The sequence below is a fragment of the Lentilactobacillus laojiaonis genome (assembly GCF_020616595.1).
In the GTDB taxonomy this organism is placed as follows: Bacteria; Bacillota; Bacilli; order Lactobacillales; family Lactobacillaceae; genus Lentilactobacillus; species Lentilactobacillus laojiaonis.
In genome coordinates this window covers 749,728-980,413 of record NZ_CP085278.1, presented here as the reverse complement: position 1 = coordinate 980,413, position 230,686 = coordinate 749,728, and the positions used below count along the sequence as shown (strand labels likewise).

At 33.0% G+C, this 230,686-nt stretch carries 221 protein-coding genes, 11 tRNA genes, 3 rRNA genes, 2 other RNA genes, 3 pseudogenes and 3 other annotated features (2 of these 243 running past the window's edge); of the genes and pseudogenes, 202 read left to right on the top strand and 38 right to left on the bottom strand.

From position 1 onward, the window contains the following. The 28 genes from mfd to LHL71_RS04990 all read left to right on the top strand — a co-directional run. On the top strand, positions 1-2,874 hold the 3' portion of the coding sequence (mfd, locus tag LHL71_RS05125) for a transcription-repair coupling factor (RefSeq protein WP_430689981.1). Its footprint begins 651 nt before the window's first position; the window shows 2,874 of its 3,525 coding nt (coding positions 652-3,525); the start codon falls outside the window, past its left edge; the stop codon is at positions 2,872-2,874. Beyond that, entirely contained in the window at positions 2,867-4,423 is a 1,557-nt protein-coding gene (locus LHL71_RS05120) for a putative polysaccharide biosynthesis protein (protein WP_227360736.1), read from the top strand. The genes mfd and LHL71_RS05120 overlap by 8 nt, the downstream gene beginning before the upstream one ends. 11 nt (positions 4,424-4,434) lie before the next feature. Next, positions 4,435-4,704: an RNA-binding S4 domain-containing protein gene (locus LHL71_RS05115; protein ID WP_227360735.1), complete on the top strand. Its 270-nt coding sequence runs from the start codon at positions 4,435-4,437 to the stop codon at positions 4,702-4,704. Positions 4,705-4,799: 95 nt separating this feature from the next. Continuing rightward, positions 4,800-5,204, top strand: coding sequence for an FtsB family cell division protein (locus tag LHL71_RS05110; protein WP_227360734.1), 405 nt, complete (start codon positions 4,800-4,802; stop codon positions 5,202-5,204). A gap of 126 nt (positions 5,205-5,330) precedes the next feature. After that, positions 5,331-5,795: a S1 domain-containing RNA-binding protein gene (locus LHL71_RS05105; RefSeq protein WP_227360733.1), complete on the top strand. Its 465-nt coding sequence runs from the start codon at positions 5,331-5,333 to the stop codon at positions 5,793-5,795. 68 nt (positions 5,796-5,863) lie between these two features. Continuing rightward, positions 5,864-7,204, top strand: coding sequence for a tRNA lysidine(34) synthetase TilS (gene tilS / locus LHL71_RS05100; RefSeq protein ID WP_227360732.1), 1,341 nt, complete (start codon positions 5,864-5,866; stop codon positions 7,202-7,204). A 19-nt stretch (positions 7,205-7,223) separates the two neighbouring features. Continuing rightward, entirely contained in the window at positions 7,224-7,766 is a 543-nt protein-coding gene (gene hpt / locus LHL71_RS05095) for a hypoxanthine phosphoribosyltransferase (protein ID WP_227360731.1), read from the top strand. Positions 7,767-7,837: 71 nt separating this feature from the next. Beyond that, complete coding sequence (gene ftsH / locus LHL71_RS05090) at positions 7,838-9,979, top strand: ATP-dependent zinc metalloprotease FtsH (RefSeq protein ID WP_227360730.1); 2,142 nt, start codon at positions 7,838-7,840, stop codon at positions 9,977-9,979. Positions 9,980-10,046: 67 nt separating this feature from the next. Next, entirely contained in the window at positions 10,047-10,943 is an 897-nt protein-coding gene (gene hslO / locus LHL71_RS05085; RefSeq protein WP_227360729.1) for an Hsp33 family molecular chaperone HslO, read from the top strand. Positions 10,944-11,025: 82 nt separating this feature from the next. Beyond that, entirely contained in the window at positions 11,026-12,033 is a 1,008-nt protein-coding gene (dusB, locus tag LHL71_RS05080) for a tRNA dihydrouridine synthase DusB (protein ID WP_227360728.1), read from the top strand. 76 nt (positions 12,034-12,109) lie between these two features. Further along, positions 12,110-13,594: a lysine--tRNA ligase gene (gene lysS, locus LHL71_RS05075; RefSeq protein ID WP_227361615.1), complete on the top strand. Its 1,485-nt coding sequence runs from the start codon at positions 12,110-12,112 to the stop codon at positions 13,592-13,594. Positions 13,595-13,923: 329 nt separating this feature from the next. Further along, positions 13,924-15,496 (top strand): 16S ribosomal RNA (locus tag LHL71_RS05070). An 89-nt stretch (positions 15,497-15,585) separates the two neighbouring features. Further along, positions 15,586-15,659, top strand: a tRNA-Ile gene (locus tag LHL71_RS05065). 27 nt (positions 15,660-15,686) lie between these two features. After that, positions 15,687-15,759: transfer RNA gene (locus tag LHL71_RS05060), tRNA-Ala, on the top strand. A gap of 162 nt (positions 15,760-15,921) precedes the next feature. Beyond that, positions 15,922-18,842: ribosomal RNA gene (locus LHL71_RS05055) — 23S ribosomal RNA — on the top strand. 81 nt (positions 18,843-18,923) lie between these two features. Further along, positions 18,924-19,040, top strand: a 5S ribosomal RNA gene (gene rrf, locus LHL71_RS05050). The 16S, 23S and 5S rRNA genes sit together here with 4 tRNA genes alongside, the layout of an rRNA operon. A gap of 6 nt (positions 19,041-19,046) precedes the next feature. Further along, positions 19,047-19,119, top strand: a tRNA-Asn gene (locus LHL71_RS05045). Between the two features lie 53 nt (positions 19,120-19,172). Further along, positions 19,173-19,245 (top strand) — tRNA-Thr (locus tag LHL71_RS05040). Positions 19,246-19,371: 126 nt separating this feature from the next. Beyond that, positions 19,372-20,046: a class A sortase gene (locus LHL71_RS06460; RefSeq protein ID WP_347339031.1), complete on the top strand. Its 675-nt coding sequence runs from the start codon at positions 19,372-19,374 to the stop codon at positions 20,044-20,046. A gap of 65 nt (positions 20,047-20,111) precedes the next feature. Further along, the gene (locus LHL71_RS05030) at positions 20,112-20,435 is read left to right on the top strand and encodes a PTS sugar transporter subunit IIB (RefSeq protein WP_227360727.1); all 324 of its coding nucleotides are present in this window, start codon (positions 20,112-20,114) and stop codon (positions 20,433-20,435) included. Further along, the gene (locus tag LHL71_RS05025; protein WP_227360726.1) at positions 20,422-20,745 is read left to right on the top strand and encodes a PTS lactose/cellobiose transporter subunit IIA; all 324 of its coding nucleotides are present in this window, start codon (positions 20,422-20,424) and stop codon (positions 20,743-20,745) included. The genes LHL71_RS05030 and LHL71_RS05025 overlap by 14 nt, the downstream gene beginning before the upstream one ends. A gap of 108 nt (positions 20,746-20,853) precedes the next feature. Next, the gene (locus LHL71_RS05020; protein ID WP_227360725.1) at positions 20,854-22,344 is read left to right on the top strand and encodes a peptide MFS transporter; all 1,491 of its coding nucleotides are present in this window, start codon (positions 20,854-20,856) and stop codon (positions 22,342-22,344) included. Between the two features lie 130 nt (positions 22,345-22,474). Then, positions 22,475-22,557, top strand: a tRNA-Tyr gene (locus tag LHL71_RS05015). Between the two features lie 5 nt (positions 22,558-22,562). Then, positions 22,563-22,634, top strand: a tRNA-Gln gene (locus tag LHL71_RS05010). A 125-nt stretch (positions 22,635-22,759) separates the two neighbouring features. Continuing rightward, positions 22,760-22,831: transfer RNA gene (locus LHL71_RS05005), tRNA-Gln, on the top strand. 173 nt (positions 22,832-23,004) lie between these two features. Then, positions 23,005-23,808 (top strand): pyrroline-5-carboxylate reductase, encoded by an 804-nt coding sequence (gene proC / locus LHL71_RS05000; protein ID WP_227360724.1) that lies wholly within the window; start codon positions 23,005-23,007, stop codon positions 23,806-23,808. A 60-nt stretch (positions 23,809-23,868) separates the two neighbouring features. Beyond that, positions 23,869-25,005 carry an N-acetylglucosamine-6-phosphate deacetylase gene (gene nagA / locus LHL71_RS04995; RefSeq protein ID WP_227360723.1) on the top strand — a complete coding sequence of 379 codons (1,137 nt, stop codon included), beginning with the start codon at positions 23,869-23,871 and terminating at the stop codon, positions 25,003-25,005. Between the two features lie 13 nt (positions 25,006-25,018). Then, a complete protein-coding gene (locus LHL71_RS04990; protein WP_227360722.1) occupies positions 25,019-25,723 on the top strand; it encodes a GntR family transcriptional regulator in 705 nt (234 codons plus the stop codon). Between the two features lie 21 nt (positions 25,724-25,744). Here the strand turns inward: LHL71_RS04990 and LHL71_RS04985 are convergent, their stop codons facing one another. Beyond that, positions 25,745-26,464 (bottom strand): WecB/TagA/CpsF family glycosyltransferase, encoded by a 720-nt coding sequence (locus LHL71_RS04985; RefSeq protein WP_227360721.1) that lies wholly within the window; start codon positions 26,462-26,464, stop codon positions 25,745-25,747. An 85-nt stretch (positions 26,465-26,549) separates the two neighbouring features. On the opposite strand from LHL71_RS04985, the gene LHL71_RS04980 reads away from it, so the two are divergent. The 7 genes from LHL71_RS04980 to LHL71_RS04950 all read left to right on the top strand — a co-directional run bounded on the left by LHL71_RS04980 (position 26,550) and on the right by LHL71_RS04950 (position 33,212). Then, positions 26,550-28,013, top strand: coding sequence for a nicotinate phosphoribosyltransferase (locus LHL71_RS04980; RefSeq protein ID WP_430689980.1), 1,464 nt, complete (start codon positions 26,550-26,552; stop codon positions 28,011-28,013). A 15-nt stretch (positions 28,014-28,028) separates the two neighbouring features. After that, a complete protein-coding gene (gene nadE, locus LHL71_RS04975) occupies positions 28,029-28,856 on the top strand; it encodes an NAD(+) synthase (protein WP_227360719.1) in 828 nt (275 codons plus the stop codon). 130 nt (positions 28,857-28,986) lie between these two features. Further along, a complete protein-coding gene (locus LHL71_RS04970; RefSeq protein ID WP_227360718.1) occupies positions 28,987-29,418 on the top strand; it encodes a hypothetical protein in 432 nt (143 codons plus the stop codon). A gap of 95 nt (positions 29,419-29,513) precedes the next feature. Continuing rightward, positions 29,514-31,685, top strand: coding sequence for a Tex family protein (locus LHL71_RS04965; RefSeq protein ID WP_227360717.1), 2,172 nt, complete (start codon positions 29,514-29,516; stop codon positions 31,683-31,685). A 10-nt stretch (positions 31,686-31,695) separates the two neighbouring features. Then, positions 31,696-32,136: a SprT family protein gene (locus LHL71_RS04960; RefSeq protein ID WP_227360716.1), complete on the top strand. Its 441-nt coding sequence runs from the start codon at positions 31,696-31,698 to the stop codon at positions 32,134-32,136. A 50-nt stretch (positions 32,137-32,186) separates the two neighbouring features. After that, positions 32,187-33,068, top strand: coding sequence for a homoserine kinase (thrB, locus tag LHL71_RS04955; RefSeq protein WP_227360715.1), 882 nt, complete (start codon positions 32,187-32,189; stop codon positions 33,066-33,068). Between the two features lie 59 nt (positions 33,069-33,127). Further along, positions 33,128-33,212: transfer RNA gene (locus tag LHL71_RS04950), tRNA-Leu, on the top strand. 125 nt (positions 33,213-33,337) lie between these two features. On the opposite strand, the gene LHL71_RS04945 is transcribed toward LHL71_RS04950, so the two are convergent. The 3 genes from LHL71_RS04945 to LHL71_RS04935 form a co-directional block, all read right to left on the bottom strand. Continuing rightward, the gene (locus LHL71_RS04945) at positions 33,338-33,826 is read right to left on the bottom strand and encodes a DUF1541 domain-containing protein (protein ID WP_227360714.1); all 489 of its coding nucleotides are present in this window, start codon (positions 33,824-33,826) and stop codon (positions 33,338-33,340) included. Between the two features lie 100 nt (positions 33,827-33,926). Continuing rightward, positions 33,927-34,118, bottom strand: a complete 192-nt coding sequence (locus LHL71_RS04940; protein ID WP_227360713.1) for a DUF378 domain-containing protein — start codon at positions 34,116-34,118, stop codon at positions 33,927-33,929. 79 nt (positions 34,119-34,197) lie between these two features. After that, positions 34,198-35,676, bottom strand: a complete 1,479-nt coding sequence (locus tag LHL71_RS04935) for a peptide MFS transporter (protein ID WP_227360712.1) — start codon at positions 35,674-35,676, stop codon at positions 34,198-34,200. 404 nt (positions 35,677-36,080) lie between these two features. On the opposite strand from LHL71_RS04935, the gene LHL71_RS04930 reads away from it, so the two are divergent. The 8 genes from LHL71_RS04930 (at position 36,081) to LHL71_RS04895 (ending at position 43,258) form a co-directional block, all read left to right on the top strand. Beyond that, on the top strand, positions 36,081-37,271 hold the full coding sequence (locus LHL71_RS04930; RefSeq protein ID WP_227360711.1) for an iron-containing alcohol dehydrogenase: 1,191 nt from the start codon (positions 36,081-36,083) through the stop codon (positions 37,269-37,271). 81 nt (positions 37,272-37,352) lie between these two features. Further along, positions 37,353-39,152, top strand: coding sequence for an ABC transporter ATP-binding protein (locus LHL71_RS04925; RefSeq protein WP_227360710.1), 1,800 nt, complete (start codon positions 37,353-37,355; stop codon positions 39,150-39,152). Between the two features lie 145 nt (positions 39,153-39,297). Beyond that, complete coding sequence (locus tag LHL71_RS04920; protein ID WP_227360709.1) at positions 39,298-39,912, top strand: HAD family hydrolase; 615 nt, start codon at positions 39,298-39,300, stop codon at positions 39,910-39,912. Between the two features lie 202 nt (positions 39,913-40,114). After that, complete coding sequence (locus LHL71_RS04915; protein WP_227360708.1) at positions 40,115-40,534, top strand: PTS sugar transporter subunit IIA; 420 nt, start codon at positions 40,115-40,117, stop codon at positions 40,532-40,534. Then, positions 40,531-41,034 (top strand): PTS sugar transporter subunit IIB, encoded by a 504-nt coding sequence (locus LHL71_RS04910; protein WP_227360707.1) that lies wholly within the window; start codon positions 40,531-40,533, stop codon positions 41,032-41,034. The genes LHL71_RS04915 and LHL71_RS04910 overlap by 4 nt, the downstream gene beginning before the upstream one ends. An 89-nt stretch (positions 41,035-41,123) precedes the next feature. Further along, complete coding sequence (locus LHL71_RS04905) at positions 41,124-41,945, top strand: PTS mannose/fructose/sorbose transporter subunit IIC (RefSeq protein ID WP_227360706.1); 822 nt, start codon at positions 41,124-41,126, stop codon at positions 41,943-41,945. A gap of 15 nt (positions 41,946-41,960) precedes the next feature. Further along, a complete protein-coding gene (locus tag LHL71_RS04900) occupies positions 41,961-42,824 on the top strand; it encodes a PTS system mannose/fructose/sorbose family transporter subunit IID (RefSeq protein ID WP_227360705.1) in 864 nt (287 codons plus the stop codon). A 65-nt stretch (positions 42,825-42,889) separates the two neighbouring features. Continuing rightward, positions 42,890-43,258 carry a DUF956 family protein gene (locus LHL71_RS04895; protein WP_227360704.1) on the top strand — a complete coding sequence of 123 codons (369 nt, stop codon included), beginning with the start codon at positions 42,890-42,892 and terminating at the stop codon, positions 43,256-43,258. Between the two features lie 14 nt (positions 43,259-43,272). Here LHL71_RS04895 and LHL71_RS04890 read toward each other — a convergent pair whose 3' ends face one another. After that, positions 43,273-44,412 (bottom strand): LCP family glycopolymer transferase, encoded by a 1,140-nt coding sequence (locus LHL71_RS04890; RefSeq protein WP_227360703.1) that lies wholly within the window; start codon positions 44,410-44,412, stop codon positions 43,273-43,275. Between the two features lie 184 nt (positions 44,413-44,596). Between LHL71_RS04890 and LHL71_RS04885 the strand changes: the two genes are divergently transcribed. Next, positions 44,597-45,574, top strand: a complete 978-nt coding sequence (locus LHL71_RS04885) for a DMT family transporter (protein ID WP_227360702.1) — start codon at positions 44,597-44,599, stop codon at positions 45,572-45,574. On the opposite strand, the gene LHL71_RS04880 is transcribed toward LHL71_RS04885, so the two are convergent. The 3 genes from LHL71_RS04880 to LHL71_RS04870 form a co-directional block, all read right to left on the bottom strand. Next, the gene (locus tag LHL71_RS04880) at positions 45,561-46,460 is read right to left on the bottom strand and encodes a LysR family transcriptional regulator (protein ID WP_227360701.1); all 900 of its coding nucleotides are present in this window, start codon (positions 46,458-46,460) and stop codon (positions 45,561-45,563) included. The genes LHL71_RS04885 and LHL71_RS04880 overlap by 14 nt on opposite strands. An 87-nt stretch (positions 46,461-46,547) precedes the next feature. Next, positions 46,548-47,942 (bottom strand): flavocytochrome c, encoded by a 1,395-nt coding sequence (locus LHL71_RS04875; RefSeq protein WP_227361613.1) that lies wholly within the window; start codon positions 47,940-47,942, stop codon positions 46,548-46,550. Positions 47,943-47,963: 21 nt separating this feature from the next. Then, positions 47,964-49,352: a class II fumarate hydratase gene (locus LHL71_RS04870; protein WP_227360700.1), complete on the bottom strand. Its 1,389-nt coding sequence runs from the start codon at positions 49,350-49,352 to the stop codon at positions 47,964-47,966. A gap of 200 nt (positions 49,353-49,552) precedes the next feature. On the opposite strand from LHL71_RS04870, the gene LHL71_RS04865 reads away from it, so the two are divergent. Next, positions 49,553-50,224 (top strand): 2,3-bisphosphoglycerate-dependent phosphoglycerate mutase, encoded by a 672-nt coding sequence (locus tag LHL71_RS04865; RefSeq protein WP_227360699.1) that lies wholly within the window; start codon positions 49,553-49,555, stop codon positions 50,222-50,224. 34 nt (positions 50,225-50,258) lie between these two features. On the opposite strand, the gene LHL71_RS04860 is transcribed toward LHL71_RS04865, so the two are convergent. Together LHL71_RS04860 and rpiA are read right to left on the bottom strand one after the other, a co-directional pair. Further along, positions 50,259-51,593, bottom strand: a complete 1,335-nt coding sequence (locus tag LHL71_RS04860; protein ID WP_227360698.1) for a C1 family peptidase — start codon at positions 51,591-51,593, stop codon at positions 50,259-50,261. Between the two features lie 86 nt (positions 51,594-51,679). Further along, complete coding sequence (gene rpiA / locus LHL71_RS04855; protein ID WP_227360697.1) at positions 51,680-52,363, bottom strand: ribose-5-phosphate isomerase RpiA; 684 nt, start codon at positions 52,361-52,363, stop codon at positions 51,680-51,682. A gap of 134 nt (positions 52,364-52,497) precedes the next feature. On the opposite strand from rpiA, the gene LHL71_RS04850 reads away from it, so the two are divergent. The 35 genes from LHL71_RS04850 (at position 52,498) to tsaD (ending at position 80,093) form a co-directional block, all read left to right on the top strand. Then, a complete protein-coding gene (locus LHL71_RS04850) occupies positions 52,498-53,037 on the top strand; it encodes a dCTP deaminase/dUTPase family protein (RefSeq protein WP_227360696.1) in 540 nt (179 codons plus the stop codon). A 64-nt stretch (positions 53,038-53,101) separates the two neighbouring features. Next, a complete protein-coding gene (radA, locus tag LHL71_RS04845; RefSeq protein WP_227360695.1) occupies positions 53,102-54,475 on the top strand; it encodes a DNA repair protein RadA in 1,374 nt (457 codons plus the stop codon). A 17-nt stretch (positions 54,476-54,492) separates the two neighbouring features. Continuing rightward, on the top strand, positions 54,493-55,635 hold the full coding sequence (locus tag LHL71_RS04840) for a PIN/TRAM domain-containing protein (RefSeq protein ID WP_227360694.1): 1,143 nt from the start codon (positions 54,493-54,495) through the stop codon (positions 55,633-55,635). A gap of 113 nt (positions 55,636-55,748) precedes the next feature. Next, complete coding sequence (gltX, locus tag LHL71_RS04835) at positions 55,749-57,242, top strand: glutamate--tRNA ligase (protein WP_227360693.1); 1,494 nt, start codon at positions 55,749-55,751, stop codon at positions 57,240-57,242. A gap of 124 nt (positions 57,243-57,366) precedes the next feature. Beyond that, positions 57,367-58,779: a cysteine--tRNA ligase gene (cysS, locus tag LHL71_RS04830; RefSeq protein WP_227360692.1), complete on the top strand. Its 1,413-nt coding sequence runs from the start codon at positions 57,367-57,369 to the stop codon at positions 58,777-58,779. Between the two features lie 2 nt (positions 58,780-58,781). Next, positions 58,782-59,192 carry a Mini-ribonuclease 3 gene (locus LHL71_RS04825; protein WP_227360691.1) on the top strand — a complete coding sequence of 137 codons (411 nt, stop codon included), beginning with the start codon at positions 58,782-58,784 and terminating at the stop codon, positions 59,190-59,192. Continuing rightward, a complete protein-coding gene (gene rlmB / locus LHL71_RS04820) occupies positions 59,182-59,940 on the top strand; it encodes a 23S rRNA (guanosine(2251)-2'-O)-methyltransferase RlmB (protein ID WP_227360690.1) in 759 nt (252 codons plus the stop codon). Before LHL71_RS04825 ends, rlmB begins: the two co-directional genes overlap by 11 nt. An 18-nt stretch (positions 59,941-59,958) precedes the next feature. Continuing rightward, positions 59,959-60,483 (top strand): NYN domain-containing protein, encoded by a 525-nt coding sequence (locus LHL71_RS04815; protein ID WP_227360689.1) that lies wholly within the window; start codon positions 59,959-59,961, stop codon positions 60,481-60,483. Positions 60,484-60,605: 122 nt separating this feature from the next. Continuing rightward, a complete protein-coding gene (locus LHL71_RS04810) occupies positions 60,606-60,899 on the top strand; it encodes a sigma factor (RefSeq protein ID WP_227360688.1) in 294 nt (97 codons plus the stop codon). 300 nt (positions 60,900-61,199) lie between these two features. After that, complete coding sequence (rpmG, locus tag LHL71_RS04805) at positions 61,200-61,349, top strand: 50S ribosomal protein L33 (protein WP_227360687.1); 150 nt, start codon at positions 61,200-61,202, stop codon at positions 61,347-61,349. 68 nt (positions 61,350-61,417) lie between these two features. Continuing rightward, positions 61,418-61,555 (top strand): preprotein translocase subunit SecE, encoded by a 138-nt coding sequence (secE, locus tag LHL71_RS04800; protein ID WP_430689987.1) that lies wholly within the window; start codon positions 61,418-61,420, stop codon positions 61,553-61,555. An 87-nt stretch (positions 61,556-61,642) separates the two neighbouring features. Continuing rightward, positions 61,643-62,191 carry a transcription termination/antitermination protein NusG gene (gene nusG / locus LHL71_RS04795; protein WP_227360685.1) on the top strand — a complete coding sequence of 183 codons (549 nt, stop codon included), beginning with the start codon at positions 61,643-61,645 and terminating at the stop codon, positions 62,189-62,191. A gap of 17 nt (positions 62,192-62,208) precedes the next feature. After that, positions 62,209-63,042, top strand: a complete 834-nt coding sequence (locus tag LHL71_RS04790) for an alpha/beta hydrolase (RefSeq protein WP_227360684.1) — start codon at positions 62,209-62,211, stop codon at positions 63,040-63,042. 128 nt (positions 63,043-63,170) lie between these two features. After that, entirely contained in the window at positions 63,171-63,596 is a 426-nt protein-coding gene (gene rplK, locus LHL71_RS04785) for a 50S ribosomal protein L11 (protein ID WP_227360683.1), read from the top strand. A 90-nt stretch (positions 63,597-63,686) separates the two neighbouring features. Continuing rightward, positions 63,687-64,379 (top strand): 50S ribosomal protein L1, encoded by a 693-nt coding sequence (rplA, locus tag LHL71_RS04780; RefSeq protein ID WP_227360682.1) that lies wholly within the window; start codon positions 63,687-63,689, stop codon positions 64,377-64,379. A 74-nt stretch (positions 64,380-64,453) separates the two neighbouring features. Beyond that, positions 64,454-64,561 (top strand) — a sequence feature (ribosomal protein L10 leader region). A gap of 27 nt (positions 64,562-64,588) precedes the next feature. Continuing rightward, the gene (rplJ, locus tag LHL71_RS04775) at positions 64,589-65,101 is read left to right on the top strand and encodes a 50S ribosomal protein L10 (protein ID WP_227360681.1); all 513 of its coding nucleotides are present in this window, start codon (positions 64,589-64,591) and stop codon (positions 65,099-65,101) included. 50 nt (positions 65,102-65,151) lie between these two features. After that, the gene (gene rplL / locus LHL71_RS04770) at positions 65,152-65,517 is read left to right on the top strand and encodes a 50S ribosomal protein L7/L12 (protein WP_227360680.1); all 366 of its coding nucleotides are present in this window, start codon (positions 65,152-65,154) and stop codon (positions 65,515-65,517) included. A gap of 126 nt (positions 65,518-65,643) precedes the next feature. Next, positions 65,644-68,247, top strand: coding sequence for a bifunctional lysylphosphatidylglycerol flippase/synthetase MprF (mprF, locus tag LHL71_RS04765; protein ID WP_227361612.1), 2,604 nt, complete (start codon positions 65,644-65,646; stop codon positions 68,245-68,247). A gap of 16 nt (positions 68,248-68,263) precedes the next feature. Next, positions 68,264-69,259 (top strand): NAD(P)-dependent oxidoreductase, encoded by a 996-nt coding sequence (locus LHL71_RS04760; protein ID WP_227360679.1) that lies wholly within the window; start codon positions 68,264-68,266, stop codon positions 69,257-69,259. Positions 69,260-69,342: 83 nt separating this feature from the next. Continuing rightward, a complete protein-coding gene (locus LHL71_RS04755) occupies positions 69,343-69,951 on the top strand; it encodes a class I SAM-dependent methyltransferase (RefSeq protein WP_227360678.1) in 609 nt (202 codons plus the stop codon). A gap of 10 nt (positions 69,952-69,961) precedes the next feature. After that, the gene (tadA, locus tag LHL71_RS04750; RefSeq protein ID WP_227360677.1) at positions 69,962-70,435 is read left to right on the top strand and encodes a tRNA adenosine(34) deaminase TadA; all 474 of its coding nucleotides are present in this window, start codon (positions 69,962-69,964) and stop codon (positions 70,433-70,435) included. A 29-nt stretch (positions 70,436-70,464) separates the two neighbouring features. Next, positions 70,465-70,560: signal recognition particle sRNA small type (gene ffs / locus LHL71_RS04745), an RNA gene on the top strand. Between the two features lie 132 nt (positions 70,561-70,692). Then, the gene (gene dnaX / locus LHL71_RS04740) at positions 70,693-72,387 is read left to right on the top strand and encodes a DNA polymerase III subunit gamma/tau (protein WP_227360676.1); all 1,695 of its coding nucleotides are present in this window, start codon (positions 70,693-70,695) and stop codon (positions 72,385-72,387) included. 16 nt (positions 72,388-72,403) lie between these two features. Beyond that, positions 72,404-72,712, top strand: coding sequence for a YbaB/EbfC family nucleoid-associated protein (locus LHL71_RS04735; protein ID WP_227360675.1), 309 nt, complete (start codon positions 72,404-72,406; stop codon positions 72,710-72,712). A gap of 21 nt (positions 72,713-72,733) precedes the next feature. Then, a complete protein-coding gene (gene recR, locus LHL71_RS04730) occupies positions 72,734-73,333 on the top strand; it encodes a recombination mediator RecR (RefSeq protein ID WP_227360674.1) in 600 nt (199 codons plus the stop codon). 22 nt (positions 73,334-73,355) lie between these two features. Then, complete coding sequence (locus LHL71_RS04725; protein WP_227360673.1) at positions 73,356-73,613, top strand: YaaL family protein; 258 nt, start codon at positions 73,356-73,358, stop codon at positions 73,611-73,613. A gap of 115 nt (positions 73,614-73,728) precedes the next feature. Next, complete coding sequence (gene tmk, locus LHL71_RS04720) at positions 73,729-74,358, top strand: dTMP kinase (protein WP_227360672.1); 630 nt, start codon at positions 73,729-73,731, stop codon at positions 74,356-74,358. Between the two features lie 14 nt (positions 74,359-74,372). Further along, entirely contained in the window at positions 74,373-74,699 is a 327-nt protein-coding gene (locus LHL71_RS04715) for a cyclic-di-AMP receptor (RefSeq protein WP_227360671.1), read from the top strand. A gap of 10 nt (positions 74,700-74,709) precedes the next feature. Then, entirely contained in the window at positions 74,710-75,723 is a 1,014-nt protein-coding gene (holB, locus tag LHL71_RS04710) for a DNA polymerase III subunit delta' (protein WP_227360670.1), read from the top strand. A gap of 15 nt (positions 75,724-75,738) precedes the next feature. After that, positions 75,739-76,071 (top strand): DNA replication initiation control protein YabA, encoded by a 333-nt coding sequence (locus tag LHL71_RS04705; RefSeq protein WP_227360669.1) that lies wholly within the window; start codon positions 75,739-75,741, stop codon positions 76,069-76,071. A gap of 22 nt (positions 76,072-76,093) precedes the next feature. Next, the gene (gene rsmI / locus LHL71_RS04700; RefSeq protein WP_227360668.1) at positions 76,094-76,981 is read left to right on the top strand and encodes a 16S rRNA (cytidine(1402)-2'-O)-methyltransferase; all 888 of its coding nucleotides are present in this window, start codon (positions 76,094-76,096) and stop codon (positions 76,979-76,981) included. Between the two features lie 27 nt (positions 76,982-77,008). Beyond that, on the top strand, positions 77,009-77,740 hold the full coding sequence (locus tag LHL71_RS04695) for an acyl-[acyl-carrier-protein] thioesterase (protein WP_227360667.1): 732 nt from the start codon (positions 77,009-77,011) through the stop codon (positions 77,738-77,740). A 17-nt stretch (positions 77,741-77,757) separates the two neighbouring features. Continuing rightward, positions 77,758-78,480 (top strand): tRNA (adenosine(37)-N6)-threonylcarbamoyltransferase complex dimerization subunit type 1 TsaB, encoded by a 723-nt coding sequence (gene tsaB, locus LHL71_RS04690; protein WP_227360666.1) that lies wholly within the window; start codon positions 77,758-77,760, stop codon positions 78,478-78,480. Further along, entirely contained in the window at positions 78,464-79,054 is a 591-nt protein-coding gene (gene rimI, locus LHL71_RS04685) for a ribosomal protein S18-alanine N-acetyltransferase (RefSeq protein WP_227360665.1), read from the top strand. Before tsaB ends, rimI begins: the two co-directional genes overlap by 17 nt. Positions 79,055-79,070: 16 nt before the next feature. After that, the gene (gene tsaD / locus LHL71_RS04680) at positions 79,071-80,093 is read left to right on the top strand and encodes a tRNA (adenosine(37)-N6)-threonylcarbamoyltransferase complex transferase subunit TsaD (RefSeq protein WP_227360664.1); all 1,023 of its coding nucleotides are present in this window, start codon (positions 79,071-79,073) and stop codon (positions 80,091-80,093) included. A 19-nt stretch (positions 80,094-80,112) separates the two neighbouring features. Here the strand turns inward: tsaD and LHL71_RS04675 are convergent, their stop codons facing one another. Next, the gene (locus tag LHL71_RS04675) at positions 80,113-82,065 is read right to left on the bottom strand and encodes an ABC-F family ATP-binding cassette domain-containing protein (RefSeq protein ID WP_227360663.1); all 1,953 of its coding nucleotides are present in this window, start codon (positions 82,063-82,065) and stop codon (positions 80,113-80,115) included. A gap of 173 nt (positions 82,066-82,238) precedes the next feature. On the opposite strand from LHL71_RS04675, the gene LHL71_RS04670 reads away from it, so the two are divergent. The 4 genes from LHL71_RS04670 (at position 82,239) to LHL71_RS04655 (ending at position 86,987) form a co-directional block, all read left to right on the top strand. Further along, positions 82,239-82,880, top strand: a complete 642-nt coding sequence (locus tag LHL71_RS04670; RefSeq protein WP_227360662.1) for a redox-sensing transcriptional repressor Rex — start codon at positions 82,239-82,241, stop codon at positions 82,878-82,880. Positions 82,881-83,030: 150 nt separating this feature from the next. Beyond that, complete coding sequence (gene groES / locus LHL71_RS04665; RefSeq protein ID WP_227360661.1) at positions 83,031-83,315, top strand: co-chaperone GroES; 285 nt, start codon at positions 83,031-83,033, stop codon at positions 83,313-83,315. A gap of 30 nt (positions 83,316-83,345) precedes the next feature. Further along, complete coding sequence (gene groL, locus LHL71_RS04660) at positions 83,346-84,962, top strand: chaperonin GroEL (RefSeq protein WP_227360660.1); 1,617 nt, start codon at positions 83,346-83,348, stop codon at positions 84,960-84,962. 186 nt (positions 84,963-85,148) lie between these two features. Then, a complete protein-coding gene (locus tag LHL71_RS04655) occupies positions 85,149-86,987 on the top strand; it encodes an APC family permease (RefSeq protein WP_227360659.1) in 1,839 nt (612 codons plus the stop codon). 48 nt (positions 86,988-87,035) lie between these two features. Here LHL71_RS04655 and lrgB read toward each other — a convergent pair whose 3' ends face one another. Both lrgB and LHL71_RS04645 read right to left on the bottom strand, forming a co-directional pair. Next, positions 87,036-87,788, bottom strand: coding sequence for an antiholin-like protein LrgB (lrgB, locus tag LHL71_RS04650; protein WP_227360658.1), 753 nt, complete (start codon positions 87,786-87,788; stop codon positions 87,036-87,038). A gap of 15 nt (positions 87,789-87,803) precedes the next feature. Then, on the bottom strand, positions 87,804-88,235 hold the full coding sequence (locus LHL71_RS04645) for a CidA/LrgA family protein (protein WP_227360657.1): 432 nt from the start codon (positions 88,233-88,235) through the stop codon (positions 87,804-87,806). A gap of 196 nt (positions 88,236-88,431) precedes the next feature. On the opposite strand from LHL71_RS04645, the gene LHL71_RS04640 reads away from it, so the two are divergent. Then, on the top strand, positions 88,432-89,523 hold the full coding sequence (locus LHL71_RS04640; RefSeq protein ID WP_227360656.1) for a glycosyltransferase family 4 protein: 1,092 nt from the start codon (positions 88,432-88,434) through the stop codon (positions 89,521-89,523). A 31-nt stretch (positions 89,524-89,554) separates the two neighbouring features. On the opposite strand, the gene LHL71_RS04635 is transcribed toward LHL71_RS04640, so the two are convergent. Beyond that, on the bottom strand, positions 89,555-90,193 hold the full coding sequence (locus LHL71_RS04635; RefSeq protein WP_227360655.1) for a YigZ family protein: 639 nt from the start codon (positions 90,191-90,193) through the stop codon (positions 89,555-89,557). A gap of 47 nt (positions 90,194-90,240) precedes the next feature. Here LHL71_RS04635 and LHL71_RS04630 point away from each other — a divergent pair, with 47 nt between their 5' ends. The 20 genes and pseudogenes from LHL71_RS04630 (at position 90,241) to whiA (ending at position 111,403) form a co-directional block, all read left to right on the top strand. Continuing rightward, positions 90,241-91,299 carry a DEAD/DEAH box helicase family protein gene (locus tag LHL71_RS04630; protein WP_227360654.1) on the top strand — a complete coding sequence of 353 codons (1,059 nt, stop codon included), beginning with the start codon at positions 90,241-90,243 and terminating at the stop codon, positions 91,297-91,299. 3 nt (positions 91,300-91,302) lie between these two features. Continuing rightward, a complete protein-coding gene (locus LHL71_RS04625) occupies positions 91,303-91,566 on the top strand; it encodes a helicase-related protein (RefSeq protein WP_227360653.1) in 264 nt (87 codons plus the stop codon). A 260-nt stretch (positions 91,567-91,826) separates the two neighbouring features. Continuing rightward, positions 91,827-92,243, top strand: a complete 417-nt coding sequence (locus tag LHL71_RS04620) for a ComF family protein (RefSeq protein WP_227360652.1) — start codon at positions 91,827-91,829, stop codon at positions 92,241-92,243. A gap of 113 nt (positions 92,244-92,356) precedes the next feature. Further along, positions 92,357-92,678 (top strand): annotated as a pseudogene (gene hpf, locus LHL71_RS06490) (ribosome hibernation-promoting factor, HPF/YfiA family); the annotation flags it as partial. Between the two features lie 104 nt (positions 92,679-92,782). Next, positions 92,783-92,959: pseudogene (locus tag LHL71_RS06485) on the top strand (sigma 54 modulation/S30EA ribosomal C-terminal domain-containing protein); the annotation flags it as partial. A gap of 166 nt (positions 92,960-93,125) precedes the next feature. Next, a complete protein-coding gene (secA, locus tag LHL71_RS04610) occupies positions 93,126-95,489 on the top strand; it encodes a preprotein translocase subunit SecA (protein WP_227360650.1) in 2,364 nt (787 codons plus the stop codon). A gap of 51 nt (positions 95,490-95,540) precedes the next feature. Continuing rightward, positions 95,541-96,657 (top strand): peptide chain release factor 2 gene (gene prfB, locus LHL71_RS04605; RefSeq protein WP_227360649.1). Its coding sequence is split into 2 segments (ribosomal slippage): positions 95,541-95,612 and positions 95,614-96,657, totalling 1,116 coding nucleotides; the frame shifts between segments, so codons are not numbered across the junction. 89 nt (positions 96,658-96,746) lie between these two features. Further along, positions 96,747-97,907 (top strand): PDZ domain-containing protein, encoded by a 1,161-nt coding sequence (locus tag LHL71_RS04600; protein WP_227360648.1) that lies wholly within the window; start codon positions 96,747-96,749, stop codon positions 97,905-97,907. Between the two features lie 85 nt (positions 97,908-97,992). Beyond that, positions 97,993-98,298, top strand: coding sequence for a PspC domain-containing protein (locus LHL71_RS04595; protein ID WP_227360647.1), 306 nt, complete (start codon positions 97,993-97,995; stop codon positions 98,296-98,298). Between the two features lie 24 nt (positions 98,299-98,322). After that, on the top strand, positions 98,323-98,670 hold the full coding sequence (locus tag LHL71_RS04590) for a phage holin family protein (RefSeq protein ID WP_227360646.1): 348 nt from the start codon (positions 98,323-98,325) through the stop codon (positions 98,668-98,670). Between the two features lie 19 nt (positions 98,671-98,689). Continuing rightward, a complete protein-coding gene (hprK, locus tag LHL71_RS04585) occupies positions 98,690-99,715 on the top strand; it encodes an HPr(Ser) kinase/phosphatase (protein WP_227360645.1) in 1,026 nt (341 codons plus the stop codon). Beyond that, a complete protein-coding gene (gene lgt, locus LHL71_RS04580; protein WP_227360644.1) occupies positions 99,712-100,515 on the top strand; it encodes a prolipoprotein diacylglyceryl transferase in 804 nt (267 codons plus the stop codon). The genes hprK and lgt overlap by 4 nt, the downstream gene beginning before the upstream one ends. Before the next feature lie 30 nt (positions 100,516-100,545). Further along, positions 100,546-101,562, top strand: a complete 1,017-nt coding sequence (locus LHL71_RS04575; protein WP_227360643.1) for an NAD(P)H-dependent glycerol-3-phosphate dehydrogenase — start codon at positions 100,546-100,548, stop codon at positions 101,560-101,562. A gap of 16 nt (positions 101,563-101,578) precedes the next feature. After that, positions 101,579-102,481 carry a UTP--glucose-1-phosphate uridylyltransferase GalU gene (galU, locus tag LHL71_RS04570; protein ID WP_227360642.1) on the top strand — a complete coding sequence of 301 codons (903 nt, stop codon included), beginning with the start codon at positions 101,579-101,581 and terminating at the stop codon, positions 102,479-102,481. Positions 102,482-102,544: 63 nt separating this feature from the next. Next, positions 102,545-103,471: a thioredoxin-disulfide reductase gene (gene trxB, locus LHL71_RS04565; RefSeq protein ID WP_227360641.1), complete on the top strand. Its 927-nt coding sequence runs from the start codon at positions 102,545-102,547 to the stop codon at positions 103,469-103,471. A 133-nt stretch (positions 103,472-103,604) separates the two neighbouring features. Continuing rightward, the gene (gene uvrB / locus LHL71_RS04560; RefSeq protein ID WP_283812364.1) at positions 103,605-105,611 is read left to right on the top strand and encodes an excinuclease ABC subunit UvrB; all 2,007 of its coding nucleotides are present in this window, start codon (positions 103,605-103,607) and stop codon (positions 105,609-105,611) included. 12 nt (positions 105,612-105,623) lie between these two features. After that, positions 105,624-108,476, top strand: a complete 2,853-nt coding sequence (gene uvrA, locus LHL71_RS04555) for an excinuclease ABC subunit UvrA (RefSeq protein ID WP_227360640.1) — start codon at positions 105,624-105,626, stop codon at positions 108,474-108,476. 103 nt (positions 108,477-108,579) lie between these two features. Further along, on the top strand, positions 108,580-109,464 hold the full coding sequence (gene rapZ / locus LHL71_RS04550) for an RNase adapter RapZ (protein ID WP_227360639.1): 885 nt from the start codon (positions 108,580-108,582) through the stop codon (positions 109,462-109,464). Further along, on the top strand, positions 109,461-110,462 hold the full coding sequence (locus LHL71_RS04545) for a gluconeogenesis factor YvcK family protein (RefSeq protein ID WP_227360638.1): 1,002 nt from the start codon (positions 109,461-109,463) through the stop codon (positions 110,460-110,462). The genes rapZ and LHL71_RS04545 overlap by 4 nt, the downstream gene beginning before the upstream one ends. Positions 110,463-110,479: 17 nt before the next feature. Beyond that, a complete protein-coding gene (whiA, locus tag LHL71_RS04540) occupies positions 110,480-111,403 on the top strand; it encodes a DNA-binding protein WhiA (protein ID WP_227360637.1) in 924 nt (307 codons plus the stop codon). A gap of 37 nt (positions 111,404-111,440) precedes the next feature. On the opposite strand, the gene clpP is transcribed toward whiA, so the two are convergent. Continuing rightward, entirely contained in the window at positions 111,441-112,034 is a 594-nt protein-coding gene (gene clpP, locus LHL71_RS04535) for an ATP-dependent Clp endopeptidase proteolytic subunit ClpP (protein WP_227360636.1), read from the bottom strand. A 192-nt stretch (positions 112,035-112,226) separates the two neighbouring features. On the opposite strand from clpP, the gene LHL71_RS04530 reads away from it, so the two are divergent. Then, positions 112,227-112,769 (top strand): hypothetical protein, encoded by a 543-nt coding sequence (locus tag LHL71_RS04530; protein ID WP_227360635.1) that lies wholly within the window; start codon positions 112,227-112,229, stop codon positions 112,767-112,769. A 118-nt stretch (positions 112,770-112,887) separates the two neighbouring features. Here the strand turns inward: LHL71_RS04530 and LHL71_RS04525 are convergent. Then, positions 112,888-112,959: transfer RNA gene (locus LHL71_RS04525), tRNA-Arg, on the bottom strand. Positions 112,960-113,215: 256 nt separating this feature from the next. Here LHL71_RS04525 and gap point away from each other — a divergent pair. From gap to smpB, 8 genes are all read left to right on the top strand, one after another. Next, complete coding sequence (gene gap, locus LHL71_RS04520) at positions 113,216-114,226, top strand: type I glyceraldehyde-3-phosphate dehydrogenase (protein WP_227360634.1); 1,011 nt, start codon at positions 113,216-113,218, stop codon at positions 114,224-114,226. 100 nt (positions 114,227-114,326) lie between these two features. Next, on the top strand, positions 114,327-115,541 hold the full coding sequence (locus tag LHL71_RS04515; protein ID WP_227360633.1) for a phosphoglycerate kinase: 1,215 nt from the start codon (positions 114,327-114,329) through the stop codon (positions 115,539-115,541). Between the two features lie 101 nt (positions 115,542-115,642). Continuing rightward, entirely contained in the window at positions 115,643-116,401 is a 759-nt protein-coding gene (gene tpiA, locus LHL71_RS04510; protein ID WP_227360632.1) for a triose-phosphate isomerase, read from the top strand. Between the two features lie 103 nt (positions 116,402-116,504). Further along, entirely contained in the window at positions 116,505-117,824 is a 1,320-nt protein-coding gene (gene eno / locus LHL71_RS04505) for a phosphopyruvate hydratase (RefSeq protein ID WP_227360631.1), read from the top strand. A gap of 95 nt (positions 117,825-117,919) precedes the next feature. Beyond that, positions 117,920-118,930 (top strand): hypothetical protein, encoded by a 1,011-nt coding sequence (locus LHL71_RS04500; RefSeq protein ID WP_227360630.1) that lies wholly within the window; start codon positions 117,920-117,922, stop codon positions 118,928-118,930. 71 nt (positions 118,931-119,001) lie between these two features. Continuing rightward, positions 119,002-119,238, top strand: coding sequence for a preprotein translocase subunit SecG (secG, locus tag LHL71_RS04495; protein ID WP_227360629.1), 237 nt, complete (start codon positions 119,002-119,004; stop codon positions 119,236-119,238). An 82-nt stretch (positions 119,239-119,320) separates the two neighbouring features. After that, positions 119,321-121,666: a ribonuclease R gene (rnr, locus tag LHL71_RS04490; RefSeq protein WP_227360628.1), complete on the top strand. Its 2,346-nt coding sequence runs from the start codon at positions 119,321-119,323 to the stop codon at positions 121,664-121,666. 26 nt (positions 121,667-121,692) lie between these two features. Continuing rightward, the gene (smpB, locus tag LHL71_RS04485; RefSeq protein WP_227360627.1) at positions 121,693-122,166 is read left to right on the top strand and encodes an SsrA-binding protein SmpB; all 474 of its coding nucleotides are present in this window, start codon (positions 121,693-121,695) and stop codon (positions 122,164-122,166) included. 33 nt (positions 122,167-122,199) lie between these two features. Here the strand turns inward: smpB and LHL71_RS04480 are convergent, their stop codons facing one another. Then, a complete protein-coding gene (locus tag LHL71_RS04480; RefSeq protein ID WP_227360626.1) occupies positions 122,200-122,688 on the bottom strand; it encodes an LURP-one-related/scramblase family protein in 489 nt (162 codons plus the stop codon). Positions 122,689-122,787: 99 nt separating this feature from the next. Here LHL71_RS04480 and LHL71_RS04475 point away from each other — a divergent pair, with 99 nt between their 5' ends. The 4 genes from LHL71_RS04475 to LHL71_RS04460 are packed head-to-tail and all read left to right on the top strand — an operon-like array spanning position 122,788 to position 125,469. Then, complete coding sequence (locus LHL71_RS04475; RefSeq protein ID WP_227360625.1) at positions 122,788-123,474, top strand: uracil-DNA glycosylase; 687 nt, start codon at positions 122,788-122,790, stop codon at positions 123,472-123,474. A 17-nt stretch (positions 123,475-123,491) separates the two neighbouring features. Beyond that, complete coding sequence (pta, locus tag LHL71_RS04470; RefSeq protein WP_227360624.1) at positions 123,492-124,469, top strand: phosphate acetyltransferase; 978 nt, start codon at positions 123,492-123,494, stop codon at positions 124,467-124,469. A 57-nt stretch (positions 124,470-124,526) separates the two neighbouring features. Next, positions 124,527-124,994, top strand: coding sequence for a tRNA (adenosine(37)-N6)-threonylcarbamoyltransferase complex ATPase subunit type 1 TsaE (gene tsaE, locus LHL71_RS04465; RefSeq protein WP_227360623.1), 468 nt, complete (start codon positions 124,527-124,529; stop codon positions 124,992-124,994). Between the two features lies 1 nt (position 124,995). After that, positions 124,996-125,469 carry a GNAT family N-acetyltransferase gene (locus tag LHL71_RS04460; protein WP_227360622.1) on the top strand — a complete coding sequence of 158 codons (474 nt, stop codon included), beginning with the start codon at positions 124,996-124,998 and terminating at the stop codon, positions 125,467-125,469. A 29-nt stretch (positions 125,470-125,498) separates the two neighbouring features. Here the strand turns inward: LHL71_RS04460 and LHL71_RS04455 are convergent, their stop codons facing one another. Both LHL71_RS04455 and LHL71_RS04450 read right to left on the bottom strand, forming a co-directional pair. Further along, positions 125,499-126,032, bottom strand: a complete 534-nt coding sequence (locus LHL71_RS04455; protein ID WP_249778699.1) for a 3'-5' exonuclease — start codon at positions 126,030-126,032, stop codon at positions 125,499-125,501. A 64-nt stretch (positions 126,033-126,096) separates the two neighbouring features. Next, entirely contained in the window at positions 126,097-126,852 is a 756-nt protein-coding gene (locus LHL71_RS04450) for an exodeoxyribonuclease III (protein ID WP_227360620.1), read from the bottom strand. A gap of 130 nt (positions 126,853-126,982) precedes the next feature. Here LHL71_RS04450 and murB point away from each other — a divergent pair, with 130 nt between their 5' ends. Further along, entirely contained in the window at positions 126,983-127,891 is a 909-nt protein-coding gene (murB, locus tag LHL71_RS04445; RefSeq protein WP_227360619.1) for a UDP-N-acetylmuramate dehydrogenase, read from the top strand. A gap of 20 nt (positions 127,892-127,911) precedes the next feature. Further along, entirely contained in the window at positions 127,912-130,008 is a 2,097-nt protein-coding gene (locus LHL71_RS04440; RefSeq protein ID WP_227360618.1) for a cation:proton antiporter, read from the top strand. Positions 130,009-130,022: 14 nt separating this feature from the next. Here the strand turns inward: LHL71_RS04440 and LHL71_RS04435 are convergent, their stop codons facing one another. Beyond that, positions 130,023-130,685: a DUF1361 domain-containing protein gene (locus tag LHL71_RS04435; protein WP_227360617.1), complete on the bottom strand. Its 663-nt coding sequence runs from the start codon at positions 130,683-130,685 to the stop codon at positions 130,023-130,025. Positions 130,686-130,868: 183 nt separating this feature from the next. On the opposite strand from LHL71_RS04435, the gene cdaA reads away from it, so the two are divergent. The 9 genes from cdaA (at position 130,869) to LHL71_RS04390 (ending at position 140,793) form a co-directional block, all read left to right on the top strand. Continuing rightward, positions 130,869-131,714, top strand: coding sequence for a diadenylate cyclase CdaA (gene cdaA / locus LHL71_RS04430; protein ID WP_227360616.1), 846 nt, complete (start codon positions 130,869-130,871; stop codon positions 131,712-131,714). Continuing rightward, a complete protein-coding gene (locus LHL71_RS04425; RefSeq protein WP_227360615.1) occupies positions 131,711-132,679 on the top strand; it encodes a CdaR family protein in 969 nt (322 codons plus the stop codon). The genes cdaA and LHL71_RS04425 overlap by 4 nt, the downstream gene beginning before the upstream one ends. Positions 132,680-132,708: 29 nt before the next feature. Further along, complete coding sequence (glmM, locus tag LHL71_RS04420; RefSeq protein WP_227360614.1) at positions 132,709-134,064, top strand: phosphoglucosamine mutase; 1,356 nt, start codon at positions 132,709-132,711, stop codon at positions 134,062-134,064. A gap of 171 nt (positions 134,065-134,235) precedes the next feature. Further along, positions 134,236-136,050 (top strand): glutamine--fructose-6-phosphate transaminase (isomerizing), encoded by a 1,815-nt coding sequence (gene glmS / locus LHL71_RS04415; RefSeq protein WP_227360613.1) that lies wholly within the window; start codon positions 134,236-134,238, stop codon positions 136,048-136,050. A gap of 106 nt (positions 136,051-136,156) precedes the next feature. After that, a complete protein-coding gene (locus LHL71_RS04410; protein WP_227360612.1) occupies positions 136,157-136,867 on the top strand; it encodes a glucosamine-6-phosphate deaminase in 711 nt (236 codons plus the stop codon). Positions 136,868-137,005: 138 nt separating this feature from the next. After that, positions 137,006-138,385, top strand: coding sequence for a glycoside hydrolase family 73 protein (locus LHL71_RS04405; protein WP_227360611.1), 1,380 nt, complete (start codon positions 137,006-137,008; stop codon positions 138,383-138,385). Between the two features lie 85 nt (positions 138,386-138,470). Continuing rightward, complete coding sequence (locus tag LHL71_RS04400; RefSeq protein ID WP_227360610.1) at positions 138,471-139,265, top strand: glycoside hydrolase family 73 protein; 795 nt, start codon at positions 138,471-138,473, stop codon at positions 139,263-139,265. Between the two features lie 93 nt (positions 139,266-139,358). Then, on the top strand, positions 139,359-140,423 hold the full coding sequence (locus LHL71_RS04395) for an ABC transporter ATP-binding protein (protein ID WP_227360609.1): 1,065 nt from the start codon (positions 139,359-139,361) through the stop codon (positions 140,421-140,423). Positions 140,424-140,484: 61 nt separating this feature from the next. Then, positions 140,485-140,793, top strand: a complete 309-nt coding sequence (locus LHL71_RS04390; RefSeq protein ID WP_227360608.1) for a hypothetical protein — start codon at positions 140,485-140,487, stop codon at positions 140,791-140,793. Between the two features lie 29 nt (positions 140,794-140,822). On the opposite strand, the gene LHL71_RS04385 is transcribed toward LHL71_RS04390, so the two are convergent. Continuing rightward, a complete protein-coding gene (locus tag LHL71_RS04385; protein ID WP_227360607.1) occupies positions 140,823-141,134 on the bottom strand; it encodes a DUF960 family protein in 312 nt (103 codons plus the stop codon). Positions 141,135-141,258: 124 nt separating this feature from the next. On the opposite strand from LHL71_RS04385, the gene LHL71_RS04380 reads away from it, so the two are divergent. The 3 genes from LHL71_RS04380 to LHL71_RS04370 all read left to right on the top strand — a co-directional run bounded on the left by LHL71_RS04380 (position 141,259) and on the right by LHL71_RS04370 (position 143,017). After that, positions 141,259-141,699 carry a MarR family winged helix-turn-helix transcriptional regulator gene (locus LHL71_RS04380; protein ID WP_227360606.1) on the top strand — a complete coding sequence of 147 codons (441 nt, stop codon included), beginning with the start codon at positions 141,259-141,261 and terminating at the stop codon, positions 141,697-141,699. 91 nt (positions 141,700-141,790) lie between these two features. Continuing rightward, the gene (locus LHL71_RS04375) at positions 141,791-142,498 is read left to right on the top strand and encodes an MIP/aquaporin family protein (protein WP_227360605.1); all 708 of its coding nucleotides are present in this window, start codon (positions 141,791-141,793) and stop codon (positions 142,496-142,498) included. A 66-nt stretch (positions 142,499-142,564) separates the two neighbouring features. Next, positions 142,565-143,017, top strand: a complete 453-nt coding sequence (locus LHL71_RS04370; protein WP_227360604.1) for a DUF4231 domain-containing protein — start codon at positions 142,565-142,567, stop codon at positions 143,015-143,017. 26 nt (positions 143,018-143,043) lie between these two features. Here LHL71_RS04370 and LHL71_RS04365 read toward each other — a convergent pair whose 3' ends face one another. Continuing rightward, positions 143,044-143,229, bottom strand: coding sequence for a hypothetical protein (locus LHL71_RS04365; protein WP_227360603.1), 186 nt, complete (start codon positions 143,227-143,229; stop codon positions 143,044-143,046). Positions 143,230-143,519: 290 nt separating this feature from the next. Between LHL71_RS04365 and LHL71_RS04360 the strand changes: the two are divergent. Both LHL71_RS04360 and LHL71_RS04355 read left to right on the top strand, forming a co-directional pair. Continuing rightward, positions 143,520-143,927 (top strand): annotated as a pseudogene (locus tag LHL71_RS04360) (C40 family peptidase); the annotation flags it as partial. An 18-nt stretch (positions 143,928-143,945) separates the two neighbouring features. Then, positions 143,946-144,467, top strand: a complete 522-nt coding sequence (locus LHL71_RS04355) for a GW dipeptide domain-containing protein (RefSeq protein WP_227361610.1) — start codon at positions 143,946-143,948, stop codon at positions 144,465-144,467. Between the two features lie 63 nt (positions 144,468-144,530). On the opposite strand, the gene LHL71_RS04350 is transcribed toward LHL71_RS04355, so the two are convergent. Then, a complete protein-coding gene (locus LHL71_RS04350) occupies positions 144,531-145,964 on the bottom strand; it encodes an MDR family MFS transporter (RefSeq protein ID WP_227360602.1) in 1,434 nt (477 codons plus the stop codon). A gap of 156 nt (positions 145,965-146,120) precedes the next feature. On the opposite strand from LHL71_RS04350, the gene LHL71_RS04345 reads away from it, so the two are divergent. Next, a complete protein-coding gene (locus LHL71_RS04345; protein ID WP_227360601.1) occupies positions 146,121-146,546 on the top strand; it encodes a MarR family winged helix-turn-helix transcriptional regulator in 426 nt (141 codons plus the stop codon). Positions 146,547-146,886: 340 nt separating this feature from the next. Here the strand turns inward: LHL71_RS04345 and LHL71_RS04340 are convergent, their stop codons facing one another. The 3 genes from LHL71_RS04340 to LHL71_RS04330 form a co-directional block, all read right to left on the bottom strand. Beyond that, entirely contained in the window at positions 146,887-147,429 is a 543-nt protein-coding gene (locus tag LHL71_RS04340) for a hypothetical protein (RefSeq protein WP_227360600.1), read from the bottom strand. A 130-nt stretch (positions 147,430-147,559) separates the two neighbouring features. Then, positions 147,560-147,930: a transfer-messenger RNA gene (gene ssrA / locus LHL71_RS04335) on the bottom strand. A gap of 49 nt (positions 147,931-147,979) precedes the next feature. Then, positions 147,980-148,753 (bottom strand): Cof-type HAD-IIB family hydrolase, encoded by a 774-nt coding sequence (locus LHL71_RS04330; RefSeq protein WP_227360599.1) that lies wholly within the window; start codon positions 148,751-148,753, stop codon positions 147,980-147,982. Positions 148,754-148,871: 118 nt separating this feature from the next. Between LHL71_RS04330 and LHL71_RS04325 the strand changes: the two genes are divergently transcribed. From LHL71_RS04325 to LHL71_RS04305, 5 genes are all read left to right on the top strand, one after another. Beyond that, on the top strand, positions 148,872-149,570 hold the full coding sequence (locus tag LHL71_RS04325; RefSeq protein WP_227360598.1) for a C39 family peptidase: 699 nt from the start codon (positions 148,872-148,874) through the stop codon (positions 149,568-149,570). 19 nt (positions 149,571-149,589) lie between these two features. Further along, the gene (locus LHL71_RS04320) at positions 149,590-150,306 is read left to right on the top strand and encodes a response regulator transcription factor (protein ID WP_227360597.1); all 717 of its coding nucleotides are present in this window, start codon (positions 149,590-149,592) and stop codon (positions 150,304-150,306) included. After that, entirely contained in the window at positions 150,306-151,733 is a 1,428-nt protein-coding gene (locus LHL71_RS04315; protein WP_227360596.1) for a sensor histidine kinase, read from the top strand. The genes LHL71_RS04320 and LHL71_RS04315 overlap by 1 nt, the downstream gene beginning before the upstream one ends. 36 nt (positions 151,734-151,769) lie before the next feature. Further along, the gene (locus LHL71_RS04310) at positions 151,770-153,107 is read left to right on the top strand and encodes a glucose-6-phosphate isomerase (protein ID WP_227360595.1); all 1,338 of its coding nucleotides are present in this window, start codon (positions 151,770-151,772) and stop codon (positions 153,105-153,107) included. A 105-nt stretch (positions 153,108-153,212) separates the two neighbouring features. Beyond that, complete coding sequence (locus LHL71_RS04305; protein WP_227360594.1) at positions 153,213-154,406, top strand: metallophosphoesterase family protein; 1,194 nt, start codon at positions 153,213-153,215, stop codon at positions 154,404-154,406. A 54-nt stretch (positions 154,407-154,460) separates the two neighbouring features. Here the strand turns inward: LHL71_RS04305 and LHL71_RS04300 are convergent. Beyond that, positions 154,461-154,534, bottom strand: a tRNA-Glu gene (locus LHL71_RS04300). Between the two features lie 103 nt (positions 154,535-154,637). Here LHL71_RS04300 and LHL71_RS04295 point away from each other — a divergent pair. Further along, positions 154,638-154,710, top strand: a tRNA-Gln gene (locus LHL71_RS04295). A 611-nt stretch (positions 154,711-155,321) separates the two neighbouring features. Here LHL71_RS04295 and LHL71_RS04290 read toward each other — a convergent pair. The 3 genes from LHL71_RS04290 to LHL71_RS04280 form a co-directional block, all read right to left on the bottom strand. Further along, positions 155,322-157,310, bottom strand: coding sequence for a cation:proton antiporter (locus LHL71_RS04290; protein ID WP_249778704.1), 1,989 nt, complete (start codon positions 157,308-157,310; stop codon positions 155,322-155,324). A gap of 240 nt (positions 157,311-157,550) precedes the next feature. Continuing rightward, entirely contained in the window at positions 157,551-158,210 is a 660-nt protein-coding gene (locus LHL71_RS04285) for a hypothetical protein (protein ID WP_227360592.1), read from the bottom strand. A 315-nt stretch (positions 158,211-158,525) separates the two neighbouring features. Beyond that, positions 158,526-158,855: a hypothetical protein gene (locus LHL71_RS04280; protein WP_227360591.1), complete on the bottom strand. Its 330-nt coding sequence runs from the start codon at positions 158,853-158,855 to the stop codon at positions 158,526-158,528. A 156-nt stretch (positions 158,856-159,011) separates the two neighbouring features. On the opposite strand from LHL71_RS04280, the gene LHL71_RS04275 reads away from it, so the two are divergent. From LHL71_RS04275 to LHL71_RS04265, 3 genes are all read left to right on the top strand, one after another. Then, positions 159,012-160,766, top strand: a complete 1,755-nt coding sequence (locus LHL71_RS04275; protein ID WP_227360590.1) for an ABC transporter ATP-binding protein — start codon at positions 159,012-159,014, stop codon at positions 160,764-160,766. Beyond that, positions 160,756-162,570: an ABC transporter ATP-binding protein gene (locus LHL71_RS04270; protein ID WP_227360589.1), complete on the top strand. Its 1,815-nt coding sequence runs from the start codon at positions 160,756-160,758 to the stop codon at positions 162,568-162,570. The genes LHL71_RS04275 and LHL71_RS04270 overlap by 11 nt, the downstream gene beginning before the upstream one ends. A gap of 61 nt (positions 162,571-162,631) precedes the next feature. Next, positions 162,632-163,630 carry a serine hydrolase domain-containing protein gene (locus LHL71_RS04265; protein ID WP_227360588.1) on the top strand — a complete coding sequence of 333 codons (999 nt, stop codon included), beginning with the start codon at positions 162,632-162,634 and terminating at the stop codon, positions 163,628-163,630. 31 nt (positions 163,631-163,661) lie between these two features. On the opposite strand, the gene LHL71_RS04260 is transcribed toward LHL71_RS04265, so the two are convergent. Together LHL71_RS04260 and LHL71_RS04255 are read right to left on the bottom strand one after the other, a co-directional pair. Beyond that, a complete protein-coding gene (locus LHL71_RS04260; protein WP_227360587.1) occupies positions 163,662-164,366 on the bottom strand; it encodes a type 1 glutamine amidotransferase in 705 nt (234 codons plus the stop codon). Continuing rightward, positions 164,366-165,712, bottom strand: coding sequence for a Mur ligase family protein (locus LHL71_RS04255; protein ID WP_227360586.1), 1,347 nt, complete (start codon positions 165,710-165,712; stop codon positions 164,366-164,368). The genes LHL71_RS04260 and LHL71_RS04255 overlap by 1 nt, the downstream gene beginning before the upstream one ends. A gap of 196 nt (positions 165,713-165,908) precedes the next feature. On the opposite strand from LHL71_RS04255, the gene LHL71_RS04250 reads away from it, so the two are divergent. The 24 genes from LHL71_RS04250 to LHL71_RS04135 all read left to right on the top strand — a co-directional run bounded on the left by LHL71_RS04250 (position 165,909) and on the right by LHL71_RS04135 (position 186,090). Beyond that, positions 165,909-166,481: a thymidine kinase gene (locus LHL71_RS04250; protein WP_227360585.1), complete on the top strand. Its 573-nt coding sequence runs from the start codon at positions 165,909-165,911 to the stop codon at positions 166,479-166,481. A gap of 21 nt (positions 166,482-166,502) precedes the next feature. Then, positions 166,503-167,594: a peptide chain release factor 1 gene (prfA, locus tag LHL71_RS04245; RefSeq protein WP_227360584.1), complete on the top strand. Its 1,092-nt coding sequence runs from the start codon at positions 166,503-166,505 to the stop codon at positions 167,592-167,594. Further along, on the top strand, positions 167,584-168,441 hold the full coding sequence (gene prmC / locus LHL71_RS04240) for a peptide chain release factor N(5)-glutamine methyltransferase (RefSeq protein WP_227360583.1): 858 nt from the start codon (positions 167,584-167,586) through the stop codon (positions 168,439-168,441). The genes prfA and prmC overlap by 11 nt, the downstream gene beginning before the upstream one ends. Positions 168,442-168,446: 5 nt before the next feature. Further along, a complete protein-coding gene (locus LHL71_RS04235) occupies positions 168,447-169,472 on the top strand; it encodes an L-threonylcarbamoyladenylate synthase (RefSeq protein WP_227360582.1) in 1,026 nt (341 codons plus the stop codon). A gap of 28 nt (positions 169,473-169,500) precedes the next feature. After that, positions 169,501-170,739: a serine hydroxymethyltransferase gene (glyA, locus tag LHL71_RS04230; protein ID WP_227360581.1), complete on the top strand. Its 1,239-nt coding sequence runs from the start codon at positions 169,501-169,503 to the stop codon at positions 170,737-170,739. Between the two features lie 104 nt (positions 170,740-170,843). Beyond that, on the top strand, positions 170,844-171,473 hold the full coding sequence (upp, locus tag LHL71_RS04225) for a uracil phosphoribosyltransferase (protein ID WP_227360580.1): 630 nt from the start codon (positions 170,844-170,846) through the stop codon (positions 171,471-171,473). Positions 171,474-171,778: 305 nt separating this feature from the next. Further along, entirely contained in the window at positions 171,779-172,492 is a 714-nt protein-coding gene (atpB, locus tag LHL71_RS04220; protein ID WP_227360579.1) for a F0F1 ATP synthase subunit A, read from the top strand. 24 nt (positions 172,493-172,516) lie between these two features. After that, positions 172,517-172,729, top strand: a complete 213-nt coding sequence (gene atpE, locus LHL71_RS04215; RefSeq protein ID WP_227360578.1) for a F0F1 ATP synthase subunit C — start codon at positions 172,517-172,519, stop codon at positions 172,727-172,729. Between the two features lie 54 nt (positions 172,730-172,783). After that, positions 172,784-173,302, top strand: a complete 519-nt coding sequence (gene atpF, locus LHL71_RS04210) for a F0F1 ATP synthase subunit B (protein ID WP_227360577.1) — start codon at positions 172,784-172,786, stop codon at positions 173,300-173,302. After that, positions 173,289-173,831 (top strand): ATP synthase F1 subunit delta, encoded by a 543-nt coding sequence (gene atpH, locus LHL71_RS04205; protein WP_227360576.1) that lies wholly within the window; start codon positions 173,289-173,291, stop codon positions 173,829-173,831. The genes atpF and atpH overlap by 14 nt, the downstream gene beginning before the upstream one ends. 27 nt (positions 173,832-173,858) lie before the next feature. After that, on the top strand, positions 173,859-175,403 hold the full coding sequence (gene atpA / locus LHL71_RS04200) for a F0F1 ATP synthase subunit alpha (RefSeq protein WP_227360575.1): 1,545 nt from the start codon (positions 173,859-173,861) through the stop codon (positions 175,401-175,403). Positions 175,404-175,424: 21 nt separating this feature from the next. Next, positions 175,425-176,330, top strand: a complete 906-nt coding sequence (locus tag LHL71_RS04195; protein WP_227360574.1) for a F0F1 ATP synthase subunit gamma — start codon at positions 175,425-175,427, stop codon at positions 176,328-176,330. A 33-nt stretch (positions 176,331-176,363) separates the two neighbouring features. Then, positions 176,364-177,776: a F0F1 ATP synthase subunit beta gene (atpD, locus tag LHL71_RS04190; RefSeq protein ID WP_227360573.1), complete on the top strand. Its 1,413-nt coding sequence runs from the start codon at positions 176,364-176,366 to the stop codon at positions 177,774-177,776. A gap of 13 nt (positions 177,777-177,789) precedes the next feature. Then, a complete protein-coding gene (locus LHL71_RS04185) occupies positions 177,790-178,206 on the top strand; it encodes a F0F1 ATP synthase subunit epsilon (RefSeq protein WP_227360572.1) in 417 nt (138 codons plus the stop codon). 57 nt (positions 178,207-178,263) lie between these two features. Continuing rightward, entirely contained in the window at positions 178,264-178,500 is a 237-nt protein-coding gene (locus LHL71_RS04180) for a DUF1146 family protein (protein WP_347339030.1), read from the top strand. Between the two features lie 119 nt (positions 178,501-178,619). Continuing rightward, positions 178,620-179,630, top strand: coding sequence for a rod shape-determining protein (gene mreB / locus LHL71_RS04175; RefSeq protein ID WP_227360570.1), 1,011 nt, complete (start codon positions 178,620-178,622; stop codon positions 179,628-179,630). A 3-nt stretch (positions 179,631-179,633) separates the two neighbouring features. Next, positions 179,634-179,909 (top strand): membrane protein insertion efficiency factor YidD, encoded by a 276-nt coding sequence (gene yidD, locus LHL71_RS04170; RefSeq protein ID WP_227360569.1) that lies wholly within the window; start codon positions 179,634-179,636, stop codon positions 179,907-179,909. Between the two features lie 20 nt (positions 179,910-179,929). After that, positions 179,930-180,151 (top strand): DUF2969 domain-containing protein, encoded by a 222-nt coding sequence (locus tag LHL71_RS04165; protein ID WP_227360568.1) that lies wholly within the window; start codon positions 179,930-179,932, stop codon positions 180,149-180,151. A 92-nt stretch (positions 180,152-180,243) separates the two neighbouring features. Then, positions 180,244-181,371, top strand: coding sequence for an FtsW/RodA/SpoVE family cell cycle protein (locus tag LHL71_RS04160; RefSeq protein WP_227361609.1), 1,128 nt, complete (start codon positions 180,244-180,246; stop codon positions 181,369-181,371). Positions 181,372-181,485: 114 nt separating this feature from the next. After that, positions 181,486-182,238: an ABC transporter ATP-binding protein gene (locus LHL71_RS04155; RefSeq protein ID WP_227360567.1), complete on the top strand. Its 753-nt coding sequence runs from the start codon at positions 181,486-181,488 to the stop codon at positions 182,236-182,238. Between the two features lie 12 nt (positions 182,239-182,250). Then, entirely contained in the window at positions 182,251-184,059 is a 1,809-nt protein-coding gene (locus LHL71_RS04150; RefSeq protein WP_227360566.1) for an FtsX-like permease family protein, read from the top strand. Positions 184,060-184,073: 14 nt separating this feature from the next. Further along, the gene (locus LHL71_RS04145; protein ID WP_227360565.1) at positions 184,074-184,442 is read left to right on the top strand and encodes a GntR family transcriptional regulator; all 369 of its coding nucleotides are present in this window, start codon (positions 184,074-184,076) and stop codon (positions 184,440-184,442) included. Next, positions 184,439-185,305 (top strand): ATP-binding cassette domain-containing protein, encoded by an 867-nt coding sequence (locus LHL71_RS04140; RefSeq protein WP_227360564.1) that lies wholly within the window; start codon positions 184,439-184,441, stop codon positions 185,303-185,305. Before LHL71_RS04145 ends, LHL71_RS04140 begins: the two co-directional genes overlap by 4 nt. Before the next feature lie 2 nt (positions 185,306-185,307). Further along, a complete protein-coding gene (locus tag LHL71_RS04135; protein WP_227360563.1) occupies positions 185,308-186,090 on the top strand; it encodes an ABC transporter permease in 783 nt (260 codons plus the stop codon). A 27-nt stretch (positions 186,091-186,117) separates the two neighbouring features. On the opposite strand, the gene LHL71_RS04130 is transcribed toward LHL71_RS04135, so the two are convergent. Beyond that, complete coding sequence (locus tag LHL71_RS04130) at positions 186,118-186,807, bottom strand: DUF975 family protein (RefSeq protein ID WP_227360562.1); 690 nt, start codon at positions 186,805-186,807, stop codon at positions 186,118-186,120. A 162-nt stretch (positions 186,808-186,969) separates the two neighbouring features. On the opposite strand from LHL71_RS04130, the gene LHL71_RS04125 reads away from it, so the two are divergent. Further along, the gene (locus tag LHL71_RS04125; RefSeq protein ID WP_227360561.1) at positions 186,970-188,097 is read left to right on the top strand and encodes a D-alanine--D-alanine ligase family protein; all 1,128 of its coding nucleotides are present in this window, start codon (positions 186,970-186,972) and stop codon (positions 188,095-188,097) included. A 116-nt stretch (positions 188,098-188,213) separates the two neighbouring features. Beyond that, complete coding sequence (locus LHL71_RS04120) at positions 188,214-189,089, top strand: helix-turn-helix transcriptional regulator (RefSeq protein WP_227360560.1); 876 nt, start codon at positions 188,214-188,216, stop codon at positions 189,087-189,089. Positions 189,090-189,119: 30 nt separating this feature from the next. On the opposite strand, the gene LHL71_RS04115 is transcribed toward LHL71_RS04120, so the two are convergent. From LHL71_RS04115 to rpsD, 5 genes are all read right to left on the bottom strand, one after another. Further along, positions 189,120-189,602 carry a universal stress protein gene (locus LHL71_RS04115; protein WP_227360559.1) on the bottom strand — a complete coding sequence of 161 codons (483 nt, stop codon included), beginning with the start codon at positions 189,600-189,602 and terminating at the stop codon, positions 189,120-189,122. Positions 189,603-189,666: 64 nt separating this feature from the next. After that, complete coding sequence (locus LHL71_RS04110; RefSeq protein WP_227360558.1) at positions 189,667-189,951, bottom strand: hypothetical protein; 285 nt, start codon at positions 189,949-189,951, stop codon at positions 189,667-189,669. 11 nt (positions 189,952-189,962) lie between these two features. Then, entirely contained in the window at positions 189,963-191,243 is a 1,281-nt protein-coding gene (locus tag LHL71_RS04105; RefSeq protein WP_227360557.1) for a replication-associated recombination protein A, read from the bottom strand. A gap of 11 nt (positions 191,244-191,254) precedes the next feature. Beyond that, complete coding sequence (locus tag LHL71_RS04100) at positions 191,255-191,638, bottom strand: YueI family protein (protein ID WP_227360556.1); 384 nt, start codon at positions 191,636-191,638, stop codon at positions 191,255-191,257. A gap of 103 nt (positions 191,639-191,741) precedes the next feature. Further along, positions 191,742-192,350, bottom strand: a complete 609-nt coding sequence (rpsD, locus tag LHL71_RS04095) for a 30S ribosomal protein S4 (protein WP_227360555.1) — start codon at positions 192,348-192,350, stop codon at positions 191,742-191,744. A 362-nt stretch (positions 192,351-192,712) separates the two neighbouring features. On the opposite strand from rpsD, the gene LHL71_RS04090 reads away from it, so the two are divergent. The 32 genes from LHL71_RS04090 to alaS all read left to right on the top strand — a co-directional run. Further along, positions 192,713-194,452, top strand: coding sequence for a septation ring formation regulator EzrA (locus LHL71_RS04090; protein WP_227360554.1), 1,740 nt, complete (start codon positions 192,713-192,715; stop codon positions 194,450-194,452). 97 nt (positions 194,453-194,549) lie between these two features. Beyond that, on the top strand, positions 194,550-195,695 hold the full coding sequence (locus tag LHL71_RS04085) for a cysteine desulfurase family protein (protein WP_227360553.1): 1,146 nt from the start codon (positions 194,550-194,552) through the stop codon (positions 195,693-195,695). A gap of 9 nt (positions 195,696-195,704) precedes the next feature. Then, positions 195,705-196,925 carry a tRNA uracil 4-sulfurtransferase ThiI gene (gene thiI / locus LHL71_RS04080; RefSeq protein WP_227360552.1) on the top strand — a complete coding sequence of 407 codons (1,221 nt, stop codon included), beginning with the start codon at positions 195,705-195,707 and terminating at the stop codon, positions 196,923-196,925. Between the two features lie 54 nt (positions 196,926-196,979). Then, positions 196,980-197,191, top strand: a binding site (T-box leader). A 50-nt stretch (positions 197,192-197,241) separates the two neighbouring features. Then, entirely contained in the window at positions 197,242-199,908 is a 2,667-nt protein-coding gene (locus tag LHL71_RS04075) for a valine--tRNA ligase (protein WP_227360551.1), read from the top strand. Between the two features lie 53 nt (positions 199,909-199,961). Further along, positions 199,962-201,278 carry a bifunctional folylpolyglutamate synthase/dihydrofolate synthase gene (locus tag LHL71_RS04070; protein ID WP_227360550.1) on the top strand — a complete coding sequence of 439 codons (1,317 nt, stop codon included), beginning with the start codon at positions 199,962-199,964 and terminating at the stop codon, positions 201,276-201,278. A 98-nt stretch (positions 201,279-201,376) separates the two neighbouring features. Continuing rightward, complete coding sequence (locus LHL71_RS04065; protein WP_227360549.1) at positions 201,377-202,393, top strand: rod shape-determining protein; 1,017 nt, start codon at positions 201,377-201,379, stop codon at positions 202,391-202,393. Between the two features lie 60 nt (positions 202,394-202,453). Next, a complete protein-coding gene (gene mreC, locus LHL71_RS04060) occupies positions 202,454-203,317 on the top strand; it encodes a rod shape-determining protein MreC (protein WP_227360548.1) in 864 nt (287 codons plus the stop codon). Beyond that, positions 203,318-203,836, top strand: coding sequence for a rod shape-determining protein MreD (gene mreD, locus LHL71_RS04055; RefSeq protein WP_227360547.1), 519 nt, complete (start codon positions 203,318-203,320; stop codon positions 203,834-203,836). It abuts the gene before it with no gap. 23 nt (positions 203,837-203,859) lie between these two features. Continuing rightward, complete coding sequence (locus tag LHL71_RS04050; RefSeq protein ID WP_227360546.1) at positions 203,860-204,546, top strand: septum site-determining protein MinC; 687 nt, start codon at positions 203,860-203,862, stop codon at positions 204,544-204,546. Then, positions 204,539-205,345, top strand: coding sequence for a septum site-determining protein MinD (minD, locus tag LHL71_RS04045; protein WP_227360545.1), 807 nt, complete (start codon positions 204,539-204,541; stop codon positions 205,343-205,345). The genes LHL71_RS04050 and minD overlap by 8 nt, the downstream gene beginning before the upstream one ends. Positions 205,346-205,396: 51 nt before the next feature. Further along, positions 205,397-205,621, top strand: a binding site (T-box leader). 147 nt (positions 205,622-205,768) lie between these two features. Further along, the gene (locus LHL71_RS04040) at positions 205,769-206,413 is read left to right on the top strand and encodes an amino acid ABC transporter permease (RefSeq protein ID WP_227360544.1); all 645 of its coding nucleotides are present in this window, start codon (positions 205,769-205,771) and stop codon (positions 206,411-206,413) included. An 18-nt stretch (positions 206,414-206,431) separates the two neighbouring features. Beyond that, complete coding sequence (locus tag LHL71_RS04035) at positions 206,432-207,067, top strand: amino acid ABC transporter ATP-binding protein (RefSeq protein WP_227360543.1); 636 nt, start codon at positions 206,432-206,434, stop codon at positions 207,065-207,067. 12 nt (positions 207,068-207,079) lie between these two features. Then, positions 207,080-207,910 carry an amino acid ABC transporter substrate-binding protein gene (locus tag LHL71_RS04030; protein ID WP_227360542.1) on the top strand — a complete coding sequence of 277 codons (831 nt, stop codon included), beginning with the start codon at positions 207,080-207,082 and terminating at the stop codon, positions 207,908-207,910. Between the two features lie 80 nt (positions 207,911-207,990). Next, a complete protein-coding gene (yfmF, locus tag LHL71_RS04025; protein WP_227360541.1) occupies positions 207,991-209,250 on the top strand; it encodes an EF-P 5-aminopentanol modification-associated protein YfmF in 1,260 nt (419 codons plus the stop codon). 10 nt (positions 209,251-209,260) lie between these two features. Beyond that, entirely contained in the window at positions 209,261-210,535 is a 1,275-nt protein-coding gene (yfmH, locus tag LHL71_RS04020) for an EF-P 5-aminopentanol modification-associated protein YfmH (protein WP_227360540.1), read from the top strand. Positions 210,536-210,623: 88 nt separating this feature from the next. Beyond that, the gene (locus tag LHL71_RS04015) at positions 210,624-211,538 is read left to right on the top strand and encodes a helix-turn-helix domain-containing protein (RefSeq protein ID WP_227360539.1); all 915 of its coding nucleotides are present in this window, start codon (positions 210,624-210,626) and stop codon (positions 211,536-211,538) included. Positions 211,539-211,555: 17 nt separating this feature from the next. Next, complete coding sequence (gene pgsA, locus LHL71_RS04010; RefSeq protein ID WP_227360538.1) at positions 211,556-212,137, top strand: CDP-diacylglycerol--glycerol-3-phosphate 3-phosphatidyltransferase; 582 nt, start codon at positions 211,556-211,558, stop codon at positions 212,135-212,137. 70 nt (positions 212,138-212,207) lie between these two features. Beyond that, positions 212,208-212,678: a CinA family protein gene (locus tag LHL71_RS04005; RefSeq protein ID WP_227360537.1), complete on the top strand. Its 471-nt coding sequence runs from the start codon at positions 212,208-212,210 to the stop codon at positions 212,676-212,678. Positions 212,679-212,769: 91 nt separating this feature from the next. Next, on the top strand, positions 212,770-213,810 hold the full coding sequence (gene recA, locus LHL71_RS04000) for a recombinase RecA (RefSeq protein WP_227360536.1): 1,041 nt from the start codon (positions 212,770-212,772) through the stop codon (positions 213,808-213,810). A 188-nt stretch (positions 213,811-213,998) separates the two neighbouring features. After that, a complete protein-coding gene (gene rny / locus LHL71_RS03995; protein ID WP_430689986.1) occupies positions 213,999-215,552 on the top strand; it encodes a ribonuclease Y in 1,554 nt (517 codons plus the stop codon). Positions 215,553-215,634: 82 nt separating this feature from the next. Next, entirely contained in the window at positions 215,635-216,432 is a 798-nt protein-coding gene (locus tag LHL71_RS03990) for a TIGR00282 family metallophosphoesterase (protein ID WP_227360534.1), read from the top strand. 14 nt (positions 216,433-216,446) lie between these two features. Next, the gene (gene mutS / locus LHL71_RS03985; RefSeq protein ID WP_227360533.1) at positions 216,447-219,002 is read left to right on the top strand and encodes a DNA mismatch repair protein MutS; all 2,556 of its coding nucleotides are present in this window, start codon (positions 216,447-216,449) and stop codon (positions 219,000-219,002) included. Between the two features lie 9 nt (positions 219,003-219,011). Further along, positions 219,012-220,910: a DNA mismatch repair endonuclease MutL gene (gene mutL / locus LHL71_RS03980; protein WP_227360532.1), complete on the top strand. Its 1,899-nt coding sequence runs from the start codon at positions 219,012-219,014 to the stop codon at positions 220,908-220,910. Positions 220,911-220,965: 55 nt separating this feature from the next. Continuing rightward, on the top strand, positions 220,966-221,565 hold the full coding sequence (ruvA, locus tag LHL71_RS03975; RefSeq protein ID WP_227360531.1) for a Holliday junction branch migration protein RuvA: 600 nt from the start codon (positions 220,966-220,968) through the stop codon (positions 221,563-221,565). Between the two features lie 13 nt (positions 221,566-221,578). Next, complete coding sequence (gene ruvB, locus LHL71_RS03970; RefSeq protein ID WP_227360530.1) at positions 221,579-222,592, top strand: Holliday junction branch migration DNA helicase RuvB; 1,014 nt, start codon at positions 221,579-221,581, stop codon at positions 222,590-222,592. Positions 222,593-222,610: 18 nt separating this feature from the next. Then, complete coding sequence (gene queA, locus LHL71_RS03965) at positions 222,611-223,651, top strand: tRNA preQ1(34) S-adenosylmethionine ribosyltransferase-isomerase QueA (protein ID WP_227360529.1); 1,041 nt, start codon at positions 222,611-222,613, stop codon at positions 223,649-223,651. 10 nt (positions 223,652-223,661) lie between these two features. Further along, positions 223,662-224,804 (top strand): tRNA guanosine(34) transglycosylase Tgt, encoded by a 1,143-nt coding sequence (gene tgt, locus LHL71_RS03960; RefSeq protein WP_227360528.1) that lies wholly within the window; start codon positions 223,662-223,664, stop codon positions 224,802-224,804. 97 nt (positions 224,805-224,901) lie between these two features. Then, on the top strand, positions 224,902-225,210 hold the full coding sequence (yajC, locus tag LHL71_RS03955) for a preprotein translocase subunit YajC (RefSeq protein WP_249778703.1): 309 nt from the start codon (positions 224,902-224,904) through the stop codon (positions 225,208-225,210). A gap of 102 nt (positions 225,211-225,312) precedes the next feature. Then, positions 225,313-226,401 carry a DNA polymerase IV gene (dinB, locus tag LHL71_RS03950; RefSeq protein WP_227360526.1) on the top strand — a complete coding sequence of 363 codons (1,089 nt, stop codon included), beginning with the start codon at positions 225,313-225,315 and terminating at the stop codon, positions 226,399-226,401. A 67-nt stretch (positions 226,402-226,468) separates the two neighbouring features. Continuing rightward, positions 226,469-227,419: a DHH family phosphoesterase gene (locus LHL71_RS03945; protein WP_227360525.1), complete on the top strand. Its 951-nt coding sequence runs from the start codon at positions 226,469-226,471 to the stop codon at positions 227,417-227,419. 8 nt (positions 227,420-227,427) lie between these two features. After that, entirely contained in the window at positions 227,428-228,786 is a 1,359-nt protein-coding gene (locus tag LHL71_RS03940; RefSeq protein ID WP_227360524.1) for a DEAD/DEAH box helicase, read from the top strand. A 266-nt stretch (positions 228,787-229,052) separates the two neighbouring features. Beyond that, a protein-coding gene (gene alaS / locus LHL71_RS03935; RefSeq protein ID WP_227360523.1) for an alanine--tRNA ligase crosses the window boundary here: on the top strand, positions 229,053-230,686 show its 5' portion. The gene runs 1,012 nt beyond the window's last position; the window shows 1,634 of its 2,646 coding nt (coding positions 1-1,634); the start codon lies at positions 229,053-229,055; its stop codon lies off the right edge, out of view.

The following is a 230,686-nucleotide window of genomic DNA, read 5'->3' as shown; positions in this document are numbered from 1 at the left end:
GAAATTACTGTTTTACCGGCTAATGATTTATTGGTTACTGATGAACAACGCTTACAAGCGGTAGATAAGTTGCAAAAGGATATGAAAAAATATGCGGATAGCTTGTCTCAATCCGATCAAGAACAGTTTATGTCCAATTTAGAAATGCGTTTAAGTGATCTTAAGAAGGGACTCTATGATCCACGCTGGCTATTATTTACTGAATATTTTTATGATAAAAAAACTTCAATTTTAGACTATTTAGGTAGTGACGGCATCGTAGTCTTAAATGACTATTCTAGAATATTAGATACTGAAAAACAGTTGGCCACGGATGAAGCTAATTGGTTAACTAGTAAAATTGAAAATTTAGAAGTTCTGCCTAAACTTTCATATACTAATACTTTTTCTAAAATAATTAGCCATGATCAGCATGCTCAATTATTATTTTCACTATTTAAAAAAGGTCTCGGCCGATTAAAGTTAGCCCAAATTATTGAGATAACCACCCGACCAATGCAACAATTTTATTCACAAATGCCGATGCTTAAATCAGAAATCGATCGTTTCCAACAAGAAAAACAAACTGTAGTTATTATGGTTGAAAATGAAAATCGATTAGATAAAGTTAAAAGCACCTTAAGTGATTTTAAGATCCAAGTTAAATCGACAGACTTAGAACACTTAGACTTGCATGAGGTGCAACTAGTAACAGGAAATCTATCAGCGGGATTTGAAATTCCAATTGGTGCGATTGCCTTTATTACGGAAAAAGAAATGTTTGGCCAAGTAGCTAAAAAAACTCGACGAGTTCAGACATTTAACAATGCTCAACGAATTAAAAATTATACTGATTTAAAACCTGGTGATTATGTGGTACACGTTAATCACGGGATTGGTAAATTCGAAGGAATGCAAACCTTAGAGGTAGATGGCTTACATCAAGACTATTTAACCATTGCTTATCAAAAAAACGATAAGTTATTTATTCCAGTTACTCAGTTAAATTTAATCCAAAAATATGTATCATCAGAAGATAAGACACCTAAAGTAAGCAAATTAGGGGGCAGTGAATGGGCTAAGACCAAACGTAAGGTAGCTGCTAAAATTGAGGATATAGCTGATGATTTAATTGAGTTATATGCCCAACGAAACAAAGAAGTTGGTTTTGCCTTTCCTAAGGATGATGCCATGCAACATGATTTTGAAAATGATTTTCCATATAATGAGACTCCTGATCAAATTAGAAGTACCCAAGAGATTAAAGATGATATGGAAAAACGTCATCCCATGGATCGTTTGCTAGTGGGGGATGTAGGTTTCGGTAAAACGGAAGTAGCCTTAAGGGCTGCATTTAAAGCCATTGATGGTGGCAAGCAGGTAGCAATGCTAGTTCCTACTACTATATTGGCTCAGCAACATTACGAAACTATGTTGAACCGGTTTAAAAACTATGCCATTGAGGTTCGAGTTTTATCCCGTTTCCAAACTAAGGCCCAAGTTAAAGAAACCTTGGCTGGTTTAAAAGATGGTAGTGTTGATATGGTAGTTGGTACTCATAGACTATTGTCTAAAGACGTTGAATTTAAAGACCTAGGTCTATTAATTATTGACGAAGAGCAACGGTTTGGAGTAAAGCATAAAGAGAAAATTAAACAATTAAGTACTAATATTGATGTTTTGACTTTAACGGCCACTCCAATTCCTCGCACCTTAAATATGTCTATGATGGGAGTTAGAGACCTATCTGTCATTGAAACTCCTCCATCTAATCGATATCCAATTCAAACATATGTCATGGAACAAAATGCCGGTGCTATTCGGGATGGAATCGAACGAGAACTAGCTAGAAATGGTCAAGTCTTTTACTTGCATAATCGCGTTGAAGACATTGAAAAAGTCGTAGCTAATTTACAAGAATTAGTTCCCGATGCCCGAATCACTTATATTCATGGCCAAATGACTGAGAAACAATTAGAAGATGTTTTAGTTGAATTTATCGGTGGCAAGTATGATGTGTTAGTTACAACCACCATTATTGAGACCGGGGTTGATATTTCTAACGTTAATACGTTATTTGTTGAGAACGCTGATCATATGGGATTATCGCAGCTTTATCAATTGCGTGGTCGAATTGGCCGGAGTAGTCGCATTGCCTATGCTTATTTTATGTACCAACCTAATAAAGTATTAACAGAAATTGGTGAAAAACGATTAGAAGCTATTCGAGATTTCACAGAATTGGGTTCTGGATTTAAGATTGCTATGCGCGACTTATCAATTCGAGGAGCAGGAAACATTTTAGGTCAGCAACAGCATGGATTTATTGATTCAGTAGGCTATGATTTATACACGCAGATGCTAGAAGACGCAGTATCTCAAAAACAAGGCAAAACGAAAACTTATCAAACTGATGCTACCATTGAAATTGATGTTGAAGCCTATTTACCTAGTGAATATATTGAAGATGGTCGCCAAAAGATTGAGCTATATAAACGTATTCGCCAAATTAGCAATATTGATCAGTTAAATGAGGTTACAGATGACTTAATGGATCGTTTTGGTGATTATCCTCAGCCAGTGGCTAATTTATTAAAAGTATCAGAAATTAAGGCGAACGCAGACTATGCAATGATTGAAAAGATTCAACAAGATAGTCCAAAATTAAATTTAACTTTTGCTAAATTAGCTTCTGATGAATATAGTAGTAAAGATCTATTAGAAGCCATTGCAACAACTGATTTTCGAGCAACTATCAATACCCTAGATGATAAATATCAAATCAAGTTAGTCATTCAACCCAACCTTACTGATTGGTTAGAACAGCTAGCTACTTTAGTGAATAAATTAGCTGAAATTAGACATCGACATGTAGAGGAAGCAGCTGATGCATGAGGTAAATCAAAAAGCCCTTAAGGGAACATATTTATTAACATTAGCAGCATTAATTGCCAAAGTACTAAGTGCTTTTTATCGCATTCCTTTTCAAAATTTAGTTGGTAATCGTGGCTTTTACGTTTATCAACAAATTTATCCGATTTATGGAATTGGGATGACTTTAGCTTTAAATGGGTTACCAACTTTTATTTCTAAACTGGTCGCAGAAAATGAAGATGCTAATCAGCGTGAATTGGTAATTCGAGATACTTCTAGAATATTAATTATGACTTCAATGAGTATTTTTATGTTGCTATACTTTGGTTCATTTATGCTAGCCGATTTGATGGGAGATATATTGTTAGCGCCCGTCATTAAATCAGTTAGCTGGATGTTTTTATTGATGCCGTATTTATCAATGAGCCGCGGATACTATCAAGGAATATTAGATATGCGACCAACGGCTTATTCTCAGGTTATTGAGCAATTTATCCGAGTCAGTATTATTATATTGGTTGCTTATTTATCTTCTAAAATGAACTATGATCCTTATAAAACTGGCACGCTAGCCATGTTATCATCACCGATTGCGGGGTTAGTAGCGTTGATCGTGATTCTGCCGAAAAGTTTCTTCTTATTTAATCGCGATCAATTTCAATTTAAAATTAACAAGCGATTAGCTAAAAAGCTGCTAATAGAAGGTGGGACTATCTGCCTGATTACAGCAATTATGGTGATTTTACAATTGGTAGATTCTTTTTCGGTGGTGAATGGATTAAAGCAAATGGGTAAAGGAATCTATTGGTCGCAAAATGTTAAGGGAATTTATGATCGTGCTCAAACCTTGGTCCAGTTGGGATTGGTTTTGGGGGTATCGGCCTCTTCGGCGATGCTACCAACATTAACCTTATTGTTTAAAAAGCAGCGTGAAGATCAATTTTGGCAGTTAACGAAAAATATTTTCCATGTTAATTTGGCAATTGCGATGGCTATCTGGGTAGGTTTAACCGCTTTAATGCCTGAAATAAATCGACTTTTATTCAAGACAGCTAGTTTAGATCTTACTATTAGTATTTATTGTTTTAGTATTATTTTAGTGACGATTTTGTTGATCTATAACAGCATCTTATTGAGTCGCAATATCTATTTACCATTAATCAAAGCGGTTCTTTTAGGAATTATAGTTAAAGTATTAATTACTAAATTGATGGTTATTAAATTAGGAATCATAGGTGCTAGTTTATCAACTGTTTTAAGTTTAGCTAGTATGCTACTATTGTTAAAATTCCATTCAGGTGTTAAAGTTCCTAAAATAGTTAAATCAATTCAGGTTACTAAATTAATATTTTTATTATTGTTTATGGGAATTGGTGTTAGACTAGTGGCTAACGGACTTAATTTAATGTTATTTAATAACTTACGAATCAACAGTTTTATAATATTGTTAATTAACATTCCACTAGGAGTGATAATTTTTATTTTAGGAAGTTTGAAACTAAAATTATTTACACTTGAAGAATGGAATCAAGTACCGTTGCTCAAAAAGTTTATACGAATACGAAAGTAATAGGAGAAGTTATGAGACTAGATAAATTTTTAAAAGTATCCAGAATTATTAAGCGCCGTTCAGTAGCTAAGGAAATTGCAGATAAAGGCAGAATCTCAATTAATGGTAAAGTAGCCAAATCTTCAAGCGATGTTCGTTCTGGGGATGAAATTGAAATTCATTTTGGAAATAAGACTTTAACAGTTAAAGTTAAAGAATTATTAGATACTACTAAAAAAGATGATGCCATTCGTATGTATGAAATTGTTAGTGAAGATTACGCTCAAAATTTTAAAGACTAAAAGTTTAACATAAGGTAAAGTTGTAAAAAGTTGCATAGACAACCTAATTTCGAATTGCTATACTCAAATTATTAACAAATAGGGAGAGTTTAGTTATGGAAATGTATGGTGGGAATGTTAGAAAGTTAGATAATGAATTTACTAGACAACACGAACAAAAAATTCGTGAACATCACAAAATTCAAGCTGCTAAGAAAATTAGCAGTCGTCAAAATATCATTCGACTTTCACTATCATGTGTTTTTGTAATTTTTGCATTATTATTTACCTTCCAAATCATCAGTGCACATGCTAGTTTAAATAGCTTAAATTCTCGAATCCAAGCTAAATCAGTTAGCATTGGTATGCAAAAAGCGGAAACAGTTAAACTCAATCAAGAAGTAAAACAATTAAACGATAAAGACTATGTAGAAAAAATTATCCGTGACAAATACTACTATACTAAACCCGGCGAAACTGTTTATAGTTTCCCAAATGAAGTAGCAAATGATGTTAAATAAGGAACTATCAATTCTTACTGATAGTTCCTTATTTTTTTGAAACAATTTAGTGACAAACCTAATTTAAAGTATGCTATACTAATAGCATTATTTATACAATTTTGTATAGGAGGAAATATAATTTAGATGGCAATTGAAGTTGGGCAGAAAGTAAATGGTAAGGTATCTGGAATTACCAATTTTGGGGCTTTCGTTGATTTAGGAAATGATAAAACAGGATTAGTGCATATTAGTGAAGTATCTGACGGATTTGTTAAAGATATTCATGATGTACTTAAAGTTGGAGACGATGTAGTAGTTAAGGTACTAAAAGTTGACGATAAAAAAATTAGTTTGTCAATTCGTAAAGCATCGGATCGTCCAAAACCTAAAGACCAGGATTCTAACCATCATGGGGGACATGCAACACGTAACCATGACAGCAACCGTCACTACCAAGGAAATGCAAATAGTAACCGTAGAAGCGTTAAGAAAACTGCTAGTTTTGATGACTTAATGTCAGGTTTTCTTAAAGACAGTGAAGATCGTTTATCTACCTTACGTAAAAACACCGAAGGTAAACGTGGTGGCCGCGGTGGAAGACGCAGTTAGTGTTAATGAAATCTAGGGATCGAATACGAATAGCCGTATCGATCTTTTTTGCTATTTGGAGGTAAAAATTGAATCTTCAGCAAAAGTTTAATTTCTTAGTTCGCGATAAAAAATGGTGGAAAGCTGATCAAAAGGTAGTAGTAGCAGTTTCTACTGGGGTTGACTCCATGGTACTGGTAAATTTATTAGAAAATTTACCACATACTTTACGACCACAGATTATAGTGGCTTACGTAGATCATGATTTACGTAAGCAGAGTAAGCAAGAAACTCAGTTTATAAAAGACTATTGTAAGAAACATCATCTAAGCTTAGAAACTACTTTTTGGCCGAAAATGGATCATCCCAAGCATGGAATTGAAGAAGCGGCTAGGAACTTTCGATATACGTTTTTTAACCAAGTGATGCTTCAATACAATGCTTCAATTCTATTAACCGCACATCATGGTGATGATTTAGCTGAAACTATTTTAATGAAATTAGTGCGAGGCGGTAAATTGGCCCAATTAATTGGTATTAAGGAAGTTCGTTCATTTTATAGTGGAAAATTAATTCGGCCCCTTTTGAGTTTTAGTAAGTCTAGTATTCGGCAATATGCTACAAAGTATAAATTACAGTGGTATGAAGATGTAACTAATCAGCAGTTAGAAGTTTTTAGAAACCGTGTTCGCAATCTGTATCTTCCCAAACTAAAAACGGAAAATTCTCGTTTGTTAGATCATTTACTAGCTTACTCGCGTCAAATTGACGATAATGAATCGGTTTTAAATGAACTACTCCAACCGGTGGTGCAGCAAGTCATGTCTGGTCAAGATGAGATTGATTTAGTTAGTTTAAAAAAGTATTCGCAAAAAACTCAAATGGTAATTTTAGAACAAATTTTAGGCCAAAATCTACTCGTTAAAAAATTTAAACAAGATCAAATTATTCAATTGGTTAAATTAATTAATAATCTACAAAAACCACAGGGTTATGTATGGATTGATCAATTTAAATTTGAAAAAAAATATGATCGAATTAAAATTCAAAAAAATGTGTTAGAAACGCAAAATAACGATAAAATACCAAGCGAGTTTGTGTTAGTATTAAACAAATGGTTTTTGACACTTAATCGTTTGAAAATTCAGATAAGCCCAGTAAAGGATCTTAAATTAGCGAATTTATGGTTATTGGATTCGGACTTTCCTTTGACAATCAGGAAAGCTCACCAAGATGATAAACTTGCATTAAAAAATGGCCATCAATCAATTGAACGAGCTCTAATTAATGCAAAAATTCCTAGTGATCAACGGTCTAATACTCAGCTATTAATTAATAGTAAGAAAGAAGTGCTTGCTATTATTGGTGTAAAAAACGCTTATCGACCCATTAATGTTAATGCCAAACCATATATATTAAAAATTAATTGATAAATGAAAGGGAATTTTAATGAACAACGATATTTTAAAAACCTTATATAGTAAAGAAGATATTCAAACAGCATGTAAACGTTTAGGAAAAGAAATCTCTACCTTTTATAAAGGAAAAACTCCAATCGTAATCGGGGTTTTAAAGGGATCAATGTTCTTTATGGCTGACCTAGTTAGATATGCCGATATTTACATGGAATTAGATTTTATGGATGTTTCGAGTTATCATGGTGGTCTTTCTTCATCAGGAGAAGTAAAATTAGTAACAGATATAACTAAGGATGTTTCAGGAAGAGACATTTTGATTGTGGAAGACATTGTCGACACAGGTAGAACTTTGAAATTTCTTATGGATACTTTAAAAGATCGTGGTGCCAAATCAATTGAAGTTTGTTCATTATTAGATAAACCAAGTGGACGAGTGGTAGAAGCTAGTTCTAAATTTGTTGGTTTTGAAGTTCCTAATGAATTTGTAGTTGGTTATGGATTAGACTATGATGAAAAATATCGTAATCTTCCATATATCGGTGTTTTAAAACCAGAAATTTATTCTACTAAGTAATGGTCAAAAATGGTCAAATATGTTAATATCAGGACATCAACATAAAAAATATTTTTATGAGGAGGATATTGATGAACTCAAATAAAAATGGGAATGGACTTTTTAAAAATAGTCTGTTCTACATTGTAGTATTTTTGTTGATCATGGGAGTTATTTACTTCTTTAACGGAAGTAATAATGGTACTCAATCACAAGAAATTCAATCCAGTCAATTTGTCCAAAATTTAAAAGATAATCAGGTTAAGAGTTTTTCAGTTCAACCTTCTGGTGGAGTTTATAAAATTTCTGGTAGCTATCGTAAACCACAAAAAGCCAATGATTCCGCATCTAACAGCTTTTTAGTTAAAAACAATCGTCAAAGTAATAATGTCGAACGATTTACTACTACAGTTTTAGAAAACAATTCATCGATTGCTGAAATTACTAAGGCTTCTCAAAGTAATAATGTAAAAATGAATGTTAAACCGGAAGAATCTAGTGGATTTTGGGTAAACTTATTGGTTACTATTGTTCCATTAATTATTTTAGTCTGGATCTTTTATTCAATGATGGGTCGTGCTGGCGGCCAAGGCGGCGGAAATGGTCGAGTTATGAACTTCGGTAAATCTCGTGCCAAACCAGCCGACAGTAAAAAGAATACGGTTAGATTTTCAGATGTTGCCGGTGAAGAAGAAGAAAAACAAGAACTTGTTGAAGTTGTTGAATTTCTTAAAGACCCTAGAAAATTTACCTCGCTTGGGGCTATTATTCCCCATGGGGTACTTTTAGAGGGACCTCCCGGAACTGGTAAGACTTTATTAGCTAAGGCTGTAGCTGGTGAAGCTGGCGTTCCTTTCTTCTCAATTTCTGGTTCTGATTTCGTTGAAATGTTTGTCGGGGTAGGTGCTAGTCGTGTGCGTGACTTATTTGAACAGGCTAAAAAAGCTGCTCCTGCAATCATATTTATTGATGAAATTGATGCCGTTGGTAGAAAACGTGGTAATGGTATGGGAGGCGGACACGATGAACGTGAACAAACCCTTAACCAATTATTAGTTGAAATGGACGGATTTAGTGGTAATGAAGGAGTAATCGTTATTGCTGCTACTAACCGTGCAGATGTTTTAGACCCTGCGTTAACTCGTCCAGGACGTTTTGATCGTAAGATCTTAGTAGGACGCCCTGATATTAATGGACGTGAAGCTATCTTAAAAGTTCATGCTAAAAATAAACCATTAACAAATGATGTTGATTTACATGAAGTTGCCCAACAAACACCTGGTTTTGTAGGGGCTGATCTTGCTAACTTGCTTAATGAAGCTGCTTTATTAGCTGCTCGCCGCAATAAAAAGCAAATTGATGCTAGTGACTTAGACGAAGCTGAAGACCGAGTAATTGCGGGACCGGCTAAACGTAATCGAGTAATTTCACAAAAAGAACGACAAACGGTTGCATACCATGAAGCTGGTCATACAATTGTTGGTTTAGTATTAAATGATGCTCGAGTAGTTCACAAGGTTACCATTGTTCCTCGTGGACGCGCTGGAGGTTATGCAATTATGCTTCCTAAAGAAGATCAACAGTTATTGTCTAAGAAAGATGCTATGGAACAAATTGCTGGTTTGATGGGTGGACGCGCCGCTGAAGAGATTATCTTTGATTCACAATCTTCAGGAGCTTCAAACGATTTCGAACAAGCTACTAATATGGCACGTGCCATGGTTACCCAATATGGTATGAGTGAAAAATTAGGAACTGTTCAATTAGAAAATCCTAGTCAAGAAACTTATGGACCAAGATATTCACAACAAACTGCAGCAGAAATTGATGAAGAAGTTCGTCGATTTACTGATGAAGGTCATCAACAAGCAATTAAAATTATTCAAGAACATCGTGAACAACATAAGGTTATTGCTGAAGCATTACTTAAATATGAAACTTTGGATGAAAAACAAATTATTTCATTATTTAAGACTGGTCATATGCCAGAAGATGATAACAGTAATGAATTTCCAAGTGAACATGCAGCAACTTTTGAAGAATCTAAACGTGAACTTGAACGTCGTGAAGCAGAACGACAAAAACATATGGAAAATAATTCCGACACCTCTAAAAAGGACAATCAAGATAATGTACCACATGATTATCCAGATGAAGATGTTGAAAAACCAGATGAAATTGTTAATCCGCCAAAAGATCGCCATGATCATGATGATGATTCAAATAATTTCTAATACATTTGCGAGTTTAGGATTTTCCTAAGCTCGTTTTTGTTATTTCAATACAAATACGGAGAAAATTATGAAAGATTATTTAGTTAAAACTATTACCAAAGACAATCAATTTAGAGCTTATGCCATTACTGCTAAAGAAACGGTTAACACTGCTCAAAAGGATCATAATACTTTAAGTGCTTCTTCGGCCGCTTTAGGACGTTCGATTGTTGCTTCTACATTATTGGCATCCTCATTGGATAAGAGTGGGGCAATTATTTCTACTAAGATTAATGGTGGTGGTCCAGTCGGTAGCATTATTGTTGATAGTGATTCTAAAGGACATGTTAAAGGGTATATTCAAAATCCCCAAGTCCATTTACCATTAAACGATCATCATAAGATTGATGTTGGTAAAGCGGTGGGAATTAACGGATTTTTACAAGTAACTAAGATGTTAAAAGGAATGGAACCTACAAATAGTAGTGTGCCTTTAACATCTGGTGAGATTGGTGACGACTTTACTTTTTATTTAGCACAATCGGAACAAATTCCTTCAGCAGTTGGTGTATCTGTTTTTGTAAATGATGATAATACCATTGGTGCTGCTGGTGGTTACTTTATTCAAGTTTTACCGGGGGCCAGTGATGAATCGATTACCAAATTAGAAGAACGCCTTCGATCATTACCAATGCTGTCTGAATTATTATTAGCAGATCAAACTCCCGAAGCAATTTTAGAATTAATTTTTGGTAGTGACAATCTAAAAGTGTTGGAACAAATCCCAGTTGAATTTTATTGTGATTGTTCTAAAAAACAATTTGGTGATGATTTAACGGGATTACCAATTGATCAACTAGAAACCATGCTAAATGAAGATCACGGAGTCAGCGTTACTTGCAATTTCTGTGAATCACACTATGAATATTCAGAAGATGAATTAAAGGAAATTATTGAGATTGCTAAAAGCAAAGCAAATGATTAACAATCTATTTTTTTGATAATTTTTGTGATACGATAAAAAACGCATATTTTATATTGAGTTAAATGTTTAATGAGGTGAAAAAATGGAGTGGAAAATTGGTGACGTTACTATTCCGAATCAGGTAGTTGTAGCGCCAATGGCTGGTGTAACTAATTCAGCCTTTCGTGTAATTTGTAAAAAATTTGGTGCCGGTTTAGTAGTTTGCGAAATGATTTCGGATCGCGGAATCATGTATAAGAACCAAAAAACTCTTGATATGATGTTTGTTGATCCAGTTGAACATCCAATGAGTATTCAAATTTTTGGTGGCACTAAGGAAACTTTAGTGGAAGCTGCTAAATTTGTTGATCAAAATACTAATGCGGATATTATTGATATCAATATGGGATGTCCGGTTAATAAAGTAGTTAAGACGGATGCAGGTGCTCGTTGGTTATTAGACCCTAACAAAGTTTATGAAATGGTTTCATATGTTACTGATGCAGTTAAAAAACCAGTAACTGTAAAAATGAGAACTGGTTGGGATGAAAATCATATATTAGCAGTTGAAAATGCCCTTGCTGCTGAACGCGCCGGAGCTAGTGCTTTAGCAATGCATGGTCGAACTAGAAAACAAATGTATACTGGTCATGCAGATTGGGATATTTTAAAAGAAGTAGCCAGTCAAATTAAGATTCCATTTATGGGTAATGGTGATATTAAAACCCCTCAAGATGCTAAACGCATGTTGGAAGAAATTGGTGCCGATGCAGTAATGATGGGTCGTGCTGTAGAAGGTAACCCTTGGGTACTAAAACAAACTGAACATTATTTAGCTACTGGTGAATTAATTGATGAACCCTCAGCTACTGAAAAAATTGAAACAGCTAAAGAACATTTGCATCGCTTAGTTGAATTAAAAGGTGACTATGCAGGTTCACATGAATTTAGAGGCCAAGCTGCTTATTACTTAAAGGGCATCTCTCATTCAGCTAGAACTAAAGCAGCTTTAAATAATGCTGATGGTGAAAAGGCAATGGATGAAATTTTTGATGAATTCCTTGATAAAACCTTAGAACGTGAAGCAAAACGTTCAGAAATTATCGAATAAAATTTCGTTAATTATGGTATGATTATTTACAACAATGACGTGACTAGGAGGTTTAACTTTGGCAAAAGACAAAGAAATGAATGATCAGTTGATCGTTCGTAGACAAAAACTTGATGAATTAAGAGAAGAAGGAATTGATCCATTTGGTCATCGATTTGAAAGAACTCATTTAATGAGTCAACTTCATGATGAATACGGTGATATGGATAAAGATGAACTTGCGGATAAAAATGTACAGGTGACCGTCGCCGGAAGAATGGTTTCTAAACGTGGTAAGGGTAAAGTTGGATTTGCTGATTTGAAGGATCGAAGTGGCAAAATTCAAATTTATGTTCGTAAAGATGTTGTTGGCGAAGACGTTTACCATATTTTTAAACGTTCTGATTTAGGAGATCACCTTGGATTTGGTGGTCAACTTATTAAAACTGATACTGGTGAGCTAACTATTCGAGCAGAATCAATTACTTTCTTATCTAAAGCTCTTCGTCCTTTACCAGATAAATATCATGGTTTACAAAACCAAGAACAAATTTATCGTCAAAGATATCTAGATTTAATTGCCAACCAAGATAGCTTTGATCGTTTCCAAAAACGTAGCAAGATTATTTCTACAGTTAGAAGTTACCTTGATGGTAATGGATTTACTGAAGTTGAGACTCCTGTTCTTCACAACCAAGCAGGTGGTGCTAGTGCTAGACCATTTATTACACACCACAACGCTTTGAATATTGATCTATACTTACGAATTGCGCTTGAACTCCATTTGAAACGATTAATTGTTGGTGGAATGGAACGAGTTTATGAAATTGGCCGAGTATTTAGAAATGAAGGAATGGATACTAGACATAATCCTGAATTTACTATGCTAGAGTCTTATGCAGCTTACTGGGATTTCCACGATGTTATGGACGAAACTGAGGGGATTTTTAAAGCAGCTTCTAAAGTTGTAAGTGATAATGGAATTATTCAATATCATGAACAAGAAGTTAATTTGAATAAAGAATTTGATCGAATCCACATGGTTGATGCGATTAAAAAATACACAGGAATTGATTTTTGGCAACCAATGAGTGATGAAGATGCTAAAAAACTAGCTGATGAAAATCATATTCACTATGAAAGTTTCTGGAAAACAGGCCACATTATTAATGCCTTCTTCGAGGAATTTGTGCAACCTAAGTTAATTAATCCTACTTTTATTTATGGACATCCAATTGAAATTTCTCCATTAGCTAAGAAAAATGCTGATGATCCTAGATTTACTGATCGTTTTGAACTTTATATCGTTGGTGATGAATTTGCTAATGCATTTACTGAACTTAATGATCCAATTGATCAAAAAGAACGTTTTGAAGCACAGGCACAAGAACGTCAAGAAGGTAATGATGAAGCTGAGTCAATTGATGAAGACTACATCGAAGCCTTAGAATACGGTATGCCACCAACTGGAGGTTTAGGTATTGGTATTGATCGCTTAGTTATGTTATTAACTGATGCACCATCAATTCGCGATGTTTTACTATTCCCTACTATGCGTCCAGAAGATAATACTGAAAAATAAAAAAAGATGACTATTTAGTCATCTTTTTTTATTGACAAAACTTATTAATTATAATATTATTATTTATGCTGTTTGATACCGATAACTTATTAAATTTAATTTTAAAAAAGTTGTTGACGCAAGCAATTGAATCTGTTATTATTAAATAGTTGTCAAAACGGTAATAAATAAGTTATGACAACGAAGTAGATCTTTGAAAACTGAACAAAGTTTCGATTAAACAAATGTGCAGGGCGTCATAAATCATTTCGGTTTATGACCAAAACATTTGCGAAGTCAATTCGCTAGTAAATAGAACAACAAAATGAGCTTACAAGCTTAATCATTTTTAAAATGAGAGTTTGATCCTGGCTCAGGACGAACGCTGGCGGCGTGCCTAATACATGCAAGTCGAACGCGTCCTCGTTTAAAACAATTGGTGCTTGCACCGAGCGTTTTAAACATTGGGACGAGTGGCGAACTGGTGAGTAACACGTGGGTAACCTGCCCTAAAGCAGGGGATAACACTTGGAAACAGGTGCTAATACCGTATAACAACTGAAACCGCATGGTTTCGGTTTAAAAGGTGGTTTTGCTACCACTTTAGGATGGACCCGCGGCGCATTAGCTAGTTGGTGAGATAATAGCCCACCAAGGCAATGATGCGTAGCCGACCTGAGAGGGTAATCGGCCACATTGGGACTGAGACACGGCCCAAACTCCTACGGGAGGCAGCAGTAGGGAATCTTCCACAATGGACGAAAGTCTGATGGAGCAACGCCGCGTGAGTGAAGAAGGGTTTCGGCTCGTAAAACTCTGTTGTTGGAGAAGAACAGGTGTGATAGTAACTGATCATGCTTTGACGGTATCCAACCAGAAAGCCACGGCTAACTACGTGCCAGCAGCCGCGGTAATACGTAGGTGGCAAGCGTTGTCCGGATTTATTGGGCGTAAAGCGAGCGCAGGCGGTTTTTTAAGTCTGATGTGAAAGCCTTCGGCTTAACCGAAGAAGTGCATCGGAAACTGGGAGACTTGAGTGCAGAAGAGGACAGTGGAACTCCATGTGTAGCGGTGAAATGCGTAGATATATGGAAGAACACCAGTGGCGAAGGCGGCTGTCTGGTCTGTAACTGACGCTGAGGCTCGAAAGCATGGGTAGCGAACAGGATTAGATACCCTGGTAGTCCATGCCGTAAACGATGAGTGCTAAGTGTTGGAGGGTTTCCGCCCTTCAGTGCTGCAGCTAACGCATTAAGCACTCCGCCTGGGGAGTACGACCGCAAGGTTGAAACTCAAAGGAATTGACGGGGGCCCGCACAAGCGGTGGAGCATGTGGTTTAATTCGATGCAACGCGAAGAACCTTACCAGGTCTTGACATCTTCTGCCAACCTCAGAGATGAGGCGTTCCCTTCGGGGACAGAATGACAGGTGGTGCATGGCTGTCGTCAGCTCGTGTCGTGAGATGTTGGGTTAAGTCCCGCAACGAGCGCAACCCTTATTGTTAGTTGCCAGCATTTAGTTGGGCACTCTAGCAAGACTGCCGGTGACAAACCGGAGGAAGGTGGGGATGACGTCAAGTCATCATGCCCCTTATGACCTGGGCTACACACGTGCTACAATGGACGGTACAACGAGTCGCGAAGTCGCGAGGCTAAGCTAATCTCTTAAAGCCGTTCTCAGTTCGGATTGCAGGCTGCAACTCGCCTGCATGAAGTCGGAATCGCTAGTAATCGTGGATCAGCATGCCACGGTGAATACGTTCCCGGGCCTTGTACACACCGCCCGTCACACCATGAGAGTTTGTAACACCCAAAGTCGGTGAGGTAACCTTTTGGGGCCAGCCGCCTAAGGTGGGACAGATGATTAGGGTGAAGTCGTAACAAGGTAGCCGTAGGAGAACCTGCGGCTGGATCACCTCCTTTCTAAGGAATAAAGGAAGCCTGCACATTAATCGAAACTTTGTTTAGTTTTGAGAGGTCTACTCTCATACAAATAAGTGAGTTACACTTATGGGCCTATAGCTCAGCTGGTTAGAGCGCACGCCTGATAAGCGTGAGGTCGATGGTTCGAGTCCATTTAGGCCCATCACCGACCATAGGCCGGCAGTAACTTGGGGAATTAGCTCAGCTGGGAGAGCACCTGCTTTGCAAGCAGGGGGTCAGCGGTTCGATCCCGCTATTCTCCATTGGCGTAAAGTCAAACTTGGTTCTTTGAAAACTAGATAATATTAATTTTTCTGTAGTAATTATAATAAATATAATTAAACCGAGAACACCGCGTAATTTTGAGTTTTTAACAAGAAAAAATCGCAAATACTCAATAACTAATGCACAACCGTAGGTTGTGAGGTTAAGTTATAAAGGGCGCATGGTGGATGCCTTGGCACTAGGAGCCGATGAAGGACGGAACTAACACCGATATGCTTCGGGGAGCTGTACGTAAGCTTTGATCCGGAGATTTCCGAATGGGGAAACCCAGCAATCTTAGTCGATTGTTACTACTTAATGAATACATAGTTAAGTAGAGGTAGACGTGGGGAACTGAAACATCTAAGTACCCACAGGAAGAGAAAGAAAATTCGATTCCCTAAGTAGCGGCGAGCGAACGGGGAACAGCCCAAACCAATGAGCTTGCTCATTGGGGTTGTAGGACTGAACATTTGAGTTACCAAAGTTATTGATAGCTGAACAACCTGGGAAGGTTGGCCAAAGAAAGTGATAGCCTTGTAGGCGAAATCGATAACTCTCAGTTCAGGATCCTGAGTACGGCGGAACACGTGAAACTCCGTCGGAATCCGGGAGGACCATCTCCCAAGGCTAAATACTCCCTAGTGACCGATAGTGAACCAGTACCGTGAGGGAAAGGTGAAAAGCACCCCGGAAGGGGAGTGAAATAGTTCCTGAAACCATGTGCCTACAAGCAGTTAGAGCCCGTTAATGGGTGATAGCGTGCCTTTTGTAGAATGAACCGGCGAGTTACGGTAACATGCAAGGTTAAGGTGAAAAGCCGGAGCCGCAGCGAAAGCGAGTCTTAATAGGGCGAATAAGTATGTTGCTGTAGACCCGAAACCAGGTGATCTACCCATGTCCAGGCTGAAGGTGCGGTAAAACGCACTGGAGGGCCGAACCCGTGTACGTTGAAAAGTGCTGGGATGAGGTGTGGGTAGCGGTGAAATTCCAAACGAACTTGGAGATAGCTGGTTCTCTCCGAAATAGCTTTAGGGCTAGCCTCGGAATTAGAATCATGGAGGTAGAGCCACTGTTTGGGTAAGGGGTCCGTCATGGATTACTGAGCTCAGATAAACTCCGAATACCATTGATTTATGTCCGGGAGTCAGACGGTGAGTGATAAGATCCATCGTCGAAAGGGGAACAGCCCAGACCACCAGTTAAGGTCCCTAAATATATGCTAAGTGGAAAAGGATGTGGAGTTGCTTAGACAACTAGGATGTTGGCTCAGAAGCAGCCACCATTTAAAGAGTGCGTAATAGCTCACTAGTCGAGTGATTCCGCGCCGAAAATTTACCGGGGCTAAGCATATTACCGAGACTGTGGACATGAACTTTGTTCATGTGATAGGAGAGCGTTCTAAGGGCAATGAAGCTAGACCGTAAGGACTAGTGGAGCGCTTAGAAGTGAGAATGCCGGTATGAGTAGCGAAAGATCAGTGAGAATCTGATCCACCGAACGACTAAGGTTTCCTGGGGAAGGCTCGTCCTCCCAGGGTAAGTCGGGACCTAAGCCGAGGCCAAGAGGCGTAGGCGATGGACAACAGGTTGAGATTCCTGTACTAGTTAATCATGTTTGAGCGATGGAGGGACGCAGGAGGCTAAATTGTGCACACGGCTGGAAATGTGTGTTCAAGCAATAAGTCAGGTTAAGAGTCAAATGCTTTTAACCGGGTTGACAAGTTGTGATGAGGACCGAAATAAAGTAGGGAAGCAATTGACGTCACACTGCCGAGAAAAGCTTCTAGTTAGTGATTAACTACCCGTACCGCAAACCGACACAGGTAGTCGAGGAGAGTATCCTAAGGTGAGCGAGTGAACTCTCGTTAAGGAACTCGGCAAAATGACCCCGTAACTTCGGAAGAAGGGGTGCTGTCCGCAAGGACAGCCGCAGTGAAGAGGCCCAGGCGACTGTTTATCAAAAACACAGGTTTCTGCAAAATCGTAAGATGACGTATAGGGGCTGACGCCTGCCCGGTGCTGGAAGGTTAAGTGGATGAGTTAGCATTTAATGCGAAGCCCAGAAATGAAGCCCCAGTAAACGGCGGCCGTAACTATAACGGTCCTAAGGTAGCGAAATTCCTTGTCGGGTAAGTTCCGACCCGCACGAAAGGCGTAACGATCTGGGCACTGTCTCAACGAGAGACTCGGTGAAATTAAGATACCTGTGAAGAAGCAGGTTACCCGCGACAGGACGGAAAGACCCCATGGAGCTTTACTGTAGCTTGATATTGGGTGTTGATACAGCTTGTACAGGATAGGTAGGAGCCATTGAAGCCGGGACGCTAGTCTCGGTGGAGGCGTTGGTGGGATACTACCCTAGCTGTGTGAACACTCTAACCCGCACCACTTAGCGTGGTGGGAGACAGTGTCAGGTGGGCAGTTTGACTGGGGCGGTCGCCTCCCAAATAGTAACGGAGGCGCCCAAAGGTTCCCTCAGAATGGTTGGAAATCATTCGCAGAGTGTAAAGGCAGAAGGGAGCTTGACTGCGAGACAGACAGGTCGAGCAGGGACGAAAGTCGGGCTTAGTGATCCGGTGGTACCGTATGGAAGGGCCATCGCTCAACGGATAAAAGCTACCCTGGGGATAACAGGCTTATCTCCCCCAAGAGTCCACATCGACGGGGAGGTTTGGCACCTCGATGTCGGCTCATCGCATCCTGGGGCTGTAGTCGGTCCCAAGGGTTGGGCTGTTCGCCCATTAAAGCGGTACGCGAGCTGGGTTCAGAACGTCGTGAGACAGTTCGGTCCCTATCCGTCGCGGGCGCAGGAAATTTGAGAGGAGCTGTTCCTAGTACGAGAGGACCGGAATGGACATACCGCTGGTGTACCAGTTGTTCCGCCAGGAGCATCGCTGGGTAGCTATGTATGGATGAGATAAACGCTGAAAGCATCTAAGTGTGAAACTCGCCTCAAGATGAGATTTCCCATTCCTTTATGGAAGTAAGACCCCTGAGAGATGATCAGGTAGATAGGTTGGAAGTGGAAGCGTAGTGATACGTGGAGCGGACCAATACTAATCGGTCGAGGACTTAACCAATAGAGTTGATTTGGTGTTCTCAATGCGGAAAAATTAATATTAGCTAGTTTTGAGAGAACGAAGTTCTTTCTAGATATATAGTGTGGTGGCGATAGCCAGAAGGATACACCTGTTCCCATGCCGAACACAGTAGTTAAGCTTCTGAACGCCGATAGTAGTTGGGGGATCGCCCCCTGCGAGGGTAGGAAGTTGCCATGCTTTTATTCCGGCATAGCTCAGTTGGTAGAGCACCTGACTGTTAATCAGGTTGTCGACGGTTCGAGCCCGCCTGCCGGAGTTTTGTTGAAATGCTAACTGATTGGTTAGCATTTTTGTTTATATTATAATTTTGCCGACTTAGCTCAGTTGGTAGAGCATCGGTATCGTAAACCGAGGGTCACAGGTTCAAGTCCTGCAGTCGGCATTTATAATTATCGTAAAAAATAAAAAGCAACAGTCAAATTAATTGACTGTTGCTTTTTATTTTTATAATTTTAATTATATTTTTTTCGTACTTAATAATGAAAATAAATTATAAAGGATAAGAAAAATGAAAATAAAAAATATAATTAAAGTATTAATACTATTTGCATTATTTATTATTTATATCAATCGATCTAATTATCTTCATCATTTTATCGTTAATAATAATACTATCTCAGTTACTAAGAAGATGAATCGTAGAATTATAAGGAAAAATCAGACAAAAAATGGAAATTTTAGTAGTTCTAATATTACCGATCTATCAACCTTTAATTTAATGCGACAAAATAAATATAAACAAAATGTAGTCGGTATAATGAGCATACCAAAATTAGAAATGAAAAACTTAATATACAATGGATACGGTGAGAATGGCTATAATATGCTAAATGGAGTATCTACAATGAAACCAAACCAAAGTATGGGAGAACGAAATTATGCCTTAGCCGGACATTATATGCGTTTAAATAGTATTTTTCATAATTTACATTTAGCAAAATATGGTTATAAAGTATATCTAACCGATTTAAAAAATGTCTATGTATATAAAATTATACATAATGGCCAAATTATGGCGAATAATGTAGAAGTTATTGATGATAAAAAGGATCTTAAGGTATTAACAATGATTACTTGTGTAAGTAGCTATCAATCAAATCAACGGACGTTTGTTCAAGCGAAATACCTATATAAAATTTCAGCTAGTCAGCATAATTTAAAAAAGTTTCTTTTGAAAGACTAAATTATTGTGTTTAATTAATTAGTTTTGCTATTATAAATATATATTGAGTAAAGGGGAATAACATTATGAATAATGTATTATTGATTTGTAAAGATGGAATTTCTAGTAAATCTTTATCTGATTCTGCCCGTATATTTATTGAACATTACAATTTACCAATTAATCTAATAACTTCAGATATAGATACTTATGGGGAAGTATCAGATGATTTAGATCTTATATTGGTGGCACCACAAGCTGAATTTAAGAAGCAACAAATTAAAACTAAGCATGTTCCGGTTAAATTAATTCCTGATGATGTTTATGGATGGACCAATGGTGAAAGATTAGTTAAATTCATTAAAAATGAGCTTAATTTAACTAGTGAGGATAATGATGCAACCGTCTAGTGAATCCTTAGCCATGCAGATGCTAATTCAAAGCGGGCATGCCAAAAATATACTTAATAATATTTGGGACGATTTATCGCAACATGAACTTAGTTTGGATTATATTGATAACCAATTAGATAATTCTCATAATTTTCTAATAAATGCTCATAAAGCGCAAAATAAATTATTAGCTGATATTGAAAATATTGAATATTCGGTACTGGTTTGTCATGCTCAGGATACGTTATCTAATACCGAAACTATTCAATTTATAACTGAAAAATTTGTTAATTTATACTTTAAAAAACTAGTAACCAAAAATAAATAGGTTACTAGTTTTTTATTTTAAAATTAGAATTTTTCTCATAAATGTCTTGTTTTATGATATTTTTAGTTATATACTCTTAACATTAATTAAATTTTTGGAGGGTTCTTTATGCAAGAACAGCAAAAGTTAGATCTCGAGAAGATGCAGGATGCATCGTTCTTCGGACAACCGAAGGGGTTGTCAACGTTATTCTTTACTGAGATGTGGGAACGATTTAGTTATTATGGTATGCGTGCTATTTTACTTTACTATATGTATTTTAAAGTATCACAAGGCGGTTTAGGATTTTCACAAACAACCGCTGCTTCGATAATGGCAATTTATGGATCATTAGTTTACTTATCATCAGTTATTGGTGGATATGTAAGTGATCGATTATGGGGTAGTCGTAAGACAGTATTTAATGGTGGTATCTTAATTATGGTCGGACATATCGTCTTAGCCTTACCACTTGGTGCTTACGCTTTATTTGGTTCAATTGCTTTAATTATTTTAGGAACCGGATTTTTAAAACCCAATGTTTCTGAAATGGTAGGTAGTTTATATACTGAATCTGATGGACGAAGAGATTCTGGATTTACTATCTTTGTTTTCGGAATTAACTTAGGATCATTTATTGCTCCACTATTAGTCGGATACTTAGGAATGCACGTTAACTTCCATCTCGGATTTTCTTTAGCTGCTATTGGAATGTTCTTTGGACTTTTGCAATATTACTTAGGTGGTAAGAAGAGTTTACCAAGTCCAAGTTTATATCCCAATGATCCATTAGAACCAGAAGATGCCAAAAAATTATCAATTCGTGTTATTTTAGGAATTGTAGTATTTGCATTAATTGTTTTACTATTTAAATTCATGGGTATTCTTACTATTGATAGTTTTATTACCTTATTAAGTATTTTAGCTATTTTGACACCAATTGTTTACTTCATTATTATTATTACAAGTAAAAAGATTACAGACAAAGAACGTTCAAGAGTTATGGCTTATATTCCACTATTCATTGCTGCAGCAATCTTTTGGGCAATTGAAGAACAAGGATCTGTGGTTTTAGCATTATTTGCTGAAAATCAAGTTAATAACCATTTCTTAGGCTTTACTATTCCAGCTGCTTGGTATCAATCACTAAACCCATTATTCATTATGGCATACACACCATTATTTGCATTATTATGGGTTAAATTAGGTAAAAAACAACCTAGTTCACCAGCTAAATTCGCAACTGGAATGTTAGTAGCCGGATTATCATACTTGTTTATGGTTATTCCAGTTACTATGTTTGGAACTCATTCAAAAATTAGTCCATTATGGTTGGTAGGTAGTTGGGCAATTGTAGAAATTGCTGAATTATTAATCTCTCCAATTGGATTATCAGTTACAACTAAACTAGCTCCAAAGGCTTTTGAATCACAAATGATGAGTATGTGGTTCTTAGCTGATGCAGCTGGTCAAGCAGTTAACTCACAAATCGTTAAATTCTATACACCAGCCAATGAAATTAAATACTTTTCAATAGTTGGTATAGTAGCCATTATTGCCGGAATTATTCTATTTTTCTTAGTAAAACCGGTTAAAAAGTTAATGGAAGGTGTAAATTAAAAAGGTGCCGATTTATCGGCGCTTTTTTTTATACAAAAAAACAACTTTTTTGCTAAAAAGGGTTGACGGTTGCGAGTATTTTTTGTATTATAATATATGTTGATTCGGTGGTAACACCGAGTAGTCATACGGAGGGGTAGCGAAGTCTGGCTAAACGCGGTGGACTGTAAATCCACTCCTTCGGGTTCGGTGGTTCGAATCCACTCCCCTCCATTTATTGGGCTATAGCCAAGCGGTAAGGCAATGGGTTTTGATCCCATCATGCGCTGGTTCGATCCCAGCTAGCCCAATACATAAAGTAGTTTAAACATCATAACCTGGTTATGGTGTTTTTTTATTACTAATTATTAATAAAACCCTTGACTTAGTATATTAATTCTAGTAATATACTATATGTTAATTTGATACATATTATTGGGCTATAGCCAAGCGGTAAGGCAATGGGTTTTGATCCCATCATGCGCTGGTTCGATCCCAGCTAGCCCAACTACGTTTAGTCGTAATTACAATTTAGTAATTACGACTTTTTTTATAACTATTTATATAATATTAAAATAATTTCTAGTTTAAATTATTTTAATAATCAAAAATTATAACTGTTAGTGATATTCCAAGAAAGTTATAATAATACTTAATAACTTAGCAAAGAGGGAATTACTAATGAAAATTGGATTTATCGGATTAGGTTCAATGGCCAAGGCAATTATTCAAGGAATATTAATCTCTAAAGCCAAAATAAATTCTAAAGATATTTTGGTTCACAGCCAACACGCTGATAATTACAAAAACTATGCTCAAGCTTATCAATTAACGCCGATAAGTAGTAATCAAGAATTAATTGATCAAAGTGATTTAATTGTTTTAGCTTTATTACCAAAAGTAGCTGATAAAGTAATTAGCCAACTTACTTTTCCCACTAATCGACCAGTCATTTCAGTAATTTCGGGATTTGATTTACAACATTTAAGTGAATTAACGAATCCTGATCAACCGATTCTACGGACATTACCAAATGTAAATTCAGAATATGGATTAGGAATGACAGCTTATTGTGCTAATCCAACTTTAAAAAATCTTTCAGAACAATTCCAAAAGGCTCTTCAGGTGTTTAGTTTAGGTGGCGAAGTAATTGAATTAAGTGAAGCACAATTTCCAAGTTTTAGTGCAATTTCAGGAAGTGGAGTAGCTTATATTGATTACTTTATTGAGTGCTTGAGTAAAGCTGGGGTTAAGTATGGTTTATCTAAACAACAAGCAATTGAAATTGTTTCTCAAACTATGCTTGGATCAGCTAAAGTAGTTATTGAATCTAAACAATCACCTACTGATATTATCGACAAAGTTAGTTCTCCAGGTGGAGATACCATCAAAGGCTTGCTTAAAATGGAGCAAAAAGGATTCTTAAATGCAGTTATCAAAGGAATCGATGCCACTGTTGAAAGTGCAAATAAAATATCAAAATAATTTGTAAGTTTGGTATATACCGATTATAATTAAGATAATAAGTTAAGGAGGCTATTTATTATGAGTACAGTTTTAAAACATGCAACAATTTATACTGGAGATCGAGTGATTAAGGATGGTTATATTCGATTTGGTGAAAAGATTGAAGCGGTTGGTCCAATGAAAGACTATGTCGCATTACCAGATGATGAAATTGAATATTTACGTGATCGCGTAATTGTACCAGGATTTATTGATGTCCACACTCATGGTGGTTACAGTTATGACACCATGGATGGAAATGCAGAAGAATTAAACAAAATGCTTAATTTAATGGCATTAGAAGGAATTACTAGTATTTTCCCAACTACTATGACTCAATCTAATGACAATATTGATAATTCAATGGCTGCGATTAACGAAGTTGCTAAAACTAACCGTTTAATCCAAGGTGTACATTTGGAAGGTCCTTTTATTGCTTCGATCTTTAAAGGCGCCCAACCTGAAAAATACATTAAAGATCCCGATGTTGCTTTGTTAGATCACTGGAATAAGCTTTCGGGTAATCGAGTAAGATTAATTACATATGCTCCTGAAGATCCTGGATCAAAGGAATTTGAAAGTTATTGTCTATCACATAATATCGTTCCGTCAGTCGGACATAGTAATGCTACTCGTGAGCAACTTTTAGAAAGTAAAGCTTCGCATGTTACTCATTTATATAATGCCCAACGAGAATTTAAACATCGCCAACCAGGGGTAACTGGTCATGCTATGTTAGAAGATAACATTTATGTCGAACTAATTTGCGATGGTTTCCACGTAGTTCCAGACATGATTAAATTAGCATTTGATCAAAAAGGTCCACATAAAATTGAATTAGTTTCTGATTCTATGCGAGCTAAAGGAATTGGTGAAGGTGTCAGTGAATTAGGTGGCCAAAAAGTAATCGTTAAAGATAAACAAGCTCGCCTAGAAAGTGGTAATTTAGCTGGTTCAGTGCTTAGATTTGATGATGCTTTTAAAAATGTTATTCAATTTACCGACTGTTCCATTGAAATGGCTGTGTGGATGAGTTCAACTAATCAAGCTACTGAATTTGGACTATCATCAAAAGGTCATCTTGAAGTGGGCTATGATGCAGATTTAAATGTATTTAGTAAGGAATTGGATTTATTAAATACTTATAGTTATGGAAATAAGCTAAATAAGAATTAGGGGTTGATAAAAGATGGGCTTACCAATTTATATTCAAATTCATAATGAAATTAAAACTAATATTGAAGATGGTAAATGGAAGATTGGAGACCGTATTCCTTCTGAGCGTGAACTATCGATTGATTTTGGGGTAAGTCGAATGACTTTAAGACAGGCAATTCAAACTTTAGTGGATGAAGGAATTTTAGAACGACGGGTTGGATCTGGTACTTATGTAGCCAATCAAAAAGTTCAAGAAAAAATGAGTACCGTTACTAGTTTTACTGATTTGATGTTAGCTCAAAATAAAGTTCCTTCAAGTAAAACAATTTCTTATCATATTATGGAACCTTCTTTAAGTGAAGTGGAGATTTTAGGAATTAAAGAAAATGAACCAGTTTTGAGAATGGAGCGAATTCGTTATGGGGATAATGTGCCAATTTGTTTTGAAGTTGCTACGATTCCCGAAAAATTTATTGATGGTTTAGATAAATCCGAAGTAACTAGCTCTTTATATCAATCACTAGAACAAAAAAATAATATGATAATTGGCAAAGCTCAACAAACGATTTCATCTACTTTAGCTGCCGAAAAAATTGCTGAATATTTGGATATTAAACGAAGTGATCCCATCTTAATGTTACGACAGACCACTTATCTCAAAAATGGAAAGCCATTTGAATACGTAAGAACACAATATGTGGCAGATCGTTTTGAATTTTATTTAGAAAAAGGATAATAAAAAAGGTAATCATTATGATTACCTTTTTTGTTTGATTACTAATTTTAAATATTTAGGTAGTACTGACAATCTAGTAATTCGACTAGGCTCTTTAATTACTCGATATAACCATTCTAAATGCATCTTTTGCCAAATTTGAGGAGCTCGTTTAACATTTCCAGCTAATACGTCAAATGAACCGCCAATTCCCATCCATAGGCCGTTAGCTAAATGTTGGTTATGATAAATAAATTCTTCTTGCTTAGGAAAACCAGTGGCTACAAAAACCATATCGGGTTGGCCGGCTTTAATTTTTTCAATAATAGGGGTATCATCTTTAAAATAACCATCATTAAAACCAATTATTTTAAGATTAGGATAGTTTTGTTGCACCTTTTGAACCACTTTTTTAATAACTTCAGGTTTACTACCCAATAAATAAACGGATTTGTGGTGTTGGTTACCCCAAGTTAGTAAGTTAATAAACAAGTCAAAACCAGTAATTCTTTCTGGAAGTGGGTCCTTAATGATTTTGGATCCCATTACAATTCCAGTGCCATCAGCAGTAATAAAATCAGCAGTTTGAATAATTTTTTTATAACTAGGATGTTGCTTAGCGTACATAACAATCTCTGGATTAGCAGTAACTACAAAAGTTTTTTGATGTTGATCAATTCTTTTATGTAACTGATTGGTAAATTGGTTAAAGGTGGTATTGATGAAATTAATATCTAATATCTTAACTGAGTTAGTTGTCATTAGGGAGAACCTTTCATAATAAATAATTGTTGAAATGATTATAAGTTTGCAAGTTTGTGATAAAATAATTTGTAACTACAGGAGGATGTCCATGTTAGATCAAAATAAATTAACCCTACATACCGATGCATATGAATTAAATATGATGGATACTTATTTTGAAAAAGGGATGCATAATCGACATGCCGTTTTTGAAGTGTATTTTAGAAATTTACCATTTGGAAATGGATATGCAGTCTTTGCAGGATTACAACACATTATTGAATATATCAAAAACATTAAGTTTACAGATGATGATATCAAATATTTAAACGAAGTATATGATTTTTCAGAATCTTTTTTAAATTACTTAAGAAATTTCAAATTTACAGGAACAATTCGTTCAGCTCTAGAAGGTGATTTAGTTTTTAATAACGAACCGATCCTTCAAGTAGAAGGTGGTTTAGCGGAATGCCAATTAATCGAAACCGCAATTTTAAATATCGTTAATTATCAAACCTTAATTGCTACTAAAGCTTCTAGAATTAGAACTGCGGCCGGTAAAGATCCATTACTGGAATTTGGTAGCCGTAGAGCCCAAGAGACGTCAGCGGCCATTTGGGGCACCCGAGCTGCCTTAATTGGTGGATTTGATGCGACTTCTAATGTATTAGCTGGTAAAGAATTTGGAATTCCGATTAGTGGAACCCACGCTCATTCTATGGTGGAAGCCTTTGGTAATGATTATGATGCTTTTAAGGCTTACGCCGAAACGCATTATGATTGCTGCTTTTTAGTAGATACTTTTGATACCTTAAAAAGTGGTATTCCTAACGCAATTAAAGTTGCTGATGAAATGGGCAATAAAATTAACTTTTTAGGTATTCGCATTGATTCTGGAGATATGGCTTACCTTTCTAAAAAAGTTCGAGAAATGTTAGATAATGCTGGCTATCCTAATGCCAAAATTTATGCATCAAATGATTTAGATGAAGATACAATTAATAGTTTGAAAATGCAACACGCTAAAATTGATGTTTGGGGAGTGGGAACTAAAGTAATCACTTCCTTTGATCAACCTGCTTTAGGAGCAGTATATAAATTAGTTTCAATGGAAAATGATCAAGGTGAAATGGAAGATCGCATCAAGATTTCTGGAAATGCCGAAAAAATTTCTACTCCCGGTAAAAAGCAAGTTTGGAGAATTACCGATAAAGCAGATGGTAAATCTGAAGGAGACTATATTACTCTAGCGGATGAAAATCCTAATGATGAAGCATCATTATATATGTTCCATCCTCAATATACTTATATTAATAAGGAAGTTCAGAATTTTGATGCTCGTCCAGTATTACAAGATATCGTTAAAGACGGTAAATTAATTTATGAATTACCTAATATTCAACAAATTAAGAAATTTGCAGATAAATCATTATCAGCTCTTTGGCCCGAATACAAACGTGAGTTAAATCCTGAAGATTATCCAGTTGATTTATCCAAAAAATGTTGGGACAATAAAAATATGATTATTAATCGAGTGCATTCATATATTAATAAGATAAAATACTAAGTGAGGCACTGTAAGATGAGACCACAACAAGCAAAAATTATTCAAGATTTAAGAGTACAACCAACGATTGATCCTAAAATTGAAATTCGTAAAAGTATTGATTTTATGAAAGATTATTTAAAAAAATATCCTTTTTTGAAAACCTTAGTTTTAGGAATTTCTGGAGGACAAGATTCAACGTTAGCAGGTAAACTAGCTCAAATGGCCATTCAAGAACTTCGTGATGAAACTGGTAAGTATTCTTACCAATTTATTGCGGTTCGATTACCTTATGGAGTTCAAGCAGATGAATCCGATGCTTTGGATGCTATTAAATTTATGCAAGCCGATCAGACTATGGTAGTGGACATTAAACCAGCTACTGACCAGATGTTAGTCCAATTGGAAAATAATCATTTGGAAGTGTCTGATTTTAATAAGGGAAACATTAAAGCTAGACAGCGTATGATTGCTCAATTTGGAATTGCTGGAACTACCAGTGGAGCAGTCTTGGGAACCGATCATGCCGCTGAAGCAGTGACTGGTTTTTATACCAAGTTTGGAGATGGAGCAGCCGATATTACTCCTTTATGGCGTTTGGATAAACGTCAGGGTCGCCAAATGCTTGAGTATTTAAATGCTCCTAAACATCTCTACGAAAAAGTTCCTACAGCTGATTTAGAGGAAGATCGTCCGGCATTACCGGATGAAATTGCTTTAGGGGTTACCTATAATGAAATTGATGATTATTTAGAAGGTAAGGCCGTTGAGGAACTAGTAGCCCAACGAATTGAAAATTGGTATCACAAAACCATGCACAAACGTCATTTACCAATTAATATCTATGATGACTTTTGGAAGTAAGTTTTAAATACTTTATTAATAATTAGAAATTTCAGATTCAAACTCCATATAAATATTTAACTATTGAATATAATTAGTAAAGAAATATTTTTATTTGGTGAATGAATATTGGAATGAAAGGAAGATTTAAATGAAAAGAAATGACTATGCAACTTATACAAAGGTTCTAACTGATGTAATTGATAGTACTACCAAAAATGGTGAGGATTTAAATGACGATTATGAATTAATAAAAAAATCTATGGATAGTGATTCTGTTGCTCAATTAGATACCGATGAATTATCTCGCATCAAAAAACATTTTCAAGATGGTACGGATCGTTATCAAGAAAATGTTAATAAACTACAAAATTTAAAAGTTCCCGTCAAATTAATGGGTAAAAATACTCAATTAATTAATGCATATAAAGAATATGCTCAAGCTTGTCAAGATATGACAGATAGTATTGATGCTTCAAACCAAAAGGTTGATGTAGCCAAATTCCAACAATCTGAAAAAGATCAAGAAGCCGCAATTGGAAAGGTTTCTAATACTACCGGAAGAATTATGAATTCCTTATAAAATAAAAAGGAGATGCTTAGGTATCTCTTTTTTGTTTGGGTAAATTTTATGATGCTATAATTAATAATAACTAAAGCGAATGGTGGAGGAATCAAATGACTTTTAATTTAATCGAGGAAGTTCATCAGTCATTATCGGGGATTAATACCCAACAAATTAAAGCAACCTTAGAAATGCTAAACGATGGGGATACGGTACCATTTATTGCTAGATATCGTAAAGAACGGACGCATAATTTAGATGAGGTTCAAATTCGTGATATTCAAGAAATCGCGCATAAGGTAACCACGCTAAATAACCGTAAGGATGAGGTTACTAAAAAAATTTCTGAACAGGGAATGTTAACTAAGCAACTGCAAACCGAAATTAATCAAGCAACCAATTTACAACAGGTTGAGGACTTATATTTGCCCTATAAACAAAAACGTCGAACTAAGGCAGCTATTGCTAAGGAACAAGGCCTAGAGCCACTAGCTCAAGCTGTATTAAAATTTAATAATCATTTATCTGAAAAAATTAATCAAGCGATTGATCCTAACCAGGATTTAGCTGATCGGGATAGTGTGATTACTGGAATTCACGAAATTTTATCAGAATATATCAGTGAACAAGCTAGTTTTAGAAAATGGATTCGTGGATATACTAAGCAGACGGGATTATTAGTTTCAAAAGTAAAGCGAAATGGGAAAGCTGAGGATGAAAAACAGGTTTATCAACAATATTATGATTTTGAAGAATTAATTAAGACAGTGCCATCCTTTAGAGTACTGGCAATTAATCGAGGAGAAAAATCCGCCATACTTACGGTTAAGATTAAAGTTGATGAAATTAAAATTAATCAGTATTTACATCATCAACTGGTTAAATCTGAAAATAACTTAGCTCAACAATTGATAGACGATGCAATTGGAGATGCTTACAGTCGGTTCATCGGTCCGGCAATTGAACGAGAAATTCGTAAGGAATTAACTGAAATTGCAGATCGACACGCCATTGATGTATTTGGTAACAACTTATATAACTTATTAATGCAAGCTCCGTTAAAAGGTAAAATCGTGATGGGATTTGACCCGGCTTATCGTACTGGTTGCAAGTTAGCCATAATGGATCAAAATGGAGCCTTTTTAGCTAAAAAGGTAATCTATCCTCATAAACCAGCTAGTGAAGCTAAACGTAAACAAGCCATGCCAGAATTTATTGACTTTGTTGAAAAATATCACGTTGAAATGATTGCTATTGGTAATGGGACTGCCAGCCGAGAGTCAGAATTATTTGTAGCAGAAGCAATTAAAAAAATCGGCTATCCAGTTTATTACGTAATTACTAATGAAGCAGGAGCTTCTGTATATTCGGCCAGTAAAGTTGCCCGAGAAGAGTTCCCTGACTTTAATGTTGAAGAACGTTCAGCAGTAAGTATTGGTAGAAGAATTCAGGACCCATTGGCAGAACTAGTCAAAATTGACCCCCAGTCTATCGGAGTTGGTCAATATCAACATGATGTATCTCAAAAAAATTTAACTCAAAAATTAGATCAAGTAGTTGAAACGGCTGTTAATCAAGTGGGAATTGATTTAAATTCCGCTAGTCCAGACTTGTTAACGCATATTTCCGGTCTAAGTAAAACTGTGGCTAATAATATTGTTAAGTATCGTTTAGATAATGGTAAATTTATTAAGCGCAGCCAATTACAACAAGTTCCTCGGTTGGGTCCTAAAGCCTATGAGCAATCGGTAGGATTTTTAAGGATCATTGATGGCAATAATCCATTAGATAATACGGATATTCATCCAGAAAACTACACGTTAGCTAAAAAAATTCTAGCAATGTATCATTTTGATTTAAAAGACTTAGGATCTGAAGAGCTTGCTGCCGTATTAGCTAAAGTCGATTTAGATTCATTAGCTGATCAACTGGAAATTGGTAAAGTAACCTTAGTTGATATTATTAAAGGATTAATTACCCCAGGTCGTGATGTGCGTGACAATATGAATTCACCTTTGTTAAGACAAGATGTGTTATCGATGGAAGATTTAAAAGTTGGAATGCAATTAAAGGGTACCGTTAGAAACGTAGTAGATTTTGGAGTTTTTGTGGATATTGGTGTGAAACAGGATGGATTAGTGCATATTTCTCAATTAACTGATCAATTTATTAAAAACCCTGCTGAAGTAGTTTCGGTTGGTGAAATTGTTAATGTCTGGGTAACTGCCGTTGATTTGGATCGTCAAAGAATTCAACTTACTATGATCGAACCTAAGGAAGGTTAGTGATTAATAATTGTCAGATCAAGAATTACAACAGCTAATTGAAAAAATTTCTATTAGTGAATTTAAGCGGGAATTTAAACATCAAGCAACTTTTAATAACCGCTTAAAAACTACCGGAGGTCGATATCATATAAAAAATCATAATATTGATATTAATCCTAAATTTATTCACCATCCGCAAATTTTAATTGGAATAATTAAGCACGAACTTTGCCACTATCATTTGCACTTAGCAGGTCAATCGGGACGGCATAGTACTAAAGAGTTTAAACAATTACTAAATAAAGTTGGTGGATTAAGGTATGTACCGTCAATTGATTCACCAAAGTATAAATATATTTATGAATGTGTAAAATGCCATCAAAAATATTATCGCCAAAGAAAAATCAATTTAAAATTAAGATGTTGTGGAAAATGTCGTGGAAACATAATATTTAAAAATGTAACTTGATTGATTATAATTAGTACTAAGCAAAACAATTTTGAAAGGTGGTACTCTTGATGGGAAAAATCATTGTTCGAGTTCCGGCAACTTCTGCAAATCTAGGCTCAGGGATGGATTCAATTGGTATTGCATTTCATTTATACTTTACTGTAATTGTTGAAGAAGAAATGGACAAATGGCAAGTTAATCATGCTCAAGGTAAGGGAATTCCAACCGATGAACGTAATTTAATTGTTCAATCCATTTTAAAAGTTAATCCTACCATTCATCCGCATCAATTAACTGTTATTTCCGATGTTCCAGTAACACATGGACTAGGATCTAGTACAACTGCGGTAGTAGCAGGAATTAAAATTGCCAATGCTTTAGGAGATATGAATTTATCAATTGAAGAACAAATTAATATGGGTGCCAAGATGGAAGGCCATGCTGAAAGTGTCTCAGCAGCCCTATTAGGTAATATGGTTGCTTCAACATATGATGGAAAAATAGCAACTGCCGTTGATGTTAAAATGCCGGATGATTTAGGTGCATTAATGTATATCAGACCAGATGGTATTAGCGAAAAAGACAGCCGAGCTAAGTTACCTAAAGATATTAATTTGATGCAAGCAGTTTACTCAAGTAGTACTGCTAACGTGTTTTTAGCCCTAGCTAGCCAAGGAAAATGGGAACAGGCCTTACCTTTTGTAGAAAATGATCAATTTCATGAACCTTATCGAAAAGACTTAGTTCCCGAATTAGATCAAATTCGCGAAATAGCTCATAAATTGGGAATTTATGGAACTTATTTGAGTGGAGCTGGTCCTACTATAGCTACCATATCAAACAAAAATAAACTATCAGAATTGCGTATTGAATTACAAAAAATCAATTTAAATGGCAGCCTTCGAATTCTAGATATCGATAACGTGGGTGCAACCCTTCGTGGCGAGTAATTATTTTAATAAACATATTGAATTATATATTTAATCTTGATATAATTTTATATGTTGATGCGGCCATGGCGGAATTGGCAGACGCGCAAGATTAAGGATCTTGTCGGGATTATCCCGGTGGAGGTTCGAATCCTCTTGGCCGCATATAGATATACTTAAATTTATAAAGTATCAAAAAAAGCCTACAAATGTAGGCTTTTTATTTTTGTCTAATTTATTAGAGATAAAAACAGGAACTAAGATCTTAGTTCCTGCTAAAGTTATTAAATTTAATTACGAGGTTTCATTTCATCTTGCATAAACCAGCGATGATTCATCATTGGTTTTTGTCCTTCGTAGGCGGGCACGTCAACAATATAGATGTTGCCTTCTTGTGAATCAACAATGGTAGCTTCAGCGCCTCTCATACCTGGCATATGGTTAGCTTCGATAGTTATTTTAGACCCAATCGAAAGGGCTGGGGAGTCATCAGTTTCACCTTTGATCTCACGTTGAATTATCCATTTGTGATCTTTAACTAGTGTATGGTCGTTGGTGGTATAAAAATCAACGGCATAGGCCCGAGTATTATATCCTGCCACGATCGTAGCAGGGGCACCTTTCATTTTCATTACCATATGAGCCATAACGTGATCTACTAAAAGAGTAACGGAATCGCCTTTCTTAAAATTAGGAGCTTGGGCAACCATTAACCCCTCTAAAGGTACTTGGTCATTGGGATTATAGTTAGAATTATTCATTTGATTATCCATATCCATAGCAAAAGCCTCCTTAATAATCACTAGTTGGATAGTACTAATATATCATCCATATATATAAAATTGCTAAAAAAAGCTTCCCATTTTCGGGAAGCTTTTTTTAATTGGTAAATAATAATTTAATACAATATAGAGCACTGATACCTACTAAAATATAAATGATTCTAGAAATGATACCAGCTGCACCACCAAATAATGCAGCTACTAGGTCCCATTGAAAGACTCCTACTAATAACCAGTTAATACCACCAATGATTAGTAAGACTAAAGCAATGTAGTCTAAAGTTTTCATAGCAATTACCTCCTGATGTCTATATTGAAAATAATTTACCATAATCAAGATTAACACTTATAAGGAATTAATTAAAAGATTAAGCCTTAATCAATTCCTTAATCTTAGGAGTTAAAGCTAGTAATACAAACGCTGCTATGATAGAAACAAGCCCAATGATACTAAAGTACATAACTTCATTATTAGGGGTATATAATCTTACGATTTGTGAGTTAAATGCTTGTGCACAAGCATTACCTAAAAACCACATACTCATCATTTGAGATTTAAAGGCTTTAGGAGATAGTTGAGAAGTAATCGAAAGACCAATTGGAGAAATTAGTAATTCACCAATTTCGAGGATGGCCCAACTTAGTACTAACCATAAAGGACTAACCTTGGCACTGGCACCAAAAAGTGCGACGGGAATGGCCATGACAGCAAATGATAGCCCACTAAAAATTAAGCTAAGTGCAAATTTAGTTGGAGCACTAGGTTGGTGTTTTCCTAATTTAGTCCATAAAATGGCAAAAATTGGAGAATAGATAATAATAAATAGGGGATTTAATGATTGAAATTGTCCAGCTTGTAAATGAAGGCTACCAATATTTAATTGAGTTTGGTCTTCGGCAAATAATGCTAGGACAACCCCGCCTTGTTCCACAATAATACAAAATAAAATTTCACAAATAAACAGTGGTAAATAGGCTTTTAAGTGTAGTTTTTCGGTCTTAGTAACTTTCTTACTATTAAACATATTGATTAGATAGTATACCGGCAAAAATATCCCAATAATGGTAAAAATTAAGATAACTACATTAGCAGTAAGTAAATTAGTTAATTTAAGGGCTAATAGCACAATCAAAATAAATACTATTGCTAAAGTTAATTTTTTAATGAGAGAATTTTTTTCGGCCTTAGTTAGTGGATTAGTAACGGTCTTACTAAGGACTGGTAAATTTTTAATTTGTAAAATGTAACCAATAAGTCCAAAACCCATTCCAATCGCAGCTAATAAAAATCCCATGTGGTAATTATAGGTTTGACCGACAAAGGATACTACTAATGGAGCAATTAATGAACCTAAGTTAATTCCCATCACAAAGATACTAAATGCGGAGTCTCGTTTATGAGGATCGTTAACGTATAGCGAACCGACAGTTTCAGAAACGTTTGGCTTAAGTAATCCGGTACCAATGGTAATGAAAATAATTGATAAGATTAACCCATTTAATCGCATTGGCATTGATAAAAATATATGACCCATCATAATAAGGATACCGCCGTAAAGTACGGATTTAGCACTACCAATTAAACGATCACTAACATATCCACCAATGGCACTAGTCATATATACTAATGATCCATAAATGGCCATAATCGAGGTAGCTAATTTTACATCTAAACCTAAGCCTCCTTGGCTAATGGCAGTGTACATGTAGTAAAGTAAAATAGCTCGCATACCATAGTAACTGAATCTTTCCCAAAATTCGGTCATAAAAAGTGTTCTTAGAGTTCCCGGATGACCAAAAAATTTCCGTGGATACTTATTATCTTTATTAATATCTTGCTGATCCATTAAAAAACCTCCAATAAAATAAAAAATCCATTAGAATTTAATCGACAATGGTCAAATCTAATGGAAGGGTATTAAAGGTTTTTAATTTAATTCAGCTGAGTGCCCCTATTAGATTTGATTAACATATCTAATAGGTTGCATCATAAAATTGCCAGCTATTAGATACGAACATTGTCGTTTAATGCCCGTATCTAACAGTTTAGGTTACGGACATGCTCTAATAGCTAAGCCAGGCAGTAATATTTAATTGTAATTTAGATGTGTATAGCATTAAACTCACTCCTGTATTAGAATATGATTAACTATAACATACTCATTTTAAAATTGCACTGTAAATTTTAAAATGAGTATGTGGAATTTTATGGTATTCTAAATTTAATAAAAAAGTTAGAGGGTAATTTAAAATGCAAAATTTTAATTTTAAAAACTCGACCGACATCCGTTTCGGTACTGATCATATTGATAACGAATTGCGTGAAAGTGTTGAACAATTTGGAAAAAATGTTTTATTAGTTTATGGGGGCCAATCAATTAAGAAGTCAGGTTTGTATGATCGCATTATGAACTTACTTAAGGGATTAAATATTACTGAATTACCAGGGATTGAACCTAATCCTAAAATTGCTTCAATTCGAGAGGGACAAAAATTAACCAAGTCTAATGATATTGATGTAATTTTAGCAGTTGGTGGTGGTTCAGTTATTGATGCAAGTAAAGTCATTGCTTCTTCTAAGTTCTATGACGGCGATCCATGGGACTTTGTAGATCGTGATAATCCTACTAACCGTATGGGAATTGATCAATTACCAGTAATTGATATTTTAACTTTAGCAGCAACTGGAACAGAAATGAATGTTAACTCAGTTATTTCTAATCCAGAAGTTAATCAAAAATTAGGTACTAAGGGTCCCAATTCTCCAGCTATTTCATTTTTAGATCCTACATTAACTTATACAGTTTCTGCTTATCAAACAGCCGCTGGCTCAATTGATATTTTTAGTCATTTAACGGAACAATATTTTGATAGTGCTAAGGATAATGATATTTCTAAAGGGATGATTGAAGGACTCATGCGTGCGGTTATTAAATGGGCACCAGTTGCCATTGATGAACCTGATAACTATGAAGCGCGTGCCAATTTAATGTGGGCTTCAACAATGGCTTTAAATGGAATTGTTAGAACTGGAACGCAAAATACCTGGTCGGCTCACCCGATGGAACATGAACTTTCGGCATATTATGATATTACGCATGGAATTGGTTTAGGAATTTTAACTCCTCGCTGGATGAAATTAATTTTAAATAAGGATACTGTGGCATTATTTGCTCGATTTGGTCGTAATGTTTGGGACATCCAAGGACAAGATGATCAAAATACCGCTGAATTAGCTATTCAAAAAACCTACGAATGGATTAGTTCCTTAAATGCTCCAATGACATTACCAGAGGTGGGTATTGAGGATACTTCAAAATTTGATGAAATGGCTATGGAGGCTGTTAAATATGGTTCATTAGATACTAAGGCTTATGTCAAACTTAGTGTTGATGATGTAAAAAATATTTTTAAAGCTTCGATGCTAACAATGGGATTTTAAATTATAAAAAGCCTACAAACTTAAGTTTGTAGGCTTTTTATTTGCCTAGATAGTTAAATTTGTTTTTAATAATAGTTAACTATGACTAGTAAAGGAGTGAGTAAATTGGAAAATGCTAAAAAAGAGGAAGTCACCCTGAAAAAAATGTTTGAATTTGTTTTCAATCAGGTATTGCGTAGACGGGGATTATTAATTTTAAATGTTTTAGCGTTAATTATAATTTCGTTATTAGAATTTGTAATTCCCCAGTTTGAACAATATATTATTGATAAAGTAATTCCCAAACAAGATGTCAATTTATTATTTAAGGTCATCGTAATTTTGTTACTAACGGCGATAGTTTTGGGGATTTTAAACTATGTATCTACATACTACATGGGAGTAATGAGTCAAAACGCAATAACAGGATTAAGAAACCAACTATATAGTTATATATTAAAATTAGATACAAGCTTTTTTCAATCCAGTAAGACGGGAGACTTAATGGTTAGGTTAACTAACGATATTAGTAATTTACAAAGTTTAATTTCTGCAAACATGTTATCGATGATTGGCAGTATTTTTACATTTATCTTTGTTTGGGTATATATATTTATTATTAACTGGCCAATGGCTATTGCGGTAACGGTAACTTTTCCACTTATGTTTATGATTTATCGAGTTTTTAGAAATCGGATTCGAGCAGCTTTTAAGGCCGCCCGTTTATCTCAAGCTCAAATGTCAAATCAAATGCAAAATACCTTAACCCAAATAAATCTAATTAAAAGTTACACTAACGAAGATTTAGAAGAAGATAATTTTAATGACATAGCTAGTCAAAATAAAAATGATATGATTAACGCTACTCAAAATCAGGCAATTTTTTCACCACTAATTGATTTTGTTAATTATTTGGGTGTAGCGATTATATTAGCTTTAGGAGCTTATTTTGTAATTCGACAAGAGTTAACGATTGGTCAATTAGTCGCATATTTAAGCTATGTGGCCATGCTTCAAAGTCCAATTCGAGCCTTTACACGAATCTTAAATCAACTCCAGCAATCCTTAGTGTCGTATGGCCGAATTATGGATATCTTGGCTATTATTCCCACCATTAATAATTCTAATAATGTATCTCAATTTCCAGTTATTAAAGAGGGAATTAATTTAAAAGATGTATCATTTACTTATCCCATCGATCATTTATTAGATGAAAATGCAGCTTTAGTAGCTGTTGAAGATGTTACTTTTAAAATTCCATATGGTAAAACAACTGCATTAGTCGGCCATTCGGGCTCAGGTAAAAGTACTCTAACGAAATTAATTGATCGTTTATATGATGTGGATAGTGGTGAAATTAGTTTTGATAATTTAAATATTAAAGATATCGATATTAAGTCTTTAAGAGAAAATATTTCAATTGTATCCCAAGATAGTTATATGATTGATGGTTCAATTAAAGAAAATATTAGGTATGGAAAACGTGATGCAAGTGATCAAGAAATTTGGCAAGCTGCTAAATTAGCTGATATAGCTGATTATATTGATAGCTTACCGGAAAAGATGGAAACTCAGGTTGGGGAGCGCGGAGTTAAGTTATCGGGCGGACAGAAACAAAGAATTTCGATTGCACGAGCTTTAATTAAAGATGCCCAAATCGTTATTTTAGATGAGGCTACGGCAAGTCTAGATAATGAATCTGAAAAGACCATTCAAAAAGCCTTAGAAAATCTAATGCAAAGTAGGACTTCATTAGTTATTGCGCATCGTTTGTCGACCATTCATAATGCTGATCAAATCGTAGTTATGGATAGTGGTCATGTTATTGAAATTGGTAATCATCAAACACTGATGCAAAAAAATGGGGCTTATGCTAGATTGTACAATTCACAATTTGAGTAATAAATAAAAGCCAGCCAATATTATGGCTGGTTTTTTAAATTATAACTAGTAAATAATATAGTGATAGATAATGTTTTATTATATTGGCAAATTAGTATACTATATTAATTAAATAAATGATTAGATCGTGAAGGGAGGAATAAAAATGGACAATTTCATTTTTGATATCGATGGAACTCTTTTAAATACTGAAAAAATGTATATGTTACCTTTAAAAAAGGTACTAAATGAAAACGGGTATCCAGTTAGTTATGAACAATGTGCAAATACTTTTGGGATTACTTCGTTAGATGCTTTAAAAATGTTAAATGTGGCAGAAAGCGATATTGATATCATTTTAGAAAAATGGATGGCCTTAATTCCTGATTACGCTAAAGATGTTAACTTATTTGATGGCATATTAGAAACTTTAAGTATTTTAAGTGAGAAGAAAGAATTGGCGATTGCATCCTCAAAGGTTAGAGAAGAATATATACGGGATGTTAAACGGTTTGATATTGATAAATTTTTGTCCGATATAGTATTGGCTGACCAAATAAAACGAGGTAAACCATATCCTGATATGATTTTAAAAGTTATCCAAGATTTAAATCTTAATCCTGAAAATACCATTTACGTAGGGGATACGATCTATGATCTACAAGCGGCACATAATGCTAATGTAGCCTTTGGCTTGGCCGGTTGGCAAACTAAATTTACTGATAAATTTAAAGAGGCAGATTATTTATTTAATGATCCCAAAGAAATGCTTGATTTGTAAAACGCTTTGATAGTTATTACTAGCGGATTAATAAAATGAGTTAATTATTAAAAATAAGTGAAAAAATTCAAAACCTAGTAAATAAATGCTATGTAAGCGTTTTTTTATGGTATATTATAATTAATAAATAATTTATGAATAAATTTTATTTTAAGGGGAATTTATTTCAAATATTTATGACACATTTAAAGGGGGTGAAAAAATGTTATCAATTATTGTAGCTAGTCACGGAAAATTTGCCGAAGGAATCATGCAATCTGCTGAAATGATTTTTGGAAAACAAGAACAAGTAGGTTCAGTTACCTTTATGCCTAATGAAGGACCCGATGATTTAATGGAAAAATACAATCAAGTTTTAAGTAATCTTGATGATGGTAATGAAGTATTATTCCTAGTTGATCTTTGGGGTGGTTCACCATTTAACGCTGCCAGTCGAATTGTTGCTGAACATTTAGACACAATGGCATTAGTTACTGGGTTAAATTTACCAATGTTAATTGAAGCCTACGCTTCTAGATTAACCATGAACTTAGAACAAATTGTTCCACACTTGGAAGAAACTGCCAAGGATGGTGTTAAACACCTAGAATTAAAACAAGATGATGGAGATGATTTACTATGACAATGGATATTCGTTTAGCTCGTGTAGATAGCCGTTTACTTCATGGCCAAGTAGCGACTGTTTGGACTAAAGCAGTTAAACCTAACCGTATCTTAGCAATTTCAGATAGCGTTGCTAAAGACAATTTAAGAAAAACCCTTATTACTCAAGCAGCTCCTCCTGGGGTAAAAGCTAACGTAATTACAATTGATAAAATGATTCAAATTTATTCTGATCCACGTTTTGATGTATTTAATACATTATTATTAACTGAAAATGTTGAAGATATGTTAAAACTTGCCGAAGGTGGCGTGGACTTTAAAAAGACTGGAATCGATATTGGTAGTTTAGCTTATTCTGATGGTATGACTATGATTACTGATGCAATTGCAGTTAACGATACAATCGCTAAAGATATTCATAAATTACATGATGACTTTGGTTTAGAAGTATTTGCCCAAAAAGTTCCAAATGATAAAAAACAAGATTTAATTGATTTACTTGCTAAAAAAGGTTTCTAATTATTATATTATCGCTTATTAGTAGGTATATATTACTAATAAGCTGGTTCTGAAATTATTTTATACCCAATTAAAGAGGGGGAATTTTTATGTCAGCAATTTCAATTATTCTGGTTTTAATTATTTCATTTTTAGCCGGAATTGAAGGAATATTAGATGAATGGGAATTTCATCAACCAATTTTGGCATGTACCATGGTCGGAATTGCAACCGGAAACATTGCTTCGGGGGTTTTACTAGGGGGATCATTACAAATGATCGCTTTAGGTTGGATGAACATTGGTGCTGCTATTGCTCCTGATGCTGCCTTAGCATCAGTTGTATCAGCTTGGTTAGTATGTGGACCATCTCATTTATCAGTTAAGGAAGGAATTGCTATTGCGATTCCGCTTGCCATTGCTGGTCAAGTTTTAACTATTTTTGTTAGAACTATTGTTGTTGGTTTAGTACATGCTGCTGATGGAGCTGCCGATACTGGTAATTTACATAAACTGGATTTAATTCACTTAACTGGTTTAGTGCTTCAAGGACTTCGTATTATGATCCCAATGGGATTAGTGCTATTAGCTAGTCCTCAAGCAGTTCAGGGTGCCTTAAAAGCCATCCCAGATGTAATTACTAATGGATTAAACGTTGCGGGTGGATTCATTGTGGCAGTTGGTTATGCCATGGTTATCAATATGATGGCTAACAGCGAACTTTGGCCATGGTTCTTTATCGGTTTTGCTATGTCAGCAATCACTGAACTTAATTTAATTGCTATGGGTATTTTAGGCCTATGTTTTGCCCTAATTTACTTACAATTGTCACCAAGATTTAATGGTAGCTCAAATGGCAATGGTAATGATAATAGTGATTCCGGTAATTTATCGGCAGAAGATGAGCTGGATCGAGAACTTGAAGACCTATAAAGGGGGCCGATTGATATGGCAGAAAATGTACAACAAAATAATGATAATAAATTAAAATTAACGCGTCACGATATGGTAAGTATCTTTTGGCGCTCAGGTTTTGAACAAGCTTCTTGGAACTATGAAAGAATGCAAAATTTAGGTTTCGCATATATTATGTCACCAGCTATTAAACGTTTATATCCAGAAAAAGATGATCGAATTAGTGCAATGAAACGTCATATGGAATTCTTTAATACTACTCCATATATGCAATCTGCAATTACTGGGGTTGTCTTGGCAATGGAAGAACAACGTGCTAATGGGGCTGATATCGACGACTCCGCCATTAATGGTGTAAAGGTTGGTATGATGGGACCCCTAGCCGGTGTTGGTGACCCAATTTGGTGGGGAACTGCTCGTCCAGTTATCGGAGCTTTCTCTGCCGGATTAGCAATGAGTGGATCCGGTTTATTAGGACCAATTATTTTCTTCCTTACTTGGAACATCCTTCGCCTAAGTTTCCGTTGGTATACTCAGATGTTAGGTTACAAGCAAGGAACCAATATTACTCAAAGTTTGGGTGGGGGATTACTTCAAAAGCTTACTGAAGGTGCCTCAATCCTAGGTATGTTTATTATGGGGGTTTTAGTTCCTAGATGGACTAAGATGTATTTCCCAATTGTTATTTCAAGAGTACATACTGGTGGTAAAACCACGGTAACTACTTTACAAGATATCTTTGATCAACTTCTTCCTGGATTAATGCCATTAGTTCTTACATTTATTTGTATTTGGCTACTTAGAAAGAAAGTTAACGCAATTTGGATAATCTTTGGATTATTTATTGTTGGTATTCTAGGATACTGGGCAGGTATCTTCGGAATTGCACCAAAATAACAAATAAATAAAAGCTGAATAATCGTTTTAGATTATTCAGCTTTTATTCATTAGGAGACACTTTGATGAATAAATTACTTAAATTTCAAACGCATAATCCCTTAAATCAATTTGTTGAAAAACAAGTTAATGCTAACTTATTTGTAAATCAATTGACTGCTATGGCAGGCAGTTTAACCCTAGGAAATACTGGGGTAGAATTTGAACGCCAATTTAAAAATGGCTTTATTCAAATTCCTTATAGTGAGATTAAAAGTGTTGAGGTTCAAATAATTTTTAAAAAATTTTATCGCGGAATTTTTATAGAGACTAATGAAGGTCAACGGTTTAATTTTGTAACTAGTAAAACCAAGGACTTAGTACATGTTTTTAATCGAAAACTGCCAAGTGGTAAAGTTAAAAGATATGTGCATAAGAAAAAAGCTCGCCAATAGGCGAGCTTTTTTTATTAATACATAGCAACTGTGTTATTAGCTTGTGTGTTAGTTGAAGCATCGTAACCATAGGATTGACCACTATCATAAGTAGAATCACTGTAGCCATCTGTAGAACTACCTTCTGAGGCAGTTTGTTTATCAGTTAAAGCAGTTGCTTTGGATAATCCAAGAGATGTACGAATAATGTTAGTAACTTTTAAGAGTTCACTTTCATCAATAACTTGGTATGATAAACCATCAATAATAGCCTCTGAACCTTGAAGAGTTTGAGATTTGATATGGTGGGTAGCGTCTCCATATTTACTTCTGACAGCAACCATATCTTCAAAACTCATATCAGTCATCATGTTACCATTTAATGATTTAAGAATAGTTTTATATCTAGTTAGTGAAGAAATATTAATTGCTTTCATTACTAGAGTTTGTAGTACTTGTCGTTGACGTTTCTGACGACCATAGTCTCCTAGAGGATCATCATGACGCATACGAGCATAGTCTAATGCTTGCTTACCGTTTAATTTAACTTTTTGACCTTTAGTAACATGGGCGTTTCCGTAAGAGAAGGTAAGAGATGGAGTGATTTCAATTCCACCTACAGCGTCGACCATAGTTCTTAACCCACTCATATTAACAATTGCATAAAAGTCAATTGGAATATTTAATAGGTTTTCTGCTGTTTTAACCGCCGTGTTGGCGCCACCAATTGTATAAGCGGCATTGATCTTTTCGTAAGACATGGTATCACCAGGAACTGTTACTTTAGTATCACGAGGAATACTAGTTAAATTGACTGTATCGGTTTTGGGATTAACTGTTGCAACAATTAAGGTATCGGTTCTACCGGTATCATGTCGCCCAAGTGCTCCCGTATCAGTTCCTAATAGTAAGATAGAAAGTGGTTTGCCTTTCTTTATAACTGAAGAAACGTTACGTGATTTTTGAATATTAGCATCGTCATACGTCTTATTGAAGGTTTGTTTAGCATTCTTATATGCACCGTACCCCCAAATTAGTCCTCCAATTAAAATAACCAGGATAACAAAGAAAATTGTCCAACCGACTTTTCTTTTATGACTATTTTTAGTATAGTGGGGCTTTTTTTCAGACCTTCGTGAATAAACTTTATCGAAATCATTATTATTTTCTGGCATGTTTTTACCTCTGATTAGTTAATAAGTAAGTAACATAAAAAATTATAAATTAATATAATTAATAAAGAGTAGATAAACAAGTTATTTAACTATAATTTAATAATTAAAACTTAGTGATCTAACTCATAAATCTAATTGTGTTATAATTATTTTGTTATTATTAAAATATTTGGAGTGACACGGTTTGAAAAAAACATTTTGGTACATTTTAGTTTCAACATTTATGTTTAGTTCTATGGAGATAGCGCTAAAATCAGTGGGAAATTTATATAATCCTATCCAATTGAATTTTATTAGGTTTTTAGTTGGAGGACTAATATTGTTACCGTTGGCATTACATAATTTACATCGAGCTCATCAAAGTATTTCCAAATTAGATTGGATTATATTTGCTACAACTGGATTTTTATGTGTCATTGTTAGTATGACACTATATCAATTAGCAATAATGTATGACAAACCAGCGACTGTAGCCGTGTTATTTAGTTGTAACCCAGTATTTGCGTTATTATTTGCATTTATCCTACTCCATGAAAAACTTAGTCGAGCAGAAGTACTATCATTAGTTATTACAATTATTGGATTAATTATAATTGTTAATCCCACTAATTTAAATAATCCAGTGGGAATGTTCTTAGGTGTTTTATCGGCTTTGACGTTTGGATTATATAGTGTAGTTTCGAGACTTGGCAATATTATCGATGGCTTGGACGGTATTACAATGACAGCCTTTACTTTTATTGCTGGATCAATTGAATTATTTGTAATGATTTTATTAACTAATGTTAAAGGGATTGCTTTGAGAATGGAAAATGTTTCTTGGCTAAAACCCTTTGTGAGAATCCCCATTACTAAAAATGTTAATTTAAGTAATTTTTGGATCCTATTTTTTATTAGCGTATGTGTTACTGGTGGGGGATTTGCTTTTTACTTTTTAGCTATGGAAACCGGTGGATTAACTAAGGCATCCCTAGTATTCTTTATTAAACCCGCTCTAGCTCCAGTATTAGCCAGCATATTAATTCATGAAAAAATAACCCTAACTATGACAATTGGAATTATTGTCATCATATTAGGATCATTAATTGGGGTTATTATTAATAAGGTTTCTGATATGCATTTAAATGTGCTATTCCATCACCATCATATTAGTCATTCTTAAAAATAGTTTCTAAAGTTTTTAGGCTATCTATTAACTGCTGTTCATCAGGGGTTAAAGGATAGTCTTTTCTTGTGGCGATGGATACGTTGAAGTTTTCGGTAATGGGATCATTTAAAGGAATTGAAACTAATTGGGAATCATTTTTAACGGCATCGGCTACCATAAAACCAATCCCAATGTCTTGCTTGATCAACTCTTTTACTAATAAAATTTCTGGAGAACTATAAATAATATTGGGATCAAAACCGGCAAACTGACTATATACTTTTAAGGCTTTGGAATGAATAAAAGTTCCGTTTAAGCTAATAAATTTTTCATTCTTTAAGTCTTTAAAAGAAATGGTGGTTTGTTTAGCAAGCGGGTGATCCTGGCTAACAATGATTGAGAAGGGGCGTACAGCTAAGTGAATAGCGTTAATTTTAGGATCAGTTAAGGGTTGAGATGATCCTAAAAGAGCAATATTGATATTACCACCCTTTAATTCTTCTAACAGCTTTTGGGAACCCGCCTCACTAGTTTTAAGCTTGGATAGTAAATCAAATTGATTTAATTGCTTAATTATATTAGGAAAATAAATTTCGCCAATAATGGGTGGTAATCCAAATTTAATTTTGGTTTCATCAGCCTGATTAACTTCTTTATGGGCTAAATCAATTATATCGATAATTTGTTGAGCTCGAATCGCTAAAAGATTTCCCGCCTTCGTTAATTGAATTTTTGATTTGTTAGTTCCTGTTCGATCTAACAAATTAGTATTAAACTCATTTTCTAAACGTTTAATAGCCATAGTGATGGTCGGCTGACTAACTTTAAATAAATTTGCTGTTTGGGTATAGCTTTTTACTCGTACTAAAGTTAAAAAATAAAGTAATTCACGTGTATTCATTAACAAGAAACTCCTAAATAAAGTTTCCTTTAATATAAAACAAGATTGGCAAAAATGCCAATCTTGTTTTGTTAATTAATTAATTATTTACTTATTTTGATAATTATATACTTGCATTCCAGCTTGGCGACCAAAAATAACGGTTTCGGCAATTGAATTTCCACCAATACGGTTATTACCATGTAAACCACCAGCAACTTCTCCGGCAGCGTATAGACCAGGAATGACGTTACCATCATTATCTAAAACTTGAGTCTTAGTATTAATTTTTAATCCACCCATTGTATAGTGAATGGCTGGTGCAATGTGAATTGAATAGAAAGGAGCTTGTTCAATGCCACGATCCATCCCAGTTTCACGGTTAAAGTCACTATCGTTGTGATTTTTAACTTTATCGTTCCAAGCACTTACAGTGGCTTCTAAATGTTCTGCATTGATACCATTTTCATTAGCTAGTTCTGCTAAGGTTTGACCAGTTTTAACTAAACCAACGTGGTCATAGAATTCAATAGCTTTAACGCGATCACGAATAGCACGATCAAAAATCAAGAAAGCACCATTTTCATTTAATCCATTAATAGCATTAGTTACATTTTTACGAGTATCTAGTTCATTAACAAATCTTTCACCAGCTTTGTTAACTAAAATAGCACCTTCACCACGAACTGCTTCACCAATTAAAAAGGTATGGCTAGTATCTTGTTGAACAGTAGGGTGAACTTGGATTTGATCCATATCACGGGTAGCAGCACCAATCTTAGTAGCAAGGCTAATTCCGTCACCTAAGGCACCGGGTTGGTTAGTGGTATTGTAGCTTTCTAGGTCAGGACGATATTTACCGATAAGTTTTTGGTTAGCACCATAACCACCAGTAGCTAGAACTACAGAATTTGATGCAATCTCTTTTTTAGTACCATCTTCAATTTCGATAGTTACCCCAGAAACTTTATTATCCTTTTCGTTAATGTCTAAAACTTTTACATTAGTAAAGACTGGAATATCAGTTTTATCAACTAATTTTAAAAGTTCAGTAATTAAGAAAGCACCAATAGGAGCCATACTACTTGGACGATGAACACGTTTCTTTTTCATACCACCAGCAATAGTAAGGTCATCTAAAATAATGCCGTGATCTTTAAGCCAATCAATTGATAGAGCACTATGAGTAGTGAAGTAATTTAAAAGTTCAGGATCGTTTAAATTACCCCCACCAATCAAAGTTTCGTTATAAAATTCATCAAAACTATCCACCACGCTATTTTTTAATTGAACGTAAGTTTCAGCGGCATTCATACCGGATGAAGCACGGGTAGTATTACCACCAAGTTTTGGCATTTTTTCAAAGATTACAGGTTTAAGACCTAATTCGTGAGCTTGTAAAGCACTAACTAAACCAGTACTACCAGATCCTACGATAACTACATCATATTCACTTTTTAGTTCGTTAATATTTGTAGGGTTAAATACATATTTAGCCATAATAATTCTCCTTAATTAAATAAATTATTTACGATCAATATTAGTCATAGCAAGAGGATCAACCCATTGATCAAATTGTTCTTCATTTACTAGACCGGATTGTAAAGCGGCTTCCTTGAGAGTTAAACCATTTTTCTCGGCAAATTGTGCAATCTTGGCACTTTCATGGTAACCAATGTGTGGAGAAAGGGCGGTTACAGTCATCAATGAATTATTAACTAGTTCTTCCATACGTACTTTATTAACAGTTAAACCAGTGATTAAACGATCAGTAAAGCCAAGCATAGTTTCAGTTAATAGGTTAGCAGATTCTAAGAAGGCAAGAATAATAACGGGTTTATAAACGTTCATTTCAAAGTTACCTTGACTAGCAGCAATTGAAACTGTTACATCGTTACCTAATACACGAGCAGCAGCCATTGTGATTGCTTCAGCTTGCGTTGGGTTAACCTTTCCGGGCATAATTGATGATCCAGGTTCGTTTGCTGGAATATTTAATTCATTATAACCGGCACGAGGACCACTGGCTAAGAACCGAATATCGTTAGCGATTTTCATTAAATCACTAGCTAATGATTTAAATGCACCGTGCACTACGTTTAAACCGGAGTGAGCAGCTAAACCATAAAATTTATTTTCTTTATCGCTAAATGGAAGATCATAAGCTTTTGAAACGATATCAATGATTTTTTCTGAGAAATGTGGGGCAGCGTTTAGTCCGGTACCAACTGCAGTACCACCCATAGCAAGTTTGTATAAAGTTGGTTCAAGTGAGTCGATAAATTCTAAATCGTGTTCAAGCATGCTTACCCAACCACTAACTTCTTGTCCAAAAGTTAAAGGAGTTGCATCTTGTAAATGAGTACGACCAATTTTTACAACTTTCCAGAATTCGGCTTGTTTTTTCTTTAGTTCGTCAATCATATGAGTTAATGATTTTTTCAATTCATTAACGGCAACACTAGCTGTAACGTTCATAGCAGTAGGGAAAATATCATTTGAACTTTGACCATGGTTAACATCATCGTTAGCTAAAATGGTGATTTCTCCATTGCTTAGTGATGTAGCTAAGTGGGCAAGAACTTCGTTAACGTTCATGTTAGTTTGAGTTCCAGATCCAGTTTGGAATACCACTAATGGAAAATCTTTTCTAAGGTCTTCATCACTTAAATCAAGTAATTGATTAGCGGCTTTAACAATTAAGTCAGTTTTTTCTTTAGGCATTTGACCTAATTCTTCGTTAGCTTTAGCAGCAGCTAATTTAATTTGAATTAATGCACGAATAATTTCGATAGGCATTTTTGAGCCGGCTTTAAAATTATTACGACTTCTTTCAGTTTGGGGACCCCAAAGAGCTTCTGCGGGGATTTTAACAGTTCCTAATGTATCTTCTTCTTCACGATATTCAGTCATTGATAGTTCCTCCTAAATACATCTTAAAAGTTGTGTTGCATTTCACAAAGCATTGTATAACGAACTAATAATTATAGTCAAAGGCAACTTTTATTATAAATTTTTTTTATAACAAAAGATATTTATAACTTATATAGTGAAATTATGAATTATTAATGGTTAAATGTATTTAAAACTATTTATGTTAAAGAAGTGGTGAAATGGTTAAATTAGTAATTGTTAGACATGGAGAAAGTGTTGCTAATCAAAAAAATATTTTTACCGGTTGGAGTGATGTTGATTTAACTAATAAGGGTGTTGACCAAGCACATATTGCAGGAAAATTAATTAAAAATACACAAATCCAATTTAGTGAGGTCCATACTTCATATTTAAAGCGAGCGATTTTGACGGCTAATATTGTTCTAGATGAGATTGACCAAAATTACTTGCCTGAGTTTAAAACTTGGAGATTAAATGAACGTCACTATGGTAGTTTACGGGGAAAAAATAAATTACAAGTTAAGACAGTAGTGGGCGAGCAACAATTAAAGATTTGGCGACGGAGTTATAAAGTAGTGCCTCCTTTACTTGATCAGCGAGATCATGAATTAAGATATGATAAAATCGGGGTTAAAATTCCATTAGGCGAAAGTTTAGAAATGGCTTGGCAACGTGTTTTGCCATATTGGGTGGATCACATTGCTCCTAATTTAATCGATGGTCATAATCAATTAATTGTTGCCCACGGAAGTACCTTAAGGGCATTGATAAAATATTTAGATCAAGTTTCCGATGATCAAATTAGTCAAGTTGAAGTTCCAAATGCTCAACCAATTTTGTATGAGTTTGATCAGAACCTAAAAATTTTAAATAAAAAATTGCTTAAATAAAAAAACGAAATCTAAATAGATTTCGTTTTTTTATTTAAGCAAGTGCACCCATTGGATCCCAAGGAGCTAAAACCTTAGGTGATTGTGCTTGAGCTTTCTTTAGATTGCTTGGTAAATAATTTTTATTTACAACGATTTGGTAAACGTATTTTTCCATCCATGCATCACTCATGACAAAGTAACCTTTATTACCAACTTTGTTACCCCAGCTATTTTCAACTTTCCAGCGAACAGGTTTGTCATCGACTAAATCAACTCCGGTAATTACCATGGCGTGCGTCATTAAACTTTCACCGAATTGTAGTTGGGCACCTTTAGATAACGAAAGATCCATGTCAAATAGTTCATCAACTGCATAAAGTTCAGTATCTAAAATTCCTTTTTTAGAATCAGATGATTGGCCAACGTCACTACCAAACCAAACAGATTCTCCTCGTTTTAATTGATCAATGGCTAATTGTTTAAAGTCATGCATTTCAAGATTAAGATGTTTAACTTGGCGACCCCCAACCACGTTGCCTAACATATCAATTGTGTAGGTTTTGTTAAATGGTTTGTCATCAGTAGGGGAGTTAATGATTGAAACATAGTCGTCTAGATCAACGTTAATATATTTATTAAAGAACTCTTTAGGCGTTAAATCTTGATCAATATGATATTGCTTATCTTTATCACGATATTCAAAATTAAATTTCTTTGTAGGAGTTCCTAAAGTATAAGTAAGCATACGATAAATTTCATTCATCATGATATCTTTGGTTTTTGATAAATGATCTTCGGATGCACCACTAGCTATTAATTCTCTTAGTTGGGCAGCGTTACGACGTAATTTAAGGTTTAAAAATTTATTTAATTGATTAGAACTATTACTACTAAAAGTTTCTGGCATTGCTGACTTAGGTACAACTCCATATTTTTCAACAAGGGCACAGAGCATGTCCCATTGACCACCATCTTGTTGTGGAGTAGCTAGTAACCAAGCAACTTTTCTTGAATCTAAAGGTTCATCGGCGGTTTTAATTACATTTTCTAAAAAATAATTTGATTTTTCAAATTTATCCCAAAAATTAATATAGTTTTGAGAAAGTTCAAAGTCATCGGCAACTTTAAAATTATTCATTAGGCGATGATTCATGGTATTTAAAGCGGCAAACATCCAGCAACGTCCACTTTGTTTTTGATCGGAAACGTCTCCAGTAGAAAGATCAATGGAAAAAACTGGATTCATATTAATATCTGATTTAAAGTCGGAACTAACGGCTAAAATTCCTTGGTGAGTAACCGCACGTTCAACTACACTACTATCTTTACGATTGTCTAAATTGGCTTGATATTGGTTAATTTGGTCAAAATTAATTTCTTTAGTCAAATGAATCACTCCTTTTATTAATTACTTATCTTTAAGTATAAGAAAAAGCCGTTTAAATGCAAACGACTTTTACTTTGTTAGCTATATTAACGAGCGTTTAAAATTTCTGGGCCATCTTCACGACCAACAATTACCGTATTAACCATATCTAAAAATAGGCCATGTTCAACAATACCAGTCATTGAATCAAGATCTTTAGCTAATGCGAATGGATCTTTAATTTCTCCCATATGTAAGTCAATCACATAGTTTTTAGAGTCAGTTAAAATAAATTCATCATTAGCATCTTTTCTAAATTTAGGTTGGTAGCCTTTTTGTTCTAGGCGTTTGAACAATTGAGTGCTTCCATAAGGAATAACTTCAAGAGGTAAGGGAAATGAACCGAGTTTATCTGCCATTTTACTTTCATCAACGATCCACATATTTTTAGTGGAGTTAATTGCTACAATCTTTTCCCATAAGTGAGCAGCTCCGCCACCTTTAATACCTTGGAAATTTTTATCAATTTGATCGGCACCATCAATAGTTAAGTCAATATGATCAACTTCATCGACATTCTTAACTGTGATTCCTAAATCACGAGCTTGTTTGGCAGTACGGTCAGAGGTTGGTACTCCAATGATATTTAAATTTTCTGATTGAACTCGTTTGCCCAAAAAATCTACCATGTATTTAACGGTTGAACCAGTACCCAAGCCAACGATCATTTCATCTTCGATAAAATCAACGGCAGCTTTACCAACTAATTCTTTTAATTCATTTTGTGTCATAAATAAATTCTCCTAAGATTTTAATAATTTTATTCTGATGTACTGAATAAAATTTGTCAATTTATAATAATGGTTTATAATGATATATCTTTACGTATATTATTCTTAAGATCACAATGTTAGGATTGATAAAAATGAAACGTGGCTTTGAAGTGGTTTCAAAATATAAGCAGGATCAACTTAATTTACCGTATCGGACTACCCAAAATGCAGCCGGTTATGACTTTGAAAGCCGAGTTGATATGGTTATTCCATCAATTTGGAAATTAAATTTTTTGAAAGCTTTAAGAGTGATTAGAAAATCTAAAACCCTAAGTGATGAGGAATTAAATGCTGCTAAAGCAGAGCTAAAGCCATTTTTAGTTCCGACCGGCATTAAGGCCTATATGGAAGACAATGAAGTTTTAATCATTGCTAATCGTTCTAGTAATCCCTTAAAACGAGGATTAGTTATTCCAAACGGAATTGGAGTAATTGATGCGGATTATTATAATAATGAAAAAAATGAAGGTGAAATATTCATTCAACTTATTAACTTTGGAATTACCGATATAAAGATTAATAAAGGTGAACGAATTGGACAAGGTATTTTCATGCCTTATCTATTATCAGATCAAGATGCGTCACAAATTAAGCGTAAGCGAAATGGTGGATTTGGTTCATCTGGAAAATAGTTTGTGAATGGCATCCTAAAAATAGTAAATAGCGGTATAATATTTAAGTATAAGGAGAAATTATTTGGCTAAAGTAAAAACTCACTTTGTATGTCAAAACTGTGGTTATAATTCACCACGTTATTTAGGAAGATGTCCTAATTGTGGTGAATGGAATACGTTAGTTGAAGAACAAGAAGTTTCTTTAAAATCAACTACATCGAAAAGCTTACGTAGAGTAGGAAGTAATAACTCTAAACCACAGTTGATTGGCGAAATTAATTTTGAAAGTGAAACTAGATATAAAACTGAATTAAATGAATTAAACCGAGTATTAGGTGGTGGAGTAGTTCCGGGATCCTTAGTTTTAATTGGTGGAGATCCCGGAATCGGAAAATCTACGTTGCTACTTCAAGTTTCCGGGCAATTAAGTAAAAAAGGTAAAATTTTATATGTATCTGGTGAAGAAAGTGCTAGCCAAATAAAAATGCGAGCTGCTCGGTTAAATGTCGATGGTGAAAATTTATATATTTATCCGGAAACTAATATGGACATTATTAAAAATGCCATTAACGATATAAAGCCGGATGCTATGATCATTGATTCAGTTCAAACGATGCAAGAACCTGATATTCAATCAGCGACTGGTTCAGTTACTCAAATCAGAGAAGTAACTTCGGATTTAATGAATATTGCTAAGGGTCAAGGAATTACGGTTTTTGTAGTGGGGCATGTAACAAAAGGTGGGGCCATTGCGGGACCTAAAGTTTTAGAACATATGGTAGATACGGTTTTATATTTTGAAGGTGATCTCCATCATTCATACCGTATTTTACGAACAGTAAAAAATCGTTTTGGCTCAACCAACGAACTGGGAATCTTTGAAATGCGTGAAGATGGTCTACGAGAGGTTACTAATCCCTCAGAAATCTTTTTAGAAGAACGGTTAAAAGATGCCACTGGTTCTGCGATCGTTGTTTCCATGGAAGGAACTCGACCAATTTTAGTTGAGATTCAGGCACTAATTACGGCGTCAGTCTTTGGCAATGCACAACGGACTGCAACAGGCCTAGATCGCAATCGTGTTTCATTAATCATGGCAGTTTTAGAAAAACGAGCTGGATTATTATTACAAAATCAAGATGCTTATTTAAAAGCAGCTGGTGGGGTAAAGCTTAATGAACCAGCTATTGATTTAGCTTTAGCAATTAGCATTGCTTCTTCTTATAAAAATATTGGTACCGATCCTACAGAGTGTTATATAGGTGAGCTAGGGTTAACTGGCGAAGTTCGACGAGTTACTCAAATTGAACAAAGAGTAGCAGAAGCTCAGAAACTTGGATTTAAACGTATCTTGGTGCCGGCAAATAATTTACAAGGATGGACTCCACCAAAAGGTATTTCAATAGTAGGCGTTTCAACATTAAGTCAGGCGTTAAAATTAGCATTACACTATTAGAAAAGTAGGTGGTATGAATGCATCGAAAAAGAATTATCAAATTAATTTTTACAATTGGCGGTGCAGCAATAGGAATTAGTTATTTTCCGATGATGTGGTATTTATTAAATATACCTAGTGGAAATTTAATTAATAATCCGATAACAGATATCTTACTCGGAGCAATTATTTTTTATATTATTTCTTTGTTTGTTAGCAATTATATTTTAAAAGCGGTTGATCAGGCCGAAAAGAATTTAGTTAATTTAAGGCCAGATGAATTATTATCTAGTACGTTGGGACTGATAATTGGATTAGTCTTAGCTTTATTAATTTCCACCATCTTTTTTAGATTTCATTCGGTATTTTTAAGTATCATGATTCCAATCATCATTATGATTGGTTTAGGATATTTGGGCTTGCGCCTAGGATTTGCTCAAAGTAAGCGGATGGGTAAATTATTTACCTTTAAAAATAAAGCATCCGCTAATCCTAAGAATTCCAAATTTGATGAACAGCTGATTGATCATCCGACTGATTTAAATTACCATCACTATAAAATTTTAGATACTAATATTTTAATTGATGGACGAATTTACGATATTGTTAAAACAGGATTTATCGAAGGAACTTTATTAGTACCCAACTTTGTACTGTATGAATTACAATATATAGCGGATTCTAGTGATAGTGTTAAACGGGTGCGTGGCCGTAGAGGATTAGACATTTTAAATAAGTTGCAAAATGAAAATCTAATTCCTATTGAAATTTATGAAAAAGATTACGAAAATATTGATGAAGTAGATAGTAAATTAATTCAATTGGCTAAAGATCTAGATGGAGTCATCATTACGAATGATTACAATTTGAATAAGGTTGTTCAATTTCAACACGTAGATGTATTTAACATCAATGCTTTAGCTAATTCATTAAAACAAAAGGTACTTCCTGGACAGACTCTAAATGTTATGGTGGTTAAGAATGGAACAGAACGCCAACAAGGAGTAGCCTATCTAGATGACGGTACCATGGTAGTTGTAGAAAATGGTAAGTATTATCTAAATGAACATTTAGATGTAATTGTTACCAGCGCTATTCAGACCGATGCTGGTAAAATGATTTTTGCTAAGCCGGAACATGCTGATAAAGGTATTGAAAACAAAAAAGATAATCATAAATAAAAAGAAATCTCATAATTAATTATGAGATTTCTTTTTATCAACCCTTTATTTTTGTGAAACTTCATTGTAAACTTGAAACATTGAACAATAAAACCAAGAAAGAGGCGTTTATATTGGCAAAAAATGCAATTCGAGTTCGATATGCACCAAGTCCAACCGGACATCTCCATATTGGAAATGCGCGAACAGCTATTTTTAATTATTTATTTGCTAGACATAATAAAGGTAAATTTATTATCCGTATTGAAGATACTGATACTAAAAGAAATGTAGCTGATGGAGAACGAAGCCAACTAGAAAACCTTAAATGGCTAGGCTTAGATTGGGATGAAGGTCCAGACAATCCAGGAGATTTTGGACCCTATCGTCAATCTGAACGCCAAGAGATTTATGGTCCTTTAATTCAACGACTACTTGATGAAGATAAAGCCTATGAATCATACAAAACTGAAGAAGAATTAGAGAGCGATCGTGAAGCTCAAAAAGCTCGTGGAGAAATGCCACATTATGAATATGAATATGCTGGTATGACCGATGAAGAAATTAAAGCTTCTATAAAGGCATCACGCGAAAAAGGACTTAAACCCGTTATTCGCTTTAGAGTACCAGTAAATCATACTTATGAATGGGACGATATAGTTAAAGGTAATATTTCCTTTAACTCAGACACAATTGGTGGTGATTTTGTTATTGCCAAACGTGATGGAATGCCTACTTATAACTTTGCAGTAGTAGTTGATGATCATGAAATGAAAATTAGCCACGTATTCCGTGGAGATGATCATGTTGCTAATACTCCAAAACAATTAATGATTTATGAAGCTTTTGGCTGGGATGCTCCTAAATTTGGTCACATGAGTTTAATTACTAGTGCAGATACTGGTAAGAAATTAAGTAAACGTGATGAATCTGTTATTCAATTTATTGAACAATACCGAGCACTCGGATATTTACCTGATGCAATGTTTAATTTCATTACTTTACTTGGTTGGTCACCAGTTGGTGAAGAAGAAATCTTTACTAGACAACAATTTATTAAAATGTACGATGAAACTCGTTTAAGCAAGTCGGCTGCTAAATTTGATTCTAAAAAATTAGAATGGATTAACAACCAGTACGTTAAAGCTAGTGATGAAGATGTTATTATGGATTTGGCCTTAAAACAATTAATTAATGCTGGTAATATTCCGGTAGATCCTGATTCAAAAACAATTGAATGGGCTCGAAAATTAATTAATGTTTATAAACAACAAATGAGCTACATGGCCCAAATTAATGAAATGGCTGATGTATTTTTCCACGAACCAGAACTAGTAACTGGGGATGCGCTAGCTGAACTAGAAAACGAAACTGCTCCGGTTGTTTTGAAAGAATTCTATGCTCGAATTCAAGAATTAACTTTATTCGATAAAGTTCAAATTCTAAAAACTATTAAAGAAATTCAAAAAGATACTGGTATTAAAGGACGTAAACTTTGGATGCCAATCCGAATTGCGGTTACTCATGAAATGCATGGTCCCGAATTACCAGAATCAATTGAATTGATTGGTAAGAAAACTGCTTTACTTCATGTTAAGCAAACAATTGATCAAATTAGTAATAATTAAATATTTAATTTTAAATTGGTCTCATCCATTTATTTGGGAGACCAATTTTTATATTCTTAAAAAAGAGTTTCAAAAATGTGCTATCATTTCAATAAATAATAGTTAAGAAAAGAGGTAAATTTAAATGCTTGAAGTATTTAACACCTTAACTCGAAAAAAAGAAGTTTTTAAACCAATGAATCCGGACATAGTGAATATGTATGTGTGTGGACCAACTGTCTATAACTATATTCATATTGGTAATGCCCGGAGTGTAATTGCCTTTGATACCATTCGTCGTTATTTAGAATTTAGAGGATATAAGGTTAATTATATTTCTAATTTTACAGATGTAGACGATAAAATGATTAACGCAGCCCGAGAAAATCACACTACGGTCAAAGCGATTGCTGATAAATATATCGATGCTTATATGCAAGATACACAGGCTCTTAATATAGAAAAGGCCACAGCTAATCCTAGAGCTACTGATAATATTGATGAAATTATAAATTTCATCCAACAATTAATTGATGATGGCTATGCTTATAATGTTGACGGCAATGTTTACTATCGAGCTCGAAAATTTGATACTTATGGTAAATTAGCACATGTTGATGTTAATGAACTAGAAGTGGGAGCTAGCCAACATGTTGATGTAAAAAATGGGGAATTTGAACAAAAAGAAGATCCGATTGACTTTGCCCTATGGAAAAAATCGGTTGGTGATGAAATTTCTTGGGATGCTCCTTTTGGGAAGGGACGTCCTGGCTGGCATATTGAATGTTCAGTTATGTCAACTAAGTATCTAGGAAATACAATTGATATTCATGGTGGAGGAGAAGACTTAGTCTTTCCGCATCACGAAAATGAGCGTGCTCAAAGTGAAGCTAAAACTCATCAGCAGTTTGTTAAATACTGGATGCATAATGGTTTTGTAACCATCGGTGAGGACAATGAAAAAATGAGTAAGTCCTTAGGTAATTTCATTACGGTGCATGATCTTTTAAAAGAAATTGATGGTCAAGTTTTACGACTATTAATGTCAACTACTCACTATCGTAGACCTATTCAATACACTCAAACTAGTTTGGATGAGGCTCAAAGTAACTTTAAAAAATTACAAAACGCCTATAGTAATTTAAACTACCGATTGAAAAAAGCTGATGAAGGTAACGATATCAAAGTTGATCAAGAAATCCGTCAGATTGAGTCTAAATTTATCGAGGCAATGGATGATGATTTTAATGTTCAAAATGGAATTGCAGAAGTATATGAATTAGCTAAATTATCTAATGTATATGTTGCTAGACCATCAGTATTTAAGGGAACCATTCAAAAATTAATGGACAATTTAGAAAAATTATCTATGATTTTCGGAATCGTCTTGAAAGTAACTGAAATTAATGATGATGAAATTTGGAAACTAATTGATGAAAGAAATCAAGCTAGAAAAAATAAAGATTTTATTCGTAGCGATGAAATTCGAGAGATTTTAAAAAATCAAGGAATTGTCTTAGAAGATACTCCTCAAGGAACACGATTTAGAAAGGAATAACTATGACAGATAAGTATCAACAATTGAACGGAATTGCTTTAGCCTATATGGGAGATGGGGCCTATGAAGTGTTCATTAGAGAACATTTGATTGAACAAGGTTTAACTAAACCCAATCGTTTACAACATGTGGCTACTAATTATGTATCAGCTAAAGCTCAAGCAGGATTAATTGATTTAATGCAACAAGATGAAGTTTTATCAGAAACTGAGTGGGATTATTTTAAACGTGGTAGAAATGCTAAAAGTTATACACATGCTAAAAATACTGATGTGGTCACTTATCGAATTTCAACGGGGTTTGAAGCTTTGATGGGTTATTTATATTTAAGTAATCAAAAAGAACGCCTAGCAGAATTAGCTAATTGGTGCATTAAGCAAGTAGAAAGTGGGAGAGTAAAACGTGGAAAATAATACTTCAGAAGAATTTGTAATTGGTAGACATCCCGTAGTTTCTGCCTTAAAGGGTGGACAAGAAATCAATAAGGTCTTTATTCAATCAGGAATTAATGAAGATGATAAAACGATTGAAGAAGCTGTTAAATTAGCTAAAAAGAAACACCTAGTAATTTCTAAAGTACCTAAGCAAAAGTTAGATAAATTATCTAATAATCAAAATCATCAAGGAATTATCTTGTCGGTAGCTGCTTTTAAATATGCCACTATTGATGATTTATTTATGAATGCGGAACAAAAAAACGAAGATCCATTCTTTGTAATTTTAGATAATATTGAAGATCCGCATAACTTAGGTTCAATTATCAGAACTTCTGATGCTGCTGGGGTACATGGAGTAATTATTCCTAAACATCGTGCAGTTGGCTTAACTGCTACAGTTGCCAAGACTTCAGCTGGAGCAATTGAACGTGTACCGGTTGCAAGGGTAACTAATCTATCTAATACCATTAATGAGTTAAAGGATCGGGGAGTCTGGGTATTTGGGACAGATGTTAAAGGCAATGATTATCGTACTTGGAACGCTAAAGGTGCTAGTGCAATTATTATTGGAAATGAAGGAAAGGGAATTTCACCATTATTAAAAAAACAGGTGGATGAAATGTTAACAATTCCCATGGTAGGAGAAATCCAAAGTTTAAACGCTAGTGTGGCAGCCAGTGTCTTAATTTATCAAGGATTTAATTCTCGTCATCCGCTAAAATAATGGTTGATATTAAGTGATATGAAAGAAGAATTGTTGATTGTAGATGCTTATAATATGATCGGTAATTGGCCGCATTTAAATAAATTAAAGCAGGCTAATCGATTAGATGAAGCACGGGATACTTTACTAGCTCAATTATCAGAATATAAAAAATTTAGAGATGTAAATATGATGGTAATTTTTGATGCTATGTATGTACCAGGTAATGCTAAAAGTTTTAAAAAATTTGATATGGAGATTGTTTGGACTAGCAAAGATCAGACGGCAGATAGTTATATTGAAGCTCTAGCCAGACAAAAACAGAGTCGATTTGTTCAAGTGGTCGTAGCTACAAGCGACCAAGCAGAACAGTGGACAGTTTTCTCAGCAGGAGCTTTAAGAATTCCGGCTAGAGAATTATTAGACGATATTAAACGAGCCAAAAATGAAGTGGAAGTTAAGGCTCGCGAATTTACTGATAAAAGTTCAGTTTTAAGACATTCTCCATTTAACGCTACCCAATTACTTAAATTAGAAAAGCTTCGTGATGAATTGTCTAAATAATATAAAAATAATTATATTTTTATATTGGTATACCTGAAATATTATCTACCAAATATTAGTTCGCTTGTTTGGATTTATAGCCTTTTATAAGCTAATATTCAAATTTACGAAGAGGTGATTTTTTGGTAGAGGATGATCAAAAACTGCTTAATGAAATTATATTAGGTAGTGATCAGGATTTTAAAAAATTATTTGAAAAATATTACCCAGTCCTTAAAAAAATCAAATATGATTATTATGTAGTCGGGATGGATAATGATGATTGGGATCAGGAAGCTCGAATTGTGATGTATAAATCAGTACAAAATTATCAATCAAAATACAGAACTAGTTTTGGGAGCTTTTATCGACAAAATTTAAAGCATCGAGTAATTGACTTAATTAGAAAAACTAACGCTAAAAAAGATTTCCAATAGAAGTCCTTTCTTCGATTAATGCTAATGAAAGTTTTTATGATGCTACTTTACTTGACTTTAAAGCAGTTAATCCGGAAAATTCAATTTTAGTTGGTGAAAGTTTAGAAAAGTTATATAATAAGTGTTCACCTTTAGAAAGAAAAGTTTTATTAACGTTAATTTATGATTTAAGCTTTGAATTGAATCATCAAACATTTACGAATGCTTTCGAAAGATGTAAAACTAAATTTAGAAATGACACAAATTGACTGAAGTATTGAAGAATGCTAAAATTATTTTTGTTTAATGAGGAGGACTCATATGGCTTATAAAAAGGTTGCTCTCGCATGCTCTGATTGTGGATCAAGAAATTATACAATCTCATCAAGTTCTACTAGAACTGAGCGATTAGAAGTTAAAAAGTTTTGTAAATATTGTGGAGGATACACTCTTCACCGTGAAACCCGTTAGTTATTGATATCCATAAGGAGGAAAATGAATTGAAATTTGTTAATTTCTTAAAGAGTGTTGCACAAGAAATGAAATTAGTTACTTGGCCAAATGCACAAGAAACTAAACGCGACACTAGTACAGTTGTTGGAACATCAATTTTAATGGCCATCTTTTTAGGACTAATTGATTGGGCCTTTCAATGGGGATTAAAATTGTTAGCATAGTAAAATTGAATTAAATTTGATATAGTTAATTAAGAAAACCGGCACATGATGTCAGGTTTTTTTATTTGAATTAAAAGGAGTAATTACATGGTTGAATCAGCAGAAAAGAAATGGTACGTTTTGCATACCTATTCTGGATACGAAAATAAAGTTAAAATGAATTTAGATACTCGTAAACAATCTATGGGAATGGAAGATTTTATCTATCGAGTAGTAGTTCCTGAGCAAGAAGAACACGAAATCAAAAATGGTAAAGATAAAGTCAAAATGGATAAAACTTTCCCAGGATATGTACTAGTTGAAATGGTCATGACTGATCAAGCTTGGTACATTGTTCGAAATACTCCTGGAGTAACTGGATTCGTTGGTTCACATGGTCAAGGAAGTAAACCAACTCCACTTTTACCTGATGAAGTTGATTTAATCTTACGTCGTATTGGTATGAGTGCGCGTCATGAAAACTTAGACATTCATGAAGGTGATACTGTTGAAATTATTGATGGTGCCTTTTCTGGATTAAACGGAAAAGTAACTGAAATTGATAATGAAAAGATGCGTCTTAAAGTAAATATTGATATGTTTGGTAGAGAAACTAGTACTGAACTTGAATTTAACCAAGTTGATTCAATCGTTTAAAATTCGGTGAATTAAGAATGGTGATTGAAATGATAGTCTCCCTATTATTAATTTTATTAATAATTGGAGGCTATTTTTTTATAAAGGCAGGAAAGCCTGACAAGATTAAAAATGAACGCCAAGTAAAACAGCAAGTGCCCACGTTATTTATTCCAGGATATATGGGAAACCGATTTTCATTTGGAAGATTGATGCGCCGCTTTCATAAATATTACGGTGCCAACAAATCAATTGTAGCGATTGTTAATAAGGATAACTCCGTAGATATGCGTGGAGAAATTGATGCTTATCGTCCGATGGTACAAATATTATTTAGAAATAAAAATAGTCGGGCTGATTTACAAGCAGCTGGTCTTAGAAATGTTTGCCAGCAATTATACGCTAGTTATCAGGTTGAAGAAGTTAACTTGGTGGCTCACTCGATGGGATGTATTACGGAATTTTGGTTTTTAACTCATTTTTTAAATGAAACTAGTCTTAAGGTTAAAAACGTAGTGGCGATGGGAGGACCCTTTAATGATTCAGAAGTAGCTAGAACTACTAGAAAAATTGAATCACATTATCTAACTAAAAAAGGTCCTATCTATCGTAATAAGATATATATAGAATTAGAAAAAAAGATCGATAATATTCCTGAAAATATTCGAATTTTAAATATTGCCGGAAACATCGGGGATGATGTGAAAAGCGACGGTGCGGTTTCGTTAAGTAGTGCATTATCTTTAAAGTATCTACTAATTAATTCTTCGAAGCGTTATTCGGAATTAGTAATTACCGGTAGGGAAGGCAAACATTCTTTATTACATGAAAATAGTCGAGTAGATCATAAAATTGCTAGATTTATTTGGTAATTAAAAAATTACATTGTTAATGGCGAAATACTATGTTATATTAATACGGTATGTTTTATACATACTAAACGTGGGAGGAAAAATTTTTATTTCCAGTTACCACACACGGACTTAAGGAGGTATGTCTCGTGGCTAAAAAAGTAGCTAACATTGTTAAATTGCAAATTCCTGCGGGTAAAGCAACACCTGCCCCTCCAGTTGGACCTGCATTGGGTCAAGCAGGAATTAATATTATGGGATTCACTAAGGAATTTAATGCACGTACTGCTGATCAAGCAGGCATGATTATTCCGGTTGTTATTAGTGTTTATGAAGATCGTTCATTTGATTTCATCACTAAAACCCCACCTGCTGCTATCTTGCTCAAAAAAGCTGCTGGTGTTGAACATGGTTCCGGCGAACCAAATACTAACAAAGTTGCAACTGTTACAAGTGCACAAGTTAGAGAAATCGCTGAAACTAAAATGCAAGACCTTAACGCAGCTGACGTTGAAGCAGCAATGCGCATGATCGAAGGAACTGCACGTAGTATGGGCTTCGTTGTTGAAGGCTAATTTTCTACGGTAGTATTTGATCAAGCATTGAACTTTGATGTTGCGTGGGAGGTTTAACCGTTATAACCACAAAGCAAGGAGGAAACATTCATGGCTCGTAAAAGAGGTAAAAATTATAAAGCAGCTGTTGAACAAGTTGACGCAAACAAAGCTTATTCAATCAATGATGCTGTTGATTTAGTAAAGAAAATTGATTATGCAAAATTTGATGCAACTATCGAAATTGCATTTAATTTAAATGTTGATACAAAACAAGCAGATCAACAACTTAGAGGGGCTGTTGTCCTTCCTAACGGTACTGGTAAAGACCAAACTGTTGTTGTATTCGCTAAAGGTGATAAAGCTAAAGAAGCCGAAGCAGCTGGTGCTGACTTCGTTGGTGAAGCTGACTTAGTTCAAAAAATCCAAGATGGCTGGCTAGATTTCGATGTTGCTATTGCAACTCCTGATATGATGGCTCAAGTAGGTCGTTTAGGACGTATTCTTGGACCTAAGAACTTAATGCCAAACCCTAAAACTGGTACTGTAACTATGGATGTTACAAAAGCAGTTTCAGATTCTAAAGCTGGTAAAGTTACTTACCGTACAGACCGTGATGGTAACGTTGCTGTTCCTGTTGGTAAAGTATCTTTTGATACTGATAAGTTAGTTGGTAACTTAAAAGCTATCGAAGAAATTATTGTTCGTTCACGTCCAGCTGCTGTACGTGGTACTTACATTAAAAACATTTCAATCTCATCAACTTTCGGCCCTGGTGTTGAAGTTGACGTTGAATCATTCTAACTTAGTTTTAGGTTAGTTGGAATTTGATTATTAAAAAATCCTTATTGACTGGTTTTTACCAACTATGGTAAACTTGTCTATGCTGAATAACGCCTAAGACTCAGGTGGCTTTGCCTTAATATCCTGCCGAGGAAATTTCTTTCCTATGTCTATGGTTGGCATAGGGATTTTTTATTAAATCCCAACGAAAATTTTGGGAGGTGAAATTCGTGAGTGAAAAAAGTATTGCTCTAAAATCACAATTAGTTGATGAAATTGTTGAAAAATTTCAAAATGCTTCATCAGTTGTTATTGTTGATTACCGTGGTTTAACTGTTGAACAAGTTACTAATTTACGTAAACAATTACGTGAATCTGGTGTTCAAATGCAAGTTATTAAGAATAAAATCTTAGAACGTGTAGTTGAAAAAACTGGTTTTGACGATTTGAAAGAAGTTCTTTCAGGTCCAACTGCCGTTGCATTCTCATCTGATGATGCAATTGCTGGTGCAAAAATTTTGCATAACTTCTCAAAAGAAGCTCCTGCTCTTGAACTTAAGGGTGGAGTTATCGAAGGTAAAGTTGCTTCAGTTGAAGAAATCTCAACTTACGCTACATTACCAAGTAGAGAAGAATTATTGGCTACTCTTGCTAGTATGCTTCAAGCTCCTGTTCGTAACGTTGCTTATGCCGTTAAAGCAGTTGCTGAAAAGAAAGAATCAGACGATGGCGACGCTGCCTAGTTTTGATTTAAATTAATTAAAATTAATTCCCTAAAATGGAGGAAAATAAAATGGCTTTCGATAAAGACAATATTATTGCTCAATTAAAAGATGCTTCAATTACTGACTTAAACGACTTAGTTTCATCAATTGAAGAAGAATTTGGTGTTTCAGCTGCTGCTCCAGTTGCAGTTGCTGGTGGTGCAGGTGCCGATGCTGGTGCTAAAGACTCATTTGACGTAGAATTAACTGCTGCAGGTGACCAAAAAGTTAAAGCTATTAAAGTTGTTCGTGAAATCACTGGTCTTGGCTTAAAAGATGCTAAAGGTCTTGTTGACGATGCACCTTCAATGGTTAAAGAAGGCGTTACTGAAGACGAAGCAAACGATATCAAGGCAAAACTTGAAGAAGTTGGCGCTTCAGTTACTGTTAAATAATAAATTTAATATTTATTATAAAAAGTCATTCCGTATGGAATGGCTTTTTTTGTTGTATTAAAATAGGCATATTACTTGTCGATTGATTATTTCCTTGGCATAATTAATATAAATAAATTGTTAGACATGGAAGGGGTAACTTTGAAAAAAATTAAAGATTTTATCAATAGACGAGGGACCTTATTGAGACTTGTATTTGTATTAGCAGTTTTAATATTTGTTATTGGTGAAGCTGGCAAGATTTTAAAACAAGTTAATGGTGATAAATTACAAGCTAGCTTATCAAGTCAATCACAATTATCGTTAATAATCATGGCAGTATGCGGATTTGCTGCTGTTTTACCTATGCTTACATATGATTTTACAATTGTAAAATTTCTGCCAGGAAAATTTAAGATCGGATATATTGTTAGAAGTGGCTGGATCGTTAATAGCTTTACTAATCTATTTGGTTTTGGTGGTTTATTGGGAGCTAGTTTACGCGCCCATTTCTATAGTAAAAATGCGACCAAAAAACAAATTTTATATGCAATTTCTAAAGTGGCACTTTTCTTATTGGCAGGTTTGTCTGCCTTATGCTTAATTTCATTAATAATGATATTTGGTTTTCGAATTGGGAGTATGTATGCCAAATATTGGATTTGGTTGTTGGGCGGTGCCTTATATTTCCCTGCGGTCTTGTTAGTTACACATTTAAATAATTCTGAATTTTTTAGCGATTTATCCTTAAAAAAGGAACTTGCCATGGGAACTGGTTCATTTTTTGAGTGGCTTTGTGCTTTAGTATTTTTCATAATAATTGGTATGCTAATGAAAATTAATACTAATTTTGCGAGCGTGATACCAATTTTTGTAATTGCTAATGTAGCCGGAGTAGTTTCACTTATACCTGGAGGCTTAGGTTCATTTGATGTATTTATGATACTAGGATTGAGCTATATCGGGGTAAGTGAAAGTACAGCCATTGTATGGATTTTGTTCTATCGAGTTTTTTATTACATTCTTCCATTTTTATTAGGAGTAATTTTATTTATTCAAGATACTGGTAGTAAGTTAAATCAACGGCTTGATGGGCTACCAAGAATGTTAATTGAACGAATATCCCAAATTATTTTAACCGTATTTATGTATTTTTCTGGAATTATTATGTTATTGTTAGCCACTTTGCCTAATGTGGTAATTTTTAATAAGTTCTATCCAATTATTGCTCCATATACCTTCTTTTATATTGGTCAAATTACTAATATTGTAGTAGCTTTTTTACTTATTGGATTTGCAAGTGGTATTTGGGCCAAAACCAAACGAGCTTTTTGGCCTACCGTAATTGTTCTAATCATTTCGATTATTAATACCTTAATAAATGAATCCTTTACCTGGAATATGATTATTTTCTTACTAATTATTTTAGTAATTTTAGGATTCTCCAAAAAAGTATTATATCGTGATAAGATGTCTAATTCTTGGGGATCATTGATTTTTAATGGTTCAATTTTTGTTGTTACCTTAATTGCTTATGTAATTGTCGGAATTGTGAATAGCAATAATACTGGTTTTAAACTAAATAATGCCTATGTCTTTCCATCACAACAAATTTGGATTTCTGGATTGACTGGCTTGGCAATTGCTTTAATTGTCCTTATATTAATCAATCGTTATTTAACTCATGGTAAACCAAGTTGGATGAAAGAAAAATTAAACACCGGCCGAGTTAGAAATATTATAGAAAATTATGGTGGTAACGAAATAAGTCACTTAGTATTTTTACGTGATAAAAATGTTTATTATTACACGGTTGATGGTGAAGATCAGGTATTTTTTATGTATCGAATTAATGCCGATAAATTAATTATTATGGGTGAACCAGTTGGTAATAAAGCTTATTTTAATCAAGCTATCGATCAGTTTATGGAAGATGCTGATAAGCAAAATATGAAACTAGTATTTTATGAAGTTAATGAAAATCTAACCATGTTATTGCATGAAAAGGGATTTGACTTTATTAAAGCTGGAGAAACTGGTTTAGTAGATGTGGATGAATTTACTTTAGCTGGTAAACGCCATCGTGGTGAACGAGCTTTAATGAATAAATTTGATCGTGATGGGTATCAATTTGAAATTATAAATCCACCATTTAATAGTGACTTTTTATTGGCACTTAAAGAAATTTCAGATGAATGGCTTAATGGGAAGACTGAAAAGGGCTTTTCATTAGGATATTTTGATAATAATTATTTAAATGAAGCGCCTATTGCGATTATGAAAGATAAAGATGGTGCAATTGTAGCCTTTGCTAATTTAATGCCTAGCGGAGGAACTGATACTACCTCTATTGATTTGATGCGTTCAAGTGACAATGCTCCTTCAGGAATTATGGATGGTATTTTTGTTAACTTGTATCAAGCTTCTAAGGATAAAGGCTATAAGTATTTTGATCTTGGAATGTCACCTTTATCGAACGTTGGAATATCTAAATTTAGTTTTCCTGATGAAAAGATGGCCCATTTAATTTATCAATATGGATATAAATTTTATAGTTTTGAAGGTTTAAGATCCTATAAAGATAAGTATGTTGATAAATGGACCGCTAAATATATTGCTTATCAACGCTCAAGTTCACTAGTCTTTACAATGATGCAAATCCTAACGGTAGTTAATAAACGAGTTGGTAAAAATAGTAAGAGTATTTTAGTACCTAAAATATTTGAACAATATTTTGATAGTAATAAATAAGGAGCGATTGATTGAAATGAAATTTATGGTCTATAACGTTATTGAAAGTGAAATACCTTTTGTAAAAAAATGGAGTGAGGATAATGCCATTGAAGTTGATTTTACAGATAAACTTTTGGATATAAATAGTGTGGAATTAGCCAAAAATTATGATGGAATATCTACACTACAATTACAACCTATGGAAAATGAATTGTTTGAAAAAATGCACAAACTAAATATTCCGGTTCTAACGATTCGAAATGTCGGAACTGATAACATTGATTTAGTTGCTGCTAAACAAAATGATATTTTGGTGACAAACGTACCAACCTATAGTCCCGAAAGTATTGCAGAATTTTCAGTTATGATGAGTTTATATCTAACTCGAAAAGCCGGATATATGCAAGATTTACTCCATCAAAAACATCAATTTCATAATGAAGATCACTTTATTGGTAAATTAATTAGTGATATGACGGTTGGAATTATCGGGACTGGCCATATTGGAAGAGCCGCAATTAAGTTATTCAAAGGCTTAGGCGCAAAAATAATTGCCTATGATAAATTTGCAGTTGATACCGACGATGGTGATATTGAATATGATAATGATATAGATGAGTTATTAAGACAGGCGGATATTGTTGATTTGCATGTTCCTGGTAGCCCTGATAATTACCATTTAATTAATCGTGAACGTTTAGATATTATGAAAAATAGTGCTATTTTAATTAATACAGCTAGAGGGTCATTGGTTGATACACAAGCGCTAATCTATGCGCTTGAAAATAGTATTATTGCTGGTGCGGGACTTGATACTTTTGAAGATGAACCAGGAGATATTTTAGACACTAAGTCTAACCAAACCTTAAATGATCCTAATATTATAGCGTTAGCCAAAATGCCGAATACTATCGTAACTCCTCACGTAGCCTTCAACACCCAAGAGTCAATTGAAAATATGGTAAATACTTCTTTAGACAATTTAAAGACAGTAATGTTAACCGGAACTTCTGAAAATTCAGTAAATTAAAAGCCAGTTGTTAACTGGCTTTTTTTATTGATTATGAATGTGTTAAAATTGTAGCTATACTATTAACAGTTAAGAGGAAAATGATGACAGAACAACAACACTATTATACGGAAAATCCCGATGTGGCTCATAATCCTATTAAATGGAATTTTGACTTAGTAGGTCGAAAATTTATTTTTACATCGGATAATGGAGTATTTTCAAAACATACTGTAGATTATGGTAGTCGGGTATTAATAAATAATGTTAACTTAGATAATTTACCAGAAGGCCCAATCTTAGATCTAGGAACTGGCTATGGACCAATTGGCTTATCAATTGCAACTTTGGTTCCTGATCGAAATGTAGAAATGGTAGATGTTAATCTTCGCGCTTTAGAATTGGCTCAGCAAAATGCTCAGGCTAATCAAATTAGTAACGTAAAGATTCATCAAAGTGATATTTATGATCAGGTTGATGGTAAATTTGCAGCAATTGTGACTAATCCACCAGTTAGAGCAGGAAAAAAGGTGGTTGATGAAATGATTGCTAAAGCTGATGAACATTTACTAACGAATGGCACTTTAACAGTTGTTTTACAAAAAAAACAAGGGGCACCATCAGCTAAACGATTAATGGAAAAAACTTTTGGAAATTGCCAAATTATTAAGCGTGATAAAGGATATTATATTTTACAAAGTACTAAGGAGTAATCTTTAATATATGGATGCAAAATATTATATGAATGAGGCTTTAAAGGAAGCCAAAAAGGCTCAGTTAATTGATGAAGTTCCAATCGGAGCAGTCATTGTAAAAGATGATCAAATAATTGGTAGGGGTCATAACTTAAGAGAACATTTAAAGGATGCAACTAGTCATGCTGAAATTATGGCCATTCAAGAAGCTTGTCAGACATTGAATAGTTGGCATTTGGTTGATTGTACTATGTATGTAACCATTGAGCCTTGCTTAATGTGTGCTGGTGCAATTGTAAATTCGCGGATAAAAACTGTATACTTTGGCGCTAAAGATCCTAAGGCAGGAGCGGTTCGAAGTCTCTATACTGTGTTAGAAGATGAACGTTTAAACCATCGTCCTAAGGTAAAAGCTGGATTATTGCAGGATGAAGCTAGCCAAATTATGAAGAATTTTTTTAAAGCCGCTAGAAAAAAACATAAAAATAAGGCTAGTAATTAATCAATTTTGATGATATTATATAGTATGCCGAAAGGCTAAGAGGCAAGGACGAATTACGAATCGTGTCAGATCCGGAAGGAAGCAGCACTAAGTAATCTCAGTCCTGTGCCTCTTATTTTATATAAAATTAAACTCCCGGTTATTATTCAACTGGGAGCTTTTATTTTATTGAGAAAAAATTTGGAAAATTACTTAATTCATACTATAATTATAAAGATGTTTTTATCTTAATTTGGCATTAAAAATGGAGGGGCAAAATGGGTTATCAAGCATTATATCGTGTATGGCGTCCACAACGATTTGATGAAATTGTGGGTCAAAAAATCATTACCCAGACTTTAAAAAATGCCTTGATCACTCAGCGCATTAGCCACGCTTATTTATTTACCGGACCTAGAGGAACGGGAAAAACTTCTGCTGCAAAGATTTTTTCAAAAGCAGTCAATTGTCGTAATTTAAAGGACGGAGAGCCATGTAATAATTGTGCTACCTGTTTGGCAATTAATGAAGGAAGTTTAAACGATGTTATTGAAATTGATGCGGCTTCAAATAATGGAGTGGAAGAAATTCGTGATATTCGTGATAAAGCAAAATATGCGCCGACTCAGGCTGATTACAAAGTTTATATAATTGATGAAGTTCATATGTTATCTACGGGAGCTTTTAATGCACTATTGAAAACACTTGAAGAACCGCCTACCAATGTTATATTTATTTTAGCAACTACTGAACCTCATAAAATTCCGGCTACAATCATTTCTCGAACTCAACGATTTGATTTTAAACGAATTAAATTTAGTGAAATTTTGCAACGAATGGAATTTATATTAAAAGAAAAACAGGTTCAGTATGATGAATTGGCTTTAAAAGTGATTGCTAAGGCCGCTGAAGGTGGTATGCGAGATGCTTTAAGTATTTTGGATCAAGCCACTTCTTATGGTGACGGTAAGGTTACTTACGACAATGCCTTAATGGTAACAGGTAGTGTTACGAAAAAGTTTTTAGTAGATTACTTTAAACAAATTCAATTAAAAGATACTAAAGAAGCTTTATTAACGGTTAAGAAATTATTAAATGATGGTAAAGATCCTCAACGATTTATTGAAGATTTAACTAGCTATTGTCAAGATATTTTACTTTATAACCAGGCACCTGAAATGATTGAAGAAGAAGATTTGGGGATGTTTGATGATGACTTTAAAGACCTTGCCCAATCTATCTCAGAAGATTTTATTTATCAAGCAATTGATATTATTAACGAAACTTCGCAATCAATGCGTTTTACGGATCATCCAGATGTATATCTCGAAGTCCTAACTGTCAAATTAACCCATTTAAACAAAGTAGAAGCTACTAATTTATCTTCAGCTAGCGTTGATAACTCAGTGATAGAGCAATTAGAGAACCAAGTTAATGAGCTCAAACAAGCTTTAGAGACACTGCAAAAGAAGTCTAACACTATATCAGAAACACCTAAACCTAAGCCCCAAAAAACGACTTCTAAGCAGCATGTTAAAATTAATTTATCAGGAATCTATGGGGTATTAGATCAGGCCACTCGTAAAGATTTGAACTACTTTATTAATTTATGGCCAGAATTAATGAATTCTTTATCAGTTACTCAGCGAGCCTTGATGCATGTATCTAAGCCAGTAGCAGCCAGTGATGATGGAATTATCGTAGCTTTTGATTATTCATTCTTATATCAAAAGGTAAATGATGATATTGAGTTAATGGATGCGTTACAAAATGGCTTGGATCGTTTGACTAACCGAGTACCAAAAATTATTTTTGTCCCTGAAGATCAATGGCCAGCAATTAGAAAACAATATCTAAGTAACAAGCAACCAAATAAAGAAGCTTCCGGTGTAGAATCAGCCCCAAAATCTGATATTGTCGCCGAAGCTGAAAATTTATTTGGTAGTGAAATTTTAGAAATAAAAAATGATTAAAATGAGGTAATTAACTATGATGAACGGCATGAACATGAATAAAATGATGAAACAAGTTAAAAAGATGCAAAAACAAATTGAAGAAGAACAAAATCAACTAAATAAAGAAAGCTTTACTGGTAAAGCTCCAAACGATTTAGTAACTGTTACTTTTAATGGTGACCGTACTATGACAGATATTCAAATCAAACCAGAAGCGATTGATCCTGACGATCCTGAAATGTTATCTGATTTAGTATTATCTGCAGTTAACGATGGATTAGCTAATGTTGCAAAAGCCACTGAAGAAACTATGGGTAAATATACTAAAGGCTTAGGAATGTAATTAAATTAAAGAAGGTAAGTTATGCAATATCCCGCACCAATTGCTAAGTTAATTGATAGCTATATGAAACTTCCGGGAGTGGGAGTTAAAACAGCAACCCGCTTAGCGTTTTATACAGTTGATATGCATGAAAATGATGTAAAAGAATTTGCAAGTGCATTAATCGCAACTAAAGATGATTTACATTATTGTAAAATTTGTGGAAACCTAACTCAAAATGAAATTTGCGATATCTGTTCTGACAAATTAAGAGACCAAAGTACTATACTAGTAGTTGAAGAACCTAAAGACGTAATGGTAATGGAAAAAATGCAGGAATATCATGGACTTTACCATGTTTTAAATGGAGTACTTTCACCAATTGAAGGTAAAGGACCGGAAGATATTAATGTAAGTTCTCTAATTAAACGACTTCAAAAAAATGAAGCTGTTAAGGAAGTAATTGTAGCCACTAACGCTACGCCTGAAGGGGAAGCAACCGCAATGTATTTAAGTAGGTTAATTAAACCAGCTGGGATTAGAGTTACAAGATTAGCTCATGGATTGTCAGTGGGTACTGACATTGAATATGCTGATGAGTTAACTTTATTTAAAGCAGTTGAAGGAAGAACTGAAATATAATTTTGAAGGTGAGGTTATAGCAATGGCACTATTTAAACGAAAAAGTATTTCTCAACAGTATGATGAAGAATTATTAGATTTAATTAATGATTTAAAAGAAGATTGGGATTATGCACAAAAGACCCAAGCAGCAATTGCAGATAGTGACATTGAAATTGAAGAAAGTACTCAATTGGCAAAACGGAAGTATTTTTTCATCTATAACGAGGCCAGACGCAGAAATATAAAGAATAATCGAATTCAATCTTCAGTGATTGATTCGGTAACTGAGATTTATTAAGAGTGAAAATGTAAACCTTCTTGGTTTAATTTAGTCACTCTTTTTTTTAGGAAATAGACAGTTAATCCAAGTTCAAGTACAATTAGACATAGATATAAAAGTTAGGAATGATTGGGTGAAGGGACAATTTATAACGTTCGAAGGCTCTGATGGAGCAGGAAAAACATCGGTTATGAATGAAGTTTTACTTTTGTTAAAACAACATGCAGATTTAGATATTGTAGTCACTAGGGAACCAGGTGGCAATCAAATTTCAGAACAAATTCGAGAAGTTATTTTAGATCGTAAAAATACCTTAATGGATGCTAAGACGGAGGCTCTTTTATATGCGGCAGCTAGACGCCAACATCTAATAGAAACTGTAATTCCAGCACTCGAGGCTAATAAAATAGTTTTGTGTGATCGATATATTGATAGTTCAATTGCCTATCAAGGAGCTGGTAGAAAGATTGGTGAGCAAGAAGTAGCTGAGATGAATTTGTTTGCTACCGATGGATTAATGCCCGATAAAACTTTGTATTTTGATATTCCTGTTGAAGTTGGTTTAAAACGTATTAGCAATAATCGTCAAACTGATGATATTGATCGTTTAGATGTTGAAACGATTGAATTTCATAAGCGAGTTAATGCAGCTTACCAACATTTAGTTAAACAAGATCCGGAAAGATTTATTGTAATTGATGCTACTCAACCGCTATCTGATGTGGTTGAAATGACTTATCAAGCAATTCTTAATAATATTTAAGGTTGGGATTAAAAATGAAATTAATTATTGCAATTGTACAAAATAAAGATGCTGGTAAATTACGAACTAAATTTGTGGAAAATAATATTATGGCCACTAAACTAGCTTCGTCAGGTAGTTTTTTAAAAACTGGCAATGTTACTTATTTGTTGGCAGTTCAAGAAACTGAAGTCGAAAAGGTTTTAGAGATCATTAAAGAAAATTGTTCTACTAGGAAACAATATGTATCACCAACATCAGTTTTAGGAATAGATACTAATGATCATTCTGCTCCGTATGAGGTACAAGTTGGTGGGGCAACCGTGATGATTTTACCTATTGAAGCTTTTCATCAATTTTAGAGGAAAATAAATGTCAGAAAAAAATCTTGTCTTAACTGCTAAAATTAAACAGCCTAAAATCACTAATCAATTTATGAAATTAATTGCTTCAGGTCATTTAAGTCACGCGTATTTGCTTATTGGTGGCGTAGGAGTTGGTGAGTTGGATGTTGCTAAAACTTCGGCCATGCGGATTTACTGTCAAAATGTTCAGGATAATTTTCCTTGTGGTGAATGTTTTGAATGCCAACGGATTTTAAATGGAGAGCATCCTGATGTAGTGGAAATAAAGCCAGAAGGTCAGACCATTAAAGTAGAACAAATTCGCTACATTAAGCGTGAATTTTCAAAAAGTGGGTTGGAAGGCTCTAAAAAGATCTTTATTATCCAAGATGCTAATAAAATGACTAACAGTGCTGCGAATAGTTTGTTAAAATTTATTGAAGAGCCAATTGGTAATACTACTATTTTTTTAATTAGCCAAGAAAAAAATCAAATTTTACCAACTATTATTTCTCGAACTCAGGTTATTGATTTTCCAAATTTAGATTTGAATTTATTGAAATCTGAATTAAAAAATGCCAAAATTTTACCAAATCAGGTAAATTTATTACTCTCAATTACTAATGATATGAACCAAATTTTAGTTTGGAATGAAAATAATTGGTTTGAACGGGTGGTAATTCAAATAGGTAATTGGTTTACTTATTTGGAAAAAAATGATGCAATGGCCTTTCCATTAATTCAATCGGACTTAATGCCACTAATTAGTAATCGTAATCAACAAGATATAGTAATTGATGTTATTGTAGAACTATTTAAAGAATTATTAGAAGTTAAGGTATTTAACGTTAACGAAGAGAGTACTAAATTTCTGAGCATACTAAATATTATTAAAGATATGGCTGAAAAGTTGCCATATCAAAAAATTATTAGTATTTTGGAAATAATCTTAGATATAAAAAAACAACAAAAAGTTAATGTAAATTTTCAAAATATTATGGAAGCAACTACATTACAAGTCATTGATATTATTCAATCATAAAAAGGGTGAAGATAATTGGACAAACGTGAAGTATATGATGAATTAAAAGGTATGGATGCGCAGTTAAGTTTAATTAGTGATAGATTTTCACACTTGTATGAATCATTAAACGAATTAGTTGAAGAAAATAGTGAATTAGCTATTGAAAACCAACATTTAAGAGATCGAATTGATCAAATTGAAAACAAAGCAGCTGATGATTCGGAAGAACATTTATCAAATTCACGCAAAAATCTAGAAAAATTATATAATGAGGGATTCCATGTATGTAGTCAATTTTACGGTAAACGTCGCGAAGACGATGAAAGCTGTATCTTTTGTACTGATGTAATTTATGGCCGTCGTTAATAATTAGTGAGGCAAATTTATTTTGAATATTCAACATAGTTTTGACGTACCACACAATGAGGGGACTTTATACTTAGTTCCAACTCCGATTGGTAACTTAGAAGATATGACCTTTAGAGCAATTAATATATTAAAATCAGTTAATTTAATTGCTTCTGAAGATACTCGTAATACCCAAAAATTATTAAATCATTTTGAAATTGAGACTAAGCAAATTAGTTTTCATGAGCATAATTCGCAAGCTAAAATACCTGAACTAATTGAAAAATTATCTACGGGAATTAGTATTGCTCAAGTAAGTGATGCAGGGATGCCTTCTATTAGTGATCCTGGTCATGATTTAGTGAAGGCTTGCATCGATCATGACATTCCAGTCGTTCCATTACCTGGAGCTAATGCTGGTTTAACATCTTTGATTGCCTCGGGAATTGCTCCCCAACCGTTTCAATTTTATGGATTTTTACCTAGAAAACCTAAAGAACAAAAAAATGTCCTTCAAGAATTAATTAATGAGCCCGAAAGCCTTATTTTTTATGAAGCACCTCACCGACTAAAGAAGACTTTGGAAAATATGTTAACAGTTTTAGGTGAACATCGAAAAATTTCGGTTTGTCGAGAGCTGACTAAAAGACACGAAGAATTTATTCGTGGCACTTTAGGAGAAATTAATGATTGGGCCAAAGAAAATGAAATTCGTGGTGAATTTGTGTTAATCGTGGAAGGTAATTCCAATCCTAAAAAAGCAGATAGTACCTTAGAATCTCAATTAAAAGAAATGCCAATCAATGAACAAGTGGATTTCTTTATTAAAAATAATAATTTATCAGTTAATGAAGCAATAAAAAAAGTTGCTAAATTAAATGATACTAAGAAGCAAGTTATTTATAATGAATATCATGATTTAAATTAATATTTATAGTAGGAAGAAGTTTTTAATTTGGCCAAAAAATTTACTAGTGAACATACAGTTTTATATTATGAAGGTGACGTAACCAATCATGTTACGATTGCGATGTTACTAAATATGTTGATTTTAAATTCGGAAGAACAAAATATCAATTTAGGAATTGATCATCATACACTTGCAGAGCAAGGCGTAGGCTGGGTAGTTACTTCCTATGACATACAAATTAATAAGCTCCCTAAAGTTGATCAAACCATAAAGATTACAACTAGTGGAACTTATCGAAATAAAATGTTTGCCTATCGTGAATTCTGGGTTAGAGATTCACAAGATAATTTATTAGTAAAAGTAAATAGTATCTGGGTTTTAATCAATGAAGAAACTCGTAAAGTAACTCGCTTGCCCGAAGAGATTGTTGCTCCCTATGAATCTGAAGTAGTTAAAAAAATGCCCAAGCTACCTAGACCTAATAAAATATTAACTGAACAAGCTAATTCTAAAAAATATCAAGTTAGATACAGTGATATTGATTTTAATGGCCATGTTAATAATTCCAAATATTTGGATTGGATGATCGATGGATTAAGTATGGAATTTTTATTAAAAAACCAACCAAGTAAAATCGCCATTCGATTTGAAAATGAAGTAAAATATGGTCAATTAGTAACTAGTGAGGTTGAAATCAATGATAATGTAACTAATCATGAGATTTTATCTAACGGAAACTTGTCAGCTAGTGCTACAATTGAATGGAAAAATAATTAATAATCAAAGGAATTATAATGAAAACTTTAGCGATCGATACATCTAATCAGCCTCTGTCTATTGCCGTACTAGATGGAAATGAATTATTAACTGAGTTGACGATGACAACCCATAAAAAACATGCTGAATTTATTAACGGAGTGATAGCTGATTTAGTGAAAAAAGCCAATTTACAGCCCAGCGATTTAGATCGAATTGTAGTGGCTGAAGGTCCTGGATCATACACAGGAATTCGAATGGCAGTTACAGTAGCTAAAACCTTATCGATGACTTTAAACATTGAATTGGTAATGGTTTCTAGCCTTTTATCGTTATCATTGAATGTTGATTCCGACAAATATCTTATTAATCCTATTTTTGATGGTAGAAACAACAATATGTTTACTGGATTATATCAGCGCCAGCAAGGAAAGCTTATTAACGTTATAGAAGACCAACATACTAATGTAGATGATTGGTTAAAGAAACTAAAAAACTTTGATCAACCCATTATTATTTTGGGACAAACTGAATCATTTATTGACACTTATAAAAAAACTTTGAATAATCAAGTTGTTGTGGCTAATAGTTTAACAAATATTCCCAGAGCTGCAAAAATGGGTATTTATAGTAATAATTTAGAGCCGGTAAATGATATTAATTCAGTAGTTCCAAAATATTTAAGATTGACTAAAGCCGAAGCTGATTGGCAAAAACTACATCCCAAAGAGGGCGACGAAAACTATGTTGAGAAAATTTAAAAAATGGTATAAGAAAAATTTCTATGATAAGGATGCTAGATTACGTGAACGTTATTTAGATATCAAAAATCACGATGTAGTTATTAATGGAACCACTTATTTTCTAGCAAAAGCGATGATTCCTGATATTCCTGAAATACTAGGAATTGAACGCTCTGTTTATGGTGGTCAGACTCCCTGGGATGAAGTAGCTTTTCAAAATGAATTGAAACGTAAGGAAGATCGACTTTACTTTGTTTTACGTCGAAATGATATTTTGGCAGCTTTTATTGGCTGTTCTTTAAATAATGATGCAAAAGATTGTCATATAACCAATGTCGCGGTAGCTCCTCATTTTCAAAACCATGGATTGGGATATTTTTTGGTTACAACGACTATAAAAAAAGCTCGCCAAATGGAATGTAAGCAAGTTACTTTAGAAGTTAGAATTAGTAACTTAAATGCTCAAAAGCTCTACCATGACTTAGGTTTTAAAGATGCTGGTATTAAAAAGAATTATTATTATGGAGATCATGAAGATGCTTTAAATATGGTTTTAGATTTAACCAAAATTGACAATAGTGATCTACTTTAATTTTTAAAGGAGAATTATGAATAGAAATTTAATTTTATCGTTTGAAACTAGTTGTGATGAAACTTCAATTGCGGTAATTGAAGATGGACATACCATCTTGTCAAATATTGTTGCTACTCAAATTAGAAGTCATCAAAGATTTGGTGGCGTAGTTCCTGAAGTAGCAAGTCGTCATCACATCCAACAAATTACTAGCTGTATTGAAGAAGCTTTAAATGAAGCTAAGGTAGGCTATGATGATTTATCAGCGGTTGCAGTTACTTATGGACCGGGATTAGTTGGGGCTTTATTAATTGGGGTTACAGCTGCAAAAACGGTAGCATGGGCTCATAATTTACCGTTAGTTCCAGTTAACCATATTGCAGGTCACATTTATGCTGCTAATCTTGAAAAAACAATTGAGTTTCCAGCTATGGCACTAGTTGTTTCTGGTGGACATACCGAATTAGTTTATATGCCAGCAGAAAATCAATTTGAAATTATTGGTGAAACTAGGGACGATGCTGCTGGTGAAGCTTATGATAAGATCGGAAGAGTTCTAGGAATAAACTATCCGGCAGGTAAACAAGTTGACGAAATGGCTCACTTAGGTCATGATACTTTTAATTTTCCTCGTGCAATGGATAAAGAAGATAATTTTGACTTTAGTTTTAGTGGTCTAAAAAGTGCTTTTATTAACACCGTTCACCATGCTGATCAAATTGGTGAAAGCCTAGATAAAAATGATTTAGCAACCAGTTTTCAACAAGCGGTTGTAGATGTTTTAGCGGATAAAACCATTCGTGCAATTAATAGTTTCCCTGTTAAACAACTTATTGTGGCTGGCGGAGTAGCTGCCAATCATGGTTTAAGAGAACGATTAACTCAAGAATTAAAAAATATGCCAACTGAGCTACGATTAGCTCCGTTGCCATTATGTGGTGATAATGCTGCAATGATTGGATCAGCTGGTGAAATGTTATTTAGACATCATGTTTTATCAGATGAAGGCTTAAATGCCGAACCAGGATTAGAATTTGATTATATAGAAAAATCGTAGACAAGAGTCTACGATTTTTTTATTCACTAAATTCTTCTAATTCTATGCTGGCATTTTCCCAATCTTGTTCAACAGTTACGATATCAGTTGTAATCTGGTCCAATTGGGTTTGTAATTCTGATAATTTAGAAACATCAGTATAATTTTCTTCAGATGCCATTTCGGCTTCAATTTGATTTTTTTGTTCATCTAATTGAGATAATTGGTTCTCTAAATCTTCAATTTTTCGATTTAGTTTACGAAGTTTTTTCTGGTTTTCTTTATTTAATTGATAGTTAGTTTTATCAGTTGATTGGGTAGATGAAATAGTGACTGCGTCTGAACTATCATTTTTTTGGTTTTCAGCAATGGCAAGTAATTCTTCTTTTTTCTCTAGATAATAATCATAATTTCCCAGATAAGGGGTAGTTTTTTCGAAGCTTAATTCGACTACTGAAGTGGCAACTTGATTGATAAAATATCGATCATGAGAAACAAATAAGATGGTACCTTCAAATTGCTGAAGTGCTTTTTCCAAAACTTCCCGACTGTCGATATCTAAATGGTTAGTGGGTTCATCTAAAATTAAGAAATTATCGTGACGCATTGAAAGTTTCGTTAAAAGTAAACGAGCTTTTTCTCCACCTGATAGATCACTGACAAATTTTTCCACATCATTACCAGAAAATAAGAAGCTTCCTAGAATTCCTCGGATATCTCCTTCGGGAGTGGTAGGATGATCATCCCATAATTCATTTAAAACAGTCTTGTTACTATGTAAATTACGTTGTTCTTGATCATAATAACCGGTTTCAATTCCAGTACCAAATTGAATTTTTCCATCGATAAATGGGATTTTACCTAAAATACTTTTTAGCAGTGTTGATTTTCCCACTCCATTAGGGCCAACAATGGCAACTGCTTGGTGTTTCTTAATTTCTAAATTTACATCCTGGGACAAAAGCTTATTTGGGTATCCAATCTTAGCATCAGTAATTTTCAAAATATTGTTTCCACTTTGCTTAGTGGGGGTAAATGAAAAATGGGCAACTTTATTATCATTAATAGGTTTATCAATCTTATCCATTTTTTGGAGTTGTTTACGACGAGCTTGAGCTTGTTTAGTAGAAGAAGCTCGAACAATATTTTTATCAATAAAGGTTTCCAGTTTATCAATTTTCTTTTGTTGCTTATCGTATTCTTTTAATTGAGTTGAAATTTGCTGATCTTTTTGCTTGATAAAGCTAGAATAATTTCCTTTGTAATGCGTCAGGGTATGATTAGATAAATCATAAATTTCATTAACAATTTTATCTAAAAAGTAACGGTCATGCGAGATCATTAATAGAGCCCCTTGATAATTTTGGATATAGCCTTCTAACCAAGCAATAGTAGTAACATCTAAATGGTTGGTAGGTTCATCTAGAATTAACAATTGGGGCTTTTCTAAGAGCAGTTTAGCTAAAGCTAATTGGGTTTTTTGACCTCCGGAAAGTTCGGAAATGGATCTTTGATAATCCTTTTCTAAAAATCCAAATCCATGCAATACACCACGAATTTCAGCTTTATAACCATATCCGTTGTTTTGTTCAAATTCGTTTCTAATTCGATCGTAAGTATTGGATAATTTTTCAAATTGTTCCGAATTTTGAATCGGATCTAATTTGCTGATTTGAATTTCTAATTCATGAATTTTTGCTTCCTCTTCAATTAATTCTGAAAAGACCGAAAGCATTTCATCATAAATGTTTAAACTCGTATTTAAACCGGTATCTTGTGCTAAGTATCCGATTGTAAGACCTTTTTTACGATTAATGGTTCCGTCATCAATTGATTCATCGCCCATAATCATTTTAATTAGTGTGGATTTACCAGCGCCATTGCGGCCAACTAATGCAATTCGGCTTTTATCTTGGACCGTTAAATTAACATTAGTAAATAAATCTTCGCCACCAAATCGTTTGGTAACATTTTGTGCTTGTAAAATTATCACAATATTTCCACCTTTCAATATAAGAGTTATTTTATCATAATTTATTAGGTAATTAAGAAAATTTTAAATTAAATAATTGAATTCATTTTCACATAATGCCATACTATGGTAGAATAATTAAGAAAGCATATTTCACAAAGTAAACATATTTAATTTTTAGGAGGAACATTTTTATGGCTACCGAAAACATCCCAAGAGCAACGGCAAGACGACTTCCAATTTATTATCGGTATCTAAATATTTTATTAACATCAGGAAAAGATCGTATTTCATCTACCGAGTTGGCAGAGGCCGTTAAAGTTGATTCGGCAACTATTAGACGTGATTTCTCATATTTTGGTGCCTTAGGTAAACGTGGATATGGTTATGATATCCAAAAATTACTTAACTTTTTTAAACAAATTTTAAATCAAGAACATCTTACTAACGTTGCTTTAGTAGGTGTTGGTAACTTGGGACACGCTTTATTAAACTTTAATTTTCATAGAGACAGTAATGTAAGAATTTCAGCGGCTTTTGATATTAACGAGGACATTGTTAATACCATTATGGAAGGCGTGCCAGTCTATCCTATCTCTGAATTATCTGAACAATTAGAGAATCAACAAATTGAAGTGATTATCTTAACAGTTCCGTCAGCAGTGGCTCAAGAAGTTGCAGAGCAAGCTGTTGAAGGTGGGGTAAAAGGAATTCTTAACTTTACTCCATTAAGATTATCAGTTCCAGACAATGTTAGAGTACAAAATGTTGATCTAACTAATGAATTACAAACTTTAATTTATTTCATTGACAATTATACAGAAAAAAAGGATTAACTATAGGTTAATCCTTTTTTTATTTGTATTTTTTTACTAAAATGTATTGCAATTATTCACATTTAATAATATATTATAAACAAGCAGTTAGCACTTTTAACATTAGAGCGCTAACTATGCTAATTCAGTAAAAAAATGGAGGGGTTTAACGTGTTAAAACCATTAGGAGATCGCGTAATCATCGAAACACAAGACGAAGAAGAAAAATCAGTTGGTGGCATTTTATTAGCAAGTAATGCTAAAGAAAAACCACAAACTGGAAAAATCGTTGCGGTTGGAGACGGACGTCTATTAGATAATGGCCAAAAGGTTGCTTTAAATGTAAAAGTTGATGATGTGGTTATGTTTGATAAATTTGCCGGTACAGAAGTAAATTATGATGAAAAAACCTACCTAGTTTTACATGAAAAAGATATCGTTGCAATCGTGGAATAATAAAAAATAAAATATTTGGGGTGAAAAGTAATGGCTAAAGAACTTAAATTTGGTGAAGATGCAAGAAGCTCAATGGTAAAAGGTGTTGACAAACTTGCTAATACTGTAAAAACAACAATTGGTCCTAAGGGACGTAACGTAGTATTGGAACAAACTGCTGGTAATCCAACTATTACTAACGATGGGGTAACCATTGCTAAAGCTATTGAATTACCTAATCATTTTGAAAACATGGGGGCTAAATTAGTTTCTGAAGTTGCTTCAAAAACTAATGATATTGCTGGTGATGGTACTACTACTGCTACTGTATTAACTCAAGCAATTGTTAACGAAGGAATGAAAAATGTGACTGCTGGTGCTAACCCAGTGGGTGTCCGTCGCGGAATTGAAAAAGCTACTAAAGCAGCCGTTGATGCTTTACACAAAATGTCTCACGAAGTAAAAACTAAAGATGACATTGCCCAAATCGCATCAATTTCATCAGCTAATGAAGAAGTTGGTAAATTAATTGCCGATGCTATGGAAAAAGTTGGTAATGATGGAGTTATCACTATTGAAGAATCACGTGGGGTTGATACTAGCTTAGATGTAGTTGAAGGTATGCAATTTGATCGTGGTTACATGTCACAATACATGGTAACTGATAATGAAAAAATGGAAGCAAACTTAGAAAATGCTTATGTATTATTAACTGATAAAAAAATTAATAATATCCAAGATATCTTGCCATTATTACAACAAATTGTTGAACAAGGTCGTTCATTATTAATTGTTGCTGACGATATTGGTGGTGAAGCATTACCAACTCTTGTGTTAAATAAGATGCGCGGAACCTTTAACGTAGTTGCAGTTAAAGCTCCTGGTTTTGGAGATCGTCGTAAAGAACAATTACAAGATATTGCTATTTTAACTGGTGGTACAGTAATTACTGATGATCTTGGATTAAATCTAAAAGACACAACTATCGACCAATTAGGTCAAGCCGGTAAAATTACGGTTACTAAAGATTCAACTTTAATTGTGGAAGGTTCTGGATCAAAAGATAACATTAAAGCTCGTATTGATGAAATTAAGAATCAAATTGAAGGAACTACTTCTGAATTTGATAGTGAAAAATTAAAAGAACGTTTAGCAAAACTTTCTGGTGGAGTTGCAGTTATCCGAGTTGGTGCTGCTACTGAAACTGAATTAAAAGAACGCAAGTATCGTATTGAAGATGCTTTAAATGCCACTCGAGCAGCGGTTGAAGAAGGCTTTGTTGCTGGTGGTGGTACTGCATTGATTAATGTTATTGCTGATGTTGAAAATGTTAAATTAGATGGCGATGAAGGCACAGGTGTTAAAATTGTACGTCGTGCTTTAGAAGCTCCAGTTCGCCAAATTGCTGAAAATGCTGGGGTTGATGGCTCAGTTATTGTTGAAAAATTAAAGAATGAAAAACCGGGTATTGGATATAATGCTGCTAATGGCGAATTTGTTGACATGGTTGCCAATGGTATTGTTGATCCAACTAAGGTTACTCGTTCGGCATTACAAAATGCTGCTTCAGTATCTGCTTTATTATTAACTACTGAAGCCGTAGTGGCTGAAGAACCTAAAGAAGAAGCTCCTCAAATGCCACCAATGAATCCAGGAATGGGAATGTAATTTAAATTAATCTAAAAATGACCGAATTTTATTCGGTCATTTTTTTATTTGTGTATTATAATCGAAAATAAATAAAGACTTGTTTTTATTAATATTTAGTACTATGATTTTATAGTTTAGTGCACATATGCAATTATTTTACTTAGGACTTAAACTATATATATAAATATAAAGGAGTAATTATTTATGTGGCGATATATTAAAAGGTTATTAATTGGTAAACCTTTAAAGACCACAGATGAAGGCGGACAGTCGTTAACTAAATTTAAGGCTTTAGCCTTGCTTTCTTCAGATGCCTTATCATCAGTGGCTTACGGTACTGAACAAATCACAACGATTTTGATTACATTGTCAGTAGCCGCTTTAATGTATCAAATTTGGGTTGCTGCATTAGTATTGGTATTACTTGCAGCAATTACTTTATCTTATCAACAAATTATTCATGCCTACCCATCTGGTGGTGGTGCATACGTGGTAGCAAGTACAAACTGGGGAAGAGGGGCTGGTTTAGTAGCTGGTGGATCGTTATTAGTTGATTATATGCTAACCGTAGCGGTATCAACTACTTCAGCCACTGAAGCTATTACTTCAGCCATTCCGAGTTTATTGTCGCATCAGGTTTTGATTTCTTGTTTAATTGTTGTAGGGATTATGTTACTTAATTTAAGAGGGATGCGAGAATCGGCATCATTCTTAACCCTACCAGTGTACTTATTTATTGTAATGATTATTTTTATGATTGTGTATGGTGGCTATAACATAGCAACTGGGAACATTCATTATCATGCAGCTGCTCGAATGAATGCCCCTGTTGAAGGGATGACCTTGATCCTATTCTTTAGAGCATTTTCTTCTGGTTCTTCTTCACTGACCGGTGTTGAAGCAATTAGTAATGCGGTACCTAATTTTAAAAATCCAAAGAGTAAAAATGCTTCAGCAACATTAGCTATTATGGCAACTATTTTAGCCATTTTCTTTGGTGGAATAACTTTTCTAAGTTATTATATGGGAATCGTTCCAAATGGTCATGAGACAGTGTTATCACAAATTGGTGAAGGGGTATTTGGTCACGGTTTAATTTATTATATTTTACAATTATCTACTGCAATGATTTTAGCGGTTGCAGCTAATACCGGATTTTCCGCTTTCCCAATATTAGCTTATAATTTAGCCAAAGATAAATATTTACCACATGCTTATTTAGACCGAGGAGACCGATTAGGTTATTCTAACGGAATTATTTCCTTAGCTATTGGTGCCGTTGTCTTGATAATGATTTTCGGTGGTAAAACTAGTTCCCTAATTCCGCTTTACGCAGTAGGGGTATTTATCCCATTTACTTTATCTCAGTCAGGGATGATTATTCATTGGTATCGTAATCGTGGAAAAATGTGGCAAGGTAAGGCCTTTATTAACTTTATCGGGGCATTTATCTCAGCTTGCTTAGTTATTTTCTTATTCTTACTTCGTTTTGCAAATGTTTGGCCATACTTAATTGTTATGCCAGTGTTACTTAGAATATTCTATAAAATCCATAAACACTACAAATTAGTTGCTAAACAATTACGTATTGCAGAAGATAGTGGCGAGCAAGAAGCTAAGAAACTAGATGGTGCAACTGTAATTGTATTAGTAAGTAATATAACTAAAGTTACCGCTAATGCGATTAGTTATGCAGAATCAATTGGTGATTATGTTATTGCTATGCACGTTTCATTTGATGAGAATCCAGAAAAAGAACATGAAACTGCTGAAGAATTTAAGCGAGATTTCCCAAATGTTCGCTTTGTTGATATTCATTCATCTTATCGTTCAATTGCCAAACCGACTTTAAGATTTTGTGATGTAATTGCTAAACGTGCTGCTGATCGTAATTATTCAACTACTGTTTTGGTTCCACAATTTATTCCTAAGCATCCATGGGAAAGAATCTTGCATAACCAAACTAGCTTAAGATTAAGAGCAGTATTAAATTCTAGACAAAATATTATTATTTCAACTTATAACTATCATCTTAAAGAGTAATAAAAAAGTCTCGATCATTGATCGAGACTTTTTTTTATTACTCTTTAATTATTTAACAACACCCATTAAGTGAGCGAAGGTTGGAACAACTAAGTCAATAACGATTGAAATGATAACAACTGAAATTGATGCCATTGAACCAGGAATTGAACCTAATTGTAAGGCTTTAGCAGAACCAACAGTATGTCCGGCAGTACCAAGACCTAAACCAATACCGATTTCATCTTTAAGATGGAATACTTTGATTAACCATCCGCCAAGTGCGTAAATAAGAACGGCATTAACAATGCAGGCCATAGCAGTGATAGCAGCGTTACCACCGATAGCAGTTGAGATTGGCATAGCCACAGCAGTTGTTGCAGCTTGAGGAAGCATTGAAGCAATTCCGGAATTGTCCAAACCAAATAGTTTTGCGACCCAGTAGATTAAGAATAATGAAATAAGCACACCGATAATTAATGATAGCAATATTTCTAACCAGAATCGTTTAACAATATCATTACGTTTGTACAAAGGAACTGCAAAGGCAATTGTTGCTGGATTTAAGAACCAGAAAATAATATCTCCACCTGGTTTGTATGCGTTAGTATAGAACCAAGTAACATCAACGCCAAAGGCTTTAGCCATTAACCATAAAACAAAAATTCCTAGAACCATTCCGACGAAGAGTGGTTGGAATAGGAAAAATCCATGACTAATTTTGAATAGCCATTGACCAATTAAAAACACCACAATTGATAAGAAAATACCAAAAATTGGTGTACCAAGATATGTAATAATCGTATCTTGCATTATATTCATCCTTTCAAAGTGAAATTATTCATCGATATCTACATTGCTGTGGAATACATCTTTCTTGATTTTAATAAAGAAAGTGGTAACAAGACTCACAACAACTAGTAAGATTACTGTTGAGATAACAATTACAGCTACTAATTGAATACCTTGTGCTTTCATAATGTTTAATGAAGCAGTTAATTGAATACCTGATGGGACAAATAAGAAGGCAATTAAACTAATCATAAGGTTAGCAAATTGTTCAACCCATTCAACTTTAACAATGTGTAAAGTTAGTAATAAATATAACAATACTAATCCAATAACTGGAGTAGGAACCGGGAAAGAAACCGGAAATAGTGGTGAGATTAAACTAGAAATAAATAGAACGGCAGCAAAAATTCCCATTTGAATTAAAATAGGAGCTGGTTTTGCTTCAGTTTTTTGTGACACATCATTTTTTTCAGCCAATGATAAGACTCCTTTCGTTTATAAATTAAAAATAATCGTTACCAATCAACCATTATATATGGTTTTTATAAATTTCACAAACTATATTATAAAATAATACAATTATATTCAATTTGTTATGAATACCTAAATGTATCTTGTTTTTAGACAACGACACGGTATAATTATATTTAGTATAAAATGTGAGGACTTTAATTTGAAATTTGAAATAATTGTATCGATTTTTGCTACAATCCTAATTTCGGCGATTCTAACTCCATTTATAAGGATTTTGTCGTTTAGAGTAGGAGCAGTCGATAAACCAAATAAACGAAGAGTAAATAAAATATCAATGCCCACTATGGGGGGCTTAGCAATCTTTCTGGCATATACATTTTCTACCATGTTTTTGTTAAGGTCTCAAATGCCAACTAGGTTTTTGTGGGGAATCTTTGGTGGCGAAGTAATAATAATATTAACGGGAATAATTGATGATATTTTTGAATTAAAACCCCGACAAAAAGTCATTGGCATATCTCTAGCTGCATTATGGGTATACTTTTTTGCGGGAATTAGAATGACTACTATATCGTTACCATTCGCGATGATCCATTTGGGATGGTTGAGCTTACCAATTACCTTACTATGGATTTTAGCTATTACTAATGCAGTTAACCTAATTGATGGATTAGACGGACTTGCTACTGGAGTTGCAATAATTGCTTTAACCACTATGGGAATTACTGGGATCTTCTTTTTAAATGTTGGAAATACCTTTGTAGCTGTGATGATTTTTTCATTAGTTGCAGCTTGCTTAGGATTTTTACCCTATAACTTTTTTCCAGCTAGGATATATCTAGGTGATACCGGATCACTGTTTATTGGTTTTATGATTTCAGTGTTTTCACTATTCGGGTTAAAAAACGCTACTTTTATCACAGTAATCATGCCAGTTATCATTTTAGGAGTTCCTATTACAGATACTGTTTTTGCGATTTTTAGACGATTACTTAACCGGGTATCTATTTCAACTGCTGATAAGCATCACTTACACCATCAATTAATTCAAATTGGTTTAACCCATCGCCAAAGCGTATTAGTAATTTATGGAATTGCTTCAATATTTTCGTTAATTGCTTTACTATATCCGATTTCAACTATTTGGGGATCGTTGTTATTAACGGTTGCCGTGTTAGTTGGTTTAGAGTTATTTGTAGAAACTATCGGATTGGTTGGTAAAGATCGTAAGCCATTTTTAAATGCAATTAAACGATTAGTAAAGGGAACTACAAGTAAAAGTAATAAATAAAAAACACTTTCTATCATAGAAAGTGTTTTTTTTATTTATTATATGGAATTGCTACGATTTTTTGATCTTTAAGAGAACTGGTAACTTGTCCGTTAAATAATTCTGTTACTTGATCGACTAATTTAGCAGCTTCATTAACATCAATATAAATTGTAACGGATATCTTAGCTTGATAATTTACGTCAGATATTTCTAAATCATGATTTTCAAGATAGTACTTTAAACGATCATACTGATTATATTCAATCGTAAACTCAACGGATTGTTGTTGAACTAATTGGACCATTCCTATATGTTCAATAGCTTCAGAAGTGGCATTAGAATAAGCTCGAATTAATCCTCCGGCGCCTAATTTAATTCCACCAAAGTAACGTGTAACAATTGCTAAAGTATCGTGCAATTGATTTTTCTTTAAAACCTCTAAAATAGGTACTCCAGCGGTTCCAGAAGGTTCACCATTATCACTTTCACGAGCAATTTGATCTTTATCTCCAATTAGATAAGCATAGCAATTATGGTTAGCTTTTTTATTATCTTGAGTAATTTGATTGATGATTTCTTTAGCTTGATCTTCTGACTTAATCGGTGCCAGAGTACAAATAAATTTTGATTTTTTGATTTCTATTTGATGCTGTCCAAATTCATTAATAGTTAGATATGGTTGATCCATTATAAAACTCCTTTGTTACGTATTTAATAACTTAGAGGTGAAAGTTTATGATAAATGAAATTAGTGAGTTATATGGTCGTAGATTAATAGCAACTAATTTAAGTGATCAACTAAAAAATGATAACCGATTAAAATTTACTAATGGGCTTAAAATTAATCGTAGCTGGATAATTTGTAAACGGTGTGGAACTCAAACTAAGAAACGCTTAGCAAAGTTACCTAACGATCAATATTATTGCCCAGTATGTATTCAAATGGGAAGAATTGATACTTTAAATCAATTAGTATATGTAGAGGAGCCTAATCAATTCGAAGCGGTCTTAAATCCGATAACTTGGAACGGAGAACTAACTCCATTGCAACTTCAATGTTCTAAACAAATTACACAAAACTTCGTTGACGGTAAGGACCATTTATTATGGGCAGTTACCGGGGCTGGGAAAACGGAGATGCTATTTAACGCAATTAATTGGGCCTTAGAGAATGGATTAAGGATTGCTTTGGCTTCTCCTAGAGTTGATGTATGTTTGGAACTATTTCCGCGAATACAAGCAGCATTTGAGTCGATCAATATTAGTCTACTTCATGGAAAATCTACTATGAATTACCAATATTGTCAATTGACGATTTGTACTATACATCAGTTAATGAAGTTTTACCAAGCTTTTGATGTATTAATTATTGATGAGGTAGATGTTTTTCCATACGCTGGTAATTCAATGTTACACTTTGCCGTTAAAAATGCTCTAAAGCGTAACGGCACTAAGTTATATTTAACGGCGACCCCAGATTTAGATTTATTTAGAATGATTAAACATCATACTATTTCGGTTAGTTACTTACCCAAAAGATTTCATAATCATTTATTGCCTGAAATTAGTTTGCTAAGGCAAAAAAAGTTGAGAGAAAATATTAATGTAGGTAGCATATCCAATAAACTGATTAAAATTATGCGGAGCAAAGTAGAGGCAAAAATTCCATTTTTAGTGTTTGTGCCCCACATTAATGATTTAGAAATCCTTAAACGAGTATTGGGGAAATATTTTGATCGAATCATATTTGAAACGGTTTTTGCTAATGATCAAAATCGGTTAGCGAAGGTATAGAAAATGCGAGACCATGAATTTAAATTCTTAATAACTACCACTATCTTAGAACGGGGAGTAACTTTTCCAGGAATTGATGTTATGGTTATCAATGCAGATAGTGAAATTTTTTCAACTTCGGCATTAGTTCAAATTGCTGGGAGGGTTGGTAGAAGTATAACTAGACCAACTGGAGAAGTTTTATTTATTTATGAACACTTAAATAAAAACATTCGGCAGGCACAATACCAAATTAATCTAATGAATCGTAAGGCTAAATCTATATGAAAAAATGCCTATTATGTGAAAAAACAATGGATATTGAGTTTAAAGTGAAAGAATTATTTAAACTTAGTTCCATTGAAATCGACGAAATTTGTATAGCTTGCCAGAAAACTTTCGTCAAACTTAGTGATTGCGCTACTTGTAAAATTTGTGGGCGAAGATGGCCCTCAAGTTCTATATGTCAGGACTGCTACCGTTGGAATGATTTAAGTGATTTTAAAAATACTGCCTTATTTGAATATAATTTTGCAATGCGAGAGTATATGCGTCGATATAAGTTTTTGGGTGATTATAGATTAAGAAAAGTTTTTCAAAAGGATCTATTAGCATCAATTTCTAAACCGGAAATGGTAGTTCCAATTCCAGTTAATAAAAGTACTTTATTAACTCGTGGATTTAACCAAGTTACCGGCTTACTAGGAAAATTAAGTTATCGAGAAATTTTATTAACTAAGCAGGCTAATAAATCCATTTCCCAATCAAAAAAATCACGTAAAGAGCGGATGAAATTAGAACAACCATTTTTAATTGATTTAAAAGAAATTAGTAATATTTCACTTAATCAAAACATTGTATTGGTTGACGACGTTTATACCACTGGGACGACCATTAGATTAGCTGCGGAACTTTTGATGGATTATGGTTTTAAAAATGTTCGGGGACTAACTTTAGCCCGATAGTTAATTTATGAGTCAAATAGTTGTTAATTTTTACGGAGTTAATCTATAATTAATGTACAGACAACGAAATGAAAGATCGCTGTTGATTTGTAATGGTGAAAGGAGAGATTGTTATGCTTACTTATAACATTCGTGGTGAAAATATTGAAGTTACTCAAGCAATTCGTGAATACGTTGAAAAGAGAGTTAACAAATTAAATAAATTTCTTGGGGATGTTGAAGCAACTGCGCACGTTAGTTTAAAAGTATATCGTGATAAAGAAGCTAAAGTGGAGGTAACAATTCCTTTACCATTTATTACTTTAAGAGCTGAAGAAACTTCAAGTGATTTATATGCAAGTATTGATTTAGTAAATGAAAAACTCGAACGTCAAATCAGAAAATATAAAACCAAGGTTAACCGTAAAGCTCGTGAAAAAGGCTTTAAACAATTTGAAATTGAAGGTATTGGTGAAATGGACGAAGCCGCTAATGAAGCCGGCGCTAATATTGATAGCGCTGAAGGCGTAGAAGAAGTGGAAAATCCTGAATCAGAATTTGATGTAGTTCGTGTAAAACGTTTAGAATTAAAACCAATGGATAGTGAAGAAGCCATCTTACAAATGAATTTATTAGGTCACAATTTCTTTATTTATGAAGATAGTGAAACTCAAGATACTAATATTGTTTACCGTAGAAAAGACGGCCGTTATGGTTTAATTGAAACTAATGAATAAAACTTAAGCTAAGTCAATTTGACTTAGCTTTTTATATTAAAAAAATAAATTGTAAATTTAATCAAAATAAAATATAAATTATGTCATTGAAATGCTACAATTGATTAGTATGCAATTAGAAAATATAAAAATATAAAAACAATTACTTATTGAAGGGAAGCCGAATATGCCTAATTTATTAAAAAAATGGGTCGAAAGCGATAAGCGCGAATTAAAGAGAATCGACCAATTGGCAAATAAGGTTGGGGCCTATGCTGATGAATATAGCCAACTTAGTGATGAAGCCTTAAAAGCCAAAACACCTGAATTTAAACAACGTTATCAAGATGGAGAGACTTTAGATGATCTATTACCTGAAGCTTTCGCTGCGGTACGTGAAGGAGCTAAACGTGTATTAGGATTATATCCATTCCATGTTCAAGTAATGGGTGGAATAGTTTTACATGAAGGTAACATTGCTGAAATGAAAACTGGTGAAGGTAAGACTTTAACTGCTACTATGCCAGTTTATTTGAATGCCATCTCTGGTAAAGGGGTTCACGTTGTTACTGTTAACGAGTATTTATCAGAACGTGATGCCACTGAGATGGGCGAACTTTACAATTGGATGGGATTAAGTGTTGGTGTTAACTTAGCTACTAAGCAAGCTGATGCTAAACGCGAAGCTTATAATGCTGACATTACTTATTCTACCAACAGTGAATTAGGATTTGATTATCTTCGTGATAACATGGTAGTTTATAAAGAAGATATGGTTCAACGTGGACTTAACTTTGCCATTGTCGATGAAGTTGATTCAATTTTAATTGATGAAGCTAGAACTCCATTGATTATTTCTGGTCAATCAAACGGTAGTTCACAACTTTATGTTAGAACTGATCGTTTTGCTAAGACTTTAACTGAAAACGAAGATTACAAGTTAGATTTAGAATCAAAAACAGTATCTTTAACTGATGAAGGAATTAAAAAAGCTGAAGAATACTTTAACTTAAGTAATCTATACGATACTGACAACACTGCTTTAACCCACCATATTGATCAAGCATTACGTGCTAACTACATTATGTTGCTTGATAAAGATTACGTGGTTAGAGATGACGAAGTTGATATCGTTGATTCATTTACTGGTCGTATTATGGACGGTCGCCGTTTCTCTGATGGTTTGCATCAAGCTATTGAAGCTAAAGAAGGTGTAACCATTCAAGAAGAAAGCAAAACTATGGCTAACATTACTTACCAAAACTTCTTTAGAATGTATAAAAAGTTAGCTGGTATGACTGGTACTGCTAAAACTGAAGCTGAAGAATTTAGAGAAATCTATAACATGGAAGTAATCTCAGTACCTACTAATAAACCAGTTATTCGAATTGATGAACCAGATATTTTATATCCAAGTCTAGAAACTAAATTTGATGCAGTAGTAGAAAAAATTAAAGAACTACATGCTAAAGGCCAACCATTATTAATTGGTACTGTAGCTGTTGAAACTTCTGAATACTTATCAGATCGATTAGATAAAGAAGGCGTTCCTCACGTAGTCTTGAATGCCAAAAACCATGCTAAGGAAGCTGATATCGTTGCTAATGCCGGACAGATGGGTGCGGTAACTATTGCTACTAATATGGCTGGTCGTGGTACTGATATCAAACTTGGACCAGGGGTTGTTGAAGCTGGTGGTCTAGCAGTTATTGGTACCGAACGTCATGAATCTAGACGTATTGATAATCAACTTAGAGGACGTGCCGGTCGACAAGGTGATCCAGGAATGTCTCAATTCTATCTATCACTTGAAGATGATTTAATGTTACGTTTTGGTTCTGAAAGAATTAAAAACTTCTTAGATCGCATGAAAGTTGATGGAGAAGATGCAGTTATTCGTTCTAAAATGATTACTAAACAAGTAGAATCTGCTCAAAAACGTGTTGAAGGTAATAACTACGATTCTCGTAAGAATGTTTTACAATATGATGATGTTATGCGCCAACAACGTGAAGTTATCTATGGTGAACGTCAACAAGTTATTAATGAAGAAACATCATTAAAATGGGTAATTATGCCAATGGTTGAACGTACTGTAGATCGAATTGTAGATTTGCACACTCAAGGCGAACAAAAAGATTGGGATTTGCAAACTATTTTAGACTTTACTATTAGTGCCATGGTAAATCCTGATCAAGTTAGCTTATCCGATTTTGAAAATAAATCTGCTGATGAAATCAAACAGCTACTTATGAATTTAGCTAATGATGCTTATAAACAAAAAGAGGATCAACTTTATGATGCATCACAAATGCTTGAATTTGAAAAGGTAGTTATTCTTCGAGTAGTTGATGCTCACTGGACAGACCATATTGATGCAATGGATCAATTACGTCAATCAATTGGTCTTCGTGGTTATGGACAACAAAACCCATTAGTTGAATATCAACGAGAAGGTTATGCAATGTTTGAAGAAATGGTTTCAGATATTGATTATGATACTACTCGCTTGTTTATGAAGGCAGAGATTAGACAAAATATGCAAAGATAAAGCAAAAGCCGAGGGCAACTCCTTGGCTTTTTGTCTTAAATGGAGAAAATTATGGAATTAAGTGAAATCAAAAAGCAAATTACTAAGATGCAAGAAACTATTAATAGTTTTAGGAGGTCACTTTGACTTCGATAATTTAAATGAAGAAATTCAAATTAATGAAGCCAAAATGGCTGAACCAAATTTTTGGAACGATCAAAAAACTGCTCAAAAATTAATTGATCAAAATAACTTATTAAAAAATAAGGTTGATAAATTTAGAGTATTAAATGAAGCAATTGAAGATATCCAAGTTAATATGGAATTATTAGGCGAAGAATATGACGATGATTTAGCTAGTGAATTAGATGATGAAATTAGTGAGTTAAGTCGTAATTTGGATCAATATCAGCTCAATTTGTTATTAGATGGTAAATATGATCACAATAATGCTATATTAGAAATTCATCCCGGAGCTGGTGGAACCGAATCACAAGATTGGGGCACTATGTTATTAAGAATGTATACCAGATGGGCGGAACAACATCAATTTAAGGTAGAAACTCTAGATTACCAAGTTGGTGATGTAGCTGGGTTAAGTAGTGTAACTATTTTAATTAGTGGTGAAAATGCTTATGGTTATTTAAAAGCTGAAAAAGGTGTCCATCGTTTAGTTAGAATTTCACCATTTGATTCAGCAGGCCGACGCCATACGTCGTTTGCCTCGGTAGAAGTAATGCCAGAACTAAATGATGATGTAGAAATCAATATTAACAATGATGACTTAAAGATTGATGTTTACCGAGCCAGTGGAGCTGGTGGTCAACATGTTAATAAAACTTCTTCAGCGGTGCGCATAACTCACTTACCTACGGGAATCGTAGTAGCTAGTCAAGCCCAAAGATCACAATTACAAAATCGTCAAACTGCCATGAACATGCTGAAGTCGAAATTATATGAATTAGAAGAGCAAAAGAAGGCCCAGGAAAAGGCTCAAATTGCTGGTGAACAAAAAGAAATTGGCTGGGGTTCTCAAATTCGTTCGTATGTATTCCATCCTTACTCAATGGTTAAAGACCATCGAACAAATTTTGAAACTGCTAATATTAATAATGTTATGGATGGAAATTTAGATCCATTTATTAATTCATTTTTACAATGGGAATTAAAAAATAAAAATCCACAATAAAAAATGCCTCTAATCAATGATTAGGGGCTTTTTTAGTTACTAAAAATGATGATATAATAATTATCAGTTAATATTAAGGGAGTAACGATATGAAGGTTATATGGGCGATTATGTTTTATGTATTACAACCACTTCTTTGGTTGGGAATATTAATGACATATATGAATTATAAGAAACGGATCAAAAATGAACGGAAATGGTTTACTTCATCAATTTATATCGATTTTTTTGAAGGTCGGCATTTTCTTAGAAGTGCATTAATTTTAGGATTGATAGGATCGTTAGTAGGACTGGCTTTAGGAATGGTCTTACCAATTAAATTTATCTTAGTTTATGAATTGATAATGGTTATTTTATTACTTATGCGACAAAGTCTGAGCATTGTTGGCGTATGTTTAAGTGTGGCAGCCCTATTTTTTACTAAAAATTTAGGCTTTTGGGGATCAATTAATAATGTATTAAGTGACAAAGGCATTAATGAACGTTTTTTTAATTTTGATAATGCCAATTTCCTAATATTCTTTACTTTATTAATCTTTTTAACGGGAATTTTTATTAAGCAAAACGCTGGAAAATTTACTTCACCAGAAATTACATATAATCAACGAAGAAAACGCATTGCTTATTATCAATTTAATGAGTTATCAATAGTACCAATCTTCACTTTAGTACCTGGAGACTGGTTTGTTAATCATTTAGCATTTTGGCCAGTTTTTGATGTTAACCATCACCATTATGCATTTTTATTTTTCCCAGTATTGATTGGTTTTAAATGGACGGTTAAACATGCGATTCCAAGTAAGCTTTTTAAATCTCTAAGTAGAGGAATTATTCAAACAGGATTAATTGGAATTGTTGGAATTATCGGTAGCTATTTTTATCCAATTATAAGTATTTGGGCAATTTTAATCATGCTAATTAATTATTTAAGAGTTATTATTTCAAATAAGCATACTGATAATAAAACTGATTTTGATTATAGCCAAGTGATTAATGGGGTCCGAATTATTGCTATCCAGCCGCATACCCCAGCTTCTAAAATGAACTTATTAATTGGTGATGTTATTTTAGAGGTAAATCATATTAAAATTAATAATGAAGACGATTTATATCGAGCATTATCAACTAATTCAACATATTGTTATTTAAAAGTCATCGATCGGAATAATCAGCTAAAAGTAACAGAAACAGCAATTTTTAAAGATTCACCAAGTGAGTTGGGAATTGAAACTTTTGCTGAGAAAGATTAAAATGCATTACAATCCTAGTGATTGTAATGCATTTTTTTATTAAACTAGGGTAAAATGAAAGTATATATTATTTGGAGGAATTTAAGTGAACAAAAAATTAACTAAATCAGCAACTGATAAAGTTTTAACTGGTGTATTGGGTGGGATTTCTAAATATTTTAATTGGAATTCAACGGCTGTGAGAATTATATTTGTAATTTTATGTTTATTACCGGGATTAAAATTTATTGGCTTAGTTTGTTATCTTTTAGCAGTCATCTTAATACCATCAAGTTATAAACGAACGGGATTTGGGGGTTTTACTGATCAATTTACAGCTTCTAGTAAACAACCTAATCGCTCAAGAAAGCATTTAACCGATGTTGAAGAAAGTAATGTTGAAGAAAAGTAATATTAAAGAAAGGAAATGATTTAAATGAAATTTTTTACAACCATCATTATAGATACCTTAATTTTTTTAGCTATTAGTGGATTTTTCCCAGCAAGCTTTTTTGTGTCTAGTATTTGGATCGCTATAATAGCGGCCTTTGTTTTAGCGATCTTGAATGTTTTAGTTAAACCAATTTTAAGTTTATTGTCGTTACCCATTAATTTTTTAACTTTTGGTTTATTTAGTATTGTTATCAACGGTTTTATGTTGGAATTAACTTCATTTCTTGTGGGAAGTGGATTTAGATTTTCATCATTTTGGATGGCGATGTTAGTCGCAATAATTATGTCCGTCGTAAGTACAATTATTACAAATAATTCCACAAACGATTAATATATTAGGAGGTTTATTTATGGCAAATACTGTTACCGTTGCAGACTTGGTAAAAAATTCTCGATTAGATGTATATTCCGGACAAGAATATTTAGCAGATAAAGAGATTACTACTAGTGATATTTCAAGACCAGGTTTAGAATTAACTGGTTTTTTCAATTATTACCCAGCTAATCGAGTCCAATTATTAGGAATAACGGAAATCTCATATGCTAAAGGAATGCAACACGATGAGCTATTAAAAGTCATGGAAGAGATGTGTCAACCACAAACTCCCGCATTTGTAATTTCAACTCAATTAGATCCACCAGAAGAATTACTTGAAGCTGCCCAAAAAAGTAAGATTCCAGTATTGGGATCGAAACTAACCACATCACGAGTTTTAAGTAATATGACCAACTATTTAGATGATAAATTAGCTGAACGCCAATCAATTCATGGTGTTTTGGTAGATGTATATGGACTGGGAATTTTAATTACCGGTGATAGTGGAATTGGTAAAAGTGAAACCGCTCTAGAGTTAGTCCAACGAGGACATCGATTAATTGCTGATGATCGAGTTGAAGTTTATCAACAAGATGAACAGACTTTAATGGGAACAGCACCTAAAATCTTGAGTCATTTATTAGAAATTCGCGGAATTGGTATTATTGATGTAATGACACTATTTGGAACGGGAGCCATTAGAAGCCAAGCCAAGGTAGTATTAATTATCAATTTAGCTTTATATTCCAATGATGCTAAATATGATCGACTTGGTAACGGGATGGAAGAAGTTCAAATATTTGATGTTAAGATCCCTAAAATGACTATTCCAGTTAAAACTGGTCGAAACCTAGCTATCATTATTGAAGCAGCAGCTATGAACTTTAGAGCTCAATCAATGGGATATGATGCTACCGAAACTTTTGATAATAATTTAAATAATTTGATTAAAGAAAATAGCCAAGAAGATACCCATAAAATGGCTGAGCAAAAGGAAATTAATAAATACAATAAATCATTAATTGATAATGAAAATGAAAGTAAGGATAAAGATAAGTGAAACAGTTAGCATTAAATCCAATCGCCTTTAGTTTTGGTCCGATTAGTGTTCGCTGGTATGGAATAATTATTGCTAGTGCGGTATTTATAGCAGTATTTTTAGCGACTAAAGAAGGCAAGCGACAAGGAATTGACCCTGAAAATATATATGATATGATTTTATGGGCAATTCCTATCTCGATAATTTGTGCAAGAATTTATTATGTAGGATTTGAATGGTCATATTATAAGGATCATTTATCGGAAATTATTAGAGTTTGGGATGGTGGAATTGCCATTTATGGATCCTTAATTGGGGCAATAATCGTAATTATCTACTATTGTCGAACCCACTATTTGTCTGTTTGGAAGATGTTGGATATTGCAGCTCCAACCGTAATTTTAGCTCAGTCTATTGGACGTTGGGGTAACTTTATGAATCAAGAAGCTTTTGGAAAGGTTACCACATTAGCATTTTTGCAGGGATTGCATTTACCCAAATTTATAATTAACCAAATGAATATTGGTGGAATGTATCGACAACCCACTTTTTTATACGAATCCGTTTGGAGCTTTTTAGGATTCTTGGTGTTAATGGTTTTACGCCATAATCCTAAACTATTTAAAAATGGTGAGTTATTTTTAACGTATGTAATATGGTATTCTTATGGTAGGTTCTTTATTGAGGGCATGCGAACGGATAGTTTAATGTTAGGAAATCTTAGAATTTCTCAAATTCTTTCGATTTTACTATTTGTTGGCAGTATTGGAACCTTTATATACCGAAGAAAAAAATTAGATCTTGCGTGGTATATTAATTAAATATTTAACTTAGGTTTAAGGAGAATAAAAATGACTGAAAAAGTAGCAGTTTTAGGTGCGGGTTCTTGGGGCAGTATCTTAGCTAATGTTTTAGATGAAAATGGTTCATCAGTTAGACTATGGTCATATAAACCGGAACAAGTGGCAGAGTTAAATGAAAAGCATACAAATGAACAATACATACAAAACTTTAAGTATTCCGAGTCATTAGTTGCCACTAATGATTTATCTGAAGCAGTTTTAGATGCTGATACAATTTTATTTGTAATTCCAGCTCAAGCAACTCGTGGGGTGGCTAAACGAGTTGGAGAAATATTAAAAAATACAGATAAAAAGTATAATATTGTGCATGCTTCAAAAGGTATCGAAGAAAATACTTATAAACGAATTTCAGAAATTTTATCCGAAGAATTACCCGTTAAAAATGTTAAATCAATTTCAGTAATATCTGGACCTAGTCAGGCTGAAGATGTTGCTAAAAAGGATATTACTTTAGTAACAGTTGCTAGTCATAACTTAAAAGATGCCGAATATATTCAATCATTATTTATGAATAATTATTTTAGAGTTTATACTAACGATGATGTTATTGGAGCTGAAATTGGAGCAGCTTTGAAAAATATCATTGCCTTAGGAACGGGGGCTCTTTACGGTTTAGGTTATGGTGATAACTCTAAAGCGGCCTTAATGACTCGAGGACTTGCTGAAATTTCTCGTTTAGGAACTTCCTTTGGAGCTAATCCCATGACTTTTATTGGCTTATCCGGAGTAGGTGATATTATTGTAACTGGTACTAGTTCTAACTCTAGAAATTGGCGAGCTGGTAAACAAATTGGTGAAGGAAAATCAGTTAAAGAAGTTATTGATAATATGGGTATGGTAATTGAAGGCATTGCTACTACTAAGGCAGCTTATGAATTATCTAAACAACGTGGCATTGATATGCCAATAACTAGTGCAATTTATCATGTTTTATATGATAATGTAAATGTTAAAGAAGCAATCAACGAATTAATGAGACGTCATGGACGCTCAGAAATAGATTAATAGGAGTTAATATTTGATGAATAAAAATAAAAAAGTAACTAAAGCAATTATTCCAGCCGCTGGGTTAGGAACTAGATTTTTACCAGAAACTAAGGCACTTCCAAAGGAAATGCTACCAATTGTTGATACACCAACTATTCAATTTATTGTTGAAGAAGCTAAAAAATCAGGAATTAAAGATATTATTATTGTTATCGGTAAGGGCAAACGTTCTATCGAAGATCATTTTGACTCAAATCCAGAATTAGAAGCTAACTTAGAAGCTAAAAATAAAATTGATATGCTAAAATCAATTACTAAAACTAACGATATGAATATTTACTTTATCCGCCAATCTCACCCACGTGGTTTAGGTGATGCAGTTTATACTGCTAGAAGTTTTATTGGTAATGAACCTTTTGTTGTTATGTTAGGTGATGACGTGATGGAAGATAAGGTTCCGTTAACTAAACAATTAATGGATAGTTTTGAAAATACCGGAGCTTCTACATTAGCAGTTAAAAAAGTTCCACACGATCAAATTTCAAAATACGGGGTTATTGATCCAACTGAAGAAGTTAGTGACGGTCTATATAACGTTAGAAAATTCGTTGAAAAGCCATCTCCTGAAGATGCTCCAAGTGATTTAGCAATTATTGGAAGATATTTATTAACTCCTGAAATTTTTGATATTCTTGAAAATACTCAAAAAGATGCCAGTGGTGAAATCCAATTAACAGATGCAATTGATGAATTAAATCAAACTCAACGAGTATTTGCTCATGAATTTAAAGGTAAGCGATTTGATACTGGTAACAAATTAACTTGGTTAGAAACTAATATTGTATTTGGTCTACGTCACCCAGAAATTGCTGATGGACTTAGAGATTACATTAAAGACCTAGGTAAAAAACTTGAAAAAGAAGACAGTGGTAAATAAGACTGGACATTTACACTTATTAATAGTAAGCTATCCTAAACTAATGATTAGGGAGGAATACTAATGACTGAAAAAAGTTATGATGTTGTAATTATCGGAGCTGGTCCTAGCGGAATGACAGCTGCATTATATGCCTCTCGAGCTAATCTTTCTGTAGCGATGATTGATCGAGGAATATATGGTGGACAATTGAATAACACTGCAGAAATTGAAAATTATCCGGGATATAAATCCATTAAAGGACCGGATTTGGCTCAAAACATCTATGATGGTTCCGTAAACTTTGGAGCTGAATATGTATATGGCAGTGTTGAAGCCATTAAAGACAATGGTGCAACTAAAACTGTAATTACTGATAGTGATGAAATTGAAGCTAAAGTAGTTATTATTGGTAGTGGCTCAGATTACAAAAAACTAGGCGTTCCCGGTGAAGAAGAATATGGTGGCCGTGGAGTTTCATACTGTGCGGTATGTGACGGAGCCTTTTTCAAGAATCGCGATGTCGTTGTAATTGGTGGCGGTGATTCAGCAATTGAAGAGGGAATTTACCTATCTAAAATTGCTAACAATGTTAATGTAATTCATCGTCGTGACCAATTAAGAGCTCAAAAAGTTAGCCAAGATCAAGCTTTTGCTAATGATAAAATGCATTTTACCTGGGATACTAATGTAGTTGAAGTTTTAGGTGATGAAAATAAGGTTACAGGTGTTCGAGTTGTAAATAATAAAACTAACGAAGAATCAATTATTGAAACTTCTGGTGTATTTATTTACGTAGGATTATTACCTATGACCAAACCATTCTTAGATTTAGGAATTACTGATCAAGATGGTTGGATTGTTACTAATGATAAAATGGAAACTAAAATTCCTGGAATTTATGCAATTGGTGATGTTCGTAAAAAAGATTTAAGACAAATAACAACGGCAGTTGGCGAAGGTGGAGTAGCTGGTCAACAAGCCTTTAAATATATTGAATCTATCAAATAAAAAAGTTTTGCTATTTTAGCAAAACTTTTTTTATTTCAAATTTGGCGAAAGTATGTTCGTATGGTAAAATATAGTTACGTATTTGTGGGGATTTTCCCACTTTTTTTATTTGTACCTTGAAGGAGGCTTTTGCATGATTGAACGACAAAATAATAATAAATTTGATTTGGTTTCTAAGTACTCACCTACCGGAGACCAACCGGAAGCAATTAAACAGTTGGTGAAGGGAATTAATGAAAATGAAAAGTCACAAATTTTATTAGGAGCAACAGGAACTGGTAAAACATTTACAATTTCTAACGTAATTCAACAGGTTAATAAACCAACTTTAATTTTGTCTCATAACAAAACCTTAGCTGGACAGTTATATGGTGAATTTAAAGACTTTTTCCCTAATAATGCAGTAGAATATTTTGTTAGTTATTATGATTACTATCAACCAGAAGCCTATGTACCTTCAAGTGATACTTATATTGAAAAGGACTCCTCAATTAATGACGAAATAGATAAATTAAGGCATTCAGCCACTAGTTCTTTACTAGAAAGAAATGATGTTATTGTAGTTGCTTCAGTTTCTTCGATATTTGGACTGGGTGATCCCAAAGAATATCATGATCATGTAGTTTCACTTCGAGTTGGTCAAGAACTAGATCGAGATAAGTTACTAAGAGAATTAGTTAATATTCAATTTGAAAGAAATGATATTGATTTTCAACGAGGTAGATTTAGAGTACACGGGGATATAGTAGAAGTCTTTCCAGCATCAATTGATGATCATGCTCTAAGAATTGAGTTCTTTGGGGATGAAATTGACCGTATTAGAGAAGTTGATACTTTAACAGGAGAGGTTTTAGGCGACCGCGAACATGTAGCGATATTTCCAGCGACTCATTTTTTAACTAATGATGAGATTATGAACGTTGCTTTACCTGAGATTGAAGAAGAGATGCAACAACAAGTTAATAAGTTTGAAGATGAAGGCAAATTACTTGAAGCTCAAAGGTTAAAACAGCGAACTACTTATGACATTGAAATGATGCGAGAAATGGGATACACCAGTGGAATTGAAAATTATTCTAGGTTCATGGACCGAAGAAAACCAGGAGAACCACCCTATACCTTGCTAGATTTCTTTCCTAAAGATTTCTTATTGGTGGTAGATGAATCTCACCAAACTATGCCACAAATTCGTGGTATGTATAATGGAGATCAGGCTCGAAAGCAACAATTAGTAGACTACGGTTTCAGACTACCTAGTGCCTTAGATAACCGTCCATTAACTCTAAATGAATTTGAAAAACATGTTAACCAAGTTATCTATATGTCAGCTACTCCGGGACCATATGAGTTAGCGGAAACTGACAAAGTTGCTCAACAAATTATTCGTCCAACTGGTTTACTTGATCCAACAATTGATGTCCGTCCAATTATGGGACAGATGGATGATTTAGTTGGTGAAATTAATCAGCGAATTGAGCATAATGAACGAACTTTCATTACTACGTTAACTAAAAAAATGGCAGAAGACTTAACTGACTATCTTAAAGATCTAGGGATCAAAGTTAAATATCTACATTCAGATATTAAGACTTTAGAAAGAACTCAGATTATTAGAGATTTACGTTTAGGAAAGTTTGATGTGCTGGTAGGAATTAACTTATTAAGAGAAGGTATTGATGTACCAGAAGTTTCGTTAGTAGCAATTTTGGATGCTGATAAAGAAGGTTTCTTACGAAATGAACGATCCTTAATTCAAACAATTGGTCGAGCTGCTCGAAATGAAAATGGTAAGGTTATTATGTATGCAGATAAAATTACCGATTCAATGAAAAATGCTATCGATGAAACGAATAGAAGACGCAGCATTCAGATGAAATATAATGAGGAGCATAACATTGTTCCACATACTATTAAAAAAGAAATTCGCGATTTGATTTCAGTTACAAAAGCGAATGAAAACACTGGCGAAAAAGATGATTTCATCGAAAGTGATTTCTTAAGTATGAGCAAAAAAGATCAAAAAGAAATGTTAGACAATTTAAATATACAAATGGAAGAAGCCGCTAGAAAACTTGACTTCGAGCAGGCTGCAAATTTAAGAGATACTATTTTAGAGTTAAAAACTAGTATCAAAAAATAGGAGGCACTAAGAGTGGCAATAGACAATATCGTTATTAGAGGGGCTAGAGAACATAACCTAAAAGATGTTAATGTTACAATCCCTAAAAATAAATTAGTTGTTATGACTGGATTATCCGGATCAGGTAAGAGTTCTTTAGCTTTTGATACATTGTATGCTGAAGGTCAACGAAGATATGTGGAAAGTTTATCTTCGTATGCTCGTCAATTTTTAGGACAAATGGATAAGCCCCAGGTTGATTCAATTGATGGTTTAAGTCCTGCAATTTCAATTGATCAAAAAACTACTTCTAAAAATCCACGATCTACAGTTGGAACGGTTACCGAGATTAACGATTATTTTAGACTTTTATGGGCCAGAGTGGGAACTCCTATTTGTCCTAATGACGGTTCAATCATCCAAAGCCAATCCGTAGATCAAATGATCAGTCAAATTGAGCAATTACCTGAACGCACTAAAATTCAAATTCTTTCACCAATTGTTAGAAGTAAAAAAGGTCAACACAAAAAAGTATTTGATAAAATCAAAAAAGAAGGTTTTGTGCGAGTTCAAGTTGACGGAGAAACTCGAGATATTGAAGAAGATATTGAATTAAGTAAGACTAAGTTACACACCATTAATATTGTGGTGGATCGAATGATTGTAAAAAATGATATGAATACCCGTCTATCAGAATCACTAGAATCAGCACTTAGACTAAGTGATGGATATGCCATTATAGACTTTTTAGGACAAAGAGACCCTATGATGTTTTCCGAACACTATGCTTGTCCAATTTGTGGATTTACAGTTGGTGATTTAGAACCGCGCTTATTCTCATTCAACTCACCAACGGGAGCATGTCCTGAATGTGATGGATTGGGAGTTAAATTAGAAATTGATTTAGACTTAATTGTTCCTGATGATACTTTAACCTTAAACCAAGGAGCTATTGCCCCATGGAATCCAATTAGTTCTAAATATTATCCCAATTTGTTGGCACAAGTATGCCAGGCTTTTAAAATCGATATGGACACACCATTTAAGGACTTATCAGATAAACAGAAAAATCTAATTCTTTATGGATCTAATGGTCAGGAATTTCATTTCCATTATGAAAATGATTTTGGCGGAGTTCGTGATGTAGATACGACATTTGAAGGGGTAGTTAACAATGTTGATCGTCGTTATCATGATACTAGTAGTGATTTTACTAGAGACCAAATGCGTACCTATATGACCGAGTTAACTTGTCGTACCTGTCATGGATATCGTTTGAATGATAAAGCTCGCTCAGTTAAAATTGCAGATTTAAATATTGCAGAAGTCTCGGCAATGGATATTCAAGCTGAACTTAATTTCTTTAAGGAACTTAAATTGAGTGAACAAAACGCGACTATTGCGGCGCCAATTTTAAAAGAAATTTCTGATCGTCTAACTTTTTTAAAAAATGTTGGTTTGGATTATCTAACCTTATCGCGTTCTGCTAGGACCTTATCTGGAGGAGAAGCTCAACGAATTAGATTGGCTACGCAAATTGGATCCAATCTAACCGGGGTTTTATACGTTTTAGATGAGCCGTCTATTGGACTTCACCAGCGAGATAATGATAGATTGATTGAGTCTTTAAAACACATGCGAGACTTAGGTAATACCTTAGTGGTAGTAGAACATGATGAAGATACTATGCGTGCTGCTGATTATTTAATTGATATTGGACCTGGTGCAGGAGCCAATGGTGGAAATGTAATGGCATCTGGAACACCAGAAGAAGTTGAAAATACTAAACAATCCATCACGGGACAATATTTATCGGGTAAAAGATTTATTCCCGTGCCTTTAGAACGTCGCAAAGGTAATGGTAAACAATTAAAAATAACTGGAGCAGCTGAGAATAATTTAAAAAATATTAACGTAACTATTCCGTTAGGTGAATTTGTGGTAGTAACTGGGGTTTCCGGATCAGGTAAGTCTACTTTAGTAAATGATATTTTGAAAAAAGAAGTGGCTCATAAACTTAATCGTAATTCTGCAAAACCTGGTAAATTTAAAAAAATAACTGGAATAGAAAACCTTGAAAAAATTGTTAATATTGATCAAACACCGATTGGAAGAACTCCACGAAGTAATCCAGCAACGTATACTGGAGTGTTTGATGATATAAGGGACTTATTTGCTAATACTAATGAATCAAAACTTCATGGTTTTACTAAAGGTCGTTTTAGTTTTAATATCAAGGGTGGTCGTTGTGAAACCTGTCATGGCGATGGAATCTTAAAAATTGAAATGAACTTTTTACCCGATGTATATGTTCCATGTGAAGTCTGTCATGGTAAACGGTATAATGCCGAAACATTAGCAGTTGAGTATAAAGGGAAAAATATCGCAGATATCTTAGCGATGACCGTTGATGAAGCTTTGGAATTCTTTAGTGCCATTCCTAAGATCACTCGTAAGCTACAAACTATTCAAGATGTAGGATTAGGCTATGTAACTCTTGGCCAACCAGCCACTACTCTTTCTGGAGGAGAAGCTCAACGAATGAAATTAGCTTCCGAACTTCATAAGAAATCAACTGGTAAAAATTTATATATTTTAGATGAACCAACTACTGGATTACATTCAGAAGATATTCGTAAATTATTGAATGTTTTGCAAGCATTAGTTGATAATGGTAATTCTGTCCTAATTATTGAGCATAATTTAGATGTAATTAAAAATGCGGATCATCTAATTGATTTAGGACCCGAAGGCGGTAATGGCGGTGGCCAAGTAGTTGCTACCGGTACACCAGAAAAAGTTGTAGAAGTAAAGGGTAGTTATACTGGTAAATATTTAAAACCAATTCTAGATCGTGATACTAAATTAACTGAACAGGCAAAATAAAAAGGTGTTGCAGTCAACTGCAACACCTTTTTGTTTAAATAACGTATTTATGGAACGCCTGGTATGATATACTACAATCATGTAATAATGAAAGGAAAATGTTATGAAAAATAATAATCAATTTGTACTCATTACTGGAATGAGTGGCGCTGGAAAAACAGTTGCTATGCAAAGTTTTGAAGATTTAGGATACTTTTGTGTCGATAACATGCCTCCAACACTATTTCCGAAATTTAAGGAATTAATTAGAACTGAAAAAGAAATTAAAAAAATTGCCATGGTTATGGATCTCCGTTCTCAGGTTTTCTATGATGGCATTATTGAAATATATAATGATTTACAAAAAAATGATGATAAAGCCGAAGTTCTGTTCTTAGAATCTTCTGATGAAAAATTAGTATCACGTTATAAAGAAACACGCCGTGCACATCCATTAGCTCGAAATGGTCGAATAATTGACGGAATTGAGAAAGAACGTGAATTATTAGAAGGTATAAAGAAAAGTGCCGACATGGTAATTGATACTTCAGAAATTTCACCAAGAGATTTACGAGAAAAGATTTTTGATCGATTTGAAATTGTAGATGATAACTATAAATTTCATATTGAAGTTATGTCATTTGGCTTTAAATATGGAGTTCCATTAGACGCCGATATCGCTATGGATGTAAGGTTCTTACCTAATCCATATTACGATAAAAAGATGCGTTATCAAACTGGATTAGATCAAGACGTTAAAGATTATGTTATGCAATCTACTGGGGCTGATGAATTTTATGAAAAATTAGCTTCATTAATTGAATTTACCTTACCTGCTTATGAAAAAGAGGGTAAATCTAGTTTAACAATTGCAATTGGTTGTACTGGTGGCCAGCATCGTTCTGTAGCTATGGCTCAGCGATTAGGTGAACAATTATCTAAAGAATATCCAGTTAACATTACGCATCGAGATATTGAAAAACATAAAAGGGCTGGGACGGGCCAATGAAAAAGAAACTAACACAAACTAAACCTAAGATTGTGGTTATTGGTGGTGGAACCGGATTACCCGTCATTTTAAATAATTTACGTAATCGAAATGTGGATATTACCGCAGTAGTAACGGTAGCTGATGATGGTGGCTCATCCGGAATTTTAAGAGATTATATTAACGTGGTTCCACCTGGAGATATCCGTAATGTGATGGTATCGCTATCCCAATTACCAGAGTTAGAACTCAAGTTATTTCAATATCGATTTAATAGTGCGGATCAATTTTTTGCTGGTCATGCGATTGGTAACTTAATTATTGCAGCCTTATCTGAGATGGAAGGCGGTATTTTTGATGCGGTTCAACAACTTAGTGCAATGATGAAAGTGGATGGCCATGTATTCCCGGCAGCTAATGAACCACTAGTTTTAAATGCTGAATTTACCGATGGCACAGTTTTAAGTGGTGAAGCTGAAATTACAGCCGCTAATAAATTGATTAAGCGAGTTTGGGTAGAGAGCAGCGATATCAAGCATAAACACCGTCCTCAGGCTAAACAACAAGTAGTGGATGCAATTATGGAGGCTGACCAAATCGTTTTAGGACCGGGGAGTTTATTTACCAGTATTTTACCTAATTTAATGATTGAAAATGTAGGTAGAGCGGTGATTGAAACGGATGCTGATGTAGTTTATATATGTAACATTATGACTCAAAAAGGTGAAACTGAAGGATTTACTGATGCTGACCATGTTCGAGTTTTAAATGAACACTTGGGAAGTAATTTTATTAATACGGTTTTAGTTAATAGTCAAATCGTAACGGAAGAATATATTGATCGCAAAAAATGGAATGAAGTAGCTCATCCGGTTAGTCATGATTTTGAGATGTTGAGTGAAATGGATTGCCGAGTGATTACCGCCGATTATGTAGAACTTCGAGACAAGGGAGTCTTTCATAATGGAAAAGAAGTGGTTGATGAATTAATTAATTTAATTGGTCGACCTAATATTTAACGATAAGAGGTAATGAAATGTCTTACGCTAGTGAAGTAAAAAAAGAACTAACTTCATTAAGCGTCCACAAAGAAAATGCTAAAGCCGAATTAATGGCCTTAATTCGGATGAATGGAAATTTAGGAATAGTTAATCACCACTTTGTTTTAAATGTCCAATCAGAAAATCCAGCAATTGCTAGGAGAATGTATAAACTACTATCCAAATTTTATGGAATAACTAGTGAATTAAGTGTGCGACGTAAAATGAAGTTAAAGAAAAATAACTTATATATTTTAAAAGTAAAAAATCGAGCTGCTGATTTATTAAAAGATCTAAAAATATTTGATGGCGCTGAAATAGTTAACCGGGTGCCTGATGAACTATTAAGTGATGATAATAAAGTTAGATCATATTTACGAGGAGCTTTTTTAGCTGGTGGATCGGTAAATAATCCAGAAACTTCACGCTACCATTTAGAAATTTACTCATTGTACGAAGAACACAATGAGATGGTTGCTGAAATGATGAATCGATATGGGTTAAAAGCTCGTACTACCCAAAGAAGAAGTGGGTATATTACCTACCTTAAAGAAGGGGAAAAGATAGCTGATTTCTTGCAATTAATTGGGGCTACTAGTTCCATGCTAAAATTTGAGGATGTCAGAATCGTTAGAGATATGCGTAATTCGGTTAACCGATTAGTTAATTGTGAGACAGCTAATTTAAATAAAGTTGCCAATGCAGCTACTAAACAGATTGAAAATATTAAATTAATTGATGAAATGGTTGGTATTGACCAACTACCGCAAAAGTTGCAAGATGTTGCTTATGTTCGACTAAAACATCCAGAAGTTAGTCTAAAGGAACTAGGAGAACTTGTTAGTGGCGGTCCGATTTCAAAGTCGGGGGTTAATCATCGTTTAAGAAAAATTAACGAATATGCTGAAAAATTAGCATAAAAAAAGACTTAGCAATTGCTAAGTCTTTTTTTATGCTCTATTTCTTTTCATCGGTACTATTTAAAATACCATCAAGTAAACCATAATCTACGGCTTCCTGAGCAGTTAGATAATTATCACGTTCAGTATCTAATTTAACTTTTTCAACACTTTGACCTGAATTTTCAGCTAAAATTTCAGTAATCATTTTACGTGCTTTTAAGATTTCTTGAGCAGCGATTTCAATTTCAGTTTGTTGACCTTGAGCTCCACCTAATGGTTGGTGAATAAGAACTGTTGAATGTGGTAAAGCAAAACGTTTGCCTTTAGCACCGGAAGATGCTAGCACACTGGCCATTGAGGCTGCCATACCAATAACAATAGTTTGTACATCAGATTTAATAAAATTCATAGTATCGTAAATTGCCATTCCTGAGGTAATTACTCCACCGGGAGAATTGATGTAAAGGTAGATGTCTTTTTCAGAGTCTTGGGCATCTAAGAATAATAATTGGGCAATAATTGCATTTGCCATATTATCTTCGATTTCACCAGATAGCATGATAATTCTATCTTTAAGCAAACGAGAATAAATGTCGTAGGCTCTTTCACCGTTAGATGATTGTTCAATAACAGTTGGCACTAAATTCATTAGAGATGCCTCCTTAAGATTTATATACTTGGAACTTCCAAGCTTATGGGCCTATTTTACTAGAAAGGTCAAAAAAGGTCAAATAAATTGTTCTTAAATTTCACAAAAAAATATTAAGGTTTTTATAAGCATAATTTTTAGTTTAAAAACTTAAAAATGTTAATCTGTAAGTAAGAAATAACGGGAGGGAAAATGATGGAAAAAGTGGAACGTAATGCTGATATTTTAGACAACGTTAAGTTGATAGATGATCCTAAACCAACAATTGAAATTACTAAACTTAAATTTAAAAATCATACCTTGTATTTTAAGGGAATTAACTATGCTAATTCACCAATTACAATAAAGTATGACGATCAAGATGTATTAACTACAAAGCAAAATCAAAAATATTTTTCATATCATTTTCCTTTTAGAGGTTACAAAAATTTTTCGATTGAAAATGAAAACTTTAAACATATTATTTCTAAGTATGATTATGCCACCGATACTCCTGAAATTATGAAAAGTGTGTTTGGAAAACGTTATTGGAAATTAACGATTAAAACTCCTAAACATAGTTTGGTAAAATTAACCTTGGGAATTAAAACCTATACTTTAAAGAGTCATTTTAAAACGGAGATTACCTTTAAAATTCCGATTAAAGAAGTGGGTAGAAACAAAAAATTTAATATCTATGCCACTAAAAAGGGTTTAAAAACTAGTCCTAATCTAATTGCAATTATAAAAAAATAGATTAATCCCAATATTATGGGGTTAATCTATTTTTAATTATTTATATGAAAACGTAGCCAAATCCAACATAGTTAAGCTATGATTGGTTGAATAATTCACAATTTCTCATAATATAAAGTGCACCTGGAGGGAATCGAACCCCCATCTCAAGAACCGGAATCTTACGTGCGATCCATTACACTACAGGTGCAAAAAATATACTCATCTAAATATACAAGATTTTTTTAATTAATTCAAGTGAGTGAATAACCCTAGTTGATTCAATTAATTTTAGGCCGTGAAGCCTTGCAATTAATGATTTGTCTGCTATAATTTCAATATAGCAATAGGTTAATAAATACTTGATTATATGTTCACAAAGTTTGCTGACTTATGTTGATTTTAGTGTTATTATTACTATTGTAGTACGACAAATTATTTAATTTCCTAAAGGAGGAAACACAATTATGACTGTAAAAATTGGTATTAACGGTTTTGGTCGAATTGGTCGTTTAGCTTTTAAACGTATTCACCAACTTAACTCAAATGATATTGAAGTTGTTGCTATTAATGATTTAACTACTCCTTCAATGCTTGCTTACTTATTAAAATATGACTCAACACATGGTCGTTTCCCTGGTGAAGTTTCATCAACTGATACTGCTATTATTGTTGACGGTAAGGAAATCCCTGTATATGCAGAACGCGATGCTGCTAACTTACAATGGGTTAAAAATGATGGCGTAGACTTTGTACTTGAATGTACTGGATTCTACACTTCAAAAGAAAAATCACAAGCTCACATCGATGCTGGTGCAAAACGTGTCTTAATCTCAGCTCCTGCTGGCGCAATTAAGACTGTTGTTCCTGGTGTTAACTTAGACCAATTAGACTCAAGTGATGTTATTGTTTCAGCTGGTTCATGTACTACCAACTGTTTAGCACCAATGGCTTACTGGTTAAATGAAGAATTTGGTGTTCAAGCCGGAACTATGACTACTGTTCATGCTTTCACTGCTTCACAACAAATCCTTGATGGTCCTAAGAGCAAGAAGAAACGCTCAAACCGTACTGCTAGTGCTAATACTATTCCTCACTCAACTGGTGCTGCTAAAGCTATTGGTTTAGTAATTCCAGAACTTGATGGTAAATTACAAGGACATGCACAACGTGTTGCCGTTGTTGATGGTTCATTAACTGAATTAGTATCTATCTTAGACAAGAAAGTTACTGCTGACGAAATTAATGCAGCAATCAAGAAACACACTGTAGACAACCCTGCATTTGGTTGGAATGAAGACGAAATCGTTTCATCAGATATTATTGATGATGATCACGGTTCAGTATTTGACCCAACTCAAACTGAAGTTACTACTGCCGGTGATGCTCAATTAGTTAAAACTGTTGCTTGGTACGATAACGAATGGGGCTTCACTTGTAACATGGTTCGTACTTTGCTTAAATTTGCTACTCTTTAATATTAATAATTAAATTGTAAATAGTTTAAATGAAATGGCGGAGGAGGAAAACTCCTTCGCTTTTTGTTTGAAAAAATATTTTTCTTGGGAGGTCATTAAAATGGCAAAATTAACTGTTTCAGATCTAGATCTTGATGGTAAAAAAGTTTTAATGCGTGTAGATTTTAATGTTCCAATTAAAGATGGTGTGATTGGTGATGATAACCGTATCGTTGCTGCACTACCAACTATTAACTATGTATTAGACCACAATGGTAAGGTTATTTTATTCTCTCACCTTGGCCGTATTAAAAAAGAAGAAGACAAAGATGGTTTATCATTACGTCCAGTTGCTGAACGTTTATCAAACCTATTAAACAAACCAGTAATTTTTGTACCTGTTACTGAAGGTGCTCAACTTGAAGATGCCATTAATAAAATGGAACCAGGTCAAGTATTACTTGTTGAAAATACTCGTTTTGAAGACGTTGTTAACGGCGAATATGTAAAACGTGAATCAGGTAATGATGCTAAACTTGGCGAATACTGGGCATCATTAGGTGATGAATTCATTAACGATGCTTTTGGTACAGCTCACCGTGCACATGCATCTAACGTTGGTATTTCAGATGCTATGCGTGACAATGACAAACCAGTTGCTGCTGGTTACTTAATGGAAAAAGAAATTAAGTTCTTAGGGGATGCTGTTGATAATCCTCAAAGACCATTTGTTGCCATTTTAGGTGGTGCAAAGGTTTCTGATAAAATTGGAGTTATTGAACATCTTTTAGACAAAGCTGATAAGATTATTATCGGTGGTGGTATGACTTATACTTTCTACGCTGCTAAAGGAATTAAAATTGGTAACTCACTTGTTGAAGATGACAAGATTGATGTTGCTAAACAAATCCTTGAAAAGGGTGGCGACAAAATTGTCTTACCAGTTGATAACGTTGTAGCTGATGCATTCAGTAATGATGCTGACCACAAAGTTGTTGAAGGCGATATTCCTGATGGTTACATGGCTCTTGACATTGGACCTAAGTCAATTGAAGACTTTGAAAATGTTTTAAAAGATGCTAAAACAGTTGTTTGGAATGGACCAATGGGTGTATTTGAAATGTCAAACTATGCTAAAGGTACTTTAGCAATTGGTGAATTCTTAGGAACTCTTAAGAATGCAACTACCATTGTTGGTGGTGGTGATTCAACCGCTGCGGTTAAACAACTTGGTGTTTCTGATAAATTAACCCACATCTCAACTGGTGGTGGTGCCTCACTAGAATATCTAGAAGGCAAAACTTTACCAGGTATTGCTGCTATCAGCGACAAATAGACAATAAAAAAGAATCTAGCTAAGGCTAGGTTCTTTTTTATTGTCTATTTGTCATAATATAGTTTAGAATTGAAGAATAATAAACTAAGGGGAATGATATTATGCGCAAACCGTTTATTGCAGGAAATTGGAAAATGAATTTATCATTAAACGATGCGGTAACTTTTGTTAAGGAATTAAATAATAATTTACCGGATCCTAAAAAAACTCAGGTGGCCATAGCGGCTTCGGCTCTATTTTTAGAATCGATGATTCAAAATAAGGGAGAAGAACCGTTAATTATTGCAGCTGAAAATTGTTACTTTGAAGATGAAGGCGCTTTTACGGGTGAGATTAGTCCAAAGGCATTAAGTGAAATGGGAGTAACTCATGTAATTATTGGTCATTCAGAGCGCCGAAAATATTTTAATGAAACAGACGATATAATTAATAAGAAAATTCATGCAGTTTTAAGAAATCATATGATTCCGATACTATGTTGCGATGAAACTATGGGTAGAAGGGAATCTGATTCCAAAATTTCTTGGGTAGTTAGTCAAGTAACTGCTGGATTAAAGGGAGTTAGTTCAGATGATGCTAAAAATATCATCGTTGCTTATGAACCAAGTTGGGCAATTGGGACCGGTCAAACAGCTAGTACCGATGAAGCTGAAGAGGGTTGTTATTTAATTCGACAAACTATGGCTGATTTATATTCGGACGATATTGCCAATGAAATTAGAGTTCTATATGGTGGTAGCGTTACGGATGAAAACGCTGAAGATATTCTATCTCGAAAAGACATTGATGGTGTTTTGGCAGGGGGATCTAGTCTAAATGTAGAATCCTTCATCAATTTAGCCAATTTAAGTACAAAATAACGCTAAACTTATATATTTTTATTGAAATATTCCCAATAAACTAATAAAATTAAGGTGAGCCTTGTTCTAAAGGTCACAACTTTCGTTAAGGAGAGATATTAATATGTCAATTATTTCTGATATTTATGCACGTGAAGTCCTAGATTCACGTGGTAACCCAACTGTTGAAGTTGAATTATATACTGAAGATGGTGCAATGGGCCGTGGGATCGTTCCTTCTGGTGCATCAACTGGTGAACATGAAGCCGTTGAATTACGTGATGGTGATAAAAACCGTTTCATGGGTAAAGGTGTTCAAAAAGCTGTTGATAATGTAAATAACGTTATCGCAAAAGAAATTATTGGATACGATGTAACTGATCAACTAGCTATTGATAAAGCTATGATCGAATTAGATGGTACTCCTAACAAGAGTAAATTAGGTGCAAATGCTATTTTAGGTGTTTCTTTAGCTGCTGCTCGTGCTGCTGCTGATGAACTTGAAATGCCATTATACAACTACCTTGGTGGTTTTAATGCACACTTATTACCAACACCAATGTTAAATGTTATCAATGGTGGAAAACATGCTAACAACAAGGTTGATTTCCAAGAATTTATGATCATGCCTGTTGGTGCCCCAACAATTACTGAAGCAATTCGTTGGAGTTCAGAAGTATTCCACAACTTGAAAAACTTACTTAACGAACGTGGATATTCAACTGCCGTTGGTGATGAAGGTGGATTTGCTCCTGACCTTAAGAACAACGAAGAACCATTTGAAATTTTAGTTGAATCAATTCAACGCGCTGGTTACAAACCAGGTAAAGACTTTGCAATTGCTTTTGACTGTGCTGCTTCAGAATTCTACAATACTGAAACTAAAAAATATGACTTAGTTGGTGATGGTAAATCATACACTGCTGATGAATTTGTTTCATTACTTGAAAGCATCGTTGACAAATACCCAGTTATCTCAATCGAAGATCCTTTGGATGAAAACGAATGGGAAGATTGGCAAATGGCAACTGAACGACTTGGCAAGAAAGTTCAAATCGTTGGTGATGATTTATTTGTTACAAACACTGACTACCTTGCAAAAGGTATCAAATCAGGTGTTGCTAACTCAATCTTAATCAAACTTAACCAAATCGGTACTTTAACAGAAACTGTTAGAGCAGTTGAAATGGCTCGTGAAGCTGGTTACACTGCAATTATTTCACACCGTTCAGGTGAAACTGAAGATACTACAATCTCAGACTTAGTTGTTGCTCTTAACTCTGGTCAAATTAAGACTGGTTCAATGAGTCGTGGCGAACGTATTGCTAAATACAACCAATTAATGAGAATTGAAGATCAACTTGGATCAGTTGCTGAATACAAAGGTATTAACTCATTCTACAACTTATCAGAACAAGCTCGTAAAGATATTGCAAGCAAATAATAATTAAAAAAGTTGCCTAATAGGCAACTTTTTAATTTATAGGAATCTCTATTGCGTATTTACTATTTGTAAATACTTAAATGGAGGTTCCTATTTTGTTAAAAAAATTTTTAATTTTATTGATGAGTTTCGTAACTGTAGTATGGGTAAGTGATGCAATAAGAGCACAGGCAAGTAGCCAGTGTAAAGTAACAATTAATCAAACTTTTTATCAATATGATACGAATGGTGTTAAAAATGCTAAGAAGGTTCAGTTAAACCGGTTAGTCAATTTAGGAGAACGACTAGTTTTACCTATCTATGAGCATTACACAACTAAGCATCAAAATACACAATTGACTATTGATAATGACATTAGTATTTTTCCTAAATACTATGCCAACATGGCCGTTGTAAATATTCACTATGTCGATGAATTAAATAATCAAGAAATTGCTAAGACCCAGAGCCTAACTAAAGGAAGCATTTATGGGAAGTATATTGCCGAATCGTTAGAAATCAAAGATTATAAACTTAATCAAGAGGACCAACTAACCGGACTAATTACTAATGAAGTCCAAGACGTTTATATTACCTATCATCGAGTGACAGATTCAAATGATGCTTCCGTACCTGATTATCAAAAACCAGACATAACTAATCCGAAAATTCCGGATCATTCAGAAGTTAGCGAAAATCAACCCAATGGTCAATTACAACCTGATCCAGGTGAAGATTCAAATAAGGATCCCGAACATAATGTTTCGATTCACAATGAAACCAATGATGTAGCTAATAATTATTTCAATACTGAAAATACTATTAGTGTAGATAAAAGTAACGTAACTAATACCAAAAATATTAATTCTGAAATTAATTACTCACAGACTACTTTAACTAACCTTAAGCAATATAAAATTTCCCATCAGACAAATAATAATAGCTTAAAATATGTAAAAGGAGCTAATTCTAATAAAAAACAACTTTACCGTCGAATTAAACGCCGACATAGCGCTCAGATTAAAACCACTTTACCTAAAACTGGGGAGCCTGATTTTAGTTTTTATCCAATGATTTTGTTAATTTTACTAATATACAGAATGTTAAAATTTAAATTAATAATGTAGCTTATTTTATATATTTATGTTAAATTTAATATTAGTAAACATGGGCCGAAGAAATGGTAGGAGGCTATAAAGTGTATAATTTATTATTAACATTATTAATCATTGATTGTGTATTAATTACTATTGCTGTATTAATGCAACCTTCAAAAACTAATGATGCCATGTCAGCATTAACTGGTGGTGCAGATGATTTATTTGCCAAACAAAAGCCACGAGGCTTTGAGGCATTTATGCAAAAAGTGACTGTTGTTTTAGGAATTATCTTTTTTGCCTTAGCTTTAATGCTATATTGGATATCATCTCATTAGATAAAACCCCCTGTTTAATACATGGGGGCTTTTTTTATAAAATTAAATATAAATAAAATTAAGAATAATAGAGGAATATATATTGCAAGATTTAGATTTGAAAAACGAAATAGAAAGTTTATTTCGAACTAACGCTGATAAAGAATTTAGTGTAGAAAATATTGCTGATGAATTAAAGTATCATGGATCAGCTGCATTTAAGTTAATTGTTCAAGAATTAGCTGTTTTAGAACGGGAGGGAGTAATTATTGCTGTTTCAGATGATAATTTTAAAATGAATCCTGAAAAACAAAAATTAGTTGGGACTTTTCATGCCAATGATAAAGGCTTTGGATTTGTAGCCTATGATGAAGTTTTACCAGATGCTTATATTGCACCTGATAATACTATGAACGCTTTGAACGGTGATACAGTTGAAATTGAAATTGTTAAGGCTGCAAAATCCGGATCCGATCGAGGACCAGAAGGTAAAGTAGTTGCTATTACCGAACGAAAGTACCAAACTGTAGTTGGTGGTTTTACCCAAACCGATGATGATAAGGGATACTATGGCCAAGTTAAATTAACTGACAAAAAAATTGCTAAGTATAAATTTTATATTACTGATGTCGGTCTAAAACCTACTACTGGTGAAGTAATTACTGCAGAGATTGTTGAATACCCAAGCAAGGAACATCCTGATTACATGGTCGGAATCGCCAAGAGTGTAATTGGTTCAGTTGATGATCCCGGAATTGATATTTTACAAATTGTATACGCTCATGATATTCCATCTGAATTCCCACAAGAAGTATTGGAAGCCGCTGATAATATTCCTGATCACGTTACTGAGGAAGAAATGCAGGGCCGTGAAGATATAACTAATCAAACTCTAGTTACTATTGATGGTGAATCATCTAAGGATTTAGATGATGCAGTTACAGTTTGGAAATTAGATAATGGTAACTATCATTTAGGAGTTCATATTGCAGATGTTAGTCACTATGTAACTCCTGGTAATGTAATTGATAAGGAAGCTTACAAACGTGGTACATCAGTTTATTTAACCGATCGAGTTATTCCTATGTTACCTCGTCGCCTATCTAATGGAATTTGTTCATTAAATGAAGGCGTGTTAAGACTTTGTGTAAGTTGTGATATGGAAATTGATCCTGATGGAAATATCGTTAAACACCGTATTCATCCTAGTGTAATGAAATCTAAAGCTCGAATGACTTATACAGCAGTTAACCAAATTTTAGAAGCACACGATGAAAATACTAGAGCCCAATATAAAGAATTAGTACCAATGTTTGAAGACATGGCTGAACTTCACCGTATTTTATACAAGAATCGTAAGCGAAATGGTTCTATTGATTTTGATGATCATGAAGCAGAAATTATTGTAGATGAAAATGGTAAGGCCGTTGATATCAAGCTACGTGTTCGTGGATTATCTGAAAAAATGATTGAATCATTTATGTTAGCAGCTAATGAAACAGTTGCTCAAGATTATTACGAAAAGAATGTGCCATTTATTTATCGTATTCACGAATCACCAGATGCTGACCGTATTAAGAACTTTTTTGAATTCTTAACAGCCTTCGGAATCAATGTTAAGGGTGATCCAGATCATGTAAGTCCTAAAACCTTACAAAACATTTTGAAACGAGTAGCTGGTCAACCAGAAGAAACCATGGTATCAGTGATGATGCTAAGAAGTCTTTCCCAAGCTAAGTATTCTGAACAATCATTAGGACACTTTGGGTTAGCAGCCCCTTATTACACTCATTTCACTTCACCAATTCGTCGTTATCCAGATACTACCGTTCACCGTCTAATTCATTATTATGATGATAATGGAATTAACGCAGAAAGTAAGAAAAAATATGCCGATGTGCTTGATGAAATCGCTATTCATTCTTCTGAAACTGAACGTCGCGCAGTTGATGCCGAACGAGATACTGACGCAATGAAGAAAGCCGAATACATGGCTGATCATGTTGGTGAGGAATTTGAAGCTGTAATTAGTTCAGTTCTTAAATTCGGAATGTTTGTTGAATTACCAAATACGGTTGAGGGATTAGTTCATATTAGTCGTATGAATGATGATTATTATGAATATGTTGATAAGTTTATGGCTTTAGTAGGTAAAAATACTAAGCGAACTTACAAAATGGGTCAACCAATTCGGGTTAAGGTAGTGAACGTCGACGTTGAACAAAGCGCCGTAGATTTTGAAGTAGTTAACCCGGAAGACACACCAACCAGTGATTGGTTACCTAAGCAACCAAGTCATAATAATAAGCGCCGTGGTAACCGCAATGGTAGCAAAAATGGTGACCATAAACGTAGCAATAATGATCGTAAACGTAATAACAACGGTCACTCTAATAATCGTAAATATTCAAGTCACAAAAGTAATTCCAAACAAAACAATAACCACTAGTTTAAATTGAAAGTTTGGTGATTTTAATGGTTAAGAAAAAGCCAACTAAAAATGATGAAAATTTAATGGCGCAAAATAAAAAAGCTCGCCATGACTATAGTATTTCAGAAACCGTTGAAGCAGGGATGGTATTAACGGGAACTGAAATAAAATCTATACGCGATCGTAGAATTAATCTAAAGGATGGCTTTGTTCAGATTAGAAAAGGCCAAGCTTATCTAATGAATGTTCATATTAGTGAATATGATTATGGTAATCAGTTTAATCACGATCCTTTGCGTAATCGAAAGCTTTTATTACACAAAAAACAAATTTTAAAATTAGGTCAAGCTACTAAGGATAAAGGGGTAACCATTGTTCCTTTAAAAGTCTATTTAAAAAATGGTTTTGCTAAAGTGTTAATTGGTGTTGCTACTGGTAAACATGAGTATGACAAGCGCCAAGCGATTAAAGAGCGTGACGAAAAACGTCAAGTAGATCGTATTATGAAACATTACTAAATAAAAAGATCACCTCAAAATGAGGTGGTCTTTTTAAATTGCACTTAAATTTGGTTGTTTAATTTGATGCTGAATAATTGTTACGATTGCAATAATTAGCGGTTCCTGGCTAATTTTATTACTAGTGATTTGATAAACGGAATTTTTACTAAAACTAACTGGAGAAATTTTAGCTATTTGGTGAATGCCTCTTTGAATTATAAATTTATCAGATTGATTATTTCCTAAAACTATCCAGTTAACTCCATTAATATAGATAAATGAGTGGATTAAGGAAGTGTTTAACACCGATGAACCAATAAATTGATCTTTATAAAATAAGTTAAATTTTGGATTATTACCATTAGTAACTTGCTCAATCTTGGCTAATGTCTCATTTCTAATAGAGTAAATACAAATTTTATTACCAACATTTCCCCAATTTCCAGTAACGATATATTTAGTATCTTTATATTCATCGATAATTCTAGTTTTTTGAAATTGATCTAATTCGGCTTGGTTAAAAAATAAAATCCGACTCATTAGGTTAACCCCCTTTGTTTAGAATATTTTAACATGTTCTTAAGTAAATATCGTTAATATATATATGTTATGTTAAAATTACTAGTGAGGTGTTGATTAATGAAACCATTTATTCATAATGATTGGTGGGATATATTAAAGCCAGTTTTTGAGACCGAATCTTATCGTAACCTACATAATTTTTTAGTTAACGAATATAATACGAAAGTGATCCATCCAGATATGAATCATATATTTGAAGCTTTTAATTTAACTTCGTATGCTGATACCAAGGTGGTTATCTTAGGTCAAGATCCATATCATGGACCTAATCAAGCGCATGGCTTGAGTTTCTCAGTGCAACCGGGAATAAGTATCCCACCGTCATTAAGAAATATTTACCAAGAATTAAATTCAGATTTAGGAATTACGCCAGTTAATCATGGTTATTTAGTTGATTGGGCTAAACAAGGAGTTTTGTTGTTAAATACAGTATTGACTGTCATCGATGGACAGGCTAACTCTCATCAAAATATGGGATGGGAAAACGTTACTGATTATGCAATTAAAGCCTTATCCAAACGAGATAAACCCGTAGTTTTCATTTTATGGGGACGCTCTGCTCAAGCTAAAATCAAACTAATTGATACGACCAAAAATGTAATCATCAAGGCACCTCATCCAAGTCCGCTATCAGCAAATCGTGGATTTTTTGGCTCTAAACCTTTTTCAAAAACTAATGCTGCATTGGCTTTGTTTGGAGAAACTCCCATCAATTGGCAGTTACCTAAACAACCAATGGGTTAAATATTGGAGGATTTGTTATGGATTTATTTGATATTTTAAAAGACAAGGTTTCAGGTAAGAATGTAAAAATTGTATTCCCTGAAGGTGAAGATATTCGCATTTTGGGTGCAGCTGCTCGATTAGCTAATGAAGATTTATTAAAACCAATTATTTTAGGAAAACCTGAAGAAGTCCAACAGTTGGCTAGCAAACACCAAATTGATGTTAGTGAATTAGAAATCTTAGATTATCAAAATCAACCTAAAGAGATTATAGATTCAATGGTAGCAGCAATTGTTGATCGTCGAAAGGGAAAAACTTCCGAAGAACAAGCTCGCCAATGGTTAACCGATCCTAATTACTTTGGAACCACTATGGTTTACTTAAATAAAGTAGATGGAATGGTTTCGGGAGCTAATAATCCAACTGGTGATACTGTTAGACCAGCTTTACAAATTATTAAAACTAAGCCGAATGTTAAATTAATTAGTGGTGCGTTTATTATGCAAAAAGACGATCAACGCTATCTATTTGCAGACTGTGCCATAAACATTGATCCTGATGCTAATAGTCTGGCTGAAATCGCAGTCCAAAGTGCTAACTCAGCCAAAATTTTTGGAATTGATCCAAAAGTAGCTATGCTTAGTTTCTCAACTAAGGGCTCTGCCAAGGGTGAAGTAGTTGATAAGGTACAAGAAGCCACTCGTTTAGCTCAACAAATGGATCCAGAAACTCCAATTGATGGGGAATTACAATTTGATGCTGCTTTCGTACCATCAGTAGGTGAGAAAAAAGCTCCCGATTCAAAAGTGGCAGGCCATGCTAACGTATTTGTATTTCCAGACTTACAATCAGGAAATATTGGATACAAAATTGCTCAACGTTTAGGGGATTTTGAAGCTATTGGACCAATTTTACAAGGCCTTAATCAACCAGTATCTGATTTATCTCGCGGATGTAACGAAGAAGATGTATATAAAGTAGCAATTATTACTGCTGCTCAAGCTTTAGCTTAATTTTAGTAATCCAAACACTTAATGGGGTTTGGATTATTTATTTAGGATGGATTAAATATGAAAACAATTGAAGTTAAATCTGCACAAGACACCATGAATCTGGGCGAAAGACTAGCCAGCTTATTAAATCCTGGCGACTTAGTTCTATTAGATGGCGATTTAGGGGCAGGTAAAACAACCTTTACTAAGGGTTTAGCAAACGGATTAGGAATTAAGCGACCAATTAAAAGTCCAACTTTTACGATTATACGTGAATATAAAGAGGGAAGAATTCCACTATACCATATGGATATTTATCGACTGGAAAATGGTGGAGCTGAAGAATTGGGATTAGACGAATACTTTAATAGTGATGGGATCAATGTGATCGAGTGGTCTAAATTTATTGATGACTTATTACCTGATAACTATTTAAGAATAATTTTTAATCGAGAAGACGAGTTAGATAGCGACTTTCGAAAAATTACATTTGAGGGCAGTACCCCGAAAATGGAAGCTGTGGCTAACGAATTAATAGGAGATTAAAATGGCTGATGAAGTTAATTTAAGACGCGCTGAACCTCGTGATGGTAAAAATATTTTGGAATTGTTGAGACAACTTCAAAAAGAATCCGATAATTTTATTGTTGATTCTAATTTAGACGAAATTACTAGTGAACTTGAAAGTCGTCAAATTGAATTAATTAATCAAACTAGGACCAACATCATAATAGTTGTTGAGTTTGATAATCAACTAATTGGTTTAACTACAATTGATCAAATTGATGATAATATTGGTGAGCTAGGAATTGCTATTTTGGAAGAATTTCAAGGTTACCATTTAGGTACTAACTTAATGGAGATGACTCTAGATTGGGTAATTCAAGTTAGCGATTTATCTCAAATTTTTTTGGAAGTATTTAAGACTAATCTTCCAGCTATTAACCTATATAAAAAATTCAAATTTGTTGAAGTCGGGGAAACTGATAATTCAATTAAAATGGAGTTAGATACAAAATAAAAAAGCTACCTAATATATTAGGTAGCTTTTTAAATTGCCTTAACAAATTCCTTAATAGCAGAATTTCCAAATTGAGCATGTTGAGCAATTAAAATATTTGCACATGCCAAACTATCATCCAAAGCATTATGATGGTGATTTAAAGTAATATTTAATTCATCACATAAGGTATTTAATTTATGATCACTAAAGTCTGGATAAAAGTTTTTAGAAGTTTTTAAAGTATCTAAAGTTAAATAGTGTGGTAGTTCTAAATCATAACGTAAGAGTGAATTTTTTAAAACACTATTATCAAAGGATGCGTTATGGGCTACTACTAAATGATTTTTTACAAACAGTGGTGAAATATGTTGCCATAATTCAGGGAAAGTTGGAGCATCTAATACGTCAGCTTCATGAATTCCATGAATATTAGTATTTCGCCAGCTAAAGGGAACTTCTGGATTAATTAAGGAGTAAAGTTCTTTAGTAACTTGATTGTTGTTAACAATAACTAAAGCTAGTGAACAAGCACTGGCTCTTTTTTGGTTGGCAGTTTCAAAGTCCATTGCAATAAAATTCATATTATTTACCCTCATTAAAATAATTAATTAGTATATTATACAAGGGCTAATGTTAAAAAACAAATTAGTTCAGAACTAATTCAATCGGACAATGATCAGATCCTTTAATATTTGGAAGGATATCGGCTTTTTGTATTTTTGATTCAATTTTTTCGGAAACTATAAAGTAATCTAGGCGCCAACCAGAGTTATTTGCTCTTGCATTACCACGAAAACTCCACCAAGTATATGCATTACCTTGATCGGGATGTAAGTATCTAAAAGTATCTGTAAAACCATTAGATAATAATTCTTGAAAGCTTTGACGTTCTGGTTCCGTATAACCAGCTTTATGAGTATTACTACTAGGGTTTTTTAGATCGATTGAAGATTTAGCAATATTCATATCAGCACCTAAAATAACCGGTTTAGTTTGCTTTAATTGATTTATATATTTAGTTAGGTCTTGATTCCATTGAATATGATCATTCAAACGTTTTAGACCTTCACCAGAAGTAGGCTCGTATGCATTAACAAAATAAAAATCATCAAATTCTAGAGTAATTGCCCGACCTTCGACATTATCACTATCTGAAGTTAATCCATTATGTACGGAAATGGGTTTAATTTTTGAAAATACGGCGGTTCCGGCATAACCATTTTTATCAGTAGCATAATCCCAATATTGATAATAATCTTTCAATTCTAGTTTAACTTCATTGGGATCAACACGAATATCTTGAATAGCGAAAATATCAGCATCTAATTCCGAAAATATATCCATAAAGTTATGTTTAAGAGCTGCTCTAATGCCATTAACATTCCATGAAATAAATTTCATAATAAGATCTCCTAATTAGTTAATTATTTAAACTAATTATATCAGTGAAAAATGTTAATAAGGGTTTTAACGACTTGTAATAATCCGTGGTACAATTAAACCAATTATATTATTGGGAGGTTATAAAATTATGAACTATCAAGTTTTAGTTGATGATTTACCAGAAATCGAAATTTATCTAAATGAACCATTATCAAAATACACCCATACCAAAACTGGAGGTCCAGCGGATGCGTTAGCATTTCCAAAGTCAGTAGGACAAACTCAGGCTTTACTAAGTAAAGCTAACGAATTAGAAATTCCAGTTACCGTTTTGGGAAATGCTAGTAATTTAATTGTTAAAGACGGAGGAATTCGCGGGTTAACACTTATTTTAACTAGAATGAAAAAAATGGAACGCCATGAAAACCAAATTGTTGCTGAATCGGGTGCAGCTATTATTGAAGTAACCAAGTTTGCTCAAAAAAATTCATTAACTGGTTTAGAATTTGCTGCAGGAATTCCGGGTAGTGTTGGGGGCGCTGTTTTCATGAATGCCGGGGCCTATGGTGGAGATATTAAGGATGTAGTCTTTGGGGCAGAAGTCTTAACTAGAGATAACCAGGTAATTTATTTAAATCATGACGAATTGGATTTCGGTTATCGTCATAGTAGTGTACAAGCTAATGACCAAATTGTTTTATCAGCCACATTCAACTTAGAGGTTGGAATTGCCAATAAAATTCAAGAGGAAATGGATCATCTAAATGAATTAAGAGCTCAAAAACAACCACTAGAGTTACCATCATGTGGTAGTGTATTCAAACGTCCCGAAGGCCATTTTGCAGGTAAACTAATTCATGATTCCGGATTACAAGGTTTTCAAATTGGTGGAGCTCAAGTATCCACTAAGCATGCCGGATTTATAGTAAATGTTGATCATGCTACAGCAACTGACTACTTAAATGTTATTAAGCATGTCCAAGAAACTGTTTTTAATGATTCTGGGATTCACTTAGAAACTGAAGTACGAATTATTGGAGACGATCCGCAAAATTAAATTTAGGGGGTTATGACTTAGTGCATATAATTGAAGCAGTCATTTTATTAGTGTTCTTAGTTTTATTATCGAATATAATAAATCATTTTATTCCAGATATTCCGGTAAGTTTATTTCAAATTTTATTGGGATTAGGGCTAACCTTACTTACCAAGATGACCATTCCTTTGGAAACTGATTGGTTTTTGCTTTTATTTATCGCTCCCTTACTATTTAATGATGGTAGAAGATTTCCCAAACAAGAGCTGTGGAAATTAAGAGGTCCAATTTTAGCTAATGCTATTTTATTAGTATTTTTAACCACCGTAATTGGAGGATTTATCCTGCATTTGATTGTTCCTAAAATGCCACTTTCGGTAAGTTTTGCTTTGATTGCAATCTTATCGCCAACGGATCCGGTGGCAGTACAATCAATTTCTAAACGAGTTAATTTACCTGAAAATGTATTGCATGCGGTTAGTGGTGAAAGCTTGATTAATGATGCTAGTGGATTAATTGCCTTTAAATATGCAATTGCTGCTACAGTTACGGGAATTTTCTCAATTCGCTCAGCAATTGGAGATTTTATTTATATAACTTTAATTGGTTTGATTAGTGGCGCAATCATTATTATCTCGTTTAAAATTTTAGAAGATTGGCTGTATCGTCAGGGAATTAATGATGTAATTTTCAATACCGTTTTACAAATTATTACACCATTTATAATTTATTTAATTGCTGAGGATGTTTTTCATGCTTCGGGAGTAATTGCAGTAGTAACTGCCGGAATTATTGTCCAAATTTATGGAAAAACCCCGGTTTCAAACCAACCTGAATTAATTTTAGTTCGTGAAAAAACTTGGGATATTATTATCTATACGTTAAATGGACTGGTCTTTGTTATTTTAGGAATTGAGTTGCCGGTTGCAACTACTGAATTAATTAAAAGTGATGATTTTAATACATTATATGCAGTTTTGCTTTCATTCATTGTTTGGTTAATCTTGTTTATTGTACGAGTTTTATGGATTTATTTTTATCAGGTATTTAATAAAACTAACGGTAAATCTAATTTTAAAATTGCATTACTAACTGGACTTTCTGGAGTTAGAGGGGCCGTTACGATGGCAGGGGTTTTAACTGTGCCATTAGTTATTAGTTCCAATCGACCTTTTCCGATGAGATCATTAATGCTGTTTGTAGCGGCTTTAGTAATTATTATTAGTTTAGTAATTGCGGTAGCAGTTTTACCATTAATTTCTAAAAATAAGGGTCCAATTTTAACTCGAGCTAGTGCTAGTGATGATCAAGCTACTTTGGATGAAATTCCGAATCAAGTTGATCAAGCAAAACTAATTTCTGAGGATCAAGCTCGAATATATATCATGCAGTCGGCTGTTAAAGCCTTAGAAAAGAATCAAAATGATTCCAATCGTCGAGAAACTTATGATTTAATATTTAATTATCAGTTTTTAATTAGAAATCTAGAATTTAAATTGGGCGATCGAGCCAAAATTAATAAAATTTTGTCAGATGAGATTGCTCTTAGGCGAGTAGCTTTATCAGGGGAGCATTTGGCTTTAGAAGACCTGGTTGCCAAGAAACAAATTTCTATGAACTCATATTTAATTACTAATGAAACGTTACACAGACAAGAAAAACGTTTAATGAGTATGGGTGAATCAAATTTCAAGGTGAGCCATGGTTTTAAATTTTGGCTTCGAAGAATTAAAGATCGAGTCACACTTATTTATTTTAAAAATAAGCAATTAAATGATGAAGAAATTCAAAAAGATTTTCCAACCATTCAAAAAGCAACTGCAAATGGAGCTATTAGGGCTTTGTCAACTTATTTAAATCGAAATGATATTAATAAAGATAAATTTAATAATCAATCGGTTTATCATTTGATAGTGCATTACCGTAACCAAATTGAACTAGCCAAGCTTCCTTATGGAAAGAATAATCGTAATAATGAAATTTTAAATAATCTAAAATTAATTGCTTTAGCGGCAGAACGAAATGGAATTCAAAAATTAGTTCAAAAAGGAAAAATTGATGGATTAATGTCTGCTAAATTACGGCAATATGTAAATTATTCTGAAACGGTACTAAATACTGAAGATGAAAATATATAGAAAAGAGACCAGATTTAACTGGTCTCTTTTTTATTATTATTTGGATGGCTAATGATATGGAGGAACCATAGGATTATTAATTGAATAAATGTTAAAACGGCCATAAATAAGAAGGCATCTTTGCCTAACATATTTAAAAATGGTTTTATGAAAATGGTTGGAGTTAAAAATAAATAAACCGTGTGAATTCGTAAAAATCTACCAATAAATATTCCAATTGATGAAAGAATTGTAAGAATTATAGCAATAACATAGCTATAAAATTTATTTAATTTGTAACGATCTGTGATTGATTTGGCTACCTTTATTAATCCCCACATCCCAATTAGGACACTTACAAAGGTGCTAATAATTAATAATGTGAAGTTTAACCACATAAAATTATTTAACCTTAGTAAACCATCTGCGCCATATGGATTTAGTAATGATAAATGAAAAAGATCGGTTAATAGGTAAGGGGTGTTTGGATAAAATAACATCCAAATAATTATGAGAATCCAAAACAAAAAGGAAGATTTAGGTTTATTAGAATCGATATGGAAACTCAATTCAATAGGAATAAACGCTAGAAAGGTGTTTAATAACAAAAATGTAAATGGTGGTTTGGCAAAGTAAACTAATATTAACATCCATATAATGTAAAATATTCTAATTTGCCATTTATGTAACTTACTCAAACTAATTTTCCTCCTTTTTCTACAATTACTATTAAACTATTATTAATCAAGAAATACTATAAAAATGAATTATTTATACTATATTTTTATAATTTATTAAAATGCAGAAAACCTAGTTTAATTTTTTAAATATTTTATCTGGCAATGCTATAATAAAATTAAGTAATTATTAAGAGGTGCGTAATGGATTGGTCAAATTTATTTACATGGCACATGTTTATTAATCTAATAGACATAGTTGTAGTTTGGTTTTTAGTATATGAAATATTAATGATGGTTAAGGGCACTAAAGCAATTCAATTACTTAGAGGAATTATCATCATTATAATTATCAAAGTAGTGAGCTGGTATGTAGGATTATCAACCGTTTCCTGGATTATGGACCAAGTTATTAATTGGGGAGTTATTGCGGTAATTGTAATTTTTCAACCAGAAATTAGAAGGGCCTTGGAACATATTGGCCGGGGATCGCTATTTTCCAGAAACAATCAACAAAATCAAGAGGCAAATCAGTTAATTGATTCATTAGATAAAGCGATCCAATATATGTCAAAACGTAGAATTGGGGCATTAATTACTATCCAAATGAATACTGGATTAGAAGAGTATATTGAAACCGGGATCAAATTAGATGCCGATGTAACTGGTGAATTGTTAATTAATATCTTTATACCTAATACTCCTTTACATGATGGTGCTGTAATTATTAAGGATAATCGAGTTGCCGTTGCGGCGGCATATTTACCACTTTCTCAAAGTAATCTGATTCCCAAGGAATTAGGAACAAGACATCGTGCAGCGGTTGGTATTTCTGAAATTACGGATGCTTTAACGATAGTAATTTCTGAAGAGACTGGTGAGGTTTCAATAACTCAAAATAATAAGTTATTAAGAGGAATGTCTCAGGAAGATTATTTAAATTATTTCCGAGGACAGTTAATTAAAGGAAACCAAGAGAAATCAAAGAATTTATTTGAAAAAATATATACTAATGTTGAAAAACATTTTAAAAGGAGAAAACAAAATTGAAAAATTTCTTTTCTAAGAGATGGTTTTATTTGTTAATCTCACTATTTTTTGCAATAATGCTCTTCTTCTATGCGGGTAGCACCAAAATGGATACAATTAGAAATCCCTATGTACGCAAAAATGAATCAATTAGGTTAACATCCACTAAGACTGAAACTTTAAATGTTCCGCTATCCCTTACAGTTAATAGTAATAAATATTTTGTAACGGGCTATCCTAGAAATGTAAAAGTGGTAGTTTCTGGTCCTTCAGCGTTAATTACAACAATTGCCAATACACAAAATTTTAGTGTGTATGCTGATTTATCAAAGTTATCAGTTGGTAAACACACGGTAACGTTACAACAAGAAGGATTAAACAGTGAGTTAAGATATAAAATCATACCAAGCAAAATAAATATTGATATACAACCTAGAAAAACAGTTGATTATTCTTTAGATATCCAATATCCTAAAGATAATGTTGCTCCCGGTTATAAAGCAGGTAAAGCTACATCAGATACTCGTAATGTACAAGTTACGGGTTCGTTAGACCAAATAAATCGAATTTCTAAAGTGGTCGCTAAGTTGAATTTCCCACAAAATTCAACCTCAACTGTTAATAATCAAGCGATTGTAGAAGTACTAGATAAGAACAATAAAACTATAAACGCAGTAGCAACTCCTTCAACGGTAAATGTTAATTTGCCTATTACACCTGGAAAAAGTAAAGAAGTAGGTATTAAATTACAGCCTAAAGGTGTTGAAAATGATGGGGAATTCACACTAACTAGTGATACTAAAAAAGTCAAAGTGTTTGGCACCGATAAGCAATTATCTAAAATTGATGAAGTTTTAGTTAATGTTGATACAAGTTCGCTTAAGAATAAAACCGAGGAAAAAAAGGTTCATTTGGATGCTAAACTTAATGATGTAGAAGGCTTTGATCCCGAGAACATAAATGTAAAAATTAAGAATAACAATTAATGATTGTTAATTGAAATGAGGAATAACTAATGAAATATTTTGGTACCGATGGCGTTAGAGGAATTGCCAATAAGGATTTGAGTCCAGAACTAGCATTTAGATGTGGACGAGCAGGAGGATATGTCTTAACTCGTCATTCCGATAGAAAGCAACCTCAAGTTTTGGTTGCTAGAGATACTCGAATTTCTGGTCAAATGCTAGAAGAAGCCTTAATTGCAGGATTATTATCAGTCGGAATTGAAGTGCTTGATTTAGGAATTGTAACTACTCCGGGTGTGGCTTACTTAGTTCGTAGTCAAGAAGCTGATTCAGGAGTAATGATTACTGCATCACATAATCCAGTAGAATATAATGGTATTAAATTCTTTGGTGCTGATGGTTATAAATTGTCTGATGAAATGGAAGAAGAAATTGAAGCTATTTTGGAAGATCCAATTGATAATTTACCCAAACCAGCAGCTGAAGGTTTAGGTACTTTAGGAGATTATTACGAAGGTAGTCAAAAATATATCCATTTCTTAGAACAAACCATTTCCGATAATCTTGAAGGACTAAAAATATGCGTTGATGCTGCTAATGGTGCAAGTAGTAAATTAGTTACCAATTTATACGCTGATTTAGGAATTGATTTTAAAACAATGGCAACTAATCCCGATGGTTTAAACATTAATGATCATGTTGGTTCTACGCATCCAGAGGCTTTACAAAAAATGGTTGTTGAAGAAAATGCCCAAGCAGGAATTGCCTTTGATGGTGACGGAGATCGTTGTATTGCTGTAGATGAAAACGGAAATATCGTTGATGGTGATACTATTATGTACATATGTGGAAAATATATGTCAGAACATGGTAAATTACGTCAAAATACCATTGTAACTACTGTAATGAGTAATTTGGGAATGTATAAAGCTATGGAAAAACAAGGCCTAGTTAGTGTAAAAACTAAAGTTGGTGATCGCTACGTTGTTGAAAAGATGAACGAAGAAGGTTATAACCTAGGTGGCGAACAATCTGGTCATATTGTATTTTTAGACTTTAATACAACTGGTGATGGAATGCTTACTAGTCTTCAATTGTTATCAATTATGAAGGCTACTGGTAAAAAACTATCTGAACTAGCTAGTGAAGTTAAAGTTTATCCACAAAGATTAATTAACGTAAAGGTTAAAAATGAAGATAAAAATCATGCAATGGATAATGATAATATCGCTAAAGTTATTGCTGAAGTAGAAAAGGAAATGAACGGCGACGGTCGAGTATTGGTACGACCTAGCGGAACCGAACCGTTACTTAGAGTAATGACTGAAGCTCCTACTCAGGAACTTGTCGATAGATACACTCAAACTATTGCTGATGTAGTTAAAGATGAAATTGGAATAGATTAGCAAAAAGAAGGGATGAAATTAATCCCTTCTTTTTTATTGGGGTATACCAGTTAATATAATTGACAAATGCATTTAAATAATATACATTATATGTGTTGTTAAATAAGTGATTTAAAAATTATATTAGAAAATTATAAATGTATATACCAATTTTGATAGGGGGATTTTATTATGTGCGGAATAGTTGGAGTTACTGGAAATGATAATGCTGTAAAAATTTTATTAGAAGGTCTAGAAAAACTAGAATATCGAGGCTATGATTCAGCAGGTATTTATGTTAATGATCAAACCGGTGAAGACTATTTAATTAAAGAAAAGGGTCGAATTTCTGAACTTGAAAAAGCAGTTGGACCAGAAGTACATGGTTCTACTGGTATTGGTCATACTCGCTGGGCCACTCATGGCGGAGTTAGCGTTGAAAATGCTCATCCACAATACTCCCAAGATCACCGTTTTTATCTCGTGCATAATGGGGTGATTGAAAACTTTAAGGAATTGAAATCCGATTATTTAACCGGAACCACCTTTACTAGCCAAACTGATACAGAAGTTGTAGTTCAATTGGTTGATAAATTCGTTAATGAAGGATTAAGTACTAAAGAAGCTTTTGTGAAAACCATTGGTTTATTAAAAGGCTCTTCTTATGGATTTTTATTAATGGATAGTCAAAATCCTGATACTTTATATGTTGCTAAAAACAAAAGTCCGTTATTAGTGGGCGTGGGCGATAATTTTAACGTAGTTTGTTCAGATGCTTTGGCAATGATTTCATCAACCCACAATTTCTTAGAATTAAAAGATGGTGAAATTGTAACCATTACTCCCGACAAAGTTGTCATTGAAGATCAATCTGGAAATATTATTAATCGTGATCCATTCTATGTTGAAATGGATTCTCAAGATACCGACAAGGGAACTTATCCTTACTATATGTTAAAGGAAATTGATGAACAACCTAACGTTATGCGTAATCTAGCTCAAAAATATTTATCAGATAACGACATGCCAAATATTGATGAGAACTTAATTAAAGCAATTAAAGAATCCGACCACATTCATATTGTGGGGGCAGGAACTAGTTATCATGCTGGATTAGTAGGTAAAGCTTTATTTGAAAAATTAACCAATATTCCAACCGATGTACATGTTGCTTCTGAATATGCTTATGATGAACCATTACTAAGTAAGAAACCATTCTTTATATTCTTAACTCAAAGTGGTGAAACTGCAGATAGTCGTGAAGTGCTAGTGAATGTTAATGAGCAAGGCTATCATAGCTTAACCATTACAAATGTGCAGAATTCTACTCTATCTAGAGAAGCAGATTTTACTTTATTGCTTAATGCCGGACCTGAAATTTCTGTGGCTTCTACCAAAGCTTATACTGCCCAAATTGCAGTGGAGGCTATTTTAGCTAAAGCAGTTGGAATGGCTAAGGGTCAAATTGTTGCTGATGAATTTAATGTTCGTCAACAATTGGGATTAGTAGCTACTGCTATGCAAGCCATTATTGATGAAAAAGATTCTATTGAGGAGTTGGCTAAACAGTACTTTGTAAAAGCTGATAAAGCCTTTTATATAGGACGAGGAATTGACTACTTTGTTTCCTTAGAGGCAGCTTTGAAACTTAAGGAAATCTCTTATGTGCATGCCGAAGGATTTGCATCAGGTGAATTGAAACACGGTACAATTGCATTAATCGAAGAAGATACTCCAGTAGTAGGAATAATTACTCAACATAAAACTGCCGGATTGACTAGAAGTAATTTGCAAGAGACCCTTTCTAGAGGAGCAAATATTTTAACTATTGTATCTGAGGATTTAGCAAAATCAGATGATAATATTGTCATTCCAACAGTTGATGAATTATTATCTCCATTAGTTAGTGTTGTTCCCACACAGTTAATTGCTTATTACACTAGTCTAAACAAGGGATTAGATGTTGATCGTCCAAGAAACTTGGCTAAAAGTGTAACCGTAGAATAATTTAAAAAACGTCTTTCTCATTTGAGAAAGACGTTTTTTAGTTTATTTGCAAAATTTAAGAATGTGTTTTACAATTGGACTATACCAAAATGGAGGGTGAGTAAAAATGAACATTATTGTTGTTGATAATTTAGCTCAAGCTGGACAAGCTGGTAAAGATGTATTTGCAAAGGAATTAAATAACGGAGCAAAAGTTTTTGGACTAGCAACTGGAAGTACCCCAATTTCTACATACGATGCAATTGGAAATAGTGACTTAGATTTTAGCGATTGTATTTCTATTAATCTGGATGAATATGTTGGATTAAAATCAACTGACTCCCAAAGTTACCATTACTTTATGCAAAAGCATTTATTTGACAAGAAACCATTTAAAAAATCATATGTTCCTGATGGATCTAATTTAGATGCTGCCAAAGCAACTGAAGATTACGAAAAAATTATTAATCAAAACCCAATTGATTTACAAATTTTAGGAATTGGTCGTAATGGTCATATTGGATTTAATGAACCTGGAACACCATTTGATTCACTAACTCATGAAATTAATTTAACTGAATCTACTATTGAAGCTAATGCTAGATTTTTTGAAAATATTAACGATGTACCTAGAAAAGCATATTCAATGGGAATTGCTTCAATCATGGGTGCTAAACATATTTTATTAGAAGCTTTCGGTACTCAAAAAGCAGAAATTATTAAAGCAGCGTTAGAAGGACCAGTTACCGAAGATGTTCCAGCCAGTGTTTTACAAAAACACCCTAACATTACAGTAATTTTAGATCGTGATTCCGCAGCTCAATTAAACTTAAATTAATTAAAAAAAGCGAAACTTATTAGTTTCGCTTTTTTATTTTTTAACAAATTGATAATTATAGTATAAATTTTAATTAAAAAGGTTGATCAGCTTACTTGTTAATTTATCATAAAAGTATATTCAACGGGGGGATACGATATGAATAAACAGGTAACGCATTTATTAACTATGGTTGGAATATTATTTGGAAGTATTGTTTTTGGGGAAAATTCAGTACATGCAGATGCAACCATTCAAAATAATTTTATTAATAATTATAGTAATGATGTTAAAAAAGTATCAAATAAATATAATCTATATGGTTCAGTTATGCTGAGCCAGGCAGCTATTGAGAGTGGTTGGGGACAAAGCCAATTAACTACTCAAGCTAATAACTTTTTTGGAATTAAAGGAGCTTATAATGGCTCTTCGGTAGCTATGCCAACTACTGAATATGACGAAAATGGTAAGTTATATAGCACTAATGCTAATTTTAAAAAATATCCGAGTGACTATGAATCGTTTGTTGATAATGCTGAACTACTTAGAAATAATCCCATTTATTCTGGAACCTGGAAAGAAAATAGTAATACATATTCATTAGCGGCCCAAGCTTTAACAGGAACGTATGCAACAGACCCTAATTACGGTAATACCATTGTTAGTGTAATCGAACAATATGGTTTAGATAAAATAGTTGATGCTAGTGATACTAACAATAATTTAGGAAATAATATTAGTGGTGGTAATGATGCATTTGTACCGGCGAGTGTGAAATATTATGCTGGTGATGCTAATGAAAGTATCCCATTATCAAAACAATATAATAAGTATTATTTATATAATCATGTAAAAGGCGCCTATAAAAATGTAACGAAGACAAAATTTTCTAAGCTCAATGTTAATGCTAAAACACCGGTATATTTAGATATGCGAGGTGTGAAGACTAAATCTAATACTACTTGGTATCGAATTAGATTTAGTAATAATAAAAATGCAAAGAAATATTGGGTTTATAAAGATGCTTTGAGTTTTTCTCCAATAACTTATAAGAAAACTACTCAAACTATCACTATTAATCCGCAAGCTGATTTGAATATTTACAATCATGTATATAATTCTAATTATCTAGCTAAAAAAACTGGAAAATTAAATATTAATCAAAAATACGTAGTTAATGATTTAGCCATCCAAATTGATAGTCAAAATCAGCAACCGATAGTTTGGTACCGCATTGTTAATGGAAAAACTACTGGCTGGATAAACTCCGAAGCGGTTAATCAAGTTATGAAAAACGTAATTTATGCCCCAGTTGATTTTAGTAAAACTATTAATCCAGCAACTAAATATAAGCTTTATAATCATATTAAAGGCAGTTACCCCAATATAAAAACCTATTCGATGAGTCAATTAAACTTAACTAATCGTTTAACAGTAAAAATTAATTTAGTGGGCTACAAAGAAGATACTAAAACAACCTGGTACCGAATTAATTTAAATAATCGAAATTATTGGGTATATTCTAAGGCGTTTATTTAATTACTAAGTGAATATTGATTTTTTTCTTTTAATTTCGTATACTAGTCATTACTGTTGTCTTATGTAAGTGGAGGAACGAAACTTAATGAGAAAAATTTTAAATGTTTTTTTACTAACTTTTGCGATTTTGGTTGGTATTAATTTAGGAAATTGTATGCAGGCTAATGCCTCAACCAATACTGATTTTATTACTAAGTTAACACCCGCAGTTAAAAAAGCTAGTAAAGAAAATGGGTTATATGCGTCAGTTATGATGGCTCAAGCGATTGTTGAGAGCAATTGGGGTAATTCCAAACTATCATTAGATGCTAATAACTACTTTGGTATTAAAGGTAGTTATAATGGTAACTCAGTTACTATGCAAACAGATGAAGAAAATTCAGATGGTAGTCGATACACCATTGACGCTGATTTTAAAAAATATGGTTCTGTTGAACAATCAATTAACGATAATGCTCAATTGCTAAGAAATGGTCCTAGCTACGATAATGATTATTATTCCGGAACTTGGAAAGAAAATGCATTAAATTATTCTGATGCAGCAATTGCTTTATCAGTTAAATATGCTACTGATATTGAGTATGGTTATAAAATCATTAGAATTATTGAACAATATGATTTGGATAAATTAGATAGTGGTAATGATACTACTAACATTAATAAACAAATTCAAAAGGGACTAGATTCTCAATTTACTAGCGAAAAGACTAGTAGTGAAAGCACTCCTGAAGATACTTCTATCGAGAGTCACCCAAATTCTTTAAAGAACGTATCTGGATATAAACTAATTTCGCTAAAGGATAAAAAAGAAAAAACATCTAAGGATCTAACTTGGGTTCTTAGTGATGTAACTTCAGCGTGGTTATTAAGAGGTTGGTAAGAATTTTACCAACCTCTTATTTTTATTAAAAAGTTTGGTATAATGGTAAGTATTGAATTTTGAATAAAAAACATTATTATAGGATGAAGTGTAATGTCAGAAGATTATAAAATAAAAGTAGAAAATGTAACAAAAGAATACGAACTATTTAAAACACAATCAGAAAAGTTAAAATCCTTTTTTGCTATAAAAAATAAAAAAGTTCCACATTTTTGGTCATTAATGGGGGTTTCACTCGAGGTTATGCCTGGTGAAACTTTAGGTTTAATTGGGGTTAATGGTTCAGGTAAATCAACTCTATCAAATATCATTTCAGGAATTATCCCTCAAACTACTGGTAAAGTAGATGTTCGTGGAGATACTTCTATCGTAGCCATTAGTGCCGGGTTAAGAGGAAACTTAACTGGAAGAGAAAATATTCGTTTAAAATCCTTAATGCAAGGATTAACTAACCATGAAATTGATGAAATGATGCCGGAAATTATTTCATTTGCTGATATTGGTGATTTTGTTGATCAACCAGTAAAGAGCTACTCAAGTGGGATGAAATCTCGTTTAGGTTTTGCTATTGCAGTGCATATTAATCCTGATATTTTGATTATTGATGAAGCTTTATCAGTTGGGGATGATACTTTCTATGAACGCTGTTTAGAAAAAATTAACGAATTTAAAGCTGCTGGAAAAACCATTATATTTGTAAGTCATTCATTAAAACAAATTGAACTTATGTGTGATAAAGTCGCATGGATTAACTATGGTCAATTAAAAATGATTGGTGAAACCAGTGAAGTAGTGGCTGAGTATCGTAAATTTACTAAGTGGTTTAAAGGAATGACTAAAAAAGAGAAAAAGAAATTCCAAAAAGATCAAAAAAATATTCAAAAGAATTTTGATATTAAAGCCTATCAAGAACAAGTTACTAAGGAAAAAATGGCTGAAAATCCTAACGATAAAAACATTCCAGCTAAAGTTAACAAATTATTTTATGGTAATGTTTTGAGCGAAAAGATGCCTATGATTACTAAAATCTTTACAGGCTTAGTATTAGTAGCTTTAGTTTTTGTATGTTTAGTTAATGTTTCAGGTCATCCTTTGACTAGTGTTCTAAGTGACCCTAGCTTACTATTACATCCGGAAATGCATTTAAACATTAAATAAAAATAAACTAATGGCTATTTAGCTATTAGTTTATTTTTGCGGTGAAAGAAGTTGATTTAAATTGAAAAGTCATGAAGTTTTAACTCTAATTGAAGAAATTACTAGAAATGATGGCAGTAAATATATTGAAATTAGTAACATGGTCCAAAATGGTCGAGCAGAATTAGCGGCCGAACGTCAATTTATTAAAGAAGTACGGATATTACAATTAAATATTCCACACTCAGTCCATGTTATAAATTATGAAAATTATATTAATGAAAATTATGAAATGCCTACAGAATCAATGGATCACTTTGAAGAATGGCAAAAAACCGAAGAAATGCAAAAAGAAATTGATTTAATCTTAAAGGAAAATCATATTGGATAAATAAAAACCAGCCAATGATGGCTGGTTTTTTATATGTTTAATTCGTTAGGTTCAGCGATGATTTGTTGTTCACCGTTATCATAAACTACAGCTGATTTAGGATAACTATTTCGATAAGGAAATGGAGTATCGAATGTAGCTACTAGTTCATTATTATCATTGATATAATCATATGACAGGGTTTGATTGTTATTTACCAGATCAAATTTTACTAGATTTGATAAAGGAAAGATATTTTTTAAATTTTGGTCTAATAAAAACCAAAATTCATCAATTAAAGGATCTGGAAGTGATGAAATTATTGAGTAACTTGCAAACCTAGGCGCATTAGAACTAAACATTTGCTTACCTCCAATATAAATAATTTTTAATTATAGCATTAGTTTAGAAGATTATCATTGTTATTACAACTATATGAATATATAATTAGTAATGAAAATAATTTATATTGAAGCGGTGATCAAAATGAGTGAAGAAAATGATGAATTGTTAGAGGATGCAATTGATGTTTATTTATCATCTTTAAAGTACTTAAACTATTATATTTCAGAACCCGCTGAAAAGTATGGCTTATCTTTTGAACAATTTTTGATCTTAAGAAAAATTGCCACACAAAAAAATGTTACTTTGATGGACATTGCTAGTGAGCGAAATGTTACTAGGAGTGCAATTTCCAGACAAATTAAAGTTTTACTCAAACATAATTATATTTATCAAGAACCATCACCCAGTGATAAACGCAAATTTTATTTGCATTTAACTGCCGATGGAGCTGAAGCTGAAAAAGATATTTCTTTATTAGCTGCTAATAGGTTTGATAAGTGGGTTAATTATTATGGAAAAGATAAGGCTAGGGAAATTATTGATTTTATACATGATTTTGCTAACTCTCAATTACTGAATTAGATTAACTATTTAATTCCGTTGACATTTGCCAACGGAATTTTTGATGTCGTTTTGAATAAATTATTTAATTATAATACGAATGGAGATTTACATGATAGACAGTGGTTTTGTTGGAGAATTATTAGGTACCATGATTATGGTAGCAATTGGGATTGGTAACGGTGCTGGATTAGGTCTTAAAAAAACTTACTCTAGAACTTCTAATAATTGGTTACTAGTTTGTTTTGCGTGGGGGCTTGCAATTTCGATGGGAGTTTATACCGCATCTGCAGCCGGCTCAGCAGGACACTTAAATCCAGCCGTAACAATTGCTTTTGCTATTTGTGGATTATTTCCTTGGCATAGTGTATTGCCATATTTAGCTGGTCAATTCATTGGAGCATTTTTAGGTGCAATTATTGTTATTATTATATATTATAAGAATTTCCAAATTACTAATGCTGATGAAGGAAATAATGTAAGTATCTTTGGTTCTGAACCATCAATTAAAAGTCCCATCCATGATTTCATCGCCGAAGCAGGTGCAACTTTTGCGTTTGTATTGGTATTAACTCATCTTGGCGATTTTACAGTAGGTCTAAAACCATTTATCGTTGGTATGTTAATTATTGCTATCGGATTAGGTTTAGGAAATATTACATTTGCTATGAATCCTGCTCGTGACTTTGCTCCTCGTTTAGCCTATACAATTTTACCAGTACCTCATAAAGGTAATGCAGATTGGAAATATGCTTGGGTTCCATTCTTTGGACCAATTGTTGGTGCCATCTTGGGAGCCGGATTATCTACTTTAGTATAGTTAAAAAGAGTTTAAAATTTTATTTTAAACTCTTTTTTGTTATATAATTTAAAAGGAGGGGATTAAATGACAGAACATTCTAAATATGATATTAATATTTATATAGAAAAGCGACTTGACCCTCTAATTGATCATTTGGATAATCAAGTTAAAAAGTGGAAATTTTTATTAAACCTAGCAAAAATTGTACAGTTAGTTTTAACTTCATCAATTCCGGTTCTATCAACATTTGTAGAAAGTAATTTATACATATTACATATAATTTCATTGTTTGGTGCTATAACTACAATTATTTCTGGACTTACTTCTTATTCTAATATTAGTAGTAAGATTGATCATGATACGATCATGTTAGGTCAATTAAAACAAGAAAAAATCTATTTTTTGATGAAGGCTAAACCATACATTGGATCTAAAAATGATGATGATATTTTGTTAGTAGAACGAGTAGAAGAAATTATTACTAAACATAATCAGAATAATGAAAAACTGAAAATATTGCATCGAAAAAGAAAATAGGATTCTCTTTACGAGAATCCTATTTTTTATTTACCAAACATATTTTTAATTTTGTCGGTAATTCCAGAACCATCATTGCCTAATAAATCTTTGGCACGTTGATAGTAATCGCCTAGGTCATCTTTGTGATCTTCAATAAATGATTTGGCTTGATCAACATCACCATTTCTAACTAAATCTTGAACTTTATCAATAATACCTTTTTGATCCATAACATTATCTCCTTCAATAATTTTTTAAGCTAATCCAATTGTACCAAATTATTGGCTAAATTAGTTGTTATGTGCCGTAGTTATCATCTTTTTATATAAAATTACATATATTTCACTTGCTGTTACAAATTGTAAAGCTACTGATAAGCTCTTGAATTATTGATGTAGTAACATAATTGATGTTAAATAAATTAAAAATAAATAAAAATAAATTTTATACATAAAAAGGAAGTAAGGTTTTGAATTCTAAAATTATTAAAAAGATGTTATTAGTTATTGCGGCTGTCCCGATGATTGGTTTTTCTGGATTGGTTGCTAAAAATGTTAAAGCTAGTGGTTTTGATGACGTATATAGTGTTGCTAAAAGTAAATTAGGTGACCCATATACTTACGGAGCTGTAGGTCCTAATACTTTTGACTGTTCTGGATATACTCAATATGTCTACAAAAAGGCTATTGGAGTGAACCTATCAAGAACTGCTCAATCTCAATATAATACTACTCAAAAAGTTTCAGCAAGTAACCTACAAAAAGGTGATTTAGTATATTTTGGTGGTAGTAAATCAAGCATCTCACACGTTGGTATTTATATTGGAAATGGCCAAATGATTGATGCTCAAAATCGTGGTGTGGTAATTGAAAATATCAATGCTGCATGGTGGAATAAAGTTGGATATTCACGCCCAACCAACTTAAATAGCAGTAACTCTGGTTCAATGAACTCTAATAATGTAGTATCTAATGATACTAGCTCAGTAAAATATGTTGCTGTAAATGATCAAAAAGAAATCAAAAATTCAGCTAAAGATAATTTTTACAACCATGTTTTAACTGATAGTAAGTACTCTGCAAAATTTAAAAATTATGGTTCAGCATATAAAGGTAAAACTGTAACTATTAATATGAAAGCTACAGATGCTAATGGTAATGTTTATTATCGTTGTTATTCTAATGGTACTTTGCTTGGATGGATTAAAGGTTCATCATTATGCTCAAGTATCTCTTACCAAAAAGTTCAACGTACTATGACAGTAAGTAATACACCAACTTCAGCATTTTACAATCACGTAACTGATAGTAAGTATTCAGTTAAGCGAGTAGCTGCTGGTGCTAGTTACGCTGGCAAAACAGTAACTGTTGATATGCAAGCTACTAAATTTGGCTGGAATACTAATTACTACCGTTGTTCATACAATGGTAAAGTGATCGGTTGGATTTACGGTGCTTCATTAAATTAAAATTAACTAAAAAACCCCTAATAATATTTATTATTAGGGGTTTTTATTAATTGTTATTATTTTTTAATTCAATATTTTTTTATCATCAGTATTTTTTAACATAAATGCGATAATAATTCCAAGAATACCAATGCCTGTAGCTACCCATAATGAGGCTTGGGCTCCATGAATTAATGCAAGATGCATTCCAGTAGCAAATTTTACAGAGTTGATTTTTTCTTCAGCGGCTGCCGGCGAACTATTAGTAGCAACATTTTGCATGATTGAAATAAGTGATGCAGTACCAATAGCTGCTCCTATTTGGCGAGTACCATTATTTCCAGCAGATCCGTGAGAAACTAACTGTTTAGGTAGGGAGTTCATTGCCATTGTTCCAGCTGGCATCATGGCAAATGCTAAACCAACGTTACGAAGAGCATATAAAGTTATAATCTCCCAAATTGGTGTGTCTAAAGATATAAATGATAGTAATAGTGTTGATAGGGACATAATTGTAATTCCGAAAATAATTGCTTGGCGACCCTTATTTTTATCAACTAGGGACCCAGAGATCGGTGCTAGTAGGAACATTACAATGGCTCCTGGTAATAATGATAACCCACATTGCATTGCATTTAAATCACGTACATTTTGTAAGTATAATGGTAAAATAAATTCTACCGCTACCATAGAAATTTGTGCAATGGCTCCAATAATAGAAGCTAAAGTGAAGTTTTTAACTGAAAAAATTCTTAATTCAATCATTGGATCTTCAATAGTTAATTGACGCCAAATCCAACCGATAATTAATATTAAACCAATAACAATTGGGGCAATGGTATCCATATCTAATTTGTTGTTAGAAATTTCCGAAATACCATAAAGAAGAGCTCCAAAACCTAGGGTTGATAATATAACTGATAATATATCAAGTTTAGTATATTTATGAGATACTACATCAGCCATAAATAACAAAGACATTATCAAAGTAATCGCAATAATTGGAGCGGTGATACCAAAAACCCAATGCCAACCAATATGATCAACAATGTAACCTCCTAAGGTAGGTCCAATTGCTGGTGATAGTCCAAAAACAATTCCTAATGCCATAGTGGGTTTTCCGGATTCAGATTTATCAAATACTGAAAATAAAATTGTCATTGATAAACCTGAGAGAATTCCAGCCCCGATAGCTTGAATTAAACGCCCAGCTAGTAGAGTTAAAAAGTTCATGGAAATAAAAGAGACTGCAGTTCCTATTAAGAAAATAGTTAGGGCAGTTGAAACTAATTTTTTTGTATTGAATTTTTCGGCCATCCAAGCAGATATGGGAATAAGAATCCCGCCGATTAATGAATAACCGGTAGATAGCCAATTAACGTCTGAAACGGAAACACTAAATGATTTCATAATTGCAGGTTGTGCAACTGCTAATATGGTTTGATTCAACATAGCTACAAATGCGCTTATGATAACCACTGATACTAGTAAAGTTCGGTTGTAACTTATCTTTTTCATGATGTTCCTCCAATAAAATATCTAACAATTTAGTTAACTAAATTGAACGTTGACTATTGTATAACATAATATAATATTGTCAACAATTAAGTTAACTAAATTGTTAATAAAGGATATAATGTAGTTTATAAATATTTCAATTAAAGGAGGCATAGAATGAGCCAAGCGAGTGATATAAATTATTTGATGCGAGACATTCAGGTAAGAGAACATTATTTATCTGGAAAATTAACGAGTCAATATAATCTAACTGAGTCTCAAGCAAAAACTTTAGGTTTCATTGAAGAATTTCCAGGAACTAATCAAAAAAGGATTGCAGACCATTTTGGATTGAGTAATGCAAGTACCTCAGCTATTATAAGTAAGTTAGAATCTAGAGATTATGTTGAAAAGAAACCAAATGTTGGATCACAAGATAGATCTAATAAGCTTTATTTAACTGCCAAGGGAGCTAATATTTCTATTGATATTAGAAGCGAATTATCCAAAATAGAAAACATTACAACTGAAAATTTAACGGATGAAGAATCAGCAAATCTAATTGTGCTACTCACTAAAGTTAAAAAAAGTTATTTTAATTAATTATATAAATAATATTTTTATATAGGCATTAGTTCGCAAGAAAGTATTGTATAAAACGGGTATAAGTGAAACCAATAATTGGAAGGCGGTAATCACGTGCAAGCATTTTCAACAGTAATTTTTGTTATTGGAATTTTAATTTTGATAAACGCGACAACTTGGCCAATTAAAATTATAGGCATTATTTGCCTAGTTACTGGTTTTGTTTTAGATAAACAATTTATAAACTATGTAAAAAACCACTACCTTAAAAAGTAGTGGTTTTGTGTATTATTAAATTTATGTCGAATGCATTAAAGGATCTGGATACCGATAAAAATTATTGTAAGTAGGGATGACATCAAAAATTAACGTAGGTCGTGTGATTCTTACTAAAAATCTCTTTAAGAAGTTTATTGGAACCACCATTTTCTTTAAAGTAATAGATAAAGTATTTGTAGTAGGTTCTTTCATACAAGTTATTGGAGTCTTTCCAATCTTCACCAACTTCACCAGTAACTGTATTTTGGGAGGCTGCTTTTTTACCATCGCGTGTTCCTTTAACTTTTCCACCAGTTAGCTGTCCTTTTTTATAAGAAGGATTGACTACACTTTGGTATCCTCGTGCCCAATCATGATTAAAACCTTCAAGCGGTAGGGATAAATTATCACCATTATAACCATCTTTATAAGCATAATGCTTGCTATCTTCAGTTTTACCCACTTTCGTTCCGTTAATAAAATCAATATTTTTACTATATACATATTTAGAGGTAGAGGTGAATTTGATTTTTGATTCACTCTGCTGCTTATTAAATTTATATATACCGAGTCCGACAATAGTAATTAAAACGATTATCGACGGAATTGATACCAAAATAAATATTTTTAATTTCTTTTTCATAAAATCCATTTACCAATCTAAATTATTTTAAATAATACTTTCTATAAAATTTTGTTCATAAATATATTAAAAAATAAAAAGCCTATGATATTAGCATTTTAAGTGCTAACCGTCATAGGCTTTTAGTAATCAATGGAGACGGCGGGAGTTGAACCCGCGTCCGAGCATATCGCCGCATAAACCTCTACGTTCATAGATTTATTATTTAAATTTCACCGTTTAAAACGCCATAAATCAAGGCAACCATAAACGGCTAATCTGATTATTCTCTTTACTTAACTTCAGATGGGAGCTAAGCACGTGAGTCTGCTTATTATAGGACCCAGATCTAACCCACAGACAAAGTTAGTTGGATCTACGCTAAGCGCTTATTAGGCAGCTAATGCGTAAGAGTTTGAATTATTTTTTGCAGTTATAATTTAAAACTGAACGGATTAACGTGAACGTCGCACGAAACGCAATCTATGCTCGACCTATACCCGTCGAATCCATAACGTCCCCAAATTATATGGTTATATTCTACCATATAATTACTAAATAATCTATGTGATTAAATTAAGCCATAATGTTTTAATCCGTTTACGATTCCATGATCAGTGTTGTTAGTAGTAACATAATCGGCAATTTCTTTAACGTGTGGCAAACCATTTCCCATTGAAATTCCATAATCTGCAAAATTTATCATAGAAACGTCATTATTTCCGTCGCCAAATGCATATGTTGGAATTCCTTGTAAGTTAGCGTTTTTTATGAGTTCTTCAATACCATGTTGTTTAGAATTTCCCGTATTGATAACATCCATACTAAATGGAGTATTTCTATAAAAGGTTAGGGTATCCTTAAACCTATTAAGATAATCCTCATCGTGACCGACTGTTAAAACAATCATCATATAAATAGGATTATTTTCTGCGAATTCTTTAGCTCCTAGAGCGGGAACAATACTGTTAACGGAATCATATGCTCCTTTAGTAAAATCAGTATTAAAATTAATTTTAGAATCTTTATCATTTAAGACAGCTATCGAATCACCAAAAGATTTGGCATAATTTGCTAAATCACTAATGACTTCTTTACTCATTTCACTTTTGTAAACTGGCTTGCCTTCGTAGATAACATAATCACCATTGGCAGATACAACCGTATCAATTTTAGTATCTTCTAAAATTTTAGTTATTTCAAAAATATTTCTTCCAGTGGCAATAACTGGTAAAATGTTATTTTGTCGTAGTTGATCCATTGCTTGAGCAACTTCCGTATCTACTTGAGTGAACTCATTTAGTAGGGTATTGTCAAGATCAAAAAATGTGATTGCTTTATACATTATAACCATCCCTTTGAACGATATTTTAAATCTATCTAGAGTTTAGCATACTAAATTTGTAATTTTTAGTCCCAATTAAATAAATTCTTGGTAAAATGGAAAGTATGGAGTTGATTAGATGAAGAGTAAAACCATTGTAAACGAGGAAACACGAGAGTTTTATGTTAGACTCCGAAGAATGGCTAGGGATTATTGGTATCTTAGCGAAGAAAATGGTACAGAAATTAATCAATTAGTAAAAGTTGATTTACCAAATACATTAAAAAATAAAGAGATTTTAATTAATAAAATTAGTATTTTTAATCATCAAATTTGGTATCATTTTAATTATGGTTCAATCAGTGGTTGGCTTTTAAAAAAGCATTTAAAAAATAACTTTAGAAGGTTAACAATTGAACCCATTAAGCAGAATTCGGAATCAGATATTGATAATGAATGTGCAGCATTTCTAATGATGTTAAGATATGCTGGAAGTTCGATTAGTCCAACACAACTAAAAAATGAAATATTAAAACTAGATTTAAAGCAATCCAATATGCTTAGTTTAGGACAAGTAGTTATTAATGAAACTGATTCAATCAAAGATTTAAGTAAAATGAGTTTTAAACAGATTAAGCGTCAAATTTTAAGAAAACGGCCAATCGTTATTAAAACAAGTGGATTAAATAATTTAAAATCAAATATTATTATCATAGTAGGATTTAATCATAAGACTTACTATTTTAATAATCCTTGGACGGGTAGTTTAGAAAGTTTAACTCAACAGCAGTTAAAAAAATTATGGATAAAGGGAAATTTGGAAGCAATAAGTTACTGAAAGTGGGAAGAAAATTAAAATGAAAATTTTAATGGTTGAAGATAATAAGTCGGTATCTGAAATGATGTCAATGTTTTTTGATAGAGAAAAATGGGATGTTGTATACGCATATGACGGTGAAGAAGCAATTGAGAATTTTAAATCAGAGCCAGATAGTTGGGATTTAATTACGTTAGATTTAAATTTGCCAAAAAAAGATGGCTTAGCAGTAGCTAGTGATATTAGAAAGTTATCACCAACGGTTCCAATTATTATGCTAACTGCTCGTGATTCTGATAGTGATCAGGTGTTAGGATTTGACATAGGAGCGGATGATTATGTAACGAAACCATTTAGTCCTATCACCTTAATTGCTAGAATGAAAGCTTTAATTCGTAGATCAAAACTTAACCAATCAACAAGTTCGGATAACGAATTTGATAATTTTGATGTAGAAACGGAACACTTTAAATTAAACTCAAACACTAGAGAAGCCTATCTAAATGGAAAATTAATTGAAGGACTTACTCCAAAAGAATTTGATTTATTAAAGACACTTTCCAAAAAACCTCGACAGGTATTCTCAAGAGAACAGTTGTTAGGGTTAGTTTGGGATTATGAATTTTATGGAGATGAGCGAACGGTTGATGCTCATGTAAAAAAATTACGTCAAAAAATTGAAAAGGTTGGGCCACAATTAATCCAAACCGTGTGGGGGGTTGGTTATAAGTTTGATGATAGCGAGGTTAATAAATAATGAAAATTATTTATCAACAATTAATTGGCTTTTTTGTCATTATCGTTATTATTATTTCAATCTCAGGTATCGCTTTTAGCCAATTAACTAAAAATTTTATTTACGATGATGCATGGAATAATTTAGAAAATCTAAGTAATACTTCGATTAAGCGCGCTTCTAGTATTAGTGAAGATGGAAAAAATGTTTATTTTAATTTAGATAGCTTAAGTTCTAGCAATGAATTTGCTAGAAGCGAAAAAATTAATTTTACAGTTTATGACAATGATAAAAATGTTATTTATACTTCAAATAACGACCGTAAAAATAAAATTAGTTCAAAGAATTGGCAACAATTAAAACAGGGCAAAGTTATTGAAAAAGCTAATGATAGCAAGGATAGCTATCTAAAAAAAGATAGTGATAGTGTTATTGAGGTATTAAAACCTTATTACAGTAATGGTAAATTAATCGCTGTTGTTTCCGCTAGTACGTTTACCTCACAGCTAAATGATAAAATTAGTCGGATTAATGATCAATTAATAGTGGTATTTTTAGCAGCTGTAATAGTTGGGATGATTATTAGCTTTATACTTGCTAATCGTTTAAACAAACGAATTCAAAAATTACGTGATAGCGCCAATAAGGTTTCAGCAGGCGATTATACCGTAAGGCTTAAAAGTAAGAATAAAGATGAAATTGATGATTTAATTAATGATTTTAATGAAATGACCGCATCGCTTAATCGTTCTGATTTAGAAATAAAACGCCAAGAAGAACGGCGTGAAGAATTCTTAGCTAATGCGGCTCATGAGATGCGTACGCCTTTAACCACTATTAATGGAATACTAGAGGGGTTTAAGTATGATGTCATACCTAATAATGCTCGTGATCATAGCTTAGAATTGATGATGAACGAAACCCAAAGATTAATTAGATTAGTTAATGAAAATCTTGACTATGAAAAGATTAGATCTAATTCGATTAATTTACAAAAAAGTAAATTTAATTCAGTTTCAGCTATTAAGAACGTTGTTGAACAATTAAATAATAAGGCTCAATTGCATGATGACAAAATCATAATGAACTTCCCTGAAGAACTTTTTATTAATGCTGATTATGATAGATTTGTACAAATTATGGTAAATATAATAACTAATTCCATTCAGTTCACAGAAAATGGTACAATAGTGATATCCGGAAAACAAATTGAAAATAAAATCGTTTACAAGGTTGCCGATTCAGGCATTGGGATGACTGAGGACCAGGTTAAAAATATCTTTGAAAGATACTATAAAGCTGATTCTTCCAGAAGCGAGAAATTTGGTGAATCAGGTTTAGGCTTGGCGATTGTTCATCAACTTGTTGACTTACATAATGGTAAAATTAAAGTTGAATCGACACCAGGTAAAGGGTCGACATTTACGATATGTTTTCCAGATGAATAAGGTGAATTGATTCACCAAAAAGGCGAGGGAATAATTATGTCATATATTACTTTTGATGATTCAGCATTATCTAAGTTTGTTCATGATAATGAAGTTCCAGAAATGCAAGCTATGGTTAATGCCGCAAATGATGAACTAAGAAATGGTACAGGAGCAGGAAGTGATTTCCGTGATTGGTTAGATTTACCAACCAATTACGATCATGAAGAATTTGACCGTATCAAAAAAGCAGCTGCCAAAATTCAAAGTGATTCTAAGTACTTAGTAACTATTGGAATTGGTGGATCTTATCTTGGTGCACAAATGGCACTTGACTTCTTACACTCAAATTTCTATAAAGATGATAACCAAGCAACCCAAGTAGTATTTGCTGGTAACTCATTAAGTTCGTCTTATTTATCAGATTTAATTAAAAAAATTGGTGATGATGATTTCTCAATTAACATAATTTCAAAATCAGGAACAACTACTGAACCAGCAGTAGCTTTTAGAGTATTCAAACAAATCTTAGTTGCAAAATATGGTGAAACTGAAGCTAATAAACGTATTTATGCTACTACTGATGCCCATAAAGGTGCTTTGAAACAAGAAGCTGATGCCAATGGTTGGGAAAGTTTCGTAATTCCTGATGGTGTTGGTGGTAGATACTCCGTATTGACTGCGGTTGGTCTTTTACCAATTGCTGTTTCCGGTAGTGATATTGATAAATTAATGGAAGGAGCTCGTGATGCACAACACGAACTAACTGATACTGATTTATCTAAAAATGATGCTTATCGTTACGCTGCCTTAAGAAATATTTTATATCGCAAGGGATATACTACCGAAATTCTTGAAAACTATGAACCAAATATGAAGATGCTTTCAGAATGGTGGAAACAATTAATGGGTGAATCCGAAGGTAAGGATCAAAAAGGAATCTACCCATCATCAGCAAACTTCACTACTGATTTGCACTCATTAGGTCAATATATTCAAGAAGGCTTAAGAAACCTATTTGAAACAGTTGTTAAGTTAGATCATCCCAATAGTGACATTACTATTCCATCCGAAGATAATAATTTAGATGGTCTTGAATATTTACAAGGTAAATCATTGGATTGGGTTAACACTAAAGCTTACGAAGGAGTTGTTATTGCTCATACCGATGGTGGAGTACCAGTAATGACAGTTCATATACCTGATCAAACTGAATATTCTCTAGGATATTTAATTTACTTCTTCGAAATTGCGGTTGCAATTTCTGGATACTTAAATGGTATTAATCCATTTAATCAACCAGGGGTAGAAGCTTATAAAACTAATATGTTTGGTTTATTAGGTAAACCTGGATATGAAGAAATTTCTAAAAAATTAAATGAACGATTAAAATAAAAAAAGAGGCCGATTGATTGGCCTCTTTTTTAGTCAAAATTTTTACTAACTGAACCAAATTAATCTATAATTAATCTAAAATATATAGATTAAGAAGGCGAAATAATGGGATTTTTATCTGGTTTGCAAAAATTACACACTAATTATTTAAAAAATAAAGAATTAGGGAATGGACTAGATCCTTTTAATCCTTCGAATGATGAAAAAAATTGGATGCAATCCGTCAATGATAAGGTTAAACAATATCAAAATAGTAATACTACTACCTTTGGTATGATTACGGATACGCATATTGATTTAAATGGTACTCAAGCAACTAAAAGAGCCTTACGACATGTTCAGGCAATTTCATACTATGCTGACACTTATGGATTGGATTTTATTTTAAATAATGGGGATTTAGAGGATGGTAATAAGCCTAAAGCTGATTCGATAGTAGATGTTCAAGCGGGAATTGAAGCCCATCAATTAACTAAGGTGCCTTTTATTGTTACCCAAGGAAATCATGATGATAATTCTGGTTATTCTAGAGATCAGGATAATCGCTCATTTGCTGCAATAATTAATGATCAGGATGCTTATCCTATAAGGCTATCTCAATATAATCAATGGCTAAAAACCAATCCTAATGATCCTACTAATCCTTATGGATATTATGTAGCTAATGATAATTTAGTAGTAATTGTTTTAAATTCATATGATGTTCCATATATATCTAGAGGATTAACATCAGTTTATATTTCACATGGTCGTTCAGAATTTCGCCAAGCACAAGTTGATTGGTTTATCAATACTTTACAAAGTGTTCCAAATGATAAACAAGTCTTGATTGAATCGCATAGTTCACTAAGAGGAATTTGGAAAGACGAAAATCATGCTAACTTTCAACATGCCGGAAATGTGATCGTTGGAATTATTGAAGCTTTCCAACAAGCAACTAGTTATACCGGCAGTGGATTTGGACCTAATAAAAAAGACGTAAGGGGCAATCCTATTGCTCCACTACCAGAAAATGATCCTAATTATAAAGTAAAAGTAAGTGTAGACTTTTCTGATAAGCCAAGTGGTAGAGTTATTGCAGTAATGTCCGGGCATGCCCATGTTGATCGTGATGTTAAATTTAATGATGTGTTATATATAGAAAGTTTATGTAGCGCATATGATCGTGGTGCAGTTCATGGACGACAGATTGGTCAAGAAAATGAAGACGCTTGGGATGTTATAACTATTGATCATAGTAAGCGAACCATGACAATGATTAGATATGGAGCGGGTAGCGATCGCTTGTTTAATTATTAATACATTAAAAAACCGATAAGCAATCTGCTTATCGGTTTTATTTATCGTATTAAATCACCCGCACGGGGCTCGAACCCGTAACTCCGCCTTGAGAGGGCGACGTCTTAAACCAGTTTGACCAGCGGGCAATAAACTGTAATATTACTTTATCAAATATAAATATGTTTGTCAATTTATAAAATATTATTGACATATTTGTTATCCCTATATATCATTAATATGTAATATTTTTGGGCATTCGCCAAATTGGTAAGGCAGCGGACTCTGAATCCGTAATTTACTGGTTCGAGCCCAGTATGCCCAATAGACGAATTTCATACATTTTAATTAGTAGTTAAATGATGTTATATCAACGTTTAACAAAAGTACAGTGTTCATAAAATTGCACTGTTTTACTGTTTAGCTAACCTTTATTGGTTAGCTTTTTTATTATCTGATTTTCAGAAAGCATAATATTTAAGATATTAAAACCACACCTTAATAAATGATAAAAACGAGAATATTAATGCAACAATCGAAAACAACATAGTTAATTTTTGTACGGTTTCTTTTTTCATTGTCAAACTCCTTTTTGGTTAGCTTTTTTTATTATTTGATAGGCTTTAGCGAAATTAATCACGGCCCTAGATAATAGGAATATCATGAAGATATACTTCACAATCTGCAAAACCTCTCCTAGTATAGTCACGTTTACCACCTCTTTTTGGTCTAGAATGATTGAGGAGTGTGAATGCACCTATCTTGCTAAGCTTCGTTCAGGTAGTTACTCCCTCGCTTGACTATAATTTTATTGCATACTATATATAGCATGCAAGGCAAATTTTTTATAAAATTAAATTTAATATTTTTCCAATAAAAAAGCCTCCAACTAATTAAAGTTGGGGGCTTTTTTAAGATTTTATTAACGGTAGATCATTAATCTGTATACCTATTTTTATCATAACGTTGGATGGAGTAATTTTTGGTGTAATTTGAACTATTTCTAATCATAGACATTTGGTCATAGATAATATGTTCTTGCAAAGATTCGGCAGTATCCATTTCAATTTTATTATCTTGAATAGCCCTTTGCAAAAATTCAAATTCGGCCTTAAAAGCATCTAAGAATAATTGATAAAATATTTTTGGATTTGGGTTGGCCTGTTGCATGCGGCGATGACGGTCTCGATAGAAACTACGGACATCGTGTAATTCGATACTTGTAGCTTGAATATCAGAAATTTCTTTTAAGTACTTCATCACTTGATTAAAGCCAGCATTTTCGATCGGTTTAATATCTTCATTATGAAGTTCAAATTGGTTAACCCAGTAAAATTGTTCCGCTAATTGCGGAGAGGTTAGAAACATATCTTGGACGGTTCCAAGATCACGATATAATTTACCAATATGCAATCCAAATTTTAAACGTAAGATAAAGTTAGTTAATAGATTTCCTGTAGCTGTCTTTAAACTAAGGTTTAAGAATTCAAGATAGTAAATATACTCATCTTCAGTAATTTTTTGTAGAGTGAATAATTCAGTGATAGTTTGTTTTTCAATTTCGTAGGCTTGTCGATAAATTTGATTACGTTTTTTATGATTTACAATTTTATGAGAATGTAATTGTCGACTAAGCGTGTCTACAACAATTTCGGCTTCTGGACGATGATCAGTTGTTTTTTGAATGGTGTTCATGGCTACCATGATCATTTCTCTAAACCATTGATCAAACGGTTTAACTTCTTCGTCAGAATCACTTGGTTTAGTTAGTTTAGGAACAAATATTGCTGCTAATACCATACTAATTATGATAATTGTAAGGACAATAAAAATTAAAGCATCACGATTAATAATGGCATTTTGATTAATCGACTTGGGCAATAAAAGTGCCAATGCTAAAGAAATAGTTCCACTAGCACCACTAAAACTCATTATCCAACTATCATGCCAACGACTACTACGCTTTAAATGCATCCAAACCAAGTATCTAGTCCAAATTAGGCGAATCAAAAATTTAAATACGTATATAGTTAACCCAATTAAAATTAAAATAAAAATGTTTTGAACTCCGGTATCTAGAATCTCACTAATAATGGTTGGTAGTGAAATTCCTAAAATTAAAAAAATTACTCCGGTTAAAATTTGTTCTACTAATTCCCAAGCATTTTCTTGCACTAATTGTAATTTGCTTGAAGTTAGTTGTAGATTATCGTTTTCAGCACCCTGAACTAGTCCCGCAGCGACTACCGCTAAAATTCCCGATAGATTTAATTCATCAGCTAAAAAATATGCAATAAAAGGGACTAACACTTCGAGGATTACCATAATTAAGGGTTCATCATCTCCTATAGCAAACAATATAGATCTTAGGAAATGAGCTATAAAACCTAATATCATTCCAAATAGCAATCCACCACCAAATTCTAAAAGAAATTCAGATACAGCTGTGCCAATAGAGAAGGTACCACTTAAATACATTGTCAGCGCAATGTTTAAGGTTACAAAGCCTGTAGCATCGTTAAATAGTGATTCGTTTTGTAAAATAATGTAGGGAATTTGTAAATTCTTATTTGGGTGAGAAAAAGCACTGACTGCGGTGGCATCAGTTGGAGTTACAATTGCTGTTATGGCTATTGCTAAGGATAGCGGAATAATTGGAAAAATTCCGTGAATTAATGTCCCAACTCCAATTACTGTAATTAAAACTAAAACAATAGATAATGAAATGATGTTAACAAAGCCTCGTCCGATCCAATAACGAGATGCAGACTTAGCATCGTTATAAAGTAGGGGAGCAACAATTATGAACAAAAATAAACTTGGGTCGAAAGTAAAATGCCGATATAGTGGAATAACTGACAAAATAACTCCCATTACTATGTATATAATCGGGAGTGGAAGCTTTGATAGATGGTGTTGAATCATTATTGAAGTTATTATACCCAAAAAGATAATAATTATAAAAAATGCAGTTGTCATAATATTTTAACCTCGATATGAATTGTTATGCTATTATTTTAATACAAAAATAAGCTCATCAAAGGAGTATTGTCTCGTTTCGAAACATAACTACTACCAATGACGAGCTTAATTTATCGAACAACTAGTTAAATTAAAGATTTTATTTAAAAAGAACTCTATTTATAAATAGGGTTCTTTTTTGGCTTACCAGCCTTCAACGATTTTACCATCTTGATATACATGGTAACTTAATCCGTGGCTTCCCATACCATTATTTGAGTAGGTAGTATGTTGGCCTCTAATCCAATAATATGATTTTCCATTGTCATCTTGTCTTAGATCATTGGATCCAGCAGACCAAGTAACATTTTTGTCGGAACCGTTATATTGTGATTTTACTAAATCGATAGCTTGGCTAACTGATGTAACTTGAGTTGCTTGACTATCGGTACTATTAGCTTTGTTAACGGTATTTTTATTAGTATCGGTAGATTCATTTGTATCAGTAGTTGATGAAGTAGCATTTGAATTTTTACTATCATTTTCGTTTGAATCGGTATCGTTACTCATTTGATTAGAGTCACTGCTACTGTTGGAATTGTTATTTGTATCAGTATTATCGGAGCTAGTATCAGTTGAAGCTGATGAGTTACTTTCATTATTGTTATTAGAAGTATCATCTGAACCATTATCACTAGTATTATGGCTATCGTCATTTTTAGCGTTATCATTTGATGAATTTGAGCTAGCTTGCTTAGAAGTAGCTACTTGGCTATCGTTAGATTTTGATGAGTTGCCACTACTACAACCAGCTAAAGTAATAGCTAGTAATGCAGATGATGCAATTAAAATTCCCTTTTTCATTAGGTAACCTCCGTTGTATGTAATTAACATTAATACGTTTAGTATAGTATAAATTAAAAATAATCAAAAGAAAGTGTTTTTTTTAAAAAAGATTTTAATTGGTTATTATATTAAAAAATACTTAATTAACTCTATTATTCCAATTTTATATTAGTAAACTTAGCAATAAGATTATAATTAGTTAACTACATCAACCGTTATTACAAAATAGTTATTATTATTTTATCTTTATGGTATAATTGCATTTGGTAATTTCAGGCAATTACCAAATTTCATACCTACAAAAAAGTGTGCCCATTTGGGCACACTTTTTTGTTATTCAAAGGATATATCTATTAAATATTTATGTTGGTTAACTAAATGACTACTTGTTATCCAAACGTCAGAAAAATTGGCATCGGTTTGATTAGTCATATTATAGTAGTAGTCTAATAAATCATTATGCATGGTAATGAATTCTGAAGACATTTTATTAACTGCTAATTTTTGATCTGGAAAATACAACTCGACGTTCCCCATGGGTACGGAGTCATCAATAAACATTTCAAGTGCATTGTTGTATTTTTGCTGAGAAAATGCAATTTTTGAAGGATGATTTTTTATGTAATACAAAGCATGATAAAGCGTATCTGAATTACTTGGCATAGGATTGCCTCCTTTTATAATGCAATTTTACCAAATTATTTTATTTATGTAATAAATTATTATTAAGTTTTGAAAAGATCGTTAAAAAGCGTATAATTATTCCTATTCGGTAAAACTTGTTTTAATATTTATTTATGAATTTAGGAGGTCAAGTAATTGATAAAATTAGCCAAATCAAGACTGTCTTTTGGGGCAGTACTTGGAGCAATTTTATTCATGATTCTTCAGGTATCTTGTGATTTATTTTTACCAACCGTTACAGCAAATATTGTTGATAAGGGGATAGCACAAAATAACATAGGATATATTTGGAATCAAGGAATAATGATGATTATTGTTTCTATCGTAGGGGTAGCTGCTGCGGCAGGAAATGTTTATTTTGCTTCAACTCAATCAATGAAACTTGGTGCAAAAATTAGATCTGATCTATTTAAAAAGGTCATTAATTTTTCGAGCGAAGATATTGATAAATTTGGAGAAGCTTCATTAAATACCCGTACTACTAACGATGTGGTTCAAATCCAAAATGTAATGGTTCAAATCTTAAGAATGATGTTAATGTCACCAATTATGTTAATTGGCGCTGGAATTTTAGCATATATTAAAAGTCCACGACTAACTTCATCATTTGCCATTGCCATTCCAGTTTTGGCAGTAGCGGTAATGATTGTGATGTTCTTTGCAGTACCACTCTTTAAGAGTTTACAAAAGAAAACTGATGACATTAACTTGGTGTTTAGAGAAGGTTTAACTGGAGTAAGAGTAATTCGAGCATTTAATCAAGATGACTTTGAACAAGAACGATTTGACAAAGCCAATAAAGATTTTGCTAATACTGGTATGCGAGTATTTACAATTGTTTCATTTATTATGCCAATCATGACATTGGTACTTAGTTTTACTAACGTAGGGATTATTTGGTTAGGTGGAAAATTAGTTTCTGCCCAAGCCCTTCAAGTTGGTAACTTATTATCTTTCATTACTTATTCAGCACAAATTTTAATTAGTTTTATGATGCTATCATTAATTTTTGTATTTATTCCACGAGCATCTGCATCAGCTGCCCGAATTAATGAAGTTTTGGATGTTAAAGATTCTATAACAGATCCTAAAAACCCGGTTTCAACAACTAGCGAAACTAAGCAACCATCTTTGAAATTTGACCATGTTAATTTCCGTTATGCCAATGCGGAAAAACTTGCTTTAGAAGATGTTGATTTTGAAGCCAAGGGTGGTCAAACGGTGGCCATTATTGGGGGAACTGGTTCTGGTAAATCTTCATTAGTTAACTTAATTCCACGACTATTCGATCCTGAAAGTGGTGAAATTTCATTAAATGGTGTAGATATTAAAGATATGACCCAGCATGATTTACACGCTCAGATCTCAATTACACAGCAAAAAGCTATTTTATTCTCAGGTACTATTCGAGAAAATATGCTTTTTAGTAAACCTGATGCCACTGATGAAGAAATTTGGCATGCATTAGATGTGGCTCAAGCTTCAGACTTTATTAAAAATGATAAAGATGCCGGCTTAGACTATATTGTTGAACAAAACGGTGAAAACTTCTCTGGTGGACAGCGTCAACGATTAGTTATTGCTAGAACTATTTTAAAACCAGCGGATGTTTATATTTTTGATGATTCTTTCTCAGCACTAGATTTTAAAACTGATTCTGAATTGCGAATGGCTTTAAATCATGACGAACAAGTTAGTCGTGGAATTAGTGTAATTGTTGCTCAAAGAATTTCAACAGTTGCCAGTGCAGATTTAATTTTAGTTTTAGATAATGGTCAAGTAGTTGGTAAGGGAACTCATCAAGAACTTGTTGAAAATAATCCAATTTATCAAGATATTATGAATTCTCAAATTAAAAAAGAAGAGGGGGGTCTTATTGATGCAAAATAAGCGTCCTGATAATTTTTGGCGGGCTTCTGCTAGGCTAATTAAATACACTAGACATTGGATCCGGGGTATTGTGTTAGCAATTGTAATGGCCATTGGAGCCGTTATTTTACAAATTGTAACTCCTAAAATTTTAGGTAAAGCAACAACTGAAATTTTTAAAGGAGTAATGGCAGGTACTTCACAGCTAAAAGCTGGTATTGCAATTAAGTCTTTCCCAATTGATTTCAAAAAAATTGGCATAATTATTTTAGAAGTAGCAGTGCTTTACTTATTAGCCAGTTTAGCTCAATTGATTCAACAAATTGTAATGAGTAGAATTTCTCAAAAAATTGTTTATCAATTAAGAAAAGATCTTAAAGCGAAAATGAGACGTTTACCAATTTCATTTTATGATACTAATTCAAATGGTGACATTATGTCTCGAGCAGTCAATGATATGGATAATATCAATACCATGCTTCAATCAAGTTTGACTCAAATGATTACGAGTTTCTTTACATTTTTTGGGGTTTTAATCATGATGCTTACAATTAGTTGGAAGCTAACCCTTGTAGCTTTAGCAACTTTACCATTAAGTGCTATCGTGGTAGGGATTATCGCACCTAAATCACAAAAACTTTTTGGTGCTCAGCAAGCTGAACTTGGTACTTTAAATGGTAAGATTGAAGAAGATTATGCCGGTCAAAGTATTATTAAAACTTTTAATCGCGAAAATGTAACGATTGAAGATTTTGAAGAAAGTAATCAAAAATATTACAAGGCTTCTTGGAAAGCCCAATTTTTATCAAGTTTTGTTTTCCCATTGATGAACCTTATTAAGAATTTAGATTACGTGTTTGTAGCAATCATTGGTGGTATTCAAGTTACTAATGGACAAGTTACATTAGGTAACATCCAAGCTTTCTTACAATACACTAATATGTTTTCACAACCCATTACACAGTTAGCAAGTTTGACTAACACCATCCAATCAACAATTGCTTCTGCTGAAAGAATTTTTATGATTTTAGATGAACCAGAAATGTCGACTGAATTGGCTGATGTTCCGTTTGACGAAAATGACAAAGCTAAGATTCATTTTGAAAATGTTAACTTTGGGTATGTACCTGATCGTCAGTTAATTAAGAATTTTAATTTATCTGTAAATCCTGGTGAAATGGTAGCGATTGTTGGACCAACTGGAGCTGGTAAAACTACAATTATTAACTTATTAGAACGTTTCTATGATATTGATTCAGGTTCTATTAAGATGGATGGTTTAGATACCAGAGACGAAACCCGTCCAAAACTTAGAAGTCACATGGCAATGGTGCTACAAGACACATGGTTATTTAAAGGTACCATATTTGATAATATTAAGTATGGTAAGGAAAGTGCTAGTGAAGAAGAAGTATACGAAGCTGCTAAAATGGCACATGCCGATACTTTTATTCGCCAGTTACCTGATGGATACAATACGATATTAAATGAAAATGCAAGTAATATCTCACAAGGTCAACGTCAATTACTAACTATTGCAAGAGCGTTTATTGCTAATCCACAAGTTTTAATTTTAGATGAAGCTACTTCTTCAGTTGATACTAGAACCGAAGAATTAATTCAAGATGCTATGGATCGCTTATCACAAGGAAGAACTAGTTTTGTAATTGCGCATCGACTATCGACTATTCAAGGTGCAAATAACATTGTTGTTATGAACCATGGACAAATTATTGAAACTGGTAACCATAATGAATTGTTAGAAAAAGAAGGCTTTTATGCCGACTTATATAACTCACAATTTGCTGGTAACGATTTAGCATAAAAAAGCGAAAGGAATGATTTCCTTTCGCTTTTTTGTTATAGAATATAGGAGAGGTGAGTTGATGCATTTTAAAAAAACTGAAAAAATTATTAATGACATGTTAAGTGACGGCTTAATGCCAGGAGTAAGTTATGCAATTATTGATCACGACCAGATCAATAAACGTATTATGGGTTTAGCTGAAATAACCCCTAATAAAGTTAAATTAACAGACCAGTTACAATATGATTTAGCATCCTTGACCAAAGTAGTTGGAACCGTACCGGTAATTATGAAATTAATTGAAGAGCAAAAGCTTAATTTATTCGACCCAATTCAAAAGTATTTACCTGAATGGCAGGATTCTCAAGTTAAAATTATAAATTTAATTACACATACTTCAGATATAGTTGGATATATTGAAAATCGAAATAAATTGGCACCAAATGATTTAAGAAAAGCCTTATTAAATTTAAAAGTAGGAAAAAATTTCGCAAAACAAATTAAATATCAAGATGTTAATTTTATCTTTTTAGGATGGATTGCTGAAAAAATTCTAGGTATTTCTATTCAAAAAGCTATAACTGATATAGTAATTAATCCATTAGGTTTAAAGCATACGACGTTTACTCCTAGTAAAATTAATTCAGTACCAACAGAAATTACTAATGACCGTGGCTTGATTAGAGGAGAAGTACATGATCCTAAAACTTATATTTTAGGTGAACATAGTGGAGCAGCCGGATTATTTTCAACGTTAGATGACTTAATTATTTTTAGCCAATGGATTATGGGTCAAGTATTCAATGATCAAGTTGTTTCAAGTAAATTTTTAAATGAATTATTTGTTGATCAGACTCCGATGAAATCAAAAAATCGTTCCTTAGGTTGGGATTTGCGATATAATTTTAAAAATGTTCCCTATATTGTACATACCGGGTTTACTGGAACTATTTTGATTATTAGCCGTGAATTAAAACGTTCCTTAATCTTTTTATCAAATCGAGTTCATCCAGAGCCTAACCAAGAATTTTTAATAAGACGACAAATTCTAATTGATACATTCATTAATGAAAAATAAAAAGACTAGGAAATTTTCCTAGTCTTTTTATTTAGAAGGTTTCTTCAACAACTAAATTATTTTGTTCTGTGAAGTCGGTATCAGGATATTTCTTTTGCAAAGCGTTAATTAATAGGTGTTTTGCAATTTGTGGATTTCTAGCTAAAATTGGACCATGGAAGTAGGTTCCGTAAGTGTGTTTATAAATAACCCCTTCTGATTGGTCGCTACCATTGTTTCCGTTACCTTGTAGTACCTTACCTAAAGGACGTTCACCTTTACCTAGATAAGTCATTCCTTGGTGATTTTCAAAACCATGGTATTGTTCACCAGTTTCTTCATTTTCAATAATAATATCACCAATAAAACGATGATTTTCTTGTTTTTCAGTGTAGTGATCTAAAGCACCAATTCCAGGTAGTTTATTATTTTCAGCATCGACATAATAGTGACCTAATAATTGGTATCCGCCACAAATGGCTAGTAAGGATTTATCATTTTCAATAAAGCGGGTTAATTCAGTTTTTTTATTTTGAATATCTTTTGAAACAATTGATTGCTCAAAATCTTGGCCACCACCAAAAACGGCAATATCATAATCATCAGCGTTAAATGGTTGGTCTAAACTAACTACTTCAGCTGAAATATCAATATCCATCTTAGCGCCTAGATATTTCAAAACCAATACGTTTCCCATATCTCCATAAGGGTTCATTAAATCACCATATAGATGTGCAACTTTTAATGAGTATTTCATTAATTAATGCCTCCTTTAATATAACCTTTTTCAGCGAACATTTTACGTAATTGCATCATCGCTGTATAGGTAGCTAAAATATATACTTTTTCAGTTGGTTGATTTTTAATAGCATCAACTACTTTATTTAATTCGGGAATTATATCATGTTTTTCTTCGGGAACACCAGCAACTTTAAGTCTAAAGGTGATATCTTTATATCGTTCTCCCCCAGTAATAAAGTGCTTAATATTCATTTGTGGTAATCGCTCAAAATCACCGTCCCAAATCCAACTAGTGTCAATTCCGTCGGCATAATTAGCGTTTAACAATCCAATAAATGAAAATTCATCTGGATCAGTAGAAATCATGTCAATAACTTGATTTAGACCTACGGGATTTTTAACAAGAATTAAAGTGACTTTTTTGTCTTCAACATTAATTTCTTCTTGGCGGCCAAAAATATGTTCATCTTTTTCAAAGGCGTGTTTAATTTGTTCAGGACTAACTCCTAAGAAACGACCAACTGAATAGGCAGCCAAAGCGTTATAGATATTATAAACTCCACCAATGCCAATTTTTAATTGGAAATTATCAACATCAAAAGTAGAGTTAGTTGGTTTTAAGTCATCAATGTTAGTTACTTGATAAGTTAATTCGGGACGTTTATATCCACAATGAGGACAGAAATATTTACCTAAGTTTGAGTAAGTAATAAAGTTATAATGTAAAATGTGCTGACAAACTGGACATAATACTCCATCGGTATTAGGACTAGCTTTAATGTCACTATCTTTTTGATTATTAAATCCATAATAAATTACAGGATTAGGTAAATCTTTACTATGAAAAATTGGGGCATCGCCATTAGCAATAATTGTAGCATTGGGTGCTAATGCTACACCGTCCAGAATTTTTTGATAAGTTGTGTAAATTTCACCGAATCGATCCATTTGATCTCTAAAAATATTAGTAAATACAAACGCTTTTGGTTGAATATATTTAGTTACTTTAATAATGTTAGCTTCATCAACTTCTAAGATAGCTAGAGGACGTTTTCCCTTAGTACTTGGTGCAGTCAAGAAGGTAGTTACAATTCCTTGTTCCATATTAGACCCAGTAGGATTAGTTAAAACATCGGTATATTTTTCACGCAAAACTTGAACAGTTAGTGCAGTTGTCAAAGTTTTTCCGTTGGTTCCAGTAATAATAATTACATCGTAATTTTTTCCTAAGGTTGCTAAAATATCTGGATCTATTTTGGTGGTAATCTTGCCAGGTAGAGAACTTCCACCTTTCATAAAAGTGTGTAAAAACCAGTATGAAGATCTACCTGCAGCGGTTGCAAATGTACTTTTGAATGACATGTTTACCTAGCTCCTATTATCTAAAATCGATTTTTATTAATAGTAAATTTTATCATATATTTTAATTTGATGGACAATCTTATATCTATTTTTTAAAAAATACAAGTTTTCAAATGCTAAATTAATAATGCCTATCGAAAATGTATAAAAAATTTTGTATAATGAAAAAGTATAATTTGAAGAAAAAGGTGAGAATATGGCTCAATTATTTTATCGATACGGTGCAATGAATAGTGGAAAGACAATTGAAATTATTAAAGTGTCACATAATTATGAAGAGCAAAATAAAAGTGTCATTATAATGACAAGTGCCGTCGATACTCGTGAAGAGCATGGAATGATTGAGTCTAGAGTGGGACTTAATCGAAAAGCTGTGCCAATTTTTGACGATACCAATGTTTTTAATAAGGTTCAAGAAGTTAATCCTAATGCAAGTTGTATTTTGATTGATGAAGCCCAGTTTTTAAAAAAAGAGCATGTTCTCCAACTATCTCAAATAGTTGATGAATTAAATATTCCTGTTATGGCATTTGGGTTAAAAAATGATTTCCAAAATCATCTTTTTGAAGGTTCTGAAGCATTATTACTATATGCTGATAAGATTGAGGAAATGAAAACAATTTGCTGGTTCTGTGAGAAAAAAGCAATAATGAATGTTCGCTTTAGTAATGGTAAACCAGTTTATGAAGGCGAACAAATTCAAATGGGTGGCAACGAATCATACTATCCGGTTTGCAGACGCCACTATAATAATCCACCAATTAAATAAGGAAACGAGGAAATTAAATTAATGGATGAAGTTTTTGAAAAATTACAAGCGGTTGTAGATCGCTATGATGAAGTTAATGAATTAATTAGTGATCCAGAAATTATTTCAGATAATAAAAGATTTAGAGAGTTATCTAAAGAAGAAGCTAATTTAAGAGAAACAGTTAGTGTATATAACCATTATCAAGATGTTACTACTCAGCTTAATGATGATGAAGAAATGTTACGTTCTAAAATTGACGATAGTGATTTAGAAGCTATGGTTAAGGAAGAAATTTCTGATTTTAAGACCGAAAAGGCTGAGTTAGAAGATCAATTGAAAATCTTGCTATTACCTAAAGATCCTAATGATGAAAAGAATATTATTATGGAAATTCATGGTGCTGCTGGTGGTGATGAAGGTAGTTTATTTGCTGCTGATTTGTTTAATATGTATACTCGCTATGCTGAAAAACAAGGTTGGAATATTGAAATCGTTGATCGTAATGAAACTGAAGTTGGTGGTTTCAAAGAAATCGTATTAATGATAACTGGTAATAATGTATATTCTAAGTTGAAATACGAAAATGGTGCTCACCGAGTACAACGAGTTCCAGTTACTGAATCAGCAGGTCGAGTGCACACTTCTACAGCTACTGTGGGAGTTATGCCTGAAGAAGAAGACGTTGATATTGAAATCGATCCTAAAGATATTCGTACTGACGTTTATCGTTCATCTGGAGCTGGTGGACAACATATTAATAAAACCTCATCTGCAGTTAGAATGACTCATTTACCTACTGGAATTGTAGTAGCAATGCAAGATGAACGTTCACAACAACAAAATCGTGCTAAAGCAATGCAAATTTTAAAGAACCGTGTATATGATTACTACTTACAACAAGAAAAGGATCAATATAATTCTGAAAGAAAATCTGCGGTAGGGACAGGGGACCGTTCGGAAAGAATTCGAACTTATAATTTCCCACAAAACCGTGTGACGGATCACCGTATTGGTCTAACATTGAATAAATTAGATCGAGTAATGAATGGTGAATTAGAAGATGTTATTGATGCTTTAGTCTTATCTGACCAAGCTAAGAAGTTAGAAAACTTAAACAATAATGAATACTAATATGAATATTCCAACTTATTTTGAAGCCCGTAACTGGGCTTCTTTGCTTACTAAAAATATCGAAGAAATAGATAGATATGATATTGATTTACTAATAACTAAACGACAATCAATTAGTACCACTGAATTATTATTAAGAAATCATAAAATAATGAAATTGGCCGACTGGAACCAGTTTAAAACGGATGTTGAAAAATTAATAACCGGGTATCCAGTACAATATATTGTTAATAAAGCTGATTTTTATGGAAACGAATTTTATGTTAATGAAGATGTCTTAATTCCTAGAAATGAAACTGAAGAATTAATCGATGCAATTCTTGATGATTTTCCAATTAATGGCGAACCGTTAAGAGTTTTAGATATTGGAACTGGTAGTGGGGCTATTGCGGTTACTTTAAAAAAGTATCGTCCCAATTGGCAATTAGTAGCATCAGATATTTCATCGGCAGCATTAAGAGTTGCTAAAAATAATGCGGATAATAATCAGGTAGATGTTAAGTTCGTGTTAAGCGATTTATTTAATAATATCGATGGTAAATTCGATTTAATTGTTTCTAATCCACCCTACATTTCAGCCAATGAAAAAAATGTAATGGATAAAAAAGTGCTCGAATATGAACCCACCTTAGCACTATTTGCTGCTAATAATGGATTGAAAATTTATCAATCAATTGCTGATGAGGCTAATGAATATTTAAATAATAGGGCAAGTTTATATTTGGAAATTGGTTACAAACAAGGGCCAGCTGTCCAACGTTTATTCCAAGATAAATTCCCTAATAGTAAAGTCGAAATAAAACAAGATATTACCGGAAACGATAGGATGATTCGACTTAAGAGGTAATGATAATGAAAACTAAAATAATTAAAGCAGATCAATTGAAACAGGCAGCCCAATTAATACGGCAAGGAGAATTGGTAGCTTTTCCGACAGAAACGGTTTATGGTTTAGGGGCCGATGCAACTAATGAAGAGGCTGTAAAAAAAGTCTATCAAGCTAAAGGCCGACCAAGTGATAATCCATTAATTGTCCATGTGAATAGTATTAATATGGTAGAAAAATATGTTGGTGAACTTAATACTGATAGCCGAAAATTAATTGAAAAATTTTGGCCTGGGTCATTAACATTGATTTTCAAAATCAAACCAAATGCTTTATCAAAAACGGTAACTGGTGGTTTGGACACAGCAGCGTTTAGATTTCCTAAAAATCAATTGACTTTGGATCTTATTCAACTAGCTGAAAAACCATTAGTAGGCCCCTCGGCTAATACTTCTGGAAAACCTAGTCCTACTTCACCGGAACATGTTTATCATGATTTAAATGATAAAATCGCTGGTATTTTAGATGATGGATCGACCAAAGTAGGGGTTGAATCTACAGTTTTGGATATGTCAGTTGATACACCGACTATTTTAAGACCAGGTGCCGTTACAAAAAGGGATCTTGAGGAAGTTTTAGGAAAAGAAGTTAATGATGAATTTCATCATGTTGGTATTAGTGAAACTCCAAAAGCTCCAGGAATGAAATATAAGCATTATGCTCCTAATGCACAAGTATATATTGTCAAACCAGAAGATAATTGGGATGATGTAATTAAATGGATTAAAAATAATTATCAAAAACCAGTTGGAATAATGGCATTTGATCAAGATATTGCTAATTTTAAGTGGCCAGAAAATGTCATGTTAAAATCACTAGGAAGCGATGTTAATTCTGCTAGTCGTTTATTATTTAAATTACTAAGAGATTTTGATAGCCAACCGGAATTTGAAATTATATTTACTCAGGGAGTAGTTTCTAAGGATTTAGGTGAAGCGTATATGAATCGTTTAAATAAATCCGCAGGAAAAATGTACTTTGATCAATTATAAGTAGTACTAGATAAGGAGTGAATGGTATATGAATTACAATTATCAATCTGAAGATCCAGAATTATGGAACGCTATTGACAATGAACAACGACGCCAAGAACAAAATATTGAATTAATTGCATCAGAAAATATTGTTTCTAATGCAGTCATGGCCGCTCAAGGCTCAGTATTAACTAATAAATACGCTGAAGGATACCCAGGCCATCGCTATTATGGTGGTTGTGAATATATTGATGTTGTAGAAAATTTGGCAATTAATCGAGCTAAGGAATTATTTGATGCTGAATATGCTAATGTTCAACCTCATTCAGGCTCTCAAGCAAATCAGGCAGTTTATGCTGCCTTTTTAAAACCTGGCGACAAAATTTTAGGAATGGGTATGGATGCAGGGGGACATTTAACTCATGGTTCTAAAGTCAGTTTTTCAGGTAAAATTTATAATTCATACTCATATGGCCTAGATCCTGATACTCAGCTATTAGATTATGAAGAAATTATGCGAATCGCTAAAGAGGTTAAACCTAATTTAATTGTAGCCGGAGCATCCGCCTATAGTCGAATTATCGATTGGCGTAAATTTAGAGAAATTGCTGATGAAGTTGGCGCCTATCTTATGGTTGATATGGCACATATTGCTGGGCTGGTTGCAGCTAAATTACATCCCAACCCAGTTGAATATGCTGATGTAGTTACTACTACCACTCATAAAACACTAAGAGGACCTAGAGGTGGCTTAATTTTAGCAAAAAGTGAATATGCTAAAAAAATTAACTCTGCTGTATTTCCCGGCAGCCAAGGTGGCCCGCTAGAACATGTAATAGCTGGAAAAGCTGCCGCATTTTATGAAGATTTAAGACCGGAATTTAAAGATTATGCTAGTCAAATTATTAAAAATGCTAAGGCAATGGCAGAAGTTTTTAATAATTCAAGCAATGTATCAGTATTAACTGGTGGAACTGATAACCATCTTATGAGCTTAGACTTAACTAAGACTTCATTAAATGGTATGGAATTACAAAATATATTAGAAACGGTTAATATAACTACTAATAAAGAATCGATTCCTAATGATCCTCTTCCACCCACTAAAACTAGTGGTTTAAGAATTGGAACTCCGGCGATTACTACTCGCGGGTTTAAAGAAGACGATTGTCGATTGGTTGCAAAATTAATCTTACAAGTTATTGATAATCCTAATAACTCGGATAACTTAGCTGATGTAAAACAACGGGTGAATGAGCTTACTACTAAGCATCCTATTGGATAAATAAAAATAAGATAAAGTAAATGTTTACTTTATCTTATTTTTTTAGGTCAACGGTTTAAATTTGTGATACAATATTTTGGATATAAAAAGGAGTGTAAGACTATATGGGTAAATTTCAAGTAATGGATCATCCTTTGATTCAACACAAATTAACAATGATCAGAAATAAGGATTGTGGTACTAAAGAATTTAGAGAAATTGTTGATGAAATTGCAACTTTAATGGCTTTTGATGTTTCAAGAGACATGCCTCTTGAGGATGTTGACGTTCAAACTCCTGAAGGAATTGCACATGCCAAACAAATTTCTGGTAAGAAAGTTGCAGTTGTTCCAATTTTAAGAGCTGGAATTGGAATGGTTGATGGAATTTTAAACTTAATTCCAGCAGCCAAAGTCGGACATATTGGTATGTATCGTGATGAAGAATCTTTTGAACCACATGAATATTTTGTGAAATTACCATCAGATATTGATCAGCGCCAAGTTTTCGTAGTCGATCCAATGCTTGCAACTGGTGGATCAGCAATTATGGCAATTGATGCTTTAAAACGCCGTGGTGCTAATAATATTAAATTTGTTTGTTTAGTAGCCGCTCCTGAAGGAGTAGAAGCATTACGAAATGCACATCCAGATATTGATATCTATACTGCTGCTTTAGATGAAGGATTAAATGAAGACGGTTATATTATCCCAGGTTTAGGGGATGCCGGAGATCGATTATTTGGTACTAAATAGTAAAAAATTAAAAGGCTAATTTTAGCCTTTTTTTATTTTATTTAATTTTAATTTTGACAATAAATTTCAATCAAAATTTTAATTAAAATAAATTAATAAAAACCTATTCATAGCAACATTTTTAATTAACATAAAATTTAATATTTTCTTTTGAAATTTAGTTCAATTGGTGGTATTATTTCAATTGTATTTGGACGCATTTTAACCTCTGTGTTCATTACCATCGCAATACTTCGAATTCGGGATAAAAACCTAATTCTGGTGGGTTGTTGCGGAAACTTTAATGTGGAAAGAGGTGAGAACAAGTGGGACAGCCTACTTCTACTTTTCAATTCCTAGGATTAACGTTTAACTTAGCAAATATAATTTCAGTATTAGTTGCTTGCTTAATTGTTTTTTTATTAGTCTTTGGACTTTCTAGGCATATAAGCATGCGACCTGGTAAGGGACAAAATGTTCTAGAAGCTATCGTTGATTTCACAAATGGTATTGTCAAAAGCTCAATACCTGGTGAAGCAAGTAAAAGTTTAGGATTGTGGGCATTTTCGTTATTCCTATTTATTTTAATATCTAACTTGCTTGGTTTATTCCTGCATGTTGATATTTCAGGAGTTACATACGTAAAGAGTCCAACTGCTGACCCAGTAGTTACTTTAACTCTTTCGTTGCTAACTTTAACAGGAGCGCAATTCTTGGGAATTGAGAGCTTAGGTTATAAGGGTCATTTCACTAATTACCTTAAACCATTTAAGCCATTTATTATTGTAAACATATTCGAAGAATTCACTAATTTCTTAACATTAGGACTTCGTTTATTTGGTAATATTTTTTCTGGTGAAATGTTATTATCAATGATTACAAGCATGGCGGTTAAAGGCGGCCCATTGATGTGGGTAGTAATGTTTCCTGTCGAAATGGCATGGCAAGCATTCTCAGTTTTCCTTGGTTGTATTCAAGCCTATGTTTTTGTAACACTAGCATCAGTTTATATTTCTCGAAAAATAGAACTCGAGGAATAATATATTTAAGGAGGAATTTTTATTATGGGAGCAATTGCTGCAGGTATTTGTATGGCAGGTGCCGCTATTGGTGCCTCACTTGGTGATGGAATGGTTATTTCAAAAATGTTAGAAGGTATGGCACGCCAACCTGAATTATCAGGTCAATTACGTACTAACATGTTTATTGGTGTAGGTCTTATTGAAGCTATGCCTATTATCGCCTTCGTTGTTGCTTTATTAGTAATGAACAAATAATTAAAACTAATAAAACAATTTAATAACTAAGTTTTGAGAAGGAGGTGCCAATAGATGTTTTCTTATTCTGTAGTTGGAGCTGAACTTTATACTGGTGATATGATTTTTGTTATGCTCAGTTTCGTAGTCTTAGTATTTCTTATTAGCCTAGTGGCTTGGAAACCAATTACTAAGATGATGAATGATCGTGCAAACAAAATTTCCAGTGATATTGATTCTGCAGAACAAGCCCGTACTCAAGCGAATGAACTAGCTCAAAAGCGTCAAGCAGAGTTAGATAACACTCGTAATGAAGTTAGCGGAATTATTAATGACGCTAAAGAATCTGGGCAACAGCAACGTGATCAAATTATTGGTAAGGCTCATGAAGAAGTTACCAATATGAAAGCAACAGCTGAAAAAGATATCGAGCAACAACGACAAGAAGCGTTGGCTAATTCTCGAAAAGATGTTGCATCACTATCTATTGATATTGCATCCAAGATCATTTCAAAAGAAATTAATGAAACTGATCAACAAGCACTCGTTGATTCTTATATCGAAGGGTTGGGAAAGCAAAATGAATCAAGATAATGTAATTGCAGCAGATAAGTATGCAAAAGCTATGTTTGAAGTTCTACAAGAGAATAATCAACTAACTGATGGATTGGAAGAACTACAGTCATTAAAAACAATTTTTACTGAAAATTCACAATTATCAGAAATTTTGAATGATCAATCAATTGATAATAATTTTAAAGCTTCACTTCTAAAGCCTATCTTAGATAATGCTTCAGATTTTACGAAAAACTTTTTAAATATTATTGATAAAAATAGTAGATTTAATGATTTAGTTCTAATTATTGATCAGTTTGAAAAAGTTTATAACGATAAAATGAAGATCGTTCATGCAGAAGTAACTTCGGCTACTGAACTTAATGATGATCAAAAAAATCGTTTAGCTAAAGCTTTTGAAAAACGTGTTGGAGCTAATAAAGTGATTTTAAAAACTAAAGTTGATAGTTCAATTATCGGCGGTGTCATTATGAAGTCTGATGATACAACTATTGATGGAAGTATTAAAACTCGAATTAATAAAGTTAAACAACTTTTATTAAATTAACGATATCTATTTAGAGAGGTGAAACTTATGAGCATTAAAGCTGAGGAAATCAGTGCTCTAATCAAACAACAATTACAAGGTTATAATAATGAACTTGATGTTGAAGAAACAGGTATCGTTACATATGTAGGTGACGGTATCGTTCGTGCTCGTGGCCTTGAGAATGCTTTGTCTGGTGAGTTGCTCGAATTTGACAATAACGTTTACGGAATGGTTCAAAACCTGGAAGCCGGAAATGTTGGTATCATGGTTTTAGGTGATGATACTGGAATTCATGAAGGTGACTCTGTAAAGCGTACTGGTCGAATTATGGAAGTTCCTGTTGGTGAGGAACTTGTTGGACGTGTAGTTAACGCCATTGGTAACCCTATTGATGGTAAAGGTCCAATTAAAGCAGCCGATCATAAACCAATTGAGCATAAAGCACCAGGTATTATGGATCGCCAATCAGTTAGTGAACCTTTACAAACTGGTATTAAAGCGATTGACTCATTAGTTCCAATTGGACGTGGTCAACGTGAATTAATTATTGGTGATAGAAAAACTGGTAAAACTTCAATTGCGATTGATACAATTTTAAATCAAAAAGATCAAGATATGATTTGTATCTACGTAGCTATTGGACAAAAAGAATCAACTGTACGTGCATCAGTTAATACACTTGAAAAATATGGTGCAATGGATTATACCATTGTTGTTTCTGCTGGTCCTTCTGAACCTGCATCATTACTATATATTTCACCATATGCTGGTGCAACTATGGGTGAATACTTTATGAATAAAGGTAAACATGTTTTGATCGTGTATGATGATCTATCAAAACAAGCTGATGCCTATCGTGAATTATCACTTATTTTACGTAGACCACCGGGTCGTGAAGCATATCCTGGGGATATTTTCTATACTCACTCACGTTTACTAGAACGTGCTGCTAAGTTAAATGACAAGTTGGGTGGCGGTTCAATGACTGCATTACCAATTGTTGAAACTCAAGCCGGTGACGTTTCTGCTTATATCCCAACTAACGTTATTTCAATCACCGATGGACAAATCTTCTTAAACTCAGATATGTTCTATTCAGGTGTAAGACCAGCTGTTGATGCTGGTACTTCAGTATCTCGTGTTGGTGGTGATGCCCAAATTAAGGCTATGAAGAAGGTTGCAGGTACCTTACGTCTTGATTTAGCTTCATATCATGAATTAGAATCATTTGCACAATTTGGTTCTGATCTTGATGCAGCAACTCAAGCTAAATTAAACCGTGGTGCAAGAACTGTTGAAGTTTTGAAACAACCACTTCATTCACCAATTGCCGTTGAAAAACAAGTGCTTATTTTGTACTGTTTAACACATGGTTATTTGGATAAACTTAAAATTGATGATGTTTTACGTTATCAAAATGAAATTTTTGCATACTTTGATAATTCACAAACTGAATTGCTAGAAGAAATTTCTAAGACTGGTCAATTACCAGACACTGATAAGTTAGATTCAGCAATTCAAGAATTTGATAAGATGTTCCAACCTTCTAAAGAAGATAGTCTTGAAGAAGAAATTGAAAACAATAATTAATTCAGAGAAAGGTGAGATTACATGGCAGCTTCGTTAAATGATGTTAAACACAGAATTACATCAACTAAAAAGACACGCCAAATAACTAGTGCAATGGAAATGGTTTCTCAATCAAAATTAAACCAAATCCAAAAACAAACAACTAATTATGACATCTATGCAAGTCGTGTTAAAGCGGTTGTTATGCACTTAGCCAAATCACATTTTCTTGATGGAATTAACCAATCTTCAGCAACTAATTCTAATAATGAATCTAAAAAGACAGCCTACATGATTATTACTTCTGATCGAGGTATGGTTGGTAGTTATAATAGTAATGTTTTGCGTGAAGCTAATAGTTTTATGGAAAAACATTCAGGTGATGTTAATAATAGATCAATTATTGCCATTGGTGGAACAGGTGCTGATTTTTATAAAAAACAAGGTGCTAATGTAATTTACGAATATCGTAATGTTAGTGATGTACCTACCTTTGATGAAATTAGAGGAATTGTAAAAACAGTTACTTCAATGTATGAAGATGGCGTTTTTGATGAATTGTATGTTTGTTATTATCACTTTGTAAATCGTATTCAATCTAAATTTAGAGCTGAAAAAATGCTCCCAATTGATAGTGAATCGATCGAAAGCGATGCTAGCAAGGATATTAGCGAAGAAAATATGACTATGGATTATGACATTGAACCTTCTAATGAAGAAGTGTTAAAAGTTATTTTGCCTCAATATTCTGAAAGCTTAGTATATGGAGCAATTCTAGATGCTAAAACTTCAGAACATGCTTCAAGTTCAACTGCTATGAAGTCGGCATCTGATAATGCAGATGACTTAATTTCTAGTTTAGAATTGCAATATAATCGTGCTAGACAGGCTGCAATTACTACTGAAATTACTGAAATTACTGGTGGTCAAGAAGCACTTAGTCATTAATTTAAATTTTTTAGATGGAGGAATTAACTAAACATGAGTACTGGTAAAGTTTTACAAGTTATTGGACCAGTTGTCGATGTTGAGTTTTCCGCAGACAACCAATTACCAGAAATTAATACAGCATTAGTAATTCATGGAGACGGAGAAGACACAGTTGTGGCTGAAGTTGCTCTTGAATTAGGAGATGGTGTAGTTAGAACTATCGCTATGGACGGAACTGATGGTTTACGTCGTGGGATGGTAGTAGATAACACTGAAGATTCAATTTCTGTTCCAGTTGGTAATGATACATTAGGTCGAGTATTTAATGTTCTCGGAGAACCAGTTGATGGCGGCCCAGCATTTGGACCCGATGCTACACGTTGGCCAATTCATCGTGATGCACCAAAATATGATCAATTAAACCCATCAACCGAAATTTTGGAAACTGGTATTAAAGTTATCGATTTACTAGAACCATATATTCGTGGTGGTAAAGTTGGATTATTCGGTGGTGCCGGAGTTGGTAAAACTGTTTTAATTCAAGAATTAATTCATAATATTGCTCAGGGACACAATGGTATCTCTGTATTTACCGGAGTTGGTGAAAGAACTCGTGAAGGTAATGATATGTATTATGAAATGAAAGAATCTGGCGTTTTGGAAAAAACTGCCATGGTTTATGGACAAATGAATGAACCACCTGGAGCACGTATGCGTGTTGCACTTACTGGTTTAACCATCGCGGAATACTTCCGTGATGAAATTGGCCAAGATGTTCTTTTATTTATTGACAATATCTTTAGATTTACTCAAGCTGGTTCTGAAGTTTCTGCCTTATTAGGCCGTATTCCTTCAGCCGTAGGTTATCAACCAACATTGGCTACTGAAATGGGTCAATTGCAAGAACGTATCACTTCAACTAAGAAGGGTGCCATTACTTCTATTCAAGCTGTTTATGTTCCTGCCGATGATTATACCGATCCAGCTCCAGCAACTACTTTTGCTCACTTGGATGCAACTACTAACTTGGAACGTTCTTTAACTCAACAAGGTATTTATCCAGCCGTTGATCCGTTGGCTTCAACATCATCAGCTTTGGATCCAAATATTGTTGGTAAGGAACACTATGATGTTGCTACTGGTGTCCAACGTGTTCTTCAAAGATATCGTGAATTACAAGACATTATTTCAATTCTTGGTATGGATGAATTATCTGATGAAGAAAAGACGATTGTTAATCGCGCTCGTCGTATTCAATTCTTCTTATCACAAAGTTTCTCTGTTGCTGAACAATTTACTGGACTTCCAGGAAAATATGTTCCAGTTAGTGAAACAGTTGAAGGTTTCAAAGGAATATTAGAAGGTAAATATGATGATATCCCAGAAGATGCCTTTAGAAATTGTGGCCCAATTGAAGATGTTTTGGAAAATGCCGAGAAAATGAAGCAAAATGCCAATAAATAGGGAGGGATTCTAATTGGCTGAAAATTCAGTTATTACGGTTAGTATCGTTACTCCTGATGGAAAAGTTTATGAGCATACTGCTGATATGGTAGTTGTTACCACACTATCGGGACAACTAGGAATTTTACCAAACCATATTCCTGTTATTGCAACAATTGCTGTTGATGAAGTTAGAGTTAAGCATGATGATAAGGAAGATAAAATTGCTGTTAATGGTGGTTTTATTGAATTTTCTGGTGATACTGCAACAATTGTTGCAGATAGTGCTGAAACTCAAACTAGTATTGATGTGTTAAGAGCACAACAAGCTAAAAAACGTGCTGAACAACGTATTGAACAAGCTAAGGCGGCTGAAGATGCTGATTCTTTGGCTAGAGCTCAAATTGCTTTACGTCGTGCAATTAACCGTATCAATGTTGCAGGTAAATAAAGACCAAGAACTTTCTTGGCCTTTTTTTATTGGAAATTTATAAAATGATGGAAGGCAATGAATATGAGATCAATTGGCATTCAGGCGTTAATCACATTAGTGACATATTTTATTTGTATTATTATTTCCTTTTGGAGTATTCAAGAATTACATATTGAAAAAAGAATTCCCATGAGACCCTACCAGGGAAAGCTATTTATTGTGTTAATTTCTATTGCTCTGGGGTATTTAGTTTCATCATTTTTCTTATCTTTTATCGATAATGTAAGAAATTTAATTTTTATTATTAAATAAAAACGATTGTCCTGAATAGGGCAATCGTTTTTTTCTTTAATAGAAGATTAAAAAAGTTTTTAACATTATTATGGTATAATAAATCCTTGAGATTAAAGTTTTTTGGAGGGAAATTGCAGATGGCAAAAGATGTTGGTATTGACTTAGGAACTGCAAATGTATTAATTTATGTTGCTGGAAAGGGAATAGTTTTAAATGAACCATCGGTTGTAGCTATTGATATTAAAACTGGCAAAGTTTTATCGGTAGGTACTGAGGCTTATCAGATGGTTGGTAGAACTCCCAGCAATATTCGAGCCATCCGACCTTTAAAAGATGGTGTTATTTCAGATTTTGATATTACTGAAGAAATGTTAACTTATTTTATGAATAAGCTAAATGTTAAAGGCATTATGTCAAAACCTAAGATTTTGATTTGTGCACCAACTAATATTACAGAAATTGAAAGAAATGCTATTACACAAGCAGCTGAAAAAGCTGGTGGTAGTAAAGTTTACTTAGAAGAAGAACCTAAGGTTGCTGCTGTAGGTGCTGGTATGGACATTTTCCAACCCAAAGGAAACATGGTTATTGATATGGGGGGCGGTACTAGTGATATCGCTGTTTTATCTTTAGGTGATATTGTAGCAAGTAAATCAATCCGGGTTGCCGGTGATAAAATGAATAGTGAGATTGTGGCTTATATCCGCAAACATCATAATTTATTAATTGGTGAACACACCGCTGAAAAAATTAAGATTGAAATTGGTAGTGCAAAAGTAAATCCAGATGAGATCAAAGAAATGGAAGTTCGTGGTCGTGATGCCATTAGCGGAATGCCCGAATCAATTACTATTAATAGTAAAGAAGTAAGCGATGCTATCCATGATACCATTCAGTTAATTGTTGATGGAGCTAAAGAAGTTCTTGAAGTTACTCCACCAGAATTAGCATCTGATATTGTAGATCGTGGAATCATGCTTACTGGTGGTGGAGCTCTCTTAAGTGGAATTGATCAAGTAATTTCTGATGAGTTAACGGTTCCGGTAATTATTTCTGAACGACCACTAGATAATGTTGCTAAAGGTGCTGGTATTTTATTAGAAAGATATAATAAAACATCAAATAAAAAGGCTGAATCAAAGGAATAAACATTGAAAAATATTTTAATATTTCTAGTTAAGGGATATAAAAAAATTATTTCACCAATATTACCTCCTAGTTGCCGATATTATCCAACTTGTAGTAGTTATATGATTACTGCTATTAAGAAGCATGGAGCATTTCTAGGGACCATAATGGGGATAGCTAGGATCATTCGATGTAATCCATTTGTTAAGGGCGGATATGATGAGGTTCCAGATAGGTTTAGTATTTTTAGAAATAAAAAATCTCAATCTGAATATCGAAAAAGTATGCATCTAAAATAATTTTTGAAAGGTGAATATAATTGAGTAAAGCAAAGAAAAGTATTGATGTTGAAATTAAGGAAAAAAAGGATTCAACTGGAAATTTAGTTAACGAAGTATCTATTTCTGGTAATGTTATTGGATCTATTGCAGAAAATAACGATAAGTTTGATGTTAAAAATACTGAAAATGGATCATATCGTGTAAATACTTTTGATGAAGGTGTTCAAACCCTTATTAAGGATTTTCACTTGCATCATTAAGATCTGTTTATTTTTAGAAAGGGGTGCAAATAGTGGATTCAAGGGATGATTCAGAATCAAGAATTGATTGGGGAATTGTTTTTTGTGTATTAATGTTAGCAATTATTGGCCTATCATCAATTTTTGTTGCAGCCACTCATGACACTAGTTCTACAAGTGTAACTAAGCAGGTTGTCTCTCAATTAATGTGGTATGCGATTGGTACAATTGCCATTGTCGTTTTAATGCAGTTTGATTCTGAGCAATTATGGAAATTAGCACCATATGCCTATTGGGCAGGTATTATTTTATTAACGGCAGTATTGGTTTTATATAGTAGAGCTTACTATGCAAATACTGGTGCTAAAAGTTGGTTTCAACTGGGACCACTAACTTTTCAACCGTCAGAAGTTATGAAACCGGCATACATTTTAATGATGGGTCGAGTAATTGTTAATCATAACGATAAATATCCGCATGACACAAAAAACGACTGGATATTATTATTGACCATGGGTATGTGGACATTGCCAGTGGTTGTCTTGCTAAAATTGCAAAATGATTTTGGTACTATGTTAGTGTTCTTTGCTATCTTTGGGGGATTAGTAATTGTTTCAGGAGTTACTTGGAAAATTATTATGCCAACTATAACTACGGTAGCAGTAATCGGTGGAACAGCATTAGCGTTAGTTATTCCAGAATCTGGAAGAAAAATCTTAGAGCATTTTGGATTTAAGGCTTACCAATTTTCACGTGTTGATACTTGGCTACATCCTTCTGCTGATACTTCTAATCAAGGATATCAATTATGGCAAAGTATGAAAGCCGTAGGATCAGGTGGAATTTTTGGTTCAGGTTTTAATAAGTCGCATGTATATGTTCCCGTTAGAGAATCTGATATGATTTTCTCTGTTATTGGCGAAAACTTTGGATTTATTGGGGCATGTGTTTTAATTTTCTTATACTTTTTATTAATCTATCAAATGATTCGAGTTACTTTTGATACCAGAAATGTATTTTATGCATATATTTCAACCGGTGTTATTATGATGATTTTATTCCATGTATTTGAAAATATCGGTATGAGCATTGGACTATTACCTTTAACTGGTATTCCATTACCATTTGTTAGTGCTGGGGGATCAGCCTTAATTGGTAATATGATTGGAATCGGGTTGATAATGTCGATGCAGTATCACAATAAGAGTAACATGTTTGGTTCAGATAAAGAATTTTCATAAAATCAAGTTAAAAGCATCTAAGTTTATTACTTAGATGCTTTTTTGCATTGACAAATAATAATTTAGATTATATAGTTAGTTACACAAGTAATTAACTATATAAGGAGATAACCTGTGAATAAAAAAATATTAGATGTTAAAGATGTAACCAAAGTTTATAATTCAAACGGTAGTGAACCATATGAAGCATTAAAGGGAATAAGTTTTTCAGTTGATCAAGGAGAATTTGTGGGCATAATGGGAGCTTCTGGATCGGGTAAGTCTACCTTGCTAAATATATTAGCTACCTTAGACCAACCAACTAGTGGTCAAGTAATGGTTGATGGAAAAAACTTATCTAATCTATCAGCTAATCAAATGGCGGAGTTTAGAGCTAAAAAGTTAGGTTTTATTTTTCAAGATTTTAATTTGTTAGAAAACTTAACGGTTCGCGAAAATATCCAATTACCGCTATCATTGCAGAATATAAAAGCAAAATTATTTAATAATAAAGTTCAAGAAGTAGCTAGCCAATTAAATATTCAAGATATTTTAGAAAAATATCCTAGTCAAATATCTGGAGGTCAAAAACAAAGGGTTTCATCAGCTCGAGCATTAGTATCTGATCCTTCATTGATCTTAGGTGATGAACCAACGGGAGCTTTAGATTCACAAAATGCTAGAGAATTGCTAGATACTCTTAATGATATTAATGAACAAGGAGTGTCCATTTTATTAGTAACTCATGATCCTTTTTCAGCCAGCTTCTGTAAGCGAATCTTATTTATTAAGGATGGCCAAATCGGTGAAGAAATAAAATCGGATGGCCTTAGCCGATCAGAATTTTATCAAGTCATTCTTGATAAATTAGGAACTTTTGAACAATAGAGGAGAATATAGATGTTAGTTAAGCTTTCTTTGAACAGTATTAAATCACGTTTTAAAGATTATCTAGTATTATTTTTTGGATTAATAATTTCTTCTGCAATATTTTATATGCTTGAAGCAATTGCTACTAATAACCAATTTACAGAAGGAAATACCATAATTAGTAGCATAAAATTTATTTTTCAATTTGGTTCAATTTTACTTGGAATCATTACCCTGGTTTATGTATCTTATGCCAATAATTTTTTAGTAGGCATGCGTAAACATGATTATGGATTATTCATGATGTTAGGAGCTAAAAAGGGTAAAGTTAGCCAACTAGTAGCTATTGAAACCATGTTTGTTGGAATTATTTCCACAGTTTTGGGGATAATATTAGGAATATCATTAACCGGTGTTTTATCTAAATTAATAATGAAGCAATTAGGAATTTCATTAAAACACTTTAGTGTAATTTACTTTCCGGCTATTAAAATAACTTTAATTTTATTTATAATTTTATTTTTAATTGCATCGATTTTAAATATTATCACGTTTAGTAGAACTAGTGCCTTAACTCTGTTACGCTCCAGCCAGGCTACGGATTGGAAAAAAGCTAGTAATCTTAAATTAATTATTCAATCGATTTTAGGATTAGTATTACTTGGAATTGGATATTTTGCGTTATGTGACATCAAAAATTTAAAATTATCATCAATTCCTATAGCTCTAGTAACAATTGTATTAGGAACTTACTTTGTTTTTAATGCATTAGTAAGTATTCTTATCACTCAGTTACAAAAAACTAACTTCGGTCAAAAACGATTAAATAATTTTACTTTGGCTCAATTAAAATTTAGAATTCGTGATTATACTAAGATTTTATCAGTAGTTTCCATCTTATTTGCACTATCTCTAGGAGCCATAACAGTTAGTTATGAAATGAATCATCAGGTTGAAAAATATGCGAATGTTAATTCAATGTATTCAATTGCTGTAGTTAATCCGGATAAAAATATTAAAACCAATATCCAAAAACTTAGTGACGCCAGTGTTCAACAATATGATCAAATAACTACTAAAAATCGCATCTATTACAACAAATCACAAATCAATGCCCGACCATTTGAATATCAGGATGTCAATAATTCGGGCGAGATTAAGGGAATTAAGAAAGCAAGTATTCGTGAACTTAGTAACCCTAACTCTACTGCTTATTCAAACTTTTTGAACGTGAATGGTTATAGTAGTAAAAAAATAATTTTTGTCAGTGATCAAAAATTTAATAGTATTCATCAAAAAGTTAATCATTTAACCTTGGTAAAAGTAAAACATACTACTGAAAATAATATAATACTAGATAAAATTGTAGCCATGCAGTCTAAACAATTAAAAGTAAAAAATGTTGAAAATCTTCCCGGATCATATGGTTACTTTAAATTACTAAAGGGTGTTTATAGTGGCATGGAGTTTATGGGGACTTTTTTAGGATTTGCATTTTTGGCAATGTTAGCAAGTTGCTTAATGTTTAAAATTTTAAGTGGAGCAACTGATGATCGTCAAAGATATCAAATGATAAATAAATTAGGAGCTCAAAAATCAACCCAAATTAATTCGATTATTCAACAAGTAGGATTGTTATTCTTATTACCGGCGATTTTAGGAATAATTGATGTAATATTTGGTCTACAAATGTTTGATCAAATGGAACTTATTAGCGATCCTTATAGTGATTTAATCTTGGTTTTATGCGGATTTTTATTTGTTTACTTGTTGTATGGACTTGTAACAGTCATAATGTATATTAAAATAGTATTACCAAAAATAAAAATTACTAAGTGATTGGTTTGAAAAATATGAAATTTAAATTTAATGATACGGATCCAATTTATTTACAAGTGGCAAATCAAATTGAAGATGCTATTTTTAACGGATCTTTTTTAGAAGAAGAACAAATACCGTCTACAACTGAAATTTCTAAGAACTTTCATATTAACCCAGCAACGGTTTTAAAAGGGATGAACATCTTAGTTAATAAATCCTTGATTTATAAAAAGCGCGGTTTGGGGATGTTTGTATCAAAAGGTGCCCGAGAAATTATTATCGAACATCGCAAAGAGTTATTTTATGATCAATTTGTAACCGACTTTGTACGAGAAGCCAAAAATTTGCATATTAGCGAAGCTAATTTACTAGATTTAATTAAGCGAGGATACAATAAATGAGTGAACTAAAATTAGAGCAGATAAATAAAAGCTTTGGGAAAAAAACTATTTTATCAAATATCAACCTAAGCTTTTCTGAAAATAAAATTTATGGGTTATTAGGTCGTAATGGTGCTGGTAAGAGTACTTTATTAAATATAATTGTTAATCGAATTTTTGCTGATAGTGGAATGGTAAGAATTGATGGCGAAAATATTAATGATAACGATCGAAAACTTGATTTGATGTACTTAATGAGTGAGGTTGATTTATATGCTAATGGTGACAAATTAAGCAAAATCCTAGAAAATACCGAGAAGTTATATGGTGGATTTAACTGGGAACTATCCGAAAAATTAGCTAAGAAATTTGAAATTAATTTAGACCAAAAATATGGAAAATTATCAACTGGTTATCATTCAATTTTTAAATTAATTATTGCTTTATGTGTTCCAGTTAAGTTTGTAATTTTAGATGAACCAATTTTAGGTTTGGATGCTAATCATCGAGATTTATTCTATTCGGAACTTCTACAATCATATTCAGATAATCCTAGAACTTTTATTATTTCAACACACTTAATTGAAGAGGTTACTAATATTATTAGCGATGTTGTTATTTTGGATAATAGTAGGATTTTATTAGCAGCACCGGTAGAAGAAATTTTAGATCAAGCATACGGTATCGTTGGACCTCAAAATGAGGTGGACGATTATACTAAGGGACTAAATATAATTGGTACTGATAAAATGGGTAATTTAAAAACTACTTATGTATATGGTAATTTAAACGATAATCCCGTCCCTGATACAGTGCAAATTTCAAATCTTGATTTACAAAAATTATTTGTACTGTTAACTAGTAAAAATGGAGGAAATAATTAATTATGAAGATTGGTCCAACTACTAACTATTTATTACAAAAGCAACTGAAAATTTTGGGATTAGCATATATTTATTCATTTGCCTTTTTAATTGTTTTACCATTTTTATTATATTTATTATCAGGAGATATAAGTGCATATTCATTTTCAAATGCACTGGTGGACACTCCAATTAGTGGCATCTTTTATATTTACATGATTGTAATTTCGCTATTATCATATGAAAATTTTAAATTTTTAATTCAAAATGGAATTTCTAGAAAAACATTTTTTATAAGCCAATTAAAAGTATATTTAATAATTGGTTTAATTGGTAACATCATAAACCAAATTTATAATTACTTAATTGTATATCCTCTAAATATGGATACTTTTAAGTCATTAAGCTTATTTCAGTCATTTTACGAAAATACATTTAGTAATCCATTTCTTAATGGTGTTTTAGGATTTGTATTTGGTTATTTAATGATTATGAGTTACTCATTAACTAGTATGGCTATTGGTAGCTTTTTATCGTTATTTTCAAGAAAAATGCAACGAGCAATTATTATTATGATCCCCATTGCCGGAGTTATCACTTTGGTATTTTTGGTAAAATTAGTTATTGATCATCAATTTATTGATACTTGGATGGCTGATTTTGCAAAATGGTTGTTAGGATACGCTAATGATGATCTTACTACTGCTAAACCTTATCATTTAATGGTATGGTGCTTTGGATGGGATTTAATTATGTTATATCTTTCTAAGGTATTCTATAGTAAAAAACAAATTAAAAAAGCATAAAAAAAGAACCCTTGATAGGGTTCTTTTTTAGGCTTTTTGAAGATCTTCAAAAAGTGAATAATAGAAGTTTGCACGTACACCATAATAATATGGGATTAACCAGATAAAACCAATGCCTAATGTTACTATACTTAATAAGAACCAACCAACGAAACTTATTTCTAAGACGAAGAAGTCCCATTTATGTCCATTCATTAGTTCACGACTTTTAGTAATACAGTCTAAAAAGCTAATATCAGTTTCACCATTATCAACTTTGGTTTTATAAACAAAGTAGGTTTGGGAATAGGCATAGGCTTTAATTATTCCAGGAATAATTAATAGTAGATACCATAAAATTATAAAGATTCCTTGGATGATAAAAAGTACCAAGGTGGAAACAAAGTATTTTTTGGTAAATGTTTGAATAGTCTCCACAAGAGGTTCGGATGGAGCTTGTTTGGTTCTAATCCAATCTAGGAAACCATAACTAACAGCTACTACAGCAAAGGTGGTAATGGCTGAAGTGAAAATGGATAGTAAGGTATGACCATTAAATAACATTCCAAAAGAAATATCATTAGATGAAGAAATTGAACTCCTTACAGAAATATTAAATAAGTAGTTTAGAAATAAAATAACGTATAAGGAAAGACAAAGTAGCATGGCCGTCTTCCAATTTCCTTTAAGCATCGACTTAACTTGCTCTTTTAAAACTCTTCTTTTTTCCGTATCCAATTTAATTCACCTTCTTTTTATTATCTAAGATATATAATAGCATATATAATTAATTAATTGATTTTGTAAGTTTTATAATTAATAGGTTATAATTTGTTCTAAAATATAAGTTTTAATGGTATACTTAAGTTTCTGAATATATACGAATGGGATGAAAAAATCATGGATAAAAATAATGAAAAATTACATGTAGCTTTATTGTTTGGTGGAGACTCATCAGAACACGATGTTTCAAAACGTTCTGCACATAATATTTATGATGCTATGGATAAAAGTAGATATGATGTTAGTCTATTTTTAATGACTAAGAATGGTATCTTCTTAGATAATGAAGCTTCAAAGCGCATCTTTGAAGGTGAAGCTGAAGATGATGTTGTGAAAGAAGAATTACCTAAGTTAGATATGAACGATCCATTAGCTCCAATTGCTAACTTATCAAAAACTAAGAATATTGATGTCTTTTTCCCAATTATTCACGGTAACTTAGGTGAAGATGGAACTATTCAAGGTTTATTACGCCTATTAAATAAACCATTTATTGGCAGTGCTGTGTTAGGATCAGCTATGTCATTTGACAAGGATACTACAAAACGTATGTTAACTTTGGCAGGAATTCGTAATACTCGTTATGAATTATTAACTCCTCAGACTGCTGAAGCTTTCAGTTATGATCAATTATCTAAAGAATTAAGTTCAATTCTTTTTGTAAAGCCAGCTAACCAAGGATCTTCAGTTGGAATTCATAAAGTTGAAAACAAAGAAGAATTTGATGAAGCATTAAAAGATGCCTTTAGATATGATGATAAAGTATTAGTTGAAGAAGCTATTAATGGTCCTGAAGAATTAGAAATTTCAATTTTAGGTAATGAACATCCAATTGCCTCACACGTTGGATCAATCAAAGTACCTGCTGAAGATGCTTTCTACACTTATGACAACAAGTTTGTTGATGCTAGTAAGGTAGAATTTGATATCCCTGTTGATATTCCTGAATCATTAGCTGATGAAATTACTAAGATGGGATTAGATACCTTCAAAACTTTAGGATTAAAAGGACTATCAAGAATTGACTTCTTAGTATCTAAAGAAGGGGTTCCATATGTTGGTGAAGTTAATACCTTACCTGGATTTACTAACATTAGTCTATATCCACAACTTTGGGAAGCCACTGGTATTCCTTATACCGAATTAATTGATCGTTTAATTCAATTAGCTATTAGTGAATATGATCACCAATCAAATATTTTACATGACTTTAAATCTTTAGATCCTAAAGACCAAGAACTATAATAAAAAGGCCGCTTTTAGCGGTCTTTTTATTTTGGGTATTGAAATCTTAATTAATATAGTTTATGATAGGCTAGTTATATTATTAACAATGAATCGAAATATAAGGAAGGTAATAAATGAATACTATATCAGGTAAGGCAATTTATCAGGCTAGAACAAAGAAGAATATTTCACAAAAGGAACTTGCTAAAGGCATTTGTACGCAAGCTACGATCAGTGTCATTGAAAATCAAAATATTTGTTCCAGCTTTAAATTAATTAGTGAAATTTGTTATCGATTAAATTTAGATTTACGTGATGTTATTCTAGCTAATAAGTATGCTGATAAGATGTTTGTTAAAATTGAAACGGAAATAAGAAATCACGATTATAATGCTGCTCAAATTGAATTTAAACACATCCAAGAGCACAGATTGGAAGATGAGGTTTCTAAAGTTCGTTATTATAGTTATGGTGGGGTAGTCTTCTTATTAAATAAAAATTATGATGAGGCACTATACTATTTAAATAGCGCTTTACAACAATCTGGTGATTATATAGGGATGGATTTATATCGAGCTATTGCCACTCTGGGATTAGGTTGGTGTTATAAAAAATCTGGGTATACTTCTAAAGCAGATAGTCGCTCATTAAAATATGTTAATGATGCAGTAGATATTATTAAGCAATATGACGTTAATTCAAATCGAGAACTAGAAATTGCAGCAATAATTTACTTCTCCATATCAAAATATTATCTTGAAATAGATAAGCCACAAAAGGCTTTGAAAATAATTGATAAGATCATTAAAGCTCTTGTTAGTAAAAAATATATGTATAAATTAGATGAGCTTTTAAAATTAAAAGCCCAAGCTTTAAAGGTTATGGGTAAATATGAATTGAGTTACGGCAATGAATTATTTTCACTTTGTATGGGGAATTTACATAGTTACGATCAAGTCTTTGATAATGAACGCTTGCTAGAGTTTTTAAATAAAATAAAAGATCTGTAAATAAAAAAGGCCCTCTTAATGAGGACCTTTTTATTTATCATTATTGTTATTGTTTTTAATATAATTGTTGTTTAGATCAGTTCTAACTACCAAGACATCACAAGCAGCACTACGAGTAACGTATTCAGTAACTGAACCGATTAAAATACGTTCTACAGCATTTAAACCAGTAGCACCGATAATAATTAAATCGATTTTTAGATCAGTTGGCATGTCTTTAGAAATAATGGTTTTAGGTGATCCATATTCAATTGAATAATTAACACTATCTAATCCAGCCTCTTTAGCTTCTTGAAGATACTTATCAAGAGTTTCTTTAGCAGTTTTGGTTACTTGTTCAACCATGGAAGTATCAAAACTAGAGATATTTTGGAAAGATCTAGTATCTATTACATGTACTAGGTGTAGTGATGCCTGATTCCTAAGTGCAATTGAAACAGCTTTTTTAAAAGCTAATTCAGATTCATAAGAACCATCAACAGCTACTAATATTTGATGATATTGTTGTAACATATACCTCACCCCTAAAGTTATTTATTCTAATTGTAATATAACTAAATTAAAAATCAAATATTAATTATTTAAATATCATGGTCGTCAATAAATATTGTATCGAAGTAAGTGCAACTGTAGAAACTAATAAATAAACTGCAATAAAAATGATACTTTGAATAATTAATGAAGCAATACCAATAATTCCGATAAATAATAGAATGCTGCCACTAATTTTTAAGATTTTAGCTAATCTATCTGATTTGGTTGGATCTAAATTAAAAAAGGGCTTGTTACGGTGGTTGATGAGATATCCACCCACAAATAAATTAATTATTATTGCAATAATTATTAAAATATTAACTAACATGCTTTTCTCCATTAAGATTTATTTTGTAAGTTTTTAAGATTATTATAACGTTCTTTAAGGGCTTTTTCATAGCTACTATTTTCTTTAGGCTGATAATAGCTAACATTTTTTAGTTTACTAGGTAGATATAATTGTTTAACCCAGTCGTTAGGAAAATCATGTGGGTATTTATAATCAATCCCGTGCCCTAGTTGCTTAGCACCACTATAGTGAGCATCTTTAAGGTAGTTAGGAATATCACCGTAGCTGCCTTTTTTTATGTCACTTAGGGCTTTATCTATGGCGGTAATTCCTGAATTAGATTTTGGGCTTAGGCATAACTCGATAATAATATCAGCTAATGGAATTCTGGCTTCCGGTAAGCCGACTTGTTTAGCGGCGTCAACCGCAGCCATAGTTCGCTGGCAAATATTAGGATTTGCTAAGCCGATATCTTCATATGCAATCACAATTAAACGTCTAATTAACGAATTTAAGTCACCAGATTCAATCAAACGAGCAGCATAGTGGAGGGCAGCATCTGTATCAGATCCTCGAATTGATTTCTGTAATGCAGAAATTACATTATAGTGAGCATCACCATCTTTATCCTGAGTTAAAGCTTTCCGTTGAATACATTCTTCAATGATGGATAAAGTAATCTTAATTTGACCATCAACTTCCGGCGTGGATTTAACAGCGAGTTCTAGACCATTAAGTGCTGATCGTAAATCACCATTAGTAGCGTGAGATAAAAAATTAAGTGCTTCGGGAGTGATTTCGACTGGATAGTTACCTAATCCTTTGGTTTTATCATTTAAAGAACGCTGAATGGCTGATTTAATGTCATCAGCATCCAATGGATAGACTTGAAAAATATCTGTACGACTACGAATTGCGGGACTAATGTTAATGTATGGATTCTCAGTAGTAGCTCCAATTAAGATGATTGATCCATTTTCCAAAAGCGGAAGTAAAAAATCTTGTTTAGTTTTGTCTAACCGATGAATTTCATCTAAGAGCAAAACTACTGTACCACTTAATTTAGCTTCTTCAGCAACGATCTGAAGATCTTTTTTACTATCAGTAGCCGCATTTAATATTCTAAATGCAAATTTGGTCGAGCCAGCAATTGCACTAGCAATACTAGTTTTACCCGTGCCAGGGGGTCCATATAAGATCATTGATGATAACATATGAGCCTTAACCATTCGGTCAATAATTTTTCCATTACCCACTAAATCTTGTTGACCAACCACTTCTGATAAATTAGTTGGTCGCATACGAAAAGCTAGGGGTTCATTTTTGGCCATAAAAACCTCCTCTATTGATTTTCAATATCAATATCATTTTGATTAATGGCGGTATTGCTTGCGTAAACCAAGCCATAATTATTATCTCTAATTCCAAATAATTTGTCGGTCTTAATTATAAATTTTACATTATATTTAGTAGCTAATTTAATGTATGGAGATAAAAAAGAGTGGCTTAAGTTGCCATTTAAAATGATTTGTCCGGTATTATTTGATTTTAAAATATCTTCAAATTTATCAATATATTTTTTAGATTGTAAGTCGGCAACGTTAATTGCCGTAATTATTCTTTCTCTAAAAGTACCTAGATATTTTCTTTGTTCATCAGGATTAATCATGTTGTTGTTTGAGATTGAATGATCAATGCGTTGTTGTAAATCGTTATTGTTATCCATATTAAATTCCTCCGTAATTAAATATTAATATTTTAATTACATTATCTAAGATTTTTAAGTATAAAAAAAGCATTTTGCAATTGCAAAATGCTTTTCAAATAAATTAAAGTTTGTTGTAGTATTCAACGATAAGTGAGTTATCAATATCTGCATCAAGTTCATCACGTTGAGGTAGGCGAACAAGTGAACCTTCTAGCTTATCAGCATCGAAAGTAACATATTGTGGACGACCAACAACTGCTTCAACAGCATCTTTGATTACTTGTAGATTTTTTGATTTGTCACGGACACTAATTACTTGACCAACTTTAACTTCGTATGATGGAATATCAACACGTTTACCGTCAACGGTAATGTGTCCATGGTTAACTAATTGTCTTGCTTGACGACGAGTAGTAGCTAAACCTAAACGGTAAACCATGTTATCTAAACGTTGTTCAAGTAAAACCATGAAGTTGTCACCATGTTTACCTTCGCGAATTTTACCTGCGCGAGTAAAAGTATTTGCAAATTGGCGTTCGCTTAAACCATACATGAAACGTAGTTTTTGTTTTTCACGAAGTTGTACACCGTATTCTGATAATTTTTGACGACGACCTTGACCATGATCACCAGGAGCATAAGGACGACGAGCAAGTTCTTTACCAGTACCTGAAAGTGAAATTCCTAAACGACGTGAAAGTCTCCAACTTGGACCTGTATATCTTGACATAAAATGATTCCTCCAATTGTTTTTTGGAGTAAAATAATCCAAGTGCATGCTTAGTATTCGTGCATATAACTTTGCTATTTTCACTTAAGCAGCCGTTAAGTTACTAATAGAACCATTGAGGCAATCATATGTTGACGAGCTTACCGCATACTGCTACATTATTTTACACAAATTGTATTTTATAAATATTATGTAGCTTTGTCAATGGCAATTGATTGTTATGTAATTTTTAAATTTTGATAATTGTTTGTTGAGTTTTAATAAATTAACTGGTATGACTTACTTACTATGATATAATTCAAATTGTTATACATATCGAATAAATAATTTATTTAAACATTTTGTGAGGGATGGGACTATTGATGTTAAATGTTTTTTTAGGAATTATAGCAATTGCTGGAATTGTATATTTATGCATAATTTTTTGGCAAAAGTATACAGTCAAACAAGCAAATAAACTTTATGAAAGTAAACACGAATTAGGAAGCATTCCTTTAAACGATGAATTTAAGCTTGCCAACGATCTTAGACTAACTGGTGAATCTAAGCAAAAATATGATAATCTATTATCTGAATATGAAAATCTAAGAGGTGTAACCTTTCCAGATATTGAAGAAGGAATTAAATTAGTCAACGAAGATGGTAAAGGAATTAACTTTATTAAGACTAGACGAGACTTAAACTTAGTACATAATATGATGGAAGACGCTGATTTAAGTATTAAAGAGATTCAAGCTAATCTTGCACAACTACATGAATTGAATAAGCAGCATCATTTGTTAGTTAAAGATTTAGAGATAGAGTATGAAAATCTTAAGTCAGAAATCTCTGAGCACAAAGAAGAAATTTTACCGAGCTTTGATGCGATTCAATTAAAAATGGATGAAGCTAATAAAACTTTCTTAGAATTTTCAACCTTAACTGAAAATGGGGACCACGATAAAGCAGAAAAAGTTTTAGGAACACTAAATAACGAAATTATTGATATCAAAAATGATATGAAAAATATTCCTTCAGCCTATGATAAATTAAAAAATGTTTTTCCAGTTCAAATCGATGAACTCAAAAAAGGATATAATTTTAGTGTAAATCAAAAGATCAACTTTAAAGATGATAACTTTAATGGAAGAATTAACAATTTAAATGAATTAATTAACCAAAGTTATGAAGCACTCTCACAATTGGATTTAGAAACTAGTCAAAGTATTAATACCAAAATTGCTACAATTGTAGATGAGATGTATGCACGAATTGAAAAAGAATATTCGGCACAAAAACGAGTTGAAAAAAATACTAAAAAAATTGATGAATATCTTGAATTTATTAGAAAGCAAAATGTTAGTTTGACTAGAACCTTAACCAAAATGAATTCTAACTACGTTTTAGATCATTCTGAAACGGAAAATAATCGTCAAATTACAGAACAAATTAAAAATATTGCTAAGACTGTTAATGACGATAAAGGTGCTATGAAAGATGGCGATGCAATTTATTCATTAATTGATGAACAACAATCTAAGACCATCAAAACTCTAAAACAAATTAAAGATACTCAAGATGAACTTTATAATTCATTAATTGAATTACCATCTAAAGAGCAAAATGCCACTCAAGCATTAAAAGAATTTGATTTAGAAATGAGAAATTGCAAACGACATTTGGATAGTCTTAACTTACCTGGCATGCCTAATGATTATACTGAACAATTTAATGGAGTAATTAAAGAGATTACTAAATTAGATACTGCTATGAATTTACCTAAAATTAATATTGACGAAATTTCAAAGCAGCTAATCATTATTCAATCAGACATGGATAATTTAAATGAGTATACGGATAAATTAACTGACAATGCAATTTTAGCCGAACAGGCATTGCAATTTTCAAACCGATTTGTTCATTCTAGTGAAACCATTGCAACTGCTCGAATAAAGGCTAAAGAATATTTTGATAAAAAATTTGAATATTCAAAGAGTTTAACTGTAATTGCGACAGCTCTTGAAAATGAACAAAGTGGCTCATTTCAAAAAATAGAAAATGAGTATTTTGCTAAAAAAAATAATCCTAATAAATTAGAAGAAATTAATAAAAAGGCTGATTAAATTTTAATCAGCCTTTTTATTTTTATGAAATTGGTGTATTATTTATTTTTATATAAATTATTGGAGTCGAACCAATTAATTTGTAAGAGGGTATATAATGATTTATTTCGATAATAGTGCCACAACTAAGGCTTGGCCAGAAGTTATTGATACTTATGCCAAGGTTAGTGAAAATGTATGGGGAAATCCTTCAAGTCTTCATAAATTCGGTGATAAATCTTTTCAGTTGTTAGAACAGTCAAGAAAGCAAATTGCTAATTTACTGGCTGTTAATCCTGATGAGATTTATTTTACCAGTGGAGGCACTGAGGGTGATAATTGGGTTATCAAGGGAACTGCAATTGAAAAAAGTGCATATGGGAAGCATTTAATAACATCGGAAGTTGAACATCCGGCAGTTAGAAACTCTATGGAACAATTGGAAAAGTTAGGTTTTGAAATTACCTACTTACCAGTTGATGAAAATGGGCAAGTACAAATCGAAGATTTAAAAGCAGCTCTAAGACCCGATACTATTTTAGTGTCAATTATGGCTGTTAATAACGAAATTGGAACCATTCAACCAATTAATGAAATCGCTGAAGTTTTAAAAGCATATCCTAAAATTCAGTTTCATGTTGATGCAGTTCAAGGAATTGCAAAAAACATTTGGAGTCAAATTTTTAATGAACGAGTTGATTTTGCAACTTTTTCAGGACACAAATTTCACGCTCCTAGAGGAACCGGATTTATATATGCGAAGCGAGGTAGAAAGCTAGCTCCGCTATTGACAGGTGGAGGTCAAGAAAAAAATCAGCGTAGTGGAACCGAAAATGTTCCAGCAATTGCTGCAATGGCTAAAGCTTTAAGAATGGTTTTAGAACAAGAAAATCAAACTAGTTTGAATGAACGAAATATTAAAAATAAAATTATTGATCATGTTAAACAATTTGATAAAGTAGTTATTTTTTCAAAAGATAATGAAAAATTTGCGCCGCATATTTTATGTTTTGCAATTCAAGGGGTTCGTGGTGAAACCATCGTGCATGCCTTTGAAGAGTATGACATATATATTTCAACAACTAGTGCTTGCTCTTCTAAGAAAAAGATGGCTTCTAGTACGTTGAAGGCTATGCAAGTTCCTGATAGTATTTCAACCAGTGCAATTCGAATTTCATTAGGTGAAGAAAATACTATGCAAGAAGCTGATAAATTTATTGAAGCGTTTGATAATTTGTATCAAGAATTTGATAGATTAAGTTAAGGAGATTTTATGAAGTATACCGAAATTATGGTTCGTTATGGTGAATTATCAACCAAGGGTAAAAATCGCAAAGATTTTATTAATCGCTTGGGAGATAACGTTCGTCAAGCACTTTATGGCATTGATGGATTAAAAATTATCGTTAACCGTGATCGCATGCATGTTAGACTAAATGGCGGTCAAGATGATGATAAAGTTATAAATATTTTACAAGGTGTTTTTGGCATTGAAAATCTTTCTCCATCAGTTAGAGTAGAAAAAAATGTCGAAGATATGCAACAAATGGCAGTTAAAATGATTTTAGATCAGTATGTAACTGGTAAGACCTTTAAAATCACTACTAAAAGACAGGATAAAGAATTCGAATTTAAAACCTTTGAAGTTAATAATTTAATCGGAGATGCTGTTTTAGAAGCAATTCCAGGAATTAAAGTGGATGTTAAAAATCCAGATATTGAATTACGAGTTGAAATTCGATCAAATGGAATCTACCTATCTTCAGAAACTATTAAGGGAGCTGGGGGCTTTCCAGTTGGAACTGGTGGCCGAGCTACTATGATGCTTTCTGGAGGAATTGATTCACCTGTAGCTGCTTATATGGGAATGCGACGTGGTGTTAAATTAGATATGATTCATTTCTATAGCCCACCTTATACTAGTGAACAAGCTTTGGCTAAAGCTAAGCAACTAACCTCTGTATTAGCACAATTTTCGGGTAATATTAGATTTATCCAAGTACCGTTCACTAAGATTCAGGAAGAAATTAAAGAAAAAGTTCCTGAAGGTTATTTAATGACGGTACAAAGAAGAATGATGTTAAAGATTGCTTCAATGATCACTGAAGAATCTGGCAGAAATGGTATTTTCAACGGAGAGGCTTTAGGCCAAGTAGCATCACAAACATTGGAAAGTATGCGAGCAATTAACGATGTTACAACGATGCCAGTTTTACGACCATTATTATCAATGGATAAAACAGAAATTATTAAAATTGCTGAAAAAATTGGTACTTATGATCTTTCAATATTACCATTTGAAGATTGTTGTACTATTTTTACACCACCAGCTCCTAAAACTAAGCCAAATCTTGAAAAAACTCGTCAATTTGAAAAAAATATTGATGTAGAAAGTTTAGCAAGAGAAGCAATTGATAATATCCAAATTACAACTATTCATGCAAATGAAGATTACATGAATGAAAACGAAGAAATTTTTGCTGAATTACTTTAGTTTCTAGATTTAATTGACAGTAAGCGGATAATTAGATACCATAATTAACGTTAATACGAAATTAAGACCAGGTAAGTAAAATTAAATATGTTTTCAGAAAAAAAGTTGATTGCTGTGAGACTTTTAACAGTTTAATTTGAAAGTAAGCTTGCGAGTTTCATTTCTAATTTATTAATTAGACGGAGATCAAGCCGTTATTTTTGATTCAAGTGGGAATAATAATTTATTCCAATTTAGGTGGTACCGCGAAGCACTTCGTCCTATTTTATTAGGAGAAGTGCTTTTTATTTTAAAAAAATATTAAAGGAGTAATTGTATGGCATCTAATAAAGAAATGTCTAAAAAGTACAATCCTAGCGAAGTTGAGGAAGGCCAATATCAAACTTGGCTAGAAGAAGGAGTATTTAAACCTAGTGGTGATAAGAAAGCAAAACCATTTTCGATTGTTTTACCACCACCCAATGTTACTGGTAAATTGCATTTAGGTCACGCTTGGGATACTACTCTTCAAGATATGATCATTCGTCAAAAACGTATGCAAGGTTTTGATACCTTATGGTTACCAGGAATGGACCACGCCGGTATAGCAACCCAAGCAAAAGTTGAGGCTAAGTTACGCGAAGAAGGAATTAGTCGATACGATCTAGGAAGAGATAAATTTATTGATCAAGTTTGGGAATGGAAAGATAGTTTTGCAGATACTATTCATAAACAATGGGCAAAATTAGGACTTTCATTAGACTATGATCGTGAAAGATTTACGTTAGATGAAGGCTTATCAGAAGCTGTAACTAAGGTCTTTGTTGATCTATATAATAAGGGCTTAATTTACCGTGGAGAATACATTATCAATTGGGATCCACAAGCTAGAACAGCCTTGTCAGATATTGAAGTAATTCATGAAGATGATAAGGGAGCCTTTTATCACGTTAAATATCCATTAGCTGACGGTGTAACTTACAACGGAAAAGACTATATTGAAATTGCTACTACTAGACCTGAAACTATGATGGGGGATGTAGCGATTGCGGTTAGTCCCAGTGACGAAAGATATAAAGATCTAGTTGGAAAAGAAGTCATTGTACCGTTAGTTAATCGTAAGGTTCCTATTATTGCTGATCAATATGTGGATCCAGAATTTGGTACTGGAATGGTTAAAATTACTCCTGCTCATGATCCTAACGATTTCTTAGTGGGTAATCGTCATAACTTAGAACGAATTAATACAATGAATGAAGATGCCACTATGAATGAAAATGCTGGTAAATATAATGGTATGGATCGTTTTGAAGCTAGAAAAGCAATTGTTAATGATTTAGAAGAATTGGGCTTAATGCTAAAAATTGATCCAATTGTACATTCAGTTGGACATTCTGAACGAACTGGGGTACAGGTTGAATCCCGTTTATCAACACAATGGTTTGTTAAAATGAAACCTTTAGCAGAAATGGCATTAAATAACCAAAAAACTGATGATCGAGTAAATTTTGTTCCTGAACGATTTGAAAACACCTTTACTCATTGGATGGATAATGTACATGATTGGGTTATTTCTAGACAATTATGGTGGGGACATCGAATTCCTGCTTGGTATCATAAAGAAACTGGCGAAATTTACGTTGGAGCAGAAGCCCCTAAAGATATTGAAAATTGGGAACAAGATAATGATGTGTTAGATACTTGGTTCTCATCTGGATTATGGCCATTTTCAACAATGGGTTGGCCTAATGAAGAAGCTGAAGATTATAAACGTTATTTCCCAACTAATACGTTAGTTACGGGATATGATATCTTATTCTTCTGGGTATCTAGAATGATCTTCCAAAGTTTAGAATTTACTAACGAACGTCCATTTAAAGATGTTTTATTACATGGTCTAATTCGTGACGAACAAGGACGTAAAATGTCTAAGTCATTAGGTAATGGAATTGATCCGATGGATGTTATTGATAAATACGGTTCAGATGCTTTGCGTTGGTTCTTATCTAATGGAACTACTCCTGGTCAAGATTTGAGATTCTCATATGACAAGATGGATTCAGCATGGAACTTTATTAATAAAATCTGGAATGCCAGTCGATATGTAATTATGAATTTAAATGATATTGACACCCCTAAATTGCCGGACCAAAGTGAATGGCAATTGGCAGATCAATGGATTATGAGTCGCTTAAATGAAGTTATCGGACATGTCACTCGTGAATTTGATAAATACAATTTTGGTGAAGCTGGTCGTGCTCTCTATGAATTCATTTGGAATGATTTCTGTGATTGGTACATTGAAATGAGTAAAGAAGCTTTAAGTAGTGATGATGATCAATTACGTTCTAATACTCAAAATATTTTGGCTTATGTATTAGACCAAACACTAAGATTATTACATCCAATTATGCCATTTGTAACTGAAAATATTTGGCAAACTATGCCACATGATGGTAATTCGTTAGTAACTGCTAAATATCCAGAAGTTAATGATGAATTTAATAATCCTAAAGCAGAAGCTAATATGGCATCCTTAATTGACTTAATTAAAGCAGTTCGTAATATTCGTTCAGAAGCTAATGCACCATTGTCATCTGCTGTCGATATTTTAATTAAGACTGATAATGTTGATTTGAAAGCAATTTTTGAGGAAAATAAAGAATATATCGATCGCTTCTTGCATGCTAAGAATTTAGAAATTGGTAATGATTTAGATATTCCTAACTTATCAATGTCTGCAGTTATTACTGATGCTACTGTATTTATTCCGTTAGAAGAATTGATTAGTTTAGATGAAGAAGTTAGTCGTTTAGAAAAAGAGATTAAGAAGTTTGAATCTGAAGTAGAACGCACTAATAAAAAACTATCTAATGAAAAATTTGTAAGTAATGCTCCAGAATCAGTTGTTAATGAAGAAAAAGAAAAACAAGCTGATTATCAAAACAAATTAAAAGCTGCTCAAGAACGTTTAGTTGAAATTAAGAACCAATTAAATAGCTAAAATGGAAGTCTCTAATCTATAATGGTTAGAGACTTTTATATTGGAGGAAATATATGAATTATTTTGAAGCGATTAATTTTATTCATAGCCGACCAAGATTAAAAAAGAAACCAACTTTAGATCGAATGCGGGAATTATTATCAAATTTAGAAAATCCGCAAAATAATTTACCAACCGTTCACATTGCCGGTACTAATGGTAAAGGATCCACTTTGGCATATCTAAGGAACTTATTACAAATTAGCGGTAAAACGGTTGGAAGTTTTACTTCGCCATTTATGATTTCATTCAATGAACGGATTAGTGTAAATGGAATCCCCATAACTAATGACGAATTATTGAAAGTTTTTAAAATAGTTTATCCAGTAGTTCTTAAAATGGATGAAAATCAAAATGGCCCGACAGAATTTGAAATGATTACAGCCATGATGCTGGTTTATTTCAAAAATCATCCGGTAGATATTGTGTTAGTAGAGGTAGGAATTGGTGGAAAATATGATTCAACTAATGTCATCAATCCATTACTCTCGATAATTACGACAATTGGCTTTGACCACATGGCTATTTTAGGGGACACCTTAGAGAAAATCGCATTCCAAAAGGCGGGAATCATCAAAGAAAATGTTCCGATAGTGGTAGGAAATGTAGCGAAAGATCCTTTAAAAGTGATTAGTCAGCAAGCAACATTACTAAATAGTCCCATGCATTATTTAAATCGAGATTTTAAAGTTAATTACCATAACATGAATAATTGGAAAATTAAGTTTGATTTTAAAAATTCTAATTTAACGATTAAAGATTTAGAAAGTACGTTAATTGGAAAGTATCAAGCTGAAAATGCTGGGGTAGCTATTGAAGCTTATTTAATATTAATGGAGCAATTTAAGCAAAAAGTTAATACTTCAGATATTTTAAAAGGCATTGAACATACTACCTGGATGGGAAGATTTGAATTATTATCTAAAAATCCCAACGTCTTTATTGATGGAGCACATAATGAACCAGCAATCAAGGAGATTTCTGAATTTATTACCAATAATTCGGATTTTAGAACTGGTAAGCTATATATTATTGTTGCCATTTTGGCCGATAAAGAAGCCGAAACAATGTTATCGACGCTTAGCAATATCAATGATGCCCAAATAATTTTAACTAGGTTTAAACAGCCAACTAATCGTGAAATATTTGATGTTGGTTTGATTAAACACCATAAGAATTTTATAAATTTAAAAGTAATTGATAACTGGAAGGTTGCAATTAATCAAATATTTGGAATAATGGACAAGGAAGATAGTTTAATAATTACTGGTTCTTTATATTTTATTTCTGATGTTAGAAATTATATTAAGGAAAAATTTAATTATAGATAATATTAATTTAATATGAATTATTTATTAATTTGATATGATATACTTGAAGTATTAAATATACGATAAAACTAACTAAAATACATAGTTAAAGTGAAGGGATGAATAACTTGTTTGGATTAGGAACTAAAAACATTGGTATTGACCTTGGTACAGCCAACACCATTGTTTACGTTGACGGAAAAGGAATTGTACTTCGTGAACCATCCGTAGTCTCAAAATCTACTAAAAATGGTGAAATCATTGCTGTTGGTGAAGAGGCTCGCGATATGATTGGTAGAACACCAAGTAGTATTGAAATTGTTCGACCAATGAAAGATGGGGTAATTGCTGATTATGATACTACAGTAGCTATGTTGAAATACTTCATTGGAAAAGCTCTGGGTCATTCATCAGGTAAACCATATGTTATGGTATGTGTTCCAACTGGAATCACAGCTGTTGAAAAACGTGCTGTAATTGATGCCACAAAAGTTGCCGGTGCAAGGGATGCTTATGTGATTGAAGAACCATTTGCTGCAGCAATTGGTGCTGGTTTACCAGTAATGGATCCCACTGGTAGCATGGTAGTTGATATAGGTGGGGGTACTACTGATGTTGCTACTATTTCACTTGGTGGTATTGTTTCTAGCCGTTCAGTAAGAATTGCTGGTGATAAATTAAATGAGTTTATTTATCAATATGTACGCCAAAAATATAATCTTTTAATTGGTGAAAGAACAGCCGAACAATTGAAATGGGATATTGGAACTGCTTCACCTGAAGTGGCTGAATCAATTAATTCAGTACCAGTTCGAGGTCGTGACTTGGTAACTGGTTTACCAAAATCAGTTGACGTAACCGCAGTTGATATTAATACTGCAATCGGTGAAGGAATTCAAGAAATCATTTCAACTATTAAAGAAACCCTAGAAGAAACATCACCAGAGATTGCTGCTGATGTAATTGATCATGGTATTGTTTTAACTGGTGGTGGTGCATTATTGCGTAATTTAGCTGATGTTATTGCTGACGCAACTCAAGTTCCAGTTTCAATTGCTAAAGATCCCTTAGACTGTGTGGCAGTTGGTACTGGTGAATCATTAAAGAGTATTGATATAATTAAGAAAAAACAATAATTATTCGGGGATTTAATAGATCCCCGTTTATTTATTAACGAATAATAAGTGGAGGCAATTATGCAAAAATTTTTCTCCAACCGAAAATTAGTAATTTTTATTGTTTGTTTAATTATTAGTTTTGGGTTAATAACATTATCAGTTTCTGTTAGAAATAAGCGAAATACTCCACCAGTAGTCCAACAATTTGGAAATGACGTAGTAGGTTTTGCTAATCGTGTCGTTTCTGTACCTGTAAATGGTATCAGTGGTGGCTTTTCTTCAATAAAAAATTTGCTAAATACCTATGAAGAAAATGAATATCTAAAATCTCGTGTAGATGAGCTGGCCCAAACCCAAGTTAGAGAACAATCTTTAGAAAATGAAAATCAACAACTAAAACGCCAACTAAAGATCGGTAGTACTTTAACGGGATATAGTAAAATCAACGCAGCAGTTATTACTAGAACTCCTTCATCTTGGTCAAGTCAAATTATTATCAACAAGGGGCAAACTAGTGGTGTTAAAAAGAACATGCCAGTAACTGCTGATAAAGGTTTAATTGGTACGGTTTCAGAAGTTAATAAAACTAACAGTAAAGTGGTTTTAATTTCGAATATTTCATCAGACTCTAATCGTTTTGCGGTACAAATAATTAACAGCGCAGGCGGAGTTACTAACGGAATAATTAATGCTTATGAAGCAAATACTAACCAAATTGTTATGGGAAATATAACTTCTAAGTCAAAAATTAAAAAAGGCGACAAAGTTTCAACCAGTGGACTGGGCGGTATTTTACCTAAGGGAATCTATGTTGGAAAAGTTAGCAAGGTTGCTAAAGATGACTACGGTTTAGCTAAGAAAATATATATCACTCCTGCAGCTAATCTAAATGATTTAGAAGCAGTTTCGGTAGCTGTTAAAAATGGTAAAGAAGGTGATTAATTGCAACGCAGTGGATCAGAAAAAAAAGTTTTTTTTATTGGCTTATTTATATCTTTTTTTCTAGATGGTTCAATTAGTCAAATGTTTGCATCATCTTTATATCATTTTCCGTATGCAATGGTTCCATATCTAACAGTTTTATGGTTGGTTTTGGGATTTATGTTTTCAACTACTAAAATTAATTATGTTTTATGGGCAATAGTTATTGGGTTTATTTTTGATCTATACTACACTGGTATATTGGGAATTTTTGTATTCATATTTCCATTAACGATTATGTTAACAAGATTGTTATATCAAATTTTAACTCCAAGCTTTTTTAGTAGTTTTTTAATTTATTTTATTGATGTAGCATTTGTTGCCGGACTAAGTTATGTTGTAATGTCAATGATTGGTCAAACCCAGGTTACCTTTAGCAACTTCTTAGTAAACACCTTAGCACCAACATTAGCTCTCAATTTAATATTATTATTAATACTATATTTTCCTATTTCTGGGCTATATAATCGTTTTAGATAGGAATTTTAAAGGGGATTAAATCGATGCAAGATGCTGCTGTTTTAAAAGGTACCAATGATGGATATGAATTGGTTTTAGATGAACGTGCTAGTATGAATGAAATCTTTAGTTCATTATCAAAATTACTTGATAAGCTCAAAACTCAAACGGCTTCTGTTTCTCCAAAAGCGATTAAGTTTGATGTTTTAACTGGTAATCGACTATTAACTTCAGAAGATCGAAAAAAATTAGAGGAAATTTTTTCTAATTATGAATATTTTTCAATTCATAAAGTGTTGTCAGAAGTTATTTCTAATGAACGAGCTGAAAAAATTCGACAACAAGAAAATGTTCATGTAGTTGATCGTATAATTCGTAATGGTCAAGACGTTCATCTTGAAGGCGATGTAATATTTTTAGGAACGGTTCATCAAGGTGGTAAACTTTTTGTAAGTGGTAATTTATATGTTATGGGAAATGTACATGGAATTGTCCAAGCGGGCTATCCGAATATAGAAACAAAATTAATTATTGGTGATTTACATAACGCACAACAGGTTCGAATTGGGGAACAATTTGAAATATTAGACGATGTTTCTGAAAATAACCTAACTAGAGAATCAGTAGTTTATGTTAATGATCTCCATGTTATAGATTATGGAAAAATTGAAGATTTAAAACGTATTAATCCAAAATTCTTCAATATGGTTGGAGGAGTAATCAATGGGTAAAGCATATGTAGTTACATCGGGAAAAGGTGGAGTTGGTAAAACCACAACTACTGCCAATCTAGGCACTGCCTTAGCAATGATGGGTAAAAAAGTTTGTTTAATGGATTTGGATATTGGTTTAAGAAATCTAGATGTTGTTTTAGGACTAGATAATAGAATTATGTATGATATCGTTGATGTGGCTAATGATCGAGCTAAATTATCACAAGCGCTAGTTAAAGATAAACGTTTTGATGATAAACTCTATTTATTACCAGCCGCACAAAATACTGATAAGAGTGCATTAAATGAAGATCAAGTTTTAAAGATCGTTAATGATTTAAAACCCAATTTTGATTATATATTTATAGATTGTCCAGCCGGTATTGAACAAGGTTTTATGAATGCAATTGTCGGTGCTGATAGTGCGATTATTGTTACTACTCCAGAAATTTCTGCGGTTAGAGATGCTGATCGAGTAGTTGGTTTACTTGAAAGAAATCCACTTCAAGAAGAGCCTCATTTAATCATTAATCGAATTAGAAGACACATGATGCAAGATGGTTCTATGATGGATGTTGATGAAATTACGCATCACTTAGGAGTAGAATTATTAGGAATTATTTTTGATGATGACGCTGTAATATCTACTTCTAACCATGGAGAACCGATTGTTTTAGATCCTGATAATCCAGCTGGTCAAGGATATCGTGACGTGGCAAGAAGATTAGAAGGCGAATCAGTACCTTTAATGAAAATTGAACAGGAAATCCATAAGTCATTTTGGAAACGAGTTTCTAGTTGGTTTAAAAAAGACTAACTTGACGTTCAATTAAGATTGATTTAATATAGTTAATATTAATTTAATATTAGAACGACATTGAGTAGAACTAGGTTATTAATTAATTTAAGAGAGTCTCGACTGGTGGAATGAGATAATTAATGATAACCTTTCACGTCTATGAGTCATTTTCCTGAATGAATTTAGTAGGGAAAATCGTTAAACACGTTATTGTTGAAGTTTAGAAATAAACTCATAAGGACTGTAGTGATACAGTTGAATTTGAGGTGGAACCACGATAAAATCGTCCTCTTAAGCTATTGGCTTAAGAGGACTTTTTTATTTCTAAACTTTTTGAGGTAATTAATTGCGAAGTTAATTACAAATTGAGGTGGAACCGCGACCAAATCGTCCTCTTAAGTTCATTGAAGAACTTAAGGGGATTTTTTTATGGAGGAAAAAATGCTTAATTATATTCAACAAATTTTACCCGCCTTATTAGGAGGGACTAAAGTAACTTTATCGATCTTTGCTATAACACTAATTATTGCAATTCCATTGGGGATTTTATTAGGAGTAACCTTAACTAGCAAATTTAAGCCTATTAAATGGCTACTAAATACTTATATTTTGATTATGCGCGGAACCCCGTTGCTTTTACAATTAATATTTATATTTTATGGTCTTCCTTTATTAGGAATTGTTTTTTCCAGATACAATGCAGCATTGATAGCATTTATATTGAATTATGCTGCTTATTTTAGTGAGATATTTAGAGGTGGATTTCAATCTATTCCTAAGGGACAGATTGAAAGTGCCAAATTATTACGATTGAGTAAATGGCAAACTTTAAGATATGTATTAGCTCCTCAAGTATTTAAAATTGTTTTACCATCAGTTGGTAATGAAACAATTAATTTAATTAAAGATTCATCATTAGTTTATGTTATCGGAATTGGTGATTTACTTAGAGCTGGTAATGTGGCTACGGCTAGAGATGTTACTTTACTACCATTAATTTTAGTTGGAATAATTTACCTAATATTAACGGCCATAACAACCTATATTTTAAAGGCTATTGAAAAAAGAACCAATGTTTGGCGTTAAAGCTAAAGGAGAAGTAGGATGCTAGAAATTAAAAATTTAACCAAAAAATTTGGTAATAAAACAATTATTAATTCTTTATCAATTAAAATTCCAACTGGCCAAATTTTAGCAATTGTTGGACCGTCTGGAGCTGGAAAAACTACCTTGCTAAGATGCATTATAGGACTAGAAAATGTTGACTCAGGAGAATTTTTTTGGAATGGTCATCAATTTGATCCCACTAATTCAGATCCCAAAAATTCAATTGTCGGTGCAGTTTTTCAAAATTATCAGTTATTTCCTAATTTAACGGTTATGGAAAATATTATTTTAGCTCCTGTAAAAGTTAAAGGAGTGGCAACTAAACTTGCCAAAGATGAAGCACAAAAGATGCTGGATCAATTAGATTTAAGTGGTAAAGAAAATCTTTATCCGTATCAATTGTCTGGAGGCCAACAACAACGAGTTGCGATCGTTAGGGCTTTAGCGATGAATCCCAAAATATTATGTTACGATGAGCCAACTTCTGCCTTGGATCCAGATTTAAGAAAAGAAGTTGCTAAATTAATTTTAAATCTAAAAAAAGATGCAGTAACGCAAATTGTGATCACTCATGATATGGAATTTGCTGAAAATGTCGCAGATGAGATATTAAAAGTGACACCAATCAAATAAATAGGTGATTTTATGATGAAAAAATTAAATTTAGTAACTTTAGTAATTCTGATTTTTACATTAACTTTAAGTGGATGTCGGATTAAAGATCGTAAAGATTTAAAACAGGATCCAAACACATGGTCTAAAATAATGAAAAATAAAAAAGTAGTTATTGGTATTGATGATTCATTTGTGCCAATGGATTTTCAAACGAAAAGTGGAAAAATCGTTGGTTATGATGTGGACTTAGCACGAGCCGTATTTCAACAGTATGGAGTTACTGTTGAATTTCAACCAATTGACTGGTCAATGAATACTACTGAATTAAATAATGGAACGATTGACCTAATTTGGAATGGCTTTACAATTAATGAACAAAGAGAAAAATCAATGCTATTTAGTAAACCATATTTAAAAAATGGACAAGTTTTGGTAAGTAAAACTGATCAAAAAATTACCAATCCACAAAAAATGAATAATCGAGTTTTAGGAGTTCAAACTGGCTCAGCGGGGTCTATGGACCTAGACAAGCATCCAAAAGTTTTAAAAAAATATATAAAAGATAATAATCCTATTATGTATGACACTTTTACAGATGCATTTATTGATCTAAATGCTAACCGAATTCAAGGACTGCTAATTGATCAAGTGTATGCCAATTACTATATTAATAAAATGCAAGCAAAATATATTAAATATAATGTGACGCCAGTTAATTATCCGAGTGAATTTTATGGGGTCGGTATGAAGAAAAATGATACTAAATTAAAAAATAAAATTGATTTTGGCATTAATAAATTAGCGAAAAATGGAGAATTAGCCAAAATCAATCGTAAATGGTTGGGACAAAAAAATGACTAAACGTAAGTTTAGTCATTTTTATATTGTAGTTTTAATTTATTTATTCTAGTATGGTATTTATTAGATTAAGGGAGATAGAAATGCATTATTCAATTCAAGAAGGTGTTGACTTAGATGTCATTAACACCAAAAAATTTAAAAATTCAATTATTGTTATTAACTTTACCGCTCCATTAAACAGTGAAAACTTTGCCTATAAGTCATTATTGGCGGAAATGTTAGAAAATAGTTCACAAAAATATAATAGTGAATTAAAGATATCTAGAGAACTATCAAAAATGTTCGGAGCTAATTATGGGGTTAGTGTATTTAAATATGGTAACCAGCACGTCCTCCAAATTAAAATTTCGTTTCCAAATGATGCATTTATACCCGGTAAAACTGAATTATTCCATCAAATAATACTATTTTTAAAGGAAGTAATTGAAAAACCATTAGTTGAAGATGCACATTTTCAAAATGATTTTTTTAAGCTTCATCAGAAAAATATGATTAATTATGTAAATTCAATTATTGAAAATAAAGAATATTATTCAAAAATCAAGTTACAAAGTTTATTTTATGACCATGATGATCCACAAGGTCAATACATTTTGGGAACTAGTTCTCAATTGGCTAGTGTAGATGCCAATAGTCTATATGAATTTTACAGACAAATGATTTCTCAAGAACAGGTTAATATTTTGGTTGCCGGTAATTTTAATTCGGAAATTATTTTAGATGAAATCAAAAATTTTGATTTTATTACACAACGACAGGTTCAAAAATATCCCATTCCAAGTATTCCTAATGATAAAACTGAAGTTAGCCGTCTTGAAGAAGAATTTGTAGGATCACAGTCGGTAATTAACTTAGGATACTATTTACCCGTGTATTATGGTGATGCCAATTATTTTGCAGCAACTATTTTTAATCAATTGTTTGGTGGCACTGGTCAATCGATGCTTTTTACTAATGTAAGAGAAAAATCGGGATTAGCATACGATATTCATAGTGGTTATAGTTCGCTAACTGGGATGATTAATGTACAAGCTGGGGTAGAATTATCCAAAGTAGATCAAGCAATTCAGGAAATTGAGGATCAACTTAGATTAATTCAAGCCGGTCAATTTGATATAAAATTGATTGACAATATCAAAAATGCAATGATTAATCATCACTTTGCCGAAAATGATTATTTAAGAACAATTGTTGATCGTGAGTATATTCAATCCGTGCTAAAAATTTCTTGGAATGATGAGGAATGGATCGAAGGTATTAATCGAGTTAGCAAAGAAGATGTAGTTAAAGTCGCTAATCAGATGAAATTACGAGCAATTTATCTTTGTAAAGAAAAGTAGGTATAAGTTAATGAAAAAAATTAATTATAATAATTTTAAAGAGACACTTTATTGGGAAAAATTACCAAACGGCTTATCAGTTTATCTTTTACCAATGAAAGATTATAAAAAAACTTATGCCGTTTTAAGTACTAATTTTGGCTCAGTGGATACTTCATTTAATGTTAATGGCAAATTAATTCAGCAGCCAGCGGGAATCGCACATTTTTTAGAACATAAACTATTTGATAAGCAAAATTATGATGTATTTGAACTATTTAATAAAACTGGTGCCAGTGCTAATGCTTTTACTAGTTTTACTAAGACCAGTTATTTATTTTCTACAACTATGAAAGTTAGAGAAAATCTAGATATCTTATTAGATTTTGTCCAACAACCATATTTTACAGATGCCAAAGTAGAAAAAGAAAAACATATTATTAAACAAGAGATTAATATGTATAAAAACGATCCGGATAATCAATTGTATTTTGAAACAATTGCTCAAATGTATCCGGACTCTGCCATGGCTAAAGATATTGCCGGATCAGTTGAATCGATTAATCAAATAACGGTAAATGATTTAAATACTGCTTACGATACTTTTTATCAGCCCAATAATATGAGTTTATTTGTGGTTGGAAATATTGATCAAGACGAAACTCTAGAGTGGGTTATTGAAAACCAAAATAGTAAAAAATTTAACGAAGAAATTAAATTTAAACGTAATATCAATCTACCAAAAAGTGAGGGAACTCATAAAGAATTTTTAGATTTCGATGTTGTTCGCCCCAAGGTAGCTATTGGAATCCGTGGTAACGATTTGGTTCCATCAGGTGATGAAAAAATTAAATATGAAATTGCTATTTCACTATTTTTTGACCTTTTCTTCAGTGAGAATGCAGATACTTATAATGATTTATTTAAAAATGGCATTATTGATGACTCATTTTCAACTGAATTTGATAATCAGCGAGCATATCACTTTGCTATGATAGCTAGTGATACAGACGATGCCGATAAATTTATTTCATCACTAGACAGTGTGTTAAATAAAATGTTAATAAATCTAGATGGTTTAGAAGATGAGTTTATTTTACAAAAAAATGAACAACTTGGAAGCTACATTGCCATGATGGATTCTCAAGAAGCAGTTGCTAATCAATTTGATCCATTTGATGAAGTTTTTAATACGGTTTATGATGAGGTAAGAATTTTAGATGAATTAACTTTTGACGATTTAAAGAAATATAGTCATGCATTTATGGAAAATGCGAGTTTTCAAGTCAAAGTTATAAATAATTAAACATCTTATAATTTTTTTATAATATTTATACTATTGCCTTATGATATACTTAATTTTGAACGAATTTAACGAGTATGGAGAGAGTTATATGAGCGAAAATGAAAATATTACAATTGGACAAAAATTAAAAAAAGTTAGGAATGAAAAGGGTTATTCCTTGGATGATTTACAAAAATCAACCAAAATTCAAAAGCGTTATTTAATTGCCATTGAAGATAATGATTTTGATGCTCTCCCCGGTGAATTTTATGTACGGGCATTTGTTAAACAGTATGCAGATTCTGTAGGTCTTGATGGTAATGAGTTATTAAAAGAATATCAACACAATTTACCCAATACGGAAGATCCTGACTACATCGAACGAACTACTGAGCCTAATTCAGAAACTCGTTCGGAACAAAGAAAAGTAGAAGTACATAATGAAAAAATCCGCCATTACTTACCAATCGTGTTAGTTTCTGTTGTAATTTTAGCAATTTTAATTGCTATTTGGGTGGCTGCAGCCAAAAATACCCATAAATCAACTAAAACAGAAATTAATACTGAAAGAGTAACGGTTTCTAGTGATAAAGATGACAATAAGGATAATATAAAAGTAAAAACTAGTGACGATGAAAATAAAACTAGCAATACTAAGAAATCCGATGATAAGAAGAAAAACGATAAACCAGCTTCCAAAGAAGTTAGCTTTAAACAAAGTGCGGCTTCAGGAAGTAATCTTACTTACAGTGTTAGTCATGCTAAAAGCAAAAATCTAACTATTTCAGCAACTAATAGTGCTTGGACATCTGTTAGTGTTAACGGCACTACTACTTGGCAGGCATCTCAAACTAAAGGACAAAAGAAAGTAGTTAAAATTCCTGCAAGCAGTAAAACAGTAAGTGTTAACATGGGAAACGCAATAGCAACTAATATTTCAATTGATGGTAAGAAGATCAAATTAGCTAAACCCCAAAGTGGTAGTAGTTCTCAAGTTAGGGTTGTAACCTTAAACTTTAAATAGTATTTTAGGAGGTCACGATGAATTTACCAAATAAATTAACTGTTTTTCGAATAATTTTAATTCCATTTTTTATATTAATTTTATCAGTGCCAACTGCATTAGGTAGTGTAGAATTTGGTGGAATTACAGTCTCCGTAGTAAGAATAATTGCTACAATTATTTTTATAATTGCATCATTAACTGACTTTTTAGATGGTCAAATCGCTCGTCGAGGACATTTTATAACTAATTTTGGTAAGTTTGCCGATCCACTAGCTGATAAAATGTTAGTAATGACAGCCTTTATTTTCTTAGTATCAATGGGAGTAGTTCCGGCCTGGGTTGCTTCAATTATTGTTTGTAGAGAATTAGCTGTTACGGGACTACGACTCTTAATCGTTGAAAATGATGGTAAAGTTTTGGCAGCTGCGTGGCCAGGTAAAATTAAAACTACCACGCAAATGCTATCGATTATTTTATTATTATTAAATAATCCTTACTTTAATTTAATAAATATTCCAATGGGTCAAATTTTATTGTATGTATGTTTATTCTTTACAATTTATTCAGGAATTGACTATTTTATTAAAAATCGTTCAATTTTTTCAGATTCATTTTAATTATTAAGAAGATAATTGGTTAAGTTATCTTCTTTTTTTCGTACTTAAAATTTGAAAGGAGAAAATAATCTTGAATTTGTCAATGAATGTAGTACAGTTACTTACTAATAAAAAATTAACGATTACAGCTGCTGAAAGTTTAACCGGAGGTGCTTTTCAAACCGCAATTACCAGTGTATCGGGAGCATCTAAAATTTTTTATGGTGGCTATGTGACCTACTCTAATGAAGCTAAGCACGAATTATTAAAAATTGATAATCAAATAATTAATAAATATGGTGTAGTTAGTAAAGAGATTGCTATGGAGATGGCTAAAAATACCATGAATTTAATGAAAACAGATTTATCAATTTCATTTACCGGGGTGGCCGGACCAGAATCTTTAGAAGGAAATCCTCCAGGAACTGTATGGATTGGCTTGGCTTATAAAGAATTGTTAATAGCTAATTGTTATCATTTTATTGGTAATCGGGAGCAAGTTAGAAAGCAGTCTGTCGATACGGGAATGCAATTAATTATAAAAACTTTAAGGGAACAATAGTTCTCATTTTGTATTGATTTTTTGATCAGATATTAGTACAATATTGTAGTTAACTTTTTTCTAATAATTAGGGGAAAGCAGGAGGGTTTAAATGGCTGATGAAAGAAAAAAAGCCTTAGATGTGGCTTTAAAAAGTATTGAAAAGGAATTTGGGAAAGGCTCAATCATGCGAATGGGTGATAAAGTTGATACCCAAATTTCAACAATTCCTACCGGTTCATTAGCACTTGATGAAGCGTTAGGTGTTGGTGGTTATCCTAAAGGAAGAATTATTGAAGTCTATGGTCCAGAAAGTTCTGGTAAGACTACTATTGCTTTGCATGCAGTTGCAGAAGTTCAAAAACGTGGCGGTACAGCGGCATATATTGATGCTGAAAATGCTATGGATCCTGCATATGCAACTAATCTAGGCGTCAACATTGATGATTTATTGCTATCTCAACCAGATACAGGAGAACAAGGCTTACAAATCACTGATGCATTAGTTTCTAGTGGAGCAATTGATATTGTTGTAATCGATTCAGTTGCTGCGTTAGTGCCAAGAGCTGAAATTGAAGGAGAAATGGGTGACGCTCACGTAGGGTTACAAGCACGTTTAATGTCACAGGCTCTTAGAAAATTATCTGGAACGATCAATAAGACTAAGACCATTGCTATCTTTATTAATCAAATTCGTGAAAAAGTTGGAGTTATGTTTGGAAACCCAGAGACTACACCGGGTGGACGAGCACTTAAATTTTATTCAACAATTCGTTTAGAAGTTCGTCGCGCTGAACAAATTAAAGATGGTGCAGACATTATTGGTAACCGTACTCGAGTTAAAGTTGTAAAAAATAAGGTTGCTCCTCCTTTTAAGAAGGCTGAAGTTGATATTATGTATGGTAAAGGAATTTCACAATCTGGTGAATTAGTTGATATGGCTGCTGAAAAGGATATTATTAATAAGGCAGGATCTTGGTATTCATATGGTGAAGAACGAATTGGCCAAGGTAGAGAAAACGTAAAAACTTATTTAGAAGAACATCCAGATATCTATAATGAAGTTCTAGTAAAAGTGCGTAATGCATACGGAATTGGTGAGATTCAAGAAGATGCAGAATCTTCTACTGATGATGAAAATGTTGTAGAATAATTTTAAATAAAAGCCGATTAAATTTTAAAATTTAATCGGCATTTTTTTATTTTTATTATGTAGAAATAGCGTTGACACTTAACTTGTGAAACCGTAAAATAAAAGTTGTGTAAATAATTAAATAATATCTGATAATAAGATTAAGTAATTAATCATTTTTGATGATTTGGAGGTGGAGCCATTTGATTATGGTTGAATTAATCCTCGCAATCATCGCTATTGTTGTTGGTTTTATAATTGGTAGATACTTACAAACTAAGACTCAAGAACATACTTTGAATGCTGCTAAGGAAACTGCAAATAGTATTATTGAAGATGCCAATAAAAAGGCTAAAGATACTGTTAAAGAAGCTATGTTAACTGCTCAAGAGGATAGTCATCGCTATCGTTCTACAGTTGAAAAAGAGCTTAAGGAACGAAGAGCAGAAATTCAAAAGCAAGAGGATCGTTTGTTACAAAGAGAAGAATCTTTAGATCGCAAAGATAGTATATTTGAACAACGTGAAAATGTACTTACTAAAAAAGAAAAGAAGATTTCTCAAGAAAACCAAAATTTACTAAAACAACAAGAAAAAGCCGAGTCACTTATTCAAAAACGACAAGCAGAGGTTGAACGAGTTGCTGCATTTACTCAAGAAGAGGCTAGAAAATTAGTTTTAGATGAAACTAGCGAAGAGTTAAGCGACGAAAAAGCACGTATGGTTAAGGATAGTTATTATCAGGCACAGGTCGAAGCTGATAAAAATGCTAAGAATTTAATCGTGCAAGCGATTCAACAAAGCGCAGCAGACATTGTTTCTGAAACGACTGTATCAGTTGTAAATCTTCCAAACGAAGACATGAAGGGTAGAATTATTGGTCGCGAAGGACGAAATATTCGAACTTTTGAAACTTTAACCGGAATTGATTTAATTATTGATGATACACCGGAAGCTGTCGTTTTAAGCGGTTTTGATCCAATCAGAAGAGAAGTTGCTAAAATGGCTTTAGAAAAACTTATTAAGGATGGAAGAATTCATCCAGCCAGAATTGAAGAAATGGTAGATAAGAGTCGTAAAGAATTGAAGCAACGTATCCAAGAAATTGGTGAAGAGGCATTATTTAGTTTAGGAATTCACTCAATGGGACCAGAAATGATTAGATATGTTGGTCAGTTGAATTTTAAAATTGATAATGGTCAAAACTTACTTAGTCATTCGATTGAAGTTGCTAAGTTAGCTGGTGCATTTGCATCTGAATTAGGTGAGGACGTTACATTAGCAAAACGCGCAGGGTTATTACACGATATTGGTAAAGCAGTTGTTAATGGGTCAGAAGGTTCAAGTATTGAATTAGGTGTTGAGATAGCTAAGAAATATCATGAAAGTCCCGTTATTATAGATACAATCAAAGCTTATAATGACAATTATCAACCTGAATATGTAATTTCAGAATTAGTGGTAGTTGCTGAAAAAATTGCACTTACTAGACCAGGTGCTTATAGCGATTCTCTAGAGAGCTTTGTACATCGATTGGATAGTTTGGAAAAAATTAGTGATTCATTTGATGAAGTTGAGAAGAGTTACGCTATTCAAGCTGGACGAGAAATTAGAGTAATAGCTAAGCCTAATTATATTACCGATACCCAAGCAATTAATTTATCCCGTAATATTAAAAAGAAGATCGAATCAGAAATGAAATATCCAGGTCACATTAAGGTGACGGTTATTCGTGAAGTTAGATCAGTAGAATATGCAAAATAAAAGACCAGTTAATAACTGGTCTTTTTTATTTTAGTTTAAGCTGTTAAAATTAATTTATTAATAAAGATGATAAGGAAAAATTATGAGATTACTATTTATTGGAGACATTGTTGGAAATAAAGGAACTGAGGCCGTTGTTAATAATTTAGCATTAATTAAAAAGGAATTTCGTCCACAGCTAACGATTGCAAATGGTGAAAATTCTACTTCAGTTGGTAGAGGAATTAGTAAAAATATTTATAAAGAATTGATGGGTTCAGGCGTTGATGTTATTACTTTAGGAAATCATGCTTGGAATAATGCAGAAATTGTTGATTTTATTGATGATGCAACTAAACTAATTCGCCCAGCCAATTTTCCTGGTAAAGATGTTCCCGGAAAAGGATACGTAGTAGTAAACGTTAATGGAATTAAAGTAGGAATTATTAATTTGCAGGGAAGAATATTTTTAAATAATCTAGATGATCCCTTTACACTTGCGGATGAAATCATCGATAAATTAAAGGCAGAAACTGATATAATTTTTGTTGATTTTCATGCCGAAGCAACTAGTGAAAAATTAGCTTTTGCGACTTATGTTACTGGAAGAGTATCAGCGGTAGTGGGTACCCATACCCATGTTCAAACTAATGATGCGCGTATTTTAAATAAATACACGGCGTTTTTAACTGATGCAGGTATGTCAGGACCAACTGATGGTATTTTAGGGATGCATGCTGACAACATCATTCAGCAATTTATTAATCAACGGCCAACTAGATTTAAGGTAGAAGAAACTGGACCAACTATTATTTCTGGTTGTTATATTGATGTTGATAATGAATCTGGTAAAGCTCAAAAAATTAAGACATTTAAAGTTATGAATGATCAAATTATTTAAGAGGTAAGTGGAGAATGGCAACTAAAGAAACTACGCCAATGATGGAGCAATATCAAAAAATTAAGGATCAATACCCTGATGCGTTTTTATTTTATCGCTTAGGAGATTTTTATGAATTATTTAATGATGATGCAATTAAAGGCTCACAGATTTTAGAGTTAACATTAACTAATCGTAACCGCAAATCGGAAAATCCAATTCCAATGTGTGGAGTTCCCCATAAAGCGGCTAAAAGTTATATTGATACATTAGTAGATTTAGGATATAAAGTAGCATTATGTGAACAAGTAGAAGATCCTAAAACAGCTAAGGGTATGGTTAAAAGAGAAGTAGTGCAATTAATTACTCCAGGAACTAAATTTGACAGTGGCTTGCAAGAAGCTAAAAATAATAATTATTTAGTGGCAATGAACCGCATCAACGATCAATTTAATCTAGCATATGTAGATCTTTCGACTGGTGAATTAAAGGTTACTTCGTTAAATAGTGAAAATGATTTATTAAATGAAGTTATTAATTTACAAAGCAAAGAAGTTGTCATTCAAACTGATTTTAGTGAAGCTATTTTAAATAGTTTTTCTAAATTAAATATTTTAATTTCTAAGCAAGCCGAGATTGTTAATACCTCTTTGGTTAATTATTTAACACAAAGTGAAGAGCTAACTGGCGAACAAAAAAGTGTATTAAAGCTTTTATTATCATATGTGTCTACTACTCAAAAGCGAAGCTTAGAGCATATTAAAGCAGCGGTTTCGTATAAAATTTCTGATTTTTTAGAAATTGACTATAACTCTCAAGCCAACCTTGAGTTAACTAAAAATATTCGAACTCAGAAAAAATCAGGCTCCCTATTATGGCTATTAGATCAGACTAAAACTGCCATGGGGGGTAGAAAGTTAAAACAGTGGATTGAACGCCCCTTAGTAAATTCTCACAAAATTGACGAGCGCCAAAAATTGATTCAAATCTTTTTAGACAATTATTTCGAAAGAAAACAATTGCAAGATGAATTGGTTAAAGTATACGATTTAGAACGCCTAATTGGGAGAATATCATTTGGAAGTGTTAATGGTAGGGACTTGATTCAACTAAAAAATTCTTTAAATCAAGTACCAAAAATTAAGTATATTCTTGATAGTTTAAATAATTCGACGGTTAATAAATTAATCCAAAATTTTGTTCCAATCGATGATGTAGTAGAGTTGATTGAAAAATCAATTAATGAAGATGCTCCAATATCAGTAACTGATGGAAATATTATTAAACCAAATTATAATCAAAGATTAGATGAATACCGGGATGCTACGGCTAATGGTCAAAAATGGCTGGTTGAATTAGAACAAAAAGAGCGTCAATTAACGGGCATTAATAACTTAAAAATAAAATATAATAAGGTATTTGGATACTATATTGAAGTTACTAAATCAAACTTAGACAAGGTTCCTGAAGATCGCTATCAACGTAAGCAAACTTTAACTAATGCTGAACGATTTTCCACTGACGAATTAACGAATAAAGAAAGTTTAATTTTAGAAGCTCAGGAAAAAAGTAAGGATTTAGAATATCAACTATTTGTTGAAATACGAGAAAGTATTAAAAAATCCATTAAAAGAATTCAATTAATTGCTGATATTGTTGCTAAAATTGATGTTTTACAAAGTCTTACTGAGATTAGTGAGGAATATAAATTTATTTATCCTCAAAGATCAATAGATCATGATGTTGAAATTATCGATGGCCGGCATCCGGTGGTAGAAAAAGTATTAGGTCATCAAAAATATGTACCAAATAGCATTGTTATGGATAATGATACTAATATTTTATTAATAACTGGACCTAATATGTCCGGTAAAAGTACTTATATGCGTCAATTTGCACTGATTGTAATTTTGAACCAAATTGGTTGCTTTGTTCCAGCTAAATCAGCTAAACTACCAATTTTTGATAAAATATTTACTAGAATTGGAGCTGCTGATGATTTAATTTCTGGTGAAAGTACTTTTATGGTAGAAATGAAAGAGGCTAATAATGCTTTAAAAAATGCCACTAAAGATAGTTTAATTTTATTTGATGAGATTGGTCGTGGAACCGCTACTTATGATGGTATGGCCTTAGCTCAATCAATCATTGAATATGACCATGACCAAATTAAAGCTAAAACTCTATTTTCAACGCATTATCATGAACTAACGGAATTATCGAATAACTTAGTTAATTTAAAAAATGTTCATGTTGGAGCTACAGAGGATAACGGAGAATTAATTTTCTTGCATAACGTAACTAATGGTCCGGCTGACAAGTCGTATGGAATTCATGTGGCTAAACTAGCTGGGTTACCAGATGCCTTATTAACGCGAGCTGATAAAATATTACAAAACCTTGAAAGTGATGATAAAAAAGTTATACCAAGTATTCCTGATTCATCAGAGCAAATGGAACTGCTAGAAGATCCCGTTATTTCAAAACCAAATTCTACTATTTTAGATGAACTATCTAACTTAGATTTAATGTCAAAAACCCCAATGCAAATTATGAATCAAGTGTATAAATGGCAACAGAAATTAAAGTAGGTGATTAGTATGCCAAAAATTCATGAATTATCAACTAATTTAGCTAACCAGATTGCTGCTGGTGAGGTTATTGAGCGTCCTGCTTCAGTAGTAAAAGAATTGGTAGAAAATTCAATTGATGCCCATAGTACGGAAATTGATATTTCGGTAATTGATGCTGGTATCAAATCTATCGAAGTGATTGATGATGGAGATGGAATTGAAAAAACGGATGTTAAAACCGCTTTTTTAAGACACGCCACTAGTAAAATTACTCGTCAAAAAGATTTATTTCGAGTAAATACACTTGGATTTCGGGGTGAAGCTTTACCTAGTATTAGCTCTATAGCTGATGTAACATTAAAAACTTCAACTGGTGAAATGGGTACTAAAGTTAGGTTTAAAGGTGGTAAATTAATTGAGGAAACAAGTTCTGAATCTAAAAAAGGAACTAGTATTATAGTTAACTCGATTTTTTATAATACCCCAGCTAGACTAAAGTATTTGAAGTCTCAAAAAACGGAATTATCTAAAATTACAGATGTAGTTCATCACTTAGCTTTATCTCATCCGGAAATTACCTTCACATTAAATTCTGATGGTAAAGAATTATTACGAACTTCAGGACGAAATAATCCGTTACAAGTCATTGGTTCCATTTATGGCATTAAAGCCGTAAGCCAAATGACAAAATTTGAAAACCTACAAAATGATATTACAGTGAGTGGTTTTTTTAGCTTACCAGAATTAACTCGATCATCTAGAAACTACATTTCAATCTTTTTAAATGGTCGTTATATTAAAAATTTTCAGTTAACTAGAGCAGTAATCTCTGGCTATGGATCTAAGTTAATGGTAGGTCGATTTCCGTTGGCGATAATTTCTATTGAAATTGATCCAAGATTGGTTGACGTGAATGTCCATCCCACTAAACAAGAAGTACGAATTAGCGAGGAAAACTTGTTATCTAATTTAATTAGTAACGGAATTAGTGAAGCGTTAGCCAAAGCAGTTTTAATTCCAGAAGTAGATGAGAAATTTATCCCACGAGAAACTAATTTTGCTAAAGCTAGTGACGAAAAAAATGTTGAATTAATTAAAACGCAACCACTTGCTAAAAAATTAACTGATTTAAATCGAATTGTTGAAGATAATGATCCCATAATTATTAAGAGCAAGTTAGATTTAAATAGTGAGGAAATTCAAAACTTTGATAAAAAGGTATTAGAAAATAGTGCCAATTTAAATTATGAGGATTTAATTGAGCCTGAATCTCCCCAAATTGAACAAATTCAATTATCAACTAAAGTAAATAACCATTTTCCACAGTTAAACTATATTGGTCAATTTCATGGAACCTATCTATTAACTGAATCTTCGGAAGGACTATATTTAATTGATCAGCATGCGGCTCAAGAACGGATTAATTATGAATATTACCGTGAAGAAATTGGAAAAGTTGAACCCACCCAACAAAAACTATTACTTCCGATTATTTTAGATTATTCGATTAGTGATTTTTTACTGATTAGTGAAAAAATGGATTTATTAAAGAAAGTTGGTCTTTATTTAGAACCATTTGGGCAAAGTAGCTTCTTAGTCCGATCTCATCCTACCTGGTTTAAGGCGGGCCAAGAAGAGGACACTTTAAAAGAGATGATTGATTATATTATTAATGAAAAAAATATTTCAATTGCGACATTTAGAGAAAAAACGGCCATTATGATGAGCTGTAAGCGAGCAATTAAAGCCAATCATCATTTGGACGATCAACAAGCTAGAGAACTGTTAACTAGGCTTCCTAATTGTGAAAATCCCTATAATTGTCCACATGGACGTCCAGTTTTAGTCAAATTTACTAATGAGGATGTCGAAAAAATGTTTAAACGAATCCAAGATTCACATGATACAATTTCTTCAATAATATAAAATTAGTTGTGGTACAATCGATTGGTATCATTGAATTTAGTAAGGGGACAAAGGAATGTTTGAATTTTTTGAAGGTCAGATAGTGCAGACCACTCCAAGTTATATTGTTTTATTAGTTAATGGGATTGGGTATTTAATTTATACTGCCGATCCATTTAAATATGAACCAGATGAAACAAAAACAATTCGTATCTATGTTCATCAAACTATTAGCGAATCAGCTCAATATCTATATGGATTTTATGAATTTGAAGACAAGCAAATGTTTGAAAAATTGTTATCGGTATCTGGTATTGGGGCGAAAAGTGCTTTGGCCATTTTAGCAGGTAACGACCGAAGTGGCTTAATTAATGCGATTAATAGTGATGATATTAAATTTCTAACTAAGTTCCCGGGAGTTGGTAAAAAAACTGCTCAACAAATTATCTTAGATTTAAAAGGTAAGTTAGAAGAATTTTCTCAGGATTTATTTACTCCAGAGCAATCGATCAGTCACACAGAATTATCTAATGAATTTATGGAAGCTAAGGCAGCTTTGATTGCTTTAGGCTATAGCGAAAAACAATTAGATAAAATTAGTGATCAATTGTTATCAAGTGGAGCAACTAGTACTAATGAATATTTAAGTACTGGTTTGAGCCTATTAACTAAATAAGGAGATGTAAGAATTGTCAGATAATGATGAAAGAATTGTATCTCCCCATGATGTTGATGATGAACCCAACCTAGAGCAAAGTTTACGTCCACAGTATTTGGATCAATATATTGGTCAAAACGACATAAAGGATGAATTAAGCGTATATATAACTGCTGCTAAGCAGCGAGAAGAATCATTAGATCATGTTCTTTTATACGGCCCCCCAGGCTTGGGAAAAACTACTTTAGCTATGGTAATTGCTAATGAACTGGGAGTTAATGTTAAAACAACTAGTGGTCCAGCAATTGAAAAATCAGGAGATTTATTATCGTTATTAAATGAATTAAACCCAGGGGATGTTTTATTTATTGATGAAATTCATCGTTTACCAAAAGCGGTTGAAGAAATTTTATATTCGGCAATGGAAGATTTCTTTGTTGATATCGTGATTGGGCAAGGTCCAACTGCTCATCCGGTACATTTTCCATTACCTCCGTTTACCTTAATTGGTGCCACTACTCAGGCTGGTATGCTATCAGCTCCCCTTAGAGATCGTTTTGGAATTGTTGAGCACATGAATTATTATGAAGTTTCAGATCTACAAAGTATTGTAAAAAGAACGGCTGATATATTTAATATTTCGATTCAAGATCAAGGAGCAATAGAAGTTGCTTTAAGATCTCGTGGAACTCCTAGAATCGCTAACCGGTTATTAAAACGAATTAGAGATTTTGCTCAAGTTGCTAATAAGGATGAGATTGATTTAGAAATTGTAAGATATGCTTTAACCTTATTAAAGGTTGATAGTATTGGATTAGACGCTACTGATATTAAGTTACTTAAAACGATGATTGAGTTTTACGATGGTGGTCCAGTGGGTTTAAATACGCTGGCTGCCAATATTGGTGAAGATGCTGATACAATTGCTGAAATGTATGAACCATACTTATTACAAATTGGTTTTATTAAGCGAACGGCTCGAGGTAGAATGGTTACTTCTACCGGTTATCAACACTTGGGTTACCCAAACAACTTTAAAAATTAAATGCAAAGGAATTTTATTTTGGAAACTAATTACACACTTAATGATTTTGATTATAATTTACCTCATGAATTAATTGCCCAAACTCCGATAAAGGACCGTGACACTTCACGGTTACTAGTAATGGATCATCAGACTGGTAATTTAAAAGACCAACATTTTTATGACATTATTGATTATTTAAATCCTGGTGATGCTTTAGTAATGAACAATTCTAAGGTTATGCCGGCAAGAATTTATGGTGAAAAAGAAGAGACTCATGCTCATATGGAAGTTTTGTTGCTTCATAATATTGAAGGTGACAAATGGGAAACTCTAATGAAACCAGCTAAGCGAGCTAAAGTTGGCACAACTGTATCGTTTGGTGATGGTAAATTAAAGGCAGTTGTTACTAAAGAGTTAGAGCACGGTGGTCGAGAAATTGAATTTAAGTACGATGGTATTTTTATCGAAATTCTTGAACAATTAGGAGAAACACCACTTCCACCTTATATTAAAGAAAAATTAGATGATCCAGATCGATATCAAACAGTATATGCCAAAGAAATGGGATCGGCTGCAGCTCCAACTGCTGGTCTTCACTGGACTAAGGAATTATTACAAAAAGTCCAAGATAAAGGCATTAAACTAGTATATTTAACTCTACATGTTGGATTAGGAACCTTTAGACCCGTAGACGAAGAAAATATTGAAGATCATAAAATGCACAGTGAATTCTATCAGTTGAGTCAGGATGCAGCTGATACATTAAATGAAGTTAAAAGTAATGGTGGTCGAATAGTTGCCACAGGTACTACTTCAATCAGAACCTTAGAAACTATTGGAACTAAGTTTAATGGTGAAATTAAAGCAGATTCTGGTTGGACTGATATTTTTATTAAACCAGGATATGATTGGAAAGTGGTAAATGCCTTTATAACTAATTTTCATTTACCTAAATCAACTCTAGTGATGTTAGTAGCCTCGTTTACTGGAAGAGATAACATATTAAACGCTTATCACCATGCTATTGATGAAAAATATCGCTTCTTTAGTTTTGGCGATGCTATGTATATATATTAAGGAGCATTAGATGGAACCAGCAATTACTTACAAATTAATCAAAAAAGAAAAGCATACAGGAGCTCGATTAGGTGAAATAACTACGCCCCATGGAACCTTTAGAACCCCAATTTTTATGCCGGTAGGAACACAGGCAACGGTTAAAACTTTAGCACCAGAAGAACTTGATAAAATGGGTGCGACAATTATCTTAGCGAATACTTATCATCTATGGGAACGCCCAGGTGAGGATATTGTTAAGGCAGCCGGTGGTTTGCATAAATTTATGAATTGGGATAAAGGAATCCTAACTGATTCCGGTGGTTTCCAAGTATTTTCATTAGCTAAAAATCGTAACATTACTGAAGAAGGCGTTTCATTTAAAAACGAACTTAATGGTTCTAAAATGTTTCTATCACCGGAAAAAGCTATTCAAATTGAAAATGCTCTAGGACCAGATATCATGATGAGTTTTGATGAGTGTCCTCCTTATTATGAAAGTTATGACTATGTTAAAAAATCAGTTGAGCGTACTAGTCGTTGGGCTGAACGAGGATTAAAAGCTCACCAAAATCCAGATTGGCAAGGACTGTTTGGGATTGTGCAGGGAGCTGGATTTGAAGACCTAAGAAAACAATCGGCAAGTGATTTAGTAAGTATGGATTTTCCTGGATACTCAATTGGTGGTTTATCAGTGGGTGAATCTAAACAGGAAATGAACCGAGTGTTAGATTTTACTACCCCATTACTTCCGGAAAACAAGCCACGTTATCTTATGGGAGTCGGAGCAACTGATTCGTTAATTGACGGAGTAATTCGTGGTGTAGACATGTTTGATTGTGTTTTACCAACTAGAATTGCTAGAAATGGTACCGTAATGACTTCTCATGGTAGATTGGTAGTTAAAAATGCAATTTACGCTAAGGACTTTAGACCATTAGATGATAACTGTGATTGTTATACTTGTCGCAACTATACACGAGCTTATATTCGTCACTTATTGAAATGTGGAGAAACTTTTGGTCAACGATTAGCCAGTTACCATAACCTACACTACTTAATTAATTTAATGAACCGAGTACAACAGGCTATTATTGATGATAATTTATTAGATTTAAGAGCCGAAGTATTTGAACAATATGGATATAACAAGCCAAATCCTAAAGCCTTTTAATTTAATTCATATGGACGTTCAAAAAGTATTTTGTTAAAGTAGTTATATAAATAAAAAGTAGGTGAAAATATTGTCTAGTTCAGTTTACTCAATTTTAATGATTGTTGTTTTATTTGCTTTAATGTATTTTTTGATGATTCGTCCTCAAAAGAAACAAGAACAAAAGCGTAAAGAACAATTATCTAAGATTAAAAAAGGTGATCAAGTTGTTACAATTGGTCGTTTACACGGTGTTGTAGATGAAGTTAACGAAAGCGAAAAAACAGTTACTTTAGATTGTGATGGTATTTATTTAGTATTTGATTTAAATGCTGTTGCTCAAGTTTCTGAACGCAAAGTTACTCCTGAAGTTAAACCCGATGAATCCGAAACTAAAGATGATTCAAAAGAAAATGAAGATAAATAAAAAGTAAAGCTAGGGAATCTCCCTGGCTTTATTTTTTATTGTAAAAAAACATACGTTCGGTTAAAATTTAATTAATATAAATTTATTAATTGAGTGATGAAAATGGGATTTAAAAATCGAAAAATAATTCATATAGATATGGATGCTTTTTACGCATCTATTGAGGAACGCGAGGACCCTAGCCTTAAAAATAAGCCACTAGTGGTTGCCAACGATCCCAGAAAAATGGGTGGTAAAGGCGTAGTTTCAACGGCAAATTATATTGCTAGAAAGTATGGTATTCATTCAGCTATGAGTTCACAAAAAGCGCTTAAACTTTGTCCTCAAGCTGTTTTTAGATTTACCGGATTTAAGTTATATCGAGCAGTTTCCAATCAAATCCATGAAATATTTCATGAGTATACGGATAAAATTGAATACTATGCTTTGGATGAAGCGTATTTAGACGTTACTGAGAATAAACTTAAAATATCTAATCCAATTAAAATAGCTACAATGATTCGAAAAGAAATTTTGGCTAAAACCAAACTAACGTGTTCAGTAGGCATTTCATATAATAAGTTTCTTGCCAAGGAAGCTTCTGATTATGCTAAGCCAAATGGGCTAACCATTATTGACGAACGAGATGCAATTGATTTTTTAAAAATTTTACCAATTGAAAAGTTTAGAGGCGTTGGTAAAAAAACATTGCCCAAAATGCATGAAATGAATATATACAATGGTGAAGATCTATTGAAAGTATCAGAAACAATTCTTATTCAAAAATTTGGCAAATTTGGGTATTATCTTTATAGAAGAGCCCGAGGAATTGATCAAGCTGAAGTCCAAGCAACTAGAATAAGAAAATCTATTGGCAAGGAACGTACTTTTTCTAGAAACTTAGTTAGTCGTGAAGAAGTTCAAACTCATGTAAAAGAAATTGCTAAGTTAGTTGAAAATGAAATGCTTGCTAAACGAAAGCATGGAAAAACTTTAGTTTTAAAATTAAGATATGATGACTTTAAAACCATTACTAAGCGAGTAACCTTTGAAGAATATATTAAAAATGATTCCAAAGAGTTTACTAAGTTAGCAATGGATATTTTCGATGAAGACATAGACCACTTCAATGGATTTAGACTAATTGGAATTACTATCACGAATTTGGATGATTTAACTTACCAAAATATTAATTTAGAACTATTTATCTAGTTTGAATTTCCGTTCATTTACGGTTATACTAAAGTATTCAATAATTAATGGTTGGAGATAGTAATTAATGACAATTCAAAAAGAAATTCTTGATTCAATAAAAAAATATCAAACAATTATTATTCATCGACATCAACGACCTGATCCAGATGCGATTGGATCACAAATGGGTTTGGCAGAAATAATTAAAGCTACTTTCCCACAAAAAGAAGTTTATTGTGTCGGTAAACAATATCATGGATTTGATTGGATGGGAACAACTGATGACATTTCAGATGATAAATACGACAATGCTCTAGTTATTGTTGTGGATACCGCCAATCAACCTCGAATTGATGACGATAGATATAATAAAGGGAAGATGTTAATCAAAATTGATCATCATCCCAATGAAGATATTTATGGAGATATAGTTTGGGTTGAAGAAAATGCTTCAAGTTCATCAGAGTTAATTACTGACTTTTATAAAGAATGTGAAATGGATTTAAAAATTAATGACAATGCCGCTCGACTACTATATGCCGGGATTGTTGGAGATACGGGACGATTTAAGTATCCATCGACTTCATCACATACTTTTGAAATTGCCGCCTTTTTATCAAAGTTTGACTTTTCAACTAGTGATGTTAATCAAATTGAAGATGAGATTGACATTCCATTAGCTAGATTATCAGCTTATGTCTATCAAAATTTAAATATTTTAGATAGTGGGGCCGCTTATATGATTTTAACTAATGAGGCTTTAGAGCCATTTAATCTAGGTGATGATAGTACTTCAGCGGTGGTACCATTACCGGGAAATATTAAAGAAGTTGTAGCTTGGGCCATCTTCGTTGAACAAAAAGATGGTACTTATCGTATAAGATTAAGATCAAAAGGCCCTGTCATTAATGAATTAGCTAAGGAATATGGTGGCGGTGGCCACCCGTTAGCTAGTGGGGCTATTGCTAAAGATGATGCTCAAATAAAAGAAGTTATTAAAAAATTAGATGAAATATCTAAAAATAACAATAAATAGGAGAATTTATGACAAGTTTTAAAGAATTTAATTTAAAACCTTTCTTGCTAGATGCAATTAGTGATTTAGGATTTAGCGAGCCAACTCCGGTCCAAAGTAAAATGATTCCATATATTTTAAATGGTCGTGATGTTGTGGGACAATCAGCTACTGGTAGTGGAAAAACGCATGCCTTTTTATTACCAATTTTTAATCAAATTGATCCTGAAAAGCATGTTGTTCAGGCAGTTATTACTACCCCTAGTCGTGAACTTGCTTATCAAATTACTGATGCAGCCAAACAAATCATTAAATTTAATGATAAACCAATTCAAATTGGAAGTTATATTGGTGGAACAGATAAAAAACGTCAAATTGAAAAACTAAAACGTGAACAACCTCAAATTGTTGTCGGAACTCCTGGTCGTATTTGGGATTTAATCGATAATGGTGGACTGGATGTGCATTCTGCTAATCAATTGGTAATTGATGAAGCTGATATGACATTAGATTTAGGATTTTTAGATGTAGTTGATAAGATTGCAGCCAGTTTTGGAAAAAATGTTCAAATGATGGTATTTTCAGCTACTATTCCACAAAAAATTAGTGTATTTTTGAAAAAATATATGGATAATCCAGTTGTTGAAGAAATCCCTGTAGAAACAGTGATTAGTTCCACAATTGATAATTGGTTAATTTCAACTAAAGGTAAAAATAAAAATCAATTAATTTATAATCTTTTAACTATGGGTGAACCTTACTTAGTATTAATTTTTGCTAATACCAAACAAAGGGTAGAAGAATTAACTGATTTCTTAAAACAAAATGGTTTAAAAGTAGCAATGATTCATGGTGGTATTAAACCTCGTGAAAGAAAATCTATCATGAAACGTGTGCGCAACTTAGAATTCCAATTTGTTGTTGCAACCGATTTGGCTGCTAGAGGAATTGATATTGAAGGAGTATCACACGTAATTAATGATGATATTCCTGAAAACCTTGAATTCTTTATTCATCGAGTTGGTCGTACTGGCCGAAATGGGATGCCTGGAATTTCAATTACGCTTTATGAACCAGATGATGAAGCTAAGGTTACCGAATTAGAATCAATGGGTATTGAGTTTAAGCCTAAAAAACTTTCTAATCACGAAATCGTTGATTCTTATGATCGAAATCGTCGTAAAACCCATCGTAAAAAAGGTGAAAAACTTGATCCTACCATGATCGGTATGATTAAAAAGAAAAAGAAGAATATTAAACCTGGTTATAAACGCCGAATTAAAAATACGATCTCTAGAAAACAAGAAATGGATCGCCGAGTTAAAAAACGTAATGAAGCACGTGCTCAAAGAAAGCAAAAGAAAAACAGCTCTACTAGATATAAATAGATCTAGATTGAATTGACATATTTTAGATTCAAACTGTATAATTTTATTGACTAGAAAACATGCTAATTTTTATTATTTAAAAGAGACATCTTGGTTGGTGTAAAAGATGATTTAATTTTAATTAGTGCTATTTCAAATTTGTCAAACGCTGCTCAGCGTTATCGAGACAAAGTGGTTACGAAAAAACATCGTTGCAATTAGAGTGGTACCGCGCTTTTAGCGTCTCTTTTAGCAATGATGTTTTATTTATTATAGGGAGTAATTAAATGAAAAAATTAAGTAGTAGTCAAATTAGACAAATGTATTTAGACTTTTTTCAAGAAAAAGGTCATACAATTGAACCAAGTTCATCATTAATTCCGGTTGATGATCCCACTTTATTGTGGATTAATTCCGGGGTCGCTACTATGAAAAAATATTTTGATGGTAGTGTCGTTCCAGAAAATCCAAGAATGACCAGTTCACAAAAGAGTATTCGAACAAATGATATTGAAAATGTTGGTAAAACTCCTAGACATCATACCCTATTTGAAATGCTTGGTAATTTCTCTGTGGGAGATTATTTTAAAGAAGATGCCATTAAGTGGGCCTATGAATTATTAACTTCTGAAAAATGGTTTGCTTGGGATCCAAATAAACTCTATATGACAGTTTATCCTAAAGATACTGAAGCTAAGGAAATTTGGCTATCTGTTGGCGTCCCTGAAGATCACATTATTGAAGTTGACGATAATTTTTGGGATATTGGTCAAGGACCTTCAGGACCAGATTCAGAAATCTTCTATGATCGTGGACCAGAATTTAATAATTTATCAGAAGATGATCCAGAAAATTATCCTGGTGGAGAAAATGAACGTTATTTAGAAGTTTGGAATATTGTATTTTCTCAATTTAATCACAAACCAGATAATACTTATGAACCACTTCCTAGAAAAAATATTGATACGGGAATGGGATTAGAACGAGTAGTTTCAATTTTCCAAAATGCAAAAACTAACTTTGAAACAGATTTATTTTTACCTATTATTCATAAAACCGAAGAATTAAGTGGTAAAAAATATGGTGAAAATGCTGCTTATGATGAATCATTTAGAGTAATTGCCGATCATGCTAGAGCTATTACAGTTGCTATTGGCGATGGCGCTTTGCCATCTAACGAAGGTCGTGGCTATGTAATTAGACGTCTAATTAGAAGAGCGATTGTTAACGGTCAAAAATTAGGTATTGATAATTCATTTATGTACTTATTAGTGCCAATTGTAGGTGAAATTTTAAGATCTTACTATCCAGAAGTGCTCGAACAAAGCGATTATATTTCTGATGTTGTTAAATCAGAAGAAAATCGTTTCAATGAGACTCTCTCTGATGGTATGAAGTTATTAAATGAAGTCATTGATAATGCTAAACAAAATAATGTTAGTGTAATTGATGGTCCAACTGCATTTAAGCTCTATGATACTTATGGTTTCCCATTGGAATTAACTAAAGAATCTTTAGAAGAAATTGGACTTACAGTTGATGTTGACGGATTTGCTGCAGAAATGGAAAAACAAAAAGAACGTGCTAGAAATGCTCGTAGCAGTGCTAAATCAATGGGTGTACAAAGAGATCTCTTAGTTGAAATTAAAGATCCTAGCGAGTATGTTGGATATACTAACTTAGTGGTTAATGATGCTGAATTAACAGTTATCGTTAAGGATGAAAGTTTAGTTGATACTTTAAATGCTGGAGAAACTGCTGAAGTAATTTTTGATAAGACTCCTTTCTATGCTGAAATGGGTGGCCAAGTTGCTGATCATGGGGTAATTTTAGATGAAGATGGCAATTTAGTTGCTAAGGTAGTTGATGTTCAACATGCACCTAATGGTCAAAACTTACACACAATTGAAGTAGTTCAATC

Bases quoted from the DNA above. Each gene is read 5' to 3' on its own strand.
- pgsA (WP_227360538.1), top strand. From the start codon at position 211,556: ATGAATTTACCAAATAAATTAACTGTTTTTCGAATAATTTTAATTCCA.
- LHL71_RS04880 (WP_227360701.1), bottom strand. From the start codon at position 46,460: ATGAATACACGTGAATTACTTTATTTTTTAACTTTAGTACGAGTAAAA.
- ruvA (WP_227360531.1), top strand. From the start codon at position 220,966: ATGTTTGAATTTTTTGAAGGTCAGATAGTGCAGACCACTCCAAGTTAT.
- holB (WP_227360670.1), top strand. From the start codon at position 74,710: ATGTCAGAAAAAAATCTTGTCTTAACTGCTAAAATTAAACAGCCTAAA.
- tsaD (WP_227360664.1), top strand. From the start codon at position 79,071: ATGAATAGAAATTTAATTTTATCGTTTGAAACTAGTTGTGATGAAACT.
- prmC (WP_227360583.1), top strand. From the start codon at position 167,584: ATGAATACTAATATGAATATTCCAACTTATTTTGAAGCCCGTAACTGG.
- LHL71_RS04825 (WP_227360691.1), top strand. From the start codon at position 58,782: ATGACAGATAAGTATCAACAATTGAACGGAATTGCTTTAGCCTATATG.
- LHL71_RS04575 (WP_227360643.1), top strand. From the start codon at position 100,546: ATGACTGAAAAAGTAGCAGTTTTAGGTGCGGGTTCTTGGGGCAGTATC.
- LHL71_RS04115 (WP_227360559.1), bottom strand. From the start codon at position 189,602: ATGTTACAACAATATCATCAAATATTAGTAGCTGTTGATGGTTCTTAT.
- minD (WP_227360545.1), top strand. From the start codon at position 204,539: ATGGGTAAAGCATATGTAGTTACATCGGGAAAAGGTGGAGTTGGTAAA.
- LHL71_RS04790 (WP_227360684.1), top strand. From the start codon at position 62,209: ATGGTGATTGAAATGATAGTCTCCCTATTATTAATTTTATTAATAATT.
- galU (WP_227360642.1), top strand. From the start codon at position 101,579: ATGAATAAAAATAAAAAAGTAACTAAAGCAATTATTCCAGCCGCTGGG.
- LHL71_RS04460 (WP_227360622.1), top strand. From the start codon at position 124,996: ATGGCTGATGAAGTTAATTTAAGACGCGCTGAACCTCGTGATGGTAAA.
- tadA (WP_227360677.1), top strand. From the start codon at position 69,962: ATGGATGCAAAATATTATATGAATGAGGCTTTAAAGGAAGCCAAAAAG.
- secE (WP_430689987.1), top strand. From the start codon at position 61,418: ATGAAATTAGTTACTTGGCCAAATGCACAAGAAACTAAACGCGACACT.
- LHL71_RS04040 (WP_227360544.1), top strand. From the start codon at position 205,769: ATGCTTAATTATATTCAACAAATTTTACCCGCCTTATTAGGAGGGACT.
- LHL71_RS04145 (WP_227360565.1), top strand. From the start codon at position 184,074: ATGAAATTTAAATTTAATGATACGGATCCAATTTATTTACAAGTGGCA.
- LHL71_RS04865 (WP_227360699.1), top strand. From the start codon at position 49,553: ATGGTTAAATTAGTAATTGTTAGACATGGAGAAAGTGTTGCTAATCAA.
- atpF (WP_227360577.1), top strand. From the start codon at position 172,784: ATGTTTTCTTATTCTGTAGTTGGAGCTGAACTTTATACTGGTGATATG.
- LHL71_RS05110 (WP_227360734.1), top strand. From the start codon at position 4,800: ATGGAAATGTATGGTGGGAATGTTAGAAAGTTAGATAATGAATTTACT.
- yfmF (WP_227360541.1), top strand. From the start codon at position 207,991: ATGCATTATTCAATTCAAGAAGGTGTTGACTTAGATGTCATTAACACC.
- recA (WP_227360536.1), top strand. From the start codon at position 212,770: ATGGCTGATGAAAGAAAAAAAGCCTTAGATGTGGCTTTAAAAAGTATT.
- secA (WP_227360650.1), top strand. From the start codon at position 93,126: ATGCCTAATTTATTAAAAAAATGGGTCGAAAGCGATAAGCGCGAATTA.
- LHL71_RS04325 (WP_227360598.1), top strand. From the start codon at position 148,872: ATGAAGAGTAAAACCATTGTAAACGAGGAAACACGAGAGTTTTATGTT.
- LHL71_RS04410 (WP_227360612.1), top strand. From the start codon at position 136,157: ATGAACATTATTGTTGTTGATAATTTAGCTCAAGCTGGACAAGCTGGT.
- LHL71_RS06460 (WP_347339031.1), top strand. From the start codon at position 19,372: ATGAAAATAAAAAATATAATTAAAGTATTAATACTATTTGCATTATTT.
- LHL71_RS04915 (WP_227360708.1), top strand. From the start codon at position 40,115: ATGTTATCAATTATTGTAGCTAGTCACGGAAAATTTGCCGAAGGAATC.
- whiA (WP_227360637.1), top strand. From the start codon at position 110,480: ATGTCTTACGCTAGTGAAGTAAAAAAAGAACTAACTTCATTAAGCGTC.
- LHL71_RS04090 (WP_227360554.1), top strand. From the start codon at position 192,713: ATGTTAAATGTTTTTTTAGGAATTATAGCAATTGCTGGAATTGTATAT.
- LHL71_RS04035 (WP_227360543.1), top strand. From the start codon at position 206,432: ATGCTAGAAATTAAAAATTTAACCAAAAAATTTGGTAATAAAACAATT.
- upp (WP_227360580.1), top strand. From the start codon at position 170,844: ATGGGTAAATTTCAAGTAATGGATCATCCTTTGATTCAACACAAATTA.
- LHL71_RS04905 (WP_227360706.1), top strand. From the start codon at position 41,124: ATGTCAGCAATTTCAATTATTCTGGTTTTAATTATTTCATTTTTAGCC.
- LHL71_RS04900 (WP_227360705.1), top strand. From the start codon at position 41,961: ATGGCAGAAAATGTACAACAAAATAATGATAATAAATTAAAATTAACG.
- nagA (WP_227360723.1), top strand. From the start codon at position 23,869: ATGAGTACAGTTTTAAAACATGCAACAATTTATACTGGAGATCGAGTG.
- LHL71_RS04285 (WP_227360592.1), bottom strand. From the start codon at position 158,210: ATGAAAAAGGGAATTTTAATTGCATCATCTGCATTACTAGCTATTACT.
- dinB (WP_227360526.1), top strand. From the start codon at position 225,313: ATGGGATTTAAAAATCGAAAAATAATTCATATAGATATGGATGCTTTT.
- LHL71_RS04600 (WP_227360648.1), top strand. From the start codon at position 96,747: ATGAAGGTTATATGGGCGATTATGTTTTATGTATTACAACCACTTCTT.
- mutS (WP_227360533.1), top strand. From the start codon at position 216,447: ATGGCAACTAAAGAAACTACGCCAATGATGGAGCAATATCAAAAAATT.
- LHL71_RS04100 (WP_227360556.1), bottom strand. From the start codon at position 191,638: ATGGATAACAATAACGATTTACAACAACGCATTGATCATTCAATCTCA.
- rny (WP_430689986.1), top strand. From the start codon at position 213,999: ATGGTTGAATTAATCCTCGCAATCATCGCTATTGTTGTTGGTTTTATA.
- rpiA (WP_227360697.1), bottom strand. From the start codon at position 52,363: ATGACACAAAATGAATTAAAAGAATTAGTTGGTAAAGCTGCCGTTGAT.
- LHL71_RS04455 (WP_249778699.1), bottom strand. From the start codon at position 126,032: ATGAATTTTATTGCAATGGACTTTGAAACTGCCAACCAAAAAAGAGCC.
- hslO (WP_227360729.1), top strand. From the start codon at position 10,047: ATGAAAGATTATTTAGTTAAAACTATTACCAAAGACAATCAATTTAGA.
- recR (WP_227360674.1), top strand. From the start codon at position 72,734: ATGCAATATCCCGCACCAATTGCTAAGTTAATTGATAGCTATATGAAA.
- LHL71_RS04065 (WP_227360549.1), top strand. From the start codon at position 201,377: ATGAATAACTTGTTTGGATTAGGAACTAAAAACATTGGTATTGACCTT.
- LHL71_RS05020 (WP_227360725.1), top strand. From the start codon at position 20,854: ATGCAAGAACAGCAAAAGTTAGATCTCGAGAAGATGCAGGATGCATCG.
- LHL71_RS04260 (WP_227360587.1), bottom strand. From the start codon at position 164,366: ATGAAATACTCATTAAAAGTTGCACATCTATATGGTGATTTAATGAAC.
- tpiA (WP_227360632.1), top strand. From the start codon at position 115,643: ATGCGCAAACCGTTTATTGCAGGAAATTGGAAAATGAATTTATCATTA.
- LHL71_RS04895 (WP_227360704.1), top strand. From the start codon at position 42,890: ATGAATAAATTACTTAAATTTCAAACGCATAATCCCTTAAATCAATTT.
- LHL71_RS04310 (WP_227360595.1), top strand. From the start codon at position 151,770: ATGTCATATATTACTTTTGATGATTCAGCATTATCTAAGTTTGTTCAT.
- LHL71_RS04715 (WP_227360671.1), top strand. From the start codon at position 74,373: ATGAAATTAATTATTGCAATTGTACAAAATAAAGATGCTGGTAAATTA.
- LHL71_RS05115 (WP_227360735.1), top strand. From the start codon at position 4,435: ATGAGACTAGATAAATTTTTAAAAGTATCCAGAATTATTAAGCGCCGT.
- LHL71_RS04365 (WP_227360603.1), bottom strand. From the start codon at position 143,229: ATGGATCAAAAAGGTATTATTGATAAAGTTCAAGATTTAGTTAGAAAT.
- LHL71_RS04355 (WP_227361610.1), top strand. From the start codon at position 143,946: ATGAACTCTAATAATGTAGTATCTAATGATACTAGCTCAGTAAAATAT.
- mprF (WP_227361612.1), top strand. From the start codon at position 65,644: ATGGAAGGGGTAACTTTGAAAAAAATTAAAGATTTTATCAATAGACGA.
- proC (WP_227360724.1), top strand. From the start codon at position 23,005: ATGAAAATTGGATTTATCGGATTAGGTTCAATGGCCAAGGCAATTATT.
- rapZ (WP_227360639.1), top strand. From the start codon at position 108,580: ATGAAAAATAATAATCAATTTGTACTCATTACTGGAATGAGTGGCGCT.
- LHL71_RS04405 (WP_227360611.1), top strand. From the start codon at position 137,006: ATGAATAAACAGGTAACGCATTTATTAACTATGGTTGGAATATTATTT.
- groL (WP_227360660.1), top strand. From the start codon at position 83,346: ATGGCTAAAGAACTTAAATTTGGTGAAGATGCAAGAAGCTCAATGGTA.
- LHL71_RS04635 (WP_227360655.1), bottom strand. From the start codon at position 90,193: ATGGATCAACCATATCTAACTATTAATGAATTTGGACAGCATCAAATA.
- mutL (WP_227360532.1), top strand. From the start codon at position 219,012: ATGCCAAAAATTCATGAATTATCAACTAATTTAGCTAACCAGATTGCT.
- rplA (WP_227360682.1), top strand. From the start codon at position 63,687: ATGGCTCGTAAAAGAGGTAAAAATTATAAAGCAGCTGTTGAACAAGTT.
- LHL71_RS04930 (WP_227360711.1), top strand. From the start codon at position 36,081: ATGCAAAATTTTAATTTTAAAAACTCGACCGACATCCGTTTCGGTACT.
- LHL71_RS04350 (WP_227360602.1), bottom strand. From the start codon at position 145,964: ATGAAAAAGATAAGTTACAACCGAACTTTACTAGTATCAGTGGTTATC.
- LHL71_RS04920 (WP_227360709.1), top strand. From the start codon at position 39,298: ATGGACAATTTCATTTTTGATATCGATGGAACTCTTTTAAATACTGAA.
- dusB (WP_227360728.1), top strand. From the start codon at position 11,026: ATGGAGTGGAAAATTGGTGACGTTACTATTCCGAATCAGGTAGTTGTA.
- LHL71_RS04385 (WP_227360607.1), bottom strand. From the start codon at position 141,134: ATGTTTAGTTCTAATGCGCCTAGGTTTGCAAGTTACTCAATAATTTCA.
- atpA (WP_227360575.1), top strand. From the start codon at position 173,859: ATGAGCATTAAAGCTGAGGAAATCAGTGCTCTAATCAAACAACAATTA.
- yfmH (WP_227360540.1), top strand. From the start codon at position 209,261: ATGAAAAAAATTAATTATAATAATTTTAAAGAGACACTTTATTGGGAA.
- LHL71_RS04945 (WP_227360714.1), bottom strand. From the start codon at position 33,826: ATGGATATGGATAATCAAATGAATAATTCTAACTATAATCCCAATGAC.
- LHL71_RS04345 (WP_227360601.1), top strand. From the start codon at position 146,121: ATGAGCCAAGCGAGTGATATAAATTATTTGATGCGAGACATTCAGGTA.
- rimI (WP_227360665.1), top strand. From the start codon at position 78,464: ATGTTGAGAAAATTTAAAAAATGGTATAAGAAAAATTTCTATGATAAG.
- LHL71_RS04135 (WP_227360563.1), top strand. From the start codon at position 185,308: ATGAAGATTGGTCCAACTACTAACTATTTATTACAAAAGCAACTGAAA.
- LHL71_RS04305 (WP_227360594.1), top strand. From the start codon at position 153,213: ATGGGATTTTTATCTGGTTTGCAAAAATTACACACTAATTATTTAAAA.
- LHL71_RS04120 (WP_227360560.1), top strand. From the start codon at position 188,214: ATGAATACTATATCAGGTAAGGCAATTTATCAGGCTAGAACAAAGAAG.
- LHL71_RS04965 (WP_227360717.1), top strand. From the start codon at position 29,514: ATGACTTTTAATTTAATCGAGGAAGTTCATCAGTCATTATCGGGGATT.
- atpE (WP_227360578.1), top strand. From the start codon at position 172,517: ATGGGAGCAATTGCTGCAGGTATTTGTATGGCAGGTGCCGCTATTGGT.
- smpB (WP_227360627.1), top strand. From the start codon at position 121,693: ATGGTTAAGAAAAAGCCAACTAAAAATGATGAAAATTTAATGGCGCAA.
- LHL71_RS03945 (WP_227360525.1), top strand. From the start codon at position 226,469: ATGACAATTCAAAAAGAAATTCTTGATTCAATAAAAAAATATCAAACA.
- thrB (WP_227360715.1), top strand. From the start codon at position 32,187: ATGGGAAAAATCATTGTTCGAGTTCCGGCAACTTCTGCAAATCTAGGC.
- rplL (WP_227360680.1), top strand. From the start codon at position 65,152: ATGGCTTTCGATAAAGACAATATTATTGCTCAATTAAAAGATGCTTCA.
- LHL71_RS04255 (WP_227360586.1), bottom strand. From the start codon at position 165,712: ATGTCATTCAAAAGTACATTTGCAACCGCTGCAGGTAGATCTTCATAC.
- LHL71_RS04970 (WP_227360718.1), top strand. From the start codon at position 28,987: ATGAAAAGAAATGACTATGCAACTTATACAAAGGTTCTAACTGATGTA.
- LHL71_RS04030 (WP_227360542.1), top strand. From the start codon at position 207,080: ATGATGAAAAAATTAAATTTAGTAACTTTAGTAATTCTGATTTTTACA.
- LHL71_RS04450 (WP_227360620.1), bottom strand. From the start codon at position 126,852: ATGAAATTTATTTCATGGAATGTTAATGGCATTAGAGCAGCTCTTAAA.
- LHL71_RS04050 (WP_227360546.1), top strand. From the start codon at position 203,860: ATGCAAGATGCTGCTGTTTTAAAAGGTACCAATGATGGATATGAATTG.
- gap (WP_227360634.1), top strand. From the start codon at position 113,216: ATGACTGTAAAAATTGGTATTAACGGTTTTGGTCGAATTGGTCGTTTA.
- atpH (WP_227360576.1), top strand. From the start codon at position 173,289: ATGAATCAAGATAATGTAATTGCAGCAGATAAGTATGCAAAAGCTATG.
- LHL71_RS04630 (WP_227360654.1), top strand. From the start codon at position 90,241: ATGATAAATGAAATTAGTGAGTTATATGGTCGTAGATTAATAGCAACT.
- LHL71_RS04280 (WP_227360591.1), bottom strand. From the start codon at position 158,855: ATGCCAAGTAATTCAGATACGCTTTATCATGCTTTGTATTACATAAAA.
- LHL71_RS04910 (WP_227360707.1), top strand. From the start codon at position 40,531: ATGACAATGGATATTCGTTTAGCTCGTGTAGATAGCCGTTTACTTCAT.
- clpP (WP_227360636.1), bottom strand. From the start codon at position 112,034: ATGAATTTAGTGCCAACTGTTATTGAACAATCATCTAACGGTGAAAGA.
- mreB (WP_227360570.1), top strand. From the start codon at position 178,620: ATGGCAAAAGATGTTGGTATTGACTTAGGAACTGCAAATGTATTAATT.
- LHL71_RS04620 (WP_227360652.1), top strand. From the start codon at position 91,827: ATGCGTCGATATAAGTTTTTGGGTGATTATAGATTAAGAAAAGTTTTT.
- atpD (WP_227360573.1), top strand. From the start codon at position 176,364: ATGAGTACTGGTAAAGTTTTACAAGTTATTGGACCAGTTGTCGATGTT.
- glmS (WP_227360613.1), top strand. From the start codon at position 134,236: ATGTGCGGAATAGTTGGAGTTACTGGAAATGATAATGCTGTAAAAATT.
- lrgB (WP_227360658.1), bottom strand. From the start codon at position 87,788: ATGAATATAATGCAAGATACGATTATTACATATCTTGGTACACCAATT.
- prfA (WP_227360584.1), top strand. From the start codon at position 166,503: ATGGATGAAGTTTTTGAAAAATTACAAGCGGTTGTAGATCGCTATGAT.
- nusG (WP_227360685.1), top strand. From the start codon at position 61,643: ATGGTTGAATCAGCAGAAAAGAAATGGTACGTTTTGCATACCTATTCT.
- LHL71_RS04725 (WP_227360673.1), top strand. From the start codon at position 73,356: ATGGCACTATTTAAACGAAAAAGTATTTCTCAACAGTATGATGAAGAA.
- LHL71_RS03940 (WP_227360524.1), top strand. From the start codon at position 227,428: ATGACAAGTTTTAAAGAATTTAATTTAAAACCTTTCTTGCTAGATGCA.
- LHL71_RS04235 (WP_227360582.1), top strand. From the start codon at position 168,447: ATGAAAACTAAAATAATTAAAGCAGATCAATTGAAACAGGCAGCCCAA.
- LHL71_RS04375 (WP_227360605.1), top strand. From the start codon at position 141,791: ATGATAGACAGTGGTTTTGTTGGAGAATTATTAGGTACCATGATTATG.
- LHL71_RS04160 (WP_227361609.1), top strand. From the start codon at position 180,244: ATGTTAGCAATTATTGGCCTATCATCAATTTTTGTTGCAGCCACTCAT.
- thiI (WP_227360552.1), top strand. From the start codon at position 195,705: ATGAAGTATACCGAAATTATGGTTCGTTATGGTGAATTATCAACCAAG.
- dnaX (WP_227360676.1), top strand. From the start codon at position 70,693: ATGGGTTATCAAGCATTATATCGTGTATGGCGTCCACAACGATTTGAT.
- tsaE (WP_227360623.1), top strand. From the start codon at position 124,527: ATGAAAACAATTGAAGTTAAATCTGCACAAGACACCATGAATCTGGGC.
- LHL71_RS04315 (WP_227360596.1), top strand. From the start codon at position 150,306: ATGAAAATTATTTATCAACAATTAATTGGCTTTTTTGTCATTATCGTT.
- LHL71_RS04735 (WP_227360675.1), top strand. From the start codon at position 72,404: ATGATGAACGGCATGAACATGAATAAAATGATGAAACAAGTTAAAAAG.
- lysS (WP_227361615.1), top strand. From the start codon at position 12,110: ATGAATGATCAGTTGATCGTTCGTAGACAAAAACTTGATGAATTAAGA.
- LHL71_RS04330 (WP_227360599.1), bottom strand. From the start codon at position 148,753: ATGTATAAAGCAATCACATTTTTTGATCTTGACAATACCCTACTAAAT.
- mreC (WP_227360548.1), top strand. From the start codon at position 202,454: ATGCAAAAATTTTTCTCCAACCGAAAATTAGTAATTTTTATTGTTTGT.
- hprK (WP_227360645.1), top strand. From the start codon at position 98,690: ATGGCAAATACTGTTACCGTTGCAGACTTGGTAAAAAATTCTCGATTA.
- eno (WP_227360631.1), top strand. From the start codon at position 116,505: ATGTCAATTATTTCTGATATTTATGCACGTGAAGTCCTAGATTCACGT.
- LHL71_RS05025 (WP_227360726.1), top strand. From the start codon at position 20,422: ATGCAACCGTCTAGTGAATCCTTAGCCATGCAGATGCTAATTCAAAGC.
- LHL71_RS03990 (WP_227360534.1), top strand. From the start codon at position 215,635: ATGAGATTACTATTTATTGGAGACATTGTTGGAAATAAAGGAACTGAG.
- LHL71_RS04935 (WP_227360712.1), bottom strand. From the start codon at position 35,676: ATGGATCAGCAAGATATTAATAAAGATAATAAGTATCCACGGAAATTT.
- LHL71_RS04180 (WP_347339030.1), top strand. From the start codon at position 178,264: ATGAATATGAGATCAATTGGCATTCAGGCGTTAATCACATTAGTGACA.
- LHL71_RS04940 (WP_227360713.1), bottom strand. From the start codon at position 34,118: ATGAAAACTTTAGACTACATTGCTTTAGTCTTACTAATCATTGGTGGT.
- LHL71_RS04755 (WP_227360678.1), top strand. From the start codon at position 69,343: ATGACAGAACAACAACACTATTATACGGAAAATCCCGATGTGGCTCAT.
- glyA (WP_227360581.1), top strand. From the start codon at position 169,501: ATGAATTACAATTATCAATCTGAAGATCCAGAATTATGGAACGCTATT.
- LHL71_RS04925 (WP_227360710.1), top strand. From the start codon at position 37,353: ATGACTAGTAAAGGAGTGAGTAAATTGGAAAATGCTAAAAAAGAGGAA.
- LHL71_RS04340 (WP_227360600.1), bottom strand. From the start codon at position 147,429: ATGAAAAAGAAATTAAAAATATTTATTTTGGTATCAATTCCGTCGATA.
- ftsH (WP_227360730.1), top strand. From the start codon at position 7,838: ATGAACTCAAATAAAAATGGGAATGGACTTTTTAAAAATAGTCTGTTC.
- LHL71_RS04475 (WP_227360625.1), top strand. From the start codon at position 122,788: ATGAAACCATTTATTCATAATGATTGGTGGGATATATTAAAGCCAGTT.
- LHL71_RS04590 (WP_227360646.1), top strand. From the start codon at position 98,323: ATGAAATTTTTTACAACCATCATTATAGATACCTTAATTTTTTTAGCT.
- LHL71_RS04530 (WP_227360635.1), top strand. From the start codon at position 112,227: ATGATGGAAAAAGTGGAACGTAATGCTGATATTTTAGACAACGTTAAG.
- yajC (WP_249778703.1), top strand. From the start codon at position 224,902: ATGATTGTTGTTTTATTTGCTTTAATGTATTTTTTGATGATTCGTCCT.
- LHL71_RS04290 (WP_249778704.1), bottom strand. From the start codon at position 157,310: ATGATTCAACACCATCTATCAAAGCTTCCACTCCCGATTATATACATA.
- uvrB (WP_283812364.1), top strand. From the start codon at position 103,605: ATGATTGAACGACAAAATAATAATAAATTTGATTTGGTTTCTAAGTAC.
- LHL71_RS04370 (WP_227360604.1), top strand. From the start codon at position 142,565: ATGACAGAACATTCTAAATATGATATTAATATTTATATAGAAAAGCGA.
- LHL71_RS04150 (WP_227360566.1), top strand. From the start codon at position 182,251: ATGTTAGTTAAGCTTTCTTTGAACAGTATTAAATCACGTTTTAAAGAT.
- LHL71_RS04270 (WP_227360589.1), top strand. From the start codon at position 160,756: ATGCAAAATAAGCGTCCTGATAATTTTTGGCGGGCTTCTGCTAGGCTA.
- LHL71_RS04075 (WP_227360551.1), top strand. From the start codon at position 197,242: ATGGCATCTAATAAAGAAATGTCTAAAAAGTACAATCCTAGCGAAGTT.
- LHL71_RS04105 (WP_227360557.1), bottom strand. From the start codon at position 191,243: ATGGCCAAAAATGAACCCCTAGCTTTTCGTATGCGACCAACTAATTTA.
- LHL71_RS04480 (WP_227360626.1), bottom strand. From the start codon at position 122,688: ATGAGTCGGATTTTATTTTTTAACCAAGCCGAATTAGATCAATTTCAA.
- rpmG (WP_227360687.1), top strand. From the start codon at position 61,200: ATGGCTTATAAAAAGGTTGCTCTCGCATGCTCTGATTGTGGATCAAGA.
- LHL71_RS05105 (WP_227360733.1), top strand. From the start codon at position 5,331: ATGGCAATTGAAGTTGGGCAGAAAGTAAATGGTAAGGTATCTGGAATT.
- hpt (WP_227360731.1), top strand. From the start codon at position 7,224: ATGAACAACGATATTTTAAAAACCTTATATAGTAAAGAAGATATTCAA.
- glmM (WP_227360614.1), top strand. From the start codon at position 132,709: ATGAAATATTTTGGTACCGATGGCGTTAGAGGAATTGCCAATAAGGAT.
- tsaB (WP_227360666.1), top strand. From the start codon at position 77,758: ATGAAAACTTTAGCGATCGATACATCTAATCAGCCTCTGTCTATTGCC.
- LHL71_RS04870 (WP_227360700.1), bottom strand. From the start codon at position 49,352: ATGACTGAATATCGTGAAGAAGAAGATACATTAGGAACTGTTAAAATC.
- LHL71_RS04545 (WP_227360638.1), top strand. From the start codon at position 109,461: ATGAAAAAGAAACTAACACAAACTAAACCTAAGATTGTGGTTATTGGT.
- LHL71_RS04125 (WP_227360561.1), top strand. From the start codon at position 186,970: ATGGATAAAAATAATGAAAAATTACATGTAGCTTTATTGTTTGGTGGA.
- LHL71_RS04515 (WP_227360633.1), top strand. From the start codon at position 114,327: ATGGCAAAATTAACTGTTTCAGATCTAGATCTTGATGGTAAAAAAGTT.
- LHL71_RS04085 (WP_227360553.1), top strand. From the start codon at position 194,550: ATGATTTATTTCGATAATAGTGCCACAACTAAGGCTTGGCCAGAAGTT.
- trxB (WP_227360641.1), top strand. From the start codon at position 102,545: ATGACTGAAAAAAGTTATGATGTTGTAATTATCGGAGCTGGTCCTAGC.
- nadE (WP_227360719.1), top strand. From the start codon at position 28,029: ATGAGACCACAACAAGCAAAAATTATTCAAGATTTAAGAGTACAACCA.
- LHL71_RS04015 (WP_227360539.1), top strand. From the start codon at position 210,624: ATGAGCGAAAATGAAAATATTACAATTGGACAAAAATTAAAAAAAGTT.
- cdaA (WP_227360616.1), top strand. From the start codon at position 130,869: ATGGATTGGTCAAATTTATTTACATGGCACATGTTTATTAATCTAATA.
- LHL71_RS05120 (WP_227360736.1), top strand. From the start codon at position 2,867: ATGCATGAGGTAAATCAAAAAGCCCTTAAGGGAACATATTTATTAACA.
- LHL71_RS04110 (WP_227360558.1), bottom strand. From the start codon at position 189,951: ATGTTAGTTAATATTTTAATAATTATTGCAATAATAATTAATTTATTT.
- LHL71_RS04670 (WP_227360662.1), top strand. From the start codon at position 82,239: ATGGCTACCGAAAACATCCCAAGAGCAACGGCAAGACGACTTCCAATT.
- LHL71_RS04265 (WP_227360588.1), top strand. From the start codon at position 162,632: ATGCATTTTAAAAAAACTGAAAAAATTATTAATGACATGTTAAGTGAC.
- pta (WP_227360624.1), top strand. From the start codon at position 123,492: ATGGATTTATTTGATATTTTAAAAGACAAGGTTTCAGGTAAGAATGTA.
- LHL71_RS04990 (WP_227360722.1), top strand. From the start codon at position 25,019: ATGGGCTTACCAATTTATATTCAAATTCATAATGAAATTAAAACTAAT.
- LHL71_RS04380 (WP_227360606.1), top strand. From the start codon at position 141,259: ATGAGTGAAGAAAATGATGAATTGTTAGAGGATGCAATTGATGTTTAT.
- LHL71_RS04320 (WP_227360597.1), top strand. From the start codon at position 149,590: ATGAAAATTTTAATGGTTGAAGATAATAAGTCGGTATCTGAAATGATG.
- LHL71_RS04400 (WP_227360610.1), top strand. From the start codon at position 138,471: ATGAGAAAAATTTTAAATGTTTTTTTACTAACTTTTGCGATTTTGGTT.
- rpsD (WP_227360555.1), bottom strand. From the start codon at position 192,350: ATGTCAAGATATACAGGTCCAAGTTGGAGACTTTCACGTCGTTTAGGA.
- LHL71_RS04140 (WP_227360564.1), top strand. From the start codon at position 184,439: ATGAGTGAACTAAAATTAGAGCAGATAAATAAAAGCTTTGGGAAAAAA.
- LHL71_RS04395 (WP_227360609.1), top strand. From the start codon at position 139,359: ATGTCAGAAGATTATAAAATAAAAGTAGAAAATGTAACAAAAGAATAC.
- tgt (WP_227360528.1), top strand. From the start codon at position 223,662: ATGGAACCAGCAATTACTTACAAATTAATCAAAAAAGAAAAGCATACA.
- LHL71_RS04070 (WP_227360550.1), top strand. From the start codon at position 199,962: ATGAATTATTTTGAAGCGATTAATTTTATTCATAGCCGACCAAGATTA.
- LHL71_RS04655 (WP_227360659.1), top strand. From the start codon at position 85,149: ATGTGGCGATATATTAAAAGGTTATTAATTGGTAAACCTTTAAAGACC.
- cysS (WP_227360692.1), top strand. From the start codon at position 57,367: ATGCTTGAAGTATTTAACACCTTAACTCGAAAAAAAGAAGTTTTTAAA.
- LHL71_RS04985 (WP_227360721.1), bottom strand. From the start codon at position 26,464: ATGACAACTAACTCAGTTAAGATATTAGATATTAATTTCATCAATACC.
- LHL71_RS04890 (WP_227360703.1), bottom strand. From the start codon at position 44,412: ATGCCAGAAAATAATAATGATTTCGATAAAGTTTATTCACGAAGGTCT.
- LHL71_RS04850 (WP_227360696.1), top strand. From the start codon at position 52,498: ATGAAACGTGGCTTTGAAGTGGTTTCAAAATATAAGCAGGATCAACTT.
- LHL71_RS04250 (WP_227360585.1), top strand. From the start codon at position 165,909: ATGGCTCAATTATTTTATCGATACGGTGCAATGAATAGTGGAAAGACA.
- LHL71_RS04195 (WP_227360574.1), top strand. From the start codon at position 175,425: ATGGCAGCTTCGTTAAATGATGTTAAACACAGAATTACATCAACTAAA.
- LHL71_RS04760 (WP_227360679.1), top strand. From the start codon at position 68,264: ATGAAATTTATGGTCTATAACGTTATTGAAAGTGAAATACCTTTTGTA.
- LHL71_RS05030 (WP_227360727.1), top strand. From the start codon at position 20,112: ATGAATAATGTATTATTGATTTGTAAAGATGGAATTTCTAGTAAATCT.
- murB (WP_227360619.1), top strand. From the start codon at position 126,983: ATGAACTATCAAGTTTTAGTTGATGATTTACCAGAAATCGAAATTTAT.
- LHL71_RS04840 (WP_227360694.1), top strand. From the start codon at position 54,493: ATGCATCGAAAAAGAATTATCAAATTAATTTTTACAATTGGCGGTGCA.
- LHL71_RS04625 (WP_227360653.1), top strand. From the start codon at position 91,303: ATGCGAGACCATGAATTTAAATTCTTAATAACTACCACTATCTTAGAA.
- LHL71_RS04815 (WP_227360689.1), top strand. From the start codon at position 59,959: ATGAAAGAAGAATTGTTGATTGTAGATGCTTATAATATGATCGGTAAT.
- LHL71_RS04980 (WP_430689980.1), top strand. From the start codon at position 26,550: ATGTCCATGTTAGATCAAAATAAATTAACCCTACATACCGATGCATAT.